The sequence below is a fragment of the Microbulbifer maximicatervae (SeqCode) genome (assembly GCF_052467325.1).
The window spans coordinates 4,873,700-5,104,385 of the sequence record NZ_CP174310.1 but is presented as its reverse complement, the minus strand read 5'-3'; the positions used below and the strand labels follow the sequence as shown (position 1 = coordinate 5,104,385).

Below are 230,686 nucleotides of genomic sequence, written 5' to 3'. Positions count from 1 at the left end.
TCTACTTTTATCTCTAAAGCTAATGCCATCAACTGTCCTAGACGCCCCTCTGGAAACCCCTTTTTTGCGAACCAAAGCAGGTACTCCTCAGGCAAATCTATTAAAACCCGGCCCGAGTATTTTCCAAATGGCATTTTGAGTCGAGCCAGTTCTACCAAGTCTTGTTTTTCGAACAACTTAACAACCACCTAAATATTGACAAAAAAAGGGAATGAAACTCCCAATTTGGATTTGTTGCCAGTTCATGCGGACTCTACACTGGCTCCGAAATAGTTGGCCTGCGCCGACTCTTTATACCTCAACCTTCCAGTAACAGAGGTGTCTATGCGTATCAAAGCTATCAAATATCTCAGCTTGGCCGCAGTATTGACTGCAAGCCTTGGAGGTACGGGCTGCGCCAATATGAGTGATACCGATCGCCGAATCGGCACCGGTGTCGGTATAGGCGCAGTAACAGGTGCCTTGATTAGTGGCGGGCGCCCCGGTGGCACTGCCGCAGGTGCGGTTATTGGTGCCGGTGCAGGCTACCTCTATGATAGGGAAAGAAAGCGCAGAGATTACTATCGTTATCGCGGTCGCTACTATCGTTATTAATTTACGGTTTATTTTCAGTAGCTAATTAATATAGTGCGAGTGCTATTTTATTTCAGTACTCGCACTGCTGAACCAAGTAAGGAAGTCAGCTCCCACCAAAACTGATTTCTATAAGGCAGAATTTACACAAGCTTCGTTTTCGTTTTGCCGCACCGTTCACAGCAATATTCAGTAACCAACTTTCCCTGCTTTACGTCAAACTTGCGCTCGGTGACCACTTTCCATTTATGAAAACCTTCCCTGCACAGGGTGCTGCCCTTGTGCTTTTGCCAAGCGGTTTTTCTTTTAAAAGGAATAACATCTCCCATTTGTTCTCGCACAATAAAGTTTGAACACTAATTTTATTTTGGAACAATAAAGTTTGAACACTAATCACTTCAAGAGCCTAAATGTACCTTTGGGGTATCAAACAGGTGAGATAAATGAAGAGGTAAGTTGCTTCAAATTACACACACATACCGACAATTTTATCCTAAAAAAAGAAAAAATTAGATATAGCATACCAAAAAAATCTTTATTAAAAAAATTCTTTCTATTTATTTGCTTATTGGTTGGTTACAAATCTAGCGCTCATACCTCATCATTACAAGTGAACCACCCGATCTTTGATGGAATCCATCTAGATTTGTAGCAACGCAGCCACTAATCCTCGGCAATGGAGCGCTCAGTCAGAAAGGTCAGAAATAAAAGAGTTATCTAGGTGGTAAAGACACGTTGGTCTTGCCCACAAAAAGTAGACACTCTAACTATGCGTATTTTCGCTCATACTCTGCTGGACTTACATAGCCCAATGCAGAGTGCCTACGAACTCTATTGTAGAAAATCTCAATGTATTCAAACACCTCAGATTTTGCTTGCTCTTCGCTTTCGAATGTTCCGGCATAGACCAGCTCGACTTTTAGCCTGCTAAAGAATGATTCCATTGCCGCATTATCCCAACAGTTAGCCTGGCGACTCATACTCGGCTTGCACTTGCTTTCGGACAAGAGATCCTGGTATTTCTGCGATCGATATTGCACACCCCTGTCAGAGTGAACTAGCAGTCCAGGCTTTATTGGTCGTCGCTCTAGGGCCATTTTCAATGCTCGACGTGTCAATTCATCGGTCATCTGCGAGTCGAATGCCCAACCTACAATACGTCGAGAGTACAGATCCATAACTACCGCGAGGTATAGCCACCTATCCAGAACCCAGATATACGTAATGTCACTGGTCCAGCGGCAATTTGGTCGATCCACATCAAAGCAACGCTTAAGTAAGTTGGCGGAGACGTTAATGCTCCCCTCTACGGGCTGACTATATCGAAAGCCTTTGCCGTTTCTCGCTTTAATATGTTCCTGTTGCATAAGCTTAGCGACGTAGTTCCGCGAGCATGGCTCACCTAACTCTTGAAGCTCGCAAGCAATTCTAGGCGCGCCATAACGACCTTTAAACTCAACAAACGTCTCTCGGATTTTCTCGATTGTTCGTATCTCTCTAATCGTGCGAGCAGATGGCAATCGCCCCCGCCATCGATAATAACCCGATCTTGAGACTTCTAAACACCGACACATCAAGCTAACCGGGAATGACCCTACATGCTCTTGTATCAATGCGTACTTTACTCTTGGTGGTTCGCAAAGTACGCAGCTGCCTTTTTTAGAAACTCAACCTCCTGACGAGCTTCATGCAGCTCCTTCTTGAGTTTGCGAACTTCAGCGCTTTCCTGTTTGGAATAGTCGACACCGTCTAAACTATTGAACTGCTTATCAGACAGTCGATTAAATTGACGACGCCAGTTGTAGATCTGCTGTGCGCTGACGCCTAGCTCTCGCGCCACAGAAGCCGTTGTTGCTCCAGCCTTTTCCGCTCTCTTAACTGCTTCTCTGCGGAACTCCTCCGTATACGCCTGAGTTCTTTTCTTACCCATGATACACCTCCGTGTTAGGCCTAAACCTAACTATACAGGGTGTCTACTAAACGTGGGTAAGTCTTACGTCTAACGCCGCCCCCAGCTGCATTTCCCTACTTAACCAGGGAAATTAATAAACCCCAGCCCCCATAGCCTCTGAAATTCCCTATCAGATAGCAGGAATACACCTTTCGATAATCACAGATACTCAAGGTTCATATCTCTATCCAGAGATGGCTAATTCTGCGCTCTTGCAAGAGCGATCAATCGAGAATTACTCTCCTCCCAGTTTGCCTATGATAATTAGTAAGTGCCGGGAGGGTGCGCGTGCATTTTGAATTCAGAAGTAAAGTTTCAGCACACTATCCGCAACACAAACCAGGCGACCTGAACCTTCAACCTCTACCTCAATATGATTGATCATTTCCACACTACGCTTCGATGGCACCAGGGACTTTAAAGTCGTACGAGCTCGGATACGATTGCCAGTCTTAACTGGATAAGGAAAACGCACCTGTTCAAGGCCGCAGTTTATAATCATTCTAGCTTCAGGGTAAGGCGGTTTTTCCGGATTGACAGCATCGGTGAGCTCGGGAATTAGCGATAGGACCAAAAAGCCGTGGGCAATTGTGCCTCCAAACGGCGATTCAGCCCTTGCTCGTTCTGGATCAATATGAATCCACTGGCGGTCTCCAGTTACTTCGGCAAAACTGTCAATGCGCGACTGGTCAACTACAATCCAGCGCCCAATATATATCTGCTGACCAATACGTGCTTGCCAGTCTTGGTAGAAAGCGATGGCCTTAGGGTTCTTAATGACTTGTAATTCACGATTGGTAGCAGGATCAACAACCGGCCCAGCTTTCGAAGTCCATGAATTTTTAAGCAAGTTACTGATGTAATAGGACAACTGATGCAGGTGATTATCATGGGTGCTTTTGAGGTCCAAATTGTTAATCCGAGCCCTAAGCAACCTTTCCTTTTCCCTGATGTACTCGAGCACGTCCATCATCTCATCCTGTATTAATGACATTGAAGCAGCGTAACTGGACCTAAAATTAATTTTGTGCGGCAGCTACTTCCAACTCCACGTCTTGTTTCTAAAACGCCTTGCGGCTGAGTAGGTTAAAATGGTTTGTTTCCAATCGACCCAAAGGCGACAACGCCGGCGACTCCATCGCTACACAAAGCCAATAGCGTTGCGCCAACGTGCAAAGGTTAAACCAAAAGCTCCCCATTTCTCTTACCTTACACTCAAGCCACGTGGCTGGTTGCGAGTTAAGCAAAGATACAAGATCAAACTCGATCGTAGAAAAAGGCAGTCGAAGCCCCAAACCACACACTTTGGACACAGACTCTTTAATGCACCAAACCCTTGTTAACAATTCACAGTGAGCAGTGCTTGGGATAGTCATTACCTGGTCATATTGCTCTGGACTAAGTAAATGCCTGAAATTTAGACCTGAGCCCAGTTCACGAGCAAGGGGCTCCAGATCTATACCTGGATCAACGGTAGAGCTAAGCGCAATCGCGACCACACCACTAGCATGAGAAATACTAAATTTTATTGGGGCCACACTTTGGTTTAAAACTCTAGGCCTGCCTTGCTCATCAGGGAAAATTTCCCAATCTGCCGGCAAAATACTTACGCCACTTTTAGCGGATAAAACATAACGCAATAGGTAACGACCAAGCAGAAAATGTAGGCCCGCCGCTCGATTAACAATCCCACTATATCTTTTCTGCTCAGCCTCGCTAACTGTGGTGAAGACAGTTTGCGGATCATGCTCGATTAGAGTTTCAAACTCCTTCACGGTAGCAATCCAAAGACCTATATCCCTGTTAACTCCAGTCTTCATAGGGTCCGCTCAAAAAGAATAATGCAACTTAAACTCGATAAAATCCTCATCCCGTACTGGATACAGCCAAGTATCACTGCGGCCCACATTGAGGAATAAAAACGCCCGAGTTTCGATTCTAAAATAATCGCTCAGACGGTGTTCTAAGCCTAAGTCGAGGTAGTTGCCATGACTATCGAAGTCATAACTTATGACCCCTCGAAATTCGCTGTCACCGGTATCACCGAAGCTAGCTCTAAGGCCGACAAAGAGATCGTTCTGACCTAATGTTTCAGCTTGCTCATCCCTATCGTCGATTAGATATTCGGCGATCAAGGACAGATCTTGCATACTATCCGGTAGCGAATAAATCGGGTGCTCAAGGCCAACGTTTGCAGCAAAGAAACCTTGCTCCAGTTCGCGACCAGTTTTCGCTTCCAACTTCAAGGTCGTGTCGCCGAGGAGATAAAGTGTGTCCAGTAAAAAATTCTCGGTTTCGATGTAAAAGGGAGTCAACATCGTCGCTGAAGGGCTAGGCCTTACCAGTAGTGGCGCCCGCCTAGTGCCTCTGAAGTAACCGATCCCTGTTTCTAAATCACCAGCGTAAAAATGGCCTCGCAGAGCAACATCTCCACCTCTATTCGAGCTTTCAAAAAGTGCCCGGTCCGAAATCGGTAGTCCGAATGACGGGCGCTCTGGAAATTCTCGCTCACGAAAAGTTGGCAGATAGAATATCGATAGTTCGCCGTTATCAAAACGCAGACCTAAAGATGCGAAGGTCTGCCCCATCTTTTCCTTTCCGTCGATAGCTTGGCGCAAGTCAGCCTGATTAAGTACATTGACTATATTCAGAGATTCAGAAACGCCCCAAAAGAAAGTGCTAACACCAAGATTCAGCGATAACTGATCACGGCGCCAGTGAAGGCTGGCTTGGCGGATATCGGCATAACGACGCTCCCCATCCTGCTTATCCCAGCTACCAAACAACCGCAGCTTATAGCCAGTATCACCAATATCCCCCTCAGCATTTGCTTCAATTTCCAGCCCCGGTCCGAAGCGGTAGCTATCATCAATGGCCAGCGACTCCTCTTCTGCAAATATACGAGCCGTGGCCGCGATATCAACAGAATACTTGTCAACCTTGACCTCTGCGAGGACCGGCATAATGGTAAGGCTTAGACACAGCTGCACCCAAAACGCTAAACGCAAGACCCCCATACCCTTAATCCCGGAGTGTATTGCGATGGAAATTCGCAACTGAGAGACCGGTACCAAACTCGATGCGGCTATAGCTTAAGATCGTTACGTTTCCACTCTGCTGATTATGCATAACCACCTCCATGGGCCTCCAATAACGATCGTCGTAGAGGCGAAAATCCCTTGCGGAAAAAGTCTTGAGCAGCGTTTCCTTACGGTCGAAATAGTCTATACGGAAGATACGTCGAGCACTCTGATCAACCCAGACCCGCTGCCGGCTATATGCAGAGTGAGAGTCTTCTGGCACTCGGTCAATTACGTCACAAACCAGGGCACCATCTTCGCATGATTCCTCTCTCACGTAGGTATAGCGGAAATCGTCGACCGCCTTATCAGACAAGTCCTCGAACGAAAACTCACTACCGACGAACGCACCACTCTTATTGCGAGATGAGATCCTCTTAATACGGGAATAGGCAGGCAAATATAACCACTGCTTATCGGTATCCTCTAACTGCGGATGCGTTAGAAGCGCCGTGCCCCGGATATCGGCAGGAAAATTGAAGCGGATTAACGATTTGTCTCCACCCTCGTGACTCTCAAGTGAGCTGATCTGCAGTTCACGTCGAGTTTCATCTCCGGCCCTGTTGCGTAGAATCATCGTCAATTCGGCAACACTGTCGCCGTAACCAAGATCACGGTTATCCACTGCCACTGCGACCTCCCGCCCCTTTCTAACATCGCTAGCAGCGCCTTGAACCGGCAAACCGATTAGGCCACAAAGTATTGTCACTGGAAGGAGGAGACGGTAATCAGTTCGCATTATTTAGTTCCTTGTCGGTACGAAATTGCAGGTTCGACGTACGTGTCCTGCGCATAAAGGTTAGAACCAAGGCCGGTAGTAATATCAAGTCAAACACCAATGCCAACACAATAGACATCCCCGTGAGCATACCCATCTGGGCATTTTTCTCGAACGCCGAGGTCGACAATAGAAGGAAGCCTATCACTAGCAGCATTGAGCTAATCACGATCCCACCCATAGTCTTACTAATGGTTTCGCTTACGCTATCTTCAGGACTGAGCCCCCGCTTTAGACCGTTGACATACTGATAGAGGAAGTGAACTGTATCATCGACGATTATGCCGATCGCCATTGCCGACACCCCAGCCAGCCCCATTGAGATTTGACCATTAACGAGATACCAAAATCCAAATGCTGCCGCGACTGGAAGCAGGTTTGGAACCAAGCTCAATAGACCAATATCGAGTGAGCGGAATACCAGCATCAACGTCAATGAAATCACCACAAACGCTAGCGAGGCACCTTCAAGGAGACTTACAATATTTGATTGACCAATGTGGGAAAAAATCACTGCGGGACTGCTGTGATAGATATCAATGGAGCGAGGTTGGTTTTGCAATAACCACTCTTCGACCCGTTTTTCAAAAGCAATTAAGCCCACCGAGCTTAGATTCTTTAATCGTGCAGTCAGTTTCACCGAGGATTTATTCAAATTCACCTGATGGGTCACATCACGACCAAACGGCAACGACATCTCGTATAGCAGGAACTGCTGTGCAGCGGTAATTGTATCGCCAGGTAACCGGTAAGAGTCCTCATCACCACCATTCATCAAACGGTTAAGATCCTTGATTCGGTGCAGGGGGCTTGCAGTTGTAAAAACTTCTGGCTGCTCATGTAGCCAGTCATCGAATGTATCAAGAAACTGTAAAAACTCTGGCTGAAACATACCGTTCTGCTCTGGTACCGAGAGCGAGTAATCGATTGTATAAATACCAGAAAAGTGGCGATCGATACGTTCAGAATCAGCACGGAAGGGCTGCGACTCATCAAAATAGCGGATTAAATCATCGTTTAATTGATTCAATGGACTGAGTGCAGCGACGCATAGGGACAAAGGTAGCATTAGCCACAATATCCGCTGGCGGTAAGCGATAACCCAGCCTGACAACAAAGCCATGCGATTAATCAGTCGGTTGGCACCTGTTTCCCGCGTTGAAAAACGAATACGCAGCAGAAGCTGTGGTAGAACCGTCAACGACAAAAGTAGCGAGAAGAGCACACCTAAGGCAACTATATTGCCAAGATCTCGAAACGGCGGTGAGTCACTGAAATTCATCGCCAGAAAACCGATAATAGTAGTGACATGGCTCACCGCAATCGGCTTGAGATTGCGCCGGTAGGATTGCAAGACTGCTTCTTCACGAGAAACACCACTGCGTATCTGGCGCTGAATATAGCTGAGGATGTGGATGGCCGACGCTACTATCACCGTGAACATGATGATTGGAGCCGATACTGATGGCGCAGACAATTGAATACCGAGCCAACCAGCTAGACCCAAAGACCCTAGCAGTGCCAACACTACTACCGTCAAAATAGCGCCACCTGCAGCAGGTGATCCGAGAATTAGAGCAGCGCTGACCAGCACAAAAAGGATCATCAACGGTATCAGCGTGATGAAGTCTTTTTTTGCCGCCTGGAAAAAGGCACCGTTCATCTCCACCACACCGGTGACAAAAAAACGATGATCCGGATATTCCATCTTGAATGACTTAATCAATTCATCGACAGCACCGGTAACGGCTAGCACTTCGGCCTTATGGTCTAACCCTGGCAACCGAATGGTCGCATTGATCGCGGTAAATCGTCCGTTCTTACTAACCAAATTGCCAACCAAGTCCCTCTCACTACTAGCGGCAGTTTCAATAAAGGCGATCCTTTGCGGCGTCAATTCGTCAAGCTCGTAGACGAACTCCTCAATCAAAATATCATCGTCTTCAGCAGAGCTATAGGGGAAGTTCGTTAGCGAATCTACTCGAGAGACATGGGCCGTCCGCCACAACGCGCGTGTCATTTCATGTATAAGGCTCAGAGTACGCTGGTTGTAGATGTTGTCATCCACCGGTTCAATCATGATGAACACGTTATCAGTCGTGCTATAAGTATCTTGCATCTGCTCCAAGCGCAGTAGGTCACGATCGTTATCATCGAAGAAAACGCGATAATCACTGGCCAGCCCCATCCGTTTTAGGCCAACAGCCGACATCAATGTGAGCAACAGCACCAGCGCTAATAGCCACTTACTGGCGCCAGAGCGAATGATCCAATCGGTCTTTATATTTTTGTTCAAGGTATTTCTTTCCTTTCGGATAAAAAGGCTCGCAGCGGCACCATTACTCGCTCTACATCCTTCTCAACCCCCATTACCAGCTCCGACGCTCGACAACTAAGCCATTTACGTCCCACTAAGAAAAGCCCAGGCTCTGGAGTCCTTCCATAGTTTTCAATGAAGCCCCTCTCATCGACACAGTGCGGCAACTTTAGCCAGCTCGTTCGGTCGCAATAGCCTGTTGCCCAAATCACTGTATCTATGTCATGCCAACCGACGGAGTCGAAACGGATTTGACGGCCAGAGCACTCCAAAGCACGGCCAACAATCTTTACGCCTTTAGCCTTCAGCCGTCTATTGTTGTATTCACCACAGGGGACAGGGTTACGCTTTTTTAATATCTTCGCGATGAGGCTGTTCTTATCGGCGGAAAGGATACGCAAGCGATCAAGCCACCAAAAAATATCACGTCCGAACAAACGGTTGGGAGGCAGGCCACGTGGGGAACCCGTGGCCAAAAACACATTGCAACGTCCCGCTAGCCGGTCCACGATCTGACGCCCAGTAGCACCATCCCCAATAACGGCAACAGTGTGGCCATCAGAAATGACATCGGTTGAGGCGAGACTACCGTCTAGTTGCTGCACCTCTCCAGCAAGTTGGGAACTTATCGCCGGCACCTGGGGTATCTGATTAGCACCAGTTGCATTGACGATACTGGTGGCGAGCAGAGACGTGCCGTCGGCAAGGTCGACCTGAAAACTGCCGTTCGAAAGGCGATCGAGACCAACAACTTCACAGCCTTCTCGAACCTGAAGATCAAAGTGGCCTGCATAGCTGACCAAATAATCAGCTATTTCTACTGTAGTCGGGAAGCCCTCAGGATCGCCCGGAAAGGCTAGTCCTGGCAGGGCACAGAATTGACGTGAAGTGAATAGCTTCATACCTTCGAGCCGGTTACGCCAAACGTCGCCAATACTATCCCGTTCAAGCAGAAGGTAGTTGAGATCAGCCTGCTGCAGCATTCGTGCGGTGTGAAGACCGAACTGGCCTCCACCGATAACTATGCAATCAAGTCGCGACATCAACTGCGCTCCAAAGCTGTTCTTGAAAAATTCTTTTCGAGATGTGCCACAAGAGCGTTAATCGTTGGGTAGTCGAAGGCTAGCGTCGGATCGATGTCAACAGAGAGGTGGTCCTCCACCATAGTCGATAGCTGGACATGGTCTGCCGAGTCTAGACCTAGACTTGAGAAAGAGGTGTCACTGTGCTTATCAATCGAAAATTCTGGTGTCTTAGCAGCGATAAAATCTGTGATCTGTTCCACCAGGTTTTTCATTCTAAATTCATTCGTCATCTTATATTTCCTATCAACGGTTCATGCGAGCTGCGCCTCTTCGGCTGCAATCAGATCCCTGCAGGCAGTCCTACGAACTTTGCCGCTGGTGGTTTTCGGAATACCGCCAGGCTTGACCAGCAAAAGCTGGTCGAGGGCGACATCATGTGCCAACATCACTGCCTCACGCAGCTCCTGTCGGAGTTCATCGTGGTTTCGGTTAAGAAAGGCGTGGCGGCGAATCTCAACAATGGCTGCCAGTCGGTTTTGGCCATTGCTATCCACAGTGAAAACCGAGGCTCCGTTATTGCCTGCCGCATCAGGATGGTCACTACAGGTACGTTCAATATCGTATGGATAAAGGTTGCGGCCGCGCAGGATTAACATTTCCTTAATCCGCCCGGTGATATACAACTTATTGTCACGGACGAAGCCCATGTCCCCGGTTTTGAGGTAATAATGACCGTCGCAGGGCGATATACGAGCACCGAATTGCTGCTTACTAATCTCAAGGTTGTTAAGATAACCTTGTGCTATTGAGGCACCACTAATCCATATCTCACCAATACAACCCTCATCTGCTAGCCGGCCACTCTCCGGATCAACAACCTTCAAAATCATCCTTGGCGTGATACGACCGCAGCTAACCACTTGACGCCCCTCACCAGTAGATTGCAGTCGACCAGAGTCAAATGCTGCGGGATCGAAAGCCAGGGTTTCAATGCCTACGCCTTTCGGTCCTCCAGAGACAAACAAAGTGGTTTCAGCCATGCCGTAGCAGGGAAAGAAAGCAGTAGAGGAAAAACCGTAAGGCTGGAAACGTTCAGCAAATATCCTCATAGTGTCGGCGCTGACAGGCTCAGAGCCATTCAAAGCCACCTTCCAGCAACTCAGGTCTAATCCCGATAAGTCCTCTCGCTCACCTATGAACTTGATGCAGTGCTCATAGCCAAAATTAGGTGCAGCAGAGCTATGAATTCGATAGTGAGATATCAATTCTAACCACCGGCGTGGACGCTGAACGAACTTCATCGGTGGCATGAAGACGTAGGTACCACCAAGGAACAATGGCTGCAGCATATGGCCTATCAGTCCCATATCGTGGAACTGTGGCAGCCAGCCGCCAGCAATTACACCTTCGCGGTGGCCACACGCCTGCTGGATAGCCAATTGGTTATCGATAATGTTGGCGTGACTTACCATCACACCTTTGGGTAGATCAGTAGAGCCTGAGGTGTACTGAACAAACGCCAACTCATCTGGAGCCGGAAGAGGTAACTCTACATCTTTAGCAGCACCAACCTGCTGCTCATCAATCCAGGCCTGGTCGCCCAAATTAATCGCCGGTAATTCTGCTAATTGCTCAAATAGCTGTTCACGAGTCTCAGCGGTCGTCAGAATGGCTTTGGTCTTTGCATCACCAAGAATACGAACAGTGCGCTCTAATTGCTGAGCATTGCGACTCAGGTTCAGGGGTACAGCAATGACGCCAGCCGCGAGGCAGGCGAGGAAGTTGACCACAAAATCAAGACCAGCAGGGAAAAGCAGAGCAAGCGGCTGGCCTCTATATCCGCGCTCGACTAACAGTCGGGCCCGTTCCAGTACCTGCTGATTCAGTTCACCGTAACTCAGCGATAGAGCACTATCAGGCCCATGAGGCTGGAATACGCAGGCGGTACGGCTAGGCTCATTAACCACGTGTCGGGCGAACTGATCCATGAAGCGCTGAGCTGGAAAAATCTTATCCGTCATGAGCCCAACTCCTCACCCTTTAAAGCTCATGCTTTTGAGCTGTGCCACGCACCGCTGCAATGAATCAACAAAACGATCTATATCATCAAGGCTGGTAAAGCGGCCGAAGCTAATCCTGATCGCACTTTGTATTTCTTCATCACTTAGCCCCATTCCTTGTAATACAGGCGATAGTTGACGGGTCTTGTTGTTACTGCATGCAGAGCCAATCGACACCACAATCCCATCTTTCTTTTCCATTAACAGAGCAAGCGCCTCACCCCGAATGCCTGGAATCGATAGGTTTAAGGTATTGGAAATCGCCCCCTCATAATGACTAGCACCATTGATATGTGTTTCGATAGAGGATTTGCCAAGCTGTTCGATCAAGTGCTGTTTGCACTTCAGACAGTGATGATCCCAGTACTCAAGCTCCCTGCGACATTCGTCAGCAGCCTCACCGAGTCCGGCGATAGCGACCAAATTCTCGGTACCAGAGCGCATTGCCATCTCTTGTCCACCACCATGAATCAAGGGAGATATGCGATCTATATTCTGGATATATAGGCCGCCAATACCCTTGGGACCATAGAATTTGTGTGCGGAAAAAGAAACAAAATCAGCACCTAATGCCTCGACATCAAGAGGCCGCTTACCTACTGCTTGCACTGCGTCGACATGGAACGGAATGCCTCGGGAGCGGGTCAGCCTTGCCACCTGATCCACAGGTTGAATAACGCCGGTTTCATTGTTCGCATACATCATGGAAATCAATCTGGTGTCAGGCCGGATAGCTTCAGCGACAGCCTCAAAACTGACGGCGCCACTCGGTCCCGGCTTCAAGCAGGTGACTTCGAATCCGAATTGGTGGGCGCAGTATCGGATAGTTTCTAGAACTGAAGGGTGCTCAATCGCCGTGGTTAGGATATGGCCGGCCCTACCCAGGTCGTTCATCAGGCTTCCTTTAATAGCCCAGTTATTGGCTTCAGAACCGCCGGAGGTAAAGAAAACTTTTTCCGGCGCGGTACCCAGTAGGCTAGCGACATGGGTCTTTGCTCGCTGGATTAGCTCACGATTACTGGTCGAAGGAAGCGTACGCCCCGATGGATTAGCAAAGAGCCGAAGCGCAGAGGACATAGCCGTAGCTACAGCCTCCGACACCGGGGTTGTGGCGTTGTAGTCGAAGTAACCCTCAATCGAGTGAGCATTTGTCATGGCATCACCTCCCGACAATCTTTGCCAACTAAGCTCAGCAACCTATGATGAAGCTGCTGCAAAATCTCAACACAATGGTGTTGTGATGGCTCTAGTTCACCAAGCATGCCTTCTATTTCGCTACTTGTTCTCCCGGCAAGCTGTTCCGGTGCCAACCCCTCAAGCGAGGCACAGAAAATGTTGGCCGTCGCCACCGAAGTAGCGCAGCCCCAAGCTCTAAAGCGAGCACTGTCAATCAGTCCATTGGTGATGTTGATCTGAACGCGAATCCGATCTCCACATACTGGATTGCCAATTTCATATTCGTAATTGGGTTCGTTGATATCACCGACATGAGCCGGGTCGGAAAAGTTGTCAATGATGATGTCGTTGTACATGTTGTAGCTCCATCTTGGACAGCTGTAATTAGGCGACGACTGGACAACTGCCGCTAGCAGCCTGCTCTGCGTCCAAATCTTCAAGCCGCTTATCTAAATTAACCGCACAGCAACCAAATTCTTTTGACTCAGGTAGGCGCATTACATACTGCATGCGTTGACCACTTCTTCCCGAACGACTCGCTTCAGGCAACAGTCGCACCAAGTCCTCAGTAAGCATGAAACCAGGCGTCGAACGTGCGAGAGGGTCAAGAATTGCCAATTGGCCGGTCTGGCCCGGTTCGACCTCTCGATCTAGTTGTTTGGGGTCTCTTACCGAGAAATGAACGAAGGGGGAGACATGCTTGATTCCATACTCATCGTCAATAGCAATGACATTGGATTCAACCAAGGCGTAGATGTCACGGATCTGGCTCTCTTCAACGCCCAAGTACTCGATACATTCACTGTTGAATTCTGCACGTGACAACATCTGGCCTGAGAAGCGCTTCCACCCCCCAAGAGTGATGATGTAACTACTCTTATCGAGTTTAATTCGGGTGTTGGTAGCTTTGAGGTAGCTGATAAAACGATTGATCAGGAATGGAGGACCAATCAAATGGCGACTGAATTTATCATTCCAATCCTCAAGCTGTTCTAAGGCCTCTTCGGGCTTAAAAGATTCTTGCCGAACCATGAATCTATGAGTGTCCAGCAGACCTGCGAGCATATTGAGGGCCTTGATCATGCCCATTTCAGGAATTTCCTCGGTTGAGGGGCAAAGATAAAGGCCGGCACCTTTGGAGATCTTTAGGAATTCGCGATACATCGAGTAAATCCCCAGCACCGCATTGTCAACGGTGTCCGCGCAGCGGCGCGAAACGCTGGGAATACCAGAGGTACCTGTGCTTCGCATTTCTAGCTCTACATCACGTAGGCTGACTGAAAGTAACTTATGGCTATCGTTTGATTTAAAAAGCTCAATGGGAATCAGAGGTATTTTGATCAGGTCAGCTGGAGTTGAGATCATATCCGGTGTCACTCCTTTGCTATCGCAAGCGGAGCGGAAAAAAGCATTGTTCTCATAGTGATAAGCGAATGCCTCATGGATCAAGCCTGTCTTGAAATCCAGTAAGTTATCCTCTGTCATCGAATAGAGTTCCGCCACAGATGACAGTGCCACCTTTAAAGGGTCTAACCCGTTTTCCTTGAGTATGTTTTGTAACTGTATCGACATTTCAATCTCCATTTTTAAAGTCAAATAAGACACGGCCTCAATCGTCTATGCGGAGGCATTTAGGCTATTTTTTTACTGTTTTAATCAAGCTGATATATATCAAAAAACTTAACAAAAACCTCAAAGCTTGAATTAAGAATGGTTTAAACATCAGAGAATTTAGAACTCGACTGAAAGACCCATCCGGGAATCATGCCGGGTAAACCTGCCGGGTAAATCTGCCGGGTAAATCTGCCGGGTAAATCTGCCGGGTAAATCTTTGACCACCATCAAGAGTCTCTACTTATCGATTCTATTTATTATTTTCCGAGAGAAATATTAAACACATTAGAAATTTTAACAATCACTTCAAAGTAATTTTCTTTATTTTTTTATTTTTCTTGCCGCGTAGTATGGTTTTTTTTTTGCTACATGACCAGCCCCTCTCACTTACACCCACTTACAATCTTACCCCTTCAAATTACCTCTAAAAATTAGCCAGAACAATCGGTCCGCCAATCACATAAAAATCATCTTGCGATCATGAACTCACAACAAAACGAACAGGCTTTATACATATTTTTTTTACTATTGAAGCTTGCACTCACACCTGAACTCCGACTCCCAACGGGAAACCCAAGAAAGCACCTTGCCGCCAATTACAGCAAATTACAGCTTATATTTTGGTAACATATTGTGACCAGCCAATTAACAAATATAAACTATTTGATGACAAGCTTAATAGAATTAATTCAATCTTAGGGGTAGAGTAAATTCGCACAAATATTCAAGCTTACATTGTCGTTTTTCCTCAATCTTTAATCTCCCTGCTATTTTTCAGCAGAAAATTCGTATTTTTAAGTAAAGATTGATACATCACATTCATATAAACCACACCACAATTAACAACACGCCCCGCAACACCAAGTAATTTATTGGATATTTTTTTATTACAACGATCTACTTTAAGGAGAATAGTACCAAGTAAGGCGCAACTGTACTTCCACCTCCTTTTCTTTTACCTACACCAACTAAACGCCATTAATTCTCATGACTAAAATAGAAAACTCAGTCTCATTTATGACAACCATCCATAATAATCTATTTATTACTCTTTATTTTTTAACTATCAATAAAAAATTATCCACATTATCTTTGCGAGATTCCCTATTGCACAATTAAAACCACAGAAACAATGGCCATTTTCAACACACAAAAAACCAGAATACCGCTTTAGACATCCCTCAGAAATACCCAATCGTGCTTACACATTTTATTACCATGGGAAAATATCTATTCAGCAGGCACTTTAGAAGCATCCACCAAACTAAAAATGCTGAAAGCTGAGCACCAGGGATAGATTTACCTACATCCGCCGATGAACTGAAAAACATTATCTTTGCCGGCCAGCTTAAAGAAGCACTACAAAATCGGCTTCAATTATAAAGCGCATACCAAACCTCGTAGATGTGGCTGAAGATAAGATCTGATTTCTAGCTAACTTTAGGAGTACTTTGCAAAATGAGAGAGCATACGGCACACGCAATCTACGTAACATTTTCTTATTTCATCTAGCAATGGCGATATTTAGTATCAAAAGAAACAGAACACCTTCCTAGTACCTCCGAGCCACCTCCCAATTAAGCCCCATACTTCACCCTAACTTAGTGTTAAATTATTAAACTCAACTTTCCCACCAAAAGTATCCACTAGACCGGAAGTTATGAAGAGTATAAATTTTTACAGGCACAGAACCACACACTTAATTGAAAATCGTTATCATTACCAATATTACCTATAGAATATGAGCGACAGAGAACTTTCTGAAACATCTAACTCGATGAAACAGCTGCTCGACAATTATTTGCCATACGGCTTTAAGACTGAAGAGATATAGATCAAATCACCGATCTAAAGCATTGCACCATACTTTGCCATGAAGCTCACCTAGTAGACATTAATGTCGCGGCTCAATATTCTTTTCAACAGAAGGTACGTATCAATTTTTAGTTACAGTCGGCTAAAAATTTAGAGCTATAAAAAAAACACTTGAGGACTTCTTAGGCTTTTATGCCCCAATGAAAGATATTCAACACCTAACAATACTTCGACTAGATCCTTTGGAGGCTGTAAGGGAATATTCGGCAGCATATAATAATAAAATTTCTGCCTAGACCATCTAGGTCAAAGGTGAAAAAAGTGCGTCATGTCATAACGCATTAAAATGGATGCACAAAACTGCTCTATGAGAGAAAAGCACTCATAAGTTCGCCAACTCAAACCTTAAGGGATCATTGCATCTTTTGCTCTCAGAAATTAGTGACAAGCATCTTCAGGTAAGACTCCCATTGATCTACAAACTATTTTAGACAAGCCACTAAGAAGTTGATATTACTCATACTATTAAAACCTTAAGGTCACTTAGGATATTTTGGCTTTTCGAGTGGACTCCCTCGCCTCTTTAAGAATCAAAAAACCACCTCGAGTGACAACAGCCGAAATTATTAAGCCTATAGCAAGATCAGGAAAACGACTATCGATTACCGCCACTAGTAGTCCTGACACAATCACTCCTAAATTTGCGACAACATCATTGGCTGAAAAAATCCAAGCGGCTCTCATATGTACACCCCCTTCCCTATACTTTGATATTATTAGGAGGCAAACAACATTTGCTAACAAGGCAGAGGCCCCTATTGATATCATTAGTATACTTTCTGGCTCGCTTCCAAAAAGTGATCTCCTACAAACCTCATACAACACCCACAATCCCAATATAATTTGAATTATTCCACTGACATTAGCTGCCTTAGCTTGATATATAACCCCTCTACCTACAACAAATAAAGAGATCCCATACACAGCAGCATCAGCCAACATATCTAGAGAGTCAGCAATCAGTCCTGTTGACTGAGCAAACCATCCAAGAATTAATTCAAACACAAACATAATTGCGTTGATCACTAGCAGCACCATTAAAGTGCTTCTCTCTAATTTATCTGCTTGCTCTACACCGCAACCACATTCAGACATATTCATGCCCTCTCTAAACAGAACTCCACTTAGGGATATTTATGTTTTAAACATCAACAATTACTTACTTCAAATTCTCTCTCGAGGCTAGATCCTGTCTTTCTTTAAAAATTCAGATCATATTTATTAGTCAACCTCATGAGAAGTCAAATTACAATTCACTAAAATCAGAGATCAAGGGCACCAGCACTTCCGCCCACTCAATTTAGGACCTATAAAGGTTGGCATTGAACTAGAATAAAAATCTGCAAGCAGTAAACTCATACTAAACCTACACACTAAAAACCCGTCACTCCATTGAGGCAATAGAAACATCTATTATTTTCTATTTATCTTATATAAATATCAAGCGCATCCATTTCTTTCATGCTCAAAAATGAACCAACAAACACTTAAATATTTTCATTAAAATTTTGCTCACCCCTACCTAAATATAAGCAAAGGTGAGCATCATAAATTATGTTTATATTTTCAATATACCTTCTCTTCCATGCACTATCCGATAAAGCAATGGCAGTACAAACAAGGTTAGGAGAGTAGAAGAAATTATGCCTCCAATTACCACCGTAGCTAGTGGTCTTTGAACCTCTGCTCCAGTACCTACATTCAAAGCCATAGGAACAAAACCGAGACTTGCAACCAACGCAGTCATCAATACTGGACGCAGGCGGATCATAGCACCATCGATAATGGATGTGAGCAACTCACCACCTTGCTGACGAAGTTGTCGGATGAAGGAGAGCATTACCAAACCGTTTAACACCGCCACACCAGATAGTGCAATAAATCCTACTCCAGCAGAAATAGATAAAGGCATATCGCGCAACCATAGGGACAAGACACCTCCAGTAAGCGCCAGGGGTACTCCACTGAAAATAATTAAGGCATCCTTGAATGAACCAAAGGCCATCACCAGAAGTCCCAGAATTACCAATAGTGTCAGTGGAACCACTATTGAGAGGCGAGTACTGGCGGATTCCAATTGCTCGAAAGTGCCGCCGTATACTAGCCAGTAACCTGCAGGCAAAGAGACCTGCTGATCAATACGGCTCTTCGCCTCTTCAACAAAGGACCCCAAATCACGGTCGCGGACGTTGGCAGTTACCACAACACGGCGCTTACCATTTTCCCGGCTGATCTGGTTGGGGGCAGGGGTCATTTCCAAGTTAGCAACTTCTGACAAGGGCACATAGCTACCCAATGGGCTACCAGTAGGTAACGGAACAGGTAAATCCCCAAGGTTCTCATAGTCTCGTCGCAAGCCTTCCGGCAGACGCACTACCAGATGAAAACGGCGATCGCCTTCGTAAATCAATCCAGCCTCTTCACCTCCAATAGCCGCTGAAACCAAATCTTGCAAGGTTTGCAGATCTATTCCATAGCGGGCGAGTGCGATTCGATTCGGCACTATTGATAGAATCGGTAGACCCTCCACTTGTTCTACACGAGCATCAGCAACACCCTCAATTCCATTTAGCACACCGAGAATTTCATTTGAAGAAGCCACCAGCTGATCCAGATCATCACCGAATACTTTAATACCCAGGTCTGCACGTACGCCGGAAATTAGTTCATTAAAGCGCATTTGGATTGGTTGGGTGAACTCGTAGTTATTTCCCGGTAACTGACGCACAGCTTCTTCGATTTCAGCAACCAATTGTTCCTGGGGCAGTTTCGGATCGGGCCATTGGTCACGGGGCTTCAGGATCACAAAATTGTCGGCTACATTTGGCGGCATTGGGTCTGTTGCTACTTCTGGTGTACCAATTTTTGCGAATACTTTATCTACTTGAGGAAACTCCTTAATACGCTGCTCCAACAAGCTTTGCATTTCTACAGATTGCTCTAAACCGGTACCAGGAATACGCAGGGCGTGTAAAGCGATATCACCCTCATTGAGCTGAGGAATAAATTCAGAACCCAGTGTTGTTGCAAGCCAGCTGCAGAACAGTACTAATGCAAGAGCCCCAGAAAGTACTAACCAGCGCACTTTCATTGCAGCAATCAACAGTGGTTTATATAAAGATTTGGTCGCAACAATAACTTTGTTTTCATTTTCACTGATTTTACCTGTCAGGAAAACAGCAACTGCTGCAGGCACAACGGTCAATGAAAGCACCAGTGCAGCGAGTAAAGCCATCACTACAGTGGCAGCCATGGGGTGGAACATCTTCCCTTCCACACCTGTAAGCGAAAATAGAGGGATATACACCACGGTAATGATCAAAACACCAAACAAACTTGGGCGAATCACTTCGTTGGTAGCTTGGAATACTAGCTCCAAACGCTCTTGTAGGGGCAGCTTGCCTCCGTTGCGATGCTGGGCTTCGGCAAGTCGGCGAATCGCGTTCTCCACAATTATCACGGCCCCATCGACAATCAGGCCAAAGTCAAGGGCTCCGAGACTCATCAGATTGGCGGAAACACCCGTTTGCACCATGCCGAAAATGGTGGCAAGCATGGAAAGCGGGATTACCGCTGCAGTAATAAAGGCGGCTCGAATATTTCCCAGCAACAAGAACAATACCACGATAACCAGCAGCGCACCCTCAACAAGGTTTTTTTGCACTGTAGCGATAGCTTTATCTACCAGAGTGGTCCGATCATAAACCGCCTCTACCTTAATACCTTCAGGTACGGTTGATTTTATTCGCTTTAAGGCTTCCGCTACACTTCGAGCTACCTCCCGGGAGTTTTCCCCTACCAGCATCATAGCTGTGCCCAATACGGTCTCTTCACCATCGCGAGTGGCAGCACCGGTGCGAAGCTCTTTTCCAATAGCTACTTCGGCTACATCCGAAATTTTAACCGGCACCCCGGCGCGACTGGTAATTACCACATCCTCAATTTCGGCAATATTTCGCAACTGCCCTGGTGAACGCACCAGAAGTTGCCGTCCATTCCCCTCCAAGTAACCAGCGCCGCGACTTTCGTTATTGCGGCTCAGCGCTAGAGCGATATCTTCCATGGATACGCCAAAGTTAAGCATCTGTCGAGGTTCGGGTGTTACGTGATACTGCTTGTTATAGCCACCGATGGTATTAACTTCAGTAACTCCGGGGACTAAGGATAATTGCGGTTTTATAATCCAATCTTGAATTTCCCTCAGTGAAGTGGCGTCGTAAGGCTGCCCATTGGGCTGGGTGGCGCCAGGCAGAGCCTCCACTGTGTACATAAAAATCTCACCGAGTCCGGTAGCAATGGGACCCATTTCAGGCTCTAACTCCGGAGGCAAATGACTTTTAATACTACTGAGACGGCTATTAATTAAGTTCCGAGCAAAATAGAGATCTGTACCCTCTTTAAAAACAACAGTGACCTGGGACAAACCGTAGCGAGAGAGCGAACGGGTATATTCTAAATTAGGCAAGCCGGCGAGTGCCGCCTCCACAGTGTAAGTAATCCGCTGCTCCGCCTCTAAAGGTGAATAACCAGGAGCCTCGGTATTAATCTGTACCTGAACATTGGTGATATCGGGAACCGCATCAATTGGAAGTCTCTGATAACTCCAAACCCCCAGGCCCACCAATACAAAGATCAGGGACAGTACGAAGTAGCGCCGCTCAATTGAGAAGCGCAGTATACTTTCAATCATCTTCTGGCCTCATTTAATGGCTATGTGCAGCGCCGGACTTTTCAATATCCGCTTTGATCAGGTAGCTGTTCTCGGTGACATAGCGATCACCCTCATTGAGGCCACTCAGCACTTCGGTTACAGTGCCGTCGCTACGGCCGAGTTTTAGTGGACGAATTTCATAGGTTTCTCCCACTTTGATAAATACCACCGTCCAATCGCGGAAAGGTTGTAGTGCACGATTCTCGACCACTAAAGGCACAGATTTTTCATTGGTTACTACTTGGCCTTGGACCATTAGATCGGTAGTCCAGAGCTCATTGGGGTTTTCAATCACCGCTCTTGCAATCGCGAAGGGCTGACCATTACTGCTCGGAGCAAGGCTGCTGATAGTTGACTCAAAAGAACGCTCACCAGCTGTAATTGAAACCTGTTGCCCTAATTTGATCTGATCGCGACGCATCGGAAATACTTGCAACTCAGCCCACAGCTGGTCGTAGTTAGCTATGGTAAACAGCACCCGTTCGCCACTGAATTCACCTTGGCTGGCTTGCTTATCAATTATCTGACCGCTAATAGGAGCGACCAATGGATAAATTTGCAAGCTGTCATTGGATTCGATAGAAGCAAGCTCTTCCCCTTTCGCTACCAAATCGCCAAGCGTTTTTTTAACAGTGATTACGGTTCCTGGGTAACGTGCACGCACATGACTGAGGTTACGATGATCTATCGCAGTTTTACCATATAAGGTAACGCTTTCTTTAATTATACCTGGAGCAGCAATTGCAGTTTTAATGCCTGCCTTTTTTGCCATTTGTTCAGAGATCTGCACTCGACCTTCATGGGACTCATAATCCCAACTTGTGCGCTCGCCGTTGTAAAAAACAGAAACGGCAACATCAAAAGAGTGAGGTTCCTTTACTACGCCTTCACCGCGGTAATACCCAACACTATCCTCCCAGGCAAAGGGTATTTGATCCACTTTTCCACCAAGTCTTTCAAGCTCTACGGAAACACGAGCATTCTCTAAAGGTTTACCATTAAGAGAAATCCAGGCTCGAAACTCTGGCTTTACACCACTTTCATAAATAAGCAACTCGGCCGTTAGATCCCCCTCAGTCAGTAAACGGCCACCATTGGGGCCCTTTTCCTCCTGATGCTCATCATGTCCGCCATGGTTATCACTATGTCCATGACTAGAGAATTGTTTCCCTTCCTGTTCATCATGCTCATCATGGCTATCATTGGAGCCCAGCTCTTCATCTTGCTTAACATGTTCATCATGACCACCATTTGCATGACCCAGGCTTGCAATCCAAAATCCAGAGAAAATGAGGAGTATGGATAATATTGCCAGGCGAATTACTTTACTTAATCTGCTCATATCTAAATCCAAAATTATTTTCCGCTTCCTACACTCTCGGAACCTAAAGGCCCTGCTGTAAGCTGCTCAATCTCAGCGCCGAAAAGAAGTACAGACCGCGCTGCTTCGATTCGTGCACGTTCAGCATCGAGCAACTCTTCCCGAGCAACAATTAAGTCAAGATAAGAACTCCGGCCACGACGATAGGCACGATCTACTTCAGTCAATGCCTCGCGAAGCTTAGGGATTACAGAATCCTGCAAACTGGAGACAGTAGCCAGGGCCTGTTCGCGACCGGTTACGGCAAGAAATAGCTGAGGATAAAGTTGTAGTAATGCCGCCTCACGACGGAGCATAACCTCATCCAATTCAGTCATTGCTGTTAGCTCGGCACCACGATTGCGTTTTGCGGTAAAGAGTGGAACTTCGAAACCAGCTAAAGCTGTAGTTTCGTCAACAGCCCGATTCACGAGAAGACCTGCAAACCATCCAACATCAGGCTTTGAGTTGGACTGGGTGAGACGAAGCTGTGAAGCACTCAGTCGCTCTTCGGAAGCAAAGCGCGCTATAGCTGGGTTTTCCTGCGCACGCGCATAAAGTTCCTCAAAACTAGCGCCGGGCTCAAAACGATAGAGCTCACTGGAGTCTACTCGATAATCTATACTCGGCTGTCCCCACAGAGCCGATAGGGCATGCCTGTAGTACACTAGCATGCTCTCATCCGTCTGCTTAGCGAGGCTTGCTTTTGTCAGGGCGGACTCCGCTCGTAGGCGTTCAGAAACCGGGCTAGCAGCAGCGCTGACTCTGGCGCTGACAGCGCTTAGCGTTTCACGTGCGAGTAATACCTTCTCCCTAGCCAATACAGCTAATTCCTGGGCAGCAAGAACCTGAGCATAGCGACGGATAACTTCTGCCAGAAGATCTAGCGCCTTAGCTTGCTCATCCGCGATCAGTAAATTACGCTGGGCATTGACTACATCTATTCGAGCTCTACGTTTATCTCCTAGCTCAATTACGGAGGATAAAGTTACCGTCAACTCAAGCTCATTGTCGGCATCATCCTCGGGATCTGGCGCATTATTGGAGCCACCATCACCAAAGTTCTTGTATTGAGCCTCACCTCCTAGGCTTAACGCAGGCCGCAGTGCTGCAGTCTCTTCAGCACCATCTAGACCTCTTCTCTGTAATGGGAATACCGCAAGCTCCGGATTCTGTGCGAGCGTCAGCTCAATCGCATCTGGTAATGTCAGTAAATCCCCCTCCTGCGCGGATACTGATTGCGCAGCTAAATACATTATCGCCACCATCAACTGGAATATGGCACGACGACGAATCACACTCTCAGTGAGCGTGCAGTAAAAATCCATGGGTATCTCCCAAGTCAGTTTTTAATTGCGCAAGGGGGCCTTGTAGCTCTCCTTACTCGCGCGGCATTAGAGCAATCAGACTTGGGTTATAGGTGGGCGGAGTAGAGGGGTAAAATAACCACTGGGAACACGTGTATTGCCGAATTCTCGATAATTAACGATTCCGCTCAGAATAGAGAGTAATGATTGACCTACCAGGGCGGTAAAGGTACTTCCATGGCAATGACAGCAGTGATTACATAAATCCAGAAGAAACGAAGATTGATCAGCCTCATCCCCGCTGGAGGGGATCTGTAAGCTTAAATCAGAAGGGGAGCTGTCCGGTTGAAACGGTAAATTGCCGGGCAGATCTTCATCATGATGTAGAGACAGGTGATTCGTTACCTCCTGAACTTCTTCATGGCTATCATAGAATGCACCTGCGGTCTGAAAGACCATAAGCACAATTAATAGAAATGATAGTCGAACTACATTCATAAAAGTTACAAAGAGACCAGAATCTACTGAATGGGATTCTAGCAAGTAAATTCAGACACCTCAACTTAACTCACTGCCCTAAAGTTATCATTAACCCCAAAGTGGCTATTTGGTCACACCTTCTCTCCAAGTGAGGAGTCAGCCTCTAGAAGAGGTCAATTTACAGTTAACGACACTTACACTAGTAAGGAGTCTATCGGTCCCATAGTCCACGGAATTTGGGTTGGAAAGGTAGAGCTTTAAAAGGGCTATATTCTTCAAGTAATCGGGATGCGAGATCATAATACTAATGTTAAATTCATTAAGTAGATTAAAATTCTTTCAGGAACCGTTAACCTTGCATGAAAGTGGGGGATTAACTTTGAATAAGCAGCCCAAATAAAAGTCTATGCGACATTCATTTAGGAATGATTTTGATAAGAGAGCTTTCGTGAAGTCTTAGGAGGTTTATTCAATTATACGAGAGGGCAGAGTTTAAATAAGCCCACATTATAACTTACCTTGGAGAACAAATGAATGAAGACACTTACTCGTGAATACTTATCAGAAACCCCTATGCTTGACTTTGAGAATAAAACCATTCAGATGTTAATTGAAAATAAGAAATGGCGTAAGCTATCTCAGTATGACGCCATTGGTGCCATCTATAAGTTTGTTCGTGATGATATTTTATTTGGTTACAATAGTGATGATCGTATTCCGGCTAGCAGGGTACTGAAAGACGGGTACGGACAATGTAACACTAAAGGAACATTGCTAATGGCTTTGCTTCGCGCTGTTGGCATTCCTACACGCATTCATGGATTTACTATTTTTAAAGACCTTCAGAAAGGTGCCATACCTAGTTATCTATTCTATATCGTACCTGAACGAATTATCCACAGCTGGGTTGAAGTATATTCAAATGATAGGTGGATCAACCTTGAAGGATATATTATCGACCGCCCATACCTGAACAAAGTCCAAGAAGGGTTCCGTAATCAATGCTCTGAGTTTAAAGGCTATGGTATTGCCACAAAATGCCTACAAAACCCACCCATTGACTGGGAGGATAAAGATACATTTATACAGAAAGAAGGTATCGCAGACGATTTCGGAGTTTATACGCAACCTGATGATTTTTATCTGCTCTATGGAAGTAATTTAACTGGCATTAAGAAATTACTATTTCGCTTCGTGATCCGTCATTTAATAAATATCAATGTTAAACGGATTCGAGCAAAGGGCTTAGGTAAATGTAATACCTTAGAATTAAGCTGATAAAGTATAGCGATACCACCTCTAGCGAGGGTGTTCAAAACTCTGCCTAATTACCACCTATACTAAGCCAATTTTCAGCAGTCTTTCCGGCATTGGAGGTGTCCGAAGAGAGAAAAAAAAAGTCTTGGAATGAGTGCTGATAAGTCGAACCGTCGATTAAATCGATATTGAAATTCTGCCAAATATCGCTGCGCATATTTCGGCCTAATCGCATGGTAGGTACTACGCAGTGCACTTTTTAGATTGCCGAGTACCGTATTCACCCAATAGAACTCAGGCTCTTCAACAGAAGCTCGACCACCACCACAAACAATCTTGTCATGTACACAATTAGCCTCTGTGACAGCATTGAAGCATGCAAGGCCATCTGAGATAACCATGCTACCGCTGCAAAGATGCTTTTTGCTCCAGGTAGAAATCTCACTGCTCCTGAAGCCCTTGATAATAGAGAGCTTGATACGAGTAGGACGTCTATCTTTGGTAGTTTCAACGGCAGCCACAAAGGGAGTTTTACCCTTAGCTCCGCGCCCCGGCTTGCATCCAGTATGTTCACCACCGAGATAGGCATCATCCAATTCAATAAAACCGGATAGCTTGTACTGTTGGTCCCGCTCCATCATCACCTGCATGAGTTTCTGCTTCATACGCCAGGCAGCGTTGTAAGAGAGACCCAGATGACGAGCCAGCTCCATAGAGGAAATACCCTTCTTATCCTGGGTAATCAGAAAGATACCGAGAAACCAAGTAGTAAGGGGCAGTTTGGTGGAGTCAAATATCGTACGAGAAGTAATCGATGTCTGACGTCGACACCGGTTACATTGCTTGAGCTTGCGGTAAGCGAGGTTGCAATGTTTGTCATGTCCGCAGTGAGGGCAACAGAAGCCATTTGGCCAACGCCATTGACAGAGAGCATCGAAGCACTGCTCTTCTGTACCATAAGCTTTAAGGAATTGGGTCAAACTAATACCCTTCTGGAACTGTACCTTGTTGCGAGCCATGGTGTATTCCCTTACAGATCAACATGATAGCTGTATTTATATACAGTTACATGTGACTTAGCAAGGGTGGTAATTAGGAAACTCTGTGTCAGCCAAATAGCCTCATAGGCTGATGTATTTCTCCAGTCGATCTGGGAAGTGGATCGTCAGCTGTGATAGTGTCAGATTCCAATTTTGAATTGGGTGCGTCCAGCGTTCGGAGGCTTTTAGTATACCGGCATAGAGAAGCTTCAGTAAGCTATTCTCATTGGCGAAGCCGCCCTTGGTCTTGGTCAACTTGCGGAACTGCCTGTGTACAGCCTCCACCGCATTCGTAGTGTAGATCGGTGTGCGGACGTATTCCGGGTATTTAAAGTAGGCCGAGAGAGTCGGCCATTTACCCCGCCAGGACTTAATCACCATTGGATATTTGTCACCCCACTTGGTCTCCAGCTCGTCCAAAGCGTGCTCGGCGGCATTGAGCGTTGCCGCCTTGTAGATGCATTTGAGATCGGCCATAAAGGCCTATTGATTCTTTGAAGCTACATACTTTAGTGAGTTGCGGATCTGATGGATGATGCAGTGCTGGATCTCGGTCTTAGGGTAGATGCTCTCTATGGCCTCAGGGAAACCCTGCAGGCCATCAACACAAGCAATGAGGATATCTTTGACCCCACGGTTGTGGAGATCGGTCAGAACACTCAGCCAATGATGTGCGCCTTCTTGATCGGATAGGTAGAGCCCCAATAACTCCTTCTTGCCTTCGATATTGAGGCCAAGAATCGTGTAAATGGCCTTGCTGGCATAACGACCGTTTTCCTTGATTTTGTAATGGATAGCATCGAGCCAGACAATAGGATAGACAGCCTCCAGGTCGCGCTCACGCCAAGCTTGTAGTTCAGGCAGCAGCTTGTCAGTAACGGCATTGATGGTGCCGTTGGAAAGCTCCATTCCGTAGATATCGGCAATATGTGTGCGGATGTCCTGATAGCTGTTACCCAGGGCAAACAGGGCGGTAATCTTGCGTTCCAGTTCGTCGGTAAGCTGAGTTTGATGCTTCTTGACGATTTGAGGCTCGAAGGTGCCGGCACGATCCCGCGGCGCCTGCAGCTCGAAGCTGCCAGCGGGGCTTTTCATAGTTTTTGAGGTGGTGCCATTCTTGCGGTTGGGCTTATCCTCGCTGGCGAGGTGCTCTTCCAGCTCCGCTTTCATGGCAGCTTCAGTGAGTTGTTTGATCAGAGGGGTGAGGATGCCATCTTTGCCATTGAGGTCTTTACCCTCGCATAAGGCTTTGACGGCGGCATCCATATCGAAAGTAGGTTTGGTCATGGGTCATCTCTTTTTTGCTAATAGTAAAGAAATGACACAGAATTCTGAACACTACCCCTCTAGCTCTAGTCTGAGATCTAAATATGTAACTTAACTGCCACTATAGGAGATATGGTGGGTATCATTTCCTTTAGATACGATATCTATAATGAGTCCCAGAAAATATAAAACAATCTTTTTGAACAAACCCAGGATTACATAATCATATAAAATAATTTAACTTTCATATCAACAACCAATCAAAGCGGAGTATCTAAACAATATTAAATCGAGTACTCTTGATCTTCCCGCAATAAAAGATTAAGAGTCATAAAATACAATAGCCATCTATGAATAAATGAGACAAATTTCTATGACATGAAAGGCAGAGGTTAAGCCTCTCATACAATCAAAATTATATTTATAATAAGTACATCACCTATTCGCATCAAACCAACGATACATTTTTTAAATAGTCAAGTAAGGAAGTATTCTCGAAATATTACGTGCATCATCCACACCGCGATGCTGCTGACCTTCAAAGACAATACCGAGAGACTGTAGAGCAGATCCAAGTCCTGAACGACGCTTCTTACCTGTCTTTTCTTGCCATACTGCTTTCAGGTTGATATGCGGTTTAGCAAAAAAATCTGGCGCGCAACCGTGCCGTATCAGCTCTACTTTGATCTGCTTCCAATCGTATTCCCCCCAGCTAGCCCAGGCTTGATACTCATAATGAGATAACCATAAGTTAAGGAGACTCGTGCTTTCTCTGAAATCAGGCGCACTAGCCACCATGCTATTTTTGATACCTGTAAGTTCACTGCAAAACTTACTAAGTTTCGGATTAATCATTGGTCTAACAAATTGACTATGACTAGCTAAGATTTCACCATCCAAAGTAGTCAGTACAAGTCCGAATTCAATGACCTCCATTACCCCAACAGATAGTGGGCGATCATTCCAACAAGTTGCCTCAAGATCTACAATCAGCAGGTGCTTAATACCATTGAAGCAATTCTGAAAAACCATGCTAAACCCTATAGTATTTTTTAAAAATGAAAAAAATCCCATTAGTATACGAAAATTATAATATACATATAAACAGAGTGAGATATTTAGAACGAGCCCGTCATCAATTGACATGGCTCAATAGAGTATTGTAAATTTTTCAAGGGATATACTATATGGAAACAATAACATGTCCTTTAAGTACTTTTAATTATTAAATATTAGATTTCTTGGTATATCATTAGGTATTCATAAAAAATAATAAGCCATTTCAAAATATATGTGTGTATATTTATGAAGCTCTATAGCTCTCAGAACAAACTTATCAGCAAGCTAGATAGAGAAACTACAAACCACACAATATTTCTATCTTTACAATATGGTATAACTATGTTTAGAGCACTGCAACAGCCGGGTGAATCCATCCATTCCTTTATATTAAGAGTTTTTATAAAAGCTGGGTTTCGGAATATAAATAGCTTAATAGCTGGCGGGGGTGGATGGAGAGAGTACCCTTCAATTCCGGATACAGCCAAAAAATATTTCACTTTTTATCCCGAGAAAGTACTGATTGACATTTTTGACTCTACTTACTCTATCGGAACAGAGGACACTTTTAGCAGAAATAGATTTACACATTTTAAAGGCTTCCCGCAAATTCTTAACTACTCTCATGGACAATTTACTGGAAAACGAATACCTATTAAGTTTTGTAAAAGGTGTATTGAAGAAAAACTTGCAAATCAGGGCCATGCGTTTTTCGAAAGCAAGTGGTTATATATATCATATTGCGAAAAGCATAACTGTCCGTTATGGCAAATCAAAAGAACCCCTTCAGTAAAAAACAAAATTAAAAGCGTGATTTTAGGTGTTTTATCGGCTAACTGGGAGAAAGTATCCAGCTCAATAAAACATTTAACTTCAGAAGTTTACAATAATAAACATTATGAGGACCCCATAAGTAAGTGGAAACTTTACTTTTCTCCCTGTGCAAAACTAACCTACATAGAATATTTTGTTCAGACTTTATCCTATCAGAAAAATTACATTGGGAAATTTTCTGATAGGAGATCAGCAGAACCCACGAAGAGCGACCTGAACCTCTTAAGAGCAAGATTGAAGAGATATTGTCATATGAGTTTTTATGATGTGTACAGTAAAGAATTGCAATCAAACTATAAAATCATTAAAAACTTCGAAAAAGAAAATTTTGAAACTATAAAAGTTAAACGATGGGGAATGGAGTTCCCTATACTTAAAGATAAAAAGGGAGCCTGCGCATCTTGTTCCCGATGGAATATAGATTCTTTCACTGACTGTTCAATTTCTGGTGTTATAGCTAGCTCTCGTGAAAGCGATTATTCAAGAATGGAAATTAACAGCAATAATTATATTGACTTTACAAAAAGATGTGCTATTACTTGGCTAAACATACAGAGATATGAGTTTCGCAAGAAGTATGGTTATAAACATCCCTTAGGCCTTCCTGCACCTCTCAATCAATAAATATGTTCTCTATTTTTTAGGATACCTCCCCTTAGCCTTTAGAGGTTTAGGTAGAGCAACCTCTAGCCATTCACGATCATATAAATACAACCAATAAAAGGCTTTATTACAGTGTAACTTAATATCTTTACGAATTGCTTTAGGGTGGGATTTGTAATATTTAAGGATTTTTAGCCTATAGCGACGTCGCATTGACTCCATATGGCATCGTTTACGATAAGTTACTAGTTCAGGATGAGTTGAGATAACTTGTTCTACTGATCCTACACCAATTTTACAAATTGTAGCTATTCGATGCCGGTTCATTCTTGTATACCCAAGGTGAATAATTTCATCTCTACAAGCCTTAGATAATTTCTTTGGCTTAAGATTCAAGGGGATATCGTGGAGCGCTGCAAGTCTTTTCAGATAAGTTCTACTTTTCCCTGTAATTTTAGAGGTTTCATTAAGCGACCTGCTTCGTAGAATATCAATACATTTCCTCTCTTTCCTTTTCGTCCTCATAGCAAAATCCTTTTTACGGGTTTGGAATTCAAACTCTACACTATTATGATCCTCTAATAATTGCTGGAAGGTAGAAAAAAGCCAACTTGAGAAAAAAATGTGCTGGAAGGGATTATGGCTTGCTCCTTGAACTAAAAGTTGAGAAACATATCTGAAGTCTTCAGAAGATTTTGGGAGCGAGCTATTATAAAATGGCCGATACTGCTGTGAATATACATAAAAATTTTGCATTAATTTTAGACGCCTAATACGGCCACTATTCGTTACCAAGCCCATATTATTTAATTTAAGGCGATATTTTGAAGTAACATCTATTAACGGAATAGGCCATTTGATCTTTCTTAAAAAATCATATCCAAACTTACCTACCTTATATTCAACACTAGATGCTTCTTTAGCACAGCAGGTCACTGATGGTAACAATCCAAGGTTAATTCGTTGACGATTAAGTAAGTCAATTCTCTCTAAGAGTACTGGATGTATACCACAAGAAGAGACCCCAGGGATTTGATGCGACCTATGCCAATAAGCAACTCCATATTGATTTATATCGCTACAGGCGCACTCTTGACACCATTTCAAGCATAGCGAAGAACCTGCACCAAATGATGGGAGCTGACTTTCCCTTATTGATCTCGCGCTATCATTACTCAACATAAATTTTATTATGTTATTTGAATACTTAGGCAAATAAAATATATATATTGGAGCCAATGTCTGACCAAATAAAATTTCGTACGCTTCATCATCTGTCAGGGCTGAAAGTTTTTTTAGATTCGATGTCAAAAAGGGGTGTATGGAGGCCCTCTCCTCAGCAAGATATATTTTATTAAACTCTTTACCCTTTAATCCAGAAATAGTAGCAAAGCGAATAATTCGACTAAAGAAAAGTTCATCAGGAAAAGCTTTGGGCAGGAGCATATTGTCAAATATGGGGTGAAACTTACTTTGAGGATAGATGCTTGATCGGATTTTTAAATAAAATTTCCATTTTTTTTAACTCAGCTTCAGGATTCTCTGCAATAGATGCTCGCCTTATCAAGTCTGGATCTTTAATAAGTTCATTTAAGTCACCAATAGATTGCAAGTAAGATAGCTTCTGATGAAATTCATGGTGCTGGGGGCGATTTAAATCTCCGGGGATAATCATAACTTCTGATTTCGAAGTATCTATAGATTTAACGGAAATTTCACTAGTTTCGACCTTAGACCTATTATTACTCTTTTCCCTTCTGATACGCCGAAATTTTTCAAGCCTATTTATCCTTGCTTCATCTACAGATTTTTTGGAGAAATTTATAGCTTTTTTTGCTGCATACTCCAGGACATATTCTGTTATAGACTCGTTATCTGAACCAATTACTAAACGCTGAGACTCCCTATAAATTCTTACAGCCAGATCCATATTACCAATAGATAGATCATATAATTTGTCACTAAGAGATTTAGTTAAAGGAGTTTTTTCCTTTGTCCATTGCAACACCCAAAGTTCTTCAACAAACATGGTCCACTCCTCATCATTTTTCATCAAGTCCATAGTAAAAGAAGCTTGACTTTCTGCACGTCTTGCTGTCTTTAGAGTTTTCCCTAATAATTTGTCAAAAGGAGGGTTTGCACACAGAAGAATGGGAACTCCCAATTCATTCATAAGATTATGAAGAAACCCCAGAAATTTATCTTCGCCTCCAGCTTTTGCCAAATTTAAATGCTGCATTTCATCTATTATTATGACACCTAAAAAGCTAGACTTTATTTTAGCTTCAATTTGCTTAACAAGTAGATCACTCGTTTTTTCTGGCTTAGTCTCTTCTCCTCCAAGCTTTCTATCAATTTCCGATAAAATCTTAAGACAAAGGGCTCTGATACTTGAGTTTTCTGGGCAATCTACTTTAGCCCATACTACTTGCTTAATATATAAAGGCTCACCTTGGTATTTACGATGCTCAATAACTTCTGGAAAACAATTTAAAATCTGCTCTAGCATACAACTTTTTCCGACACCGCTTTCCCCAAGTAAAGTTATACCACTCCCGTTAGATTTGAAATAACCTGTTCTAGGAGCAACTTTAGATCGTTGGTCTACAGGGTAGTGTAAATAGTTCATGGTTGTCGGCGACAGGGGATTCTTGCTTGAATAACCTTTCTTAATCGCAATTTCAATTGCTCTAAAGCATTCTAGATATACTGGAAGAGGCTGCCTTAACTCTTCGATTCTTGTAAGGTATTCAATACGCTCGAAAGCACTCAACTTTCTCTCGTTTTCAGAAAATGAAGGATAGCTACTTAATTTTTCTACCAAATCCTCATCTTTCAATTTTTTTGGTAATGCTTCGATCAAGGGGTTCCCCCGATGCTCCGGGAGTATTGCAATGTTATACTCTGCATAATTTACACCTCTCACTGGTTCCGCCTCTTCCTTTTTATTAATGAGACAGCTTCATTTTTCCTTTTTGACTCTAAGTTCTCATCATCGGGATATAGTTCTGATTTCTCTTCTCTAATGGATTCACCGTATTCAATTCGTCTATCAAGAACCGCCTCTTTTCTTCGTGTTCTCATTCCCTTTATTCGCTCAGTCTTACTCTTATCTTGTACATCTTTTTTTGTTTCACTTTTTGCTACTTGGCTAACTAATTTACGTCTATTATGTCTTTCTATAGACTTTTTACCTGGTTTATTTTTACATTTTTCTTTCTTTTTCCAATCTTTAAAATACAATATATCAGCTTGATGCTTATCACTAAGGCTTGCAGAAAACTTCATCAAGTTGCATTTAGTGAACCCTTCGCGCTCCTTAAGGCGAACATATATGAATGAAGAGTTATCTTGATCGATACGAGCTTCCATTTTCCAGCACTTGGTAGACCTGGCAAGCACTTTCCATTCTTGAAATTCTTCCCGGTCACATTCATAGTACATATCCTCATTTAAGCGGATACCTTTACTCGTCATAGATACTTCTACCGCAGGTAGAAGTTTAGCCCTTACTTCGGACTCCTCTGATCTACTTAAAGCATGCCGATGCTTTTTTAGATGGATATTCCAATAATTAAGCGGTGTAGGGGGCAATCCATTTTGCACTAACAAGACGGATTGTGCAGCTAAACCGTCAAATAGAGAATTATTATGCTCCATAACCTCATCAATAAGTAATTTTGTTACTTCATCTAATGTATATGTTGCATCGAGACGTGGATCACGATCACCTCGAATATAATGATGTCCTCTAGTTGTCCCTAATAATTCATGGACTAGATTTTTATTCAATATTTCGAATCTTCGTTCCACAATGCCTTTAAGATCGGCGCGATAAGGTGGAGCTATACTCAGGTGACCGATTAATGGAACGGCTAATTTTTCAGCGCTCTTACATATAAACTCCCCTCGATCGCAAAGCAAACGCTGGGGGATATGATGGCAAGGCCATTCATGATCTTCGATTTCGATACCGAACCTAGAACAATAACTTTTCTTATCCGTAAAGCTATTGACAAGAGCTTGACGACCCGCACGCCAAGAAGCATATTCCATAGAAACGTGAAGCCCAACAATCATCCTGCTTTCTTTATCTACCACACAATAAACAGTAGGCCTACCTAGAACATGAGAGCGCCTAAATTCAGAGACAATATGAACATCCAGTACTGTTGAATCCAATTCAAAGCAACTTCCAGGAACTTCGGTATGATCTGTCGCAGCTCCTCTTAACCCACGCTTGTTTCTTTCAAAGTCACCCACTGTAGTTTGCTTTCGGATTATTTCATTTTTTGGGATTAATTTTTTAACCCAATATATAAAAGTACGATATGATGGAACATTCGGCGACCTAGATTCACTCTCTGCCAGTATTAGTTCTTGTGAGTATAGCTCCTTCAACATTTTTTCATAAACTTGACTAAATGGAACTCGACGCCCTTTCAAGCCATACTTCTTCATCGCTAAAATAAAATTATTCTTATCATTTTCCGAAGTGTTAACCCCTTGATGTATTTCCATGCTCGGTGTAAGCATTCTTATTGGAGCTCCACGTTTAAGACCTCCTGAGACCCTAACTCTTCCAGCTCCTCCAGAATTCTTGTAAGCAGGCAGGAGGGCATTTCTTTCTTGCCCACCCCTCCAATATTGATTTAATAACCTATATATTCTCTGAGCCCTTACCCCTTTACTTTTCGCCTGATTTACCAGAACTTTGCTTCTTTCTTCAGTAGAAATCTCAAGGAGAAAATCTGGATTTTCTATTAGCTCACTTATCAGCTCAATATTTCTATCACGTTTTTTAATATGAGCTTCAGGTATCAACCCCTCATCAGCTAGCTGATAGTAGGGAAGAGGACTAAAGTTTCTTTTCACAGCTCCTCCTTTAATCGCACACAAAAATCTGGAGCTATCAATCTTAATAGGCCTTCTTAAACCTCCAGATTCTTCAAGATTAAAAAGAACCAGAATATTTATATCATAAAAAAGTTCAAGAACACGATACACACCACTATCAACCCCATCAATATCAGTTATACTCCAAACACTGTTTCGTTCAACTCGCATGCTTACCTACCGATTGATGAAAGAATATTTGTTATATCTATAACTCCAGACTCTGCTATCGGTTTACTTAAGTCTACCTCAACTTTCTTAATAGCGATTAAATGCTTCAAAAGTACTAAAGCTTCATCGTTCTTAACATCTACATTTTTACAGAATCCATTGCATATATCTTCGATCAAATTGATCCCGACATGTAATGTCTTTATGGCTTGCTTTTCTATACTTTCCTTAAATCTACGTCCTTGTCTATATGCAGAGGTAAACCACTGAATATTTTTAGATTGAATAACCGATATTTCATTCATAGTATATATATGGAAATTTACCCCCAGAAGCTCCCACCAAATACGTTCAATTTCTAATTTTTCAGCTGTACGCTTTATTGATAGTTCTTGGGCTGATTTAACAGAGATAGCCTCATACCAAAAGTCGTGTTTATCTGTGCAAGTCAAAACAAAGTCTGTAGTCATGACATTGTATGATCCAGAACCAGGCACTTTTGGATGATTTATATCTAGATTCTTTGCAATCTTGATAGAAAAGTCTAGGGGGAGAAGGGGAAACTGTTCCCTTATATCGATTACTGAATCACAGTTTTCAACCAGATAGAAGAGACAGCTTTCGTTTTCTGAGAGGGTATGATGCTCTCTATTAACTTTAATACCCTGAATTTTTCCACTATTTCCCTTAGATTTAACATCCTGAACTCTCAGCCAGGGTTTGTATTCTTCTCCAGCTCCCAGCCCATACTTGTTTTTCAGAGCTCTTTGAAAATCAGTTAGCCTCTCTAACCTTCTGTGTCGCGCCAAAACTTTTCACCCCAATCTGATTTATGACTAAAGCATTAACATCTTAGGTCTGTAAGATTTATTAATCCGGTATCTATAGTATACATACTGAGGTCATATTTAAGTGGTTGTGTTCATCCTTATTCAAACATTATGAAATTTAGCAGATCTTACAAATTCGTAGGACCGCTACGCCTAAACCGTAGAGTGTTTCTACCTATTATAAATCTGATTTTTTTATGTTATATGATTTAAGGATTGTCTTGATAATTTCTTATAAAAAGAAAATATCTCATAAAATTTTCAGCCAAAGTAAATCTACTATGAGTCATAGAAATAGGCTCTATGACTCATTTAATGGGTATTTTGTGAGTCATAGAAATAGGCTCTATGACTCATTTAATGAGTATTTTGTGAGCCATATAAAGCCTTACACAACTTCTGAGCTTGGCTTAAAATACGGAAGGCCTTAAAAGGTGGCATTCAAATCAACAGTTTGCACTTAATATCTATATATAAGATTTGGTTTGTTATCGATTTTGAACTAGTAACGAAGGATATATTGTTATATTCATCCTCATTTATTCCTGCTGCATAGGCTGCACGACTACCTCTCCCGCTGAGTGCACTCGCAGATGTGGCAATATTCACACTTTATAATTAGTGTTCAAACTTTATTATTCAGTGTTCAAACTTTTTCTACAGTGTTCAAACTTTATTGTACCGGCACACCATTAAGCCACCTCTCCTGCAGCATGACCTGAAGCCCAAGCCCATTGGAAATTAAACCCGCCGAGCCAGCCGGTTACATCGAGAACCTCACCAATAAAATAAAGCCCCTGCCGGGTTTTACATTCCATAGTACGGGAAGAGACCTGTGCAGTATCGACTCCACCTAATGTTACCTCAGCAGTGCGATAACCCTCAGTGCCCGCCGGTACCAATTTCCAGCTTTGTAACTTTTCTCCAGCTTGCTGTAATTCCCCCTCCCCAAACTGTTTTAGGGGGCGGCTGACAATTTGCGCTCGCTGCAGGAAAAACTGTACTAACTTTTTGCTCCAAACCTCAGCCAAAACGCTGTGTAAGTGGCTATCCGGGCTCTGTTGTCGGCGCAACGGTAACCACTCTGCCAGATTTTTCTCTGGAGACAAGTCAAATACTACCGTTTGACCTTCTCGCCAGTGGCTGGAAACTTGCAAAACCGCTGGCCCACTCAGTCCCCTGTGAGTGAATAGCATCTGCTCCTGGAAACTACCTTCAGCGCAAGAAGCGGTCACTGAAAGAGAGGTTCCAGGCAGGGTACCCTGACGCTCTAATTGCCGTTTATGCTGGGTGAATGGCACTAGCGCTGCTCGAGTTGGAACTACATCAAGCCCAAACTGCTTAGCGATCTCATAGCCAAATCCGCTCGCCCCCATGGTGGGGATAGAAAGGCCTCCGGTAGCCACGACCAAGGATTCACAGGTAACCGTCCCCATACTAGTTTCGACCCTATACCCCTGCCCCAAAGCTCGAATTTGAGTAATGCTACAGCGCGTGCGGATCTGTGCCTTGGCCGTACGGCATTCCGCTAGTAACAAGTCGACAATATCCCTTGATTTATTGTCGCAAAAGAGCTGACCGAGAGTTTTCTCGTGATAGGCAACCCCGTGCTTCTCCACCAGTGCAATAAAGTCCCACTGGCTATAGCGAGCCAAGGCGGACTTACAAAAATGGGGATTATTACTGTAGAAGTTCTCTGCACTGGTGTAGAGATTGGTAAAGTTGCAGCGGCCACCACCAGACATCAGGATTTTCTTTCCGACTTTGCTGGCGTGATCCAGGACCAACACGTTGCGCCCGCGCTGGCCCGCTGTAGCTGCGCACATTAGTCCAGCTGCCCCAGCGCCAATGACCAATACATCGACGCTTTCCGGTAGCTGGCTGGTAGAAACCTCTGTCATAGGTAGGAAATAGTACTGCAGTGAGTCCGGTGATCAGGTGCGAGGCAGGGTAACGCCGCGCTGGCCCTGGTATTTGCCACCACGATCGGCATAGGACACATCACAAACTTCATCGGATTCGAAGAACAGCATCTGTGCCACACCTTCGTTGGCATAGATCTTAGCAGGCAAGTTAGTGGTATTGGAGAACTCCAAAGTCACATGACCTTCCCACTCCGGCTCCAGTGGCGTCACATTGACGATAATACCGCAACGGGCATAAGTGGATTTACCCAGGCAAACCGTCAATACAGAGCGCGGGATGCGGAAATACTCCACTGTACGCGCCAGGGCAAAGGAGTTTGGCGGAATAATGCAGTGGTCGCCTTCAACATCCACAAAGCTGTTTTCATCGAAGGTCTTGGGGTCAACTGTCGCTGAGTGAACATTGGTGAAAATCTTAAATTCACGAGCACAGCGAACATCGTAGCCATAGCTGGAGGTGCCATAGGAGATGAGTCGATCGCCATTATCGTTATGACGCACCTGACCGGCCTCAAAAGGCTCAATCATACCGTGCTGCTCTGCCATGCGGCGAATCCACTTGTCGGACTTGATACTCACTCCGTCCCCCCTGAATAGAATAATTAGTGCTCAATTAAAGAGGCGGAATCATAGCCGGTTTAGGCTGTGCAAAAAAGTGCCTATCCAATGAATTCTCACTTGTTGCCACTGGATGGATACTGTATAAATTAACAGTATCACTGTATGCACATACAGATTAAAACGCAGATAGTGGCCAGATCGGACTAAAATTCAGTGGTGGAATCGTGGGCAGCGCAGAAAACTTCATAGAAAACAATCAGTTAGACAGCCAGGCAAAACACCAGAAACTGGCACAGCTACTCACCAGGGCCGATATCTGGCAGGCGGCAAATGAGCCAAGGCGGCAGCGGAACGGCATCTCCAGTGGCTATCCAGGCCTCAATGCACTCCTTACAGCCCACGGTTGGCCTAGGGGGGCAACTACGGAATTATTACTCGACCAGGCAGGTATCGGTGAACTTACATTATTACTGCCTACCTTGGCGGATCTCACCCAACGCGGGCAAATGGTCATACTGGTCAACCCACCTCATATTCCCTATGCGCCCCCACTCGCCAACAGTGGTATCTGCCTTGAAAACCTGCTAATCCTGCACCCCCGGGGCTCCAAGGATACCCTTTGGGCGATAGAGCAATCCCTACAATCTGGGAGCTGCGGCGCCCTACTCAGCTGGCAGGGGCGGCAGTCCCTGGAACACAAAGACCTCCGTCGCCTGCAACTCGCTGCCCGCAATGGGGATTCCATTCACTTTCACTTTCGCCCCCAGAGCGAACTGGCGAATGCCTCCCCCGCAAGCCTGCGCCTACAGCTCAAATCTAGTGGAAAACAACTGGCACTAAAGCTCTTAAAGCAATTGGGCGGAACCTCTGGCCAAAACCTTTACCTGGCGAGATCAGCGAAACTGGTCCGCCGCGACCAACCATTGCACTGAACGATTTCAAGGGAAAACTCCATGCTCTGGCTCTGCATTCAATTCCCCAAGCTTTCTTTAGAGGTTCTGACCCGTGCTCAGCAACAAGGGGAGGAGGCCTCCCCTCAAGTCGTGGTTGAAAAACAACTGGTGGTTGACAGAAACCCGGCGGCATCCCAATGCGGTATTGAGACCGGGCTCAGTATTGCCACTGCATCTGCTCTCTGTGCAGATCTACAGCTGTTACAGCGTGATTCCCAGAGGGAACAGCAAGAATTGCAGCAGCTGGCCCAGTGGGGATACAGCTTTACTCCGCTTGTTTCACCCCAGCCGGCGGGGCCAATGAGTAATGGCGAGAGCACACCTGCCCACCTTTACCTGGAGCTGAGTGGTTGCCTAAAATCCAACGGTGGCTTCAAGGCATTGCTAAAGAAGCTGAGTGATGAGCTGGAACAGATGGGTATTGACAGTCTGATGGGCATAGGCCACAGCCCCAGCGCAGCCCACATGTTGAGTCAACTGATAGAACATCGACACTGGCTAGCACAAGCGGACTCTCCACCCAGTAGCCAACAATGGAAACAGTGGATCAGCTTTGCCCCAACCAAGCTCCTTAATTGCGACAACAAAACGATTTCCAAGCTCTACGCATGCGGTATCAAACGAGTAAGCCAACTGCTCGCTATTCCCCTATCGGAGGTTGGATCTCGCTTTGGCCGTTCATTTGTGGACTACCTGGCACGCTTGAGTGGGACCCGCCAAGATCCAGTCTGCAGCTATCAGCCCCCAGCGCAATTCCGCAGTGAGCTATTTTTTCCTAGCCCTCTGGATAATAGCGAACAGTTGCTGTTCCCGATCGGACGTCTGCTAAGAGAACTGTGCTCACAGTTACAGAGACGTCAGCTCTACACACAACAATTAAACTGGCACATGGATTTCGGCCAACATAAATTTCAGGAAATATCCGTAGAAATCTCCAATCCGCAATTGGACCCTCAACGCCTGATAGCACTAACCAAGCTACAATTGGAAAGGGTAACTCTCGATCAGCCAGTGCAATCTATCAGCTTAAGTTGCAGGCAACTTTATCCCTTGGAACAAGGATTACTTGATGAAGATTTATTTGGCGAGGGCAGTCAACTTAAACGCAACCAACAACTTTTAGACAAATTAAAAGCCCGCCTCGGCCACCAGGCTCTCTCTGGGGTAGCTCTAAAAGAGAGCTACCTGCCAGAACAAGCCTGGCAAAATACAGATGCCCTGATAATTAAAAGTAACCCCCAGGGACAGCAAGTTGAACCTATCCAGGCACCACGTCCCAACTGGCTTCTGGCCCGCCCCAGCAAATTGGAAAGCAGCGAGCACAAGTTATTTCACCAGGGGGAGCTGCAACTACTACAGGGGCCAGAGCGAATTGACGGTTACTGGTGGCAGCACGGACGCCACGGGCGAGACTACTATATTGCAAAGAATAAACGAGACGAACTCTACTGGGTCTTTCAAGACCTTACGACTGAAGAGTGGTTTTTACATGGAGTTTATAGCTAGGCAGCCCCTAAATACCGTTTTCTATCAAAGCCCAGATTCCATCATAACCAACAGATAGACACCGAGAGGGTCAGCATGAGGTACGCCGAACTCTTTTGTCAAAGCAACTTTTCTTTTTTACAAGGAGCATCGCACCCGCAGGAATTAGTTCACACAGCTTACAACCTGCAATATACCGCCCTTGCCATCACAGATGAATGCTCCCTTTCCGGAGCCGTTAGAGCCTATAAAGAGCTGCAAAATATAAAATCAACGGATAATAGAAACCCAGAATTCAAATTAATTTTTGGTAGTTACTTTCACCTTCATGAAAACATGAAAGTGGTTCTATTGGCTCCCAGTAAAATTGCTTATAGCGAACTGTGCCAGTTAATTTCAAAATCACGCTTAAGAGCGGAAAAAGGAAACTACATTACCTACCAAAGTGACCTGATAGAGTTGTGTAAAAACCTGATCGCCCTATGGATTCCAAATTCTACCGGCGCTGAAATACCTGAAGAAATAAAGAGAACTTTCAATAAACGTCTATACATTTCCGCCAACAACCATCTACTTGCAGGAGAAAACTTCAAAAACAATGACATTATTGACCTTTCAAAAAGGGAAAATATCCCCATTGTTGCAACCAACCAAGTATTAATGCATTGCTATAGCAGAAAACCACTACAGGATGTACTTAATGCAACTTACCACAACTGCACACTTAATGAACTCGGGTATCGTATTGAACAAAATGCGGAACGCTATTTACGAAAATTAGATGACATTCAATTCCTACACACCAAAGAATCTATAGAAAATACGAACGCTATTGCCAAGCAGTGTACTTTCTGCCTTAGCGAGCTCAGCTATGAATACCCATCGAAAGTAATCCCAGAAGGGAACTGTTCCAGAAGTTATCTAAAAGAATTGGTACAAAAAGGAAGGGCTGCACGCTGGCCTCAAGGTCCAGAAAAGCGAATTGATAAAATAATACAAAAAGAGCTTTCTCTAATATCAGAACTGCAATATGAGCATTACTTTCTTACCATTTACGATATAGTCCAGTTCGCTCGAAAAAAACATATTTTATATCAGGGACGTGGCTCTGCAGCCAATTCTGTAGTTTGCTATTGCCTATTCATTACAGAGATAGACCCTCATAAAATCGGCTTACTGTTTGAGCGTTTCATCTCTCGGGAGCGAAATGAGCCTCCAGATATTGATGTAGATTTTGAGCACGAAAGGCGCGAAGAGGTTATTCAGTATATTTATGGAAAATATAGCCGGGAAAGAGCGGGGCTTACAGCCAGTAAAGTTACCTATCGTTTTAAAAGCGCTGTAAGAGATATCAGCAAAGCCCTTGGCATCAACGCTGCCACTATAGAACAATTACTTGCTGAACGAGCCTGGTGGGATACTCTAGATAGTTTTCCCAAACAAATGCAGAAAGTAGGAATAGATCCTAACAGTACAATAGGAAAAATATTCCCACAGCTACTACAGCAGGTATATGGTTTTCCAAGACACTTGTCGCAACATGTAGGCGGTTTTGTTATTACTGAGCAACCACTGCACCAGCTGGTTCCTATTGAAAATACCGCAATGGAAGACCGCACACTAATTCAGTGGGACAAAGAGGATATCGAAGATTTAAAACTCATGAAGGTCGATGTGCTGGCCCTGGGGATGCTGACTGCACTGCGCAAATCCCTGAATTATATTGCTCTATACGGCCCCAAATTGCGACTGCAGGATATACCAGCCGAAGATCCACAGGTCTACGAAATGATGTGCAAGGCCGATACAGTTGGAGTCTTTCAAATTGAATCTCGCGCTCAAATGAGCATGCTACCAAGATTACAACCTCGAAATTTTTATGAGCTTACTATAGAAATTGCCATTGTCCGCCCCGGTCCAATTCAAGGCGGTATGGTACACCCCTACCTCAAGCGCAAACAGGGATTAGAGTCTGTGCGCTACCCCCATGAAAATTTACGACCAGTACTTGAGCGCACACTCGGAGTCCCTATATTTCAGGAGCAAGTTATCCAATTATCCATGGTCGCAGCAGGATTCAGCGGCGGAGAAGCAGATGAGCTTCGGCGAGCCATGGCCAGCTGGGGTAAGAATGGGGACTTGTATAAATTCAGAGGTAAGCTTGTTCAGGGAATGCGCAATAATGGCTACAGGGAAAGCTTTGCTGAACAACTCTTTAATCAGATGAAAGGCTTCGGTTCCTACGGCTTCCCTGAATCTCATTCTGCAAGCTTTGCGCTTTTGGCCTATTTTTCCGCCTGGATAAAGCATCACCATCCAGCTGCTTTTTATTGCGGACTACTCAATAGCCAACCGATGGGTTTCTACGCACCAGCACAATTAGTTTATGACGCACAACGGCATGGGGTGAAGGTTTTGCCGATTGATGTTGTTTATAGTGAGTGGGATCATAGTTTGCACATCCAAAAGGATACTACGAACAGCTTGAAAGGAAATACAAAAAAAAGACAAAAAACGATTAAATATCCAAATCTTCGCCTTGGGATGCGACTGGCCAAAGGGGTAAAAAAGCTAACCGTAAACTCCATCATTAAAATCAGAGCAACAAAAGGTATAGACTCTCTAGAGAAAATAAAGAACTACAGCAACATCCCAGAGGAACAGATAGCATACCTGTCTTTAGCCGGCGCATTTCGAAATCTCACTAACAACCGTTTCTTAACTACCTGGTTTTCTTTTGGGGATGACGCGACAACTAACACCTCCAGCCATCAAACAATTTACACTCTCAAAGAAGAAACAGATAGTGACTATAAAAGTATAGGCCTAACCTTAAATGAGCACCCTATAGCATTAAAGCGCCGCCAAAAAGAAAATCAAAACTGTATAGAAGCCTCAAAACTACCAACCCACAAACAAAATCAGAGGTTAACCGTTATAGGGAATGTAACCTGTAGGCAAAAACCAGGAAGTGCATCAGGAGTGCTATTCCTAACCCTTGAGGACGAAACTGGCAGCATCAATATTATTGTTCCTGAAAAGATTCAGAAAAGATATAAATTAGAGATCACACAAGGTTCTGCTCTAAAGATATCTGGCCATATAACAAAACCTGACTCCCCAAACTTGCCAAACAGAGCGACCCACTTGATCGCTCACCAAATATCAATCCTATCAAGCTTAACAACTCAGAAAATTAGGAGTTTCCGCTGAGCCAGCCAGATAAACTAGCTCCTTGATGGAACCTTAAACTTCAGCCACGGAACAGAATCACCCGTAAAAAATTGTTCTTTTTCAGCCTTATTTACAATTGGTGGCTCATGATCGCCAACTACAATCACTTCAACACCTTCCAGTTCAGGAAAATCAATCAATCTTCTGAGGTCGTAAAAAAATTGTGCTTGCAGCTTAAGGTTCCTACAAGTTTGAGAGGATGCAGGCACACCAAACTCCTGACAATTAAACAGGTTTATTTTGATATCCCTTTCATCATAAATGGAGTGCGTATTCAGAGTTAGCCAATAAGAGAAAGAATCTCCGTCACTTTCGAACGATTGCCGAACTTGATCAACCATATCTGAATCACATGCACCAGGAAAGGAGTAACATCTTCGCCCCCAGTGACGGCTTTCAAAGAAAGTTGCCTCTTCAAAACCAACCATCGGATACCAATTCACCCGATCGTACATCAAACCTGCTGCGCCATGAAATGCATGGGTTTTGTATCCAGACCTACGTAATAAATTTGGCAGGCAGCCAGATAACTCTTGAACGTTGGACGAAAAATTAAAATTATTTGGGTATAACTGACACAACTCTCGCATTTCAGCGGCTATAGTAATCCCCGAAAATTGTAACGTCCCCATTTGTACATCCAGATAACCAGCCCTGGACGAAACTAGTGGAGAAATCACAGCTTTAAGAATCTCAGGGTTAGTAACCCCCCAAGACTCATTAACAACGAGTAGGATATCACCCCGTGCTTCCAACTGAAAAAGAGGAGCTGTAGCACCTTTCACCTTGACTTCAGAAAAGGTTGGGCCACCTCCTGACAAACTATCTACAAAGCCTGTATTTCGACTGTCAAACCCAAAAACCAGCTGACTCCCAACAACTGGAGCATTCTTTAGCCCTCGCCATACCTGCCCCTGAAAAGGACCACCAACTAGCGCTGAAACTAAATAAATAAGGACAAAGCAATTTATTAGGACTAAAGCCTCAACCTTAGCTTTCTTTTTAACCCCCCTCAACGTAGCCCAAATCAAAAAAACCATCAAAAATAAGCTTGCAACAATGAGTAGCTTATATACTTCAGGAACTACAGGGAAGAACTTAAGCAAATAGGGAATATCAGAAAACCTTAATATAGGAAAAATCTGCCCTATCAACCCCAACGCATCAAAAAAAAAGACAAGAGAAAATAAAAGTGGAAATAAAAGACGGGGGCCAACCACAAGAAATATTGCTATAAATATATAATCCACATTAATTAATGGACGACTTAAGCTATATACCTCTGCTATAGCCATATAAAAAAAATTTGGCAACATTACTACAAGCAGTAATACGCTAGCAAAACTGTACCAAGACCAGCTTCCACTCACTTTGACATTCATATCTTCCATCAAACACCGGGTCACGCTTAAAAATTGTAAACAAGGATTCAGCAGTATTTAATACCTAAAAACCAGTTTGCCCTAAAAAGTCAAGGTACGCAGTCACCCCGCGCCCTTTTACGGCATCCAAAGTATCAGAATTTCCGAGCCAGACAAAGACCTCTGATCTCTCATTGACCGCAACAATACCCGCCGCCCCCGGCATATACCCTTCTTTTACGTTAAAGCGACGACCACTTTTCGACTGAAACAAATAAAACGCAACCCCATAACAACTACGAATCTTTTTCGCATCACATGTAATATCATTTTTTTTCTCACCCCAACTCAAATACCCTGGAAGCCCATATTGCAAAATATCCCTTAAAAGAAGTGCGTAAGCGGTAGCACTACCGGTCATACCTGCCGTGGCTGAAACCGCTTCATAATCAAAGCGTGGGAGATAGGACTTTCCATAAAAGCTGTTATAGCGGTAATCATGCCAAACTTCATCTGCCTTACTGTTACGACTGGCAAATAGTATTCCCCTACTTTCTAAATCAAATAATTTTTCTACGGTCTCTCTATATCCCTCCTGATAAACCTCAGAAAGAACTTCTCCTAAAATACAGTAACCAAGATTAGAGTAGCTTGTCTCCTCAAACGCCCGCTCAGATAGGCTGGCATTAACTATGTTTGGCATATTATACGGACACCATAAGGATTCCTTCCTGCCAAATGCCTTACCCTGTAGCCCTGACTGATGCATCATTAAATGCGAGGCTTTCAATCGGTTTAATTTTAAATTGTTAAGATCGCCCTCAATATTAAGCAGCTCAACAAGAGGGGTGTCTAAGGAAAAAAGGTCCCTTTCAGCAGCCAATAATAGAGCTGCGGAAGTAATAGGCTTAGTCATACTTCCATAGAGAAAACGCGTTTGCTGCCCGACTGGCTCGGAAATAAAAGGACTACCACTCCAGCCCATTTCACAGTGGTGCAGGCGCCCTTCCGCACTTATATATGCTACCTGAGAAGAAAGTGCCCTAGGCTCCCAAACACTCAGGCGAATCATTTCGTCCATCCAGTCTGGTGCACCAACGCTACACCGAACGGAAACTAAAGAGAGTGATGCGGATAAAGGATAGATTTTACGAAGAACTTTTTTATAGTCCATCATCCAACTGTGCATACCAACACCACATAAGAAAAGCACTGCTATCCCAACTAATAGCTTTCCCCAAGAGAATTTGTACACACCCATCTTCAATCCTACCCACACACCATCAACAAAGTAAAACACACAAAAAAGGCACCCTAAGGTGCCTTTTCATAGTTCAGAGCTAACTAAATATTAGCTGCCAGATCCGGAACAACCAGAAGGTACGTAAGCTTCGCTAACGTCACCAACAGTGGTATCACAGCTCCAAGCACCACTACTATCACGAGACCAAGTCAAAGTCTCTGAGTGCAGTGCAGAAGCAGCATTAGCACCAAAAGTTGCTACGATGGTGACGGGGTCGCCAGTCAGATCAACATTCAAGCCATCCTGAATATCTACACCAGCGCCCATCAGGTTGCTGTTGGTCCAGCCTAAATCACAATCGCCAGCATTAGTACCGATATTGGTACGACCATCCAAAAGGCAGGTTTCAACTGCAGTTTTCAAAGATGCAGTTTCAGTCATTACGCGGCTTACCTGGGACTTAGCCACGTAGTTTTGGTACTGCGGGATCGCTACCGCAGCGAGAATGCCAATGATCGCCACTACGATCATCAATTCAATAAGAGTAAAACCCTGTTGCTTTTTCATTGTAACCGTCTCCATACAGACTTTAGATATTGAATCCCGCTAGGGAGAGCATCCCGTGAGGAAGTCGACAAGCAAGATACAAGGTTTATGCCAAGTTTGGCAAGACATACGATGGTACGGGATTTGTTAATGCGACCAGCAACACAGTTTCACTGTCAAGGCGGAAAATACAAATATGAAAACGACAAAACAGAATGCCAACTGACAAAAAATGTCAGTTTGGGACACACAAAGACTATAGAGGAGTGCAACTTCCGCTAGTGACCTCACTATTTGGCTACGAGCACCTTATTCGCTATATTGCGAACCATACTTAGTGGCACACCTTGCAATATCAGACTCTATTGCGGCAATAGCCCAACTTCGCAACGGTATTTTTTCAGTGGCTATTTTTACGAGTAACCTTCCAGTATGAGCAACACCCCCTTAAGCGGCCTGGCCAAGAAACTGGTGGCAGACAAAATTCTTGACGAAACTACAGCTCAGTCAGCCTTAAAAGCTGCTCAAAGAGCTGGCCAGGCATTTGCCCAACATGTGATAGAGGCAAAGCTCATCAAGAGTAAAGAACTCGCCAATATCGCCTCCCTCGCTTTTGGCTCGCCACTACTAGACCTCAGCAGCTTTAATTTTGAGCAGGTCCCCAAAGGGATCGTCGATGAAAAGCTCATCAATAAGCACTTTGCCCTTCCCCTTTACCAGCGAGGTAACCGGCTGTTTATCGCCGTTGCCGACCCCACTAACCTCGCAGGCCTGGACGAAATAAATTTCAACACCGGATTGAGTACAGATGCAGTACTGGTCGAGGCAGATAAACTCACCAAGGCGATAGAAAGCTATCTGTCTAACGGCGATGATATTGGGGCTGGCCTGGAAGGCATCGATGATGAAGAGCTCGATTCTTTAGATGTCGGCGGTTCTGAGGAAAGCCCAGATAATGATGATGCTCCCGGAGGCGATGAAGCCCCGGTTGTTCGGTTTGTTAACAAGGTTTTACTAGATGCTATTCGCACAGGCGCATCTGATATCCACTTTGAACCCTATGAAAAATCTTACCGGGTCCGCCTACGTACCGATGGCGTTCTTCATGAAGTCGCCAAACCACCGATTCAGTTAGCCCCTCGTATTTCAGCTCGCCTGAAGGTGATGTCTAAAATGGATATCTCCGAACGGCGAGTTCCCCAAGATGGGCGGATAAAGATGAAACTGTCGAAAACCAAAGCCATTGATTTTCGCGTTAACAGTTTACCGACTCTCTGGGGAGAAAAGATTGTTTTGCGAATCCTGGACCCATCTTCCGCCAAACTGGGAATTGACGCTCTCGGCTATGAAGATGAGCAAAAAAAGATCTATATGGATGCCTTAGCGCAGCCTCAGGGTATGATATTGGTTACAGGGCCTACAGGCTCAGGGAAAACTGTATCGCTCTATACGGGCCTTAACATTCTGAATACGCCCGAACGTAATATTTCAACTGCCGAAGACCCGGTAGAAATTAACCTGGAGGGCATTAACCAGGTTAATGTTTCCTCCAAAGTTGGACTAGATTTCGCCGAAGCCCTACGCTCATTTTTACGTCAAGACCCTGATATCGTTATGGTCGGTGAGATTCGGGATCTGGAAACAGCAGAAATCGCTATCAAAGCGGCACAAACCGGGCACTTGGTCTTATCTACCCTCCATACCAATTCTGCACCAGAAACACTAACCCGCCTTATGAATATGGGCGTGCCCAGCTTCAACATAGCAACTTCTGTCAGTGTCATTATTGCCCAGCGGCTGGCACGGCGCCTATGCGGTGAATGCAAGAAACCAACAACACTACCTGCTGAAATTTTAAAAGCAGAAGGATTTGATGCAGTTACTATCCCCGAAAAGGATTGGACAATTTTCCAGCCAACCGGTTGTGAACACTGCTCCAAGGGTTATAAAGGGCGTGTCGGTGTGTATGAAGTGGTTCGCATCACCGATGGTATTGCAAGAATTATAATGGAGGGAGGCAACTCAATTCAGATTGCTGACCAGGCCAATAATGAGGGCTTTAACAACCTGAGAACGTCTGCATTGCGTAAAGTTGTTATGGGCGTCACCAGCCTGGAAGAGGCTAATAGGGTCACCAAAGATTAAGTTGTCTTATCAAGGGTAATCCAGCACGATCAAAATTGTGTAAAGGCCCCTAGACAATCAATGGTCTGATAAAATTCAAAACCCCAGTTTCTTCACTGGCATCAAGTGACAATAGGCAGGAATAATAATTATGGCCAACGCCGCAGCAGTGACTTATATCTACAAAGGTATAGACAGTAAGGGCGCAAAGGTCGAGGGTGAAATCAATGGGACTAGCCCAGCACTAATCAAAGCCCAGCTTCGCAAGCAGGGCATTATCGCCAATCGAGTCCAAAAAAAGCCAAAACCGCTTTTCGGCGGCGGCAAGGGTAAGGTAAAGCCAGCTGATATTGCTATCTTCACCCGCCAAATGGCGACGATGATGAAAGCAGGAGTACCTCTGGTTCAAAGCTTTGAGATTGTTGCAGATGGCTCTGACAACCAGGCACTGAAAGATCTTATATTAAAGATCCGTGACGAGGTTGCCTCAGGAACAGGATTTGCGGAATCTCTTCGCAAGCACCCTCTTTATTTCGACGATCTCTTTTGCAACCTGGTCGCCTCCGGTGAGCAGTCTGGCGCCCTGGAAACCATGTTGGACAGGATAGCGACTTATAAAGAGAAGACAGAGTCACTTAAAGCAAAAATTAAAAAGGCGATGACCTACCCTATTGCGGTGGTTGTTGTGGCCGTAATCGTTACCTCTATCCTCTTAATTAAGGTAGTTCCGCAATTCGCCCAAACTTTTGCGGGCTTTGGTGCCGATCTGCCTGCATTTACACAGTTGGTTGTGAACATTTCAGACTGGATGCAAGCAAACTGGTTCTTTGCTCTGCTAACTGTGGTTCTGGCTATCACAGGAATAATTGAGGTAAAAAAACGCAACAAAAAAGTTGCGGAGTTTTTTGATAAGCTCATGCTCCGTATACCCATTCTCGGTACGATCACATACAACTCGATTGCAGCTCGCTTTGCCAGGACCATGTCTACCACTTTTTCTGCTGGTGTCCCCTTGATTGATGCACTTAAATCAGTAGCTGGAGCAACGGGAAACTGCGTGTATGAAGAAGCAACTTTAAAAATTCGAGATTCAGTCGCAACTGGTGTTCCTCTTAACCTGGCAATGCGCCAGTCGGGACTGTATCCCACCATGCTTATTCAAATGACTGCTATCGGTGAGGAATCTGGAGCCCTCGACGAGATGCTTGGCAAGGCAGCAGATTTTTACGAAGAAGCAGTAGATAATCTTGTAGATAACCTTACAACCCTACTCGAACCAATGATTATGGCCGTTCTGGGCATCTTGGTTGGCGGTCTAATGGTGGCCATGTATCTACCGATCTTCAACTTAGGCAGTGTTATCTAGAAATAAATATGCTTGAAGTTTTATCAATATACCCGGCGCTGCTCATAGGCAGCGCCTTTATTTTAGGCCTCTTAATAGGCAGCTTCCTCAACGTCGTAATCCTGCGCCTCCCCGTTATGATGGAGCGGGAATATAAGCGGGATTTCTATAGTTATTTTGATACAAAGCCTTCTGTCGAAGAGCAAAAAGAGTTAAATAAGCCTTTTAACCTGATACTCCCTCACTCCCATTGCCCCAAGTGCCAGGTTGAGATTAAGCCCTGGCAAAATATCCCCGTCATTAGCTACCTTTTCCTTCGCGGAAAATGCGGTTCCTGCGGCACCGCTATTTCCAAGCGTTACCCAATGGTGGAATTGGTAACTGGTATTCTGACTGCCATTGTTGTTTGGCAGTTGGGCTTCACTTGGCAGGCATTAGCTGGATGCTTCTTTACTTGGGCTCTCGTTGCTCTAACAGGTATCGATTTTGACAAACGGCTGCTTCCAGACAGCATTACTCTACCGCTACTCTGGGCCGGTTTACTCATCAATATTTGGGGAGTTTTTACTTCTTTGCAGGACGCAGTCATCGGCGCTATCTCCGGGTATCTGTCACTGTGGCTGGTGTTCCATATCTTTAAGATTGTTACCGGTAAGGAAGGTATGGGGGCTGGAGATTTTAAAATCCTGGCAGCCATTGGCGCCTGGTTTGGCTGGCAAGTGCTGCCGTTAGTTATCCTGCTTTCCGCTGCTGTTGGCGCAGCTGCTGGAATTTCCTGGAGTATTGCCGTAGGGCGGGATCGCAACTTGCCCATCGCTTTTGGCCCCTACCTTGCCGGAGCCGGCTGGATCGCCATGCTTTGGGGTGATCAAATCATGAGCTGGTATTTTAATATCTCTGGTCTTAGCAGCTAAACGACCAACTCACTATTCTCCACCTATTTGCTTTACTATGACCCCGGCCAGCTATCTGGCCGGGGTTTTTATTTATACCGCAACCTTATTTATTCTTGGGGAGGGCAGCCATTGTTTACCGTAGGCTTAACCGGCGGGATCGGTAGCGGAAAGTCAGCAGCAGCTGGGTATTTCCGTGACCTGGGCATTAATGTAGTAGATGCAGACTGGGCGGCAAGGGTTGTGGTACAACCGGGAAAGCCCGCTCTGGAACAGGTAGCCCGTCACTTCGGGGCCGATGTCTTACTGGAAAGTGGCGAATTAAACCGGAGCAAACTGCGCACACTGATATTTGACGACCCAGGCGAACGGCAATGGCTGGAAAGTCTATTACACCCACTGATTAGAGAAGAAATAACTTCCTCACTGAACGCAAGTCAGGGGCCCTACGCAATATTGGAATCCCCCCTCCTGATTGAGTCAGGCCAATATGAGCTCGTTAACAGGATTTGTGTGGTCGATCTACCCGAGGCTTTGCAGCTTGAGCGCGCCAGCGCGCGCGATAACAGCCAGCAGGAACAGATTCGCAAAATCATGACGGCCCAACTGACAAGGGAGCAAAGACTAGAAAAGGCGGATGATGTGCTGGATAACGCTAATGACTTAGCTTCACTCAAAGATCAAGTAGGGCAGCTCCATCGGGCATACTTACAGATTGCCCGGTTGAAACAATCGAGCTAAGTTAATTAGAGTACAATTCCGATTCAGATCACTTTAGAGCCCAAACTATCTTATGCCTAAATCCAGCGTAACGCCGACACTCAACTGCCCTACCTGCAAAAAGCCCATTGAGTGGAGCGATAAGTTTCCCTTCAAACCTTTTTGTAGCGAACGTTGCAAGCTGATTGATCTCGGCGAATGGGCTAGTGAGGGACACAAGATTCCCGGGGAGTCAGTGTATGACGATGTGCTAAGTGATGATCTGGACCCGAACAAGCCCCGCCATTAAGGCCATCCAACCCACTTTTGAACAGCTGCCTGCAAGCAGCTGTTCAAGGTGAAGCTTAGGAGGAACTCCCTTTTACCGCTTCAATAATTGCTTGATTGGCATCGGGGAAGTGGAAGTTATCCAGCTCCCCTGCAGACACCCACTTGATTTCCTGCTGCTCTTTCCCAAGAGCCTCACCCGTGAACTGCGTTACCTGCCAAGTATCCAGCAGCACGGTTTTTTCAGGGTAATCGTGACGAATTTCTACTAGCGGCTGCAACTCCTGTACTTCAATGGCCACTTCTTCAAGTAGCTCCCTATAGAGCGCCTCCTGCACAGACTCACCAGCTTCCACCTTGCCACCGGGAAATTCCCAGCGCCCTCCCATATGCAAATGGTCGGGACGGCGGGCAATCAGGATCTTGCCATCCCCTCGGGTTACTACACCGACAGCAACATGGACAATCTTACTCACTCTACGACCTCAAGTCCGATATTCTGCGTTGATGGTGACATACTCGTGAGAGAAGTCACAGGTCCAGATATGCTCACTGCTGGCACCGCGACCCAGCCCTATACGGATTGTAAATTCAGGTTTTGAAAATACCTGCTCTCCAGCCTGCTCTTGATATCCAGGTGCGCGCCCACCGGCACTTACCACCTGTACATCATCGAGGAAAATCTCCACCTTATCGGTGTCTAACTCGCCTTGGATAGCATTGCCGATCGCCATAACCAGCCGACCCCAGTTAGGGTCTGAAGCATAAAGTGCAGTTTTCACAAGCGGAGAATCACCGACTTCAAAAGCTACTGCCAAGGCCTCTTCACTGCTGAGCGCGCCATCCACTTGTACGGTAACAAACTTGGTCGCCCCCTCACCGTCCCTGACAATGGTCTGGGCCAGCTCTATATGAATTTCCGAAATTGCTTTATACAGCTCCAGGTAGCCAGTGTTCTCAGAGCTGCTGATCATCTCCCCCCGAGCACCTGTGGCCATCAAAACACAAGCATCATTCGTCGAGGTATCTCCATCTACGCTAATCCGATTAAATGAGGCCCCGACAACTTCGCGTACCATTTGATCTAGCAGGGGTTGCGCCACACCGGCATCAGTGGCGACATAGGCGAGCATGGTAGCCATGTTCGGCTGGATCATGCCGGAACCTTTGGCTATACCGACAACGGCAATCTCTTCACCATTAATCATTAACTTGCGACTTGCAATCTTTGGCCGGGTGTCCGTAGTCATAATGGACTCGGCCGCCAATTCCCACCCGGCGGGATCAAGCTGTCCAGCAGACCCCGGGATAGCAGCGAGTAACCTCTCCATCGGCAAGTGCTCACCAATGACACCTGTACTAAAAGGCAATACTTGTTCGGCAGAAATCTTCAGTGCATCTGCCACCGCCTCGCAAGTAGCCCGGGCATCCGCCAGCCCCCTTACCCCAGTAGCGGCATTGGCATTGCCGGCATTAACCACCAGGGCTCGCACTTCTCCTTTGGCGATATGCTCTTTGGCCACCGTTACTGGAGCCGCACAAAAAGTATTCTGGGTAAAAGTGGCTGCAACTGAAGTTCCTTCAGCAAGCTCAACCAACAACAGGTCATTGCGTTCCCAGTCTTTGATCCTGGCGGGTACACTGGCGAGGCGAACCCCTTCGACAACGAGTATGGATAATTCAGGCATAAGAATAACGACTTTGGGCTATCACAGCGCAGGCAAACCTAGACCCCGGTCCACCCAAACGGATTAGCGGAAATAAATGAGCGGTCGACATTATCAAAGCCGAACCTCAGTAAGGCAAGCCAAAAATAGACTTATCTGCGGAATAGAAATCTTTTTCCGCAGATAATTCTTTTATCGGTTAAAAAAATACCCCGCTAAGCGGGGCACTTTCTGAATTCAAGCAGTAGAGAATTAGCTCTGGGTGGAGGAAGCCAGCTTGCCGTGACACTGCTTGTACTTTTTCCCGGAACCACAGGGGCAGGGATCATTGCGCCCGACTTTAGGACCGCGACGCTCCGGTGCCGGGGTAGCCGGCTGCTGCTCCTTGGGCTCACTTTCTGGAAGCGCCGAAGCTTGAGCGTGTTGCAGCTCAAGCTGCTGCCTGCGCTGCTCTTCCAGGCGACGCTGCTCCATCTCTTCCGCTTGCTCACGAGTCATCGGCTCTACGTGGGCAAGAATACGCACCACTTCATGCTTGAGGTTCTCCAGCATGCTCTGGAACAGGTGGAAAGACTCGCGCTTGAATTCCTGCTTGGGGTTTTTGTTGGCGTAAGCCCGCAAACCAATACCCGCACGCAAGTGGTCCATGCTGGAAAGGTGCTCCTTCCACAACTGATCCAATACTTGCAGCATAATCTGACGCTCGATAGTCGGCATCAGATTGGCATCACCGGAAGATTCACCAATACGGGAAACTTTTGCAGCATAGGCTTCCTGCGCGGCGACAGTAATCTTTTTCCGCAGGCTCTCTTCGTGCAGAGTGCGATCTTCATCGAGCCACTGCTGAACCGGCAACTGGATACCTAATTCGCCAGAGAGCTGCTGCTCCAGGGCTGGAATATCCCACTGCTCTTCCACGCTCTGGGGGGGAATAGAACCGGAGACAATGCCGTCAACCACATCTTCACGAATGGCAGAGATCGTATCACTGATAACCTCAGCTTCCAGCAGCTCATTGCGCTGGCCGTAAATCACCTGACGCTGGTCATTGGCCACGTCATCGTATTCCAACAACTGTTTGCGAATATCAAAGTTTCGACCTTCCACACGGCGCTGGGCTTTTTCGATAGCGTTGGAAACCATGCGGTGCTCAATCGCCTCACCGCGCTCCATACCCAGCATCTGCATAAAATTCTTCACCCGGTCAGAGGCGAAGATGCGCATAAGGTTATCTTCCAGAGATAAGTAGAAACGAGTAACACCTGGGTCACCCTGACGACCTGCACGACCTCGCAGCTGGTTATCAATACGGCGGGATTCATGGCGCTCAGTACCGATAATATGCAGACCGCCCGCAGCGATTACCTGCTCGTGACGCTTCTTCCAATCTTCCTTGACTTGTGCGAGCTCCGCTTCAGTCAGTTCGCGATCTTTTTCCTGACCCAAGGCCGCCGCTTCAGCTTCCCAGTTACCACCGAGAACAATGTCGGTACCGCGACCGGCCATATTGGTAGCGATAGTCACCGCACCCGGGCGACCCGCCTGGGCGATAATCTGTGCTTCGCGCTCGTGATATTTCGCGTTGAGAACCTGGTGCTTAATGCCCGCCTTTTGCAACTTGCGGGACATTTCTTCAGAGGTTTCGATAGAAGCGGTACCTACAAGGATCGGAGCCTGCTTTTCGCGACAGTGCTTCACATCCTCAATAATCGCTTCCATCTTCTCTTCCTGGCTTAGGTAAACCAGGTCATTGAGATCTTCACGTTGAATTTGCTTATTGGTGGGAATTACCACCACGTCCAGACCGTAAATTTGCTGGAATTCAAACGCCTCTGTATCCGCTGTACCGGTCATTCCCGAAAGTTTGGGGTAGAAGCGGAACAGGTTCTGGAATGTTGTAGAAGCGAGAGTCTGGCTCTCACTCTGAATCTGCACACTCTCTTTTGCCTCTAAAGCCTGGTGCAGGCCTTCGGAGAGACGGCGACCGGGCATGGTCCGGCCGGTGTGCTCATCAATTAATACCACCTGGCCGTTCTGCACGATGTAATCCACATCGCGATTAAACAGTACATGCGCGCGCAGGGCGGCGTGCACATGGTGCAACAGGCCCAGGTTCCCAGGGGCGTAAAGGGACTGGTCTTCCTTCATCAACCCACTGCGTGACAGCAGGTCTTCGATTAATAAGTGCCCCTGCTCGGTCAGCTCAACCTGGCGAGTCTTTTCATCAACGGTGTAGTGCCCCTCCCCACCCTCTTCGGCACGCTCCAGCTGGGGAACCAGCTTATTCATCGCCATATAAAGGTGAGACGAGTCTTCGGCGGCTCCAGAAATAATCAACGGAGTACGCGCCTCATCGATCAGAATGGAATCCACCTCATCGACAATAGCGAAGTTCTGAGGGCGCTGGGTGCGGTCCTCTTTGCGCAACACCATGTTGTCACGCAGGTAATCAAAACCGAATTCGTTATTAGTGCCGTAAGTAATGTCAGCCTCATAGGCCGCTTTCTTTTCTTCCGGTGGCTGCTGGGAAACAATAACTCCCACCGTCATGCCCAGGAACTCATATACCGGGCGCATCCAATTGGCATCCCGCGAAGCGAGGTAATCGTTCACCGTAACAATATGAACGCCCTTACCTTCAAGCGCATTCAGATAGGCCGGCAGGGTTGCAACCAGGGTTTTACCTTCACCGGTACGCATTTCTGCAATACGCCCTTCATGCAAGGTCATACCACCGATCAGCTGAACGTCGAAGTGGCGCATCCCCATGGCCCGGCGACCCGCTTCACGCACTGCAGCAAACGCCTCAGGCAGAATTTGATCGAGCTTTTCCCCGTCAGCGAGTCGCTGCCTGAACTCATCCGTTTTAGCCCGCAGGCCTGAATCGTCAAGCTTCTGGAAATCCTCTTCCAAAGCGTTGATCTTTCCCACGACGCGTCGCATGCGCTTCAGCTCGCGGTCATTTTTTGAACCAAAGACCGATTTAATCAGTTTGCCAATCATTATCTAGAAACCACTTATCTTATTTGCGCTGTCGGCGCTAATATCGGGCAGATCGATGCACCGACGCTCCTTTATGCGAGGGGTGCAAGTAAACAGGAAGGCGCAAGCGCTGGCAACTCTTATGCCAAGCTACCAACAATTACGCGTAAAGGAAGGATAGTTCTTATCTGCCTGTGCGGCGGATATAGCTAGCTGGATCAACCGTGCGGTTGTTCTTATATATCTCAAAGTGAACATGGGGCCCGGTAGAACGGCCACTGGAACCCATCAGGGCAATAATTTGCCCTCTCTTGACCACGTCACCCAATCCCACTTTCAGCTCACTATTGTGCCCATAGCGGGTTGAATAACCATTGCCGTGATTAATTTCTACCAACTGACCATAGCCATGGCGCTCATCAGCCCAGGTGACAACACCTGCGGCTACCGAAACAACATCGGAGCCCATCTTGCCAGCAAAATCCACACCCTTGTGCCAAGTCCTACGGCCAGTGAATGGATCGGTGCGATAACCATAACGGGAAGACATCCATCCCTTGCTGATCGGGCGGCCCGCCAAAAACTGCTCGTCCTCAAGTTTGAGGTTGGCCATCAGGGATTCGAGTGTGTTCAGCTGCATCTGGCGATCTTCAATCTGATGAGAGAGATCTCCAATAACATCCAGGAATTCCGGTGGCTGATACGGCAACTCCGATGCACCTGCGATTCCGGGGTCTTCCGGCCCACCAATAGCAGGTGCACTGCCAAACTCAAACTCTCCTTCATCGAGATTGGCAACAGAGGTTAAACGCTCACCCAGTGCATCAAGGCGAGTTAAACGTGCCTGCAACTCCGCAAGCTTAACGGTAAGAGCTGCCAGCTGCTCCCGCGCCTCTCTATCTGCTTCAGCAATTTCTTCCTGCTGTTTGCGCAGTGCGCGACTCCAGGCCTTGGCCGTTCGGGAATCAAATAGGTCAGTTTTAGTAACCGGTAAATTCGCCCCCAGCATAAATGCACCCACAGGGAGGCTCAGCAAGCACAACCCCAACAGGGCTTTGCTCAAACTGCCAAAATTAAAGCTGCGAGTCGCACCGCGCTCATTAACCAGGATTACTTTCATAGGAGCTGTGAGAAGTTCGACATTTTTAATTTTCGTTAGTCCCCAGCTCACAAGCCGAGGTGCCAAACCAATAAGGATACCAAAAATCTATAGGCTTTCTCTGTGAAACAATCATACAAAAAAGCCGGCACTATAATGCCGGCTTCTTGCGAAAGTATCAAACTGCCAAAATAGGTTTGATATAAGAGATCGGTGCTTCTTCCTGCTCACCTTCAAAGGTGACCATTTCCCAAGCATCCTCCTGAGCCATCAGGTTGCGAAGGGATTTATTGTTCAGCGCATGGCCAGACTTAAATGCCTTGAACTCACCAATCAGGCTGGTCCCCAGAAGATAGAGATCGCCAATCGCATCCAGAATTTTATGTTTCACAAATTCGTCTTCATAACGCAACCCGCCTTCATTCAGAATGCGGTACTGATCAATCACAATTGCGTTATCAACGGAACCGCCCTGAACCAGGCCCTTGGAGCGCAGGTACTCGATTTCGTGCATAAAGCCAAAGGTACGGGCGCGACTCACTTCCTTCACAAAGGAGGTGCTGGAGAAGTCCACGGATGAACTCAGGTTACGCCCCTGGAAAACCGGGTGGTCAAAGTCGATTGTGAAGGATACTTTAAAGCCATTAAAAGGCAGGAAGCTGGCAACCTTATCGCCATCCTCTACAGTTACTGGCTTCTTGATTCGCAGGAATTTCTTCGGAGCTGCTTGCTCTTGGATACCTGCAGATTGAATTAGAAATACAAATGGGCCGGCACTGCCATCCATAATAGGCACTTCTTGAGCGGATAACTCGACAACCGCGTTATCAATGCCAAGGCCCGCCATTGCCGAGAGCAGGTGCTCTACCGTAGCAATGCGAACATCACCCTTTTCCAGGGTGGTTGAAAGGAGAGTGTCGCCGACATTTTCCGCACGAGCCTCGATTTCAACTACCGGGTCCAAATCGGTTCTACGGAACACGATACCGGTGTCTACGGGCGCTGGTTTAAGGGTAAGTACAACTTTCTTGCCAGTGTGCAGACCTACGCCAGTGGCGCGAATAGCATTCTTAAGCGTGCGCTGTTTGATCATGAAACTATCTTTTCCCCGTCGGTGGACTACGCCCCTAAGGCGCAGCAAGCCATCGATACTAGCACAATTGCGACGCCAATACCAATTCTGGGCGAGTGGTCACCACAACTGTGCACCACCTACCTATATGAGGATAGATCAAGCAAAGATTGCAGCGCCAACGCATGTCGCTATGACAGCATTCTAAGATCCTAAGCTCCGCAAGCGCTGTTAATAATTGTTAATTATTTTAGATAGTTATTGCGACTCACCAGTTCTGATCAAAATCTACACAAACGGGGCAAGGGCCCACCCATTCGACAAGGTAGACCCGAGCAAAAGCCGTACCGCAGCGGCAATACCCAGCCGGAGCCGGGCAGACATGAGCGGTGTTCTGCCTCTGCGGTACCGTTTTTCTAGTCTGCCTGACGGCGCAGGAAGGCTGGAATATCCAGGTACTCCATATCCGCATCAGCGGGATTCAAGGCAGGAGCCGGGCGCTTGGGGCGCTCCGCTTCAGTACGCGGGCGCGGATCAATAGCTTCGCGGCTTGCCAGCCCTGCAGAGCTGTGACCAGCATGAGCTGTGTGACTATCGCGAGCCTCACGGGTTTCACGAACGGGCTCCCGAGGCTCAGGGCGGCGGGTATTATCCACTACCTTTGCCGGGCGCGCGGCCGGAGAGCCCTCTCCAAGGCCTGCGGCCACAACAGTAACCCGCATCTCATCACCGAGCTTGTCATCCACCGCGGTACCAATAACCACAGTAGCTTCATCGGAGGCGATTTCCTGGACAATCTCACCTACTTCAGAGTACTCACCCAGGGTCAGCTCCTGACAGCCCGCCTCTTCGCTACCAGTGATAATATTCACCAGAATACCGCGAGCACCAGCCAGGTTGACGTTATCCAGCAGCGGGCTTCGCACGGCTTTCTCAGCCGCTTCGCGTGCACGGTTCTCACCGACAGCGGAGCCGGACCCCATCATCGCCATACCCATTTCAGACATCACGGTTCGCACATCGGCGAAGTCCACGTTCATGATGCCCGGGCGAATCATCAGGTCGGCAATACCTTGTACAGCACCCAATAAAACGTTATCTGCTTCTTTGTAAGCAGATTTCATTGTGATCTTGCTGCCGAGTACTTCCAACAAGCGATCGTTGGGGATAGTAATCAGAGAATCGACTTTATCGCGCAGTTCGAGGATACCCTCTTCAGCTACAACTGTGCGTTTGCGCCCTTCGATCTTAAATGGGCGAGTAACTACCGCAACGGTAAGGATGCCCAGTTCTTTTGCAATCTCAGCGACAATCGGCGCACCACCGGTACCGGTACCACCGCCCATACCGGCAGTGATGAATACCATATCCGCACCGGTTAATACCTCAGCAATGCGATCGCGATCTTCAAGTGCGGACTGACGACCAATATCCGGGTTTGCCCCTGCGCCCAGACCGCGTGTAATTGTGTTACCCAGTTGCAGGATTGTGCGGGCCTCAACATCTTTAAGAGCCTGTGCATCTGTATTTGCACAAATAAAGTCTACGCCCTCAACATCATTGGCGATCATATGCTTAACAGCATTACCACCACCGCCGCCGACACCAATCACCTTGATGACAGGCTTATCCTGTACGCTATCAACTAGTTCGAACATTGCTGTTCCCCTTTCTTGCTCATGTCGAATTTTACAGCCATGCCTAAAAAAAATCCTTCACCGGATGGCTAAATCTGGTTGCACTCTATTACAAATTTCCGCGAAACCAGTGCTTTACCTTGTCCCACCACTGATTATCGTTGCGCACAGGCTGTATTTTGCCCTCTCGAGCCTCTTCCTGCTGCATCGCATACATCAATAATCCAACTCCAGTGGAATAAATTGGGTTGCTGACGATATCCGTCAAACCTGCAATACCCTGAGGCACCGCTAGGCGAACCGGCATATGAAAAATTTCCTCAGCCAGTTCAACCGCGCCCTCCATTTTTGAAGAGCCGCCGGTAAGTACTACACCTGCCGCACACAAATCTTCGAAGCCGCTGCGACGTAACTCCGCCTGTACTAATGTAAACAATTCGTCGTAGCGCGGCTCAACGACCTCGGCCAATGCCTGTCGGGATAAATCCCTGGGCGCGCGATCACCAACGCTCGGTACCTTAATGGTCTCACCTTCGCGAGCGAGTTTTGCCAACGCGCACGCATATTTGATTTTCAAGTCTTCTGCGTGCGGTGTCGGTGTGCGCAAAGCCATGGCAATATCATTGGTAACCTGGTCTCCAGCAATCGGTATCACACCCGTATGCCGAATAGATCCACCAGTAAACACAGCAATATCGGTGGTTCCCCCACCAATATCTACCATGCATACTCCCAACTCTTTTTCATCTTCGGTCAGGACTGCATAACTTGAAGCCAATTGTTCAAGAATGACATCTTCTACTTCCAGACCACATCGACGAATACACTTTTCAATATTCTGTGCAGCATTCACTGCACCGCTGACCAAATGGACCTTTGCTTCGAGGCGAACACCAGACATTCCGAGAGGTTCTTTTACCCCTTCCTGATTATCAATCAGGTATTCCTGCGGAAGCGTGTGCAAAATCTTCTGGTCCGCAGGAATAGCGACAGCCCTGGCAGCGTCTATAACACGATCGAGATCCTGCTGGGTAACCTCTCGATCCTTAATCGCAACTATACCGTGAGAGTTCAAGCTGCGAATGTGACTTCCCGCAATCCCTGCGTACACAGAGTGAATTTCACAACCCGCCATCAACTCAGCTTCTTCCACAGCGCGCTGTATAGATTGCACGGTTGATTCAATATTAACCACTACGCCCTTTTTCATTCCAGTGGAACGATGAGAGCCGATACCGACAATATTAAGTTCCCCATCACCGGAAGCTTCACCGACAATAGCGACTACTTTAGAGGTGCCTATATCCAGTCCAACAATCATGCGCTGATCGGATACCTGTGTCATTTTCGTGCCAACCTCGCTGAGCTGCATTCTGTTTCAGGTTCTGCTATCGGACCAGAACACAGCATTCGCTTTTAAACTTTTATCTATAAAACAGCCACCCGGGCTGCCTCGATGTTTACTTTTCTTCGTCTTTCCACTGAACCGCTACCGCATTGCTGTAGCGCGTATCGACGCTGACAACTTTTTGCAAGTGCGGCGCCAGTACACCCCGACTCAAATACAGAAAACGGTGTACCCGCTCCAATAAAGCATCATGGCCAAGTTTTAATTCAATTCCCGACACTAACTCCAGATGCCAACCGCTTAGGTCGTCAAATGACAACCGTTTAACCTCCATATCCCGCGTGGTCAGTAACCCCGCAAGCGCGCGGTATTGCAGCATAATCCGCTCTACCAATTCTTCATCCCCGGCAAGCTCGGGCAGGGACTGAACCCCCATATGTGACGGACGCGGCAGCAGATCCCCACTCGCTACCAACAATTTATCTTTACCCCAGGTGGCGAGAGGTTGCGCTTCAGTGATATCAACCTCAACACCCTTCGGCCAACGCCTGCTCACCGAGGCGGAAGTAATCCAGGGGTTAGACAGTAATGTCTGCTGCATCGCCTGAATGTCCGCTGAAAAAAAGCCCGCTTTCAAGTGAGGAAGAAGCACCTCTCTTAACTCTTCTTCAGTTACCGCATTAAAAGCCCCGCGTACTTCAACTTGCTCTAGGGCATCAACATTACTCAACTCAACCGATGGCACCCATCGCCATAACCAAACTGCACCATAGAGCAAAGCACTAAAGCCTGCGAACATCACCAATAAAAAAAAACACCGCTTCCAGTTCAGACGAAGCTTCTCGGGATCATCGGTTCCAAGAGGGCTCGCTCCGCGAGCCGTCTTTTTTTTCTCCCGGCTGATTTCGTTCCAGCTCCTTTCACTAGCTACTTAGCCCTCGCCGCTGCGCTCGCCCAAGCGCCAATCAGCCAACCTTTGCGAAAGTGCTCCGACGTTGCCAGCTCCCTGGGTCAGGACAATATCACCTGGCTCCAACAGATCAGCTAATACCGGGGGAACCTGATCGATAGTTTCCATAAAAATCGGATCTACCTGTCCCCTGTTGCGTAAACTTCGCGCAAGCGTTCTGCCATCGGCACCGGCTATTGGCGCTTCACCCGCACTGTATACATCCAGCAAAATCAACTTATCCACCTCGGAGAGGACCTGAACAAAGTCTTCAAACAAGTCCCGCGTACGGGTATAACGGTGGGGCTGATAAATCATTACCAAACGACGATCCGGCCAGCCATCTCTAACTGTCTTTACGGTAGCGGCTACCTCACGTGGGTGGTGGCCGTAGTCATCTACCAACATCACCTTATCAGCTTCGGTATCATCGCTAACGGCATAATCACCGTAGATCTGGAATCGACGACCAACGCCCTGGAAGCCTATCAGGCCTTGGCGAATTGCTTCATCACTAACGCCTTCATCACTAGCTACAGCAATTGCTGCAGTCGCATTGAGAACATTGTGAATACCCGGCGTATTCACAGAAACCTGCAATAGATCACCCTTGGGTCTCTGTACCGTGAAATGACTGCGCAGTGGCTCTTGCTTTACTTCAACGATGCGGTAGTCATTACCCTCATCAAATCCATAGGTCAGAACCGGGCGGGAAAACTTGGGAATAACTTCCTGAACATTGGCGTCATCCCCGCAAACTACCGCCAAACCGTAAAACGGCAGGTTGTGAACAAAATCAATAAAGATCTGCTTTACCTTTTCGAAGTCGCCACCATAAGTTTCCATATGGTCTGCATCGATATTGGTAATCACCGTCACCATCGGTTGTAAGTGAATAAAAGACGCATCGCTCTCATCAGCTTCAGCCACTAAATAACGACTTTCGCCCAAGGCAGCATTGGCACCGGCAGCGTTGACCAGGCCACCGATAACAAAGGTCGGGTCTTTTTTATCTGCCGCAAAAATTGAGGCGATTAAACTGGTAGTCGTTGTCTTTCCGTGGGTTCCTGCCACAGCGATGCCATAGCGATAGCGCATCAGTTCACCGAGCATTTCGGCGCGGCGCACAATAGGGATTCTCTTTTCTCTCGCCTCAACCAGTTCCGGGTTATCGCCATGTACCGCAGAGGAATTAACCACAACATCAACGCCGCGAACATTTTCCTCACTGTGCCCAATTTGGACCTTAACCCCCAACTTGCGCAACCTGTCAGTTGCCGCAGATTCACGCAGGTCAGAACCTGAAACTTCGTAGCCCTGGTTCTGCAATACCTCAGCAATACCGCTCATACCGGCACCGCCGATCCCAATAAAGTGGATACGGCGGATACGGCGCATGGCCGGTACCGCATAACTTTTATCTTCGTTTGTCCGCACTGAAGACATTACTTTAACCTTCGTCCACTTATTCTGTGTTACCTGGCCGAGGCCAGCTCTTCTCTGCAAGCGTTAACCACTTGCTCAGTCGCATCAGTTTTTGCCGCGCGCCGCGCGGAGGTCGCCATTTGCAATAATTTCTGGCGATCTTCTAACAGGCTTTGTAACAAGCCGGATAACTTCTGCTCGTCCATTTCCCGCTGCTGCATAACAATCGCTCCGCCAGCATTTTGCAACCACTCGCCATTACGCGTTTGATGATCATCAATTGCAAAGGGGAAAGGCACCATGATTGCACCGACTCCCGCAGCTGAAATTTCAGAAACGGTCAAAGCCCCGGAACGGCAAATAATCAGGTCCGCAGAGCGGTAGGCCTCAGCCATATCCGCAATAAAAGGGACCACCTCAGCTTCTACTGCCGCCTCTTTATAGGCGTCTTTGGCAGCCTGAAGGTGGCGCTCTCCAGCCTGGTGAACCACTACCGGGCGCAGGGAGGGTTCCAGCAATGCGATTGCCTTAGGAACCAGTTCATTAATTGCTACAGCACCGAGACTACCGCCTAATACCAAAAGGCGCAGAGACGACTGGCTGCCAATTCGAGTTTCTGGCTCAGGCAATTCTGAAATTTCTTTGCGCACTGGATTGCCCACTTGCCTAGCACCGGGTAGCCCACTGGGAAATGCTTCAAGCACCTGGCTGGAAATCCGCGCCAACAAGCGGTTTGTCGTTCCTGCAACAGCATTTTGCTCGTGAATAATCAACGGTATCCCCCCGAGACGGGCTGCAACGCCCCCAGGGCCGGTCGCAAAGCCGCCAAAGCCGAGTACTGCATCAGGTTGTACCTGCTTAACAACTGTCCTGGCCTGAGCAATTGCCCGCAAAATTTGCAACGGGGCTTTAAGTAAGGCCAACTTTCCCTTCCCCCGAATTCCCTCAACTTTAATGCAGTGCAAAGGAATATTCGCCGCAGGTATTAATCGGGATTCAATCCCACGGGCAGTACCTAACCACTCGACAACAGCTCCCTGCTCTTGCAACGCTTTAGCCACAGCCAACGCTGGGAACACATGACCGCCGGTACCACCGGCCATCAGCAAAAACTTCTTTCCAGAAAAACGCTTATTTACTTCAGACATCAAACCGTTTCTCCGTTGCTGCCCTTCACACTGGACTTGGGTGAATGGAATATTGGCAGCTGACGCAAAAGCTCAAGCCCCCCGCTTCCGTTTTCAACAGGCTCTTTTAGTTCAGCCCGAATCCGCATCGCCAAGCCGAGTAATGCACAACATACAATCAGGCTGCTGCCACCAGAGCTGACAAATGGCAGCGTTAACCCTTTAGTCGGCAACAAGCCTGAAGCAACGCCCATATTCACGAAAGCTTGTCCTGCCAATAGCACTGCCATACCAAAAGCTAGAAGTGCAGCGAAAAATTTCTCCTGCACCAGGGCCTCTTTTACCAGGCGGAGCAGTGAGTAGGTGAGAACAACAAAAAGCCCTACCAGCACTACGCCACCCAACATTCCCCATTCCTCTGCCAGAATGGCAAAAATAAAATCCGTATGAGCCTCAGGCAGATAAAACAGTTTCTGCACACTATTGCCCAAACCAACTCCAAACCACTCTCCGCGACCAAATGCAATCAGGGACTGGGTAAGTTGGTAGCCACTGGCAAACTGATCCCCCCAAGGGTCCAGAAATGTCAGCAATCGCTGTAAGCGATAGGGGCTCATCAGTGCCATTAGCGCTAGTCCACTCGCAGCCGCAGCTACCAATAAAAAAGTATGGGGAAGGCGCGCTCCCGCCAAAAAAACCATTGCCAATACGGTGCCTGAAATTACAACCACCGAACCGAAGTCCGGTTGTAAAAGCAATAACAGAGCAACCGTTGCGAGAATCACCACTGGCACCATAAAGCTGGTCCAGTGACGTAGTTGTTTATTTCGACGAGTTAAAAAACTGGCAAAAAAAACTAGCAGACAGAACTTAGCCACTTCCGCGGGTTGCACAGTTATGCCTGCAAATACCAGCCAACGCCGGCTACCGTTCACCTCCCGTCCAATCCCCGGCACAAGCACTGCAATCAATAACAGGCAAGCAAACAGTAATAATGGCCAGGACAGTCGCGACCAAATTGACAGGGGAATCTGACTAACGACAAATCCAGCTAATCCGCCAACCATCAAAAAAGCCAAATGACGCCTGAGGAAATACCAGGGGTCACCATAAATATCCGTAGCAAAGGCGATAGATGCTGAAGCAACCATCACCACACCAATACTAGCCAGAACCAGAACACTGAGTAGCAGCAGCCCATCCTGCCATTCACTACCTTGAACCTTGATTACCTGAGCACTCACTGGGAGTCACCAGCGGTATCGCATAATTCCAGAACGGCCTGGCGAAAATCATCACCGCGGGCTTCAAAATTCTTATACATATCAAAGCTGGCACATGCCGGTGATAACAATACATAGTCACCGCCATTGGCTAATTGTCTGGCCTCAGCAACGGCCTCTACCATTGTGCTAGCCCTGCGAATCTCGCACAGGCCATCAAAGACACCGGCTATTTTCTCTCCATCCACACCGATACACACCAGGGCCCGGAGTGCTCTTGCACTTTTTCGTAAGGGAGCAAAATCAGCACCCTTGCCATCCCCTCCAGCAATAAGCACTATTTTACTGGTTGCCGTAGCCAAGCCATCCAATGCCGCCTGGGTTGCTCCTACATTGGTGCCTTTTGAATCGTTAACATAAACAACGTCTTCAAAATCAGCCACGCGCTCACAGCGATGTTTCAGCCCGCGAAAGCTGCGTAAAATTTTTAGCATCGCCTCAGTGGGTAGGCCCAGTGCATAACCCATTGCCAGGGCTGCCAAACCATTGGCAATATTATGCTTACCCACCATAGCCAAATCGGCCACAGGTATTAAAACTTCTGTGCCTCGAGCCAACCAGTTCTGCCCCTCATGCAAGCGCAGGCCAAACTGATTAAGATCCGGCTGATCAAGCCCAAAACTCCACTCCCGTCTCTCTCGGGAAAGAGGCCCCTGGGATAAGGGGTCCGCGCGATTTATCACGAACTGATCCGCTCCGCGATAAATGCGCTGCTTGGCCCGGTGGTACTCCACCATACTGGGGTAGCGGTCCATATGGTCCGCACTCATGTTTAAAATGGTGGCTACGGTAGGTGCCAGCGAGTAGGTGGTTTCCAATTGAAAACTGGAAAGCTCCAAAACAAAGATGTCCGGCAGAGGTTTCTCAAGTAAATCCAGCACCGGCACACCGATATTGCCACCCACACCAACTGTCAGCCCTGCCTCTTCAACCATCTCCCCCAGGAGTGTGGTCACTGTACTCTTTCCGTTGGAGCCTGTGATCGCGGCGAGCTTTGCTGTCGATTGCATCCGAGTCAGGGCCTGGGCAAATAACTCAATATCCCCAACCACAGGAATCCCATCCGCAATCGCCTGCTGCAATACGGGTTCAGCAAGCGCAACTCCCGGGCTGGCAATAATCAAGCTCGCAGCGAGTATTGTCCCCGGGCGCAGTGGACCTGTTTCCACCGCAACCTCAGGGAACTCCTGACGGAAAGCTTCGAGCCCCGGCGGGTTATCGCGACTGTCTGCCACGACCGGCGTATGGCCGTGACGCAGCAGGTAGCGCACCACCGACTTTCCGGTAGCGCCAAGACCTATTACCACTTTCTGCTGTGAAGAAGTCGCGATCAGGCTCATTTATCTATTTATCGAATTTTCAGTGTTGCCAAACCAGCCAAGACCAGAATGACGGTAATAATCCAAAAGCGCACAATGACTCGAGGCTCCGGCCACCCTTTTAACTCAAAGTGGTGGTGCAGAGGCGCCATACGAAAAATTCTCTTCCCCGTTAATTTAAAGGATGCCACCTGCAAAATTACGGAAACTGTTTCCATCACAAACACACCGCCCATGATGAACAGAATAATTTCATGACGGGTAATTACCGCAATAATTCCCAGCGCCGCCCCCAGTGCCAGAGCGCCCACATCCCCCATAAACACTTGGGCCGGATAAGTGTTAAACCATAAGAACCCGAGTCCGGCACCACCGAGGGCAGCGCAGAACACCGCCAACTCCCCGGCTCCTGGAATTGCGGGAATATGCAGGTAGTCAGCAAATTCCATATGGCCGGATAAATAAGCAATCACCCCAAGTGCTCCACCCACCATCACAGTAGGCATAATCGCCAAGCCATCGAGGCCATCAGTCAGGTTAACCGCATTACTGGAGCCAACAACGACAAAATAGGTCAACAATATAAAAGATACCGGTCCCAGATTTATCGCAACATCTTTAAAAAACGGGACAAAAAACTGGGTCTCTGCCGGGCTTGAAGCACTCATATACAGATAAATAGCTGCACCCAACCCGGCAACGGATTGCCAGAAATATTTCCAGCGAGCAATAAGGCCACGGGGGTTTTTATAAACGACTTTTTTATAGTCATCCACGAAGCCCACAGCACCGAAAACAAAGGTAACTAATAAAGTAACCCACACGTAACGATTGCTGAGGTCAGACCAGAGTAGGGCTGAGGCAAAAATTGAAGCGAGAATCAAGGTGCCGCCCATAGTCGGGGTGCCAGATTTACTCAAATGGCTTTGCGGACCATCATCGCGAACAGCCTGCCCCACCTGTAAATGGTTCAACCAGTGAATCATGCGCGGACCCACAAGTAGTGAAATACCCAGAGCCGTCAACGCAGCAAGAATTGCGCGCACTGTCAGGTAGTTAAATACCGAAAATCCGCTGACATGTTGTTGTAATAGCTCCGCTAGCCAAAGCAGCATTACTTCTCCCCTCTGCTATTGCCAAGCAGTGCCTGCGCTACCAATTCCATACGGGCGCTGCGTGATCCTTTAACCAAAACTGTGGTTTGTTCATCCAATTGTTGAGTGAGAGCAGTAACCAGGGGTTCTCTCTCGCGATAATTGCGCAGCGACTCTTGCCTCCCCGCAGAAAAGGCCATGCTGGCGGCAGTACCCAGCGGCCCCAATGTAAACAGCGCATCCAGGCCCCGCTCTCGTGCCAAAGCTCCAACGCTTCTATGCATTTCCTCCGCGTCCGGCCCCAACTCCGCCATATCCCCCAGCACCAGAATTTTTTTACCTGAACGCTGTGACAGCAATTCAATGGCCGCACCTACTGAACCCGGGTTCGCGTTGTAACTGTCATCAATAACGGTTGCACCGGCTATACCTGCCTGCTCCTGCAAGCGCCCAGCAACCCCGGTCACCGTGTTAAGTCCGCTGATAATTTCCACCGCAGGTATTCCCGCAGCAAAAGCACATCCAGCAGCAACCAGAGCGTTGTGAACATTGTGCTCACCAAGCAATTTCAGGCTAACAGGGTGAGCAACGCCTTCAATTACCAAGTCAAATGAAGGGCAACCGTTAGGATTCAATACAATATTATCCGCATGGATAGCACACTCATTAGATAAGCCAATACCCAGAGTCTTTACCCCTTCGGGCATATTCTCCAACCAGTAATTCGCATAGCCATCATCGGTATTGATCACCGCCGTCGCCGATACATCCAAACTGGTATAAATTTGGCCCTTGGCTTTTGCAATAGCATCAACAGAGCCAAAGCCCTCGACATGCGCTGGCATTACGTTATTTACCGCCGTCACCTGCGGCTTGCCGATACTACACAGGTAGCCAATATCGTCAGGGCCGTTAGCTCCCATTTCGAGAATCAACACATCGTGTTGCGCTGTCAGCCCAAACAAAGTCATGGGTAAACCGAACTGGTTGTTCAGGTTTCCCTCGGTTACACAGGGTGTATGACTCTGGGAAAAAATTGCAGACAGCATCTCCTTAACGGTAGTTTTACCGCAGGACCCTGTAATCGCCACAACCGGACCGTCAAACTGTTCACGGCACAGTAAGCCAATTTGTCCCAATGCGACCGTCGTATCTTCAACGCGCCACTGCGGTAAACTGCAACTGGGCACTTCACGATCGACAACCAACCCCAATACCTGGCCATCCAGCTCACCGACAAAGTCGTGCGCATCAAAATTTTCGCCAACCAGAGCAACAAATAAAGATTTGGGGTCCAGCTTGCGGGTATCCGTACAAACCAGTTCAAACTCCACAGAGCCATTGATTAACTCACCACCAAAACGGCTTTGCAGTTGCTGCAACGTAAGGGAATTAATCACCTTGGCTCTCCTTGCCTTCACTTGACTGGCCCGATTCATCCACGCGGGCTTTGAGAGCAGCAGCAGCTTGCTCACGATCGCAGAAGTGAATTTTTTCACTGCCGATAATTTGGTAATTTTCGTGCCCTTTACCGGCGATCAATACAATATCCCCCGGTTGTGCTGCAGATACCGCCTGAGATATCGCTGTCGCGCGATCAATTTCAACTTCGATATTACTGGCAGCCCCTTCGAGAATATCGTCGATAATTTTTTGCGGTTCTTCGCTGCGCGGATTATCGCTAGTCACAATGGCACGGTCCGCCATCTCGGAGGCAATACGCCCCATCGCCGCGCGCTTACCCGTATCCCGGTCACCACCACAACCAAAAACACACCACAAATTACCGCGACAGTAAGGGCGCGCTGCTGCTAAAGCCGCGCGAAGAGCATCTGGTGTATGGGCATAATCCACCAATACACCCACATCATCGGAACCCTCAACCAGGACACGCTCCATACGCCCCGGCACCGCTTTAATAGTGGGGAAAGCGGCAAGAATATCTTCAAAAGGCATGCCCTCTGCCGCTGCAGCAGCTACGACAGCCAAGGCATTGTGAATATTAAAATCGCCAATTAAGGGTGCGTGCAGCTCACCGCTACCCCAAGGGGAATTAAGTTTTACAGAAAAACCGCGCTCATGGCGACGCAGGTCTGCAACATATAAATCACCCGCCTGCAGCCCATAAGTAATAACGCGCAGGCCACGTAATTTACAGCGCTCTGCCAACTGGGCGCCAAACGGATCATCCAGGTTAATGACTCCTCGCTTCAATTTTGGCAGTCCGAAAAGTTTCTCTTTGGCTGCGCCGTAAGCGGCCATATTGCCGTGATAATCCAAATGATCGCGGCTCAAATTGGTAAAAATTGCCGTATCAAAAATCAGCCCATGCACACGTCCCTGAGAAAGTGAATGCGAAGAAACTTCCATTGCGGCAGCGGCAACGCCACTATCGCGATAATTTGCAAAGTCCGCTTGTAAACTCACCGGGTCAGGCGTTGTTAAACCCGTTTCCTGCAATTCGATTTGGTTATCTTTCCAGACCCCATTACCAATGGTGCCTATCAATGCTGCACTACCATAGTGGCGAGCCAGTAATTGGGAAGTCAAATAGGCGCAAGTGGTTTTACCGTTGGTGCCAGTCACTCCAACCAAGTGCATTTCACCACTGGGGTTACCGTGGAAGCGCGCGGCAATTTCCCCTACCCGCTTTGCCAGACCGGGAACACTGACCACCTGGATATCACCACGGCTTTTACATTCCAACTTGTCACCATCAGCAAGCACTACCGCAGCACCTGCAGTAATTGCCGCATCGATATATTCCCGACCATCGACCACAGAACCGCGCAAGGCCATAAATGCATCGCCCGCTTTTATCTTGCGGCTATCCAGGGCAATACCAGTGACAGAAATATCGGGAATACCGGCGTAACCCGGCACTAATTCTTTGATAGAAACAGAATGTTTTTCGCGCTGACTCACGATTTTGAACCCCTCTCGCTTAACTGCGCGGCCAATTGCCCCTCCGCCGATTTAATTTTTTCCGGCGGAACCTGCAACAGGCGCATAGCACCAGTCATCACCGCACCGAATACCGGTGCAGCAACTTCACCACCGTAATATTTGGCATGACTGGGATCATCAATAACAACTACCGCGGCAAGGCGCGGATTATCAGCGGGGATAAAGCCCGCAAATACTGAGCGATAGCGATTATCCGCATAACCACTATTGCCAACTTTGTGCACAGTACCGGTCTTGCCGGCGACACGATAACCTTCTACAGCGGCAAGGCGTCCGGTACCCCGGGAAATCACCGTCTCCAACATCGCTGTGACCTGCCCAACCAAGGATTGCTCAATAACCTGCTCAGGCTCGCCCGGTACTTTGTCACCGGATAAAACCAGGGAAACAGGACGCTTAACCCCTTCATTCGCCAGTACGCTGTAGGCTTGTGCCAGCTGCACGGCGTTAACTGTTAAACCGTAGCCGAAGGCGAAATTAGCTCGCTCGATTGGGTGCCAGCGGCTGCGACTGGGCAAGATCCCCTGTGCTTCACCGGGGAAGCCACTGCCCACAGCCTCGCCCAGACCCAAGCGATAAAAGAGTCCCCGCAGAGAATTTGGTTCCAAATCGAGAGCAATTTTTGTAATTCCCACCTGGCTCGACTTGGTAATAATCTTGGTGAGATCTATTTTTCCGTAATTAACCGGGTCCACCAGGGTTTTTCCCGGCACGCGAATATATCCAGGGCTGGTGTTTATTTCTGTTCTTGGGGTGTAGCGCCCGGTTTCCAAAGCCGCCAATACCGTTAAGGGTTTCACTGTAGAACCCGGCTCAAACTGGTCGATCAGCGCACGGTTGCGCATAGCCGCCGATTTAACCCCTTTGCGATCATTGGGATTAAATGAAGGCTGGTTGGCCATGGCCAACACATCGCCACTGTGAGTATCGAGAATCACCATAAAGCCGGAGGCGGCGCCGTTTTCCGACACCGCCCGCTTTAATTCCCGGTAAGCCAAATATTGCAGGCGCATATCGATAGACAAACGCAGATCCCTGCCCGGTTGCGCTTCCTGACGAATTGCCAAATCCCTTACCGTGCGCCCTTTCAGATCTTTAATTACCTGACGTGATCCCGGCTGTCCGGACAGCCAATCGTCGTAGGCCAATTCCATTCCTTCCTGGCCGCGATCATCGATGTTGGTAAAACCGAGAAGTTGGGCTACGACCTCCCCAGCAGGATAGAAGCGCCGATACTCTTTTTTACTGAAAACACCTGTAATACCCAGGTCCAGCACTTTCTCAGCCTCTTCTGGAGACAGGTGCCGGCGCAGGTACATAAATTCTTTGTTTCGGTATTTCTTCAGGCGAGAGCCCAGTTTGGAAGACGGTAAATCCAGCGCGCGAGCCAGGCGCACTAAATTCGCATCGCTTATTTCACTCAACAGCTTGGGATTGGCCCACAGGCTGTGTACCGGTGTACTGACAGCGAGAAGCTCACCGTTTCGATCGACTATTGAGCCCCGATAGGCAGCAATCTCTTCGGTGCGCAAGGTGCGGGCCCGGCCCTGGTCTTGCAGGAAACGATATCCGCGCTCAGCAGCAGGCACTACCTGCAGTTTGGCCAAGTGGAACACAAGGGTAAGAGCGAGCAGGCACAGCAGGACCGCCACCAGCGCAAAGCGCCAGCGGGCTATACCCGGCTGAATATCCTTTTTTTTGACTGCGCCCATGTTTTCCCAGTTGGCGTTATCTATTTATTTTGCATCCCGGCTGAGCATGCCACTCTCCAGGGCCTGAACTCCAAAACTCAATTAACGCAAAATTCTTTATAATTATTTAAAGGCCAAAGCCCCCAAACGCAGAAACCCCACCGGGCAAGCAGTGGGGTACTTACGTCTTCATCCAAGGCGGTTAAAACTTAATCCGCCACTACCAATACCTGTTCCGAAGGTGCTGGCATATGCATTTTTAATTTTTCTCGAGCGACCTGTTCGACCCGGCTATAGGCAGACCAGGCACTTTTCTCCAAAAGGAGACGCTCCTGCTCATAGCGCAATTCATCGTGGGCTTTTTGTGCCTTACCGAGCTCAGCAGTTAACTCTCGGCTTTGTTGGGTGGTATGAATAACAGATAGCGACGACAGTATTACCGCTATCCACATTACCCCCACTCCAAGTAGAGCCTTGCCAGACATAAACTCAGCTTCCCGCCAGCTTTTCTGCCACCCGCATTACTGCACTGCGGGACCGCTGATTTTCATCCACTTCAACCGTGTTGGCTTTCACTGCCTTGCCCACCGAACGCAGTGACTTGGCTATCTGACTATCCATAACCGGAAGGCCACGAGGCAACTGGGGACCGCGCTCTTTTTCCCGAATAAAACGCTTCACCATTCGGTCTTCAAGAGAGTGGAAACTGATAATCACCAGGCGCCCACCCGGTGCCAGCAACTGCAGGGATTTATCCAACGCACTCTGCAGATCATCCAACTCGCCATTAATATGAATACGAATAGCCTGAAAGACTCGGGTAGCGGGATGTTTACCTTTTTCCCAAGCCGGATTCGCCTCTTTCACAACCTCGGCAAAATCGAGGGTGCGCTCAAATGGTTTTTCCAGCCGGCGCTTTACAATGGCAGCGGCCATTCGACGGGCAAAACGCTCCTCGCCGTACTCTTTAAACACCCGGGCCATTTCGGCCTCAGCCTCAGTGTTGACCCACTCCGCTGCACTGATACCCCGACTGGTATCCATACGCATATCCAGGGGGCCATCCTGCATAAAACTGAAACCGCGCTCGGCCTGATCCAGTTGCGGCGAAGACACCCCCAGATCGAGCAATATTCCACTGACCTTACCGGCAGCTTGCCCGGCAGCCTTATCCATATCGGCAAAAGACCCATGCCAAATGGAAAAACGGGATTCACCGGCAAACCGCTGCTCTGCAAATTCAACAGCCTGGGGATCTTTATCCACCCCTACCAACTGGCCATTGGGCCCCAAGTGCTCAAGGATTGAGGCGCTGTGCCCTCCCCGGCCAAAGGTGCCATCGATATAAAACCCATCCGGCTCAGTCACCAGAGCGTCTACGGCCTCGCGTAACAACACACTGCGATGCAATTCTTGAGACACCCGGTACTCCCCTTATAAAGAGAGGGATGCCATTTCCTCAGGCATACCCTCTTCGTCTTCACTATCATCAAGCCAGGACATCCAGCGCTCCTCACTCCAGAGCTCCAGCTTTTTCCCCTGGCCCACTAACATCAATTTCTTTTCCAGCCCCGCGTACTCACGCAGAGTTGGCGGAATCAATACCCTGCCATTGCCATCCACCTGCAGCTCACAGGCATACCCGATCAGCAGGCGCTGAGCGCGCCGAGCCACTTTGTTAAAGCTGGGCAATGCTTCAATCTTCGGGAGAATTTGCTGCCACTGGGGCGACGGATACACCAACAAACAGCGTTCCTCTGTATGGGCAGTCACCACCAAGCACCCCGCACACTCATCCAACAGCCTATCGCGGACGCGTGCCGGTATTGCCAGACGCCCCTTGGCGTCCATATTGATTGCGTGGCTGCCCAAATACACGTTTAGTGGTTCTCGCTTTGGAGATCGCGCCTCTCGCGACTCACTCCCATATGGCAGGTCAATGGAGGAAGATGTTCGACTTTAACCTGGCGGTGTGAACACCCACTTACTTATCGCGAATAAACCACAAATTTCCACGATTTTCCACTTTTTCCCACTCTCGACACTATAAAACTGGTCGACACAAAGTCAAGGAATTCGACCCCAAAGTCCCCATAACCCCTTGTAAAATCGCGGCCTCCAGAGAAGTGGCGCATATTGGCACATTGAAACTAGTCGGAACAGCCCTATCTGGCACGATCGCCCCCTTAACAGTTAATCAATTTTTTTACGCCAAGAAGAGGCTTTAGCCGAAATTAAACGAGAAGAAATAGGCGAACACAAAGAGGGCTACCGGAGCCAGGACCACCACATCAGGCAAACAAAAAAGCCCGGCGAATGCCGGGCTTTTGAAATTGTTGAGCTGGCCTGTAAGCCGGGTTCTGTCGAGGACAATCATTCATCTGGGATGCCTGTCACCAGACACCTCAAGCGACCTACCCGCCCTCAGTGCGGGTCACACCTATAGAGGGCCTATTTGGTCTTGCTCCGAACGGGGTTTACCATGCCGCGGACTGTTACCAGCCGCGCGGTGCGCTCTTACCGCACCCTTTCACCCTTACCTGTACTCCCAAAAAAGGAGCCATCGGCGGTCTACTCTCTGCTGCACTTTCCGTAGGCTCGCACCCCCCAGGCGTTACCTGGCGTTCCACCCTATGGAGCCCGGACTTTCCTCCATCGCACAAGACGACAGCGATTGCCCGGCCAGCTCGCGGCGAAGAGTAAAGAGGCGACAGACGGATTGCAACAGGCAATTGCAGCAATCAGTGCCTTATTTTTGCTCCAGGCTCCAGTTGTACAGGGCTTTCTTTTTCACTCCAGTAATTTCGGCAGCGATCGCCGCCGCTTTTTTCGGCGGTAACTCTGCCAGCAACAGTGACATCACACGCTGCGCCTCCCCATCCAGCTCACTGTCACGAGAGCGCTCCGCACCACGTACCATCAAAACAATCTCACCGCGCTGCTGATTGCTGTCAGCGCGGACCCACTCAACCAACTCTGCCAGAGGCATCAACTGAAAAGTTTCAAAGGCCTTGCTGACCTCGCGGGCTATCACCGCTTCGCGATTGCCGCCGAACACGGCCGCCATTGCCTCCAAAGTGTCGGCAACCCGGTGAGGGGCCTCGTAGAACACCAGGGTACGGGTATCACTGGCCAACTCCTGTAGGGCTCCCTCACGGGCACCGGACTTAGCCGGCAGGAATCCCTCGAAACTAAACTTGTCACTGGGGAGTCCGGCGGCGCTCAGTGCGGAGATAAAAGCACAAGCCCCCGGTATCGGGGAGACTTTGATTCCACGCTCCCGGGCTTCACGTACCAGGCGATAGCCGGGATCTGAGATCAGTGGGGTGCCCGCATCGGAAATCAAGGCAATGGTCTGGCCCTGCTCCAAACGCTGCAAAATCTGCTCTGTGCGCTTGTCATCCGAGTGATCGTGATATGCCATCAATGGCGTATCGATATTAAAATGGGAAAATAATCGCTGACTGTGACGTGTGTCCTCCGCCGCAACCAGATCGGCACATTGTAGAACTTCGATCGCTCGCGGTACCATATCGGCCAAATTACCAATGGGCGTAGCGACAATATAAAGCAGCGCCTGATCCGGCCCCATAGCTGTTCACTCCAAATATAAATATTGCGGGAGAAGATTATGTCCGCCTCTTCCCGGCGCACCTCTACTGTAATCACCAGAATGGCAGCTGCCTCACTGGCAGTCGCACTGGCTGCTTGCCAGACACCGGCTTCCCGGCCAAACGTTTACCAGCCGGATTATTCGGCCGGCCACACCGCAAGCCGCAGTGAAGCTGTACGTATGCTGCGCAGTGCCGACACCCTGCCGGCACCGGCGCGGGATCAACAGCGCCTGCAAGCGGCCGCTATTCTATACGAGCTGGGAGATAAAGAGACGGCAAAAGAGGCGGTAATCAAAATTACGCCCGAACAGCTGGACGACAACCTCTTCGCCAGCTATGCACAGGTCTATGGCAGCCTACTTGCCGCAGACGACGACTTCTTTGAGGCCCTCGACCTGGCAGCCTCTCCACGCCTGGAAAATGTGTGGCCGGAGTTACCACAGAAGACTGCCTTACCTCTACGCAGCCTGCGCGCTGACCTATGGGGACTTCTGGGAAATCTCGACAGCGCAATTAGTGAGCGGCGCGAAATCTCCTATATCGCCCAGTCCGACGAAGCGATCACAGAGAATAACAACGGCTTTTGGCATCTCTTGACCCAGCTGCCCTCCAGTGAATTGCAGGCTCGCGCCACCCAAAGTAATGACACCCAGATGCGCGCCTGGTATCAACTCGCCCTGCTGGGCCGCGACACCCAGACGGATATCAGCTCACAGCTGACCGCACTCAGCCGCTGGCGCGAGCGCTGGCCCGCCCATAGTGCCAATTCCCATCCGCCACAGGCATTGCAGCTGTTAGAGCGCTTGGCCGCCCAGCGGGCAGACCGCGTGGCGCTGCTCTTGCCACTGTCCGGCCCCCTGGGCAACGCCGGCAGGGCAATCCGGGATGGCTTTATGGCCGCCCACTACACCGCTCTGAATGCTGGCGGCGCAACTCCGAAAGTGATGGTTTACGACACCGGTTCCGATCAGCCATTTGAGGAAATTTACCAGAGCGCCGTAGATGCCGGTGCGCAGATGATTGTTGGCCCACTGGATAAGAGCAAGGTAGCCAACCTGCTTGCCACAGAAAAACTGCCAGTGCCTACTCTCGCCCTCAACTACGGCGATGAGGGGCGCCTGACCACAGACCTAGTCCAGTTTGGCCTGGCAATAGAAGATGAAGCGCGGCAAATTGCCCAGCACGCTTACCGGCAGGGCAAGCGACAGGCAATGGTCCTCACCGCTGACAATAGCTGGGGGCAGCGCGGCGCTGAAGCATTTGAAGAAGAGTGGCTGCGCCTCGGTGGCTCAGTTAGCATTCGCCGAACGTTTAAGGACAACAGCAAGTTCTCAGCCCTGGTCAGCGATGCCCTGTTAATTCCCGCCAGCAACGCGCGCAAGAAGGAATTGCAGAGTCGCCTGGCGGCAAAGCTGGAATTTACCCCCAGACGCCGTGACGATGTCGATATGGTATTCCTGGCAGCACAACCCCAGCAGGCGCGCCAGCTCAACCCCATGCTGACCTACTACTACGCCAGTGACCTGCCCGTATACGCCACCTCTCATGTCTTTGGTGGCAGCATCAACCGCAATCGCGACAGGGATATGAACGGTATTCGCTTTACCGCCCTGCCCTGGCTATTTGAAAGCAATCAAACCAAGCAGGATATCGAGGAGCAGGCGTCGCCCGTACCGGCTTTTGCCAGACTGTATGCCCTAGGTGCCGATGCCTTCCGCCTCTACCCGCGCTTGCCTATGTTGCGCCAATTCCCGGAACAGAAAGTACACGGTCTCACCGGCGCATTGAGCCTGAGCGCTGATGGCCGCATAGTGCGCGAACAAATGTGGGCGCGAATCGACAAAGGGGTGCCGGTGCCCATCACTACCGTCGAGCCCCAGTTGCCGCAGCGGGAGCCGATTGAATTAAGTGGGAATCGTGAGGCTTTTTAAGGGCTCAAGCGGTACTGTCGGCAGCCAAATGGAGGCTGCCGCAGCCCGCTATTTGCAGCGCGCGGGGCTCACCTTATTGGAGCGCAATTATCGCAGTTCACACGGAGAGATAGACCTTATCGCCCGTGAAAGCGATACTGTCGTGTTCGTGGAGGTGCGCTTCCGCCGTAAGAGCCAATTCGGCGGGGCCGCAGCCAGCGTGGATTCACGCAAGCAAGCTAAGCTACTGGCCACTGCCAGCCGCTATTTGCAGCAACATAAACTGGACTGTCCGTGCCGCTTCGATGTCCTTGCCATAGATGGCGATGCACAAAACGTCCAGTGGATTAAAAGCGCCTTCGAAGCCTGAGGCAAAACCGAGATTTACCCCGTCAAGTTATGGTGAGTTCGAGCTCACCTGAATTAAGGACACAATGGAACAGCGAGTCGTAACCCTTTTTCACCACAGCCTTGAAGCCACAATGAACGCTGGCGAGATACTGGCCCCGCTGATTGCAGAAGCCAGCGAAATGGTGGTGCATACACTCTTGGCAGAGAGCAAAGTCCTGCTCTGTGGCAATGGTGTCAGTGGCGCATTGGCGCAAAGTTTTAGCTCGCAACTGACCGGCGGCTTCCAGCGCGAACGCCCCGGCTTACCGGCTATGGCCCTCAACAGCGACGGCGTCTCCATGGGCACTGTTGCCTCGAACCACGGCGGTGCAGACACCTTCGCACACCCGGTTCGCGCCCTGGGGCAGCCCGGTGATCTTCTCGTAATCATCAGTAGCGATGGGCGCGACTCAAACCTGGTTCAGGCCATGCGTGCGGCTCGGGACCGGGATATGGGCATACTCGCACTGACCGGCGGTGATGGCGGCGACTGCGCCGCCCTGCTCGATACCCATGATATTGAACTACGGGTGCCATCCGATGTCGCAGCAGAGGTACACCAAGTACATCTTCTGACAATTTTTTGCCTGTGCGACCTAATCGACAGTAGTTTGTTTGGTGGCTACGAGGAATAAACGATGAACAACAAAAAGTTGACCCTGGGGAAATATCTCCTGGCTGCCTTCGCGGCAACCACCTTGTTAGCTGGATGCAGCACTGTATTGGAGGCCACCCATGACGGTCCCATACAGCAGGACCCCGGCGAGCGATCTTTTGGCACCTATATTGATGACCAGCGCATCGAGACAGTGACCACAGTCAATATCAACAAAGCTCACCCGGACCTGAAAACCTCGAATATCAATATCAATTCTTTTAATGGTGTTGTACTGCTCACCGGCCAGGTGCCCAGCCAGGAACTGCGCCTGCTCGCCGGGCGCACAGCGGAACAAGTACAGAATGTTCGCCAGGTCTACAACGAAATTCAGGTGCGCGGTAAAGTCACTTTACTGGCTAGCACCAGCGATACCTGGCTAACCACCAAGGTGAAAAGCAACTTGTTTGCCAATAAGGAAGTAGACAGTGGTCGCATCAAAATCGTGACCGAGAATGGAGTTGTTTATTTGATGGGACTGCTAACTCCTGCCGAAGCGGAACGGGCAGCCGAAGTGACCCGCTCGGTAGGCGGCGTACAGAAGGTTGTAAAAGCAGTGGAATACATCAACTAATACTTCCCGCACTACACAAACAAAAACGGAGGCAACTGCCTCCGTTTTTGTTAGCGCTCAAGTCTGTAACTTATACGCGCTCTATAGCAACCGCTGTAGCCTCACCGCCACCAATGCATAGGCTTGCCACGCCCTTCTTGGCATCGCGCTTTTCCATCGCTGCCAACAGGGTAACCAGGATACGGGCACCGCTAGCACCTAACGGGTGGCCGAGGGCACAGGCACCACCGTTAACATTGACCTTTTCCCAGGGCAAATCGAGCTCACGCATTGCAGCCATAGTCACTACCGCAAATGCTTCATTAATCTCGAATAGGTCCACATCCGCCGCAGACCAACCGGCATTCTCCAGCAGCTTGTGCATAGCGCCGACCGGAGCCGTAGTGAACCACTCAGGCTCACGGGCAAACTGGGATTGCCCCTTGAGAACAGCCAGAATTTTCAAGCCGCGCTTCTCGGCTTCACTTTTGCGCATCAACACCAGCGCCGCAGCACCGTCAGAAATAGAGCTTGAGTTCGCAGCGGTTACAGTGCCGTCTTTACGGAACGCCGGTTTTAGCTGAGGGATTTTGTCTGGACGGGCATTACCTGGGGCCTCATCGACACTCACCTCAATCTCACCTTTGCGAGAGGCAATCGTGACCGGGGAGATTTCACGAGTAAAATCACCACCTTCAATCGCGGCCTGGGCACGCGCCAGAGATTCCAGGGCAAAAGCGTCCTGCTCTTCGCGGGTGAAATCGTACTTATCGGCAGTAGATTCGGCGAAAGTACCCATCAGCTTGCCATCTGCAGCATTTTCCAGGCCATCCAGGAACATGGAATCTTTGACCTCTCCATGACCGAGGCGCATACCAGAGCGGGCCTTGGCCAGCAGGTAGGGGGCATTGCTCATGCTTTCCATACCACCAGCAACGATAACCTTACCCTCACCCATCAGCAGGGCATCGCGGGCCATCATCACAGTCTTCATTCCGGAGCCACACACCTTGTTAACAGTGGTGCAAGGAGTGCCGACAGGGATGCCTGCACCCAGTGATGCCTGGCGTGCCGGAGCCTGACCGACACCTGCCGGGAGCACACAACCCATCAGCACTTCATCCACATCGGCAGGTGCCACACCCGCGTCCTCAAGGGCTGCGCGAATCGCCGCAGCACCCAACTGCGGGGCAGTGAGGGCTGAAAGGCTGCCCTGCATAGCGCCCATTGGCGTACGCGACATTCCGACAATCACTACAGGGTCCGAAGTTACATCACTCATTCTGGCTGCTCCAAGTTCTGTGCCGCCATCACTGTGGTGGCGGCAATTGTTTTAATGTCGCCGCATTATAGCCGAAGCCCCACCCCGCTCCGCCAGGGGTGCGACCGGTGCGTATCAGTATCAGCCCATCGTGTTACTATTTACGCCACCAACAGGGATAAATAGGGGAGCGTTATGGGGTCTACGGGACTTATTGTGCTGGCGGTGGTCATCGCACTGTTCTTTTTCATCATCAGTATCTTTAACAAACTGGTTTCACTGAAAAACCACAGCGAAAATGCTTTTGCGCAGATAGAGATACAGTTAAAGCGACGCCACGACCTGGTACCAAATCTGGTAGAGAGTGCCAGGGCATACCTGAATCACGAGAGGGAAACCCTGGAAGCGGTAATCAGTGCGCGTAATACCGCAATTTCAGACCTTAAATCTGCCGCTAAAAACCCTACCAATCCGGCCGCCATCGATAAGCTCGGCCGCGCAGAAAGCCTTCTCAACAGCGCTCTGGGTCGCCTGAATATGGTGATTGAGGCCTACCCGGAATTGAAAGCCGACCAGACCCTTCGCGAACTCAACGAGGAGTTAAACAGCACCGAAAACCGCGTGGCATTTGCACGCCAAGCTTTTAACGACTGCGTCACCAGCTACAACATCTACAAGCAGAGCTTCCCCCCAGTATTTCTGGCCGGCTTTTTTGGCCACAGAGCCAACGCCCAACTGCTTGAGTTCGCAGACTCAGAAACCTTTCAAGTCGCGCCACGTATCGAGTTTTAAATATGAACTTTTACGTTCATCAGGACAAAGCCAAGCACAGCAGTCGTTTGCTGGTTTTCCTCTTCAGCCTGGCCCTCATTGCCCTAATTAGTTTGAGTACCCTGGCTACGGCGGCCATGGTGTCACTGTCTCGCGGCCAACCATTTACTCCCTTTGACGTTGTGCAACTTCTGGGCTGGGAGACCCTTGGCTCAATAGCCTTTGTCATCGGTACCGTCGTTATCCTGGGCAGTCTGTACAAGTTCCATCAATTATCCCCTGGGGGAAAGGCTGTGGCGGAATCCCTAGGAGGGCACAAGCTTAATACTTCCGCGCGAACTGAGCGGGAAAAGAGAGCACTCAATGTTGTGGAAGAGATCGCTATTGCAACAGGTATTCCGGTACCCGATGTCTACATCATTGAGGACAGCACCATCAATGCCTTTGCCGCTGGCCAAAACCCTACCGACGCCATTATTGGCCTGACGCGGGGCTCCTTGGAAAAGCTTACCCGGGAGGAGCTACAAGGAATTGTTGCCCACGAGTTCAGTCATATTCTCAATGGAGACATTCGTCTAAACACCCAAATCACCGGGCTGTTACATGGAATCTTAATTATTGGACTTTTGGGGCAGCTCCTTGTCAGAAGCCCGGCACCCCACAGGCGCATAACCCCCATAAGATATCCGCTACTAGGCCTGGGAATAACTCTGATTATCCTCGGCTACACCGGTACGCTGATCGGCAACCTGATCAAGGCCGCTGTCAGTCGGCAACGGGAGTTTCTTGCCGATGCCTCCGCAGTACAATTTACTCGCAACAACCTCGGTATTGCCAACGCACTGAAAAAGATCGGTGGCCGCGATTTAGGCTCAGAACTCAGCAGCCCCAACGCAGCAGAGTTTAACCATATGTTGTTCGCGGTTGGGGTAAAACACTCGCTGCTCAGCCTTTTTGCCACTCACCCTCCACTACCGGTGCGTATAAAGAGGTTAGAACCCGCCTGGAACGGCCTATTCGCCAATACGGAAGAACAGGTAAAAAGTGAAGCCCAGACTGTAAAACCCAGTGAATTGCAAAATCCTCAGTTCGCCATGGCCGCTCCTACAACGCCTTTCCAGGCTGCTCTGGATGCGGTGGACAACAGCATTGCCAAACCAGATACACACCAAGTTGAGCTTGGGCATCAACTGCTGGGTTCTATTCCACCTCTGATCCAACAGGCTGCACACGAACCTTTTACCGCCCGGGCACTGGTTTACTACCTTCTTCTGCACAAGGATAAAACCGAGCGAGACAAACAGCTAAACCTCTTGGAGAAAATTGCCCACCCCGCTGTTATCCGCGAGATGAAAAAACTCACACCACATATGGAATCACTGCCGAGCAACGCCCGCCTCGCATTGATAGACCTATGTATCCCGGCCTTGCGTGCCCTAGTCCCTCAGCAGTACCAGATCTTTAAACGAAACCTTATCAAGCTTCTACACAGCGATGGGAAAGTTGAAGTTTGGGAGTGGGCCTTATACCGGGTATTAATGCACGCGCTCGACGGCGCTCCAGATCGACAGCGCCTCTCCCACAGCAAACATGCCAACAAAGATGCTTCACGATTTATCATTGCAGCCATCGCCCATGCGGGAAACAGCCAATACCTTCCAGCAAAACGTGCTTATGAGAAGGGACTCAGTGCTCTCAGGCTTGAAATAACCCCGCTACCCGGCATCGCTGATATCACCCTGCCACGACTGGACAAGGCCATTGCAATCGCCAGCCTTATACCGCCCCTGGAGAAACCCGACTTACTGAAAGCGATTGTGATCACCTTGAATCACAATGGGGTAATTAAAGCGGAGGAGATCGAACTGTTAAGGGCCGTCGCTGACAGCCTGGACTGCCCTATGCCACCGATTATCCATAAGGCTAGATAGCCGCACAACGCCAGCAGAAATGCTGGCGCTGCGGACTTTTAATGGGCATGGTGCTGATAAACCGGCCCGATGCCCACACTCCATAAAATGACGGAGCCAATAAGCACCGTAACCATCATTACCAGGGCAACGGTTAATACTGCACAGGCATACAGAAATGCTCGATCCTTATTCATATTCATCAGGATCGGAATGCCGGCAAAGACCAGGTAAATAGAATACATCCCGGCAATGCCTACCGACGCCATCGTGAGCCAGGGGTGCGGATAAAGGACGACGATACTCGCCAGGAAGATTGGCGTAGTAATAAACACCGCAAGTGCCGTCCCTTCATAATGGCGCGTGGGCTCATCGCCCTCAACCCCGTAGGATCGCGCCATCCAGTTAATAAACTCTCCGAGGCAATAGACGCCAACCAGCAATGCAAAGTAAGTAACAACCGACAGAACAGCTGCACTTTCAGGTGTCAGCTTTGCTAGATGTCCCCCAACCTGAAAGCCTACCCGGGTAACCCCAAAGTAACCGGCCACAGTAGGAATCAACGCCAGAAGCGGCACATGAGTTACAAACACCTCAAAAAAAGAATGGCGATCAGCGCGTATCGCTTTCCACTCTTTTTCCGGGTTGGTAAGAATACCTATTGTATGACTGAGTATCCGCACACCAAATCTCCCTTCCAATACCCTGCTTTGCAGTATCGGTGGCGCACAACAGATTGACCAATGCCAAAAGGGAATTAAGCGTCACTTTCAAATTTACTTGATTTATATCAGCTGTGGACCGACAGGCAATTTCGCCCGCTGCGCTTTGCTTTATAAAGCGCTTGATCAGCCGCTTTAAGGATATTCTCGGGTTTCTTTAGTTTTTTATTGCGGTGGGCAACGCCAATACTCACAGTAACTTTTACTGGCCTCCCTCCGCCCTTCCCCCTTAGTGAGGCCCCTGCGGCAAGACGCCCCGATGACCTTAGGCGCAGTGGGTAGCTTGAGATTTTCTCCCTGATTTTTTCCAATAAAGCTTCTTTCTCCTCGCGACTGCGGCCCGGAAGATAAATAACAAACTCCTCGCCGCCATAGCGAAACACGGTACCGTGAGAGTGGCGCGCGAGTTGAGCCGCAACCATTTGCAAAGCCTGATCACCCACTTGGTGCCCATAGCGATCATTCAGCTTCTTAAAATGATCGATATCAACCATGGCAAGGCTGTAATTCCATGCTGGCGTCAGCATCTGATAGCGGAAGGCCCGCCTGGAATGAAGCCCAGTCAGCTCATCGCGAAACGCCAATTCATAACTGGCCCCAAGCAGCGAAGCGACCAACAATATTCCTGCTACAGACCCGGTAAACTCGAGAGGAAGGTTCAACCAAACACTGCACAGCAACAAAATAGAGCAACTAAACAGACCCATAGCGGTGGGGCCAGGGTAGAGAAAAAGTAAAGCAAAAGCACCGAGAGCGGAGACACTGCCAATCAATTGTGGCAACGAAAATGCGTCGGATAAAAACCCGGACAACCCGCTGGGCAAATTCTCGACCGGAAATGCCAGCCTCAGCGGCGCGCAGCAATCGTAGAGCAAGACAAAACCCACCCCCTCAGCCAGCAAAAACAGGCCCCACAGCAGCCCAAAAATACTGAAGACACTGCGATCACGACTGCAAGTAAACAAAACAAGATTTACCGCAACCAGTGAAAGATATAGCGGGAGATCCCTGTGCAAGCTGGGGAGCAACTGGGAGTGAGCCGCGATGTACAGGGTCATGATAAGCAGCGCTGAAAGCGCAACCCGGCTTGAGCGAAAACCAAAACTGAGCAATGCCGCCATAGCCAATAGCAACACAGGCAGCTGCGGACTGTATAAGTGGGTCAGATCGATCCAGGGAAGATACTGCGCAACGAGAAGCACCAGAAGCATCCCTGGCAGCCAAATAAAGCGCAGCCATTGAAGGTACGGCGGCATGACATTCGCGGCAATAAAAGATAACGCGACATTATACGGACTTGGGACAAGCCTATACCCGGAACCGGGTCACAAAAGTGGAGGAAGGGAACTGGCAGGGCTTTAGAAATCTGCCCTACCAGCGAAAAGGAGCACTATTTAACGACACGCAGAGCCGGTTTTTTCACCGATTTTTTACCCAAACTGGTGGGTGGCGTCGGTTCGGGCGGCTCTGGAGTTTCCTCGGCCTCAAATACCATCCCCTGCCCGTTTTCCCGCGCGTAGATTCCGACCACAGACCCCACAGGAACTTGGATATCTGTCGGAACCCCGCCAAAACGGGCGTTAAACCTGATGGCGTAATTATCCATAGTCAGACTGGCAACCGCTGATTCCGAGATGTTCAGCACTATCTGACCATCGTCGTTCACATGTTGTTGCGGCACCAAAACACCGGGGAGGTGCGTATCAACCAGAATATAAGGAGTGCACCGGTTATCGGTTATCCACTCGTAAAACGCCCGCAGAATATAGGGACGATTGGATGTCATGGCCGGCTTGCTCACCAGTATTCCCTCAACGCATTTCCCGTTCGTATTCGGTCAGACTCTGCTGGAATGCCTCACGGGCAAACAGGCGGTCCATATAATCCAGCAACGGCTTAACCTGCTTGGTTTTCGGAAGGCTGATTTCAAACTGCTCAAGGCGCCACAACAGCGGGGCCATGCAGCAATCCACCAGAGAAAACTCTTCATTAAAGAAGTACGGCAGGTCGGTAAACATTGGAGCGATACCAACCAGGTTGTCGCGCAGTTCTTTGCGAGCGGAGGCCGCGTCCTTACCACCGGCAAGGATCTTGTCCACCAGAGGACACCAATCGCGCTCGATACGATGCATGATCTGGCGGCTCTGCGCGCGGGCAACTGGGTAAACCGGCAGCAGCGGCGGATGCGGGAAACGCTCGTCCAGATACTCCATCATCACTTTGGTCTCGAACAGAACCAAGTCGCGATCTACCAGGGTTGGCAGGGAGTTGTAAGGATTGAGGTCAGCGAGTTCAGCTGGTTTATCATCGGCGTCCACATCGGTGATATCGACGGAAACCCCTTTCTCTGCAAGTACGATACGTACTCGGTGGCTATAGTGGCTGCGACCATCGGAGAAGAAGGTCATCGAGGAGCGCTTGTTGGTAGGCACACCCATGTTCAAACTACCTCAAACTTTAAGCCGGCTAGAGCCGACCTTTTATTCAAAATATAAAAGGGCAGTGAGTAAACCCACCACCCATTAGAGACAAACTAGCGACGGCTTTAGTGGTGCACGTCTTTCCAGTATTCGCGGTTCAGCAACCAGGCGAAGATAAAGAACACAAAAATAAACGCCAGCACATAGAAGCCAACACGCTTGCGATCTTCAGCCATCGGCTCAGCAATGTACTCCATAAAGTTGACGAGGTCATACATTGCCCCATCAAACTCTTCAGGTGTCATAGAGCCCTTCACCTTACCGACTTCCAGGCTACCACAGGCAGCATCCATAATCGGGTTGCCGAGCTCATCGCGGACAACTTTACCGTGGTCGCGCTTGGGACCAGGGGCACACTCCTGCAAGCCTTGCAGCTCCATCAGAACGTGAGGCATGGCCACACTCGGGAAGACCTTGTTATTTACCCCGGTAGCACGACTGTCGTCCTTATAGAAGCTGCGGAGGTAAGTGTAGAGCCATTCCGGTGAGCGAGAACGAGCAACCAGCGTCAGGTCCGGCGGCGCGGCGCCGAACCATACTTTGGAATCATCTGGACGCATGGAGATTGTCATCAGGCTGCCGATCTTGTCGTCACCCAAAACCAGGTTCTCCATCATCAACTCAACCGGGATATCCAGGTCAGTGGCCACACGCTCCCAACGGGAGTAATTGGCACTATGACAACCCATACAGTAGTTGACGAAGTACTTGGCACCGCGCTGCAGGGACGGTTTGTCCCGCAGGTCGATGTTGATGTGATCCAGCTCCACCTCAGATTCTGCACCTACCGCTTTAATCGGGATAAAGGTCAGCAGGCCAACAACGATAATACCAATAAACAGGATGCCGAAAGTTTTACCGCCAGACGGGCTGGTTACACGCTCGGGCTCTGGGTAAACCTCATCGCGGCTAGTCAACCAAGGCAGTATTGCAAAGAAGCCAGCCAGCAACAGGGCTGCAATACCCACAAAGGTATTCACAAAACCGTTCTTACTCGCATCTTCATTGCCAAAAGTAAAGTTTGCGAATGCCATCCACAGGAACAGTACTGCAAAAGCCCCACTAACAATCCACGATCCCAGCCCTTTGCGTGCCTTCGGATTAGACCAAATAGGCATGGTCATGAAGAAAGCAAAGTAGAACAGGGTTCCCACCTGAGACAGGAAGTTACGTCCCGGAGTTGGAGATTTAACACCCAGGTAACCGAGGATAATAAACACTGCGGCAAACAGGAGCAGCAAGCCCTTGGGCAACCACCCTTTGTAGCGGATCGAGCGAACCGGGCTCTTATCCAACCAAGGCAGTACAAACAGAATTGCAATAGCAGCACCCATTGCAACAGTACCCAGGAACTTAGCCGGCAGAGGACCAATATCGATAGTTACGGCACGCAAGATTGCGTAGAACGGCGTAAAGTACCAAACCGGTGCGATATGCGGTGGCGTCTTCAGCGGGTTCGCCTCTTCGAAATTAGCGTGCTCCAGGAAGAAGCCGCCCATTTCCGGGAAGAAGAACACAACAGTTGCGAAGATAAACAGGAATACCGCAATACCTACCAGGTCGTGAACAGAGTAGTAAGGGTGGAAAGCAATACCGTCTTTGGGGATGCCATTCTCGTCCTTGTTCTTCTTGATCTCGATGCCGTCTGGGTTGTTGGAACCCACTTCGTGCAACGCCAGGATATGCAAAACTACCAGCAATACCAATACCAGCGGCAGTGCAATAACGTGCAGAGAGAAGAAGCGGGTCAGGGTAATACCAGAGATCAGGTAGTCTCCGCGAATCCACTCAACCAGGCTATCGCCAATACCGGGAATTGCTCCAAACAGAGAAACAATTACCTGGGCACCCCAGTAGGACATCTGGCCCCAGGGCAGTACGTAACCCATAAAGGCTTCTGCCATCAGCACCAGGTAGATACACATACCGAAGATCCACACCAGCTCGCGGGGCGGCTTATAAGAGCCGTACATCAAACCGCGGAACATATGCAGGTACACCACCACGAAGAAGGCAGACGCACCTGTGGAGTGAAGATATCGTATCAACCAACCCCACTCCACATCGCGCATGATGTACTCAACCGAGGCAAATGCCTCCTCGGCAGAGGGGTTGTAGCTCATAACGAGCCAAATACCGGTCAACAGCTGGTTGACCAGGACCAACAGGGAGAAAACGCCGAAGAAATACCACAGGTTAAAGTTTTTGGGCGCGTAGTACTTGCCCATGTGCTTATCCCAGGCCTGGTAAATGGGTAGTCTCTGATCTACCCAATCACCGAAATCTGCGAGCCATTTCATGCGGTGCCCTCCTGGTCTACGCCAATCACGATTACATCGTCGTTTTCATAGGAATAAGGCGGCACCTCCAGGTTGGTAGGCGCGGGAACACCGGTATAAACACGGCCAGCCATATCGTATTTGGAACCGTGACAGGGACAGAAGAAGCCACCCATCCACTCATCGCCACCCAGATCGGCAGCACCCACTTCCGGGCGGTACATAGGCGCGCAGCCAAGGTGCGTACACAGGCCAACCAACACCAACAGCTTTGGCTTGATAGAGCGGTTTTCCGGATCTACATAAGCTGGCTGGATAGACTCCTCGGAGTTAGGGTCGCGCAGTAGAGGCTCCACTTTCTCCAAGTCTTGCAGTATTTCATCGGTACGGCGCACAACATAGACCGGCTTACCTCGCCACTCTACAGTGACCATTTGGCCCGGTTCAACTTTGCTAATGTTGTATTTAACCGGAGCGCCCGCAGCTTTCGCCTTGGCACTCGGCTTCCAGGAAGCGACGAAGGGAACGGCAACCCCCACCGCACCCGCGCCACCAACAACTGAGGTGGCAGCGGTTAGAAAACGGCGCCGTCCTACATTTACACCGTCATCACTCATGACGTAGTTCTCCCATCACAGCGACCCCGATAACCCGGAGATTCGCTGGCCCAAACCCAAAAAGTCTTGAAAGAAGTCCCGCCCCGGCAGATTGCCCGCGCGAATAAACCCCACAAATCAAGCGGATACAAATCGGCGCAATGTTAAAGAAAATGCCAATTTGATACAAGGCAATGCTATGGGGAACGTCGGGAATCACGCGGCGAAACCGCGATAAATCCAGCAAAAGTCATAAGAGCGCTGGATAACCACAGATACGGGAATATAAAAAAGCCCGGCAAAAGCCGGGCCAAAAAGAAAGCTTAACGCTTGGAGAACTGCGGCTTCTTACGCGCTTTGCGCAGACCCACTTTCTTACGCTCAACCTCACGGGCGTCGCGGGTAACATAACCAGCGGCGCGCAGCGGTTGACGCAGCGCTTCGTCGTACTGCATCAGGGCACGGGTCAGGCCGTGACGGATAGCACCCGCCTGACCAAAGGAACCGCCACCTTTAACAGTAACAGTGATGTCGAATTTCTCGACCATTTCAACCTTTTCCAGCGGCTGACGCACGATCATGCGAGCCACTTCACGGCCGAAGTATTCGTCCAGAGTGCGACCGTTTACGGTGATCTTACCTTCGCCTGCTGCGAGGAATACACGAGCAGTAGAGGTCTTGCGGCGGCCGGTACCGTAGTATTGAGTAGTTGCCATCAGATTTATTCCCGTTTAGATCGCCAGTTCAATCGGCTGTTGAGCCACATGAGGATGTTCACTGCCGCTGTATACTTTCAGCTTCTTGAACATGGCACGACCCAAAGGACCTTTCGGCAGCATGCCTTTAACGGCGCTTTGAACGGTGCGCTCGGGCGCTTTTTCGATCAGCTTTTCGAAGCTGATGGATTTAAGACCACCAGGGTAGCCGGAGTGGCTGTGGTAGATCTTGTCTTTGGCCTTGTTACCGGTCACGCGAACCTTTTCTGCGTTGATTACAATGATGTAATCGCCAGTGTCCACGTGGGGCGTGTATTCAGGCTTGTGCTTGCCGCGCAGGCGGGTTGCGATCTCGGCAGAAATACGGCCGAGGGTCTTGTCCGCAGCGTCAACAATGTACCAGTCGCGTTTTACCGCCTCTGGCTTGGCACTGTAAGTCTTCATGTTATAAACACCTGTAATATGACCCCCAGAATTAGGGGCCGTCCCACAAAAGAGCGCGGATAGTACAAAAGGAGTGTATGCTTTTCAAGCGGAATTTACCCCGACTCGACAGACTTATTCGGGGCGATGGGGCCGCTCCAGATATTCGCGGGACTGCATCTCCAAAAGCCGACTCACCGTGCGCTCAAACTCAAACTTAAGATTCCGGCCGACGTACAACTCCTCAGCTGGAACCTCCGCAGAAATCACCAACTTCACGCACCGGTCGTAAAATTCATCTACCAGATTAATGAAGCGACGCGCCTGGGCATCCATACGCTCATCAAACTTGACCACCGACCCCAGAAGCACCGTATGGAACTCCCTGGCCAGCTCGATATAGTCATTTTGCGATCGCGGCCCATCGCATAGATCCACAAAATCAAACCAAGCAACATCATCCGCTACTTTCAAGGCTCGAATTGGGCGCCCCTCCACTTGCAGCTGAACCTCGCTACGAGCTTCGCAGCCGCTGACACTCAGCTGTGAAAAACTCTGCTCCAGACTGTTATCCGCCTCAGGTCCCAGCGGAGAATGATATAATTCCAATATCTCCAGGGTGCGCAGCCGGTAATCGGTACCGCTATCGACATTAACCACCTTGGTGTACTTCTCCAGCAGATCAATGGCCGGAAGAAACCGTACCCTCTGCAACCCATCCTTATATAAGCCTTTGGGCACAATATTCGAGGTCGCCACCAGGGCCACCCCCCGGCGGAACAACGCATCCAACAGGCCGGCCAATATCATGGCATCGGCAATATCTGAGACGAAAAACTCATCAAAGCAGAGCACCCGAGCGCGGCGGGCAATCTTATCTGCCACCTTCTCCAGCGGATTCTTCTCCCCTGCGTACTCCTTTAGATCCTGGTGAACTCGACGCATAAAGCGATGAAAATGGGTACGCTGTTTTTCCGCGAATGGCAGGGACTCAAAAAACGCATCCATTAGGTAGGTCTTTCCACGACCTACCCCACCCCAAAAGTAGAGACCCTTCTCGGGCTCATTAGCGCCACTGCGAATACGGGACAAGAAACTGACGATCGCACCGCGCTCAGACCGAGCCACCAGGCGCCGATGAAGGTCCTGCAACTCCTCAACTGCCTGACGCTGGGATTGATCCTCAACGAAGTCCGGGCGCTGAAGATCACTCTCATAACGCTCAAGCGGGGAAGAAAATAGTGGTTTGGCGGGCAACATAGAGGAAAATTTCTTCGACTACTGAATAACTGGCGCGCACTCTAACAAATTCAACCATTCAGCGCACAGGACAAGACAGTCGACACCTCAATTACCGGTGCAACCATCCGAAATAGCCAGCCCTCCCTGCAAACTGGAACCTGGCGCCAAGCATTCTGTCGCAATTAGCCGGCAACATTGAATTGTCAGCGTAATAATCGCGTATACTGGCCACTCTATTATGAGGGGCTACAGCCACGTAACATCGGCTGCCCACAGTGCAGACACCGGCAAAGCCGAACACAGGCAGCCTCACCTCTTCGCGAGGTGATCTGTACAATAAAAAGCAAGTTGAGGAGGTAGCAAGTGCACTCTACATCGGTATTAATTCTAGTCGGCGTCCTCGGTATGACCCTGGGTGCATTCCTGGCATTCCTAGCTGTGCGCGGGCGTACCAGTGTGGAGCGCTCAGAGGAGCTGGAGCAGAGACTCCGTGAGGCCAACAACAAGCTCGAAGATTTCCAGCTACAGGTCAACGATCACTTTGACCAGACGTCACAACTCGTCCACAACCTCACCGAAAGCTACAAAGAGGTTCACGAATACCTCTCTAATAGCGCGCTGCGCCTATCCAGCCAGGATATTGGTCGCCAAATGCTGAAAGCCGGTAGTGGGAAATTAAATGACAACGATGAAAAGCTGCAGGATATAGAGCCACCTCGCGACTGGGCCCCAAAAGAACCTGGCGCCAAAGGTACTCTTGCCGAAGACTATGGACTCGAAAAAGAGGCTCACGAAAGCAGTTAGGACAGACTGAGGCCACCAGACAGGGGGCTAACACAGTTTTTCCAGATATAAAAAAGGCGGGTAACTACCCGCCTTTTTTGTTTGGCACCTACAGACTCTGGTAATAGTCCATCAAAATCTGCGCCACTTCAGGACGGGAAAACTCCGGGGGCGGCGCAATACCATCACCCAACATTTCACGCACTTTAGTGCCTGAGAGCAGAATAAAGTCTTCTTTGGTGTGATCCGGAACATCACGCATCATAACCACCTTATTCAACTTCTTGGAATAAGCAGTGTGATCAGCACGGAAGATCTCAATCTCAAGAGCACCCTCGGGTACCTTCTCATCAAAAATAGTCTGCGCATCAAAAGCGCCATAGTAATCGCCAACACCAGCGTGATCGCGACCTACAATCAGGTGGCTACAGCCACAGTTCTGGCGGAATACGGCATGCAGTACCGCTTCGCGAGGGCCTGCATACAGCATATCGAAGCCATAACCGGTAACCATCACAGTATTTGCCGGGAAGTACAGCTCTACCATCTTGCGAATGGAAGCATCGCGCACCGGAGCGGGGATATCGCCAGGCTTCAACTGGCCGAGCAACATATGGATCAGAACACCATCCGCTTCTACGCCATCCAGGGCCATTTTGCACAGTTCTTCGTGAGCACGGTGCATTGGATTGCGAGTCTGGAATGCTACAACCTTATTCCAGCCACGCTCCTTGAACTCATTGCGAATTTCAACTGCAGTGCGGAAGGTGTCCGGGAAGTCACTTTGGAAGTAGCTGAAGTTCAATACTTCAATCGGCCCTGAAACCAAGGTGCGACCAGCAGATTTGAAGGTTGCAACACCAGGATGCTTCTCATCCAGAGTACCAAACACCTGCTCAGCCATGGTGTCCATTTGCTCTTCAGAGATGGTTTCGATCGCTTCAACATCCATCACTGCAAGAACCGGGTTACCCTCTACGTTCGGGTCGCGCAGGGCAATACGGGAGGCACCCTCGATTTCACTGGCATCTTTTACAACGTTAACAACCGGCACCGGCCAGAATAAACCATCTACCGTGCGCAGGGTTTCAGCGACACTCATAGCATCTGCCAGATTCATATAGCCGTGCAACGGATTAAAGTAGCCCGCCCCAAGCATTACCGCATTGGCGGCGGCAGCAGAACTGACCACGATTGACGGCAGGGACTCCGCTTCGTGCATCAATTGGTGATGCCTTTCACTGTCATATACAAAGCGCGGCTGAAGCTCAACGCTGCCATGGGGGCGAACTAGGGACATTTAGGTCTCCAAAAACAGTAGTTACCGGTTAGTCTTAAAATTTCGACTGGCCATTATACGCATCTATCGCAAGCGACCAATCTCAATGGGATGCAGGAATCACATTATACCCAGCAAATAAGGCCCACCGATCAATTCCCCCGCCTCCTACCCCCAACCTCACAGATATACCAAAATTGCAATTCAAGGAAGTTGTAAATAAAAAGCGCCCAACGCAAGAGGCCATAAACAATAAATACTCTTCCAACCAAAACAGAACACAGAGTATTTATGATCCAAGACAATCCGGTGCTGGAACAAGCATACTCAGGAGAAGCAACAATTTCCTCTAACCAACGCTATGTGCAGCGATTCCACTTGGAGACGTGTGTATAATCAGCGCAAAGAGGAGTCACGAGTGTCCCAGAACCGATTTCTACAAGATTGGGCCCTACCCACCTTGGTAGGCCTAGCCATGGCTGCCCTACTCTTGGTTATATTCCCGCAACTACGTGGTGTCACGCCCAAAGCCGATGGAAACGATATCCAAGGCCCGGTTTCCTATGCCCATGCCGTCAATGTAGCAGGCCCCGCTGTAGTCAACATCTACACGCGAATGGCTATGCCCCAGCGCCAACACCCTTTGTTTAACGATCCCCTATTTAGACGTCTATTTGACAATATGGATGTTCCGCAAAGGCAGAGGATGCAATCCAACCTTGGGTCAGGCGTCATTGCCAGCGATAACGGTTACATTTTGACCAATCATCATGTAGTCGATCAGGCTGACGCCATCGTTATCCTTTTGGCTGACGGGCGGGAAGCACAGGCAAGGCTGGTAGGCAGCGATACGGATTTTGACCTGGCCGTTCTCAAAATTGATCTCGACGGCCTAACCTCCATCTCAGTTGGTGAGCCAGATAGAGCCCAGGTCGGCGATGTAGTCCTGGCAATTGGTAATCCTTTCGGCGTTGGGCAAACTGTGACCCAGGGCATTATCAGCGCAAAAGGTCGCCACCTTGAGAATTCAGGTACCGGAAGCTATTTGCAAAACTTTTTGCAAACAGATGCTGCCGTCAATCCAGGAAACTCAGGGGGTGCCCTCGTTGACTCTCGCGGCCGCCTGCTTGGCATCAATACCTCAATCCTCAATCAGTCCGGCTATTCCGGCGGTATCAGTTTTGCCATTCCCGCCAACATTGCCTTCAAGGTAATGCAGGATATTATTGCTTATGGCCGCGTCGTACCCGGCTGGCTGGGCATTGAAGCTCGCGGCATCAGCCCGCAAATGGCCAAAGAGTTCAATTTAAACTCGACCGGCGGCGTAATGGTGACAGCCATCTACAATGAAGGCCCGGCGCACATTGCAGGGCTTCAGCCCGGAGATGTCATTACACATATTGACGGCTTACCCATCGGAGATGGCAAGCAAGGGGAGGCTACCATGGCCACTCTGCGCCCCGGCGACACCATATCAATAACATTTATTCGTGATGGAGTGTCCCACACGGTTGATGCCACTGTTTCGGAAGAGCCCCAGACAAAGACGACAATAGAATAATTTCTAAAGAAGGAGCCCTCTATGCGCTCACTGGTTTTAGCTCTGTTTTTTACCATAACCACAACCCCAGCGGCCGCTGGGGATCGAGAAGATTTGCATCAACTGCTGATCGACTTTATCGGCAGGGCCGCCACTGACTCCCTGGCCCATCAACGTTTCTGGGCCGAGGACCTGGTGTATACCAGCTCCGGAGGAAAACGCTTTGGAAAAAGCGAGATTATGCAGGGAATGCAAACATCTCCCAGCGAGTCTGTAACTACGAGCTATACCGCCGAGGAGATCGACATTCGATTGCTGGGGGATACCGCTATCATTGCATTCAAGCTATCTGCAAATGACAGCAGCAAAGATGAACAAAGCTACTACTTTAATACCGGCACATTTATTAAGCGGGAAGGTGAGTGGCGCGCTCTAGCCTGGCAAGCTACCCGTATTCCCACTACAGAATAAGGTTTTACACCCCCGCAGAATCAGCTCTGCCGGGGTGCTCCCCTCACAAGCCCTTTACCCTATAAGCCGCAGAGCGGGCATGAGCATCCAACCCCTCCCCGAGAGCAAGGGTGCGCGCCACACGCCCCAAGGCATCAGCACCTTTTTCCGAGCAGTAAATAACCGAGCTTCGCTTCTGGAAATCGTATACCCCCAGAGGCGAAGAAAATCGAGCAGTACCACTGGTAGGAAGGACGTGATTGGGGCCGGCACAGTAATCCCCCAAGGCCTCTGCGGTATAGCGCCCAAGGAAAATAGCTCCAGCATTATGAATTTCTGCAAGGTAAGCTTCCGGACTCTCTACTGACACCTCTAAATGCTCCGGCGCAATCCGATTAGAGATTTCTATCGCCTGCTGTACGGACTCCACCTGGATCAGCGCCCCGCGATCAACAAGGGAACGTGCGGCAATTTCTGCCCGGGGCAGCTCTGACAAAAGCCTCTGAAGCGAGTTCTCAACTCGATCCAAATATTCGGCGTCTGGACACAACAAAATAGATTGCGCCTGCTCATCGTGCTCCGCCTGCGAAAGCAGATCCATTGCAATCCAATCGGGCTCGGTTTGCCCATCGCAGATCACCAGGATTTCAGATGGACCCGCAATCATGTCGATGGCGACATGGCCAAAAACTGCCCGCTTGGCACTGGCAACAAAGATATTACCCGGGCCAACTATTTTATCCACAGCTGGGACAGACTCAGTGCCATAAGCGAGCGCGGCTACTGCCTGGGCACCACCAATCGTAAACACCCGGTCCACTCCGGCAATTGCCGCTGCCGCCAACACCAGGTCGTTTAGCTCTCCCTTCGGAGCAGGCACTACCATATTAACGGCCTGCACACCTGCCACCTTTGCTGGAAATGCATTCATAAGCACGGAAGAAGGGTAGCTCGCCTTACCTCCGGGAACATAAATACCAACACTTTGCATTGGGGTAATCTGCTGCCCCAACACAGTCCCATCAGCCTCTGTATAGCGCCAGGACTCCTGTCGCTGATGCTCGTGATAGCGCCTAACTCTATCAGCAGCGACTTCCAGGGCCTCGCGCTCTTCGACAGCAATACGATCCAGAGCTGCATTAAGCTCAGTGGCTGGAAGGGCGAATTCTTCTGCAGCTGCGAGATCTCGATGATCGAAGCGGTTAGTAAATTCAATAACAGCCTTATCACCCTGAGAGCGAACCCGCTGCAATATTTCTGCAACGATACTTTCGACCTCATGATTTGCCACCGACTCCCAAGCGAGCAACTGCTTCAATTGTTCATCAAAATCTATATCGACCGTATTTAGCCGACGAATTATTTTGTTCGTCATAACGCTTCAGGAATCTACTTGGTTTGTGCGACAGCCGCTGCCAGTTTCTCAATCAGACTATTAATAGATGCATATTTCATCTTCAGAGCGGCCTTATTGACGATAAGCCGGCTACTAATTTGCGCAATGGTCTCGCGAGCTTCAAGGCCATTGGCCTTTAGCGTATTGCCGCTATCCACAATATCCACGATCTCATCGGCCAGGTTCATTAGCGGTGCGAGCTCCATAGCCCCATACAGCTTAATAATGTCGACCTGACGCCCGATCGAGGCGTAATGCCTCTTGGCGCTTTGCACAAACTTGGTAGCGACCTTGATTCGGCCACTGGGCAGCTGTCGACCTTTAACACCGGCTGTCATCAGGCGACAGCGAGCAATACCCAAATCTAGAGGCTCATAAATGCCATCAGAACCGTGCTCAAGCAATGTATCCTTACCAGCCACACCGATATCAGCAGCGCCGTGCTGCACATAAGTAGGCACATCCACGCCCCGCAAGAGAAGAAGATGAACCCCTTCGCAATTCGTTGGGAATATCAACTTCCGACTCTTAGTCAGATCCTCAATAGGCTCCAATCCCGCCGCCTTAAGAAGCGGCAGAGTCTCCTGAAGAATCCGCCCTTTAGTCAGTGCGATTGTAATTTGTGCAGTCATTTCGATTTACGCCAGTCCGTCTTTGGCTCTTGGGGTTAACTTTGCAGCAATCAGCCGGGAATACGCCGAATATTCGCGCCGAGCTGTCGAAGCTTCTCTTCAATACACTCATAGCCGCGGTCAATATGGTAAATACGATCCACCATAGTAGTGCCCTCTGCCACCATGCCGGCAATAACCAGGCTCGCTGATGCGCGTAGATCAGAGGCCATTACCGGAGCGCCTTTAAGTTTCTCTACCCCGGTAACAATTGCCGTATTGCCCTCCAGGGTGATATCCGCTCCCATTCGATTGAGCTCATGGACCTGGATTAAGCGGTTTTCAAAGATGGTCTCAACCACAGTCCCCTTCCCTTCGGCTACAGCATTCATTGCTGTGAACTGGGACTGCATATCTGTAGGGAAAGCTGGGTAAGGCGCTGTGCGGAAGCTCACCGCTTTAGGGCGATTGCCTTTCATATCCAGTTCAATCCAGTTGTCACCGCAACTGATATGGGCGCCAGCTTCTTCAAACTTGAGCATCACCGCATCGAGGATATCAGCACGGGTATTAAGCAGGCGCACCTTACCTCTCGCCGCAGCAGCGGCTGCCAGGAAGGTTCCGGTTTCAATACGGTCCGGCATAACGGTGAACTTACAGGGGGTGAGTTTAGGCACACCGTGAACACGCAGGGTGTCGGTCCCAACCCCTTCTATCTGGGCACCCATCGCAATAAGGAATTCAGCCAAATCAACGATTTCAGGCTCACGCGCAGCGTTGTGGAGAGTTGTTGTACCCTCTGCGAGCACTGCTGCCATCAATAAGTTTTCAGTGCCACCAACCGTCACTTTTTCCATGACGATATTGGCACCTTTGAGACGGCCATTAGAGCGAGCCCGGATAAAACCACCATCGATAGTGATCTCGGCACCCATGGCCTCCAGGCCTTTGAGGTGAATATCGACCGGTCGACTGCCAATTGCACAGCCACCAGGGAAGGAGACATTTGCCACACCGTGCCTGGCCAATAGAGGCCCCAGAACCAGGATTGAGGCCCGCATGGTTTTAACCAGCTCGTAGGGAGCCGTCAGGTCATTGACTGAGCGGGGATCGATTTCAACGCCCAACTTTTCATCAATAGTGACATCACACCCCATACACCGGAGCAAGGTGATCATGGTGGTAATATCATTGAGGTGCGGCAAATTATCGATTTGCACGGGCCCATCAGCCAATAACGCAGCAGCCAATATCGGCAAGGCTGAATTTTTAGCACCAGAAATCCTCAGAGTCCCGGAGATCGGGCTACCGCCCTCTATTATCAACTTATCCATTCAATCTCTTAATCTAGATCGCCAACACCTCAGCGGCAATGGCAGGTTAACGACTGGCTTCTTCTGGAGTCAGAGTCTGCATTTGCACGGCATGCAAGGTACCATCGGCGATTTTTTCGCCAAGTGCGGCATAGACAAGCTGTTGTTTTTTTAAACGACTCAAACCTTCAAAGGCACTGCTCACCACAGTCACCATCAGATGACTACCTTCGAAAGCCACTTCAACAGTGCTATCGGGAATTTGCCCTTCAATTAGGGTCTTGATTTCGTCTGGTTGCATAGGAGGGAATTGCGATTAGTTAAAAACAGCACGCAAGTGTACTTGAATCAGGCGGAGTGCGCAGCTGCGCACCCCAAAGTTCGCGGATCAGCTCACTTTATTGGCTGCATCATCTGCCGCCGACCAATTGGAAATCACCTTATCGATATCTCCATAAGTCTGCATTGACTGGGAGAACTGACTGCGGAAAGTCTTGCCCAGGTTGACCCCGTTCAGAATTACGTTGATCAATTTCCACTGGCCCGCCCGATTGCGCACCAAGGTATAAGATACCTTTGTGATTCCTTCTTTACTGCGGACTTCCTGAAGGACATTGACACGATTACCCTGCGGAGTGGTGCCAGGGTTAACCACTTTTACGTCCAAATCCCCAAAATTTGCAACGCCACGAGCAAATGTTGCAACCAGGTCACGACGAAAAGCCTGCGTAAAACGAGAACGCTGCTCGGCGGTCGCTTGCTTCGCATAGCGCCCCATTACACCCCGAGCGATAAAATCAAAATCTACAACCGGTGTCAGCACGCCCTCGACAGCACCGTAATATCTTTGCGGATCTGAATTCGCATACTGGGCATTAGATCGAATCACCCCCAGTAACTCATCAGAAACCCCCTCAATCATTACATATGGATTTTGAGCAGCATTAGCTACAGGCACTACTGCAGACGCAAAAACAACACAAAGCGCAAACCTAATCCATCGCGACAAACCGTACCGGCCAATCCAAAATGATGCGTTCACAAATTATCTCCAGTTAGCAAATCATTCCTTGGACGCACATGGCACAATTTAGTGCCATAGCAATACCACATATCAACTTTCCCGCAGCCCAACTGAGAATGTGTCGATCATCCATTGAGTGACATAGCTGACAGCGGAGACGGCAAACTATACCATGGCCGCACCTGGTAATGTGGCGATGTACAAGCGTGTCATTTGACACAACCGAACAACACACTGGCTTTTTCCTCAGCCAGCAGACCGCTAATATAGATTAGCACGACAGCAAAATGTCGAGCCCTCTTCGAGTGCTGGGCCCTAAAGACAAAAATTATCCACGCTGTCACACAGGTAAATAGCGAAGCTGTCGCATAATAGGCAGTTTTACGGCACTGGTTAAAAAGCACTAGCAAGCGATACGAGGCAGTTGATGACACAGAATTTAATTTTGGAGGCCGGACGCCGCACCGTCCGTATGGAAACCGAAGCGGTGGCAGCACTGGAAAACAGAATTAATGGGGAGTTTCAGCGAGCCTGTGACATGATCATGCAGTGTCGCGGCCGCACAATCGTTACCGGAATGGGGAAGTCAGGGCATATTGGCCGCAAGATCGCCGCAACCCTTGCCAGTACTGGCACTCCTAGCTTCTTTGTTCACCCCGGCGAAGCGAGCCACGGCGACCTCGGCATGATCACCCGAGACGATGTTGTTATTGCCATATCCAATTCTGGCTCCTCCGGTGAAGTCCTCACCCTACTCCCCCTACTAAAACGCCTGGGTATTCCACTAATAAGCATGGCAGGTAAAACTGACTCCCCTCTCGCTCAAGCTGCGGAAGTCAATCTGGATATATCGGTAGCCACAGAGGCCTGCCCCCTCAATCTGGCTCCCACCTCATCCACAACCGTCACTCTCGTGATGGGAGACGCCCTTGCTGTCGCCCTTCTCGAGGCTAGAGGTTTTACCGCAGAAGACTTCGCATTCTCTCACCCAGGCGGCGCCCTAGGGCGAAGGCTTCTATTAAAGGTTGAGGATGTAATGCATGCGGGCGACGAGCTTCCCCAGGTAACTCCAGAGACTCTACTATCAAAAGCCCTACTGGAGATGACCAGCAAAGGGTTCGGCATGACGACTATTGTAAATAACAATGGTGAATTACTGGGTGTATTCACTGACGGTGATTTGCGCAGGGTAATAGACCAAAAAATCGAACTCGACAAAGCAGTTATGGAGGAGGTGATGAGTCGCCGTCCTAAAACGGTTTCTGCTGACACTCTTGCTGCAGAGTCGCTGAGGATTATGGAGGACTATAAAATCACCGCATTAGTTGTGGAAGATGAAGCGCATCACCCAGTTGGCGTACTCCATATGCACGATATTCTGCGCGCCGGTGTTATCTGAGATAATACCGGATATTTAATATGCAGGTTTTGCCCTCACAAACAAAGGCGAAGAGAGATTATTCCGGTGATATCCGAACAAAAAATAAATGATTCCCTTAAAAATATCCGCTGGCTTGTTCTGGATGTGGACGGAGTCCTGACAGACGGAAAGCTTTATTTTGACAACAGCGGCAATGAACTCAAAACCTTTAACACCCTGGATGGGCACGGCATTAAGATGCTGCAAAACTCCGGGGTTCGCGTAGCCATTATTACTGGCCGGCGTAGTAACGTTGTAGAACGCCGCGCCCACGACCTAGGTATCAATAAGTTAATTCAAGGTCGGGAAGACAAGTTTGCCGCCCTACAAGAGTTACTATCTGAGGAGTCTTGCCGCCTGGAGGATATCGCCTATGTCGGTGATGATTATCCCGACCTTCTAGTAATGACCAAGATTGGGTGCCCCATCGCACCACCCAATGCGGCCCCACCTGTACGGGAACGCGCGCTGTGGGTCACCGAAACACGTGGTGGCGAAGGCGCTGTACGCGAAGTCTGTGACCGCATTATGATTGCTCAGGGGACTTTTGACGCGGCGCTCGCCCCCTATATCGGAGAAAAATGATGCGTTCCTGGCTGCCTCTCGTACTGGTCATTCTGCTTATCAGTGCCGGACTCTGGTTTTCCGAGAGTCCGCCAGAACAATTGCTGGGTAAAAGGCCCACACCGCAGCAGCAAAATCGAGCTCCAGAACTTGTTATCATGGGGGCTGAAACTCGAAATTTTGACCAGGCAGGCAATTTAGCTTATCGCGTGGATGCAGAACAAATTACCTACTTTCAGTTTAAGCGCAGGGATCGCGCCAACCTAAAAGAACCGCGTATGCTGTTCTATACGGACGACCAACCCAAGTGGGCAACTCGATCCGAACGAGGTGTGGCCTTCAACCGGGGAAAACGAATCGTACTCACAGGCGATGTTCAAATTGATGAACTCCCCACCCCTAATGGCATCCAACTAGTCACACCACGAATCACAATCTTCCCAGACAGGGAATTCGCCGAGACCGACAAAGTTGTTACTATTAGCTCCGGCCCCAACCGCACTGAAGGAACGGGGATGCGCGCTTACCTGAAAGAAAACCGGATGGAAATCCTGTCCGATGTAAAGAGCAGCTATGACACCCAATAACCGCTATTCCTCTATCTTTAAGGCCCTCACAGCTATTACGCTAGCAGCTATTACTACCGTAACGCAGGCTTTACCCGACGACAGAACCCAGAGAATATCTGTGGGCTCGGAATCTATGTCAGCTGACCGCGCCAACAACCTCGTGGTTTATAGTGACAATGTAGTCATCACACAGGGCTCCCTTCAAATCAGGGCAGATCGAGTGGAGGTCTACTTTACAGCCAGCGATGAAATTAGCCGGGTCATTGCTGTTGGCCGCCCGGCACACTTCCAACAAAAGATATTGGAGAGCGAGGAACCTGTAAAAGCCCACGCTGAACGCATAGAGTATGTCATCAGCTCTGAAGAGCTACAGCTTACCGGGCAGGCTTATATCGATCGCGATGGCAACACCCTGACTGCCGAGAAAATTGACTACGACCTCGCAACCGAACAAATGAGCGCTCGCAGTCAACCGGGCAAAGGGAGAGTTGAGATGATCTGGAAGCCTGAGAGTACCGGAGCCGGCGAACCCGCAGAAACCGAAGCCGAAACAGGTACCACCACAGATCAGTAATCCACCCAAATTTCAATGCCTGTAAACCAGCGCTATTTACAATGATGTAATCCGCTGCCTCTCTCGGCTGCGGCTAGATTTCAGGACTCATTATGCCAACGCTACAAGCGTTACACCTCGCCAAACAATATAAGAAAAGAAAAGTTGTTCAAGATGTCTCTGTCAGTGTCTCAAGTGGGCAGGTCGTCGGTTTGCTAGGTCCCAATGGAGCTGGAAAAACCACCTGTTTCTACATGATCGCAGGGCTGGTGCAGGCTGATGCCGGGCAAGTCCTGATCGACGACGAAGATATTACCCGCCTGTCAATGCACGGGCGTGCCCGCAAAGGGATCGGTTATCTTCCCCAAGAGGCCTCTGTTTTCCGCCGACTGTCAGTACGCGACAACATTCTCGCAATCCTAGAAACTCGCAAGGGACTCAGTCGCGCGGAGCGAGAAAAACAGGCGCAGGAGCTGCTTGAAGAGTTTAACATTACCCACATTGAAAACAGTCTCGGAATGGCTCTATCCGGTGGGGAAAGACGCCGAGTAGAGATTGCCCGCGCCCTCGCTACAAACCCGAGCTTTGTCCTACTCGACGAACCCTTTGCCGGTGTCGACCCCATCTCAGTAAATGATATTAAATACATAATTCGCCATTTGCGTGACAGGGATATCGGCGTTCTGATCACAGACCACAATGTAAGGGAAACCCTGGATATCTGCGAAACCGCCTATATCGTCAGCGAGGGCCATATCATTGCCTCAGGCACACCAAATGACGTCCTTGCCAATCAGCAAGTGCGGGAAGTCTATTTGGGACACGAGTTCACCATTTAATGGCGAATGATGACAAACATAATCAAATAAGCGAAATATCGAGAGCCACATCATATTTTATTTTTGGACTGACCATTCAATTGCCGGTAGTCGGCACGCTTATTGCTTGTAATAGTTTGGGGGCCGGGGTAGTCTGCGCCATCTCGGGTTAACTTTGACGAACCCATTGTCGCACCGGCCTGCAGCCCTAAACTATGAAGCAGTCTCTCCAGCTCAAGCTCGGCACACAGCTAACAATGACTCCCCAGTTGCAGCAGGCAATACGCCTCCTGCAACTTTCTACATTGGATTTACAGCAGGAAGTTCAAGCGGCCCTCGATAGCAATCCAATGTTAGAGGTTGAGAGCGAGGACCTGACTCCTGCAACAGCGATTACCGAAAAAAACGCCCAGCAAGAGCCCCCAACCACCTCGGAGGAAGGCTTAAACAGCACCTCCAGTGAAGAGAAAGAGCTTGGCGATACCGACTGGAGCCAGGACATTCCAACAGAGCTGCCGGTTGATTCTCATTGGGATGACATTTACAGCAGCTATAGCGGCCCAGCAGAGGGGGAAGACTCCAATTTTGAGCGCAACAGCTCAACTGATACGCTGCAGGACCACCTACGCTGGCAATTAAACCTAACTGCTCTGTCTAGCCACGACAAGTGGATCGGCGAGCACCTCATTGATGCGATCGATCCGAACGGACTACTCAACACTGACGTTGATGATGTTGCCACCTCCCTACAAGTCGACGAGGATGAGGTAGCGGCCGTACTTAAAGCTGTGCAACAGTTTGAACCTGCCGGCTGTGGGGCCAGAAGCCTCCAAGAGTGTTTATTGCTTCAGTTAAAACAGCTACCAGGAGAAACCCCGTGGCTGAAAGAGGCACAGGCCATCATTGAGCGCCACCTGGAATTGCTTGGGAAAAGAGACTTCAGGCAGCTCAGCAGGCGCACACGCCTCAACGAATCTCAATTAGGTGAGGTGATCCGCCTTATCCAGACTTTAACCCCTAATCCCGGTGAGGAATTTAATGGCGAGCAACCTGCTTACGTCATTCCTGACATTATTGTGTCGCGCAAAGAACACCGCTGGCTGGTTGAACTGAACCCGGAAATCACCCCCAAAATCCGCATCAATGGGCAATATGCATCCCTGGTAAAACGAGCGGATAACTCACGGGACAACAGCTTTTTACGGGATCACCTCCAAGAGGCCCGATGGTTCCTTAAAAGCTTACAGAGCCGCCACGACACCCTACTAAAAGTTGCCACCTCAATTGTGGATAAGCAGCAGGGCTTTTTTGAAGAGGGGCCGGAGGCGATGAGACCGATGGTTCTGGCTGATATTGCCGAAACCATTGGCATGCATGAATCCACCATCTCTCGAGTAACTACTCAGAAATACATGTTGACCCCACGTGGAGTATTCGAACTCAAATATTTCTTCTCCAGTCACGTCAGCACAGATTCTGGAGAGGACGCCTCGTCCACAGCCATTCGAGCTCTGATTCGCAAGCTAATTGATTCAGAGGCGCCACGAAAACCGCTCTCTGACAATAAAATCACCCAGGAATTGGATAAGCAAGGCATCAAGGTTGCGCGACGAACAGTAGCGAAATACCGCGAATCCATGGGTATCCCCTCCTCAAGTGAGAGAAAAAGGCTGGTTTAGACTCTCCTATAAAATTCAACCAGCAATTTTGACCGCAACACTATATATAGTCATGCACTAATGACGCCTTCCGCCGCCCACCTGCGACCAAAATCCAAAATTTGAGTGTATCCTTCCATTCTGGCCCACTTCCTAGTAGGGTTGCGACCCGATAGGGGGTGAGCGCGGACTTGTGATGCACTTTTAAGGAGAAATCCATGCAGATCAATATTAGTGGCCACCATGTCGACGTAACCTCACCTATGCGCAGCTACTGCGAAAGCAAAATGGAGAAGCTGTCCAGGCACTACGACAATATCACCAACGCGCAAGTTATTTTGTCCGTCGAAAAGCTGATCCAAAAAGCTGAAGCGACAGTACATATCAATGGTCACGACCTCTGTGCAGGGTCTGAGGACAGAGATATGTACGCGGCAATTGATGCGCTCACTGATAAGCTGGACCGCCAACTGAAAAAACACAAAGAGAAGTTGCAGAACCATCGCTGAACTATGACACTGGAAGCATTACTCTCTCCCCGCCTCAGCCTTTGCCACTTGGCGGGGAGCAGCAAAAAAAAGTTACTGCTCAATATTGCCCAGGCGATTGCCGAACAATATCCCCAACACGACTCCGACACAGTTTTTAACCAGCTGATCGCCCGTGAGCGCCTGGGCTCCACTGGTATTGGTGATGGTGTCGCAATCCCCCATTGCAGATTGCCCGGATGCGATAGTCCCATCGGAGTTCTCTGTACCACACAGCCCGCCATTGATTTTGACTCTGTCGATCGCCAGCCAGTCGACTTGTTATTTACTCTCCTGGTTCCCGAAGATGCGGAGCAGGAACATCTGGATACACTGGCAGAAATTGCCGCCTTGTTTTCCGATAGCCTGGTAAGAGATAAGCTAAGGCAAGCACAGAGTAGTGATGAACTCTACGCCCTCGCTATTGATAGTACTGCAGCCGCTTGAGGGCAGTTCGGTTAGCAGCTGACATTGACTCCAGTGTTTAAGTGGTACAACAAGCGGAATAATAAAGACTTGACCAAAGAAAAGGGCTCCCCATGCGCTTGGTGATAATTAGTGGCCGCTCCGGTTCCGGTAAAAGTTCTGCCCTGCAGTTATTGGAGGATGTTGGCTTCAACTGCATCGACAACCTCCCCACCAGCCTTCTCCCCGAGCTGGTTAAGCGAGTCAGGGCACAACCGCCGAAAGAGAATACCCCTTTGGCCTTAGGTGTCGATGCCCGCAACCTTTGGCAAGACATCAGGCAGGCTCCCGGCGTAATCGAATCTTTGCGCGAGGCGGGAGTGCAATGCGATGTTATTTATCTCGATGCGCGAGAGCCAGTATTGGTACAGCGATTCAGCGAGACCCGACGAAAGCACCCCCTCAGCAATGACTGCACCCACCTACTAGAAGCCCTCAACCAGGAAAAAGAGCTGCTCACCCCCATCTCCACCATCGCGGATATGGTTATTGATACCAGCACCTTGAGTTTGCACCAGCTGCGTGAACTGATTAAAAATCGTGTTGTTGGTGAACAATCAAACAGCATGGCGATTCTTTTCCAGTCCTTTGGGTTCAAACATGGGGTGCCAGTGGATGCAGACTTGATTTTTGACCTACGCTGCCTGCCCAATCCCTATTGGGAACCTGCTCTAAGAGAAAAAACCGGTAAGGATATCGAAGTCGCTGAATTCTTGCGCTCTCACCCAGAGACCGCAAAGATGGAGGCTGACATCACCAACTTTCTGGAAAACTGGCTGCCCTCGTACCAGAAAAGTAATCGCAGCTACACCTGTGTCTCTATCGGCTGCACTGGGGGCCGACATCGATCAGTTTATATGGTTGAACAGCTGGTAAAGAAATTTTCCAAAGAGTTTGATAACGTCCAGATACGCCACAGGGAGCAACAAAAATAGATTTTTGTCGAGCAGCGCAATGCAGAAACACCAACTGACCATCATCAATAAACTCGGCTTGCACGCCCGCGCTGCAAGCAAGTTCGCGCAGACCTCCTCCAGGTTCTGCTCCAATATTAAAGTGCATTGCCAGGGTAAAGCCGTAGATGGAAAAAGCGTGATGGCCCTGATGTTACTAGCTGCAGGCAAAGGCACGGAGCTGGAATTGGAAATAGAGGGGACAGATGAAAATGCTGCCCTGGAAGCTATCAGCACACTGATCTCCGATCGATTCGGCGAAGCTGAATAGAGGCCGGTATACTATTGCCAGGAAAATCTCACTCTAAACATTAAATCGCTAAGCTTTTACATCGCCTCCCAAATCCACCATTAGCAGTAAGGACTTGTTGTGCCCAGCTCTCCCCAAGCCGAAATCAAATTCCGCGCACAGAATCAGCTGGGTGAGCTGTATGCCGCGCTGGATAGCGGTACGGGACAAGAAGTCCGGCGCATGCTCAAGACCCTAACTCCCCAGAGTGTTGCGCAATTGCTGGAGAGCTCTCCACCGCGTATCCGCCAGGTACTTTGGAATTTGGTGGATAGGGAAATAGAGGGTGAGGTCCTGCAGGAACTCACCGACGATGTGCGCAGCCAGATCCTCGCCACTATGGATACCGAGGAGATGGTGGAGGTGATGGAAGGCCTGGATGCCGACGACATCGCCGATATACTTCAGCAGCTGCCGGAGCGAGTTGTTGCCGAAGTGCTCTCATCGATGACGGAAACCGACCGTCTCCGGGTTGAAAGTGTTCTCGCCTATGATGAGAACACGGCCGGCGGTTTAATGGATACGGATACTATCTCTGTCCGCCCCAACCTGACTCTCGATGTGGTACTTCGCTACCTTAGGCGCCATGAACAACTACCGGAATCTACCGACAGCCTTTTTGTGATTAACAGGAGGGGCCAATATATCGGTCTCTTGCCACTATCCAAACTTCTCACCACAGACCCATCGGTGACAGTTCGCGAAGTGGTCAATACCGATGTGGAACCAATACCCGCAGATATGCCCGACACAGAAGTCGCGCGCTTGTTTGAGAAATATGACTGGATTACCGCACCAGTAGTCGATGAGGATAACCGCCTGCTGGGGCGAATCACCATTGACGATGTAGTGGATGTTATCCGAGAGGATGCAGATCACTCCCTGATGAGCCTTGCCGGCCTCGATGAGGAGGAAGACACCTTTGCCCCAGTAGGACGCACTGCGCGGCGCCGGGCCGTTTGGTTGGGTATTAATCTGCTCACAGCTCTGCTTGCCTCCTGGGTGATCAGTTTGTTCCAAAATACCCTGGACAAGGTGGTAGCCCTAGCAGTCCTAATGCCCATCGTCGCCAGCATGGGAGGCGTGGCCGGTAGCCAAACGCTGACAGTGGTCATTCGCGGTATGGCCTTAGGCCAGATAGGACACAGTAATTTAAGCTGGCTACTTTCCCGTGAGCTGGGTTCGGCGGCACTCAATGCTCTTTTGTGGGCGCTTGTGATGGGCTTGATAACCGCCATGTGGTTTGGCGATATATGGATTGCGGTAATTATCCTTGCCGCCATGATAATCAACCTATTAACCGCCGCACTCGCCGGAGCAATATTACCAGTAGCATTGCGTGCCATGAATATAGACCCGGCACTGGCCGGCGGGGTAGCGCTTACTACAGTCACCGATGTAGTAGGCTTTATGTCTTTTCTGGGCTTGGCCACTTGGTACTTTAGCTAAATCACCTCTGGACCAAGCCCCCTTATTTACCGAAAGCGAATCAAAGATGTACGAATACGACGATTACGATGGCGACCTGCCGAAAAGTAAAACTCAGGTCAAAAAAGAAATGCACGAGCTGCAGGATCTCGGCAAGCAACTAACCGAGCTCTCCAAGGCCCAACTGGCTGAAGTCCCCATAGATGAGGACTTGCAGGAGGCTATTGCTACGCTACATCGGATCAAATCCAATGAAGCTCGCCGGCGCCAGATGCAGTATATCGGCAAGTTGATGCGCAGTGCCGACCAAGAAGCGATAGAAACAGTGCTGAGCCGCTTTAAAGAGCGAGACCAACAACACCTGCGTTTCGATAAAATGGCTGAAGACTGGCGCAAACGACTACTGGAAGAAGGCAATAGTGCCCAGGGTGAGTTCTTTGACCAGTACACTGGTGCCGACCACCAACAGCTGCGCCAACTGATTAGGGACTCCCATCGAGAAATCAAAAACAATAAGCCACCAACCAATCAACGAAAATTATTCCGCTATCTTCGCGACTTCTTTATCCAGGAAGCGGAATAAGGGCTCCGGGCGCTCCAGAGTTAACTGGCTGGCAGCGCCCGCAATCTAGACACCAGAAGTTATTGCGCTTTCTTATCCCCAGAAGCCGGCACAAAGTCCAGGGCGAGAGAATTTAGGCAGTAGCGTAAACCAGTGGGCTCCGGGCCATCTTTAAAAACATGCCCCAAATGTTCCCCGCACTTTGATAACACCTCAGTCCGCTTCAAGCCCCAGCTGTAATCGTCCTTTAAGACAATATTTTGTGGGTAGGCAACATCCCAAAAGCTGGGCCAACCAGTACCGGATTCAAACTTCTGCTCAGAGCTGAAAACCGGTAAACGGCAACCTGCGGTAACATAAACCCCTTTCTCTTTGTTATTCAGAAGCTTGCCACTAAAAGCGGGCTCGGTACCTTTTTTCCAGAGAACTTTGTAGCGATCCTCTGGCAGGATCTGCTTCCAGACAGACTTAGGGATCTGATCGAGATCAGTCCCCTCTGCAATATGCTTTTCAGCTTGAGCGACCGTCATATTCTGATCGCGCTGGTGGTCATCGGCCTCAGAGCACGCCGAAAGGGTGGCGGCGCCACAAAGGAGGGTGAACAATATTGAATACCATGCCATCTGCTGTGCTCCTTCTACAGGGAATCAACACTAAGATTAGATGGCTATAGGGTAATTAAAGTTCAGGCGGCAGGCGGCAGCTGCTCCTCAGGGCGGGCCTCAACCTGCGACTCATTTCCCTCATCCTCCAGGACTGCTCCCTGGCGTTTAGCACCGTCACCATCGAATAACTTCTCAAATCGCATTTGTGGATCAGCCCAACCACCACTTATTCGGTAACTGACACTGGCGACTTTCTTAACTTGCTTTTTAAATGCCTTACTGATCAGGTAAACACCTGCCGCCGCAGGTAATCCCCCTGCCAAGGCCGCAACCAGAGCGAGGTTATTCCCCACCGGCAAGGTAGCCACTAAGGTCAAGTCCAAATCTTCACGGACTAAATTCACTCGTCCAGCCATCTGCAGTTCACTGGTCGGGCCCTCTACCTGGATCGGAACCGCAATAAGGAGCTGGCCATCGCCTTCAAAGACCACTTCGCCCCTCACCCGATCAAAGGCCATACCACTTTTATAGAGATCTGAAAAATCAAGGCGTAAACGTCGAGCCCAAGTATCGAAGTTAAACAGCGACAATAAACGCAACACGGTAGAGCCCGTCGCACCAGTAGAGCGCAGAAACCGACCATCGCGAATATCAATTTTGAGCTCCCCGGATAGCAGGCTGCTTTTCACCTGCGTCGGAGATCCCGCCCACTTAAAAGCGGTTTCAAAACTCGCCGACTTGCTTTCAATCAACGGCTCATGTCCCATCTCCCGCTGAATATCCGCGAGATCATCAGCCACCAACCGACCGATAAACTGTGATGATTCCTGCCCCTCAGCATCCCTCATCCATACCAGCTCGGCACCCGCTTCATTTTTGCCTTTGCCCTGCCCTTCAAGGCGGAACCCCCTCACCGTACCAAAGATGTCACTCAGCACCAGACGATCTACAGATGGCCTTAATTTAAATGACCAAGGACCCAATGCTTCCTCACCTATTTGCAGGCTTTCAGTACTGAAGTCAATCTGTGGCAAACTGGTAAAGTCAAACCCGGCCAAAGGGTCTGATACCACCTCTTCTATAAAGGGGTCCAAGGGGAACGCCTCATCGCCCAGTTCAGGCTGTTTTTCAGGCATTGGCAAGCGCAAGTGAGCGAGCTTCAAGCTCAACGGTGCAGTGCCATCCAATAGTCCAGCCAGATCCCCCGCAACCATTTCACTGTCAATTTTAAGCTTCCAGTTTGCCCCGACTCCCTCACCTTTAACATGGATATGCTCAATATCCACAGAACCCAGCTGCAACTGGTCAGTGCTGAGATCCAAGCGCACCGGTAGCGGTTGACTAGAACTCTCCTCAGCATCTACCGGTTTTTTTGTGGCTGCCGCAAAGGTATTGCCTTCTCTGTCGCCCGTTGGCTCAGAGGACTGATAGATGTCCAACAACGACTTCCAACGAAGAAAATCTACAGTGGAAATATCTCCTGTGACCGTTAACTCTCGTTTAGAAGGCAAGTTAGCCTCCGAATTCAAAGCAATCGCAGCTCGATCCAACTCCCCATCGATCAGCCAAAACTGCCCTTGTAAGTGCTCACCGTAATCCATATGGAACAAGCTACCCTGCTCCCCGATAGGCACTCGTAATACAAAATTGGTTTCCGCTTCCGCTTCCTTGCCCAAGGGCTCAGGCAAGTTAACTGCGACGCCTGTCAGATTTGAGGTAAGTTCAAATATTGCGGCGTAGGGTGTTTCAGCTGATTTCGCAGGAATGGTCACCAGGGCCTGGTAATCCATCCCACCCTCGAGCCACTGCAGCTCCGGCCGTGAACTCCATGCATGTACCGACTCAATCAGCGCATTACCGTCAATAATCACCTGGGTTTCCCTCGCATCCCCCTCACCGAAGTGCTGGATACGTGCAGTCAGCGGGCGTCCCCACAATTTGCCTTTGACCTTGGTGCCCTCGAGGCCTGTAGTACTGTCATATTTAACCAAGCCATTGAGTGCAGTCGTATCAAGACGCAGCCCCTGCAACTGAAGACCACCGTGATTCAATTTGAGTTCAACATGCTGCTTAGGCGCTACAGTTGCTCCTCCCAATGGAAGAGACAGGGACACGGCGCCATCTAATTGGCCCGTCAGAGTCCAGTCATCAAAGGCACTTCCAAGGTGATCCCTGATTGGTGATTCACGCAACAGACGCAATCCATCGGCGGCAGGACCAGCCACACCAGTTCGCACGTCCAGGCGTGAGCCTCCCCCCGCTTGAGGAGTTACTGCAACCTGGATATTTTTCGCATCCATGCTCCAAAGCTTGGCTTTATTGGCGTTGACCCGCACAATTTCATCATCGAGCAACAAGCGACCATCCACTTGTCGAACTCCAGGCCAGTCACTGGCGTAATCCAAGCTCGCATTTGAAAAATCGAGCGCCAACTGAATAGTCCGGCGCTTAGAGTGAACCCCGATCGCTCGAAGGGATTCATCCTTGCCATCTTTGCTATAACTACTGCCGCGATAAATAAAAGCTGCGCTCTCAACGCGCCCTTGATTGTTTTCACCCAAACCAGTTTTCAGCCATTTGCGCAAGTCATCACTGACAACAAATGGCACCAGCTCTTCTTGAGTAACAACACCCGCATCTTTCAAAGACAGGGACAGCACCAGATCCGCCGGTCGTGTCTGGGCGTAAAAAGGTAGTGAAAGCATAAACTGTCCACCGACCTCTCCGAGTTCACCATTCAGCATCAATGGGCCCGAAAAGACGGTAACTGCATTCTGCGCCTTATCGACATTCCAAGAGATGGTGCCGCTGGCTTGCTCAAACTCAAAGGCGTTTTTGTACAGGTTGGGAAAGTGTGCCCCCAGGGGAGTGCCATCGAGCTCAACCCGACCGCTGGCGCCCTCAACTTGTAAATATCCGCTCAGTTGGGCAATAGCCGGGGCTCCACGGAATGCTTCAGCGGTAATATCTTTCAGGTTTGCACTTATCTCTAACTGACGGCCCGCACCAGTCCGAAGACGCACGCTGTGTAATTGGCCTCGAGGCTTTAGAGCGCGCAACCACTCATCAGCAGCTCCCTCGAGCAGAGACAGGCGATTTAAAATACCGCTCCATCCTGCGAGATCAACCACATCAGCCACTAGGGACAACCCTTCTTGATCGCTTCTCACCTGCAGATTGAGCGGCGGCATTTGCAGGTCCTGCCAGTCAATTTGAATATTCTGCAAAGCTAATCGCCAGTGCTCACCAGGCAGCCAACGCCCAGACAAATCTCCAGAAAAAGCTCTCAGTGGGGCCAGGCTATGCTCCTCTATATCATTTGCCTTTTGCATATCGGCCAAGCTCTCAACTTGAGCCAGATCCACCTGACCGACTATGCGATAGCCACTGGCAGCATTACTGTGAAGCCATAAGCGGCCATCTGCCCATTTCTTCCCTTTCCAATGGAACCGGTCAGGCAACGGAGTAAGTTCGTGCAGCAAGTCAATGATATCTTCGTCGAGTAGCAACTCATTAAGCTGCATATAGCCCCGCAGTGAGAAGTGCTCTTTGTCTTTCGGGTTGCCCCGCCCCTCTAGCACAACCCGCAGGGTCTCTTCATCAACTTGGCTACTCTCCCCTTCACGGGAAATAAAAGCCCGTGCAGTCAGTCGGTGAAAATCTCCGCTATTTTCCAGCTGGATTTCAGGCAAATTAATTTCTGCCAGCTGCTCATCGGGAAGGCGCACAGTGATCGCTGCATCACTGATTTGGATTTTGGGGCTCAATTGGAACAGGCGGGCCGGATCTGCTGCTTCGGGATTAGGTGCAGTGCTGCCTTCAAGCTTAAGTGGGGCATCGGGAAACCCCTGCAGATACCAGAGGCCATTTTCATCGCGGTTGAGCCCGGCCGAAAACTGATTCATTTGCAGGTCTTTCCAGACCAACTCTCTATTCCATAGGCTGGAAAGCAAATCCAGCTGGAACAGACCGTGCCCCATTCTCAGCTCACCGTGTTCCCCCAGGCGCAGCCCATCCAGCTGCAATGCAACTTCAAGGGCCTCCCAACGCAGGGAAATACGATCCATCTGTACAGGAACACCAAGCTGCTCACTAAGCCAATGACTAATCTGTGGACGATAGTTCTCTACCTGCGGGGACAGCAATCGCCCTGTCTGCACGATGATTGCCAGGGCAATCACCAAGCTTATCGACAGCAACCAGAATTTTCTTGCAATCCAGCGTATTACAACCATCGCTATACCCTCACCAGCGAACAGGCGTAGACCGAGTGCTGACAATAAGCTCTCGTAGCTTGCGGGCGGGTGAATAAAGGATTACACAAGAACAATGTCATACTGCTCCTGGTTGTAAATGGGCTCTACCTGGAATTGGATAGGCCGACCAATAAATTCTTCAAGGTCGGCGACATTGGCCGACTCTTCATCGAGCAAAAGATCTATTACCACCTGGCTAGCCAGCACCATTATTTTTTCACTATCGTAAGAGCGCGCTTCACGAATAATCTCACGGAAAACCTCGAAACAAACCGTCTCAGCACTCTTTAGGGTCCCCCTACCACTACAGACTGAGCAGGGTTCACATAAAATCTGTCCCAATGACTCTCTGGTGCGCTTGCGAGTCATTTCAACCAATCCAAGCTCTGAGACCCCAGTGATGCTGGACTTGGCATGATCCCGTTCCAGAGCCTTTTCCAGGGTGCGCAAGACTTGCCTCTGGTGCTCAGGATCTTTCATATCGATAAAATCGATAATGATAATCCCCCCCAGATTCCTCAAACGCAACTGGCGGGCAATTGCTGTGGCGGCCTCCAGATTGGTTTTGAAGATAGTCTCTTCCAGATTCCGGTGGCCAACAAAAGCACCGGTATTGACGTCAATCGTACTCATCGCTTCTGTCTGCTCTACGATCAGGTAGCCGCCAGACTTTAAAGTTACTTTGTTGTGCAGTGCTCTTCTTATCTCCTCTTCAACACCGTACAAATCAAACAGTGGGCGCTCACCGGGGTAGTGCTCCAGACGACCGGCAATCTCCGGCGCATATTTACCGGCAAATTCTGCCGCACGACCGTGAGCCTCACGGGAGTCTATACGAATCTTTTCTGTATAGGGGCGCGCAAGGTCACGCAATGCACGCATAAATAACGGAAGATCCTCATAGATAACCGAAGGCACCGGACGCTCCTTGATTCGCTCGTCCAGCTCGCCCCACAATTTGTATAGGAACGGGATATCCCTCAACAGCTCTTCCTCGCTCACCCCCTCGGCAACAGTACGTAAAATAAAGCCTCCGTCAGCAGACAAGCCATCCTCTGCGAGGCGCAGTGAAGCCGCTTCAACCAATTGGCGCAGCCGCTCTCGTTCGCTTTCATCTTCAATACGGTTGGAGATGCCGATATGGCGGGTTTGCGGCATATATACCAGATAGCGCGCAGAGACCGATAAATGGGTAGTCAGTCGAGCCCCTTTACTGCTGATCGGGTCTTTCACCACCTGTACAATCAGTGACTGCCCCTCCCTGACCAGAGCGCGAATATCTGCTACCTCAGCATCCCGCGCCTCCATGCCTTCATCATCGAGAGGCGCGATATCCGACGCATGAATAAAGCCTGCACGTTCAAGGCCAATATCGACAAAAGCCGCCTGCATCCCGGGTAATACACGAATCACCTTTCCCTTGTAGATATTGCCTACAATCCCGCGCCGCGCGCTGCGCTCCAGATAGACTTCCTGAAGCACACCATTCTCTACCAAGGCCACCCGAGTTTCGGTTGGTGCGACATTAATTAACAGCTCTTCGCTCAAGATTGGCCCTCCTGCCAATAGGGAATTCCCGCATGATCCAGCATCGGAATCAGAGCTTCCAGGGGGAGTCCGACAACATTGCTATAACTGCCACTAAAAGCTTCTACCAAGGCGGCGCCAAAACCCTGTATACCGTAACCGCCGGCCTTATCGACAGGTTCCCCGGTCCTCCAGTAATCTGCTATTTGAGCTCTGGACAGGTGGCGAAACCTCACTCGAGTTTCCACCACGCGGCTAAACTGGCATTCCTGGGAGCGCAAACACACTGCAGTAAACACAGAGTGCTCTACACCCGACAAAGTCAACATCATGGATTCAAAGTCAGTAAAATCTTCCGGCTTTTCCAGTAATCTGTCGCCCGCCATAACCACCGTATCCGCTCCCAAGGTCCAAAGCCCTTCTGGACAGCCAGCAGCGCGAAATCCAGCGATAGCCTTGTCATGAGCCAGGCGCTCTATGTACTCAAGAGTACTTTCATTAGGTTGCTTTTGTTCTATAACAGAAGGTGATAATTGGGAAAAAGACACCCCAATTTGGGTCAATAGTTCGGCGCGACGCGGTGAACCCGAGGCTAAAAGAAGTCGATTGTCAGAAGCGCTTTTTGTCACTCTAATACATATTCCCTGTGGGCCAGCGGCTGATTATAGCGATACTGTTCGAAAAATGATCGATTTTTTACACTGATTTACAGTGCTGACGAGACGGTCAACGAACGTGTAAACGCCCGGAAAGGCTCCTCAGCCATGGGGTCACCCAGGGCCAGAGCAGGGCTGTGGTAAGAGCTGGCCACAGGAAGGTCAGCCCGGGTACCGACTTCCCCTCAAGGCCATGCACCCAATTGCCCACGACTTGGTGAATACCCACCAGAACAAATACCCACAATAATTGCTGGGCGGGGTTAAATGCTCGGGTACGCTGATATGTAAGCAGACTGAAATAGGCGAGAACCGACAGGGCTAGGGCGTGAGTTCCCAGGCTCGCCCCAGTAGCCAAATCCTGGAATATACCGATCACCCAGGCGAACCCCACGCCAAAGCTCTGAGGCATGCGAGTAATCCAGAATATCACCAGCAAGGCCGGAAATGCAGGACGAAACCAAAGCCATTGTTGCGGCAAAGGCATAACGGCAAGCAGCAAGGACAGCAGAATCGTGACCGCAATAAACCAGCGGTTATTCGCTTGCAACAGAGCGTCCTCCATCGCCGATAACCGCTAATACAAATCGACTGCGATTCATTCGTCCCCTAGGTAGCACTTCGGCCTCCGCAAAGGGTTTCCCCGGATCTCTCTGCACCGAAATAACCTCTCCAACCGGATAACCCGCAGGAAACCGACTTCCCAGACCAGAACTGAGTAACAAGTCGCCTTCACGGATATCACTTGTATTGGCGAGATGACGCAACTTCAGACGATACAGGTCACCTGTTCCCTCAGCGACAGTGCGCATGCTGTTGCGTAAAACCTGGACAGGAATAGCATGACTTGAATCAGTGATCAGCAGGATACGACTATAAGAGTCACCAGCCTCAATCACCTGCCCCAGCAAACCGCTGGCATCCATTACCGGGGTGCCAATATCAACGCCGTCATCCCGGCCCTTGTCAATCAGCAGTACATGCTCCAGAGGGTCAGGGGTAACACCCACCACCTGGGCCACCAGTACTCGGTCGTCGACCATTTCCGCCGAATTCATCAGCTCTTTTAGCTGAGTATTCTCCGCTTTGACGGCAGCCAATAACTGGCTGCGTTGTTCCAGTAACAGTACCTGCCGCTTGAGGCGACTGTTCTCTTCTTGTAACTCCTCGCGAGAGCGAAACTGTTCATCCGCCCAATCACCCACACGCTCAGGGGCACCTGTCACCCAATACAGTGGAGCGATCACCCCAGATAAGCGTTCGCGAACAGGCTGAAACCAATTGGTGTAATGATCGGAGACGATCAGCGAGATTGCGAGTATGGCGAGAAAGCCCAAGCGGTATTCAGCAGAGGGACCGCGGGTAAATAGCGGTTTCACAGGCAATTCCCTCTTAGCAGGTCAATCAAAGACAATGAGATAAGCACAAGCTATAAAAGTGCTTGCTCTGTTTTTATTCAAGGGAACCCCCGGGTAAAACCACAGGCTCCCTATCTATATTACGCAATACCGTCTGTCAGTTGGACATCAAGTAGAGGCGGCTGCGGTCCAACATATCCAGTGCTTTGCCGCCACCCCGAGCCACACAGGTCAGCGGGTCATCAGCAACAATTACCGGCAGACCGGATTCTTCCATCAGCAGGCGATCGAGATCGCGCAGCAGGGCGCCACCACCAGTCAGCACCATACCGCGCTCAGCGATATCGGAGGCCAACTCGGGGGGAGATTGCTCCAGCGCACTTTTTACCGCTTGCACAATCCCGGTCAAGGGTTCTTGCAGGGCCTCGAGAATTTCATCGGAGTTCAGGGTGAAACTGCGGGGCACACCCTCGGCCAGGTTGCGGCCACGTACGTCGATCTCACGAACCTCACTGCCCGCATAAGCGCAGCCAATTTCCTCTTTGATCCGCTCAGCAGTCGCATCACCGATCACACTGCCGTAGTTGCGACGCACATAGTTGACGATAGCCTCGTCAAAGCGGTCACCGCCAATGCGCACAGAATCGGAGTAAACCACACCATTGAGGGAGATAATGGCGATCTCAGTGGTGCCCCCACCGATATCCACTACCATAGAGCCGCTCGCTTCCTCGACATTTAAACCGGCACCAATTGCAGCTGCCATGGGCTCTTCGATCAGCGATACTTCGCGGGCACCGGCGCCCAGGGCAGACTCGCGAATCGCGCGGCGCTCCACTTCTGTTGACTGGCAGGGAACGCATACCAACACTCTTGGGCTCGGGCGCATCCAACTATTTTCGTGCACTTTCTTAATAAAGTGCTGCAACATTTTTTCAGTCACCTGGAAGTCGGCGATAACACCATCCTTCAGCGGGCGAATAGCGGTAATATTGCCTGGGGTCCGGCCGAGCATGCGTTTAGCTTCTACTCCGACAGCCTCAACAATTTTCTGGCCATTGTAGTGACGGATTGCGACGACAGAGGGTTCGTCGAGTACTACGCCGCGATCGCGAACGTAAATCAGCGTGTTGGCAGTTCCCAGGTCGATGGAGAGATCACTGGAAAACATACCCCGCAAACGTTTAAACATGGAATTCGATTACCTTGTACTAATTATCAGCCCCCAGGTCGGGCACTGCGGGCGCGGCTTCTTTTATGGATACAAATCCTAATTAGTCCGCATAAATAATTCTGAGTTCCGAGCCGCATTTCGAATCGGATTCTACGCAAAATACCGGAGTCTCTCATCACTCGGCAGGTTTCGGCAAACTCTAACAACGGCTAGGCATCAGGGCAAGGCTGAAGGGAGGTCATTTGAGGCTCACTATTCATTACAGCTCGGGCCGGTGAGAATATACCCCCATTGTGCTAAATTTGCCGGTTCTGCCCGCCACATATCATACGGGCAGCTTTCGACTCGCAACTCAAGCTGGAGGAGTCCATCACCATGACAGTGGATACGCAAACTGTAGAGAAACTTGCGGAGTTGGCCCGAATCGCCATATCCAAAGAAACCATCGATGAAGTCAGCAACCGTCTCGGGGATGTTTTGCAATTGGTAGACCAGCTGCAATCCACCAATACCGATGGTATCGCCCCGATGGCGCACCCACTGGACGAAGTTCAGGAGCTTCGCACCGACACAGTAACAGAGACTGACAATCGAGAAGACTTCCTAACACTGGCTCCCCAAACCGAAGAAGGCCTCTACCTGGTTCCCAAAGTGATTGATTAACCGGTCCAACACCAACGAAATCCACCTAAATACCCAGCCCTCAGCCCGTCTAGAGCCTTTAAGGGAATAACATGCATCAGCTTACTATCGCCGAGATCATCCGTGGATTGCGGAGCAAAGAGTTCTCAAGTACAGAGCTAACCCGCCATTTACTCGGCCGCATCCAGCAACTGGACAGCAACTACAACAGTTTTATTACCGTCACCGAAGAGAGCGCCCTAGCGCAAGCCGCAGCCGCCGACCAACGCCTGGCCAACGGAGAGACACCGGCACTGTGCGGTGTGCCCATCGCCCACAAAGATATTATTTGCACTAACGGCGTGCGCACCAGCTGTGCCTCAAAAATGCTGGATAATTTTATCCCTCCCTACGATGCCACGGTGGTAGATAACCTCAACGCTGCCGGCACCGTCTCCCTGGGCAAGACCAATATGGATGAATTCGCCATGGGCTCATCCAACGAAAGCAGCTTTTACGGCCCAGTAAAAAACCCCTGGAATACCCGCTGTGTGCCCGGCGGTTCCTCCGGTGGCTCAGCTGCGGCAGTTGCTGCACAACTGATACCCGGCGCTACAGCTACCGATACCGGCGGCTCTATTCGCCAGCCGGCAGCGTTGACAAACACCACCGGGCTGAAGCCCACCTACGGGCGTATTTCCCGCTACGGTATCGTTGCCTACGCCTCCAGCCTGGATCAGGCCGGCCCCATAGCCCGCAATGCGGAAGACGCTGCTTATTTGCTCTCCGCCATGGCCAGCCACGACCCGAAAGATTCCACCAGTCTGAAGCAGCAGCTCACTGACTTTACCGCCGAACTGAATAACCCGATCGCCGGGCTGCGGATCGGAGTACCCCGAGAGTACTTTGGGGAGGGGCTTAACCCTGAAACCGCAAGCCGGGTTCAGGAAGCTTTGAGAGCGTTTGAAAAGCTGGGGGCTCAACTGGTCGATATCAGCCTGCCACATACCGAGTTAGCGATACCTGCTTACTATGTGATCGCCCCCGCTGAAGCCTCTGCCAACCTATCTCGATTCGATGGGGTGCGCTATGGCTACCGCTGTGAAGAGCCCAAAGACCTGCGCGATCTCTATATGCGCTCCCGTGGTGAAGGCTTCGGCGAAGAAGTGCAGCGTCGCATCCTGGTAGGCACCTACGCCCTGTCCGCCGGTTATTACGATGCTTATTACAACAAAGCCCAACAGGCCCGACGCCTGATCAAGCAGGACTTTGTCGAAGCATTCGAAAAAGTGGATGTGATTATGGGCCCCACGACCCCCTCCCCCGCTTTCGAGCTTGGCGCAAAGAGCGCTGACCCGGTAGCTATGTACCTGGAGGATATCTACACCATCGCCACCAACCTCGCCGGACTACCGGGCATGTCTGTACCCTGTGGCCTGGTGGACAATATGCCAGTGGGCCTGCAAATAACCGGTAATTACCTGGAAGAGGCGCGCATGCTCAATATCGCCCACCAATACCAACAGGTAACCGACTGGCACAAAGCCAGCGCCGTATAAGGAGATAAATTGTGGAATGGGAAATCGTTATCGGGTTGGAAATTCACGTCCAGCTCTCCACCCAGTCAAAACTCTTTTCCGGCGCTAGCATCCGCTTTGGCGCCGAGCCGAATACCCAGGCATGCGCTGTGGACCTGGCCATGCCAGGCACACTGCCGGTACCCAATGAGGAAGCATTTCGTTTTGCAGTAATGTTCGGCCTGGCGATGAACGCAGAGATCGGCAAGCGCTCTGTTTTTGAACGCAAGAATTACTTCTATCCCGACTTGCCCAAGGGCTATCAAACCACTCAATTGGAACAGCCGATTGTCGGCCCAGGTGAAGTGGAAATTCACCTGGAAGATGGCAGCAGTAAGAAGGTGCGTTTGCACCACGCTCACCTGGAGGAAGATGCCGGTAAATCCCTGCATGAAGATTTCCACGGGATGTCTGGTATCGACCTGAACCGCGCAGGTACGCCGCTGATCGAGATTGTCTCTGAACCGGATATGCGCAGTGCCGCCGAGGCTGTGGCCTACCTGAAAAAAATTCACAGTATCGTAACCTACCTGGGCATTTCCGATGGTGATATGTCCCAGGGCTCACTGCGCTGTGATGCCAATGTGTCTGTGCGCTTAAAAGGCGAAGAAAAACTCGGCACCCGCACAGAGTTAAAAAACATCAATTCTTTCCGTTTTGTCGAGCGCGCAATTAAAGTCGAAGCTGAACGTCAGATCGACATCCTGGAAGACGGCGGCACTATTACCCAGGAAACCCGCCTCTACGACGCGGACAAAAATGAAACCCGCTCTATGCGCAGCAAAGAAGTGGCCAATGATTACCGCTACTTCCCCTGCCCGGACCTTCTGCCAGTTGTACTCACTGATGAATATGTCGAACAACTGCGCAGCATCCTGCCAGAACTGCCTGATGCAAAAGCAGCCCGCTTCCAAGCGGAATACCAGCTATCTGCTTATGATGCAGACCAGCTGACACAGGAGCGTGCCAGTGCAGACTATTTTGAAACTGTGAGTAAATCCTGTGGCGAATCCAAGCTTGCCGCCAACTGGATTAACGGTGAACTGGCAGCGCTGCTCAACCGTCGTGAACTTACTATTTCACAATCTCCGGTTTCTGCCGACCAGCTAGCTGGACTAATCGCACGGATCAAAGACAACACCATTTCCAGTAAGATCGCCAAACAGGTATTCGAGGCTATTGCCGACGGAGAGGGCAGTGCCGACGAAGTCATCGAAAAGCGTGGCCTGAAACAGGTTTCGGATACCGGCGCTATCGAAAAAATGGTGGATGAAGTGATTGCTGCAAGCGGTGCTCAAGTAGAAAACTACCGCAAGGCAGATGAATCAAAACGCCCCAAAATGATGGGGTATTTCGTCGGGCAGATAATGAAAGCGTCCAAGGGGCAAGCAAACCCACAGATGATTAATAAAATCCTCAAGCAAAAATTGGACGCACTACTTTAATCGTCAACATTCTCAACTTGGGTCGGGCTTCGCCCGTCCCCTATTTATGTAGCAAGGATATAGTTTTGAGCCTGAAAAAAGACAAACAAAAAGTACTCGGAGAAGTTTTTGACAAGGAGCGTATTGCTGGATTCTTGATTGGCGAAGCCCCCGCTGGCGTAAACCGGGATTTTCACCTGCTCGAGCGCGCCTACCGAAGTATGAAAGCAGAGAGCTTTGCCACATTTGTAAAGTTATTTCTCGCTGAAGGCCTGGATCTGAACAGCCCCGGCCCCGACGGAAAAACCCTGCTGGCCCGTATTGGCGAACACCGCCAGGGCGCAGAGTATAGCGAGATTTTAAAAGCCGCTGGCGCCAACTAGCAGCCTAGTAGCCTTGAAATTCCTGGAATAGTTCCAGCGAGAGGTGAGAATATGACTTCAAATCCCGTTCACGGTATCGATGCACTGGTGCGCGGTATCCACTTGATTACCCGGCGTGAATTGCGCCCATTTATCCTGGTACCACTACTAATAAACCTCGTACTGTTTATTATTATCAGCGGCATTATGATTTCCCAACTGGGAGGACTTACCGATTATATCGGCAGCCTGCTTTCCCACACGCCAGTAAATACAGAAAATATGTCCTGGTGGGAAGCCATGATGGCCAAGGGGGCCGCGTGGGCTGCCAGTGTTTTTCGCTGGCTCGCCTGGATTATTGCGTTACTTGTGCTTTTCCTGTTTTTTCTCGCCTACGGCTATTTATTTAGCGTTATTACCAACATTATTGCCGCCCCCTTTAACGGTTTGCTCGCCGAGAAAGTCGAGGAGCTACTAACCGGTAAGGCTCCCCCTGCCGAGCCGATAATGCAAATGGTATGGCGTACCCTGGGCCGGGAATTACGTAAGCTGGGTTACTTTATATTTTGGGGTTTGATCGTATTCATTATTGCCACCATCACCAGCTGGACCATTATTATCCCCGCAGTGCTCACTGCAGTTTGGGGTGCTTGGTGCATGGCCATTCAGTATGTTGACTACCCACTGGATAATCACCAACGGCCATTTGATGAATTAAAAACAGTTCTGCGCCGCCGCAAATTGACCAGCCTGACCTTTGGTGGAACTGTCATGCTTGCCAAAATGGTACCGGTTTTAAATATCTTTATTATGCCTGCGGCAGTTGCTGGCGGTACGGCTTTGTGGATTGAAAGACTGCGTATTGAAGGAGATCCCGGCACTCAAACTCCGGTACTTCAGTAACTTTACCTGTAAAACAGGAAGCCCTCTTATACAGAGGGCTTTTTATTTTGATACTACCTTCCCGATGTTTTCTTCTTTTTCAATGCTCGATACCAAGGTTGTTGGCCCTTGGCAATATAAGCGCTAGCCGATAAGCACTTTGCCAAATTCTCAAGCTCCTGGGTGAGTACATCTCCTGAAAACCTTTTTCTTAACATTTGTTGGAGTTTGTCTGCCAATAATGCATCCCTCAACCCCTCTGGCTTCTGGATACCGGCAGATAGAATTTCAGGAATCCACTCAGACAGATCTCGCACCGTTATCCAATCATTTCCCTGTTCAGGGTACACAGAAAAATCAGTATCGAATGCCAGGCCTGAATCGTTACTAAGAAAGGTACTATTTAACAACTGATTGGATGCTTTGAACTGCAGGAAGAACTGCCTGGCATCATCTCTTGATGGAAGTAACTGAGTATGATCTTCCAGCATCATTGGCTTCAGCTTAATCAATTCAGACTCCGCTACCCCCAACTCCAGTAATTTATGGGTCAGCAAGAACTCCTTTCTATCTACCCCTTCATTCACCCTGCGAGCAGAAAGCTTCACATCCCCATCAAGCAAAGAGAAAAAATCACTCACAATATCACCCCCGTTCAAAGCTTCCCGACCGAAAAGCCTCACCTTGAGGGAATCAGTCCCAAATACCGTCTCCCATAGCTTCAACTTGCTAAAATAATCGTAGTAAATCTCAATATCTTTATTGAGAGTGGGAAAAGCCCCCTCACTATGGCCAAGCAACTTACTAGAGGAGCTTCGATTGGAAGCGGCCCCACGAGCTCCTTGTTTTTTAAAAGATATTGCCTGTAAATCCTGCCTGCGCAGATAAACAATCACTTTAACGTTATCGAAGTACTTGGCACACACCTGCTGAACCAGCTCAATACTCTCATGTTGATGCAAAAAGCAAAGGTGCTCCGCCGATACAATGGTTTGCTTACTGCGACTAGCTGCAAGTAGCTCATCGAGCCGGGAATTGAGCTTAAAACGGACCAGCCCTTTCTCCCGCAAAACTTCAATACACCCAGAGGAGTTTCCTTTTTTTCCAAGGGAAAGGAATTCAAAGCCCGCCTTATTCAGGGCTTGTGTCTGCTCCTTCATTGCCAACTGGAGAGAGCTGGAGCCGGTTTTATGGAAACCGATATGTAAGTAGAGGGTGCGCATCCGAGTATTTACTTTAATTCTTATTGAGTAATGGATGTCAGAATGCAAGCTAGCCCCATACTATAGGAGCAATCTCAACCTGCAGAGTCTTGACTCATGCAACTGGCTAAATCCGTTTAATTTTAGGATAGAAATGGACATTAGAAAGAAATATAAGCCATTAATGGTACATTTGTCACAACTTTAACACTAACAAAGCACAGAAAGATTGAACAGAAAAGTGGATAAGAGCCACTGCTGTCCAATTCTGGGCAGTGGCTCATAATCACAAGTGGAGGGGAGCTGGTGTGTAAGAGAGGGGAGGCTTCGATGCCTACTATTTTGAGTGCTGGTATCAGCTAACCGCCTGGCCTTATATTCGAGTTCGCCATTAATAGTCGATTCATCAAGCCTGGTACCAGAATCTCTGAACCAAAAGTGCTTAGATGATTATCGTCGCGATACAGCGACCGACCCTCCATCTGTATTTGGCATTCTGATGGGCAAAGCTCCGACACAAGACTACCTCGCTGTATTTCAAACTCCTCCGACAAGGCCTCAAGAGTCGCCCTTACCCGACTGTTACGCTCCACCACCTGTTCTAGTGTCGGCGCCGCTTGTACCCGAGCCCCAATAAACTCCGCGCTGGCAATAGCCAATGGTACGGAAAAAGAAATCTCTGGAATCCCCTCAATAATCACCACGCTGCGGCCCGAAGCACGAATTCTGGCGATAGTTTGCCGAAGCCCATAATCAAATAACTCATAGTTTCGACTGGATTGGGCTCCATTTATCTGAGGGCCATCTTTATCTCCCGCCAACCCCAAAACTGCCGACAGCCCGCCTTCTCCAGGAGATCGTGTGCCCTCGGCCAATAGGGCCCAGCGAGCCACCAAAACAACTGTGCCTAAATCAGAGCGGCGCTCCAGCATCCCCATGACATCTTCATTAAAGCGGTCACACCCATGGGATGCACCCATTTCCAAACGAATTACATCCAGAAGCGGCGCACAAGCAGACTTTGCAGCTACAATTCCACTGTACCCCTCAGCCTCAAGCCAATGCTCAAATCCCGGAATAAAAGCACCCGCATGGGAATCTCCCCAGAGTAGATAGTCTACCTGAGAGTCGTCGTCGGGTGCCCCCACCTCACAAAGCCCCTCGGAAGGTGCAAGCTTCATACAGCGGCGCTCTTCGGGTGTGCGTGATCTAGCGCTCTCATAAGCTGCATATACCGGCTCTGGCAGCCTTGAGGGCACTCCTTTTTTTACATTGATAACCAGGGAAACACTCATGATAAGTGTTCCCACAGCTCCCAGTGACAAAGCCAGGCCCCGACGGGAAAGTCCCCTCTCAGATGCACGGCGAAATGGCGCCTCTACGAATCGCCAGCTGAACCAAGCGAGAATGAAAGAGAGCGCAATCGCGACCAATGCCATTGCCAGGGGGAGCTCAGCTGATCCATTGAGAAGGCGGAGTAAAACCAGGACTGGCCAGTGCCATAGATACAGAGAGTAGGAAATCAAGCCTATTGCTACGATGATCCGCAGCCGCAACAACCGAGCAATAATTGTTTCCCGATTCCCTCCAGTCCAAATGAGCACCGCAGCTCCGATACAAGGTAATAGTGCGGCAATTCCAGGGAAGGGCGTGGAGGAGTCATAAACAAAGACGCTATAAAGAATCATTGCGATTCCAGCAGCCGCCACCAACTCCAGCAACCAAGCTTTGCGCACTTGTGGAATAGCTCCTAAGGCCAGTAGAGCCCCAAGCCCCAACTCCCAAACCCGCGAAGGCGTCAGGAAATAATTGGCGAAAGGCTGGGCTTTAGTTGCCCAAACTGAGTAAACGAGAGAGAGTATCGATAACCCAGCCACAACCAGCAATTTCGAGCGCCGGCTACGAGAAGCTAGCAGGCAAAGCAACAGCGGGAAAAACAGATAAAACTGCTCTTCAACAGATAACGACCAAGTGTGTAGCAGAAGTTGCCAGTCTGCTCCCGAACCAAAATAGTCCTCGGTACTTTGCCAAAACCAGAAGTTAGATGCGAACAATAGCGTCGCCAATGCGGACTGCCCCAGTTCTTTAAAGGGGTCTGGTGGTAATACAAACCACCCTGCAACAATCGAAGTCGCCAGAACAAAGAATAATGCTGGCAAGATACGGCGAGCTCGACGCTCATAAAAATTAGCCAGGGAGAAGCGATATTCACCAATTTCCTTCACCAGGATACTGGTAATCAGGTAACCGGAAATAACAAAAAAGATATCGACCCCAACAAAGCCACCGGAGAAACCCGGTAACCCTGCATGGGCCAAAACAACAGGAAGAACTGCTAATGCGCGCAACCCATCGATGTCTCGACGGTACCCAATACTGCTCATAGTGTATAACCGTAAGTCCCTTTATCCCCAAACTTAATGTCTGCGGGGGCGACGGTTACCACCAGGGCCACCGCGTCGTCCGTCACGATCACCGTGACTGCGCTGGACCTTTACTTTAGGAGGCTCTACCAATAGCTCTTCGGGCGGAACTTCACACTTGAGCTTGCCACCGAGCAGCTGCTCAATAGGCTCCAGGCGCATGGCATCATCTTCACAGGCGAAACTGATAGAGGTGCCCGTTTTACCTGCTCGACCAGTTCGACCAATGCGATGAACGTAGTCCTCCGGCTCTTCAGGCAAGGTGAAATTCACCACATGGCTGATACCATCAATATGGATACCACGCCCGGCGACATCGGTAGCCACCAGGACCTTGGTTTTGCCGGACTTAAAGTCGTCGAGGGTGCGAACCCGCTTATTTTGTGCCACTTCACCAGAGAGCAGGCCGGCAGAAATACCGTGAGCGAGAAGCTGTTCGTGCAAGCGGCGACATTGATCGCGGCGGTTGGCAAATACAATCAGGCTATCCACTTCTTCCCGCTGCACAATGTTGTAAAGCAGGGTGTACTTTTCTTCACTGGCAGACAGGTAAACATGCTGCTCAACAGTATCTGTGGCAACCCTCTCCGGCTCAATCTCCACAACTACCGGATCATCTGTCCACTGCTCCACCAGATCATCAACTTCAGGAGTAAATGTCGCGGAGAAGAACATGGTTTGGCGATGAGTTTTACGCGGGGTCTGGCGGACAATGCGGCGTACCTGGGGGATAAAGCCCATATCCAACATACGATCCGCTTCATCGATTACCAGAGCTTCTACTTGGTCCAGGTAGCAGTCTCGATTGCCGACGAAGTCCAGCAGACGGCCCGGGGTCGCCACCAGGATATCCACCAGCCGCTCATTCAGGTTTCTCTGCTGCTTGTCGTAATCCATACCGCCCACCAGGGTATGAATTTCCAGTTCGGTATGCTTACACAGTGCCTTGGCATCATCGGCAATCTGCATCACCAGCTCACGGGTCGGAGCGATAATCAGGGAGCGGGCTTCGCCAGCGTAGCGCTCACCTTCAAACGGGTGCTTAAGCAGATCGTCAATCACTGTGATCAGGAAGGCCGCCGTCTTACCGGTACCGGTTTGTGCCTTACCCACCAGGTCGTGACCATTGAGGGTGTGGGGAAGGGAGCGACCCTGAATAGGCGAGCAATACTGGAAACCCAAGTCGTGGATAGCGTGCATCAACTCATTGGGCAGTCCCAGGTCGTGGAAGCGGACCTTGCCCTCCTGTTCTGGAACCTGGAATTCATCCAGGGACCAGGGCGCTGCGGGTGCCGCTGGCTTTCTGCTGCGCTGGCGCCCTTTTTGAGCATTTCTGCTACCGCCCCGGCGCGACTTCCCCTCCGCCTGTGCGGATTTTGTACGCCCCTTGGCAGCCTTATCAGACGGCTTTTGCCCTTCTTTTTGGCGTCCGGAGCTGTCTTCTCCCCGGCGGGAGCCCTTATCCTCTTTGGAGGAGGATCGGCGGAACAACTTTCCTATCAAGTGAAATACTCGCTCAAATGTTCAAATAATCGGCGAGTATAACATCTCTATGGGGCTCCCTGCCCGCTATAGTGACGGCACAGCCAGTAATCCACACTGAAAAACCGCCCTGCCCCACTACAAAATAGCGCCAACAACATAATGAAGTAGGTAGCGGCAAACTCAATACCATTTTTCAGGATGGTCACTCCTCCAGTTTCCACCAACCACTCATAATTGCCGTGCTCCTTGAGTAAACCGACAATCTTCTCTTTGCGCACTGAGGCTTCATCAATCAGATCCTTGCGCCACTCCCAGGGCACACTCAAGGTTTTATCCGGCAATGCAGACCAACCGTTCTCCCAGTGGGCCGTATAAGCTGCCACTGCCATCACAAACATCAGTGGAAGCGCTACCAGGCGGGTCGCAAAGCCCAAAAGTATGGCAATACCGCCCAAAAACTCGGTCAAGGCCGCCAACCAGGCCATCAATAGTGGTGCCGGTAACCCTAGCCCCCAGTCCGGATTGCCAAACCAGGCTGCCACATCATCGATATTGTTCATTTTGTTGAGGCCGGCAAGCACAAGAATTGGCGCCAAGTAGATACGCAGGGCAAGGGGCCCCAACCAGTCAATTTTTCCGGCAGCCCGCAAGAAGCAGGCATACCAGCGGCTCAAGGTAGTCATCTGCACCCCACACTCGCTCTGTTTCGCTGTATTTGTTCACTGTAGTCGAGCCAGAGGCAACATTTCTTACAGTAGACCGGTCAGACTGCTGTGTCAGAGGGAGTAAAGAGGAGAAACCCAGCTTAAGAGCGCAAGACTCCAGCCTGCGTATCTAGCGCCGCCACGCCCTAGGGCTCCAAGGCCAGAAAATCAATATTGGCAACGTCATTGCCGAATTTTGCACAGGAAGTAGGCTTATCCCAAACCACCCAGGCCAAATCATCGAGGATAATATTCGTGCCCTCGGCAACCGCCCCCTGCAAACGCAGGCGATAGCCTTTAACCGCCTGCTTATCCAGCGGTGGAAAATCTACTCGAAACGCCTGCCAATCGCCCTTTCTGATTGCGACAGAACCGAAACACTCCCGCTCAGCAGACTCCAGCGATTGCGAAAAAGCACGCGCTCGGGGGGCATATTCTAAACAAACTTGCAGCGATTGTGCCTGTGTCGAGCGGGCGTAGCCGAGCAGTGAGTGAAGTGCCTGTGGCGGCGCCTCCACCAATCGATGAAAGCCACGGGTGACTGCTTCGGCAAGACCCCGGCTGTTCCCACGCAGCACCATCGAGTGATCTCCCGAGCGGGCAATTCCCGCATCGATACTACTGGCGGGGGACAGACGCCAAGTGGCGGGCTGCCCGGGCAGCAGTCGGTCGGATTCAAAATCACCGGTCACCAACAGATCGCGACCACTGGTACAGCTCGCCTGTGGATCAATCCCCTCGAGCGCCGGCAATTGCTGTTGCCAGGTCAACGGCAGCTTGCCCACCCACGAGCCCGTTGTAGGTGCCAACGGGGCAGTACCGGCGCTCAGTGCCTTGCGGGCCCGTTTATCACTATCAGGCAAAATAACCCCGTGTCCGCCACTGGCCGACAGGGACAGTCCTTTTAGAATGGATTGATGCTGTAGGCGGCGGAGAATATGCTGCCGCACAGCCCCAACCGCAGGTGTGGGCTGGTAGTGCTGGATATAGAGCGGCGCCACCTCAGCCCGCACAAACTGCTCGCCATCCATCCATACGTACAACAGCGCAGATCGGTGGGTCTCCTGAAAATACTGGTCAAATAAAAAATTGCCCAGGGAGTAAGCGATAAGCTTACCCCGGTATAACTCAAAGCCGTGCAGCACATGAGGGTGATGGCCAACAACCAGATCGGCCCCCCGGTCAATGGCCAGCTTCATACGGCTCTGGCTTAGTTCAGTGGGCGCGTAACTGTACTCTTCACTGCCGTGATACTGCACCACCACCGGGCGCTGTTCAGCAGCTTCGCGGGCCACTGTGCGGGCTATATTCACTTCACTGCCCAAGGCAGCCCCGGCTTTTTCTCCCTCGGCCACCTGATTCGGGGAGAAGTTACCGCGCCAGCCCACAAAGCCCAATAGGCTGTATTGCTGTGAGCCTCCTTGCAGCAGAGCACTCTCGAGCGCCTGGGGCTCATTCAGCCCGCCCCCTGAAAATTTCAAGCCGCTCTCCCGCAGGGCGTCGAGCGTGCTCGTTACCCCGGCATCGCCAAAGTCATACAGGTGATTATTACCCAAAGTGACGTAATCAATGCCCGCCCATTTCAATGCTGTCAGGGTGAGAGGGCGGGAATAGAAAGTGACACTTTTCGGCGTTTCCGTACCGGGCTTATCACCAACCAGAACCGCTTCCAAATTGACTGAAGCGATATCCGCATCGACAAGGTAAGGTTTAATCGGGGCCAGCAGCTGTTTAAACTGTGCGGTATCACTGCCCTCACGCAGCAGGGGCAGGTCCCCCTTTAGCGGCTTGTAATAGCGCCGCCCTGTCATTAAATCGCCCGCAAAAGCCAACATAACCCGGCCGGGTTTTCGGGCGACCAGGGTAACGTCGGGAATTTTTCCATCGCTGAGCGTTAATTCATGGGCGGAAAAAGTATGGGTTAACGGGTAGTAGCCGGCCGCAGAAAATTTAAGCTGATAGATATTTTCGGCAGCCAGCGTCAGGCGGAAGCTCCCCTTGCGGGTAAAAACCACTCCATCATTATTATTGATCTCAACCCCAGCAATCGCCTTACCCTGCTCATCCACTACCCGGCCGGTAATAACCGTATTGGGCGCTGCGGTTTTGGCAGACAGCCCGATTGAGAAAATTATGCCGGCCAGTAACAGGCTGAAACCCTTGATTAATTGGTGGCCCTTTTGCCCTATCCCGTTCATCTGTTCCCCGCAACCGATGGCTTTTAGAGTGATAAATTTGGCGCGCTGCGCTTACTGCACAGCGACTGTTCCAGCATCGGGACGGCGGGGGTCAGAGGCACCATAAAACAATCCCTCCTTCCACATAATGGACTGCACACTGCCCATGGTCCGACCCTGTTTCACCTTCTGCCCTTTTTGCAGCAACAGTTTGATCGTATCCGGACTAAAGCCAGGCTCCAGTTCCAATTGGTCCGGCAGCCATTGATGGTGAATTCTGGGCGCGTGGACCGCATCGGCAATATTCATTTGGTGGTCCATAACATTGACCAACACCTGCAACACCGTAGTGATAATACGGCTGCCTCCCGGGCTGCCAGTTACCACATAGGGTTTGCCCTCGCGAAATATCATGGTCGGTGTCATTGAGCTCAATGGGCGCTTGCGCGCGGCAATGGCATTGGCCTCCCCTCCCACCAGGCCAAAGGCGTTGGGCACACCAGGCTTCGCGGAAAAATCGTCCATCTCATTATTCATCAAAATACCGGTACCTGGGATCACGATTCCCGAACCGTAGGAAAAATTAAGGGTATAGGTATTAGACACCGCGTTACCCTGCGCATCCATAACAGAAAAATGGGTGGTGTCAGGGCTTTCATAGGGCGCGGGGTTGCCCGCATGGATTTTTGCTGAGGGGGTCGCACTCGCCAGTGAAATCCCCTCGGCCAATTCCCGCGCGTAGGCTTTACTGGTGATACCGGCAATCGGTACGGCAAAGTGATCAGGATCGCCGAGGTGTTCACTGCGATCCGCATAAGCGCGCTTCATCGCCTCCGCCAGCAGGTGGGTCGCATCGGCACTGCCCGCCCCCATTTTACCGATCGGAAACTGCTCCAGAATGTTGAGCATCTGAATAATATGAACACCGCCGGAGCTGGTTGGCGGCATCGATACCACTTGATAGCCACGGTAATCGGTAGCGACCGGCTCGCGCTCTTGCACCCGGTAGTTGGCCAGGTCATCGCGGGTAATCAGGCCACCCCCCTCTTGCATCGCCGTAACAATTTTATCGGCGATTGCGCCCTGGTAAAAAGCCTCCGGGCCGTCTTGCGCCAGCTGTTTTAAGCTCCAGGCCAAATCCTTTTGCACCAATACTTCGCCGGGCTCATAGGGAACACCACCGCGCTTGTAGTAGGCTTTTGCTGTGGCCGTATTGGCAGTGAGCCAGGCCTGACGACTTTTCAGGTTCTCCGCCAAATCATAGGAGACCACAAGACCTTTTTCTGCCAGTTCTATCGAGGGAGCCACAACTTCTTGCCAACTCATGGTCCCATACTTTTCCAGAGCATGGGCCAGTCCCGCCACAGTGCCAGGCACCCCTGATGAGAGGTGGCTGAAGCGGGCTTTTCTGGTATCCACATTTCCCTCAGAATCCAGATACATATCCCGGTGAGCTGCTGCCGGTGCCATCTCGCGATAATCGAGCGCCACCACCTTATTCTCTTTAGCGAGGTAGACCAGCATAAATCCACCACCGCCAAGGTTCCCGGCCCTGGGTAAAGTTACTGCCAAGGCAATCCCTGTGGCCACTGCCGCATCCACCGCGTTGCCGCCCCGACGAAGAATATCTGCACCAATTTCACTGGCCAACTCGCGTTGGCTTGACACCATTCCACCAGTACCGATTACCGGGTGATGAATACTGTCATAGCGGATTATCGCTGCACTTTCATCCACATGACTTGCCGCCTCACCCGTCACAGACACGATCAGCAGTGTTGTCAGCAGAAATGATGATATCAATTGTTTGCTTTTCTCAACCATCAACATAATTCTTCTCGCTCTTATTTTTAACCCACTACCTGCATCATCTCGCCAAGCGTTTGCGGAGCCCGATATTGTTCAAATTGCACTGCACCTGCAGCGCTAATCCGATAACCGTAAACCGCCGGTGCCGGTAGGGAGTTATAATAAAATGGGTTGGAAAAATAATATGCACCAGTATCGTGGAGCATTACATAATCGCCACTATCAAGTTTTGGTATTACCCTCCGGTTGGCGATGACATCCCCCGAGAAACAGCAGGGGCCAGCAATATCCTGCTCAATAAAGTTTTGCGTCTTACAGACACCGCTACTATCGAAAGAGGATAGGCGCAGAGGCCAAGCCTCCGGCATAAAAATAGTGCGCGCGGCAATTTGGGCACCGGCGTGAGTGGTGACGATATGCCTTCCGCCACTGTTTTTAGCGTATTCCACTCGAGATAAAATACAGCCATTTTTTGCCATCACCGCACGGCCAAATTCAGTTTTCACCTTAAACTCGCCGGTGAATAATTCGGGAACTTCCTCTTTCAGGAAGTCGGCGTACTGCAGGTAGGTGGGTGTCACTTTATCACTGTAAAAATTTACCCGTAGCCCCCCGCCAATATCAATTGAACGAATACGCTGCTCTCCGGCACGCTTGTTGATCTCCTTTGCCAACGCCACTACTTTGGCGATTCCCTCTGCCATTAAATAAAAGGGGCAGCCCTGGGAGCCAACATGGGTATGGATTGTATTGAGCCAGGGGTAGTTTAAATAGTCATTAATAATACGCTCGCGATTGCCGCGATCATCTAGAGCCACACCAAACTTGGAGTGTAGCCCTGCGGTACTCATCGCCTTAATCTGACCACTGCCCACTTGGGGATTAATTCTATACCCCAGCTCGCCGCGAGCATGGTCATCGCCGAGAATCTCTTGCACCCGCGACATTTCATCAAAATTATCGATATGTAAAGTAGCACCCAGCGATAAAACCCGGCGAATCAATCCAAAGGTTTTTGCCGGCTCATCAAACACAATCTGATCGGCAGAAAAACCGGCATTCAGGGCCTGCTGCAATTCACCGGGACTTGCCGTTTCGGCACTCATGCCAAGTTTTTTCAGCAGTTTTAATACCGCCGACATGCCGTTGGCTTTGACTGCAAAATGATGCGTAAAATGTTTTGGGAAAGCCTGATGTAAAGATTGTACCGTGTTCTCCACCCCGGCAATATCCACAAAACCGACCAATGGCTCCTCCTCACTCAGAAGCCCCTGCTGAATTGCTGCTTTTGTCAGCAGTTCATTATCGAGGTTTACGGCAACACCATCAGTTGCATATTCATCAATAAATTCATAATCATTCATTGCAATTCGCTCCCCCGAATTAACGCTTTATAAAAAAGCAAAAATTATTATTCACTTTATATATTCCCAGGGATCTACCCCAACAAACTGCATTTATTTAATCCAGCCCAACGGTTTTGGCATTGGGCCGGCGAGGATCTGAGGCCCCGAAATAATAGCCATCGCGTACCATAATCGATTGGCTACTGCCCATAGTTCGCGTCTCCTCAACGGTATGCCCTTTAGCTCTTAACAGCGCCATACTGTCGCGATTAAAACCCGGTTCAACCTCGAGAACATCCGGTAGCCACTGGTGATGAATTCGCCGCTCATTGGTGGCCTCAGCAACATTCATTCCATGATCAATGACATTGCTAATTACCTGTGTCACCACATTGATAATGCGGCTGCCGCCAGGGCTGCCCACCAGCAAAAAAGGTTTGCCTTCTTTCAGCACGATCGTAGGTGACTGCGAACTGACCGGGCGCTTACCCGGTTCCAACCGATTCGCCTTACTTGCAGAAAAACCTGTCGCCCCTTCAATATCCGCTTGAACAGAAAAGGTATACACTTGGTTATTCATCAATATCCCCGTACCCTCAACCATATGGCCAGTGCCAAAAGAATTAGCCAGGGTGTAGGTATTGGATACTGCATTACCATCAGCATCGATCACCGAAAAGTGTGTGGTCGAGGGGCTTTCCTCTGGCAACCTGTGTCCGCCGAGTTGCTCCGACGGCGTTGCTCGGTCGAGTTTGATCGTTGCAGCAAGCTGGCCCGCACGCTTTTTATCGATCAACCATTGCTGTGGAACCGGGTAAAAATCTGGGTCGGCCAAGTGCTGACCGCGATCGGCAAAGCTGCGCTTCATCGCCTCGGTCATTACGTGAAAAGTCTGTGCGGATCGCCCCCATTGCTCCAGGGGGAACTGCTCGAGAATATTCAATGTTTCAATAATCGCCACACCACCGGAACTGGGCGGCGGCATAGAGACAACCTGATAGCCACGGTAATCACCCACCACCGGGGTTCTGTACTTCGCGGCATAACCGGCTAAATCTTCACGGTCAATATGGCCACCTTGCCGCTGCATGGCCGTAACAATTTTGTCAGCAATGGCCCCCTGGTAAAAAGCCTTTGGGCCGTGTTTGGCAATTTGCTTTAACGACCAAGCCAGATCAGCCTGAAGCAGCATTTCTCCAGCTCGATAGCTGCTGCCATCCGCCTTAAAATACGCTTTCGCAGTAGCGGCATCTTGTCGCAGCCACTCACTTTTTGCCTGCAACAGCTGAGCCAGGTCGTAATTGACTGCAAAGCCCTTGGCTGCCAGCGTTATCGCCGGCTGTAACAACTGCGACCAACTGAGCTTACCACTACCGTGATCCCGCCATGCCCGGTGTAACCCGGCCACAGTGCCAGGGACACCTATAGCGTGCCAGCTGCGGCTAGTCTCTCTATTTTTGCTGCCATCCCTGTGAAGAAAATCTGCGGCCGAAGCTCCACTTGGGGCTGTCTCGCGATAGTCGATTGCAACCGTTTTTTTACCGTCGGCGAGGTGAACCAGCATAAAGCCACCGCCACCCAAATTACCTGCTCGCGGCAGTGTCACCGCTAGCGCGAACCCGATTGCAACCGCCGCGTCTACTGCATTGCCACCGGCATCCAGAATCTGCACACCGACATCGCTCGCCAGTGCATTTTGTGTGGCCACCATCGCACTGCGACCCACCACTGGGTGAAAGACATCCTCATAGCGAACAATCCCATCCCGGCCCATATTGTAAGGACCACTGGCGGCAAAGCTGAGAGGAGACAACACGGCGAGCAGCGTCGATATCAAGCTGACAGCTGTGTGCTTACGAATGGTCAAAACTACAACCTCTTCTTATGTTGTCATCGTCACTGATTGTATTTAAAGCGTCGAAGGCTCTATCGGGTACGCCTAAGAAGTCGCGGTAATAGTACCGACTCAGACAGAGCTTCGAGAAAAAAGGGGGGGAGTTACCCCCCGTTAATATCCATCAACAAAGCGCGTTAAAAGTTCTTTGCCACATCGAGGTAGACATAGCGGCCGCGATTGGAATAAAGGCTGCCGAAATACCCCATTTGTTCATCGGCAATATCTGGCTCTTCGTCAAAGATATTATTCATACCCAAACGAACCCTTAAGCCATCCCTCATTCCACCGACAAAGCGATAGTCCACATTAGCATTAACCGTTGTATAGCTATCGACAGGCAGTGCGGTATCCGGTGCAGCAGTATCGCTGTCAGCCAGGGTACTGGTATCCGTCACAGCACTGGTGTACTGGGCAAAAACACCTGCTCCCCACTGATCCTGACGCCAATTCATTGACAGCGTGGAGCGCCAGCGGGGACGACCATCCTCACCGATCAGGCTGCCGGCATTGGTGGCCACTTCTCCAGCATCAATCAGGATTTGCATTTCCTCACTGGGGTCCTGATCAAATTTGATGAGATAAGCGCCATTCCACTTCAGGTCAAAGTTGCCGATGTCAGTATCGAAGGAATACATCGCGCTAAAGTCCATACCACTGATTTCGCGCGGGTCCAAATTGAGATATTCATCCAGGAATAAAATAGGCTCCCCCACTGAACCATCAGTGGTTTCTGCGCGAATGACATTGGGGTTGTATGAACCCTGCTCACGCAACACCGCATCCAGAGCCAAACCATTGCTCGCACCGAGAATGCCTACCACACCCTCTTGTCTAATATCCCAGTAATCAGCGGTAAAGGTGAAACCATCAAATGGAGTTAGAACAAAACCGTAAGTATGACTCCAGTTTTCCTCTGGCTGCAGATCGGCATTACCCAGGCGCTGCTCTTCCAAGCCCACCGATTCCCCGGTCACCGGATCGGTACGGGTATTCACTACGGATATAGCCCCCTGGTGCAATTGCATCAGGTTGGGTGCACGGAAGCCTTCGGAGTAGGCGCCGCGAATTTGAAACCAATCATTGACGTACCACGAGAGGGCTAACTTGGGCTTGGTCACACTGCCCACATCTGAGAAGTTTTCGTGGCGTAACGCTAACTGCATATCCAGGCTGTCTACCAGGGGAAGGTCGCGCAAGAGCGGCACCAACATTTCCGCATACAGGGACATCACCCGGCGCGAGCCATCGGCATCCGGCGATGCACTACTGCCCATAATGTCACTGACATTCACCAACTCACCGGTCACCTCATCGGTAAACTGGATAGTGCCATCGGAACGGTCATCGCGATTCTCATCAAAGCTCTCTTCGCGCCATTCAATACCTGCAGCCAGGCCCACATCCCCAGCCTGCAGGCTGAACAGGTTGGCATTAGAGACTTTGAAATCTGCCAGGGCCAGAGAGGTTTGACTCTGTCTTTTCACATTGATACGGAATGTATCCAGTACCGCCTCAGAGTTTGGCGTGGGATCGGTGAGACTGGTTGGGTCATCCACATCCAGACCGCTGAAGAGGTTGTAGGCATCTTCGGTGTCGAGCATTAGCGACTGTTGAAACAGGCTGTGACTGACCCGGTTATCGGTGCTGTCTATGGTCTCGGCCTCACTGTAAACCAAGCCAGTATCCCAATCCCAATCACCCCAGTTACCGCGCAAGCCACTCACAAACCGATAGCTGGTGTCCACCACATTAATCTTGCGCAGCCCAACGTCGTAGGGGGTGAAGGTTGTCAGAGTAAAGCCGAGCCCCTCATCCGGTACATTCTCATCACCGGCAGGTACAATTCGATTGGGATTGAGAGTGCCATCATCAAAATATACGGGGCCAAAGGGGTTCCAGTAGTAATCCGCCGGCACTTCAAAACGACTATTCGAGAGCAGACCGGCCGCTTCACGCACCCGATCAACTTCCGCTCGGTAATAGCCCAGCTCAGTATAAAATTCCGAGCCGTTTTCCAGTTCGTGGGTCAAGAAACTAAATAAATTGATCCGTTCAGAATCTGGTGACAGCATCCGCACAGAGTTTCGGTTGCCGCGCAGTGCGCGATCTCCACTGCCATCATCCAGACAAATATCAGAATCACTCAGGGAATAGGAACAATCACTCGCACCAACACTCGAGCCATCGTCCTGCACCAAATCGGTTGGACGAACATGCAGCAGACCCAGATCATCAAAATCAAAGGCACCCCAACCGTGGATGCTCGAGCGGTTATCAAGGCTGGTATCCCCCTCAAACAGAGAGTCGCCGGTAAAAAAGCCGCGAAGATCGGAATTGGCTGAATAATCGCGCTCGCTCGCATAGAAACCATTTTTGCTATAGTAGGTTCCGGTCAAATTCAGCTTGGTAGCACCGTCATTAAATTCAAAACCGTTAGCGCCATTAACTGTGAATTCATCGAGTTCAGTACCCACTGAAGAACCGTAGCGCATATTGAGCATAGCGCCGTCATAGTCCTTCTTCATCACATAATTGACCACCCCGGCAACTGCATCCGCCCCGTAAAGTGCGGCGGCGCCATCGCGCAATACCTCTACCCGCTCCAGGCCATTGACTGGCAGGGTATTGGAGTTCACGGTCACCACAGGAATATAGTTTTCGGTCTGCGTGCCGGGGTGCAATACCATACGGCGGCCGTTTAGCAGCACCAGGGTATTGCCGGTTCCAATACTGCGCAGATTAATGGAATTTACATCCCCACGCGCCGCATTTACCCCGGTTGTCACCGATTCGTTAAAACCAACTTGACCCATCTGCGGGATAGAGCGCAACAACTCATCCCCGGAAGCCGCACCCATGAGTGCAATATCCTCTTCGCCAATAACCGATACCGGCAGAGTGCCTTCAACATCGGCTCCTTTGATTTGGCTACCGACGACAGCGACCTCCTCAAGTGCACTAGACTCAGTATTTTCCTCGGCTGCTGCCACCACTAACGGTGCCATTACCAGAAGTGAGCAACTGGATACTAGGTTTTGCCTGAAAAATGAACTGAGCTTAGATCGTTTTAAAAATGCCATTTCAATCCCCTCTTATTTTTTAGCTGTTGTGGGAAAGTGTTTTACTCGGCCCTTAACCCGAAATGTAATTATGCTGAAAATATCTTTATCATCTATTGACTTTAATTAAGGCACATATAACCTGTGTCTATCACCCAAAGCTTTTATAATAATATGGGTCTGAAATGCGTCTACGTCATATTGAAGTCTTCCATGCTGTATACAACACAGGCTCCATTTCCGATGCAGCCAAATTACTGAACGTATCTCAGCCATCGGTCAGTAAAGTATTGAGCCATGCAGAAATGCAGCTTGGATTCAAATTATTCTTACGGGTGAAGGGAAAACTGGTCTCAACTTCCGAAGCCCACTCGCTAATTGAAGAAGTCCGCAAGATTTACCAGCAAATCAGTGCTATCAAGAAGACAGCAGAAAATTTAAAAGAGCACACTCACGGTCATATTCGTGTAGTTTGTATGCCTGCACTGGGCCTGAATCTCCTGCCTGATGCGATTAAGCACTACCACAAAAAATTTCCTAATGTGACCTTCGATGTTAAAACAAAGCACTACGATCAAGCGATAGAATCACTTTACGAATACGAAAATGACTTAGCCTTGGTATTTACTGACCGCGACCACCCCAGTATTGAAGCCATAGAAATTGGCACCGGGCAACTGGTGCATATTGCTCCGGCAGACCCGGCCAGCAGCGAGCGAGAGCAAATTAAACTAAGCGATATCGATAAAGAGGGCTTTATCTCAATTTCCAATACCGGGCCCCTGGGCGACCTACTGAGCCAACGTTTTTCTGCAGAAAACATTATGCCCAAGACCTCCATTCAGGCACAGACTTATTACCTGGCCAAAAATCTGGTTGCGCGGGGACTCGGTTATTCCATTTTTGATGAGTTTACTGCTGCAGCAGATAATCGTGGCGAGGTGGTCTGCACACCTTTTAACCCACCGATTGAATTTAAACTGAAGTGCTTCCATCATGCCAACCAGCCGCTTTCCAAAACTGCAGCAGACTTTGTTGAAGACATCAAAAAGGCTTTTAGCGCTCTGCGGGCCAGCTAACCCTGCAGCCAAAAAATTACGATAGCTCCACGGTAATATCATCGCGAAAGGCTATCACCAAGACGTCAATCGGCTGTCTGCTCTATGCTAGAACTCAGTGCTACCTTCAGACCATCCACCGAATCGACAGGAACAGCAGACCACCCTTTGCCACCCTGCCGATAGAGCGCGAAACCGTGCACCGAAATACTATCTCCAGGCAGGTTGCCATTGGCCTCCAACCCCTCGACTCCCCTCTCCGCTGCGTTCAACAGGTGATGCAGAGGGCTGCGCCCCTGGCCATCCCACGCCGCAAAACGCCACTCACGGCGCAATTGCAACTCCGCATGATAATAAAACACCCATTGATCGCTCTCGCCATCAGAATTTCCCATCCATGGCTGGGAGCCGTAACGCTTAAAGCGCTGCACCTCCCACAACCCATCGCCAAAGGTGCTATCGAGCTGCGCCTGCAGGTTACCCTGCAACTCCGATATCGCAGGCCCTCTCGAGCAGCCAGGCAGTACCATCGGCAACAACAGGGTAAACACCAGTGCGACACAACGTTTTTTCAAAAAGCAAATCACTCGCAGCCCCCTCTAAAATATCCACGACAAGCCCATAAAGAGCTGAATAACCAGGGCGTTAGTAATATCGATAAAAAATGCCCCTACCAACGGCACAACCAAAAAGGCTTGTGGCGATGGCCCGTGACGCGACACCAGAGCTTCCATATTGGCAACAGCCGTGGGAGTTGCCCCCATCGCAAAACCACAGTGCCCCCCGGCGATAATGGCCGCATCATAGGTTTTTCCCATGACCCGAAACGTCACAAAGTAACAGAACATCATCACCGCAATAGCCTGAACACCAATAATCAGCAACATAGGCCCGGCCAGACTGAACAACTCCCACACCCGCAAAGACATCATCGCCATCGCAAGAAAAATTGACAGCGACATAGTGCCCCACAGATCAACACAGGCTGTGCTGACCCGATAGCGGCCTGTAAAATCCAACAAATTGGTAACGAACACTGCCAGTAGCAACGGTATTAGAAAAGCTGGGATAACCAGCCCGGCCTCCACTAGCAAGCCGTGCAGGCCACCTCCAGCCAACATGCACCCAACAAGCAAAAACAGGGTCTCCATCATCCGTCGTGGAGTGACCGTATCTTTGTCGTCAACGTCGTAGGTCACCATATTATCGCTATGGTCTTTGCCTGCCGTGGGCTTGAGGTTGTGCTTGCGAATAAGACGCTCAGTGACCGGCCCACCAATTAATCCACCTAACACCAGACCGAAAGTTGCTGTTGCCATGGCGATTTCCAGCACCCCCTGCAGGTTATAGATATTGCTGAATAAATCTGCATAGGTAGCTCCATTGCCGTGGCCGCCCGATAGGGTGACCGACCCCATCACCAAGCCAAACAGCGGGTGCATATCCGCCGACTTGGCCATCAGCACCCCGATTAGGTTCTGCACTATCAGCATCACAGTGGCCACGCCGAGAAACAGCACGACTTTAGGTCCACCCTTAATCAACAATTTAACACTGGCCGCCAAACCGACTGTGGTAAAGAACATCACCATTAGCAGGTTTTTCATGCTCATATCAAATGAGAAAGAAACATCAAACAGTGTGTAACCGAGCGCCGCTAACAGTGAAAATATCAGCCCTCCCACTACCGGTTCGGGAATACTATTGCGGTTCAAAAATGGAATAACGTGCGACAGGTAGTAGCCGACGATCAGGATTAGCATTGCAATTAGCAGGGTGCCGAGAAGAGATACCTCAATGACCATATTTTCATTATCTTTCTTATACGACCGAAGAAGCCAAAATGGCAACGATGACGCCATCTTACACGACCCCGGTACCCAGCAACCTTTCTAATTTCATCCCTCCCATAGCACCAGGTTATGCCCTCCCCAGAGGTGCACATCTATGCTTGCAGAACTCAAGTAATTAGAGAGTAATCCGGTGGGAAAAACTTACGTGCTGGTCCACGGGCTATTTCATGGAGGCTGGTGTTGGAGCAGGGTCGCCCACCTTTTGCAGGAGAATGGGCACCGAGTATTCACCCCCACCCACAGTGGCCTGGGAGAGCGCAAACACCTACTCTCTCCCTCTGTTGGTCTGGACACTTTTATCCAGGACCTTATCAATACAATCCTTTGGGAGGAGTTGCAGCAAGTGACCCTTGTGGGCCACAGTTTTGGAGGGATGGCCGCAACCGGTGCCGCCGACGCTCTGCCCGAGCGGGTGCACCGCTTGATCTACCTGGATGGCGCTGTTCCAGAGCCCGGGCGCCCATTCAGCAGCCAACTCCCCAGCGGTATTGAAGAGCAGCGGCTCAAGCAGGCACAGGATATCGACGGTACTCTCTGTATTATGCCTCCACCACCAGAAGCCTTGGGGATAACCCAGCCAGATGATATCAACTGGCTAAAACGCCGTATGACCCCGCACCCCATCAAAACGTTACTGGATCCCATCCACTTAAAACGCTCTCCTGAGCAGGGCCCGCCGTGTACTTTCATTCACTGTACCCAACCCGAATACCCACCAGCCGTCTACAGTAGCCACAAGGCTAAGCAGATATCCGGGTGGACATATCGGGAAGCGGAAATAAACCACGACTGCATCATCAATAAGCCCGAAATTGTGGCCAAACTACTTGAGGAAAGTCCGTAATCGGCACTGGGCGCAGGCACCGTTTGTGCCGTAGAATGTCTGACCTTTTTGCGGTGTTGTCCCGCCTGCTCCCAAGCAGACTGAAAGCCTTTCCGAACTTTGACCCTCCGACCGTTTTCAGCTGCCTGCGTGCATTGCGAAGGTTAAGGTCTGTTAACACTCCCCCGCAGGATTAATTTTTTGTCAAAATTAGCCCAAACCCCAGAACCCTCTATCGAAAACAGTAACAAGAGCTCAGGTTTTTCATTGTTCAAGCTTTACCGAAATGCCACTAAAACCGAATTGTCGCACCTAACCACCTTGGGAGGCCCTCTGGTGGTCAGTAACCTGGCCGTGGTAAGCATGGGAGTTGTTGATACTCTGGTAGCAGGACGCGCCGGGGAAGTGAGTCTTGCCGGCCTAGCGTTGGGAGCCAGTATTTGGGCTGTTTGCGCAGTGACACTAATCGGCCTGCTCGCTGCTATCTCCCCGGTTGTTGCACACTTGCGCGGTGGCCGCGATGAATCTGGCTGCGCCAGGCAACTGCACCAGGCGCTGTGGATCGCACTGATCGGTGGCATTCTGGTGTTTTCCGCCCTGCTTGCAGTTCCTATCTGGAGTCACTGGATAGACACGGAAGAGCCTGTTCGCAAAGTGATGGAGGGCTATGTACTGGCCCTGACTGTCGGCACCCTGCCTTTTGCACTCGGCACGGCGTTGCGCGGTTACTGTGAGGGTATGGGACAAGTGCGCCCGGTAATGCGCATCTATATCACTGCCGCAATTTTAAATATTCCCCTGGATATTCTTTTGGTGTTTGGTGCTGGCCCCTTACCGGCAATGGGAGGAGCGGGATGCGGATGGGCTACCGCAGCGGTCAGCTGCCTGATCGCATTGGCACTCTTCTGGCACGCAAATACCGACCCGGTTTATCACAAGCTTAAACTTAGGCTACTGCCACCTCGCCCCCACTGGCCAACCCTGCGCCACTTGCTCGCAGTTGGCCTGCCAATTTGTGTAGGTGCGGCCAGTGAAGTTACTTTTTTTGCCAGCCTTACCATTTTGCTTGCCCCCTATGGCGCAGCCATTGTCGCCGCCCATCAGATCAGCATGAATGTGGGATCGATTTTTTACTTGGTCGCACTGGCACTGGCCCAGGCCCTGAGTATCCGCACCGCCCAACTACTCGGTCAGGGACGGCCAAAGCGCGCGCGCTTCTGTGGCAAAGTGGGCATCAGTAGCGGCCTAATCTACGCACTGGGCACCGGTGTACTTTTGATTACCCTGCGTACCCTGTTTGTTCAGGCATACACCAGCAATGAAGAAATTATCGCGGTGGCCACCAACCTGCTATTGCTGTGTGCCGCATTCCAGCTGGTGGATGTCACCCAGGCAATGACCTGGGGCGCATTGCGCGGATATAAGGATACCAGTGCGCCCATGTTTATACAGCTATTTTCCTACTGGCTGGTGGGGCTTTCTACCGCCTACTGGCTGGGAGAGAGCTTCTGGGGGGTATACGGTTATTGGACCGGTGTCTGTATCGGCTTGGGAACAGCTTCAATCCTGCTGGGAATTCGCTTTTGGCGAACCAGCCGCAGAGCCATCGAGCGAACCTACGGATACGCGTAATTCCGCGCGTGTCACATTCCTCGGGAACGTATTGACTATACTGGCGCTCCAAAGTCCCAATCTGTGCCGGACACAAGGCTCTCCGGCACACCCAGATATACGAAGTTGACCGGAGTGCCGAATGATCCCGCGCCAATCCTCCCGAAGGACCCGACACCTGCTAAGCCTGGCTTTACTGCTTTCATCCACCCAGGCCCTGAGCGCCGACGACAGCACAGGCGAAGAGACAGAAGCGGTCCCCCAGGCTGCCAATATGCAGCTGGACCAACCGGTGATCACAGAGCTGGGGCCACCCACCAACGTTGCCCCTACTGAAGATCAATCCCAGTCGACAGATGCTGGTTCTGAAGAAGTTTCCCTGCCCCAAGCGGAAAATCTGGAGCTGGACCAACCTATCCAGGAACTGGATAAACCGACATCTCCCACCGAGACTGCTCCCACTGCCGATAAAGAAACTGAAACAGTTAAACCTCAACCCGAATTACCGGAGCCCGGCACCATCTCCCTGGTTCCGGGAGAGACTGCCAAGCCGCTGCGATTGTTAGGCTCAGAGGTTCCCCCTGCGACCTCCACGCGCCTGGCCTGGTCTCCCAGCCAACACTTCGAAGGCGTCTATAGCCCCACCGCTGTATTGGTGGTTAACGGCGCCAAGCCAGGGCCGGTTCTCTGCCTTACTGCGGCGGTGCACGGTGATGAGTTGAACGGTGTGGAAACTGTGCGGCGGGTTATGTACGACCTGGATGCAGACCATTTAAGCGGTGCGGTAATTGGCGTACCCATCGTCAATCTGCAAGGCTTCCATCGAGGCTCCCGCTACCTGACTGATCGACGCGACCTGAACCGGCACTTCCCCGGCGATCCCAATGGCTCTTCGGCTTCGCGAATTGCCAATTCATTTTTCCACGAAGTGATCAGCCACTGTAACGCCGTGGTGGACTTGCATACGGGTTCTTTTTATCGCACCAACTTGCCACAGTTGCGCGGCGACTTAACCAATCCCAAGGTAGTGAAAATGACCCAGGGTTTTGGCTCCACTGTGGTACTGCACAGCGCCGGAGCCAAGGGTACCCTGCGCCGCGCCGCTGTGGAGGCTGGTATCCCCACCGTCACTCTGGAAGCCGGAGCACCCATGGTGCTGGATGAGCTATCGGTAAGTCACAGTGTGAAAGGTATACGCACTCTGCTCAACCAGCTGGGTATGGTGAGTAAATTCCGCCTCTGGGGCGACCCCGAACCGGTTTACTACACCTCCACCTGGCAGCGGACATCGACCGGTGGGGTTATCTTTAGTGAGGTCCAGCTCGGCGAGTTTGTACGTAAAGGCGACTTACTGGGAACGGTAACCAACCCGATTACTAATGTACGCACAGAAATTCGCTCTGAGCACAACGGCCGCATTCTTGGCATGGCATTAAACCAGGTCGTGCAACCGGGGTTTGCCGCCTACCATATCGGCATCCAGGCTCCCCAGGAACAAATCAGCCAGCCCCAGGAAGTAGTAGCGGAAGAGTCAGTCGCTGACAAATCAGAGAGCAAAGTACCGGCCACTCCAGAAAACCGCCAACCGCCGACAGAAGGTGAGGAGTAAATCCCCACCTGTTAATCACTGACTTTATCGATCACCGTCACTTCGGGCATTGCCAAAGGTTCCGGTTGAAGGGTGATATGATCGATATCGAAGCGCTTGACCAGGGTTTCCCGCAAGCGCTCCAGTACGCTGGGCCAAGCCTGCAAGTCATCCACCACAATATGGGCCGACAGTGAAATAGTGCTGGAATCCAAGCGCCAAATATGGAGATCGTGCACAGAGCGTACCCCGGTTACCGCCGCCAGTGTCTCGCCCACAACCGGAAGGCTCAATTCCCTGGGTACCCGCTCCATCAATACATCGATCGCATCCCTGAGCAGTCGCACGCAGGAAACCAGGATTAACAGGCAAATAAGCAATGAAAGCAGGGGGTCGATGGGTACCCAGCCGGTAAAATAAATCACAGCTCCGGAAGCCAGTGCTGCGACAGAGCCCAGCATATCGCCCATCACATGCAAAAGCGCACCGCGAATATTGAGCGTGCGCTCGCCTTTTAATAAAACCCAGGCCGCCAGAATATTAATCAGCAACCCCATGGCTGCAATCAACATCACCGTACTGCCATGCACCGGCTGGGGATTGCGCAACCTATCAATGGCCATAAAAGAAATACCGACCACGATCAGAAGCATAATCAGGCCGTTGGTTACCGCAGCTAAGACCTCCGCTCGCCCCCAGCCAAACGACAATTCCCGATCAGCGGGTTTTTTCGCCAGTACTGCGGCAATAGCCCCCAGTGCCAAGGCAAAAGTATCGGTAAGCATATGGGCAGCATCGCCGAGCAATGCCAGGGAGCCAGATAGCCAACCACCTATGGCTTCAACTATGGAAAAACTGAGAGTGAGAACCAGTGCAATAATTAATGGGCGCAAAGCCCCATTGCCGGTTCGGTGGTGGACATGATCATGCATAGGCTCCCTCCTCAAATCCCTGTGGCAGCTCCGCAGGTATCACTATTTTTGCCCTAAGGTAATTCGCTCCCAACCGGAATAATCCCTGCGACTTGAAACTTTATTCAATCCCGCCGCAGAAAAAATATCCCGCACGCTCTCGGCTTGCTGCCAACCGTGCTCCACCATTAGCCAGCCATCGTTTTCCAGGTAATCACTAGCGGTTGTGGCGATATGCTCAATATCTGCCAAACCCTGTCGCTCTGCCACCAACGCAGTGCGGGGCTCAAAGCGCACATCGCCCTGCACCAAGTGCGGGTCAGATGCATCGATATAGGGAGGGTTGCTAACGATCAGGGAAAACGGCTGTGGCTCTAAACTGGAAAACCAATCGCTCTGGATAACTTGCACATTTTGCAACTTGAGGGAGCGCCGGTTTTCCTCTGCCAGTGCTACCGCAGCGGGTGATTTCTCCGCTGCAATAATTTCCCATCCCGGTCGCTCCGACGCCAGAGCCAGTGCAATAGCACCAGTGCCAGTGCCCAGGTCCAATGCTCGCAACCTGCCCTGGGGGAAAAGCTCCAGCGCGGTCTCCACCAACAATTCAGTGTCCGGGCGGGGGATCAGGGTGGAGGAATCCACCTTTAGCGATAGGGACCAAAATTCGCGCTCACCGATAAGGTGTGCCACTGGCTCTCCCGCTTGCCGGCGCTGGAGCAACTGCTCATAGCGCACTTGTTCAGCTTCATTCAATTCGTATTCCGGCCAGGTATAGAGCCAGGTGCGCTCGCGCCCCAACACACTGCCGAGCAGAAGCTCTGCATCCAGGCGCGCGCTGTCGCTATCGGTTAATTGGGCGCAGCGTGCGATATTTTCCTTGACGCTGGTCATGGAGAAAAACCTATAAAACGCCGCTCGAGGCGGCGTAAAAAATCTGGATTTATTGGGCCAGGGCCGCCAACTGGTCGGCCTGGTATTCCGTACGCAATGGCCCGATCACCTCCCCCAGAGCCCCCTGCATAATCTCATCGAGTTTGTAGAGGGTGAGGCCGATACGGTGATCGGTAACCCGACCTTGGGGATAGTTGTAGGTACGGATTCGCTCAGAGCGATCACCGCTGCCCACCAGGCTGCGGCGGGCATCGGAAATTTCCTGGGCCGCCGCCGTTTCCTGCGCAGTATTGAGCTTCGCTTGCAACAGTGCCATCGCCTTGGCTTTGTTTTTGTGCTGGGAGCGTTCGTCCTGACACTCCACCACAATCCCCGTGGGAATATGAGTTAAGCGCACAGCGGAATCGGTTTTGTTAACGTGCTGACCACCGGCACCGGATGCACGGTAAGTATCCACACGCAAATCCGCTTTATTAATTTCAATCGCATCGCGCTCATCCGGCTCCGGCATCACCGCGACCGTACAAGCCGAAGTGTGGATACGACCCTGGGATTCTGTTTCAGGAACCCTTTGCACCCGGTGCGCACCGGACTCAAATTTTAATTTTGCGTAGACATCTTCACCGGCGACGCGAGTGATAATTTCCTTGTAACCACCGTGCTCACCGAGATTTTCGCTGACAATTTCTATGCGCCATCCCTGCTTCTCCGCATAGCGAGAGTACATGCGGAACAGATCGCCGGAGAAAATAGCCGCTTCATCACCACCGGTTCCTGCGCGAATTTCCAGGAAAACATTTTTTCTGTCGTTAGGATCGCGCGGCAACAGCAAAGTCTGTAACTCTCGCTCCAGCGGCTCCACTTGACCTTCAGCCTCGCGCAGCTCTTCCTGAGCCATTTCGCGCATTTCCGGATCATCTTCCCCCATCATCTCCCGAGCCGCGACCATATCTTCCTGCAACTGTTTGTAAGCGCCGTAGCATTTCACCACTTCTTCCAGCTCAGAATACTCGCGGGAAAGATCGCGGAATTGATCCTGATCAGCAATTACGTCGGCGTCGCCCAACAGCGCAGATACTTCCTCGTGGCGCTCAAGCAGGGTTTCCAGTTTATTCAGTAACGATTCTTTCATTGATGCTTTTTCTCTAAATCGATATCGGTGAGATCATCCAACCCAACGACCTCGCGAGCGATACGCAAACGCTCAATATCACCCTCCGCCGTGGCTTTTTTCAGACTGACGGTGGGTGCATGAATTAATTTATTAGTGAGAGAGCGAGCGAGCTGCTCCATCAGTCGACGAGGATCCTCGCCTTTTTCCAACTGCAAAAGTACCCTTTCAAGTTCGGAAGTGCTCACTTCCTGGGCTCGCTGCCGGTAGCTCCGAATACTATCCACAGCCTCCAAAGAGCGGCTCTCTTTGGTAAATTCAGCCGCAGCAGCATTTACGATTTCCTGAGCGGCCTCCGCCGCTTTCTCACGGGAGCGCTTGCCCTCATCAATAACCCCGCGCAGATCGTCCACTGTATACAGATAAACATCATCCAGCTCGCCAACTTCCGATTCGATATCACGGGGTACCGCAATATCCACCATAAACATGGGGCTGTGCCGACGCTTGCGCAGCGCCGATTCGACCGCTCCCTTACCCAGGATCGGCAGCTGGCTCGCGGTGGAACTGATAACGATATCCGCACGCGCCAGATGCTCTGGGATATCCGCAAGCAGGATTGCCTCGGCACCAAAGCTCTCTGCGAGCAACTGGGCCCGGCTCAATGTGCGGTTGGCAACAATGACCTGCTTGATTCCCTGATCGAGCAAATGGCGGGCAACCAGCTCCACAGTCTCTCCCGCACCGATCAACAGGGCAGTCTGCTTTTTCAGGTCGGTGAAGATACGCGAAGCCAGAGAAACAGCAGCGTAGGCAACAGAAACCGGGTTTTCACCGATTGCAGTTTCGGTGCGAACCTTCTTGGCGACGGTAAACACCCGCTGGAAAACCCGGTGTAGTTCACTGCCCACACTGCCGGATTCCCGCGCCACCGCATAGGCGGACTTGATCTGGCCGAGGATCTGCGGCTCACCCAACACCAGGGAATCGAGACCACAGGCAACGCGCATCATATGGCGTACCGCTTCTTCATCGCTGTACACATAGGCACAGCCCTTGAGCTGCTCCAGGGGCACCTGGTGGTATTCAGACAGCCATTGCAACAGGGCTTCTGACTCCACATTTCCGTATATTTCGGTGCGATTGCAGGTAGACAGGATGGCCAGCTCGCGGCACCCCAGTGCTTTTCGCGCATCTCCCAGTGCGCCGGGCATCACCTCGGGGGCAAAGGCCACCCGCTCGCGCACTTCGACCGACGCGCTATCGTGGTTGATACCCAGGGTAAGAATTGGCATAGACTTCCGTTAGCATTAAATCTTAAAAGGCGGAAACCGCACTGGGAGCGCATTTTCATAGGCAGCCGCCTCCCTTGCAAGCGTATGAGGCAGTAAAATTGCCCGCCGATTTGGCAAGAGCCCCTGCCCACTACCGTTCCAAACCCGATTCACGACTAGAATTATATGGCGATAATCGTTTAAAACACGCCAGTAACACCCCGCTTTCAGCGACAACGTAACGTATGGACACGATCTATGCTCCCACCTCGCGCACATCAGCTTCCAGCCCGAATTTCCAGCCACCTGCTCAAGCTTGCCGCTTTCCTTGTAGCATCCGTAATACTTGTTTCTTGCACCCAGCACCAGACGCCGGCCACCCCCTCTACAGAAATCGCGAGCACAACACTGGAGCCGAGCAACCTTAAGGGTAAGGAAACCACTGAGTCAGAAGAGCCGGAAGCTAAAACCTTCCCAATTGATACCTTCTACACCCTTCTGGTGGCCGAAGTCGCCGGTATCCGCGAACAGTACGATGTCGCACTGGCCAATTACTACCACCAGGCGGAGGTCACCAAAGACCCCGGGGTCGCCGCCCGCGCTACACGCATTGCCCGCTTTTTAAATGCCCGCCAGGCCGCCTTGGATTCGGCCCGGCTATGGGTAGAGCTTGAGCCACAAAACGCCGATGCACAGCTGGCCCTCACAGCCGAGCTGACTTTGTCCGGCGACTTGCACACAGCCCTGATTCACGCCAGTAAAACCCTGGAACTCGGCGGCAACCCGCCCATGCAATCTCTCGCGGCAACCGCAATCGGGCACGAGCAACTCACGGAACAAGCCAAGCGGGAGTTTGCCCGGCTGGCAAAAGTCTACCCCCTCGATGACGAGGTCGTGCTCGCCTACGCCATGGTACTGCGCACCGAAAGAGAATTTGCCCGCGCCCTGTCCCTGGTGCGCCGCGTCCAAGAGCACCATCCAGACCAACTGGATGCACCACTGCTGGAAAGTCATCTATTGGTTGATCAGGGCAAGCGCAAGGAAGCCATTTCCCTTCTCGAGCGACTCGTCGGCATCCATCCTTCCGAGAGCCGCCTGCGCCTTCAGTACGCCCGCCTGTTAATTCGGGAGGACCTGGCCCTGGCACGCAAGCAGTTTGCCGAACTGGTTAAGCAGCGCCCTGAAGATGGCAATCTGATTTTGTCGTTGGCCCTAATTCAGTACGAGACCGAGCAAACTGACGAAGCCAAAGTCCTCTTTACCCAACTACTTGAATTACAGCAGCACGAATCCGCTGCTTATTTTTACCTGGGCAGCATCGCAGAAAAATCTGGAGATTTTTCCCATGCAATTAAATATTTCCGCGAAGTGGGGCCCGGTAGTGATTACGTAGAAGCCATTACTCGCGGTACGGAATTACTGGCGAGCCTCGGACAGTACAACACTAACCGGGAGTGGTTTGCTGAACTGAGAAAAAAACACCCCACTCAGGAAGAACATTTTTACCTGATGGAGGTCGAATTACTTCGCAAAAGTGGTGAAGCCAGTATGGCTTTACAGCGAGTAGACGAGGCATTACAAACCAACAGCACCAGCGGTCGCTTGATGTACACCCGCGCGCTGTTGCATGACCAACTCGGCAACGCACAACAATTCGAAAAGGACTTGAGAAACCTGCTGGAAAGAAATCCCGATAACGCCACAGTTCTCAACGCACTCGGCTATAAACTGATTGAAGATAAATCCCGGCACGCAGAAGCCTACCAGTTGATCAGCCGCGCTTTGGAACTCGAGCCTGAGGACCCGGCAATAATCGACAGCATGGGGTGGATAGAGTACCGTCTCGGCAATCACGAAGCTGCGGAAAAGTATCTGCGGCAGGCGATGGAAAAGTTGCCCGACCACGAAATTGCCGCACACCTCGGTGAAGTACTCTGGGTTCAGGGAAACAGAGAAGCCGCCATGAATATGTGGAGAAAAGGCCTTCTGCTGAATCCCCACAGCAAAATTATTCCGGCTGCCATGAAGCGCCTACAAATCAAAGAGTCACTGGAACAACATGCATCAGATAGCTGACAAGACAACCGCGCGAAGATTCTATCTGTTATTGCTGGCATGTCTGGCAATAATGATTTCCGCCTGTGCCGGACAAAAAACCAAACAGGAACCGGAGCCAGGTTCCCCCACTGAAAATCAAAATTCGGCACCGCAAACAGTAGCTGAATTTACCCAGTGGAATCTCAAGGGCAAGCTGGGTGTTCGCTCCCCCAAAGAAAACGGCAGCGCTAACCTGGCCTGGCTTCAGGGCGGTGCAGAGAATTTTCGCCTGCATCTCAGCGGTCCGCTCGGAGCGGGCACTACCGTCATCACCGGCTCAGCCGGTGGAGTCAGTTTGGTGCGCGGTAGCGAGCCGCCAATTTATGCGCGCAACCCGGCACAGCTAACCCAGGAAGCACTGGGCTGGCCCCTGCCCGCCCGGGAGATGTTCTACTGGGTGCGCGGTCTTCCCGCGCCCGGCGCCAAAAGTGGTGAGCAGCGCAACGCCCAGGGCCAGCTGCAAAGCCTGCAACAATCCGGCTGGGCTTTGAGTTTTAGTGAATATCGCAGCGAAGGTCCTTTTATGCTGCCAACCCGGATCAAAGCACAAACCAACAGTCCCACTGGCCCGGTATCCGTCACCCTGGTGATTAAAGACTGGGGGTTGTAGAGAGTTTCACATAACTCTGCCAATGCCCAAATCGCAGCATGCAGGTATTATGGCGATCCTGTAATTGATTGACTCCTTTTTGCCTCATGCTGCTAACCCTGCCCGCCCCAGCAAAACTCAACCTGATTCTGCGCATTCTCGGCCGTCGCCCGGATGGCTATCACGAGTTACAAACCCTGTTCCAACTTCTCGATTTCGGCGACTTATTGGAATTCAGTGAGCGCAGCGATGGCATTGTCAGTGTCGATGCCGGCCAGCTGGATGTAGCTGAAGAGGACAACCTGGTTTATCGCGCAGCCCAATTACTGCGCAAACAAGCTGAGCCGGACCGACAAAATTCTCTCGGCGCCTCTATTCGGTTGATAAAGAAGTTACCTCACGGCGGCGGCATCGGTGGAGGCAGTAGCGATGCCGCCACCACTTTGCTCGGGCTCAACCACTTATGGCAGTGCAATTTATCGATCGATAAACTGGCAGAGCTGGGACGACAATTAGGCGCCGATGTTCCAGTTTTTGTGCGCGGACGCACCGCTTGGGCGGAAGGGGTTGGTGAAAAATTAACCCCAACAACCACCGAGCAACGCCACTACCTGGTTGTCTCAACTGGTTGCGAAGTGAGCACTGCAAAAATTTTTCGCGATTCACGTTTGACAAGAGATTCAGTCGCAATTACATTAGCGGCCCTTCGCGAGGAGCAGGTCAACGAAATGCGACTCGGCAGCGAAAAACTGGAAACATTTTCCGGTAATGACTGCCAGCCATTAGTTGAGAAGCTCTACCCTGAAATACGCGATGCCAGAGAATGGCTCGAGCAATTTGCTCCAGCACAACTCACCGGCACCGGGGGCTGCGTTTTTGCGGCATTCCCTACGGCAGAGGCGGCCACTGAGGCACACGCCATACTGCCTGAAGCGTGGCAGGGTTTTACAGCAGCGGGTGTATTGGTTTCACCGACACATCAAGCGCTAGCGAAAATCTCCTCAGATTTTTGAGGAAACATTACTGGGGCGTAGCCAAGCGGTAAGGCAGCGGGTTTTGATCCCGTCATGCGAAGGTTCGAATCCTTCCGCCCCAGCCACTTTCTTTATATGCAATGGCACAGTCAAAAACCGGTTCCGACATGATTCAGTCTACGCTGATCCAGCCGGCCCAGGCCATTCGCACAGGGCTTTACAGAGCCACCCCCCAATTTTTAAAGAATCCTGAAGGCAGGCTTGAATGCAAGCGCCCGATGGTTGTGCGAGCACGCACCCAGAGCAACCCGTTGAGCAAGGAAAAAAACTGTGGCCAAAACCCTGTTTTTATCCGCGCAACAGTGCGCCGCTCAACGCAAAAGTGTTGCAGCAAAAACCCTGACTGCTAGCAAATATGCAGGCATCTACACTTCAATTCACTTCAAGACAGAATTAAAGGAACTCGCAGTGGCTGACTTAATGGTCTTTACCGGCAACGCAAACCCGGAACTGGCACAGAAGGTTGTCGACCATATGGCGATCCCCCTGGGTGAAGCCACGGTCAAGCGCTTCTCCGACGGCGAGATTGCAGTAGAAATTACCGATAACGTACGCGGCCGCGACGTTTTCGTGGTGCAATCCACCTGCCAACCTACCAACCGCAACCTGATGGAACTGATCCTGCTGGTAGACGCCCTCCGCCGCGCCTCCGCCGGCCGCGTTACCGCAGTGGTCCCCTACTTTGGCTACGCCCGCCAGGATCGCCGCGTAAGATCCCAGCGCGTGCCGATTTCCGCAAAAGTGGTTGCCGATATGATGGTGAGCGTAGGTATCGACCGTGTACTGACTGTCGACCTGCACGCGGAACAGATCCAGGGCTTCTTCGACGTTCCTGTGGATAACGTTTACGGCTCCTCTGTCCTGCTCGACGATATCGAACGCCAGAAGTACCAGAACCTGGTGGTGGTATCCCCGGACATCGGCGGCGTTGTGCGCGCCCGCGCCGTGGCCAAGAGCCTCGACTGCGACCTGGCCATTATCGACAAGCGCCGCCCGGCCGCCAATGTTGCCGAAGTCATGAATATTATCGGTGAAGTCAGCGGCCGCACCTGCCTACTGGTAGACGACATGGTCGACACCGCCGGCACCCTGTGTAACGCCGCCAACGCCCTGAAAGAGCACGGCGCCGAGAAAGTTGTCGCCTACTGTACCCACCCGGTACTGTCCGGCAACGCCATCACCAACCTGAACAACTCCGTTCTGGATGAGCTGGTGGTTACCGACTCCATCCCCCTGGGTGACAAAATGGAGAAGGCACCAAAAATTCGCCAGCTGACCCTGTCTGCAATGCTGGCCGAGTCCATGCGCCGTATCAGCAATGAGGAATCCCTGTCCGCAATGTTCCGCTAGGAGCTTGCCGGTCAAGGTATCCCTGCGCCCCGCATACCGGGGCACTTTGCCTTTAGCGCTGATTCCCGTAGAATACGCGCCCGCCCGGCACTGCCGGGCGATTACTTTTGGGCCCAGTGCCCATTTAACATCCATGCCAGAGCGGTCCGGTCGCAGGTCACTCTGGACAGACAACCCGAGGTTTATCCCATGTCTGATATTAAATTGAACGCCATTGCCCGCAGCGATGAAGGGAAAGGTGCGAGCCGCCGCCTGCGTCGCCTGGAAGGCCGTGTACCCGGCATCATCTACGGCGGTGAAGCAGAGCCTGCTTCTATCTCCGTGCTGCACAAAGACCTGACCAAAGCTCTGGAAAACGAAGCTTTCTTCTCCTCCATGCTGACTGTTGACGTAGACGGCAAAGAAGAGAAAGTTATCCTGCGCGACCTGCAGCGTCACCCGGCTAAAGCCCTGCTGCTGCACATCGACTTCCAGCGCGTATCTGCCAACACCAAAGTACACGTTAAAGTACCTCTGCACTTCCTGAACGAAGAGAGCAGCAAAGGTGTTAAGGCTGGCGGTATCGTTTCCCACACCCTGACCGAGCTGGAAGTTAACGCTCCTGCCGGCAAGCTGCCTGAGTTCATCGAAGTGGACCTGGCCGACCTGGAAATGGACGGCGTACTGCACATCTCCGACCTGAAACTGCCGGAAGGTGTTGAGTCTGTGGCACTGAGCCACGGTGCAGACCACGACCTGGTTGTAGCTTCTATCCACAAGCCTCGCGGCGCTGTGGAAGCTGAAGCCGAAGCTGGCGAAGGCGAAGAGTAATCGCCTTGGCTGCGGCACCGGATACTCCGATCCAGTTGATTGTCGGCCTGGGAAACCCCGGACCGGAATACGATCGGACGCGACACAACGCCGGTGCCGACTTTGTTGTCGAGCTGGCCCGCCAACAAGGCACCCAGCTCAGCCTCGACAGCAAATATCACGGCCTCACTGGCCGTGTGCGGGTCGGCAGCCAGGATATCCGGCTGCTGATTCCCACCACCTATATGAATCGCAGTGGCCAATCTGTCGGCCCACTGGCGAACTTCTTCAAGATTCCCCCGGAAGCCATTCTGGTCGCTCACGATGAGCTGGACCTGGCCCCCGGTATCGCGCGCCTGAAAGCCGGCGGCGGTCACGGTGGACACAACGGCCTGCGGGATATCATTGCCGCACTGGGCAACAACCGAAACTTTATGCGCCTGCGACTCGGCATTGGCCACCCCGGCAGCTCGAGCGAAGTGGCCCGGTTTGTACTCCAGCGAGCCCCCAGGGCGGAACAGGAAACACTGGCTGATGCGATCGATCGCTCGATCGACGTTCTGCCCACCGCCGCTTCCGGCGACTGGGGCGCAGCCATGAAAACGCTGCACACCAACAAATAGATCCCACCCGCCGGCTTGCCTTTTGCCGCGGAAATCTCGATAGTGTGCTGCGCTAAATTGCCGGTATTTTCCCGGCTGGCCCGGACCCTGTGGTGGCCGAGACATCCCGCCCATCCAAAATCCCGCCAGCGCAACCACTACCGGACCTCAAACGCAATTAGCAGAGCGCGCTGTATGCGCCTCGGGCAAACGGAAAAAATATCACCATGGGTTTTACTTGCGGTATTGTCGGCCTACCTAATGTGGGCAAATCCACCCTATTCAACGCATTGACCAAAGCGGGTATCGATGCGGAAAACTTCCCCTTCTGCACCATCGAGCCCAATGCTGGGGTCGTGCCGGTACCAGATCCCCGCATCGACAAGCTGGCTGAGATCGTCAAGCCGGAAAAGGTAATTCCCACCACCATGGAATTTACCGATATCGCCGGCCTGGTTGCGGGCGCCTCCAAGGGGGAAGGTCTGGGTAACAAGTTCCTCGCCAATATCCGCGAGACCGACGCTATCGCCCACGTTGTGCGCTGCTTCGAAGACGATAACGTTATCCACGTCGCCAACAAGGTACACCCGGTAGCGGATATCGAGGTGATCAACACCGAGCTGGCCCTGGCCGATCTGGACACCGTGGAAAAGGCCTTACAGCGCTTTACCCGCGCCGCTAAGGGACAGGATAAGCACGCGATCAAGATGAAAGCGCTGCTGGAAAAAATCCAGCCACACCTGGATGAAGCCAAGCCACTGCGCTCTTTCAAGCTTTCAGAAGACGAACTGGCAGACCTGCGCGAACTGAGCCTGCTCACTATCAAGCCCACCATGTATATCGCCAACGTGGACGAAGATGGTTTCGAGAACAATCCGCACCTGGATGCTGTAGCTGCCATCGCCGCTGAAGAGAACGCGGTACTGGTACCTATCTGCAACAAGCTCGAAGCGGAAATTGCCGAGCTGGACGACGAAGAGAAGCAGGAGTTCCTGGAAGAACTGGGTATGGAAGAGCCGGGGTTGAACCGCGTGATCCGCGCCGGCTACCAACTGCTGGGCCTGCACACCTACTTCACCGCTGGCGTGAAGGAAGTTCGTGCCTGGACCATTCCACTGGGCGCGACAGCTCCCAACGCTGCCGGTAAAATCCACACCGATTTTGAAAAGGGTTTTATTCGCGCAGAAGTGATCAGCTACAGCGATTACATTGACAACAACGGTGAGGCCGGCGCTAAAGACGCGGGTAAGTGGCGCCTGGAAGGCAAGGACTACATTGTCGCCGACGGCGACGTAATCCACTTCCGCTTTAACGTCTAACCGCCTCTCCTTTTTGCCTCCCCACCCCGGGGAGGCGCGCCCACCCGTGTAAATTCCATGGCTCAATCAAACTGGAAAGTCGGCCTGCCCCTGGCGCTGATTACCGTATTTATGTGGGCAACCCTGCCCATTGCCCTTAAAGGGCTTCTCGAATACATCAGTCCCGGTACCGCCACCTGGTATCGCTTTGCCGGCGCAGCACTGTTAGCGGGCGTCTACTACGGACAAGCGCGCAAATTACAGCTCAAGCCACTATTCAGTCGCGGCTTGCTGCTTTTCACCCTCCCCGCCGTTGCCGGTCTCCTGGTGAACTACCTCGCCTACGCCAGTGGACTCAATTACATCACACCTGGTGCCGCCCAGGTTGTGATCCAGCTGGCCCCCCTGCTTCTACTGATATCCAGCGTGCTTTGGCTGGGAGAGCGTTTCTCTCCGCGCCAGTGGAGCGGCGTAGTACTGGTAGTAATTGGGCTGCTGTTATTTTTTAACCAGCGCCTGGAAGAGCTGACCAGTGGCGCCGGCGGCGAATACCTGCTGGGGCTCGGCTATATCCTGATCGCCGCTGTCACCTGGGCGATTTACGGCTTTTTCCAGAAAAAAATATTGAGCCGGGCAACACCCCAGGATCTACTGGTAGTAATTTATATCGCAGGGACCCTGTTCTTCCTGCCCATGGCGGAGCCAATGAAGGTTTCCCACCTGGGCTGGCTCGAGTGGGTGCTATTGGCATTTCTCACCGCCAATACGCTGATCGCCTATGGGGCTTTTAGCAAGGCACTAGCGCACTGGGAGGCATCCAGTGTCAGCGCAACCCTGTCATTAGTGCCAGTCATCACCCTATTGTTCAGTGCGCTGATCAGCTCTATCTGGCCCGACTATATTGCAGTTGAGCCGCTCAACTGGATCAGCTGGGCCGGCGCCGGCGCCGTAGTATTCGGTTCCGCCCTCGCCGCAATCAGTTCCAGGCGCGGTTCTGAGCAGTCCCGGGCATCAGATGAAAAAAATCGCTAACTATCTGAAAAGAATACAAAAAAGTGTTGACACCCCCGGCCCATCGTTTAATAATGCGCGCCCTCGGGACAGCCGAGACAACAAAAGAAATGGCAAGGTAGCTCAGCCGGTTAGAGCGCAGCACTCATAATGCTGAGGTCGGGAGTTCGAGTCTCCCCCTTGCTACCATTTCAAATCACAGAGACTATTCTTTGTGAATCTTGAAACTGGGGCGTAGCCAAGCGGTAAGGCAGCGGGTTTTGATCCCGTCATGCGAAGGTTCGAATCCTTCCGCCCCAGCCATCTTCCCAAATTATCTAGCAGGCCCAAATCTGGGCAGCAACCAAAAGCGCAACCGTCTTTTTATCTGATTCTGAGAATAGCTCGCCAGAACTCGTCCGCGAACACAATCCAAAAATCAACTACTCCGGCAGCACCACACCGTTAGCTAACAGTCACTCCGACGCTATCGGGCTCCAGGTCAGCAGTACCTGAAGTTGCTACAGCCGTTCGCACTTGTTCCCTGCGCAAACCCAGGGCTCGCAGCCACTCGAACCCCGCCAGGCAGCACAGCAATGCCAGCAGCACTAGCGGACCGCCATATCCCTTCATAGCCTCACTCTCGGACATACAAGTCCACACAAGCTGCACAACGCACAGGAAGGCCACAATCAACAGGGTCGGCTTTCGTCCCAGCAAGCTAACGACAAAAACGCCCAGAGGCGCCCCCAGGGCTACTACTGGTGCTGCCGCCAGCCAATTCCCAAACACCCCAGGCTGCCAATCTCCCGCCAGTGACTTCACTATTACTCCGAGTACCGAACAAAATGCCATGATCACCACGGATGTAGGAATCGCCACCTTGAGATCCACCCTGCTCAACAGCACAAGAGCCGCATACACCAGCATGTCCACACCCACGCCGGTAACTGCCACCACGCAAAAGCCGGCAAAAGCACCCAATAGCAAGCCGACACGAAAATCTGTTGGGCACTGGGGGTCCCCCGCGTGCTCACAATCAGTAATTTCGCTGAGGCGATACAAATGAAAAATGCCAAAACTGCCCCAGAGAACGGCAAAGGAGAGTTTCACCCAGAGTTCGGGTATCAGAGGGGCAAACAGCAGGATACCGGCGGGAGTCGCCAATAGGGAGCCCAGCAGCGCCCCCCGCAACATCGACCAAGCCAGCTGCTGGCGTCGGCAGAGAATAAACAAACTGGCGCTGACCATCCCTATCGATTGAACCGCAAAACTAAAGTCACGACCCAGGCTTGCCGGCATATCAAAAAACAGCACCAGCACGGGAAACCCAACTGTCCCGCCGCCCATCGGCGTAGAACCAGCGGCATAGCTACCCAGCGCCATCGCCATCGCCATGGACCAATGCTCGAGCGCCAGGGCCAGGTTCTCACCCTGTGAAATCAGGAACAACCAAACACCGTAAAACAGAACCAACCAAGCGAGCCAATAGCGAAGAGAGAATCGCGCCACGTTTTTCATCTTATTATTTGTGAGCTAAAGCGTCAGGGGGAGACAATAGTGGTACGAGTGTGAGATGGGATCAAGATAAGATTTGGCGAGTTCGCCTATTGCGGTCAGGAGGGGCGCCCGACAGCCACAGCTGCCGGGCAAAGTGCAATTAGTTCAAACGCTTCTTGCGAATCAGGTTTTGAACCTGCATAGAGGACATCATAGAGGCGTAGATTGCCGGCAGCGCGCCACGCTTACGCAGCTCCAGGAAGTCTTCATCAGACAGATTGTTAAGCTTCTCTTCATCGATAACAAAGAAACCTGTCAGATCATAAGGCTTGTCATCTTCGCTCACACGGAGAGTTAGTTTCTTCTGGGTCAGCAAGTCCTTGGAAACCAGGAACTCGATAAAAGAGTCAGTCACTGCAACACGCTGTGCAGTTTCAACCACTGCCTGGGCACGATTCTTCAGGAAGTCAGTTTGCTCACCTTCCCCATCGAACAGCGCCTCACCTTCAGAGTCGCTCAGCATCTTGGAATCTTCGTCGATGCACAGCACAGCCTGATCGGCATTATCTGGGTTCTTCACCAAAACAAACGGATAAGTACGCACCTGAAGAGGAATGTAGCTGCCATTCCAGCCATCAGCGCCGGAGAACAGGTTTTCACCGGGGCGCAGGCCGGTGAGCGCCACAACTTTAAATTGATCAGTATTCTGATCTTTAACAAACAGGATCGGGTAGCTCTGGGCTGCCTGTACGATCTCCTGAACCACCAGCGGTAGAACATGATTACCGCTTACATGGTCAAAAGTAATGTCTTGGGTGAGTTTCAGGTTGGCATGTGCCTTTTTGTCCAAAGCTTTGATCTGTGCCATAAGTACAACTCCTAGCTACTTTTATAGTTACTAAATTTTCAGAGATACCCTAACGTACCACTCTTTTACGCATCAATGATGACAAGTGCTTCCCGACAGTCGCCGGAAACCAAAGCCAGCATTAAACAGGGAAGAAGCCCAGCTGGCAAACAAAGTCCACAACAACTACCCTAAAGACAAATTTATTTGATTGTTTTTTAATCAGGTGAGACCTTGGAAGCAAGAATAGTCACAACCCAAGCTCCCACACCTTAAACCCCCAAAAAAATAGACGCGTAGTGCCACTTGCCTATTCGTGGCAAACAGCTCACTAAAGTGGGTCCGCTCCGTATCCTCCCTAAAGCTATCGTGATAGGTAGTATCTTTTAACCGATCAAGGAGATGGCCGGAATGAGTGCCACTTCATTACTAGAAGGCGCCTCATCATGATGAGCCTCTTATTCCTCTTCTATCTCTTGGCAATGTCCCTCGCCGCAAAGAACAATCGTTCACTCGCAACAGCAACATTCGTTTTTGCCCTAGTGCTAAGTGTCCTATGGCTGAGTTACCACACCAGCGACAATGTCAACTTAGCCTTGTAAACATGGGATAGGGAGTATGGAGAGAGCACTTCGAGACCTGAATGCAATAGGCATAATTATCATATGTGGCGTACTCGGCATCGCTGCATACTTTCAATTGGTGGATGGGGAAATGCCCTGCCCACTCTGCCTACTTCAAAGAATTGGGCTCACGGGAGTCTTGTTTGGCCTGACATTAAATTTACTCTACGGAAGCCGCCCGATGCACTACAGCCTGGCCACGCTGTCAGCACTATTTGGTGCAGCCACCGCCCTACGTCAAGTCAGCCTGCACGTTATTCCCGGAACACCAGGCTACGGCAATCCACTAATGGGGTATCACTATTACACCTGGGCACTCTTTATCTTCTACATGATAATTATCGGTATTGCGATTATCAGTGCATTTGGCAAACAATATGAAAACCCCGTATTTAGCGGCTTCCGTTCTCAGGGTGCGCTTAGCAAAATAGCCATAGTTGCCGCTCTTTCCATTACCGCTATAAATACCCTTATAACTTTCGCGGAATGCGGCCCCACTGTCTGTCCGGATAACCCAGACCGCTATTGGCTTTTTGGGTCGACCTAAAAGCTGCATGTCCTTGTCCTTGGGAGAACAGCCAGGGAAAATCCAAGCTAAACCCCGCTAGACATACAAACAAAAGGAGATAAAGATAAAGAATACGTACAGCTATAAAACAAATAAAACTGCCGAGCATTTACTATAGTTCGACATAATAAATAGAGTGGAGGCCAGGACCGGATTCGAACCGGTGAAAAACGGTGTTGCAGACCGTCGCATTTCCTCTCTGCCACCTGGCCATAAAAAAACCCGGCGCTTACGCTCCGGGTTTTTAAGACACTACGGAAGCGGAAGCGCTTCCGAATACATTTACAGAAGCACGCGGGTTGCCTGGCAGCAACATATAGAAAGAAGTTCTTGCGCGTATTTCATAGTAAATTGTCTTGTTTAAGTTGCCGCCAAGGATAATGGAACTAAAGCTCCATTTCAACTCTTTCTAGGTAGCCCCGGAGTACTGCCCAACCCTAACCTCATTACCGGGCAACGGCTGCTCTGGAACCAGCTGTGCCAACCCAAGAGAAATTAAGGCCATTAAAGACCCCGCAAAGAATACCATTGGCGGAGAGACAAGCCAGAGCAAGCCAAATACTACAGGGATAACTACTGCGGCAATATGATTAATAGTAAAGCTGACTCCAGCCGAAGCCGCGATATCCCGCTCGTCAACTATCTTCTGGAAGTAGGTTTTAATCGCAATTGCCATAGAAAAGAATAAATGGTCAATAATATATAGTGCCGCCGCTATCACAGCACTTTCTACCAACGCATAGCCGGCGAATATCATTATCAATCCTACATATTCCAAAGTGAGAATACGACGCTCTCCAAACCGAACTATAAGCTGTCCGATCTTTGGCGCAATATATAAATTAAGTAGGTGGTTCACCGTATAGAGAGCAGCAACCTCCCCCACACTATATCCAAATTTTTCCACCATCAAAAAACCAGCGAATACTATAAAGATTTGCCTGCGAGCCCCACTCATCATCGTGAGCGCATAATAGAGCCAATAGCGTTTTCGCAGAATAAGCTTCTTATGCTGGCTATGGGGCTGAGCAAACTGCGGGAAAAGGACCCAGGCACCTAAAGCAATGACAATGGTCGCGCCACCACCAATTAGATAAACCCAAGAATAATCCAAACCTGCGAAGTTCATTAAACCCCACACCAAACCATAAGCCAGAAGTGCAGCAAAGGAACCTGCGGCAGCCATACGTCCCATCCAAACTGCTGCTGTTTGTTTGGGAAACCACTGGAGCGCCAGGGAAGTCTGCAAGGTCTCATAAAAATGAAATCCCGTAGACATTAAAAGTGTAGTGAGTAATAACCCGGTCAATGACGGATACAGTCCCGTTAGGATCACTCCAAGGCCAGTTGCTACCAGGGCGATTATCGCCAGCCGCTGCTCCCTGACAAAAAGTAAAACAAAGACTACTAGGAAGGCTAAAAAGCCAGGTATCTCACGTACACTTTGCAACAGACCAATATCTGCACCGGTAAATGCTGCCTTTTCAATGACAAAGTTATTAAGTAGCGTATTCCAAACAGCAAATGAGAGCGGCATCGAAGCTGCCAGAATAAGCAAAAGAATTTCAGGCCGGCGAAGACGTTGTAGCATAAATGACCTCCTATAGCTAAGGCCCGCAATATACGCCCTCAATATCCAACTGTAAAATTATAAAAATAGCGCTGAGGAATGAGTTTTTCATCGAAAATATTGCAGTTCATGAAATCAAATACTAATTAAGCCATTAAATAGTGGTAACACCTACCAACAGTTTTCTCAACCGCCAGTAAAACTGGTGAACAAGAAGTACCAATTGGCAAAGTAGCAAGCAATCTATTTATGTATTAATTCCCGCTAACCATGTATTTTTAATGAGATGAGGAAGCTTAGCTCACTATATATAATGACTAGAGTCAGACAACTCTAACCAAAACTCACCTATGCTTTAACTGCTGCATATCTAGGCACCTTACTCCACAGCATGACTGATTACCGACATAGATAACTCTTGGAGGGAAAAATGCGTATTCATTTCTGGCGAATTTATCATCTTACTTTAGTCATGCTATTTACCGCACTCCCCTTCCTATCGGCGAACGCCGTTGCTCAAGAAGATAACTTACCTGACAAACTTAAATTAAACGAATGGAAGGTGCCCTGGGAGGGGCTCCCCAGAGACCCGCATGTGGACAGTAAAGGGAATGTCTGGTTCTGTGGACAAGCGGGTAACTACATCGGGAAGTTTACACCCACCTCTGAAGAATTTAAGCAGTATGAAATACCTGAAGGTACTCACCCTCATAACCTGATTGTGGATTCAAACGATATTGTTTGGTATGCAGGTAATCGCAATGCGCATATAGGGCGATTAGACACCAATAATGGGGAAATTAAACAGTATCCAATGCCTGAAGGTATCAAAGACCCACATACGTTAGTCTTCAGTCGAGAGGGAAATATCTGGTTCACAGCCCAGCAAAGTAACCGCATAGGCCTGCTAAATATACAGAGTGGCAAAGTTCTAAGTGCCACCCCAACAACCGCTAATGCCCGCCCCTATGGTATTAAGATTGATGCCCAGGGAAACCCCTGGGTAGCTCTATTCGGCACCAATAAGTTAGCTCACGTAGACGCAAAAACCATGACCATAAATGAGGTTAACCTGCCACGCCCAAGTGCTCGCCCTCGCAGACTGGAAATCGATCCTACCGGCAATATTTGGTACGTAGATTATCCAGAAGGCTACTTGGGTCGCTATACTCCGACGACCAAGGAGTTTAAAGAGTGGAAACTACCCAGTAAGAGTCCACGCCCCTATGGAACAGCACTGGACAACAATAACCGGCTCTGGGTCGCTGATACTGGAACGATTCCAAATATCATTTTTGCCTTTAACACAGAAAAAGAGAAATTCACAAGCAAGACCCCAGTTCCAAGTGGTGGAAATATAAGATATATGTATTTTAACAATATGGATGGAAGCTTTTGGTTTGGTGTTGATTCTGGATTTCTCGACCAGGGGATACCAAAATAGAAGTATATAGCTCTATTGACATCAATCGATGTATAGCGTAGCTGCAACAATTCTATATATCCTGACACAGGGCCAACTATTTAAATACGAAATTCCATGTAGAATTGTAATTTTTTCAGCAATACTTTCAGCCATTCACGGCGCTCTAGTGAGGCAACCATTGATGTATTACCTTCTTGGTAACCGTTATAGTTATAGGTGCTGAAGTATTCGCTTCAAATAAATCAAACTCTAGCGACCCTACAAAATAAAAAGCGTGCAGCAATCATTAAATAAACTCATAAACGCAATTTACAATTATGGAACCGAAACAGACCGGGATAGCATATGATAGCATCACACATCTATGGGAACGTAAAGAGTTCAATAGAAATAACGGTATTAGCCAGTATAAGCGAGCACTTGGCTTTGCAAAAAATAGAGGCGCAGCATTAGATGTAGGGTGCGGCTGCACAGGAAGGCATATCGAGCTTCTACAAACTGAAGGATTTGCTACCGAGGGGATTGATGTCTCTGAGAAAATGATAGAGATCGCCAGAGATAAGCACCCTAATGTTCACTTCTATCTTGAGGATATATGTGAATGGAAAGCAACAAAAAAATATGACTTTATAAGTGCATGGGATAGCATCTGGCATATCCCGATTGAAAAACAAGAGGAAACAATAAGGAATCTAGTGTCTTACTTAAACAAAGAAGGCGTCCTAATATTCTCCTTTGGCGGAACAGATAAAGAGGGCTATCATACGAATGATGCGATGGGACCAAGATTATATTACTCTACGTTAGGCACAAATAAATTTATACAACTCCTTATTTCATCTGACTGTATTTGTAGACATCTGGAGTACGATCAATCACCAGAATTACATGCCTACATAATTGCTCAGAGGATATAATTATTTTATATACAAACTTTGACCCCTTTCCCTCAGTCATGGGTAGCCGATATGTTAGCCGGAGCAATGCTTGTTTGGTTTATTCTTATGGGCCTCAGCATAGCTTTTGTTATTTGGGACTCAATCACTAACGCGCCAACCAGTTGGGTTCAGCGCCTAGCTTGGATATTAGTGATTCTGTATACCGGTATCATCGGTTTAATCTTCTACCTACTCACCTGTCGCCGACCCTTTCCAGGGAGCCATGATCAATTCACCAGGCCAACATGGAAGCAAAGTGTAAATAGCGAGATGCACTGCCTTGCAGGTGACGCAACAGGAATACTTATTGCAGCGTCCATTGTACCCACACTGGGTCTCACCAATGGATGGGACTCGATAATTGAGTACTTGGCTGGCTTTATTTGTGGCTTGTTCATTTTCCAGGCAATGATGATGCGAAGCATGTATCAGGGAAACTACTTAAAAGCAGTAAGTAAAACTTTCTTTGCAGAAACTGTATCGATGAATATGGTTATGACTGGAATGATACCCGCTATGGTGATTTTGACTTCTATATGGCCAAATTCTGAGGCCCCAACAAACGCTACCTTCTGGTTTCGTATGAGTTTGGCGACCATTGTTGGTGGAATTTTTGCCTACCCTATTAACTATTGGCTGGTAAAAAATCACCTGAAACATGGGTGTATGACCCTTCCAGGCAAAGATAGAGCCGCGCCCAACCTTGGTCACTGCTCCCATGAATGTGCCCAAAATTCAACGCCGCATATGTATGATTCCTTCCAAGAAAAATCAGATCGGATGCAAATGCATTCTCTATCGATAGTACATTCTACCCTATGGATCGTGGGCACATTCATTATTCTCTTTTTTTCCCTCTATATCACGAATAAAATCACTCCGTTGCATTTTTGAAATTAAGAGTATAGATACCCTCCTTAACTATAAGATCCGGAAATTTTCTTCTCCGGCATTAATAATTTTTTAATTTGATGGTGGCTGCCAATTGATAACTGGACTTACGCCTTCAGTATTACACAACCAAATGACTGCCCTTACACCGATTTTTAACTGCCCATTAGTATCAAAGAGGCTTTCCCAATCACTGGCGTGAAAGGATTTATCCCGGAGACGAAATTGCCCAAGAACTTCTTTCCAACCTGGCATAGTTAGATTGAGAACCTCATTCGTTCCATCATCAGTAGCAATCCATACCTTAACCCCTTCTTGCTCTCGCTCAATTTTGGTGATCTGCCCCTGCCAGGATGTTAACTGGTTTCGATCACAGGTCACGTAGTTTGGAACGGCAAGTCTTTGAGCCAATAAGTCCCGATTATTCAAAGCAATCAAGCTCAGTATTAGACATATATAGTGTTTTCTATTCATATTAAAAAAGGGGGGAAGCCCCCCTTAACTATTACAGGCCACGATAAGTCACACTTTGCTCATCCGCTCGTGTGGCCTGGCCTTCAGTAAACTCGTACATACAACTATCGTCGGTATAATCCATAAAGTTAGTTACTGGATCTTCCCCATCTGCATTTCTTCCCCTGGTACAGGTATCTCGCCCTACCGGACAACCATATGCAGCCGATCTCTCCGCAGGCGTATCTGAAACATAGTCCCCCTGTCCAAAACATCCTCCCTGGAACGTATGGTATAGACCTAACCAGTGCCCCACTTCATGAGTCAGGGTATCCCCTTCGTTATAAGGCGCAGCATCACCTCCGGGTACAGAACCGGTTAAAATCACAACACCATCATCCAGAGGATCAGAGGAATAGCTACTTGGAAATGTAGCCCAGCCAAGTAAACCATCACCAAGTTCAGCCACATAAATATTCAAATCCCCAGCATCGCCAACCCGTAATGAGGATTTCATAGCCTGCTCAGCTGAAGAGTTGTACCCAACGTTATACCAAGAGTTGTTTGCAGTAACAGTTGTTGAAACCAAGTTAAAGGTAAATGGAGTATTTGCGTAAGCATCATTCAGCACATTCATTTGTGCATTGATTTCACTATTTGATAGCGCCCCATTATTACTTCTGTCAGTAATTACATGAAAATACACATCAACCTCAACAGAACCTACCGGACGCAAGGTATGCGCCACACTTTTTTCACTTAGTCCACTACGCAAAGTAGAAAAATGCTGTTCTTTTAATGCAGCTTCCTGAATGGAAGGGTGATCTGTTCCACAACGCTTTAGTCCGCCACTATTACTAGCAGCCTCAACAGAAGAAACACTTTGAGCGAAACCAATAGTTGATGATGCAAACATGCACAATGATAACGCAGCTTTTATCGAAACACTGGAAATAGTCTTCCTCATAACCTGAGCCTTAATTTTATTATTAAATGGAACTCCCAATAAGAGCCCGCCAACTTTCCACGCTCAGGTAAACCCTTGTCAATAGAAGTAATTCTTAAATTGAGGATAATGACATCAAACTCTTTAATGCGGCGCAATGTTCAACACGAGTATTTAAGATTAAAAACAAAAATTAGAAATCGCCCCCAAATAGTTACAACTGAAATAGTCCTCAAGAATGCTAAAGCCAACATTTACCATCAAAATATAAACTCAGCGCACTTAAAAACCACCAAATAAATTCAAAACTTATTGACTACCCAACCTCACAGGCGATCACAAGAATGAATATCAAATATCTTCTACCAAAAGAGTCCTATTTAACTTATGCCTAACCAAGAACAAATTTTATTTTCGAGCAACACACTTCCTCAGGGCGAAAATTCAAGTTTAAAACCTTCAAATCCAACTCAATTTTCACGCCCCCTCTCCTCAGCAGGGGAAACTCCTTCCAATTAGAGTAAACATTGGCACTAGTAATTCTCTTTAATCTCATCAACTTTCATCTAAAAGCCTGCATAAAACTCCCGATCTCTACTCCACACAACATCATCTTGCGAAGTATTTACTCACCATTAAGCCAGGATATGAATTCATATCATCATCAAAAGCAGCATACAAATTGAGCCAACCCGCAACTTTAACTAACATTTGTTACTCAAATATGCAAAAATATCTTCCTGAAAAGACCACTCAAAGCACTGATATATCACATCATTACTTTGTGTGTTAGATATCACAACGCACTGGATTGTCAGATGGAAAAGCTTGCTATATTTGTTGATGTGCAAAATGTTTATTATACATGCAGACAAATATATAAAAGAAACTTTGATTACAATAAGTTTTGGCAGGAAATAACGAAAAATAGAAAAGTAGTAAAGGCTATAGCCTACGCCATCGAACGAGGCGATAAGAAACAGCAGGAGTTTCAAAATATATTGAGATCTATCGGCTTTGAAGTGAAATTAAAGCCCTTCACACAAAGGTCAGATGGATCTGCCAAAGGAGATTGGGATGTAGGGATAACTATAGATGCCATAGAGTATTCAAGCTTCGTGGATACTGTAATTTTAGTTTCAGGAGATGGCGATTTTGACATTCTAGCTCATACTCTAAGAGTGAATAGAGGCAAGAATATTGAAGTGTATGGCGTTCCGGAACTAACAGCTGGAGCATTAATTAATGCCGCAAGCAAATTCACACCTATTGAAACCAGATTACTACTTTAACAATTACGGAGGTACAAGAGCTCTGAATTACGGCAGTGTCTCAGTAAAAATATGTGAGGCTCATATATTAAAAATGTTCCCTGAAAGGCTTCGCCCCCTCATCAGCTTCAGCTGTTAAGAAACCAAAGAGACCACTTAATTGATCTAACCTGAACATGAAAACACCTCAGAAAGCACATAACAAAATAATTCAGGATAAAACTAACACATTAAATAAAAACCAAAATCAAACAATGGGGCTCAATTAAGAAAAAACCGGCACTCAAACATCAACAGCAATGAAAATCAGGGAATATTAATTTCAGCCTATCGGAAAAACTATCAGTGCCAGAAAATCAAACTAACTATACCCCCAAACATAAAATCAATAAGTACAAGTAGCAGACTCATACAGACCACAAGCCCATTCACCACATAGACTTACCTGTTACTCGACCTGCAATCGCTTTAACATTATTCTACATTGCCGCCACCTGATAAAACGTCCCGAAATGCAACGCCCGGAGAAAAACCTTTAAAATATTACTGCACCAAATGATATTCATATTAAGTTACACACATAACTTTCAAGGCACTCTAGACTCCATATAAATCCTTATCCCCATGCCAACCCAAACACATAACAGCCCAATGACATCAATTTCTTTTTAAGCTTCCACATAGACAACCAACGCACAGAGATTAAATAGTCAGTTAACTGCTATTGTTTCTAAGTCGATGTACACTTAATAAAACCAAGAAGAGTGAATTATGGCTATCAGAATCCTATCTATTGATGGCGGGGGAATCCGAGGGATCTTACCTGGTCAGATATTGGTATCTCTTGAACACAAGCTAAAGATGAAGTCAGGTAATCCAGATGCCAAAATAGGCGAATATTTCGACTTGATAGCGGGAACAAGTACCGGCGCAATATTGGGCGCCGCATATATCTGTCCTAACAAGAATGGAAAACCAAAATTTTCTGCCCAGGATGCTGTCAGCCTCTACCTTAAGGAAGGCGAGAAGGTATTTGGCTCAGGCTCATGGCCTTTTCTAGAAAAGTTAAAGTTATTGAAGGAGGAAAAGTACTGTTCCATGGAGTTGGACAGGGTTTTATCGCAATTCTTTGGGAAAATTAAACTTAGTAATCTATTAAAGCCCTGCTGCTTTGTTTCCTATGATATCAAAAAGCGGGAACAAATCATTTTTAGGCAACATTGTGCCATAGTAAAGAATGAAGACTTTCTGGTTAAAGACCTTCTACTGGGAAGCACCGCAGTACCAACCTATTTTGAGCCAGCACGCATCTTTTCACTCCCCCCATCCAACAATAAATATGTCTTAATTGATGGCGGCATGGTAGCCAGTGATCCTGCTTTATGCGCCTACTCCGAAGCCATAAAATTCAGCGGGGTCTCTGGGATGAAGGATATGGTTATTGTATCTCTGGGTACTGGCAGGCAACTTTCAGGATACAAATACAAGGAGGTTAAAGATTGGGGGATACTCAATTGGGCAAGGCCCGCCATTGATATCGCCGTAAATGGAAGCGCGCAAATGGTTCATTACTATATGAAGCAAATTTCTTCTACCGTAGAGAATTCAAATTACTACCGGATACAACCGAAGCTTTACACTGCTGATTCAGCTATGGACAATTCGACACCAGAAAACCTGAAGAAGTTAAAAAAAGCGGGAGAGAGGAATGCAGAGTATTTTGATAAAGAGCTGGAAGAAATAGCTACTATATTAGTCAACAACCAAGGGAGCCATAGGTATCAGTAATGCTACTGATCGGGACCAGCGCTGGCTTTATCAAATTACAGACATAGAAAGTCATACTACTTATCAGAGCTTAGGTATTTTTCTCGAACCTGGTTAATCATACCTCCGGCTTCAAGTACTTCAATTTCGTCCTTAGCCAAATCACTCCGCAAGTTAATACACTCTCCAGATGATTTAATTATCAATTTAATTGAACTGCTTAACTTTATCTGTGCAATTGGATTGTCCATTTCAAGAGCTACACCCTGCTCAAGCCGATCGTAATCATCAAATTCTTCAAATAGCAATGGCAGTACACCAAAGTTAATAAGATTACGCCGGTGTATACGGGCCATACTTTTTGCAATTATGCACCTTACCCCAAGAAAGCGTGAAGATACTGCCGCATGCTCACGGCTGGAGCCTTGTCCATAATTCTCACCACCGACAACAAAACAGTCTCCATTGAGATTCACTGCCCGATCATAAAACGATTCATCGATTCGTGAGAATGTATAACGGCTGATGGCAGGGATATTTGAGCGTAGCGGTAAGATTTCTGCTCCAGCAGGTAATATTTCATCAGTGGAAACATTGTCCCCTGCTTTCAGCAATAATGGGCCAGTTAAAACTTCCGGTAGTTTTTCAAAATCAGGAAGGGGCTTGATATTTGGCCCTTTGATCAACTCAACTGCTACTGGGATTTCTTGAGGCGGCTGCAGTAACGGACGTATATCAGGTAGATATTCCGGCTCATGGAAGCTAGGGTAGTCCATATCCAGGTCACGAGGGTCAGTGATCACCCCTCTTAACGCACTGGCAGTGGCCACTTCGGGGCTGCATAAATAGACTTGGTCGTCTGCGGTGCCTGAGCGGCCACGGAAGTTACGTGGGACCGTACGCAAGCTGATACCACCACTGGCGGGGGCCTGCCCCATGCCGATACAGCCACCGCACCCAGTTTGATGCAAGCGAGCTCCCGCTTGTAGCAATTTTGTCAGATCTCCACTCCGACTAAGCTCTTCGAGCAACTGACGTGAGGTTGGGTTGATGTCAAAGGAAACGTCATCGGCTATTCTGCGACCTGAAACCACGCGTGCGGGTATCGCAAAGTCTCTCAACCCTGGGTTGGCAGAAGATCCAATATAGCTCTGATAGATAGGACGGCCCTCCACTTCACGGACTGTCACGACTTTGTCTGGGCTTGATGGACAAGCAATTAACGGCTCGAGGTTTGATAAATCAATAGTATCTTCTTCGTCATAACCCGCGCCTTCATCGGCCGTCATTTCGACAAAGTCGTTTTCACGATGCTGCTGCTTTAGGAAAGCCCTTACTGCTTCATCGGCAGGAAAGACGCTGGTGGTAGCGCCCATTTCCTGTCCCATATTGGCGATCACATGGCGATCCATCGCTGTCAATTTATCCAGGCCGGGGCCGTAATATTCAACAATCTTGTTAACACAGCCCTTAACAGACTGCCGACGCAACATTTCCAGAATGATGTTCTTAGCGCTAATCCATGGCGGCAGCTCACCTTCGAGCTTCACACCGAGTATTTTTGGCATTTTCAGTGCAAAGGGGACCCCAGCGATGGCCATTGCTACCTGTAAGCCACCGGCACCAATCGCCAGCATCCCCATAGAACCCGCTGCACAAGTATGGCTATCGGCGCCAAGTAATGTCTTACCGGGCACATCGAAACAAGCCATCTGTACTGGATGGCTGACACCATTACCGGGCCGCGAAAACCAAATTCCAAATTTACGACAGGCACTTTGCAGGAATATATGATCGTCGGCGTTTTTAAAATCCGTCTGTAACAGGTTATGGTCTACATATTGTGCTGAAAGCTCGGTCTTGATTTGAGACAAACCAAGTGCCTCAAGCTCCAACATGATAAGTGTTCCCGTCCCATCCTGAGCTAGCGTCTGATCGATCTTTATCTCTATTGGGCTGCCAGGCTCCATTGATCCACTCACAAGGTGGCTTTGGATAAGTTTCTGCGCAAGATTCATAGGCATAAAGGGATACCCGGTGAGTGAGATGGAGCTTTCTAGTATTGATGTAACTATATCTTGATCATTGTAGCTCTAACATACGCTAGCGCTACCTGAACCGTTTGCTTCCGCAGTTTTGTAATCTCTGACAAATGACTGAGTATATGCAGCCACATACGCTAGATAGGGGAGTAATTACTAGAAGATAGGGATTTAATTCAATCCAGAACTTCTATTTAATCAGTCAAAATAAAAAGTGTTCTTTGGAAAGAAACTTTTTCGCAAGATTAGCAATTGCTTATGGATTCAGCTCACACACAATTATATTAATTTTCTTCTCCACAAGCTGCCCTGTATTACTTTCTCCATACTCACTATGCTTCCCGCGGGATACAACTTTAAACCCAGCATCAGACAATTGGGTACAAATATCACCCTCATCAAACAGTCTGAATCCATATCGAGTGAATGGTAGATTTTGCATAAAAGATTTATCGCCAAAAGCCAGGCATAACTTTCCTTTAGATGCTAGTACTCTGGAGATCTCTGCAAGATGAGTTTTTAGGGTGTCCCAAAAATATATTGTGTGTACGGCTAGAACCTTATCGAACTGTTTATCGGCAAACGGCAGGCTTTCTGAGCTTCCAACTAAAAATTCCATTTGCCCCGACTCTATATATTCAAAATTTAGACCCTTTGCGGTTGCAACCATATCGCTCGACCAATCAATACCGGTATAGCGGACACAAGATCCCTTACGAATTACGTCAACTGCAAATTTGCCATTGCCCGGACCAATTTCTAGAACAGAATCACCATCTACCACATTGAGAGCTGTTAAAGCGGCAAGATTCGTTGCTTCATTCGCTTTGTTCATTTGTTGCGCGGTTTCTGAGGCCAATGTACCAGATGGTTTTCTAAGCTGCTCAGCAATAAGCTTTGGATCTTTTGACATTACTATTCCTTCAGCGTCAAAAATAAAATACTAACCAGATAATTTATTCTTTAAATTAACCAATCACTACCTGGGTAACCGTTTTGTTTTGAACATACATGTAAAATACAACTTATTCTACACTACCCTTTTGCTCAATATCTATCTCGATTACATTAGGTAAAATAGGGGCAGGCAGAATACCTATTAAGATATTCTGCCTGCCCATCTCAGTATTTCCTACAATGCAAATCACTTCAATATGAAAATTTGTTTTTTAAGTACCCCTATCCAAAATAGATTGCAAATTAAGCAAACTAGAACTTGTTATCTTTAATTTGGTTAGATTGCACTTATAACGACATTTAAGCATCCGTAGTATGTTCCATGAGCTTGCAAGCAATTATCATAATGACAGTAGCCACAATTGTTGGGACCACTGTAGGGATAAGTTCTGGATAAGATCCATCAATAAAATAGCCTACTAATCGGCCAACCAGAACCAACATCAATGCAATAAATCCAACCATAATATAGTCCACGTTAGATCTTATCGCTCCAAGAAGAACCATTGCCCAAATTGCGATTGTTGTCCCACCCCAAAGAGAGCGAATACTCGATAGCCCACTCACAGAATCAATAGGTTCGATAAATGTGTGGGTCAGCATGACAGATGGACTGATCATAAGAACCAATCCAGTCCCCACAAAGAATAGCGCTAAGATACCTAAAATACACCGTCCAATAGTTGCCTTCGCCATATACCCAAAACCTCCAATCAATTTGTAATCATTCAAAATCATCGAACGAGGTATAGGATATGGATAAATATGACACTATATGGCATATTTTGATAACTATGCGCACATCTACCCTCTCACGAATAGATAGACTTGAAGTTATCACCGCCCGATTAAAGTCGGACGAACCCATCACGATTGGTGAAATTGCCAAGGAAGTGGGCGTTAGCATTCGGACGCTGAATCGAGATATAGAGGTGTTGAGAAGTCGAGGCTTGCCGATTGAAACGGATGTGGGGCGCGGTGGTGGAATCCGTTTGGACCAGCGCTGGGGCGTTGGTCGTGTCAACTTAAACTATACGGAGGCTGTTGACCTGATGATTAGTTTGGCTATTGCTGAACAGATGAAGTCCCCCCTCTTTATGGCACACCTAAGTAGCATCCGCCACAAGGTAATGGCTTCCTTTTCATCGTCCATGAAAAGTAAAGTGAATGGTATAAAGGCACGTATCATCATCGGAAAATCGGCTTCTGAGGTTGTGCTCTCAAATTTCTTAACTCCAAAGCGTAAAACTGTCGAGAAGCTCCACCAGGCTTTCTTAATGCTTCAACGTATAAAGATCACCTACTGTGACGAAAGCGGAAAAGAAACACTACGAACTATTGAACCCCACTACCTCTTTCTTAGTTATCCCGTATGGTACATCCTCGCCTGGGATAAGCTCCGTGAGGATATGCGGGTATTTCGTTGTGACAGGATTGGAAAGATACAGACCTTAAGTGAAAGCTTTAAGTTAATTCCACTCACTGAATTTAAGAATAAGAGGGATGGTATATCTCCAACTGTTGTGGTCAACTCCAACCGGACACTTTCCTAAGCACATTTTTCAAATTCGATAGGGGTTACGTCCCCCAGTGTTGTATGTATCCTGCGTGAATTGTAATACGCAATATAGGCCCTCACGTCTGTTATCGCACCCTCCCTTGTCGGATAGAGGTTTCCTGTTAACCATTCCCGCTTCAGGCTACTAAAAAAACGCTCAGTAGGTGCATTGTCCCAACAATTTCCCTTGCGGCTCATTGAGCACACCATTCCATGCTGCTTTAGTAGCGCTTGGTAGCTATGGCTGGCATACTGGCTACCTCGATCAGAGTGATGCAGCAGACCTTTTGTTGGGGTGCGCAAATTGATAGCCATAACCAGTGCACGACTTGCCAGGGCCGTCTCCATCTGGCGGTCTAAGTGCCAGCCAACAATCCGGCGTGAATAAAGATCAATTACCACTGCTAGGTATAACCAACCCTGCAAAGTCCAGATATAGGTAATATCCGTAGTCCAAACTTGATTTTTAGCACTCGGTGAGAAATCCCTATTTAGAAGATTCTCAGCAACTGGCAGTTGGTGCTTGCTATTTGTGGTTAGTGTAAATCGCTTCTTCTGTTTTACTACCAAGCCGAGCTTTTTCATGAGTTTGCGGACTCGATAACGCCCAATTTCAAAGCCTTCTTTGCGCAACAGCTTCATTAACCGACGGCTTCCGAGACTCTCACGAGATTCTGCAAATAAGGCCTTCAATCGATGGCATAGCTGCCAAATCTGGCCATCTATTGGGCTATCACTACGACGACACCATTCGTAATAGCTGCTCTTATTTACTTGCATTACTCGGCAGAGCACTCTAACTGGAAAGCTACCTTGCTGCTTTTTAATAAATTCGTACTTTATTTCATTTCTTTCGCAAAGAAGGCGCTGGCCTTTTTTAGGATTTCCTTCTCCATCCGCAATTGCTTTACTTCACGTCGCAGTTGATCCAGTTCAGCTCGTTCGCCCGAATCCAACCTTACTCCGCTCTCTTCCTGCTCCAGCTCCTTTATCCAGCGTCGCAGATTGTTAGCAGTGGTTCCTACAGCCTCTGCGGCCTTGGAAATCGAATACCCTTGTTCTGAGACAAGAGCTACGGCGTCTTTCTTGAACTCCGGCTTGAATTTCCGGCGTGTACCTTTTGTTGTCATACTTCACCTCGCTAGGTAGTTTTACCATCTTAACGAAGTGTCCGGAAGGATTAGACCACTACAAACTTAATGTAACTGGAGTTAATCACAATAATACTATTTGAAATTTCTGTATTCAGCATAATTACAGAATATACAACTAAACCTCTATCCTTTTCTCCCTTGGATAAGAGGAACAATCAAGAAACACTACCAAACAAAGGCTCTCACAAAGATCGCAACAATAATTGGAACTATTTCATTTGTATCTTAGTCTATTTACGCAACATATAGACCAGAGCTATTTGGACTTGCTAAATTTAATCCACAGCCAAAAATTTTATTGAACAGGCAAGAAGTTACACAAAACCGTCCCTAAACACATGAGCACTCAAAAAGGAAGCAGAGATGCCAGGCAGTTACCCAAGCAAAATTAAGGAATTACCTCCCTACGATGGTCGCTTTGATGCTTACAAGCTTAAGGCAGAAAACAGTGATGTTCTTTTCGCATCATATCCAGCTGGAACGTCCATTCCACCCCATTCACATGACACAGATAATCATGGCGTTATCACAAAGGGGGAACTAATACTCACCATGAATGGTGACACCCAACGGATTGGCATTGGACAGTGGTACCACGTACCGGCAAATGTAGAGCACTCCGCGACTTTTGAAGTCGAAACAGATGAAATTGAATTTTGGTTTAAAGATAAAACAAGCTAAATCTCTACACGCACATAAACTAAGAGCTTTAAAAGCCAAGTCGGCAACCTGTAGATGCAGTGTAATTTATCATGAAATAGAGCTGTACATGCAGCTCGAAGAAGGACTTTAGGCTTATAAAGCCTAAAGTCCTGATCGGTAAAGATATAGCAGTATCGCGTGTGGCTTAACTCTAAGATGCTGGCAAGTTAATTACTTTGCTAAGTATTCGTCAGCACTGATCACCTCTGCATAGGCAAATTGCAGTGCTGCCATATAAGCTGCATGTATATGTGCAGCAGGAACATCGACGCCATTGAAGTACATGTCCCGACTGGCACAGGCATCATGAATAACGGTATTTTCATAGCCAAAGTCACTTGCCGCTCGGGTGATGGCATCGATACACATATGGCTCATCGCACCGACAATGACCAATTTATTAACACCTAGCTCATCCAAGTGCTTTTTAAGATCCGTACCTTTGAAACTGTTAACTTCATTCTTGAGTACTACCGGCTCACCTTCAACAGGCAGAAGGCTTTTGTGAATTTTCGCACCCTCACTACCAGCAATAAAGAATGGAGCATCCTCACTGAGAAATTCATGGCGAACATGAATAACTGGCCACTGTTTTTTGCGAAACTCAGCCAGCACTTTTACGGCTTGGTTTGACGCTTGGCCAATGCCTTCAAGAGTCCACTTTCCGCCTTCAAAATAGTCGTTTTGCATATCGACGATGATTAGCGCTGTCTTGCTCATAAGATTGTCCTTTGGGTGTGTCTTTAAAATGTACAAGCGCATGTTAGGGCGATGGGCTAAGATACAGACGTGGCAAGACCGACATAAAACAGGCAAGAACTGACAGGGGGGGGCTAGTGACCCAAACAATCCACATTGCAATACTGATGATCCCCGGAGCGGCTCAGTCGGCGACTTATGGCCTAATCGACCTGTTCCAAACCGCAAACCACATCTGTCAGGAGTCAAGTCCAGAACCCAAGGCGCTATTTGAGGTATCACGCTGGCTAATTAATGACGGAAAAGTCATACCCGAGAAAAAAGGGGCTGCTAAAGACCCAAATATCGTGATTGTACCGCCGGTACTGGAAGGTCAGGAGTACATGGAGCCACCGACAGATGTCAGTACCTGGTTGTTAAAGCGGCACAAAGAGGGGGCCGTAACCTGTTCCGCTTGTGCTGGGGCTTTTATGTTGGCCGACGCAGGTCTATTAGATGGACGCCAGGCGACCACTCACTGGCGACTGGCCGATGCCTTTAAGCAGAAGTTCCCGGATATAGAGCTGAATATCGATTCCATCCTGATTGCAGACCCAGATGTTGTCACCGCAGGAGGTGTAATGTCTTGGATTGACCTTGGGTTACACCTGGTCGGACGATACATGCCTCCCCATATAGTTATGGAGTTAGGACGTTTCCTGTTGGTGGATACGGGAACCCGTTACCAAAGTTATTACCGCAGTTTTCTACCTCCTGTAGATCATGGTGATAAAGCAATTTTAAAAGTACAGCAGCAAATTCACCGGGATTATCAACAACCAATCTCTGTTGCAGAGATGGCTCATCTCGCCAATCTGGGCGAGCGCACCTTTCTACGAAGATTTCAAAAGGTTACCGGCTATAGACCCGCCCAATATCTTCAACAGCAACGTCTGCAAAAAGCTCGCGAACTATTGGAAACAGGCACATTGCAAGTCGAACAGATCGCTTGGCAAGTGGGATATGAGGATGTCAGCGCATTCCGGAAAATGTTTCACAAACAGACCGGCCTCTCCCCCAGGGAGTATCGACAGAGATTTTCAGGTGGCTCTAAAATGTAATTCTCAGGGAAGGTTGAGTCTTGTACGTTCCAAATTTCTTAACTCACTGAGAAGGATTAATTCAACCATACAGCATCGAGTTTAGAGGAGTGTTGTTTAAAACAATCGAAAAAAAATTGAACCTGTAATATCCTATCAACAAACACCCATTATAAAACATGAGAAAATATGACAGTTGGATACTCACTTGTAAATAATACAAAAAAAGAGCAGATCATATTCCTTCATTTACCCGTCAATACTATGGGTGAAATTCTTAGCAACCCCTTATCTGCATACATAGTAAAGTGGTACAAGGCCCAAAATCACAATGATAACGTGGATTTTGTATCAGATACGTACGACGACTGGCCGTTTATCAACGGATCGCGAAGCGACCTTAAGCACTATAAAGAAGTGACAAATAAAGTTGTTGATTCTTTGATAGCTCAAGGAATAATTCTGGATAAAGGCATTGTTTGGAGAGATGATGATGATCCAGATACAGTATTCATCAGAGACCTTTCTCTTGTCAGTGCCCCTAAGTAATTCGACAAAGATAACTTTATCTCTTTAAAGCAAGATAGAATTACAAAGTAACTTAGAAAGACATGTGGAAATTAATACTTAATTTTATAAATGGTGCTCTTGGTATAAGTTCCATTGAAAGCGACGAAGGAATACCCCCAGAGAAAAACGCTTCCCACCAGACGGAATTGTACGCGCTCCCTCTTTTGACTCGATTCCACACAAACAAGAACCTTTGACGGGTTCAGTCCGACCAAAAGAACTTGGTGAGGTAGTAGAAGTCATGGTTGGTGTTGATTATCCAATTTACGATGGACAAATGATACTCGTTGCCGATTTTGGAACTTACACAATTGAGCTCCCCAGTCCATGCAGTGGAATAATCGAAGAAGTTTTTTTAAGTCTAGTAGTTTAATAGGAAGCGAAACTCCCCTATTTAGGGTGCGCAAATCAATACAAAAATTAAGCAGGCATAACAATACGATAAAAACCTACAAGCTCTAACTAAAAAGTTAATCACATTCAGATAGCTGGGGAACTACTTATATTCGAGCAAATAATATGCCATTACCAACCAATAGAAATACGAATCATTTACCTTTGAAGATACCGATAAGTATCCCCTAAACCCTACACCTCCTCGCCATCTTAGAAACTGCCCTGCAATTTGCAAAGGTAAATAGCAAGACTTCAATCTCGCCAAATCCAGTGTGCTCAACGTATAAGCCAAACTCTGAATAATATTTGAAAAAATATTTTGTGAACAATTCTGGATACTCTGAAAATCAACAATTTTTTTGTTGAATTATGGTATCAGCTGAACGATCTTCCCGATATAGTGGCGCCGCCTAACCTTTACTAAAATTAGGTTAACTGACATTGCTTTTGAGATATGGGAAAGATACCAAAATGATTAAGAGAATTTTTTCGAAAAGAGACCTGAAGCTTCCAATAATTGGCGGCTTGATAACGGCAGCAAGTTTGCTATCAACAACTGTATCGGCAGCGGTCGAAATTGATATAAATCAATTGCGCCAACAATCAAAAATTATGTTCGGCACTCTCTCAGAAACTATGCCAGGCAGTGAGAATGACACCCCAGCTATGGTTGAGCTTGGAAAAACACTGTTCATGGATGAACGGCTTTCAGTCAATGATAGCCAGTCCTGTAACAGCTGCCATCAAGTGGGGAACTACAATGGCACGGGCGTTGACAATGAAGCGACATCACCGGGAGCTTTACCTGGTACCAAGGGTGATCGCAACTCTCCAACGGTCTGGAATTCAGGATTCCAGATGGCTCAATTTTGGGATGGTCGCGCAGAGGACCTGAAGGAACAGGCCAAAGGTCCAATTCTAAACCCTGTAGAGATGGGAATGCCTTCGGAAGAGGCTGTTGAAACAAAGATTTCAAAAATTGCCGAATATCAAATAAGTTTTAAACACGCCTTTGGTAAAGACAATGCTATCTCTTATGACAATATTGCTCAGGCCATCGCAGCGTTTGAGCGCACACTGATTACAAGTGATCGTTTTGATGATTTTATGAGTGGTGACGATCAGGCTATGACGAAAAGTGAGTTAAAGGGCTTACAAACCTTTATCAATACTGGTTGTTCAGCATGCCACAATGGTGCAACCTTGGGTGGAAACATGTACCAGAAGATGGGGCTGGTCAACCAATATCCACACCAAGAAGACTTAGGTCGTTATAAAGTTACAGGCCTTGAAAACGATAAAATGATGTTTAAAGTTCCAATGTTACGCGATGTAAGCAGAAGTGCCCCTTATTTCCACGACGGGCGTGTAGAAACCATTGAGCAAGCAATTTACGATATGGCTTGGTACCAATTGGGACAGAAACTAAGCACACAACAAGTAGATGATATTGCAACTTTCCTAAACGCTTTAGAACATCAAACTCATTAAACTATTTCCCACCCTTCGGGGTGGGCCCCGTTCACTTTAATTATTTAGCCCTGCCTTTGCGTATCAGCCACACTCAGAAATAGCAGCCAGCAGACCAAACAGTTTCCTGATTACTAACCAGTAGATAATGTAAAGCGTTCCACCAATATTTATACCAAGTCGGAAAAATGAAACCCGTAGAAAGATGTACGGTTTTCAGCCACCGATTTTCGGCAGTTCCATTAAATTACCACTCACTACTTGAGTATTCGGTCAGTAGATTCCCTTATACGCTTTTCGCTTTATAGATAGTGTAGCTTGCTATATGAGCCTGACAAAATAGTAATTATGAACATTCCCCTTACGAATAAAAGTCACCCGTAGCGCTCAACTCCTAGCAACAATCTCAAAACAAGACAATTAAACAGCTTTATGAGTATTTTAAATAACACAAAGAAATAAAACTAATCTACTTTGCCATACTCACTGTATTAAAGGTTAAGAGTACAGGCAGATCAATGAGATTTAGGCTCGCATCAGCCATCACCATATTAGTTATCGTAGCGTTTTTAGGCTTGGTGTACGTCTACAATTATCGATTGACCCAAAGTATTCAGTTTGATGCCCGCCCTGTTGCCAAGAAGTTCATCAAAAGTAACGATTCCTTTAGAGATAAAGATACTATCAACATTCTTATCATAGATGGCGGAGGCATACGTGGCTTGATACCACTATATGTCATTCAACATATCGAAGAGCAAACCGGCAAACCTATCGATGAATTGTTTGATGTTTTTAGTGGAGTATCCACTGGCGCCATCATCGCCACTGGACTTAATGTGACTCAAAAATCATTTAAAAATGATCAGCCAAGAACTGAAAACCTTAAGTATCAAAGTGATAAAATTATAGATATTTATAAGCGAGAAAGCAGATACGTATTCTCTGTACCTTGGTATCACAAATTATTAACCTTTAATGGTTTTATCTCCCCTCGCTTTAGCGGTGAGCGCTTAAGTCAAACCATGGAAAAACATTACACTGCCAACTTGAAGTTTACGAGCCTAAAAAACTACATCATTATTCCCTCTCTCAACATTCATATGGGGCAGCTTCAATTATTCAAAAATCGTGGAGAAGCAATCAGTAAGCTGCCCACAGACACACTGTATCAACTCGTAACCGCTGCAGCTAGTGCGGAAACGCTATACCCACCTGTCGAATTCGTAACTACTGGTCAGGATATTCACCAGCGCTATTATGCCGATGCTGGTATATACGCAAATAATCCAGCCAGTATTGTTTTACGCGAAATTATTAGAGAGTTCCCTGAAAAAAACTACTATGTGCTGATTCTCGGGGCCGGTACGTCTCCACTAAGTACAATGGAAGCTAACTACAGAAACTTAAAAAACTGGGGAAGAATTAACTGGGTGAAAGACCTTATATCTAATGTACAGAGGTCCATGGATGACCAACAAGTATACACCTTGGAAATCGCAGAATCCCTTAGCCCTAAAGGGAGAATAAAATACAACTACTTAAATGTAGAGCTTGTTAATCCATATGTTGATCCATTTGACTATAAAGCAAGTAAGAATCTGAAAGTTCTAGCAGATAGGCTTCTTGAGGAAAATAAAACGGAGGTTGATCAGGTAGTAAACATCCTCAAGGACAAAGGGTAACTATAACGCTGGAGAATACTCCACCTGATCAGTTGAACTTGCCTTTCAGTGTTACCTTGGATGAGAAGCCATAGTGGGTTTGCATGCATTAAAGCCAGAAGATTTGAATTGAATCACACTGAATACAGATAGTGTGTTCAACTAAGGCAAGGTAAGATCATACCCATACCTTCTTGGATTGACCATGGATATAGGTCGTTAGCAATGAACACACGCCTTCTTAATCTCGATGTACTACGGGGGCTTGCTGCAACTTTGGTTGTCTGGCAACACAGTAGTGAAGTCTTTATCCGCAACCCATCCATCGCCCAGCACGGCTCGGCACTGGCTGAATTTATCAGTCAACTGGATTTTGGCCGGATAGGTGTACTTTGCTTTTTCCTAATATCCGGCTTTGTCATTCCCCACAGTCTTCTTGCATCTAACCGTATTCTTAAGAGCTTTGCTATCCGTCGCTTCTTCCGCTTGTATCCCGCTTACTGGTTATCTCTGACTGCAATTATCGGACTTACATGGTTGCTCACTGACCGAACATTCTCTGCATCTACCATTCTTGCCAATACCACAATGCTGCAAGGCCTTATGGGATTTGAAAGTGTTCAGATTCTATATTGGACTCTCACTGCAGAGCTGCTTTTTTACTGTCTCTGCGCACTGATGTTCACCCTTCGACTACTAGGGAATCCCAGATATCTACTCTTAGTGTGCTGGGGGGCACTATCGGTATTTGTCAGCATGCAACTTTTAGGGCAATCATCCACTCCAATTTCCCAGCTTCCCGCCACCACTACTTACCTCCCCTTTGCTATCGCAGTTATGTTCTGCGGAACCCTACTCAGGTATTGCTACGAAACAAGGCGCGGTTATCGTTATATGCTTTGGGGCCTGGTTTCGACTTTCTCGATACCACTACTCGTTATGGCCATGCACCTACTAGGTAGGTCGATCAGCGAAACTCCCCTCCGCTTTGTATCATCTCATTTCATCGCTTTAGCTATCTTCCTCGTTTTTGTATTACTTCCACCAAAGCCAATACGACATTTAGCCGCTCTAGGGACTATCAGCTATTCCATTTACCTGTTTCATTTAGTCGTTGTCTTTTTCGGCAACTGGGCCATAAGCCAACCTTGGGGACAAGGGCTTAAAAGTATTTCTCTATCCACGTTGCTTGTGGCAGTAACACTACTTAGCTTCGCTTTGGCGGCAGCCATTTATTGGTTGGTGGAGAGGCCCTGCATGCAATTTGGGCGCTTTTTGAGCGATCGAAACGGCGGGTTAAACAGGTCAGGGGAAATATTAAGGGGGAGGTAGTGTGGAAAACTATCGGAATAAGTTAGGGGCCTGGAAGCAAAAAAATAGCCGTAGACTTATTAGTCTACAGCTATTTTTAGCAGCCATTATTGAGTGTCTACTGCGCCCACAACAAGCTGATAGCAATAGTCCACATCATAATGCCCACCAGTACATCGAGTACCTGCCAGGTTCTGGGGTTCTTAAATAGCGGCTGCATCATGCTGCCACCCACTGAAAGAAGAGTGAACCATAACAGGGATGCACTACATGCCCCCAGCACAAAAAACCAGGTTCCATTGCCAGCATACTGCGCCCCTACAGAGCCAATCAGTACAACCGTATCCACATACGCGTGTGGATTAAGCAGGGTTAAGGCTACCGCGGTAATCAAGGCAGAACGGCGGGATTTCATCCACTCTTTTTGCTCTCCAAGACCTTTGTTAGTGAAGGCCGAACGGAAAGCCATGGCACCGTAGGAGAACAGGAAAGCAGCACCGAGCCAGGTCAGCCAGATCATCCAGTCGCCACCCGCTTGTGCGAGATTTGCAACCAGGAACACACCACCTGTAATCAAGGCAATATCCATCAGTACGCATAAAGCCGCGATACTAAAGTGATATTGTCGACGGATACTCTGCGTCAGCAGAAACGCATTCTGCGCTCCGATCGCCATAATCAAACTGATGGTAGTCAAAAAACCTTTTGCGAGCGGCGCCAGCAACAACCCTGAAAACACGATGCCTCCTGTGTTTCATTCTCTAATTTGGAAGTGCCCGCAGGGCTGCGGGCCTGAATAGTGGCGCGAGATTAAGAGTCAAACTAGAATAAGTAAACTTAATTATACTGATCCCTCATAAGAAATTCTTATGCTAGACCTAAAGCAACTCCAAGCCTTTGCCTTTGTCGTAGAGGAGCGCAGTTTTGACAAGGCTGCCGCCCTACTCCATGTCAGCCAGTCTGCGATTTCCCAACGAATCAAAGCCTTAGAAAGCCAGGTTGGCCAAGCCCTATTGATACGCTCCAACCCTTTGCGGCCCACTGAAGCCGGCCTCAAAGTGCTGGGGTACTACCAGCAAATGCACTTGTTACAGCAAGAGCTTCTCACTGATATCGATCCAGAGGGGGGCAAGACTCGCTATAGCAACCAGAATAAGGTTCGGATCGCACTGAATGCAGATAGCTTGGATACCTGGTTCCTGGCTGCCATCACACCATTGATTCGATCCCAGCAGTTGCTCGTGGATCTAAAGGTCGACGACCAGGACGCTACCCATGAACTGCTGAAGAATGGTGAAGTCATTGGCTGTATCAGTTCAACAACCAGTAACCTCCAGGGCTGCCAATCAGTACTGCTCGGTCACATGGCCTATTACCCGGTATGCACCAAGGCCTTTAAGAAGAAGTTTTTTTCAGACCCGATTAAGGTTGAAGAGCTCCACTACGCTCCCACAGTGGAGTTCAACTATAAGGATCAATTGCAGAGTCGTTACCTTAAGCAGTTTTGGGGCGTGGAGACCGGTCAGTACCCATCTCATGAAATCCCCTCTTCAAAGAGCTTCCTCAGTTTCTTAACTCTGGGGCTGGGTTGGGGAATGGCGCCAGATATTCAGATCGCTAGCCTGCTAAAAAGCGGAAAGCTGGTGAAACTTGCTGAAGACCAGTATTTGAAGATTCCTCTTTACTGGCATGTTTGGAATTTAAAATCGAAATTGATTAAAGAGATCACTATCAACCTCACAGAACATGCTCGAAAAGCACTAAACCAATAGTCGAATAGTTAGTGATGGTGATGGTGCGACTGCCAGGATGGACAGTAATCCAGCTGCAGTTCACCATTTTCCAGCTGTTTTAGGGTTGAAAGTGCTTGGCGATATATATACCGATTTTCCTTATGCCTAATATCCAGATTCTTGAAGTTCCGAAAAGCTTCCTGATAAATTTCTTTAGCATCGTCACTCAATAGGAAGCTAACAATATAATCTCCATGTAGTAATTCATAATTAAAGTAAGCCCCATCCAGCTTCTCTTTCTGTAAAAGCTTCGATGGTTCTGAAGTTATACGGCGAGTGTAATAATTTCCCGGTTTATCTACGATACACTGAGAATGTTCATAGCCACAATTTTTGTCAAAGCTTTGCTTAAGTCGTTCGATGCTTTGACCATAGTCTGGATCAGTTTGCCCGTATACAACACCTGAAACGCCCAAAAAAATCATCATTCCGCTACACATCATACAGGGCTCTAAAGATGTGTAGATCGTAACATTGGCCTTGGTCAAATATTGGCTTTTTTCTCCGAGACATTTCTCTGATAGACACTGCTGCATTAAACGCACTTCAGCGTGTTGAGTTTTGTCATCGCAACGCAAAACTGAATTTAGTTGGGCCCCGACTATCTTCCTGGCATCATTATCAAATAAAACCGCACCAATATTATGGCCTCTTTTATTTTTATCAGTAGGTCTGACCCAGTCCTGGAATACTATAGAATAAGCCAACAACATCAGTATCTTATCTTGCTCATCCTTAACACTCTCAGCTTTAGCTATTCCCACAAGAGAAAGTTGTGATAGAGCCAAAAATAGCAGGAAGCGAAGCAACCCGGTATTTTTACAAAAAATATACAGCTTTTTGATACTTATGAGCCCGATTAAAGCCATTTCTCCATTTCACCAATAATAAACCTGACTCTGGCGGGTACAAGTTGGGTGCGTCTTAACGCCAAATACAGTGTCTCACTAACGGGATTTTCAAGGCTATGTGCCTTAATCAATTTCGGCTTTCGAAATGCACTTACCGCATAGGCGGGTAAAACTGTGAAACCCAAACCCATACTAACGGGCTCCAGTATTAAGCTGATCTGATTGGAAAACCCTTTTTGTTGAAAAGCTTCGAGACTTCTAAATTGTGGGAAGTTCGCTCCCAATAATAGACTCGCATGGTGTATACCGTCTGGATGGCCTATGTACCCCAGCGCTAAAAGCGACTCCCAGTCAGGGGTTTTCACTTCAGCCGGCGTCACTAGCAATAACCTTTCACTGGCGATCGGCCGACTGTCAATCTCCTCTGCTTGTGGCGGGCTGGTCATTAATCCAATATCAGCACCGTTTTCCGCAATGGCCTTCTCTACATCCAGGTTGGGTGCGAAACGGCAGCTAATCGATAAACCCTGGTGGATTTTCTGCAGGGACAACAACTTGGGGTAGAGCTTCAGCCCCACACTCCCGGGGCACATTACTCGTACATCCCCATGATGGGGAGGATCTTCACCAACAATTTGCCCCAGGCTGGAAAGCTTCTGAATAATCCCCTGCCCTTCCCGATAGAGCCGATCACCAGCATCCGTAAGCGTGAAGTGTTTACCCTGCCTGACTAACAGAGCGACACCTAAGTGCTCCTCTAACTTGCGTATATGCTGGCTGACCCCAGACTGAGTCATATGCAAGCGATCCGCCGTACGAGTAAAGTGCCCCTCTTCAGCTAAGGTACAGAAGCTTCTTAACCACACTGGATTTATCATTACGAATACTACTTAAAAATATTACAAATGATAATTATACGTAATGAATTTGAAGCTGTAACTTAACCGCATTCAACAAAGGAGACAGCTATGAGTAGCGCATACCCGAGAACCTTTTCTCATATCGGTATTTCAGTGCCGAACCTTGAAGAGGCTGTGAAGTTTTACACAGAGGTACTTGGTTGGTACCTGATTATGAAGCCCACAGATATCACAGAGGACAAAAGCGCTATCGGTGAAATGTGCACCGACGTATTTGGCCCAAACTGGGGTAGTTTCCGCATTGCTCATTTATCGACAGGGGACAGGATTGGCGTAGAACTATTCCAGTTTAATAATCAGGAAAATCCAGAAGATAATTTTGAATACTGGAAAACCGGTATCTTTCACTTCTGCGTGCAAGACCCTAACCTGGAAGAACTGGCGGATAAGATTGTGGCGGCCGGTGGTAAAAAACGTATGCCGGAGCCTCGTTATTACTACCCCGGTGAAAAGCCTTATCGCATGATTTATATGGAAGATCCTTTTGGCAACATTCTGGAAATTTACAGCCACAGCTATGAGCTGATCTACAGTGCTGGTGCCTACTGATAATAAGCACTCCAGAGTTCACTCAGCATCACTCGAACGATGCTGAGTGAAATGCCGACACGGAGTTATTCAGAGGCTCCCTAATTTATTTTGGTATTACTCAATCGCTCTGGTCTGCTGTGATGCTGACTACATTACGCAAAACCAACCAGGAAACCACAAAGGCCAAAATCCCACACACCGCAATTACCCCAGCAAGTGATTCTGGTGTTCCATTAAAAACCAAACTGGTTACCAGGATAGCTACAGCCCCGATTGACAACTGCATAGTACCAGCCAGGGCAGAAGCCGTTCCCGCTATAGGCCCATGTCTTTCCATGGAAAGAATAAATGCTGTCGGAAGAACCAAGCCGAGAAACATATTGCATACGATAAGCATGCATATCAGTAGTACGAGATGATCAAAACCGGCCTCTATCACTAAATACATAGTCACCGAGCTTATTACAAATCCAACTACACCCCACTTCACCAGCTTCACCATCCCTAAACGGGCACCGAAATTTGCCGAAAATTGACTCGACAGGAAGAAACTAAGCGCATTCAGAGCAAAAGCTAGGCTAAATTCGGTTGGGGTCAATCCGTAGTAATTCGTATATAAGAATGAAGCTGCCGCAAAAAAAGCAAGTACACTGGCGAAGCCAAACCCTCCTATACAAGTAAGCCCTATATAGATCGGGTCACGCAGTAATATTGAATAAGATTCAAGCAGCGCACCTATTTTAAATGGTATGCGCTTATTCACTGGTAAGGTTTCATGAAGGCTTGTAATAGCAAGTATCAGACTTAAAAAAGTAGCAATGGATATCCCCCAAAATATGCTGCGCCAGCCAAATGAAATTAATAGCAGACTACCAATTAATGGCGCCAACATAGGAGAAATTGAAAGGACAAGAATTGCTGTCGTAAGAAGGCGAGTTGCTTGAGTACCCGTATAAGAATCTCGAATTATTGCTCGGGGAATCGACATTACCGAAGCGGCACCCACCCCTTGTAGGAAGCGAAAGGCAATCAACCACTCGATAGTGGTTGCCAGGGCACAACAAATAGATGCGAAAGTAAAAACCAGCAAACCAAAATAGAGCGGCGGTTTGCGGCCAAACATATCGGAAGCGGGGCCATAGAAAATCTGACACACCCCGAACGCAATAAAATAGGCCATCAGCGTATAAGACGCGACCTGGGTTGAGGTGTCGAGGGCCTTTGTCATCGCAGGCAATGCAGGCAGATACATATCAATGGCCATAGGACCGACAGAGCTCAAAAGCCCCAGGATCAACGCCATTTTTATAAAGCCTGAGTTCATCCACAGTCCCTAATGAGCCAACTCCACCTTGGCACCTCTACAAGACACCTCTCACAATTGCTAAAAAGGGAGAAGGAAAGAATACACCGCGCTTGGGACCCTAAGAGGCATGGATGCCGATTAGGAGCTTACAGGGATGTATTCACGGCGTGTCTCAAGTGCGGTGTATTCTTTCCTTCCACCCCAGTAGTAAGTTCCCTCATCCTTTTCGGACTGGCAGGTCAAACCTTAACCTTCAATCGTAGCAACTTAACTTAGGACCATAAGATCAGGGGAGTTAATGGCCCATGACGCTTCTATACCGTCTGCAGACGGTATAAATAAAGGTATTCCAACCCTGACCTCCAAGCGTCCAGGGGGCTCCTGTGGTGCACGGCTCTTCTTCAGCGCCTCTTGGTGGAAAAGCCCTGTCATTCTAGCAACTGTGGTAGCTCAGGAATTTTTGCCTGGCCTGCTGGCTGCTACCAGCCACAAGCCCAAGCGGAACCCGCTTTCCCCACCAACAAGACAACGTCGCCGCCTCCCTTTAAGCTCCAGACGCCCAATTACCCCGCGCGGCCGCCGTCAGCGACCCTATATCGCCAATACCCCCTGTTGGATTATCACTCTGCAACCAAACAGTGATGACGTTGATCTATTACTCAGCGCCGGGAAAATGCAGCGACTGCATATCAACACGATTGAGGGGATTGATGGGCGCTCAGGCATTCCGGAACTGGAAGACAATGAGCATATCGCAAGTAACATCACCCGGTGGCGCCACTTGTGCGAACTCAAAAGCTCCGAAATTGGATGCTATCTCGCCCATTTGAGAGCAATTCGCCGGGCATACCGCTCGGGTTTGGACCGGGTCTGTATTCTGGAAGATGATGTACAGCTAGAACCCGCATTTGGCCGCGTCTTAGCGGAATTAGAGCAACTCCCTGAAAATATCGAGATGATTCGACTGATGGGACTTAAAGTCCGCAAGCGAAAAGTCGTGCAAACCTTGAATGACGGTGTTCACCAGTTAGTGCGACCAGAGCGGGGATGGTGTGGAGCACAGGGATATTTGATTAACCGGCGCGGTATGGAGAAAGTCTTAAAATATGCCAGCCGTATTTTCGAACCCATCGACAAGGTATTCGATCACTTCTGGCAATTTGACCTAAAACTGTATGGCGTTGAACCCCACCTTCTGTGGGAAAACGAGCACATCTCCAATATTGTTAAATCCAATATCCACCGCACGCAAGTCGCCCGGTGGCTCTATTGGCTGCACCCTTTCGGAAAACTCTGGCGCAGTGTGGGCAGGCACTTTTATTTAAGACTCCACTCAAAAGAGTTCTATCCAGCAGAAAAACCCATACGGCCCACGGGGCGTACGGCGCGAATTAAATCTTAAGAACCCTGCGATCAATTCTCCCAATAACGCTGCATTTTTAAAAACATAAAAGAAGCGGTCCAGGTAATCATCACCAGTCCCGTAAGGGCTTCAAGGCCAGCGGTAAAACGCAGGTGCCCCAGGGGCTCGATATCACCGAAACCCAGTGACGTATAAGTGGTAAATGAGAAATAAGCGCAGTCCAACAGGCTGCCATTAAAATTACCCACCAAAGTGCCAAAGTAAGGCGAATTCACCATAAAGTAGTAACAGTAGGCAAACAGCCATATTTCAGCCACATGGGCGATCAGGGCGCCAAACACCCCCATCACAATCGCCAGGTTATGCTTAATTGGTATCCAGCGACCGATACGGGCAAGGGCACTCAATACTTCGTGATGAATCAGGACGACCGTGGCGACAACTATTGAATTCACCACAAAAGCAAATGCCAGATCAGCGTCGATCATGAAAGAACTCGCGCACTAAATTGCTTGCCTCTTCCGCCATGACTCCCGACTCCACCGTAATCTTGTGATTGAAAAAGTTGGCTTGTGCCAATTCCAGCTGGCTCTCAACAACACCGGCCCGGGGTTCGGTAGCGCCGTATATCAGCCGCCCTACCCGCGCATGTACCATTGCGCCAAAGCACATAGTACAGGGCTCAATCGTCACATATAAAGTGGTGTTTGGCAGGCGGTAGTTTTGTTGTTTATCTGCCGCTTGCCGCAGGGCTACGATTTCCGCATGGGCACTGGGGTCACAATTCCCAATCGGGCGATTACTGCCCTCCCCTATGATTTTTCCATCCTGGACCAAAACCGCACCCACCGGTACTTCACCGCGCTCAGCAGCGAGTTGTGCAAGCTCCAGGGCTCGCCGCATAAATCCAAAGTCTCTGGGAGTCGCCATAACGCTGCTCTATTACCTCTACTATCAAATGCCTGTTATTTATGTTTAATAAAACGACGAATAACAAAGTCCGCTTCCAGCTCCAGGCTGTCGCGCTCTTCGAGTTTCTGCCGTTCTTCACGGTTGCCCTTCCAGGCAAAAGGCGTCATAGCAAGGAAATCTGAAATGGCCTGCTTGCCCTTCAATACAAACGGGAAAGAGCAGCGCATATCGACTTCCGGCGTCAACTTCTCAATCACTTTGGGTGCGGGATGTTTACGCGGCTCTTTATAGAGGTAGTTCTTTAGTGTCCACAAGTGATCGGGGCCAGGTGATACATCTACCAGATGACCACCGACTTTAATCACCCGCTCCATTTCATGATCGGGGGCTGGGGCAAAGATCTTCAGCAGGTTATCCACCGACTCCGAGACCACCGGTAAATTCACATTGCTGGCAACCACAAACTGAGCGCCACTGTCGCGCTTGGCCGCCATACGCACGCCGGATTTTGAAATGTCGATACCGGAAAGGCCGTGGCCATGCCAGCCAGCGGACTCAAGCTCTCGCAGGTAATACCCCTCACCGCAACCGATATCCAGTAAACGGCGGCCGGGCTTGTAGGGCAAGAGCGCCGAGATACTATCAACCAAAGGCCGATAGTAGCCGGCGTGAAGAAAGCGCCGCCGCGCGTGAAGCATCTCCGAAGAGTCACCGGGATCTTTGCGGCGCTTGCGATAAACGGGCAACAAATTGACGTAGCCCTCACGCGCGCGATCAAAACTATGTCGATTGGTACAGTGCCAAGTATCTTTTCCTAGAGTTAAGGGGGCAGCACAAAGCGGGCATTGCCAAATCATTCAACTTCCTGAGTGTGTCTATTCTCTTTTACAAACGAGCGCGAAGACCGCTGCATAATCAAATCTGCCGCCTTCTCCGCAATAGCGATCACAGGCGCATTGGTATTGCCACTGATCAGGGTGGGCATTATGGAGGCGTCCACAACCCTCAGTCCATCCACACCGTGTACTTTTAGCTCGCTGTCCACTACAGCCAATTCATCACTCCCCATTCGACAGGTACCTATCGGATGGTAGATGGATTCTGCATGCTGGCGAATATAGTGGATGATTGACTCTCTATCACTCAACTTCTGCTCTGGACGCAAAGACTTTTTCTTGTAGCGACTCAGTTCCTCCTGGGCGAGGATATCCTGTGCCATTTCAAATGCCTCCACCATTACCTGCAGATCCTCGGGCTCACTCAGGTAGTTGGGTTCAATTCTGGGCAGTTTGCGTGGATCGGTGGAGTCCAGAGTGATCTCACCGCGACTCTTAGGCCTCAGGGCACAGGCGTGAAGAGAGTAACCGTAGCAAGTGCGCTTATTAAACCCGTGTTGGAAAGTCGGGACTGCCGTCATGTGGAACTGAATATCCGGGTTACCCCCCGCCAGACTGGAACTGGCAAAGCCCCCCGCCTCGGCCACATTGCTGGTTAGGGGCCCTTTATTTAAAAAGATCAGTTCTGGCAGGCGCATTGCGGTGAGAAGCTTCGGCCATAGTGCCTCGGAAAAGCTAACCGCTTCAGAGGCTTCCACTACTTGTATGATATCCAGGTGGTCCTGCAGGTTTTTTCCGACACCGGGAAGATGCGCTTGCGAAGTCACTCCAGATTTACGCAATTGGTCCTGATCCCCAATACCGGACAGCATTAATAGCTGTGGCGACTGGATAGCACCCGCACTTAAAATCACTTCCTTGTTCGCCAGGATTTTAGTGCCATCAAGCAATTCGACGCCGGTCGCTTTCTCTCCCCTGAGAATAATCCTCGCCACCTGACTGTTGGTACGAACATGCAGGTTAGAGCGGCTGGAAACTGGGTGCAGATAAGCTGTAGCCGCAGAGCAGCGGCGGCCGCGCCGTTGGGTTACTTGGTAAAAACCCACGCCATTTTGCTGGCTGCCATTGAAATCATTATTCGGCCGGTGTCCCAGGGACTCAGCTGCGCGTAAAAAAGCATGGCCCGATCGGGTTTTCCACTTTAAATCCGAGACCGACAGAGGGCCGTAGCCACTGTGGTGCGCATCAGTACCCCGTTCATTGCCTTCCGACATTAAAAAGTAAGGCAACAAACCCTTCCAACCCCAACCGGGATTACCCTCCGCTTCCCAGGCATCGTAGTCATCGCTATTGCCACGGATATAAACCATGGCATTGATAGAGCTACTACCCCCGAGGGTCCTGCCCCTCGGCCAAAACAGTTTCCTGTCATTCAGGTGCTTTTGTGGCGTGGTATGGTGGTGTAGGTTATAGCGAGTACCCGGCAGTAACTCGCCAATACCCACAGGGATGGAGATCAGGGGGCTCCGATCTTTAGGACCCGCCTCCAGAAGACAAACTCGATTCTGCTCTTCGGCACTGAGCCGATTTGCTAAAACACAACCGGCGGAGCCGGCACCTACGATCACATAATCAAAAATCATTTGAGTGGACATGGGACCTCAGCACCTTTGTAGCTGGATGGTCCACTGACGGTACACTCAAGCTGTGAATAATGACAGGCTGGAGGTCACCCAAGCATGCCCAATTCCGAATTCAGTGATGATCAGGTACTCACCTGCTGGCATAAGAATGCTCATGAGTGGACTAAAGTAGTAGACAATGCCGCCATTCCCAGCCGCCGACTGGTCACTGATGCCGCCATTGTCAGCACAATCATGGCGTACCAACCTGCGAGTATTTTAGATATCGGTTGCGGTGAAGGCTGGCTCAGTAGAAAACTGGCGGAGCAAGGTATTCGAGTCTGTGGTGTCGATGGCGTTAAAGATTTAGTGGATATTGCCAGCGCTCGAGCAGGCGCCAATGAGTCCTACCGGCGATTGCAATACGAAGAAATTTGCGCCGAAAAACTGGAACAGCAGTTTGAACTTATCGTGTGCAACTTCTCTCTCATCGGAAAGGAATCTGTCGAGCAACTATTCAGCAATGCACGCGAGTTAATGCTGCCCGGTGGGCACTTTGTCATCCAAACTCTTCACCCCCATCAAGCCTGCGGTAATAAGCCCTATCGAGATGGATGGCGCCCAGGATCTTGGGAAGGTATTGAGGGAGATTTTGAAGAGGCCGCTCCCTGGTATTTCCGCACCCTGGAAAGTTGGGTCCAGCTATTTCGCGACAACGGCTTTGCCATAGAAGCGATTCACGAACCCAGGGCCGATACCCAACCAACCCCATCTTCACTGATTATTTGTGGGAGAATTTTGCGGTAGCGCATTTTGGAACTCTTTCCTGGCACCTAAGCCCCGATCCGGTGGAAAGAGGAGCTATTCAAGACAATTTTTTCATCAGCGTAAGCACAGAAATACCAAAACAATAATAAAAAAACATTGGCGGGCCCCTGCTCACGCTCGCGACCACTTAGACAAAAATGAAAAAGTATCCATTTCATGCGGCCTCCAAGGAAAGAGATGACTTTTTCGGACTGTCCAGTAAGTGGAGTTGTATCAGCCGCCTAATTAATTCGAAAAAATGCTTTGTTAAGGGTGACCCATAATAAATTCAACGACCGCTTGCGGCCATCGAAATGAGAAGTTGACACCCAGGGGTAAACAGAATGCTACTCTGCAGTTTCCGATTCAGCGCCAATCAACTAGTGCCAAAGACCGTTGGCCTATTTCTTCTGCCCGCGTGCTGTGTCTGTTCTGCCGATGAGTTATTTATCCCAGATTCCCATGAAACCCTGAATATGGAATCCGGCAGCCTGTTTTTTTCCGACAGTGCATTTGCAATGGATAACGAAGCCCTGGTCCAGGCCGCCGAGTACTTGCGCACCAATAGTATGAGCAACGTACAGCGACGCCTGAATTACCAGTGGCTGCAGATGCACACCAATCCAGATAAGTTTAAGCCCCTGAAAGGTGGCAAGGCATTATCCAAAATCCTGCGAATGGGTCTAGAAACGTACAAGACACAGAACTCCCGCGCCGCACGTACAGGCTTGCTCAGGTACACCAACAACGAGGGCAAGATTGGCAGCTCGGTGGACTACGGCATCTCTCTGTCCGACGACAAATTCAAGTTCTCTTTTGAGCTAGAGTTTTAGGGAGCCCCTGAACTCAGGCGCGCTACCTCTCCTTCCCCGTTTACAGGTTTGTTAGAATCTCCGCCACTTAAAACCGGCGGAGATAACCGTGAGTAGCTCGAACACCCCCAAATCCTTTCCTGAACTCCCTGTTGCCGGGGTGGGTCCACGCCTGGCCGCACTGCTCTACGACCTGCTGATACTGATGGGCCTACTGGTGGTTTACGGCTTTATCGCGCTGATGGTTGCCTCTACCGTGGTGGGCCTCAACTGCCAGCCCGCGGCAAATGACTACAACCCCTGTGTCAGCGGGCCATTCTTCCAGCTGGGCGCTCTAGCGGTTATCGTAGGGTATTACTTCTGGTCCTGGAGGGCTGCGGGTCAAACTGTGGGGATGCGCGCCTGGCGTCTGCTGCTGGCGAGCCCAAACGGAGCCCAGCTCACTTGGCGCCAGTGCATCCTCCGCGCCATCGTAGCGCCGCTATCTATTGCTTGTTTGGGACTCGGTTACTTCTCTGCCTGGGCCAGATCCGACAAGGCCACATGGCATGACCTTATCTCCGAATCCGAGGTGCGCGTACTTCCCAAGAAGTCGAAAAAGTAGAAGGCCAGGGGCCCTAACGGGCCCGCTGCAGTAAATACCATCCCGCGCCAAAGCACAGCAATATCGGTAGTAGCACCGCGAGGAAAGGCGGGAAACCAAATACCAGGGAAGATGGCCCCAGCATATCCTGGACAAACTGGAACACCAGGCCAACCACCAACCCGGTAAACACACGCAGCCCGGTGGTTACTTCCCGCAGAGGGCCAAAAATAAAGGAAATCGCCACCATCACCAGACTCGCGATAGTGAGAGGCTGCAATACTTTTTTCCAGAACTGCAACCAGTAGCGACTGGAGTCTTCACCCTTGCGATCGAGGAATTTGCCGTAAGCCCACAGATTGCGCGGTGACAGATCCGCTGGCAAAGGCACCACCAGGGCGAATAACTCTGGCGAAATCTCCGCCTTCCATTCGGTCGTAGGTAACGCCTCACTCTCGGTATGCTCACCGGTGAAGATAGTCGTGCGGCTATTCTCCAGTTCCCAGCGCTTGCCGTCAAAATGGCCGCGCTCAGCAAACTCCACCTGCTCCAGTTCTCGATCAGCACCGAAGTGGTAGCGGGTAACACCGTAAAGTTCACCATCCGGCAGTGCCGCGTTGAAGTGAACAAACTCGCCGCTGTCTTTCAGCCACAGGCCACTTTCCAGGCCGCTCGCCTCCAGCTCACCCAATGCCCGGGCTTTGTCACTCTCGGCAATTACATTGGTCTTGGGAATAACAAATTCCGCCAGGCCCAAACCCAGTAAAATCAGCAGCATAATGGGCTTCATCACCGCCCAGGTAATCCGACCGATTGAGACGCCGGCAGACCGCATAACGGTCAGCTCACTGGTACCTGCCAATGAACCCAGCCCCACCAGACATCCAACCAGGGCGGAAAAGCCCAGCTGTTCATAAATACGCGCTGGCAATGTCCAACCCACATACTTCAGGGCATCGATAAAGCCGTAATCCTTCTTCAGCTCCCCCAACTGGTCCACTAATGCAAAGACCACAGTGAGGCCAAGAATAATCATCAGCGCGCCACCCACAGCAACAATAACGGTGCGGGCGATATATAAATCGAGCTTACTCACCTGGCGACTCCTTCACACCCTCGGGCAAACGCTTGGGCGGCGCCTTGCGCCAATTTCTTCCCGCTAACAACAGCAAGCCGAGCAGTAAGAACGGCGGGTGAACCAGCCAGATCATTGCCGGATTGGAGATCTTGCCGTCCTCAATCGCCCCCCTGACACCCTGCAGGATTACCAGGTAGGTGATATACAGCAGAATGGCTGGGATCATCTTCGCAAAACGCCCCTGGCGAGGATTGGTACGGGATAATGGCACTGCGAGTACTGCAACCACCAATACCAATATCGGAAGACTGAAGCGCCAGTAGAGGTAGGCCCGCTGCTGCGGATCATCGCCTTTAAGGAGATCCAGGGTTGAAGCCGATTCCATCTGGTCCTGCAAGCGGCTGCGCTCGCGAGGCACCTCTAGAATCACCGAGTAACTGTCAAATTTCATCTGGCGGTATTCCCGCTCACCGGGAACACCCTCATAGCGAAAACCGTCGCGCAGTACCAAATAGCGCAGGCCTGTCTCAGGATCTATCTCCTGTACACCTTCACGAGCGCGGATGACAATCTGCTGGTCTGCCTCAGTTTCCTCTTCCGCACCACCCAACTCAGCCAGGAACACCCCCAACATGGTGGACTTGTCTTCACTCAGCGCATCGGCGTAATAAACCGCGCGGCCGCCCTGGGAGGACACAAATCTTTTTGGTACCAGGTGATCAAATTCGTTGCGCGCCTTTTCTGCATTTAACAGGCTGGTGGAACGCTCCATACCTGCCGGAGAGAAATACAGGCTCATGGACGCCACCACCAGCGCCAGCATCAGTGCTGGAATCATGGTATAGCCCAGCAAACGCCAATCGCTAAAGCCACAGGCGTGCAGAACCGTCATTTCACTTTCTATATAGAGGCGGCCATAGGAGAGGAGAATCCCCACAAACAGGCCCAGCGGTAATACCAGTTCCAGGAATCCCGGTAAACGGAACCCCATCAGGGAGAACAGGATATTCGCCGAAATATCACCGGCGGCAGCTTCCGCCAGGTATTTCACGAATCGGCCGCTCATCACAATTAACAGCAAAATTGCGCTAACCGCTAGCGTGGCAAACAGCAGCTCGCGGCAGAGATAGCGAAAAATAATCACAGGGCGAACAAATTCCTTGGTGACAGCGGTGTGATGGTGTCTGAATCAAAAACGAGCAAGTTTCCCTCTAGGTACAGCAATCCACAGGCAGGCGGGTTAAACTTGTGCGACGCATTATCACTAAAAATTCTTGCTATGTCTCGGCCTAGAGACATGCAATCTATTGTCAGATTTTAAGGAAAGCGAAAAATGCAGTTCTCCGCCAAGGTTGCAGATATCAGTAAACAACGCAGTGCCTGCTCTATTATTTCAGCAGATGCCAAAAATAACCTCAGCGAAAGTGGAAAAAGCCTGGATAAATTGACCGGGGGAATGATTGCAAAAATCCTCAAGCGCGGGGACTTGGGGGCCAAATCCGGCAGCACCCAGCTGATCAATCTTATCGACGTTCCCAGCGAGCGCGTTCTGGTCGTACGCACCGGTAAAGGCACCATCAGCCAGGCGGATTTCCGCAAGCTGGCAGCCAGCAGTGCCAATGGAGTAAAGAACTTTAAAGAAGCCGCGAGCTACCTCTGCGAAGTAGAGGTTGAAGGTGCCGATAATCGCTGGAAAGCACAGCAAATCGCCATGGCCGCGGGTCTGGCAAGCTATCGCTACACCCTGTCCCGCACCGATGCAAAGCCCCTGCCCCTGGCGAAATTCACCATCCACGCCCCAGAGAAAAAGCAGCTGAAAGCTATTCAAGGCGGCATGGAAGTAGGTGCCGCTCAAGCACTGGGCAGTAATGTCGCCCGTGATTTGGGGGATCTCCCAGGCAATATTTGTACCCCCAACTACCTGGTTGCCCAGGCGAAGGCGCTGGCTAAAAAACATGCAAAGCTCACCACCAGCGTGCTGGATGAAAAGAAAATGAAAGCCCTGGGCATGGGTGCTTTCCTCAGCGTCTCCAAAGGCAGCGACGAGCCCCCCGCGCTGATTGCCATGAACTACAAAGGTGGCAAGGCCAGCGAAAAACCTGTGGTATTGGTCGGTAAAGGCATCACCTTCGATAGCGGCGGCATCAGCATCAAGCCGGGCCAGGCTATGGACGAAATGAAATACGACATGGGCGGTGCCGCCAGTGTCTTCGGCGTGATGAACGCCCTGGTTGAACTGCAGCCTTCTATCAACGTAGTAGGCCTGGTTGCCGCTGCTGAAAATATGCCCAGCGGCCGCGCCAGCAAGCCCGGTGATGTTGTGACTTCCATGTCCGGCAAAACCATCGAAATCCTCAACACCGATGCCGAAGGCCGCCTGGTTCTGTGCGATACGATCACCTACGCAGCCAAGTTCAAGCCCAGCGCAGTGATTGATATCGCCACCCTCACCGGTGCCTGTGTTATCGCCCTGGGCCATCACGCCACCGGTCTCTACGCCAATAACGAAGAACTGGCCAAGAGCCTTCTCCAGGCTGGCGAAACTACCGGCGACCGCGCATGGCAAATGCCGCTGTGGGACGAATACCAGTCCTCCCTGGATTCCAATTTTGCCGATATCCAAAATATCGGTGGGCGCGAAGCCGGTTCGGTAACCGCTGCCTGCTTCCTGGCGCGTTTTGCCAAAGACTACAAATGGGCACATATGGATATTGCCGGTAGTGCCTGGAAGTCCGGCGCACAGAAAGGTGCAACCGGCCGTCCGGTTCCCCTACTGGTTGAATATCTACTGGGCAAATAAGTAGCCAAAGCGCACAATAGCCGCCGGCACCATCGGTGCCCGGCGCGCCGGGCGGTCCATTGATTAATGGGCCGCTTTTGTTTTTGGCGGCGTATCAATTTGGCCGGGATTATTTGACCAGTATCTGTAATGACTCGCATTGATTTCTATATTCTCTCTTCCGACCAACCGGAACACGCCGATGTTTTTGCCTGCCGCCTGGCTGAGAAAGCCTTCCGCGCGGGTATGCGGGTATTAATCGCGGTAGACGACCCGCAACGGGCGGAGCAGATGGATCAACTGCTGTGGACATTTCGCGAGGACAGTTTTCTGCCCCACGCCCCGCAAACTGAAAACCAACAGGCGCAAATAGAAATTAACAGCGGCGAAGACCCCGCTGATCACCACGGCTTACTGATCAATCTCTGCTCCAAAGTACCCAAGTGGTTTAGCCGCTTTGAACGCTTGGCAGAAGTTGTGATCCAACAACCGGAACCATTAAAACGGTCCCGATTGCGATTTGGTCACTTCCGCGATCGCGGATATCCGTTACAATCCCATAAGATCAATTAGAGCCTCTAACTACGTCCGAGAGTCATGTCCGGCAAAAAAAACAAACACAAGCAACGCGGACAGCAGCGCAAGCAGCCCAGTGAATTTCTGGATGAACTTAATTCACTGCACAACTTGCTTGTCACCGACGAGAACAATGAAGAAATCCCCGTGCTCAGCCAAGTGGCCAAGCAGGGTAATCCTGTAACCCCTGAGCCCCCCACACTTCCCACTATTGCCGACATACCAAAACCCAGTGGGACACCAGCTACCAGTGAGTTCGAAGATATCGATACCTCACTGGAAGATATCGACCTGCCGATTTTATTTTCACCGGTTGAAGAAGAGATGCTGGCCCAGCAATCCCTGTCGCTGGCAGAGTCTGACCTGGCTCTTTTGCGCCCGCTTCAAGAGCTGGCTGTAGAGGATGAGGAACCGCAGGCTTCCGCAGAAACCGGACAATTCGGCGAAGAGCCCGTTGAAGATAAACCGGTTGAAACACCGTTAGAGCAGATTTCCCGGGAAACCAACGCTGAAGATTCCCCAGAGGCCGAACCGAAGGGGCAGCCCGAACCGCAGCCGGAGCCCCGGGCGGAAAACCCGTTCCTGCCAAATCATATTCGCTCCCGCCTCACCGGTGGACGGCCCCTGCCAGTTGAAGAAAATACCCAAGTAACCGAAGCAACAGTGGCCCCGGCCCCTGAAGTAAAGGAAGAAGCTGAACTTCCAAGCACTGAGGCCCAAGCCGCCGAAGAAGATCCAGCCGCAGACCCTGAGCCCTCCGCCAAAGAGCGCCAGCGCCAGGAATTGATCGAACAACTCGTCGCCCAACAGCTGCCCAAACTGGAGCGCCGCCTGCGCGCCCAAATAGAACACGTGGTCGACGAGCTCGGCGTTTGGGATTAAGAGACGGTCTAAGGGAGCCTCTGAATAACTCCCTAAGCTCAAATACCGCCTTTTTCCCACCAGACCCCGGCGGTATAATTGCCGCCTTTTCCGCGCAGCCCGAGCAAGCACCAGACTATCCTGAGCCAAAACGCTGTGCACGCAGTCAGTTAAACACAAGGTTTCCCGCCCGCATGGACAAAACATACCAGCCCAACGCCATCGAACAGCAGTGGTACAAAACCTGGGAGGAGAACGGCTACTTCAAGCCTTCCGGGGATACTGAGGCCAAGCCCTACAGCATTATGATCCCGCCGCCGAACGTCACCGGCAGCCTGCATATGGGCCACGGTTTCCAGGAGTCCATCATGGACGCCCTGATTCGCTACCACCGCATGCAGGGAGACAACACCCTGTGGCAAGTGGGCACCGACCATGCCGGTATCGCCACCCAGATGGTGGTAGAGCGCCTGCTGGGCGCCGAAGGCGTATCCCGCCACGACCTGGGCCGCGACAAGTTTATTGAGAAGGTCTGGGAGTGGAAGGAAGAGTCCGGCGGCACCATCACCCGCCAGTTGCGCCGCCTGGGCGCCAGCCCCGACTGGTCCCGCGAACGCTTCACCATGGACGACGGCTTCTACAAAGCGGTGCAGGAAGTCTTTATCAAACTGTATGAAGACGGCCTGATTTATCGCGGCAAGCGCCTGGTGAACTGGGACCCGAAATTCCACACTGCGATCTCCGACCTGGAAGTATTAAACGAAGAAAAGCAGGGTCACCTGTGGCACTTCCGCTACCCACTTTCCGACGGCTCCGGCCACTTGGTAGTTGCCACTACCCGCCCGGAAACCATGCTCGGCGATACCGCCGTAGCCGTACACCCGGAAGACGAGCGCTACCAGCACCTAATTGGCAAAACCATCAAGCTACCCCTGGCGGATCGCGAAATTCCGATTATTGCCGACGAATACGTCGATCGTGAATTCGGCACCGGCTGTGTAAAAATCACCCCGGCCCACGACTTCAACGACTACGAAATGGGCCAGCGCCACAACCTCGAGATGATCAACATCCTCGATGCCGACGCCCACCTGAACGACGCAGTGCCGGAAAAATACCGAGGCATGGAGCGCTTTGCCGCGCGCACCCAAATTGTCGATGACCTGGACGCCCTCGGCCTGCTGGAAAAAGTAGAGCCTCACACCCTCAAGGTACCTCACGGGGACCGCTCCGGCGCCGTGATTGAGCCCTGGCTCACCGATCAGTGGTACGTAAAAACCCAGCCCCTGGCCGATGAAGCCATCGCCGCCGTTGAAGATGGCCGCGTTGAGTTCGTGCCGAAAAACTACGAAAACATGTACTTCTCCTGGATGCGCGATATCCAGGATTGGTGTATTTCCCGCCAGCTGTGGTGGGGTCACCGCATCCCCGCCTGGTACGACAACGAAGGCAAAGTCTACGTTGGCCGCAGCGAAGAGGAAGTGCGCGAGAAGCACAACCTGGGCGCCGACATCAGCCTGCGCCAGGACGACGACGTACTCGACACCTGGTTCTCCTCCGGCCTGTGGACCTTCGGCACCCTGGGCTGGCCAGAAGATACCGAAGAATTGAAAGCCTTCCACCCCAGCTCCGTACTGGTCACCGGCTTCGATATTATTTTCTTCTGGGTTGCACGCATGATGATGCTGACCCTCTACTTCAAAAAGGAAGTACCGTTTAACACCGTGTACGTGCACGGCCTGGTGCGCGACAACCACGGCCAGAAGATGTCCAAATCCAAGGGCAACGTAATCGATCCTATCGACCTGATCGACGGTATCGACCTGGAGAGCCTGGTACAGAAACGCACCAGCGGCCTGATGCAGCCGCACCTGCGCGAGAAGATCGAAAAGCAAACTCGCAAGGACTTCCCCGAAGGCTTCTCAGCTTTTGGTACCGATGCCCTGCGCTACACCTATTACTCACTAGCTTCCACCGGCCGCGACATCAAGTTTGATGTGGGCCGTATCGAAGGCTTCCGCAATTTCTGTAACAAGATCTGGAATGCCTCCCGCTACGTACTGCAAAACTGTGAAGAGCACGATTGTGGACAGGACGGCAGCACGGATTTCGAACTGACCATCGCTGACCGCTGGATTATTTCCCAACTACAGCGCACCGAGATTACCGTACGCGAAGCGATGGATACCTACCGCTTCGACCTCGCCTCCCAGGCCCTATACGACTTTATCTGGAGCGAGTACTGCAGCTGGTACCTGGAACTATCCAAACCGGTACTGTGGGACGACAACGCCTCCGACGCAGTGAAGAAAGGCACCCGCCGTACCCTGATCCGCGTACTGGAAACCATTTTACGTCTGGCCCACCCGCTGATGCCGTTTATCACCGAAGAAATCTGGCAGCGTGTAAAAACCCTCGCCGGTTCCAACGGTGACACCATTATGCTGCAGCAGTACCCAGAGGCCGATAACAGCAAGATCGACGAGGAAGCGGAAGCGGCTGTTGCCTGGTTGAAGCAGGTTATTGAAGGCGTGCGTAATATTCGCGGTGAAATGAATATTTCCCCAGCGAAGAAAATCCCACTGATCCTGCGCGGCGGTTCCAGCCGTGACCAAGAACTGCTGGAGCAAGCCCGCAGCCTGCTGATCAAACTGGCGAGCCTCGAAGAAATCACCTGGCTGGAAAGCGGTGAAACTGCACCCGCCTCCGCCACTGCCCTGGTAGGCGATATGGAATTGCTGGTACCCATGGCCGGCCTGATCGACGTTAAAGCCGAGAGTGCCCGTCTACAAAAAGAGATTGATAAACTTTCCAAAGAACTCGCACGAGTTGAAGGCAAACTCAACAATCCCAAATTTGTGGACAAAGCCCCCGAAGCCGTTGTTGCCAAGGAGAAGGACAAGCTTGCAGAAATGAAAGGTGCTCACGAGCGTCTACAACAGCAACTTGAGGAAATCAGCAACCTTTAATGGTTCTGGTTATCCGCTCCATTAAAGAGCGGATCTGATTTAAAAAAGGGGGCTCTGCCCCCTTTTCTTTTTTTGATATAAATCAAACTACCCCTTCTAGCCCTAGTGCCTTTCGATTTTCTATCAACTTCAGAATCCGAGTATCTGCCCAATGTACCTGCATCGCTTATGGGTTTGCCAGCTTTAAAAACAACTTTACCCAAGTGGTATGCGACCTAAAGCGCTTCAAGCACCAAACCATTTTTCAACCCTCCTAAGTACCTGATAAGAAATCAACATGATATTCTATTGGTTTGACTGCTATTTTTTATATAGGTTCTGATTAAAAACTCTAGGTACGACAGAGAGTTAGAGAAAGTCTATTAATTGGGGATAGTGGCCAAAGTGATCATTTTTACATTTGGGACAAGAGTTCAGGCTTGTTAGTAATTTATTCATCCCTCAAGATTTTTGCGCACTTCTTCGTTAGATTGATTCCAGGGGTGCAATCATGGTAATAGTGGCCAGAATAATTACTATATAAATTTTGTAAGCTTAAAATAATTATTTTGCGGAATGAATAAAGATAAAAAGAAACGACAGCTTCAAAAAAGACAACGTAGGCAATATAGAAAATATATCTATGCCCTTTGCCGAAAGGCATCAAAGGGAAATGATATAGCTGCGGCTGAGTTAGAGTCGCAAATGAAAGAGAAAAAGCTAGCCAATTGGGCTGTAAAGCATTGGCTTAAAATGAAAAAGATTCCTTTACAGTCACCGCCTAGGAAAGAGAAGGAGACATTGTCACCAGAAGAGCAGGCTCACAGAAGACGGTTTCAGCAAATGGGATTCCATGAGGGTGCAAAAGTTGCTGGATCAAACTTGCGAAAAGTAACTAAGTGAGTTTTGGAGCCGGTAATTGAGTCGGCTTATAACCAGAAAATGAAGCCGACGGCCAAGTCTGTACATTTTATGCGATCGCTACGCTCCCATTTTGAGCAAAATTTGCACAGAGTTGGTCGCAGCTGATTGCGGCGTTAAGTATATGAGAGATCTTGAAACAATATTCAGGGAAATAGAAAATGTCCCAGACTTTATGAGCCACAGTATAACCGATGTCTCATATAGAAATGGATACGGAGATACCCCATTGCATATTGTCTCCAATTGGGGAGACTGCGAAGCAATAGAACTATTGGTTTCGGCGGGCGCCGATATAAATTCTATTGGAGAAACAGGTTATACGCCTTTACATTGTGCGGCGGAACAAAATTGGCCTCGAGCAGTAGCTAAGTTACTAGAGCTCGGAGCAAAGATACTAGAAGACAAAGACGGCCTCACGCCGTTAGAGTTAGCTGTATTAGTAAGCAGCAAGGACGCTGAAGATGTTCTATCTAAAACCACTTAACAAAGGCAGCCAAAGTGGGCCGTAAAAAACACGGCCCGGACTCACATCGCTCGCCTTTACTGCCGGCGCTACAAATCCATATGAGTAATGAAAAATTAAGGCATAGTTGTAGGCAAAATCAGTACGAAGATGCTGAAATTTTCTATGAAAAAATTAATCGGGTGGAATGGGGCTGGGTTCTTTCGCAGTGGCAAACTGCAACTGAATTTGATATTGAGGATGGTTATGAAGGGGAAGTTGGCTCACAGATGTGCTCTCATCACCTCCTTATAAGATACTGCCCATTTTGTGGTGAAGATCTTGAAAATAAGAGAGAGATACATGGTAGTTTATAACAAGCTAATCAACTTCGCGCGTGAAAGACACGCTCCAGGCAGCTTACGATACGCTCCAGCTGCCAGTTATTAGAACGTTAACCCTTTCGCCTAGCGGACTGAACACGCCAACGCGCGCCCTTGCTTAGGGCGCTCCGTAATCTCAACCAACTCCATCCCCCAACACCCCCTCCTTTTGCAAACGTCTATAGATTTCCTCACGGTGAACGGGTAGAGATTTGGGAGCACGTATGCCTATCTTTACCTGATTACCCTTAACTTCCAATACCGTAATTGAGACGTTCGCTCCAATCCGTAAGTTTTCACCCTTCCGGCGCTTTAAGATCAACATAATTGCTTCCTATTAACACTCAAACCATACGTAGACCTCCCTTAATGGAAGGATTTGAAAGTAACTGTTAAGGAAGCATCAGGTGGAGCACGAGAACGGTAGGCATAGAGGTAGAAAAGGCAGACGCAACGCTTCCAGAGCCAGGGAACATGCCCCAAACTACTGAATGGACTCCACTTTATTGAAGACGAGCGGGTTTCTAGCGTATGATCCATATAGCCATTTTGATAGTCTAGTTATCAATTTGGTTAGCTGGCCCCAGGTGTTAGCGCACCTTGGGTCAGCGCCTTTTACTTACTCTTACGTCACGCTACCGTTCTCCTTTGAGGGAATGGTTTTTAGAAAATTCTGGATTCTCTCGAATCTCTTTGGTCATCGGCCTTCAGAAGGCTGTTTAATGTCGACCCAAATACCAACAAATATCCATCGATTTTACGCAGCTTTGACACTAAAACAAACTGAATAAAATCCAATAAGATTATTTTTGTGCCTATATTTTTTATTTCTCACGCTTTGGAACGCAGAAGCAATAGATCACCCCTAGCAGTTGTGTTTTGATGCTTTTATATACAGCTTGTTGTTTTTCTGTGCTCTCGATTTCGAAGATCAAGAGCAGCCGCAATATATCCACTAGAATAATTGTCCACCGGTGCAGACTAAGATACTGATTTATATATTACTTTCTGGCTAGAGGGTTTTTCTACTCTTGGGATATATTGACTGGTGATATAATGCAGCCTTTTTCGAATACACAGCTAGGCATAGGAGATAGCATTGGCAAATTTCGTTACCGGAATTGATGATATAGGAACCATGAATGCCAAATGTTCTGGCTGGACAGTTATATCAATTGATTATTCTCTTGTTGGAAAATTCGAAGAGGAAGCTCGGAAAATTCTTCAATCAGCCAAGTTGAAAAGTTTTCATGGAAAGGAATTTAAACGCAAGAAAGCAGATTCTTACACTGCATTTCTAAAGCTTGTCCGATCTACGTTAGAGTCAGGCAACGGTTTCGTTAGCTGCACCCTGCTTGGAAAAGATTGGAAATCAGATTTTGAGAGTTTCTGCAATAATGTAATTGGGGGTTCTTTTACTCGAGCTGGAGTCACTGCAGGAGAGATTACGGAAGCATCAAAAAATATCGCTGCTCCATTATTTACTTATCAGAGGCTGGCCTCCGTAAAATTAAGGGGGGGAAGCACCCAAATTCAAATAGACCGTCATGTACTTATAGATCAGCTTAAATCATCGAAGGTGGGCGTGAGCGGAACTGAATTCTCGGGGCAGCTGCCCATAGTAGCTGCGCTTCGAGCGTACGGTCGAGATAGATTTCCACACGCCCCTGAAATTGAGCGGGAAGGTATCTTAATCTGCCCAGACGAAGAATCAATCTTGGTGCAAGCTGCGGATATCATAGGCAACTTCTCAACAGCATTTGCCTTCAAGAAGCTTGGAAAAAAATCTAAGTCGAATGATCTTAAATGTTCTGTCTTTGAGGAGGCATTTGGAGATCTCATCAATCTTGATGACTTTCCTGGTTCAGTAAAGCTAAATGGTGATGATCTTGAACTAGAGGAAGGTAGAGCGTCATTTACTTTTAGCATAGGCGGCGCAGATGCCTAAATCGGGTAGCCGGTAGTTTCTAGCTACCGACCCCCACACTACCCATCGTGCGATTCCCCAATAGGCGGTTCCCTATCCGTAATAAATCTCTATCCAAAGATAGTATCGAGCAAGGGCAATCTAGAAGGGCAATCTAGGACAGCCAATGACTAGAGAGTGGTGCCGGCAATAGAGCTAGCTCCCTCTCTGGCGGCTCTTTCTCTTTGGTTTACAGGTAAAGGAGATTAAATACTTGGAATTGGCCTTCAGGCTATTGGGATCGCTGTTTTTCGATAAAAGGGCGGTAATCGTGCTGTTGAGTACTTGAGGCCGGGGTAGATTAGCAGGGCGTAGCTGAGAGGAGGCGCCGACAGTCGCTTATACCATGTACCCAGCGTTTATCGAGTTGAGCACAAACTTTTTGTACAACTTCTACCGATCCCACCAAGCCTTTAAAGCGGCTTTCAAAGTTCCGGCTGAGATAGAGCCAGTGCTTGGGTGAAATGCCGAGTCGCTCCAGAATAGGAGGTATGTTTTCGGCAATACAACCCCGTTTTCTTGGGTCTAAATGCCGGCCGCTCCAGTCCACTAACTCCAAATAGTGATCCAGCTGGAAAGGAAGCCCTTTCGGCATATTCAAACGCTCACCGCCGACAAACGGAAGTAGATTTTTGGGCTGCTTACCTGAGACTGCCGCACGAATACGCTGTTGAATCGAAGTGTAATCAGACTCTTCAGGTATCTTGGCAATATTGGCACGGATGGGGTTAAGGTCTACATAGGCCATACAGGCGGCGAGTGCTCTTTCATCCAGTAAAGCCTGAGACTTGAACCGGCCCTCCCAAAAGCGGCCGGTACAGTTGTCTTCAGCATTGGCCTGGCGGGCGATGGATTCATTTAAACAGCGCATAAACCAGCTGATATCCATTAGACGCTCCCGCCATAGGGAAACGACCTCTTTTAGCCTGTCTTCTTCAGCGTGATCGAGAGTATCGCCCTGGAGATAGCGCTGGGCCAAGCTAGAGGCTTTGAAGGGTTTTTTCCAGCGAGTAATTACCTCTGTAAGAGACCACTTGTTAGCCGATTTTGTGTCGATATAGAGCACTATATGGTAGTGATTACTCATTACTGCATAGGCGGCAATATCTAGCGCAAACACCTCGGCTAACTTATGCATACGGCTTTCAATCCATTCGCGCCGATGCTCGTAATCTTTTCCGGATTCAGTATCTCTGCCACAGAGAAAAGCACGCCGTACACAGCGGGAGACACAGTGATAGTACGGAGTTGCATCAAGAGATATCTAGGTGCTTCGCAGTAGAGTCATCGGCTGCACGCATGCTTATATGTATAAACATACAGCATTTTGTGGAGTTTTAATCTTTTGTCAATAGGGCTGGCGGTTTATACTTTCTATTTGGTGGGTGTCCAGGATAGTTGTTCCACCCATGCTAGGTGTATCAAGTCAAAGCACGCGGGCTTGGTAAAGCTATCACCTTTTTTGTACCAAAAAAGTCGCCAACTTTACCAAGCCGGTGTTTGAGGCGTTAAGTTTACGGAAATATTATGGATTTAAGCTGGAACCCATTTCCTGAGTATCGAGATTTTTCGTTTCAGGCAATCCATGACGATTCGGAGGGTTTTCGAATACTTTTAGAGGCTTACTGTGACAAGATCTCGAATAAGCAAGCATTACGAGTGAGATTTCCTCTGGCTGGCCCGATGTACTACCACAGAGTAGATGAAGGCTTTTTGTTGTCTCCAGAAAGTACGATAGGTAATCCAGCCGCTACTTTTCAGCAAACAAAAGCATCGGATTTAATTGAGCGTTTTCATATGTTTAGCTGTAATATTTATCGAGAAAGTTCAATTGTTCATTATTGTATTTATACTGCTAATGAATGTATTGAAGTTCTCTCAGAATTTGAACCTGTCTGTGAATATTTGTCGCGTCTGAAAACTTAACAAATTGCTTAAATACGTTCCGGGCGCAAAGATTGCGCCCTCCACGGACAGCCTATACTGTGTTTCGGCTGCCCTTTAGCAAAGCGTTATAAGTACTGAGATTTAAAGCATGGAAACTGTTACTTGCTATAGGCCTGCCAGCGAAAAAGAGTTAGAACTGGTTAAGGAATCGGGCTATAAAAAATGGCCCCCTCGTTTGCCAGAACAACCAATTTTTTATCCGGTTACAAACGAAGAATATGCCATTGCCTTAACACAGTGGAATATCACCGATTTCGGTACAGGCTACGTAACCAAATTTGAAGTAGTTAAGTCCTTCATGGAAAAATACCCCATAAAATGCGTAGGTGCTAAGTCACATACTGAATGGTGGGTGCCCGCTGAAGATCTGGAAGAACTTAATAAAAATATTGTTGGGAAAATCGAGGTAATAGGTGAGTACCGAAACTCATAAGTCCGGTAGCCGGTAGTTTCCAGCTACCGGCACCCACACTACCCATCGTGCGAGTTCACAATGGGCGGTTCCCGATCCGCAATGAATTTCTATCCAGCGATAGTGTCGAGCAGCTCTTCATTTGAGTAGAGTATCACTGCGGTGCGCTACTTCCAAGTCAGCGGCCACGCCGACAACTTCACAGAAACAAGCTAAACTGATCTCCGCAGATAAGAGCGTGAACTTTCACTACACAACTACATCATTGACTCTGCCCGTTAGATCATCTGGCTTCGGTGATCTTCCCCACCTCGCCTACGAGCTCAGCCTTATAGGATATTTCTGTTTATCAGTTCGTGGTCTTACCAGCGGTTTCCTCTCCACAAAACCTCACGATATTACAGTTGCCATTCGCTGGTAGTTAGCATTAAATGGTGATCCTCCTACAGGGGACTTTCATTCCATTAGTTCACGCCGATGCTGGGAATACCAAGTGTAGGCAGCACCGCCCCTTTGGGGCTGGACAATCACGCTACGCTCCAGCAACTACTGATAAAATCGTTATGTGGAAGTATATATATTGAAGAAATTATCGGTACTGTTGAGTACTATTCTTTATATATCTTGTACGAATAACATCCCATATATCCCCATCGCGAAGGATAACTACGGGGATGATACTCCTGGCTACAAAGAGAAAAACTTAGGCAGTGGTCGCTACGATATTGAAGTGTGGGGGTACGAAAATACTAAAGAAGAATTGTATGTATATTATCTGCATAGGCGATCCCAAGAGCTCTGTAAATCTGGATATACATATATACCCAGTGAAGTTGTAGAGATCGTTATGGTTTCTAGTGGCAGGCAACCCAAAGTGAATTCAGGTAGATTGTGGAGTATACAGTGTGTAAATCCATAGCTGCCACATGAATCGGGTAGCCGGTAGTTTCTAACTACTAGCCCCCACACTACCCATCATGCGAGTCTGCAATGAGCAGCTTCCAATCCGTAATGAATATCTACCCAGCAGAAGATCTAGGACAGCCAAAGACTGGGAGGTGGTGCCGCCGAACCTGCACAAGCTTCCTTTGAATAGACCGCTGAATCTGGCATTATGCACTTAAACCATTATCGTTAAACTAATAAAGGATAAGCTTAATAATCGCGTTTTTATCCTTTCATGATTCGTACGGAAGTGAAATTCATATGGAAAAAAGTTACAAATTAAAACCTGACCAAATAGAACGACTGGTTCCAGACATTGGATTCGCTTTTGCTACAGATATGATAACCGTAGAAGGAAAGAATGTTGATTATATGGTGAGACAGCAGCCTGATCGTGAAGATGATAGTGGCTGGATATTCTATGGTGGCGGCGAAACACAAGAGTATATGGATAATTCTAATAACACTTCTCTTTTAAGTATTAATACAGTCGCAAATTATGACCCAGAAATTATCGGATTTCTTACCTACCCTCCCGGAACCGAGATAGAACGAAATAAAGACGGACGATTGCAAGTCGTAACATCCACAGTTAATGAGCCGGAGGTGGTCTTTCTTCCTCCTGTCGATAGAGGCCCTATTAAGATTTCAAAAAACTGGAGCTTTAATATTTCAGGCCATATGCTAAAACGCCTCGATAAGGGAAGCCTCGTAATTTGGCGCCCGGAGTTTACTATCTGGTTAGGCTCTTATGATGCAAATGGTGCTGGAATAGAAGAAAGGATTAGCAACGTAATCAAAACTGCGTCACCAGATAAAACTGACTTTCTAGAAATTCAAGAAGATGGCGTTCACAAGATCAAATATCACTTACAAGAAGTTACAGATGGAAAAGAACAAAACGCTGTATATATTTTCGCCTTAACTGACAATCAAGAAATACACATGGCGATATATTATGACAACCCTAACGATTTGCTAGAAATTGAAGAAATTTGGAAAACACTCAAGTATACAGGCATATAAATCGGGTAGTCGGTAGTTTCTAGCTACCGGCCCCCACAGCACCCATCGTACAGGTCCGCAATAGTCAGTTCTCTATCCATCATGAATCCCTACCCAACGATAGTGTCGAGCAGCTCTTCATTTGAGTTGGGTGTCATCGCTGTGAGCTACTTCTGAATCAGCAGCTACGCCGACAACTTGAAAGCAGCAAGCTAAACAGATCTCTCCAGATAAGAACGTAAGCTTTCACTACACAACTGCATCATTGACTCTGCCCGTTATCGGTATCCTTAGCCACATCGTCTCCAGCCTAAGCCTTATAGGATATTTCTATTTGCCAGCGCGTAGTTTTGCTAGCGGTTTCTTCCCCACAAGACCAGGTGGTGTTGCAGTTGTCATTCGCTAGTAATTATCATTTAATGGGACCCATTGGTCCACGCCCATCAGGGCGTACCAAGCGTAGGCACGCCGACGAAACTGGCGCTGCGCTTCAATTTTGCTCTTGCTACGAGCGTGAGGGGTACGTATGGATATTACGATTGATGGGCCAACTTTCTACGACCAAGAGGATGAAAATATTTTCTTTTCCTGTATCTATCAGCTTCCCGATTACAAACAGGTGCGAGGTCATGGAATGGAGCTAACTATCAGCTTTAACCACTCACCTTCAGATGAGGCCATAATTAAGTTATTGGTAATCTGTAGGCGCTGGCATATTAATGCAAATATACTTGAGCGCTTTAAACGTAAAACAAATTTAGAGTGCTACTTGTGGCAAAATGAAATCCCACAATCAAGCACCTAACAAATAAAAGCTGTACGCCCTACGGGCTGGACGTGCTAACGTGCACCGCTGCTTTGGGCATTATGTGTAGTGGCGAGAAAAAATGAAAACCTTTGCATTAGGCTTGATTATCATTGGTAGTGTCATTGGTCTGTTGAACTGGGTATCAGGGCTCAATGCTTTAATAAAGGAAGGTAGTACATCATTTCTCCCATATATAGGCGGTATAATTTGTTTGGGTGGGGTATATTTACATCCAACATTGAACTTGTCATATTATTGGTGGGTTGCTTTAATCATAGACTTTACATTGCTTCCATTAATATTAGTGTTAGCTTGTCAAACTGCTAGAAATATAGGAAGAGATGAAAACACATAAACCGGGTAACTGGTAGTTCTTAGCTACCGGCCCCCACACCACCCATCGTGTGGGTCCGTAATGGGAGGTTCCCAGGTAATCCTCCTACATGGGACTATCACCCCATTAGTTCACGTTCATGCTGGGCTTACCAAGCGGCAGTAATACGCCGCTGGACTCGCAACAAGTTACTCACCAATGTAGCGGATATTATGTATCTTAGGAGAAATAAATGCTAAAGAAATTTTTATCAGGAGTTATTTTCGGTTCAGGTTTTGCTGTAGCAGCTTTATCTTTATATACAGCTTAGATGTTTTACGTAATACCACCATTAGTTATTCAAAACTTCGATTCCGAGATGACTATTACAGAAGCTTCTTCCATAGAAAACAATAAATATCCTAATACTCCAAATTTCCATGAATTATCTGTGGATGAGATGATCGAAAAGGCTACTGTAATCCTTACTGTGAGATATGAGCCTGGTGAAGATGGTAATTATAAAAGTGTGGTTGAAGATATCTTGAAGCAAGAAGATGGAGTTGACTTATATTATGGAGTCGGTGAAGTGTATGAAGAAAATACTCATGACAAAATGTCAGATGATTTTACTCCAAAGAAAGCGGTTGTATTCATGCAAGGAAATCCTGCAAGTATGAGATATTCAATCACATATAGTGGGGAGAGAATCAGGGGACTGGGTGGTATTTCTTTAGATTTGCTTAAAGAAAAATGCAGTAAAACCTAAATCGGGTAGCCGGTAGTTTCTAGCTGCCGGCCCCCACACCACCCATCGAGTGGATCCGCAATGGGCTGTTTCCTATCCGTAATGAATCTCTATCCAACGATAGGATCAAGTAGCTCTTCATTTGAGCTGAGTGACATAGCAAAGAAGCACCTTAACTTTATTCGCCTGGAAATATATCAGTAGGCTACCCAGTCTTTTAACTCATGAATTAAGGTTCAGGCCTCCACCGTGTCCAAATTATTAACCTTGGTATTTGGCTACTATGCCATCGGTTGACTTATGTTTAATTACCTTGGCCATTACTGACCGAGGCGCTGCCGTGTCCCACCATTTTTGTCTGCCCCACGATGGTGGCTAGCGGATTGCGCCTACTTAGGACTCAGCCACTACACCGACAGCTTCATAGCAGCAAGTTAAACAGATCTCTCCAGATAAGAACTTGAGCTTTCACTACACAACTGCATCATTGACTCTCCCCCCTAAGATCACACCGCTTCAGTGCTCTTGGCCACCTTACCTCCAGGCTAGCCTTATAAGATGTTTCCGGTCATCAGCTCGTAGTTTTGCTAGCAGCTTGCTCCCCCACAAGATCTTACAATATAACAGTTGTTACCATTCGCTAGTAGTTAGCATTTAATGGGACCCATTAAATCGTGACCTTACTATAAGGAACTTTCACCCCATTAGTCCATGCCCATGCCCATGCCCATGCCCATGCCCATGCCCATGCCGGGTATACCAATACCATCACCTTCAAGCCTATCGGAAAAGATCAGCCTACGCTGTACTCCGGCTGCCGGCCATCGCAGCGTTAGAGCACATGAGATTCTGAAGTAATCGAACATAGCGATGAAGAGAAAAAGCTTCCCGGCGGAGGAAAAATAGTGAAAACTTCGCACAGGGCGCTTCAAGCTGCTGGCGGCCAGTTTCAGTATTCGATGAAGAGGGCTTTAGCGAGCTAACAGGGCTAGGTCAGCAGTTTAGTCACTACGCAATGACCGACCTTCCGATACGAATAGAGTTTAAACATGAGTATTAGCACTAAATAAATATATATTGAAAAATCCTCAGTGGACGAGATTAAACAATTCAAATCGTTGGATGATTTAAAAAAGATCCTAGATTCCCACAATAATCGACACACATGGCGATAGCGAAGGAGACCAACTGGCTGTAGGCTAGTTAGCCTCCACACAAACAAGCCAGGAACCTAATGGGAACCCATACCAACCAGCTGACCTCGAAAGAACGATACCAGATCGAAGTCCTCAATGGACAGAGCTATTCGGCTCGAGCCATTGCACTACAGCTCAATCGCTTTATCCATACTATGCTGAGAGCGCTCATCTCCAGGCATTACAGCGGCGATATGGGGCTCGTAAGTACATCAAGTTTGACTTCGTTATGAAGGTACAAATCAACCGTCAGCTAAAAAACGTTAGCCCCGGACACGTTGCTAGCCCGGAGAAACTTGAGAAATGTGAGAAAACGATCAGTTGTTCTACTAGCGTCGCTGGATAGCTCAGCTTGGTTGGAGCTTGCAGCTTCCACGAAAAGGCAAAGTTTACCGAAAGCGTGCGGGAGCAAAGCTCATTCCGGAGCGTATTGAGATTGAAGAACGACCTACGATTATTAATGGAAACACCGAGCTCGGCCACTGGTAGAGCGATACGGTTTACAGCCAAGATAGTTCACTTGTGACTTTAGTTGAGCGAGTCTCTAAGTTGTTGCTCACTCGCAGGGCGCCCAACAATAGTAAGAGCACAATAAGTCGGACGATCAAGCAGATGCTGAAGCCGTATCAGGCAATATATAAAACGATAACCTTCGATAACGGAGGGGAGTTTGCTGATCATCAATCGATTGCGCAGAAACTTGGGTGCGAAATATATTTTAGAAGGCCTTATCCCTTTTGAGATCTTGGATTGAACGAAAATACGAATGATCTACTGAGAAGTTTCTTCCCGGAAGGTATAAAATTTGACAAAATACTCAAAAGCCGTATAAACACTCTTCCATGAAAGATTCTAAATTACTTGAGCCCACTAGAATTTCTAGCGGGCAGACGTGTGTCACTTATGTTGGCAATCTACGATCTTGGACAACAATATCCTTCATTTTACCTTCTACGAGGTACAGTCAATTTTATCTCTTCCAGAGCTTTAAGTATAATTTTTGTTAGCTGAGTTTGCTTAGGGCGAGTATCATGAAGAATAGACTTCCCCTTTTTCAAATCCGCGAACTTCCTCTTTGCATCACTGTAAGATAAGAATAATTTTTCCTCGTATTTATACCCTAGCGCAGAAATAGTAGCAAAAAAATTATGACAGCACATTTTATCGTTTACTCGATAATGACCGCTGGTTGAAGAAACCCACTTTAGCTCTCCTTCTTCAACGCCAAAGTTACCTGCCGCATAAACCGATTCACGCTTGGCCAGTGCTGCATGTGGTAAATACTGGGCAAAATGTTTTAGCTTATGCCCTCCTTCCGCATACCCATCGTCAGTAGGGAAATAACGAAGCCTGCCATCTTCACCAATCGTAAACATGTATGATCCTGTAGGTAAAGGAAAGCCATTAGCACCAAGTAATTTGTTTCCATCACCATGCTTAGGCAAGATATACATAAATTCATAATAGCCATCGTATCTAACATGGTCAGCAGTAATACGCAAACGCGTACTTTCCAAACAATCCGAGGCGATATGGCCGTAATTAAGCTCTTTTAAAATACTGCCCTTTCCGGAACTCTTGGATTCCCTGTACCAGCCCTGGTTAGATGTCCACCGTACATCACCGTTCAGTTCTCGGATTTTATCACTGGTGCTCTTCTTCCAGGCTGGCTCCCCAAAGTCTAATTGTCCTAGAAATGCTTCAACGGCATAAGCAGCATTCTCGTTCTCAGGATTGGGAAAACTTCTTGTATTTTTATATTTTTTTAAGTGCTCAATAAATGTTTCCCACTCATTTACTGGATCTGAACTCACTGCATTTGCAGAATCACTTTCACAACCCTTGTCTAAATAGCCTTCTATATCCTTATAAGTGAAAGGGTTATCATAGATACCTGAAAGATAATCTTCGGCGGGGTCCATGACTTCGTGATAGGTGTGTACTGGCGTTAACATTTTTGGATAGCCATTACTTCCATTCCAGTAACCAAAAATTCCAAAAGCCATTGCTCGCATCCTTTGCTCGAACAGCACCCATTCGGATTTGGACGCATTTTTGCTGGGTTTTAATAGGCACACCATCTCGAATAACCTCGCAGCAGTATGCGAGCGACCGGTCTCAATGGGCATAAAATGATTCCGGGCAGTAATGGTATCAGGTGATTTTTCATTTCTAGTGCCCGCCCCCAATCTGCCCTGATCCCATTTTATTTCAGTGTTAACATCGTCTTTTTCTTTCGGTATGCCATTTTGCGGTGTTAAATCTTTCTTTAAAACATCAACTCGATAGAATCGTTCTCCCTTACGCTTCCAACGACGTGGCTTATCGGGACTTTGTTTACCTTGGTATGGATGAGGAACGATTTGGCTATGCCAAGTGGGAAAAAGGCGGCTATTTCCTCTGGGACTAAAAAGTTCTTTGATATCATGTAAGATAGCAATATTCTCTGAAACCGTAAAATTACGTTTATCAAACATCAAACTGAGTCGATCTTTACTGCGTGTCGGATATTTCCAAATGGATTGGCCTAATTTAAGGCTTAAAACGCCTTCATCTTCTCTATATTCCTTATAGTCTGGATATGAATTAGCTTCGTTATAGCTACCCGTCCAGTTTGGGAATAAGTTAAGGGGAGTATAGGTCGAAAAATAGTGGCTTAGTATACCAGCCCTGCCATCCCTATCCCAAAAGATACTGCCTAACGCCCGGCGCAACTCATTAAGCACCTTAGCTGTTGATGTATGCTCGAGTATTTCATTTGCGAGCTCTAATTCTTTGTTACGATTTTCTAGCACTCGGCTATTCGACTCATAACAAAGCTGTTTTTTAAAATCATCTTCCGACTTAAAGCCTTTCCACCAAGCTTTAGGTTCTTTACTTTTAAAACCCAGGGTCGGCCAGATTGAGCCTAATTTAAGCCCGCCGGTGAATTTGAATTCATGAGGCCTTGAAACAACCCAATTTTTCAACACCGTTCTAATTTTATTATACGTAAGTTTTCCTTTGTCTACCTCACCTTTCATTTCTGAATCTGATTCAGCAAATTCAAAGGCTTCTCGAGCCAAGCTATCTATCTGATTCTCATTTATTTTAACGCCGTTAACTGAAACTACCATGGATACCCCCTATCTCGATGATATTTATTTCCTGAAAGGGTATCGGAAGTTTGATGCTAATTATATTTCAAAGTATTACAAAGGATTGCTAAATATTGCAAAACCTGATGTTGCGTTGGTATTGACGCATGGGGACGCTATAGCAGGGCTGTCCCACATAAATTAGAACAGCCATCCTTTTTGATGAGTGGCGTGTTTTCATACAAATTGGATAGCGTTATCTTTTACATAACTTTGAGGACATAGAATATCCACGGGTTGATCGGCACAAGCCACACTCCCTACCCGATGTTTTAGTTATCATGTTTTGTGGTGCGGAAAGCTGTAGAGGTTTTGTTGATTTCCCAGAATCTAAGAAAGATTATCTAAAAAATTCACATCTCCAAATAACGGAATACCCTAAAAAACACATTTAGTCGGGTTATTCCAAGCTTAGACCCCAAACAATTAAAGTGCTATTTTCTGTAATAGGTTCATAGTATTCAGCAAGAGTTGGGTAACTTGATTGCGACTGATGAGAAGATGTTAAGGTACAGCTTCGATCAAGCTAAAAAACAATTTCCAAACATATAGTGAGTGCTTTTGCATCTGAAGCTCGGCTTATCCTTGTACAGCAAAAGGTAGAAAAAAAACGAATGAGATTACGGCCACACCTAAATGCTCTGGCCGATGCCGAGGGCCAAACCATCATGCTCCAGCAGTACCCAGAGCCCAGTGACAACAAAATCGATGAAGAAGCAAAAAGGGCTGTCGCCAGGCTGAAGTAAACCATCGAAGGAGTGCGCAATATTCGCAGTGAAATGAATATTTCATTAGTGAGGAATGTCCCGCTGATCCTGCGCAATGGCTCTACATGCAATAGAGAGTTTCTAGTTCAGGCGCAAATCCTACTAAGCAAGCTATCCAGCCTTTAGACGGTCATCTGGCTAGAGACTGGTGATTCAACAACATTTTAGTTCACGCCCATGCAGGGTGTGCCAAGAGACTACACCATACAAATTCGAATTGTCACCTTTTATGTCAAAATATGTACAAAGCCGGCATCAGAATTTTCTCGGTGAGCCAGGCACTTAGTTTTATACACAAGTATTTTTGTTCATATCGGCCCCGAGTTATGCTCTGAACTAGTAGACGAGATATTACCTAAATCACTTAAGAGCCAATTTTGATGTAAGATAGAGGGTCTTATTTGTACTATAAGAATACTAAATCAGAGCGAATTCACTATTTGTTATAGGTTTTATGGCCCTCAGGTCTGCAAACGGTACTGTTGGATATAGTCTATGCGAATTTTAGGGCTACATTAAGCTAGTGCTGCGGTGTAGGGACATTGAGTAATGCTTAAAAGGTGTGTATAAAATACAGGCCGAGCTTTATAAAAATAAGGGAGATTCTAATTGATAAAATTCCTAAAATATTTTGCCAGCTTTGGTGTCCTTAGTGGGATCGCATTTATAGTCGCCTACAACCATAATCTATATGTTTGGGAGCAGCCAAGTAGAAGCATGTGGGTTAGCAATGGCAGCTTATTTGATGGTACTGGTACGTTGCCCATTGAGAACCCTGGAATCCTTGTAGAGGATGGTAAAGTTTCCTGCCTGGGAAATACTTGTGAAGTACCAATAGATGCTATTCAAATTGATGCAGCAGGTAAATCAATTGTACCTGGTCTCATAGAGCTTCACGGCCATTTTTTCAGTGGTAAAGCTGATTCTAGCGAGAGTAGCTTACCTGCAATGATTTGGAATTCGATCCGATTGCAACCAGATGTTAGACGGAAATTGATCGAATCAGGTATTACAAGTTATCGTTCCGTCGGCGATCCCAGCTCAGGAATTTATAAGCTAAAAAGATCACTTGACGACCAGGAGGTCGCTGGACCACATATGTTTATTGCGGGGCCTATATTTACTGCCCCTGGTGGACATCCAGTTCAAAGAATACCAAATCGTATGATCGAGCAAATGGTCGTGCAATCCGATGATCCAAAATATGTAAAAGAGAAAATCGCTTCTCTGGCGGAACAAGGCATTGACGGTATTAAGGCCGTCTACCAGGGCCATACAAATGAACAGGGCGAAATCACGTTACCACGCATCTCAAAGGAAACCTTGCAGGCTATTACGACGGAAGCTCGCAAGCATGGGCTTTGGGTTGCGGTACACACAGGCTCTCCACAAGAAACTAATGAAGCTATTGAAGCTGGCATAACTACCATTGAACATGGTGTGCGACATGGCAATCTCATTAGCCCAGAATCAACGCAATTGATTGTCGAGCACAATATAGTTTATGTACCAACTTTAGGTCGAGAACCCAAGGGACACCTGAATATACCGGCCTTACACGAGGCTGGTGTTCAATTTGGTGTTGGCACTGATACACAAGGCAAAATGATTGTTGGTGACAGCTACCACAATGAATTGTCACGCATGGTTGAAGCTGGACTACCTGATGCGCAAGCGCTTATAGCTGCCACTAGAAATGGTGCCGAAGCTTTAGGGTTAATTGATCAAATGGGGACCATTGAAGTTGGTAAATCTGCTGACCTACTACTTATCGATGGTCAGCCCTGGAGTGATATTCGTGACCTTAAAAATATCAAGATGGTCGTTTTATCAGGACGAATTGCGTTGGATAAACGTGAACTGACATCTATGTAAATACTCTGTTCCGCCTTTAACGATCTATAAATCGGGTAGCCGGTAGTTACTATCTACCGGTCCCCACACCACCCATCGTGCGAGTCCGCAATGTGCGGCTCGCTATCGGTAATGAACATCTACCCAGCGATCACGCAACGATATCAATCGAGCACACTGAAGGTTAACTACAGCAGGTTAAGCAGATCTCCACAGCTAAGGACGTGAACGGTTTATACACAACTATATCATTTACTCTACCCGTTAGATCATATGGCTTAGGTGTCCTTAGCCACCTCACCTCCAGGCTAAGCCTTATAGGATGTTTCTATTCGTCAGTTCGTAGTTTTGCTATCGGCTTCCTCCCCACAAGACCTCTCAGTATTGCAGTTGCCATTCGCTGTTAGTTAGCATTTAATGGAATCCATTAAATGGTGATCTTCCTACAGGGGACTTTCACTCCATTAGTTCACGCCCATGCTGGGCGTGCCAAGTCAATCAATGCTACCCCTTCGGGGCTGGACCTCCAAACTAAGTGCTCCGGCCCATTATTGAGACGATAAGTGAAATAATGAAATACATTCCATTACTCTTACTATTGTTGTGGGCTATATCAGAAAATGTTTTTGGGTGTATGAAAGTTTCTCCCTTCATGCTGAAGGAGTATGAGGGTATGTCAGTCTATGAATCGAATTTGGCGTCGAGTGACATTGCTTTTCGAGGGTACTTAATACAAGCAGAAACTACAGCACGATCAGCTCAAGATGAGGGCGGTGTAAGAATCTATAAGTATCTCATAATTGAGCCATTTAAAGGGAATATTAAAAAAAATGAGATTGTGGAGGTATCACAAAATCGTACTTATTGTAGTTTTAACTATAATATCGACAAAGAACATTTAGTTTATCTTACAAAAGATAAAAACGGATTATATCAATTTGGCATGGCTCACTCTGGCCCACTGTATGATCAAACTCTTGATATGGAAAAGAAGGAAGATGTAGAGCTTTATCAAGAGATCGTAGAAGCCGGTTTAGGATCTGATTATGTGGTCCGATCATATTTTCCCGACGGGACGCCAAGAATTTACACGTATAGTATTGAAAAAAAGCTGGACAAAGTTCGTGCCGCCTCATCATTTAAATCGGGTAGCCGGTAGTTTCTAGCTGCCGGCCCCCACACCACCTATCCTACAGGTCCACAAGGGATGGTTTCCCATCCGTAATGAAGCTCTGTTTTGCTTGCGGCTTCGTCCCACAAACCTCACGATGTTGCAGTTGCCATTCTCTGGTAGTTGGCATTTAATGGAATCCATTAAATGGTGATCTTCCTACAGGGGACTTTCACCCCATTAGCTCACGCCCATGCTGGGCGTACCATGCGCAGACTGGCGGACCAGTTATCCAATCGTTCCTCACTACAAACTGCCCACAGCTATGGGCGTTATACTAGGTAGGGTCTTGAAGAAATCTTACAGTTACAGCCCTGCAAATGGGAAAGGACAACCCGATGGAGAATACTCTATAGTGGTTTCCGATGGTACACGTAAATTAGTGTTACCGGGAGATGAGCTGCGCCATGAATATTCATGTGGTGATCTTACTCTGCTGATTTCTAGTTATGATTATTACGATGGTGTAAGTTATTGGTATAGCCTGCTTGGTAAAAATGGCAGCATCATAGATCGCGTTTCAACATCAGATAGATTCGGATTTATTGAAGATCTCACAGTCGAAGGTGAAGACCTCTTGGAGTTCGGCATCTTTGATAGTAATGAGCGTTGGCGGCTACGTATTTGCGAACTTGGCTTCAGGTCTTTCTCTTGGGAGGCCATTTTTCAGAGGGAGCCTAAATTTTGGTTTCGTCGGCATTACCTAAAACTAGAAAAGGTATAACAAGGAATTTCACACGTTCCAGCAGTCAAAGCTGTGCTTTGCCTGCCGGGTAAAAATGGCATTCGGCGTTCAAGGAAGAGCAGTGAAGGTAGCTATCATATTAGTACTAGCAATAATTGGTAATCCTGCTTGGGGTAATAGCCTCAATACAGTCGAAAAAATACAGAAGAGTATTTCTGAAAATCTTTCGCAAGGCGACAGTCAGCAAGTAATTGAAGAATACTTAACTTCAACCAACATTGCGCACTCTTATGACAAGCATTCTTTTAGGTATCAAGCCATCGTACGAGAAAATGAGGCTGACTGTAAATTTGAATCTATATTTCTTTGGCTACTCTATGACTGCACCATTCAAATATATATCAACTTAAACGAGCAAGGAGGCTACAAAGACCATGAGGTTTACCAAAGTTATTCTGGCTTGTAGCATTGCAATGCTTAACAAGTAACTATTGTTGCCGGTCAAATTTTCAAACCATACTTTCACCCCATATATCCATGGCATTGGCTCAGATTCCGTCCGGGCATTTGTCACAAGTTTCGCGGAGAAATTTCTATAAGCTCTTAAGATTATTTGTCAGGTTGCTCTTACGCTGCCCGCAGCTCCCTTTATACAACACTCCCGAGCGTGATATACTAGCGGGGCAGAAATAATCAGTACACCCTGGTAATATAAACTGCATGAAATACGATGCCAGAAAACTTAGTACTGAGGAGCAGCACCTCATACGTAAAATTGCTGTTCAGCGAGTATTTGATGGAGAATCTGCGGCGGAGGTTAGTCGTAGCTTAGGGCTGGGGAGCAGAACTATTTTCCCATGGTTAAGGACTGCTCGGGAGAAAGGTATTGAAGCGCTATCTCCAAAAATTAGACCTGGACGCGGTAGAAAACTGTCAGCTATTGAAGAAGAGGAAGTCAAACGATGGATTATTGGTGGCGATCCAAGGCAATATGGCTTTGATTTCGGATTGTGGACACGTCAGATCGTATCGGATTTGATTTTTGAGAGATTCAAAATTGAACTTAGCGTTTCTAGTGTCGGCACACTTCTACATCGACTGGGCCTGACGCCACAAAAGCCTCTACGAAGAGCTTACGAGAGAGATGAGAAGGCGGTGAATAAATGGGTAAAGGAAGTCTATCCAAAGATTAAATCTTATGCGAAAAAAACTGGTGCAGAAATATTTTGGCTGGACGAGGCTAGTATCAGATCAGACGATCCACTCCAAAGGACATGGGGAGAAAAAGGAAAAACTCCAGTGGTAAAAACGAGTGGTCAAAGACAGTCAATCAATGCGATCTCAGCTTTATCGAATAGAGGGTCGAGTAGACCAAAGGAACTTCCCCTTCGACCTCTCACAGAACCGTACGTGAACCTCTCAATTCATACGGCTCTTCGTATTCAGCACATTTTCAATCTTCCCATTCTCCAGTGTGCAAACAAGCCGCGCATTTGTTGACGAACTTTTCCAATAAAGGCCCAACTTTTGAAACAGCTTCGCTTCAGATGCTTAAACTTCTTCCTGGCCCAACGCATCAGCGTTTGGTCAAGATACTTCTGAAGTCGATAAACACCATATCTCCGCCCAAAGTGACCATAGTAGTTCAGCCAACCCTGTATTGCGGGATTAAGTACTTTTGCCATTTCAGATAGTGATCGATCCACCCAGTTTATTACTCGCCATTGCCTGACCTTATCCTTAATCCTCTTGAAGGCCTTAGGGCTCATTGAAGGACTAAATGCGGTGAAGATCTGTCCTTGGCGATTCCTTGCTTTTCTGGGACCAAATCGAAAGCCCAGAAAGTCAAAGTGGATCACTGGGTGGGAGTCTTTACGATTACTGTTCTTGCAATAGACCTTGCGCGTTTTCTCTGGATGAGCCTCAAGCCCGCAGGTAGTCAAGCGTGCTTTTAGAGCCGCCAGTAAGCGATCCGCCTCTCGAGGATTACGACAATGGTAAACAGCATCATCCGCGTAACGCTCAAAAGGAATATCTCTGTGCGTTCTCACCATCCAGGCGTCCAGCGCGTAGTGCAAAAACAAGTTTGCCAGTAGAGGGCTGATTACACCCCCTTGTGGAGTACCTTGTGTTCGCTCTTCAAGCTGTCCGTCCCGATGTTGTACTGGAGCCGTTAACCAGCGCTGTACATAGAGTCTGACCCACTGATGATTATTATGTTTATCTAATGCCTTCAGCAGGAGTTCGTGATTAATATTGTCAAAGAAACCCTTGATATCTAAATCA

At 48.9% G+C, this 230,686-nt stretch carries 202 protein-coding genes, 4 tRNA genes, 1 other RNA gene and 2 pseudogenes (2 of these 209 cut by a window edge); 93 read left to right on the top strand and 116 right to left on the bottom strand.

Features of this window, described 5'->3' with window-relative positions; all coding sequences use genetic code 11:
* Positions 1–176, bottom strand: partial view of a DUF3820 family protein gene (locus ACJJIE_RS22680; RefSeq protein ID WP_282933831.1) — the 5' portion only. 34 nt of this gene lie to the left of the window's left edge; 176 of the gene's 210 nt are visible here — the first part of the coding sequence; its start codon is at positions 174–176; its stop codon lies beyond the left edge, outside the window.
* A 148-nt stretch (positions 177–324) separates the two neighbouring features.
* Between ACJJIE_RS22680 and ACJJIE_RS22675 the strand changes: the two genes are divergently transcribed.
* Entirely contained in the window at positions 325–594 is a 270-nt protein-coding gene (locus tag ACJJIE_RS22675; RefSeq protein ID WP_108734168.1) for a YMGG-like glycine zipper-containing protein, read from the top strand.
* A 122-nt stretch (positions 595–716) separates the two neighbouring features.
* Here the strand turns inward: ACJJIE_RS22675 and ACJJIE_RS22670 are convergent, their stop codons facing one another.
* From ACJJIE_RS22670 to ACJJIE_RS22580, 19 genes are all read right to left on the bottom strand, one after another.
* Positions 717–902: a hypothetical protein gene (locus tag ACJJIE_RS22670; RefSeq protein ID WP_282933832.1), complete on the bottom strand. Its 186-nt coding sequence runs from the start codon at positions 900–902 to the stop codon at positions 717–719.
* A gap of 438 nt (positions 903–1,340) precedes the next feature.
* Positions 1,341–2,186, bottom strand: a complete 846-nt coding sequence (locus ACJJIE_RS22665; RefSeq protein ID WP_282933833.1) for an IS3 family transposase — start codon at positions 2,184–2,186, stop codon at positions 1,341–1,343.
* A gap of 8 nt (positions 2,187–2,194) precedes the next feature.
* Positions 2,195–2,503, bottom strand: coding sequence for a transposase (locus ACJJIE_RS22660; protein ID WP_282933834.1), 309 nt, complete (start codon positions 2,501–2,503; stop codon positions 2,195–2,197).
* A gap of 322 nt (positions 2,504–2,825) precedes the next feature.
* Positions 2,826–3,518 (bottom strand): MaoC family dehydratase, encoded by a 693-nt coding sequence (locus ACJJIE_RS22655; RefSeq protein WP_282933835.1) that lies wholly within the window; start codon positions 3,516–3,518, stop codon positions 2,826–2,828.
* Positions 3,519–3,585: 67 nt separating this feature from the next.
* Positions 3,586–4,299 (bottom strand): 4'-phosphopantetheinyl transferase family protein, encoded by a 714-nt coding sequence (locus ACJJIE_RS22650; protein WP_172975418.1) that lies wholly within the window; start codon positions 4,297–4,299, stop codon positions 3,586–3,588.
* A gap of 54 nt (positions 4,300–4,353) precedes the next feature.
* Positions 4,354–5,541 carry a hypothetical protein gene (locus ACJJIE_RS22645; RefSeq protein WP_152454482.1) on the bottom strand — a complete coding sequence of 396 codons (1,188 nt, stop codon included), beginning with the start codon at positions 5,539–5,541 and terminating at the stop codon, positions 4,354–4,356.
* Positions 5,542–5,545: 4 nt separating this feature from the next.
* Positions 5,546–6,343 carry an outer membrane lipoprotein-sorting protein gene (locus ACJJIE_RS22640; RefSeq protein WP_152454483.1) on the bottom strand — a complete coding sequence of 266 codons (798 nt, stop codon included), beginning with the start codon at positions 6,341–6,343 and terminating at the stop codon, positions 5,546–5,548.
* On the bottom strand, positions 6,333–8,678 hold the full coding sequence (locus ACJJIE_RS22635) for an efflux RND transporter permease subunit (RefSeq protein WP_152454484.1): 2,346 nt from the start codon (positions 8,676–8,678) through the stop codon (positions 6,333–6,335). The genes ACJJIE_RS22640 and ACJJIE_RS22635 overlap by 11 nt, the downstream gene beginning before the upstream one ends.
* Positions 8,675–9,742 carry a flavin-containing monooxygenase gene (locus ACJJIE_RS22630; protein ID WP_152454485.1) on the bottom strand — a complete coding sequence of 356 codons (1,068 nt, stop codon included), beginning with the start codon at positions 9,740–9,742 and terminating at the stop codon, positions 8,675–8,677. The genes ACJJIE_RS22635 and ACJJIE_RS22630 overlap by 4 nt, the downstream gene beginning before the upstream one ends.
* Complete coding sequence (locus ACJJIE_RS22625) at positions 9,742–10,014, bottom strand: acyl carrier protein (RefSeq protein ID WP_216646255.1); 273 nt, start codon at positions 10,012–10,014, stop codon at positions 9,742–9,744. Before ACJJIE_RS22625 ends, ACJJIE_RS22630 begins: the two co-directional genes overlap by 1 nt.
* Before the next feature lie 21 nt (positions 10,015–10,035).
* The gene (locus tag ACJJIE_RS22620) at positions 10,036–11,745 is read right to left on the bottom strand and encodes a fatty acyl-AMP ligase (RefSeq protein WP_152454486.1); all 1,710 of its coding nucleotides are present in this window, start codon (positions 11,743–11,745) and stop codon (positions 10,036–10,038) included.
* Positions 11,746–11,757: 12 nt separating this feature from the next.
* The gene (locus ACJJIE_RS22615; RefSeq protein WP_152454487.1) at positions 11,758–12,939 is read right to left on the bottom strand and encodes a cysteine desulfurase family protein; all 1,182 of its coding nucleotides are present in this window, start codon (positions 12,937–12,939) and stop codon (positions 11,758–11,760) included.
* Positions 12,936–13,316, bottom strand: coding sequence for an iron-sulfur cluster assembly scaffold protein (locus ACJJIE_RS22610; RefSeq protein WP_152454488.1), 381 nt, complete (start codon positions 13,314–13,316; stop codon positions 12,936–12,938). The genes ACJJIE_RS22615 and ACJJIE_RS22610 overlap by 4 nt, the downstream gene beginning before the upstream one ends.
* A gap of 28 nt (positions 13,317–13,344) precedes the next feature.
* Positions 13,345–14,532, bottom strand: a complete 1,188-nt coding sequence (locus ACJJIE_RS22605; protein ID WP_152454489.1) for a LuxE/PaaK family acyltransferase — start codon at positions 14,530–14,532, stop codon at positions 13,345–13,347.
* 2,400 nt (positions 14,533–16,932) lie between these two features.
* Positions 16,933–17,550, bottom strand: a complete 618-nt coding sequence (locus ACJJIE_RS22600; RefSeq protein ID WP_253868658.1) for a cation efflux transmembrane domain-containing protein — start codon at positions 17,548–17,550, stop codon at positions 16,933–16,935.
* 457 nt (positions 17,551–18,007) lie between these two features.
* Positions 18,008–21,139 (bottom strand): efflux RND transporter permease subunit, encoded by a 3,132-nt coding sequence (locus tag ACJJIE_RS22595; protein WP_152454490.1) that lies wholly within the window; start codon positions 21,137–21,139, stop codon positions 18,008–18,010.
* Between the two features lie 13 nt (positions 21,140–21,152).
* Positions 21,153–22,502 carry an efflux RND transporter periplasmic adaptor subunit gene (locus ACJJIE_RS22590; RefSeq protein ID WP_152456399.1) on the bottom strand — a complete coding sequence of 450 codons (1,350 nt, stop codon included), beginning with the start codon at positions 22,500–22,502 and terminating at the stop codon, positions 21,153–21,155.
* A gap of 14 nt (positions 22,503–22,516) precedes the next feature.
* Positions 22,517–23,848: a TolC family protein gene (locus tag ACJJIE_RS22585; RefSeq protein ID WP_152454491.1), complete on the bottom strand. Its 1,332-nt coding sequence runs from the start codon at positions 23,846–23,848 to the stop codon at positions 22,517–22,519.
* Positions 23,849–23,923: 75 nt separating this feature from the next.
* Positions 23,924–24,325: a hypothetical protein gene (locus ACJJIE_RS22580; RefSeq protein WP_282933837.1), complete on the bottom strand. Its 402-nt coding sequence runs from the start codon at positions 24,323–24,325 to the stop codon at positions 23,924–23,926.
* A gap of 516 nt (positions 24,326–24,841) precedes the next feature.
* On the opposite strand from ACJJIE_RS22580, the gene ACJJIE_RS22575 reads away from it, so the two are divergent.
* Positions 24,842–25,585 carry a transglutaminase-like domain-containing protein gene (locus tag ACJJIE_RS22575; RefSeq protein ID WP_152454492.1) on the top strand — a complete coding sequence of 248 codons (744 nt, stop codon included), beginning with the start codon at positions 24,842–24,844 and terminating at the stop codon, positions 25,583–25,585.
* A 57-nt stretch (positions 25,586–25,642) separates the two neighbouring features.
* On the opposite strand, the pseudogene ACJJIE_RS22570 reads toward ACJJIE_RS22575, so the two are convergent.
* From ACJJIE_RS22570 to ACJJIE_RS22560, 3 genes and pseudogenes are all read right to left on the bottom strand, one after another.
* Positions 25,643–26,583, bottom strand: a pseudogene (locus ACJJIE_RS22570) (IS1595 family transposase).
* 102 nt (positions 26,584–26,685) lie between these two features.
* A pseudogene (locus ACJJIE_RS22565) lies at positions 26,686–27,891 on the bottom strand (IS256 family transposase).
* 447 nt (positions 27,892–28,338) lie between these two features.
* The gene (locus ACJJIE_RS22560) at positions 28,339–28,944 is read right to left on the bottom strand and encodes a 3'-5' exonuclease (protein ID WP_216646256.1); all 606 of its coding nucleotides are present in this window, start codon (positions 28,942–28,944) and stop codon (positions 28,339–28,341) included.
* Positions 28,945–29,271: 327 nt separating this feature from the next.
* On the opposite strand from ACJJIE_RS22560, the gene ACJJIE_RS22555 reads away from it, so the two are divergent.
* The gene (locus ACJJIE_RS22555) at positions 29,272–30,387 is read left to right on the top strand and encodes a hypothetical protein (RefSeq protein WP_152454493.1); all 1,116 of its coding nucleotides are present in this window, start codon (positions 29,272–29,274) and stop codon (positions 30,385–30,387) included.
* 9 nt (positions 30,388–30,396) lie between these two features.
* Here ACJJIE_RS22555 and ACJJIE_RS22550 read toward each other — a convergent pair whose 3' ends face one another.
* From ACJJIE_RS22550 to dcd, 6 genes are all read right to left on the bottom strand, one after another.
* On the bottom strand, positions 30,397–31,812 hold the full coding sequence (locus tag ACJJIE_RS22550; protein ID WP_152454494.1) for a TnsD family Tn7-like transposition protein: 1,416 nt from the start codon (positions 31,810–31,812) through the stop codon (positions 30,397–30,399).
* Positions 31,813–31,834: 22 nt separating this feature from the next.
* A complete protein-coding gene (locus ACJJIE_RS22545; protein ID WP_216646257.1) occupies positions 31,835–33,229 on the bottom strand; it encodes an ATP-binding protein in 1,395 nt (464 codons plus the stop codon).
* Positions 33,230–33,288: 59 nt separating this feature from the next.
* Positions 33,289–35,373 carry a TnsB C-terminal domain-containing protein gene (locus ACJJIE_RS22540; protein WP_216646258.1) on the bottom strand — a complete coding sequence of 695 codons (2,085 nt, stop codon included), beginning with the start codon at positions 35,371–35,373 and terminating at the stop codon, positions 33,289–33,291.
* Between the two features lie 62 nt (positions 35,374–35,435).
* Positions 35,436–36,242, bottom strand: a complete 807-nt coding sequence (locus ACJJIE_RS22535; RefSeq protein ID WP_152454496.1) for a TnsA endonuclease N-terminal domain-containing protein — start codon at positions 36,240–36,242, stop codon at positions 35,436–35,438.
* 713 nt (positions 36,243–36,955) lie between these two features.
* Positions 36,956–38,164, bottom strand: a complete 1,209-nt coding sequence (locus ACJJIE_RS22530; protein WP_444893054.1) for a BaiN/RdsA family NAD(P)/FAD-dependent oxidoreductase — start codon at positions 38,162–38,164, stop codon at positions 36,956–36,958.
* A 33-nt stretch (positions 38,165–38,197) separates the two neighbouring features.
* The gene (gene dcd, locus ACJJIE_RS22525; RefSeq protein ID WP_282933840.1) at positions 38,198–38,767 is read right to left on the bottom strand and encodes a dCTP deaminase; all 570 of its coding nucleotides are present in this window, start codon (positions 38,765–38,767) and stop codon (positions 38,198–38,200) included.
* Between the two features lie 206 nt (positions 38,768–38,973).
* Here dcd and imuA point away from each other — a divergent pair, with 206 nt between their 5' ends.
* From imuA to ACJJIE_RS22510, 3 genes are all read left to right on the top strand, one after another.
* Positions 38,974–39,681, top strand: a complete 708-nt coding sequence (imuA, locus tag ACJJIE_RS22520) for a translesion DNA synthesis-associated protein ImuA (protein ID WP_444893053.1) — start codon at positions 38,974–38,976, stop codon at positions 39,679–39,681.
* 21 nt (positions 39,682–39,702) lie between these two features.
* Positions 39,703–41,208 (top strand): Y-family DNA polymerase, encoded by a 1,506-nt coding sequence (locus tag ACJJIE_RS22515; protein ID WP_444893052.1) that lies wholly within the window; start codon positions 39,703–39,705, stop codon positions 41,206–41,208.
* Between the two features lie 75 nt (positions 41,209–41,283).
* Entirely contained in the window at positions 41,284–44,400 is a 3,117-nt protein-coding gene (locus ACJJIE_RS22510) for an error-prone DNA polymerase (RefSeq protein ID WP_444893051.1), read from the top strand.
* A 14-nt stretch (positions 44,401–44,414) separates the two neighbouring features.
* On the opposite strand, the gene ACJJIE_RS22505 is transcribed toward ACJJIE_RS22510, so the two are convergent.
* The 3 genes from ACJJIE_RS22505 to ACJJIE_RS22495 all read right to left on the bottom strand — a co-directional run bounded on the left by ACJJIE_RS22505 (position 44,415) and on the right by ACJJIE_RS22495 (position 47,592).
* A complete protein-coding gene (locus ACJJIE_RS22505; protein ID WP_444893050.1) occupies positions 44,415–45,812 on the bottom strand; it encodes a sulfatase-like hydrolase/transferase in 1,398 nt (465 codons plus the stop codon).
* 55 nt (positions 45,813–45,867) lie between these two features.
* Positions 45,868–47,043, bottom strand: coding sequence for a serine hydrolase domain-containing protein (locus tag ACJJIE_RS22500; protein WP_444893049.1), 1,176 nt, complete (start codon positions 47,041–47,043; stop codon positions 45,868–45,870).
* A gap of 90 nt (positions 47,044–47,133) precedes the next feature.
* Positions 47,134–47,592: a pilin gene (locus ACJJIE_RS22495; RefSeq protein ID WP_444893048.1), complete on the bottom strand. Its 459-nt coding sequence runs from the start codon at positions 47,590–47,592 to the stop codon at positions 47,134–47,136.
* A 411-nt stretch (positions 47,593–48,003) separates the two neighbouring features.
* On the opposite strand from ACJJIE_RS22495, the gene pilB reads away from it, so the two are divergent.
* From pilB to yacG, 5 genes are all read left to right on the top strand, one after another.
* A complete protein-coding gene (pilB, locus tag ACJJIE_RS22490; protein WP_444893047.1) occupies positions 48,004–49,716 on the top strand; it encodes a type IV-A pilus assembly ATPase PilB in 1,713 nt (570 codons plus the stop codon).
* A 130-nt stretch (positions 49,717–49,846) separates the two neighbouring features.
* Positions 49,847–51,061, top strand: coding sequence for a type II secretion system F family protein (locus tag ACJJIE_RS22485; RefSeq protein WP_444893046.1), 1,215 nt, complete (start codon positions 49,847–49,849; stop codon positions 51,059–51,061).
* Between the two features lie 8 nt (positions 51,062–51,069).
* Positions 51,070–51,954: a prepilin peptidase gene (locus tag ACJJIE_RS22480; RefSeq protein WP_444893045.1), complete on the top strand. Its 885-nt coding sequence runs from the start codon at positions 51,070–51,072 to the stop codon at positions 51,952–51,954.
* A 111-nt stretch (positions 51,955–52,065) separates the two neighbouring features.
* A complete protein-coding gene (coaE, locus tag ACJJIE_RS22475) occupies positions 52,066–52,674 on the top strand; it encodes a dephospho-CoA kinase (RefSeq protein ID WP_444893044.1) in 609 nt (202 codons plus the stop codon).
* 52 nt (positions 52,675–52,726) lie between these two features.
* The gene (gene yacG, locus ACJJIE_RS22470) at positions 52,727–52,942 is read left to right on the top strand and encodes a DNA gyrase inhibitor YacG (protein ID WP_108734183.1); all 216 of its coding nucleotides are present in this window, start codon (positions 52,727–52,729) and stop codon (positions 52,940–52,942) included.
* A gap of 55 nt (positions 52,943–52,997) precedes the next feature.
* On the opposite strand, the gene mutT is transcribed toward yacG, so the two are convergent.
* From mutT to rsmI, 21 genes are all read right to left on the bottom strand, one after another.
* Positions 52,998–53,396, bottom strand: coding sequence for an 8-oxo-dGTP diphosphatase MutT (gene mutT / locus ACJJIE_RS22465; RefSeq protein ID WP_444893043.1), 399 nt, complete (start codon positions 53,394–53,396; stop codon positions 52,998–53,000).
* A 9-nt stretch (positions 53,397–53,405) separates the two neighbouring features.
* Positions 53,406–54,608, bottom strand: a complete 1,203-nt coding sequence (argJ, locus tag ACJJIE_RS22460) for a bifunctional glutamate N-acetyltransferase/amino-acid acetyltransferase ArgJ (protein WP_444893042.1) — start codon at positions 54,606–54,608, stop codon at positions 53,406–53,408.
* A gap of 231 nt (positions 54,609–54,839) precedes the next feature.
* A complete protein-coding gene (secA, locus tag ACJJIE_RS22455; RefSeq protein WP_444893041.1) occupies positions 54,840–57,590 on the bottom strand; it encodes a preprotein translocase subunit SecA in 2,751 nt (916 codons plus the stop codon).
* Positions 57,591–57,753: 163 nt separating this feature from the next.
* Positions 57,754–58,689, bottom strand: a complete 936-nt coding sequence (locus ACJJIE_RS22450) for a M23 family metallopeptidase (protein WP_444893040.1) — start codon at positions 58,687–58,689, stop codon at positions 57,754–57,756.
* Between the two features lie 157 nt (positions 58,690–58,846).
* Complete coding sequence (gene lpxC / locus ACJJIE_RS22445; RefSeq protein ID WP_282933860.1) at positions 58,847–59,761, bottom strand: UDP-3-O-acyl-N-acetylglucosamine deacetylase; 915 nt, start codon at positions 59,759–59,761, stop codon at positions 58,847–58,849.
* A gap of 395 nt (positions 59,762–60,156) precedes the next feature.
* On the bottom strand, positions 60,157–61,398 hold the full coding sequence (gene ftsZ / locus ACJJIE_RS22440) for a cell division protein FtsZ (protein WP_444893039.1): 1,242 nt from the start codon (positions 61,396–61,398) through the stop codon (positions 60,157–60,159).
* 88 nt (positions 61,399–61,486) lie between these two features.
* On the bottom strand, positions 61,487–62,722 hold the full coding sequence (gene ftsA / locus ACJJIE_RS22435) for a cell division protein FtsA (protein WP_282933862.1): 1,236 nt from the start codon (positions 62,720–62,722) through the stop codon (positions 61,487–61,489).
* Between the two features lie 115 nt (positions 62,723–62,837).
* Positions 62,838–63,524, bottom strand: coding sequence for a cell division protein FtsQ/DivIB (locus ACJJIE_RS22430; protein WP_413665884.1), 687 nt, complete (start codon positions 63,522–63,524; stop codon positions 62,838–62,840).
* A gap of 132 nt (positions 63,525–63,656) precedes the next feature.
* A complete protein-coding gene (murC, locus tag ACJJIE_RS22425) occupies positions 63,657–65,120 on the bottom strand; it encodes a UDP-N-acetylmuramate--L-alanine ligase (protein ID WP_444893038.1) in 1,464 nt (487 codons plus the stop codon).
* Positions 65,121–65,149: 29 nt separating this feature from the next.
* Positions 65,150–66,247: an undecaprenyldiphospho-muramoylpentapeptide beta-N-acetylglucosaminyltransferase gene (murG, locus tag ACJJIE_RS22420; protein WP_444893037.1), complete on the bottom strand. Its 1,098-nt coding sequence runs from the start codon at positions 66,245–66,247 to the stop codon at positions 65,150–65,152.
* A complete protein-coding gene (ftsW, locus tag ACJJIE_RS22415) occupies positions 66,247–67,470 on the bottom strand; it encodes a putative lipid II flippase FtsW (RefSeq protein WP_444893036.1) in 1,224 nt (407 codons plus the stop codon). The genes murG and ftsW overlap by 1 nt, the downstream gene beginning before the upstream one ends.
* Complete coding sequence (gene murD / locus ACJJIE_RS22410) at positions 67,467–68,849, bottom strand: UDP-N-acetylmuramoyl-L-alanine--D-glutamate ligase (RefSeq protein ID WP_444893035.1); 1,383 nt, start codon at positions 68,847–68,849, stop codon at positions 67,467–67,469. Before murD ends, ftsW begins: the two co-directional genes overlap by 4 nt.
* 8 nt (positions 68,850–68,857) lie before the next feature.
* Positions 68,858–69,943, bottom strand: coding sequence for a phospho-N-acetylmuramoyl-pentapeptide-transferase (gene mraY, locus ACJJIE_RS22405; RefSeq protein ID WP_444893034.1), 1,086 nt, complete (start codon positions 69,941–69,943; stop codon positions 68,858–68,860).
* A complete protein-coding gene (locus tag ACJJIE_RS22400) occupies positions 69,943–71,322 on the bottom strand; it encodes a UDP-N-acetylmuramoyl-tripeptide--D-alanyl-D-alanine ligase (protein ID WP_444893033.1) in 1,380 nt (459 codons plus the stop codon). Before ACJJIE_RS22400 ends, mraY begins: the two co-directional genes overlap by 1 nt.
* Complete coding sequence (locus ACJJIE_RS22395; protein ID WP_444893032.1) at positions 71,315–72,847, bottom strand: UDP-N-acetylmuramoyl-L-alanyl-D-glutamate--2,6-diaminopimelate ligase; 1,533 nt, start codon at positions 72,845–72,847, stop codon at positions 71,315–71,317. The genes ACJJIE_RS22400 and ACJJIE_RS22395 overlap by 8 nt, the downstream gene beginning before the upstream one ends.
* Positions 72,844–74,601, bottom strand: coding sequence for a peptidoglycan D,D-transpeptidase FtsI family protein (locus ACJJIE_RS22390; protein WP_444893031.1), 1,758 nt, complete (start codon positions 74,599–74,601; stop codon positions 72,844–72,846). Before ACJJIE_RS22390 ends, ACJJIE_RS22395 begins: the two co-directional genes overlap by 4 nt.
* Positions 74,602–74,789: 188 nt before the next feature.
* A complete protein-coding gene (ftsL, locus tag ACJJIE_RS22385; protein WP_413663017.1) occupies positions 74,790–75,065 on the bottom strand; it encodes a cell division protein FtsL in 276 nt (91 codons plus the stop codon).
* A gap of 4 nt (positions 75,066–75,069) precedes the next feature.
* Positions 75,070–76,002, bottom strand: a complete 933-nt coding sequence (gene rsmH / locus ACJJIE_RS22380; protein WP_413663018.1) for a 16S rRNA (cytosine(1402)-N(4))-methyltransferase RsmH — start codon at positions 76,000–76,002, stop codon at positions 75,070–75,072.
* A gap of 12 nt (positions 76,003–76,014) precedes the next feature.
* Complete coding sequence (gene mraZ / locus ACJJIE_RS22375; protein WP_282933875.1) at positions 76,015–76,458, bottom strand: division/cell wall cluster transcriptional repressor MraZ; 444 nt, start codon at positions 76,456–76,458, stop codon at positions 76,015–76,017.
* Between the two features lie 455 nt (positions 76,459–76,913).
* An RNA gene (gene rnpB / locus ACJJIE_RS22370) (RNase P RNA component class A) lies at positions 76,914–77,270 on the bottom strand.
* Positions 77,271–77,329: 59 nt separating this feature from the next.
* Complete coding sequence (gene rsmI / locus ACJJIE_RS22365; RefSeq protein WP_444893030.1) at positions 77,330–78,172, bottom strand: 16S rRNA (cytidine(1402)-2'-O)-methyltransferase; 843 nt, start codon at positions 78,170–78,172, stop codon at positions 77,330–77,332.
* A gap of 39 nt (positions 78,173–78,211) precedes the next feature.
* On the opposite strand from rsmI, the gene ACJJIE_RS22360 reads away from it, so the two are divergent.
* From ACJJIE_RS22360 to ACJJIE_RS22345, 4 genes are all read left to right on the top strand, one after another.
* Positions 78,212–80,125: a penicillin-binding protein activator gene (locus ACJJIE_RS22360; RefSeq protein ID WP_444893029.1), complete on the top strand. Its 1,914-nt coding sequence runs from the start codon at positions 78,212–78,214 to the stop codon at positions 80,123–80,125.
* Entirely contained in the window at positions 80,112–80,474 is a 363-nt protein-coding gene (locus ACJJIE_RS22355; protein ID WP_444893028.1) for a YraN family protein, read from the top strand. The genes ACJJIE_RS22360 and ACJJIE_RS22355 overlap by 14 nt, the downstream gene beginning before the upstream one ends.
* Positions 80,475–80,538: 64 nt before the next feature.
* Entirely contained in the window at positions 80,539–81,129 is a 591-nt protein-coding gene (locus ACJJIE_RS22350) for an SIS domain-containing protein (RefSeq protein ID WP_108734203.1), read from the top strand.
* 3 nt (positions 81,130–81,132) lie between these two features.
* On the top strand, positions 81,133–81,723 hold the full coding sequence (locus ACJJIE_RS22345) for a BON domain-containing protein (protein WP_444893027.1): 591 nt from the start codon (positions 81,133–81,135) through the stop codon (positions 81,721–81,723).
* 70 nt (positions 81,724–81,793) lie between these two features.
* Here ACJJIE_RS22345 and ACJJIE_RS22340 read toward each other — a convergent pair whose 3' ends face one another.
* Positions 81,794–82,984 carry an acetyl-CoA C-acyltransferase gene (locus ACJJIE_RS22340; protein ID WP_444893026.1) on the bottom strand — a complete coding sequence of 397 codons (1,191 nt, stop codon included), beginning with the start codon at positions 82,982–82,984 and terminating at the stop codon, positions 81,794–81,796.
* Between the two features lie 174 nt (positions 82,985–83,158).
* Between ACJJIE_RS22340 and ACJJIE_RS22335 the strand changes: the two genes are divergently transcribed.
* Entirely contained in the window at positions 83,159–83,755 is a 597-nt protein-coding gene (locus ACJJIE_RS22335; RefSeq protein WP_444893025.1) for a LemA family protein, read from the top strand.
* A 2-nt stretch (positions 83,756–83,757) separates the two neighbouring features.
* Positions 83,758–85,665 (top strand): M48 family metallopeptidase, encoded by a 1,908-nt coding sequence (locus ACJJIE_RS22330; RefSeq protein WP_444893024.1) that lies wholly within the window; start codon positions 83,758–83,760, stop codon positions 85,663–85,665.
* A 38-nt stretch (positions 85,666–85,703) separates the two neighbouring features.
* On the opposite strand, the gene ACJJIE_RS22325 is transcribed toward ACJJIE_RS22330, so the two are convergent.
* The 9 genes from ACJJIE_RS22325 to zapE all read right to left on the bottom strand — a co-directional run bounded on the left by ACJJIE_RS22325 (position 85,704) and on the right by zapE (position 94,120).
* Positions 85,704–86,327, bottom strand: coding sequence for a Yip1 family protein (locus ACJJIE_RS22325; RefSeq protein ID WP_413663026.1), 624 nt, complete (start codon positions 86,325–86,327; stop codon positions 85,704–85,706).
* 107 nt (positions 86,328–86,434) lie between these two features.
* Positions 86,435–87,622 (bottom strand): GGDEF domain-containing protein, encoded by a 1,188-nt coding sequence (locus ACJJIE_RS22320; protein ID WP_444893023.1) that lies wholly within the window; start codon positions 87,620–87,622, stop codon positions 86,435–86,437.
* A 134-nt stretch (positions 87,623–87,756) separates the two neighbouring features.
* Complete coding sequence (locus ACJJIE_RS22315; protein WP_108735312.1) at positions 87,757–88,152, bottom strand: ClpXP protease specificity-enhancing factor; 396 nt, start codon at positions 88,150–88,152, stop codon at positions 87,757–87,759.
* A gap of 25 nt (positions 88,153–88,177) precedes the next feature.
* On the bottom strand, positions 88,178–88,804 hold the full coding sequence (locus tag ACJJIE_RS22310) for a glutathione S-transferase N-terminal domain-containing protein (RefSeq protein ID WP_108734210.1): 627 nt from the start codon (positions 88,802–88,804) through the stop codon (positions 88,178–88,180).
* 107 nt (positions 88,805–88,911) lie between these two features.
* A complete protein-coding gene (locus ACJJIE_RS22305) occupies positions 88,912–91,146 on the bottom strand; it encodes a ubiquinol-cytochrome c reductase (RefSeq protein WP_444893022.1) in 2,235 nt (744 codons plus the stop codon).
* Positions 91,143–91,742, bottom strand: coding sequence for a ubiquinol-cytochrome c reductase iron-sulfur subunit (gene petA / locus ACJJIE_RS22300; RefSeq protein WP_413663029.1), 600 nt, complete (start codon positions 91,740–91,742; stop codon positions 91,143–91,145). Before petA ends, ACJJIE_RS22305 begins: the two co-directional genes overlap by 4 nt.
* Positions 91,743–92,044: 302 nt before the next feature.
* Positions 92,045–92,437 carry a 30S ribosomal protein S9 gene (gene rpsI / locus ACJJIE_RS22295; protein ID WP_282933887.1) on the bottom strand — a complete coding sequence of 131 codons (393 nt, stop codon included), beginning with the start codon at positions 92,435–92,437 and terminating at the stop codon, positions 92,045–92,047.
* Between the two features lie 15 nt (positions 92,438–92,452).
* On the bottom strand, positions 92,453–92,881 hold the full coding sequence (gene rplM, locus ACJJIE_RS22290; RefSeq protein WP_444893021.1) for a 50S ribosomal protein L13: 429 nt from the start codon (positions 92,879–92,881) through the stop codon (positions 92,453–92,455).
* Positions 92,882–92,995: 114 nt separating this feature from the next.
* Positions 92,996–94,120, bottom strand: coding sequence for a cell division protein ZapE (gene zapE / locus ACJJIE_RS22285; protein ID WP_444893020.1), 1,125 nt, complete (start codon positions 94,118–94,120; stop codon positions 92,996–92,998).
* 345 nt (positions 94,121–94,465) lie between these two features.
* Between zapE and ACJJIE_RS22280 the strand changes: the two genes are divergently transcribed.
* The gene (locus tag ACJJIE_RS22280) at positions 94,466–94,906 is read left to right on the top strand and encodes a Z-ring associated ZapG family protein (protein WP_282933890.1); all 441 of its coding nucleotides are present in this window, start codon (positions 94,466–94,468) and stop codon (positions 94,904–94,906) included.
* An 88-nt stretch (positions 94,907–94,994) separates the two neighbouring features.
* On the opposite strand, the gene sat is transcribed toward ACJJIE_RS22280, so the two are convergent.
* Positions 94,995–96,185 (bottom strand): sulfate adenylyltransferase, encoded by a 1,191-nt coding sequence (gene sat / locus ACJJIE_RS22275; protein WP_444893019.1) that lies wholly within the window; start codon positions 96,183–96,185, stop codon positions 94,995–94,997.
* A gap of 397 nt (positions 96,186–96,582) precedes the next feature.
* On the opposite strand from sat, the gene ACJJIE_RS22270 reads away from it, so the two are divergent.
* Positions 96,583–97,725 (top strand): S1C family serine protease, encoded by a 1,143-nt coding sequence (locus ACJJIE_RS22270; protein WP_282933892.1) that lies wholly within the window; start codon positions 96,583–96,585, stop codon positions 97,723–97,725.
* Positions 97,726–97,746: 21 nt separating this feature from the next.
* Positions 97,747–98,175: a nuclear transport factor 2 family protein gene (locus tag ACJJIE_RS22265; protein ID WP_444893018.1), complete on the top strand. Its 429-nt coding sequence runs from the start codon at positions 97,747–97,749 to the stop codon at positions 98,173–98,175.
* A gap of 43 nt (positions 98,176–98,218) precedes the next feature.
* On the opposite strand, the gene hisD is transcribed toward ACJJIE_RS22265, so the two are convergent.
* From hisD to ACJJIE_RS22240, 5 genes are all read right to left on the bottom strand, one after another.
* Positions 98,219–99,529, bottom strand: coding sequence for a histidinol dehydrogenase (gene hisD / locus ACJJIE_RS22260; protein ID WP_444893017.1), 1,311 nt, complete (start codon positions 99,527–99,529; stop codon positions 98,219–98,221).
* Between the two features lie 14 nt (positions 99,530–99,543).
* Positions 99,544–100,182 carry an ATP phosphoribosyltransferase gene (hisG, locus tag ACJJIE_RS22255; RefSeq protein WP_444893016.1) on the bottom strand — a complete coding sequence of 213 codons (639 nt, stop codon included), beginning with the start codon at positions 100,180–100,182 and terminating at the stop codon, positions 99,544–99,546.
* Between the two features lie 50 nt (positions 100,183–100,232).
* Positions 100,233–101,495 (bottom strand): UDP-N-acetylglucosamine 1-carboxyvinyltransferase, encoded by a 1,263-nt coding sequence (gene murA, locus ACJJIE_RS22250; RefSeq protein WP_444893015.1) that lies wholly within the window; start codon positions 101,493–101,495, stop codon positions 100,233–100,235.
* 46 nt (positions 101,496–101,541) lie between these two features.
* Positions 101,542–101,775 (bottom strand): BolA family protein, encoded by a 234-nt coding sequence (locus tag ACJJIE_RS22245; protein WP_282933897.1) that lies wholly within the window; start codon positions 101,773–101,775, stop codon positions 101,542–101,544.
* Between the two features lie 87 nt (positions 101,776–101,862).
* On the bottom strand, positions 101,863–102,516 hold the full coding sequence (locus tag ACJJIE_RS22240; RefSeq protein ID WP_282933898.1) for an MlaC/ttg2D family ABC transporter substrate-binding protein: 654 nt from the start codon (positions 102,514–102,516) through the stop codon (positions 101,863–101,865).
* 409 nt (positions 102,517–102,925) lie between these two features.
* On the opposite strand from ACJJIE_RS22240, the gene ACJJIE_RS22235 reads away from it, so the two are divergent.
* From ACJJIE_RS22235 to yjgA, 12 genes are all read left to right on the top strand, one after another.
* Positions 102,926–103,897 carry a KpsF/GutQ family sugar-phosphate isomerase gene (locus ACJJIE_RS22235; protein WP_282933899.1) on the top strand — a complete coding sequence of 324 codons (972 nt, stop codon included), beginning with the start codon at positions 102,926–102,928 and terminating at the stop codon, positions 103,895–103,897.
* 60 nt (positions 103,898–103,957) lie between these two features.
* Positions 103,958–104,503 (top strand): KdsC family phosphatase, encoded by a 546-nt coding sequence (locus ACJJIE_RS22230; protein WP_444894794.1) that lies wholly within the window; start codon positions 103,958–103,960, stop codon positions 104,501–104,503.
* On the top strand, positions 104,500–105,069 hold the full coding sequence (gene lptC, locus ACJJIE_RS22225) for an LPS export ABC transporter periplasmic protein LptC (protein WP_282933901.1): 570 nt from the start codon (positions 104,500–104,502) through the stop codon (positions 105,067–105,069). Before ACJJIE_RS22230 ends, lptC begins: the two co-directional genes overlap by 4 nt.
* The gene (lptA, locus tag ACJJIE_RS22220) at positions 105,056–105,625 is read left to right on the top strand and encodes a lipopolysaccharide transport periplasmic protein LptA (protein ID WP_444893014.1); all 570 of its coding nucleotides are present in this window, start codon (positions 105,056–105,058) and stop codon (positions 105,623–105,625) included. The genes lptC and lptA overlap by 14 nt, the downstream gene beginning before the upstream one ends.
* 92 nt (positions 105,626–105,717) lie before the next feature.
* The gene (gene lptB / locus ACJJIE_RS22215) at positions 105,718–106,443 is read left to right on the top strand and encodes an LPS export ABC transporter ATP-binding protein (protein WP_282933903.1); all 726 of its coding nucleotides are present in this window, start codon (positions 105,718–105,720) and stop codon (positions 106,441–106,443) included.
* 194 nt (positions 106,444–106,637) lie between these two features.
* Entirely contained in the window at positions 106,638–108,101 is a 1,464-nt protein-coding gene (locus tag ACJJIE_RS22210; RefSeq protein WP_444893013.1) for an RNA polymerase factor sigma-54, read from the top strand.
* Positions 108,102–108,298: 197 nt separating this feature from the next.
* Positions 108,299–108,589 carry a ribosome hibernation-promoting factor, HPF/YfiA family gene (gene hpf / locus ACJJIE_RS22205; protein ID WP_108734230.1) on the top strand — a complete coding sequence of 97 codons (291 nt, stop codon included), beginning with the start codon at positions 108,299–108,301 and terminating at the stop codon, positions 108,587–108,589.
* Positions 108,590–108,592: 3 nt separating this feature from the next.
* Positions 108,593–109,054 carry a PTS IIA-like nitrogen regulatory protein PtsN gene (gene ptsN / locus ACJJIE_RS22200; RefSeq protein ID WP_108734231.1) on the top strand — a complete coding sequence of 154 codons (462 nt, stop codon included), beginning with the start codon at positions 108,593–108,595 and terminating at the stop codon, positions 109,052–109,054.
* Positions 109,055–109,146: 92 nt separating this feature from the next.
* Complete coding sequence (gene rapZ, locus ACJJIE_RS22195; RefSeq protein WP_282933906.1) at positions 109,147–110,007, top strand: RNase adapter RapZ; 861 nt, start codon at positions 109,147–109,149, stop codon at positions 110,005–110,007.
* Between the two features lie 19 nt (positions 110,008–110,026).
* Positions 110,027–110,296, top strand: coding sequence for an HPr family phosphocarrier protein (locus ACJJIE_RS22190; RefSeq protein WP_282933907.1), 270 nt, complete (start codon positions 110,027–110,029; stop codon positions 110,294–110,296).
* Between the two features lie 99 nt (positions 110,297–110,395).
* Positions 110,396–111,763 carry a magnesium transporter gene (gene mgtE / locus ACJJIE_RS22185; RefSeq protein ID WP_444893012.1) on the top strand — a complete coding sequence of 456 codons (1,368 nt, stop codon included), beginning with the start codon at positions 110,396–110,398 and terminating at the stop codon, positions 111,761–111,763.
* A gap of 46 nt (positions 111,764–111,809) precedes the next feature.
* Positions 111,810–112,325, top strand: coding sequence for a ribosome biogenesis factor YjgA (gene yjgA / locus ACJJIE_RS22180; protein WP_444893011.1), 516 nt, complete (start codon positions 111,810–111,812; stop codon positions 112,323–112,325).
* A 59-nt stretch (positions 112,326–112,384) separates the two neighbouring features.
* Here yjgA and msrB read toward each other — a convergent pair whose 3' ends face one another.
* The 7 genes from msrB to ACJJIE_RS22145 all read right to left on the bottom strand — a co-directional run bounded on the left by msrB (position 112,385) and on the right by ACJJIE_RS22145 (position 121,898).
* Positions 112,385–112,927 carry a peptide-methionine (R)-S-oxide reductase MsrB gene (msrB, locus tag ACJJIE_RS22175; RefSeq protein ID WP_444893010.1) on the bottom strand — a complete coding sequence of 181 codons (543 nt, stop codon included), beginning with the start codon at positions 112,925–112,927 and terminating at the stop codon, positions 112,385–112,387.
* 62 nt (positions 112,928–112,989) lie between these two features.
* Positions 112,990–117,189, bottom strand: a complete 4,200-nt coding sequence (locus tag ACJJIE_RS22170) for a YhdP family protein (RefSeq protein ID WP_444893009.1) — start codon at positions 117,187–117,189, stop codon at positions 112,990–112,992.
* Positions 117,190–117,225: 36 nt separating this feature from the next.
* Positions 117,226–118,713: a ribonuclease G gene (rng, locus tag ACJJIE_RS22165; protein ID WP_444893008.1), complete on the bottom strand. Its 1,488-nt coding sequence runs from the start codon at positions 118,711–118,713 to the stop codon at positions 117,226–117,228.
* Positions 118,710–119,321: a Maf family protein gene (locus tag ACJJIE_RS22160; protein WP_444893007.1), complete on the bottom strand. Its 612-nt coding sequence runs from the start codon at positions 119,319–119,321 to the stop codon at positions 118,710–118,712. Before ACJJIE_RS22160 ends, rng begins: the two co-directional genes overlap by 4 nt.
* A gap of 97 nt (positions 119,322–119,418) precedes the next feature.
* Positions 119,419–119,898 carry a rod shape-determining protein MreD gene (mreD, locus tag ACJJIE_RS22155; protein WP_282933914.1) on the bottom strand — a complete coding sequence of 160 codons (480 nt, stop codon included), beginning with the start codon at positions 119,896–119,898 and terminating at the stop codon, positions 119,419–119,421.
* The gene (gene mreC, locus ACJJIE_RS22150; protein ID WP_444893006.1) at positions 119,885–120,727 is read right to left on the bottom strand and encodes a rod shape-determining protein MreC; all 843 of its coding nucleotides are present in this window, start codon (positions 120,725–120,727) and stop codon (positions 119,885–119,887) included. Before mreC ends, mreD begins: the two co-directional genes overlap by 14 nt.
* 136 nt (positions 120,728–120,863) lie before the next feature.
* Positions 120,864–121,898, bottom strand: a complete 1,035-nt coding sequence (locus ACJJIE_RS22145; RefSeq protein ID WP_020412569.1) for a rod shape-determining protein — start codon at positions 121,896–121,898, stop codon at positions 120,864–120,866.
* A gap of 357 nt (positions 121,899–122,255) precedes the next feature.
* On the opposite strand from ACJJIE_RS22145, the gene gatC reads away from it, so the two are divergent.
* The 5 genes from gatC (at position 122,256) to cysZ (ending at position 126,767) form a co-directional block, all read left to right on the top strand.
* Complete coding sequence (gene gatC, locus ACJJIE_RS22140) at positions 122,256–122,543, top strand: Asp-tRNA(Asn)/Glu-tRNA(Gln) amidotransferase subunit GatC (protein ID WP_282933916.1); 288 nt, start codon at positions 122,256–122,258, stop codon at positions 122,541–122,543.
* 71 nt (positions 122,544–122,614) lie between these two features.
* On the top strand, positions 122,615–124,060 hold the full coding sequence (gene gatA, locus ACJJIE_RS22135; protein WP_444893005.1) for an Asp-tRNA(Asn)/Glu-tRNA(Gln) amidotransferase subunit GatA: 1,446 nt from the start codon (positions 122,615–122,617) through the stop codon (positions 124,058–124,060).
* Positions 124,061–124,071: 11 nt separating this feature from the next.
* Positions 124,072–125,523 carry an Asp-tRNA(Asn)/Glu-tRNA(Gln) amidotransferase subunit GatB gene (gene gatB, locus ACJJIE_RS22130; protein WP_282933918.1) on the top strand — a complete coding sequence of 484 codons (1,452 nt, stop codon included), beginning with the start codon at positions 124,072–124,074 and terminating at the stop codon, positions 125,521–125,523.
* A gap of 65 nt (positions 125,524–125,588) precedes the next feature.
* Positions 125,589–125,885 (top strand): PA4642 family protein, encoded by a 297-nt coding sequence (locus ACJJIE_RS22125; RefSeq protein ID WP_282933919.1) that lies wholly within the window; start codon positions 125,589–125,591, stop codon positions 125,883–125,885.
* A gap of 51 nt (positions 125,886–125,936) precedes the next feature.
* Entirely contained in the window at positions 125,937–126,767 is an 831-nt protein-coding gene (gene cysZ / locus ACJJIE_RS22120) for a sulfate transporter CysZ (RefSeq protein WP_282933920.1), read from the top strand.
* A 53-nt stretch (positions 126,768–126,820) separates the two neighbouring features.
* On the opposite strand, the gene ACJJIE_RS22115 is transcribed toward cysZ, so the two are convergent.
* The 9 genes from ACJJIE_RS22115 to ACJJIE_RS22075 form a co-directional block, all read right to left on the bottom strand.
* Entirely contained in the window at positions 126,821–127,969 is a 1,149-nt protein-coding gene (locus tag ACJJIE_RS22115) for a hypothetical protein (protein ID WP_282933921.1), read from the bottom strand.
* Positions 127,970–128,307: 338 nt separating this feature from the next.
* Positions 128,308–130,332, bottom strand: a complete 2,025-nt coding sequence (locus ACJJIE_RS22110; protein WP_444893004.1) for an acyltransferase family protein — start codon at positions 130,330–130,332, stop codon at positions 128,308–128,310.
* 33 nt (positions 130,333–130,365) lie between these two features.
* On the bottom strand, positions 130,366–131,874 hold the full coding sequence (rhlB, locus tag ACJJIE_RS22105) for an ATP-dependent RNA helicase RhlB (RefSeq protein ID WP_444893003.1): 1,509 nt from the start codon (positions 131,872–131,874) through the stop codon (positions 130,366–130,368).
* A 47-nt stretch (positions 131,875–131,921) separates the two neighbouring features.
* Complete coding sequence (locus ACJJIE_RS22100) at positions 131,922–132,539, bottom strand: HvfX family Cu-binding RiPP maturation protein (RefSeq protein ID WP_282933924.1); 618 nt, start codon at positions 132,537–132,539, stop codon at positions 131,922–131,924.
* Positions 132,540–132,706: 167 nt separating this feature from the next.
* The gene (locus ACJJIE_RS22095; protein WP_444893002.1) at positions 132,707–134,758 is read right to left on the bottom strand and encodes a CapA family protein; all 2,052 of its coding nucleotides are present in this window, start codon (positions 134,756–134,758) and stop codon (positions 132,707–132,709) included.
* 51 nt (positions 134,759–134,809) lie between these two features.
* Positions 134,810–136,561, bottom strand: coding sequence for a gamma-glutamyltransferase (ggt, locus tag ACJJIE_RS22090; protein ID WP_444893001.1), 1,752 nt, complete (start codon positions 136,559–136,561; stop codon positions 134,810–134,812).
* A 26-nt stretch (positions 136,562–136,587) separates the two neighbouring features.
* Complete coding sequence (locus ACJJIE_RS22085; protein WP_444893000.1) at positions 136,588–137,910, bottom strand: type III PLP-dependent enzyme domain-containing protein; 1,323 nt, start codon at positions 137,908–137,910, stop codon at positions 136,588–136,590.
* A 97-nt stretch (positions 137,911–138,007) separates the two neighbouring features.
* Positions 138,008–139,759: a gamma-glutamyltransferase gene (gene ggt / locus ACJJIE_RS22080; RefSeq protein WP_444892999.1), complete on the bottom strand. Its 1,752-nt coding sequence runs from the start codon at positions 139,757–139,759 to the stop codon at positions 138,008–138,010.
* A gap of 164 nt (positions 139,760–139,923) precedes the next feature.
* Positions 139,924–142,869: a TonB-dependent receptor domain-containing protein gene (locus tag ACJJIE_RS22075; protein ID WP_444892998.1), complete on the bottom strand. Its 2,946-nt coding sequence runs from the start codon at positions 142,867–142,869 to the stop codon at positions 139,924–139,926.
* Between the two features lie 164 nt (positions 142,870–143,033).
* Here ACJJIE_RS22075 and ACJJIE_RS22070 point away from each other — a divergent pair, with 164 nt between their 5' ends.
* Positions 143,034–143,927: a LysR family transcriptional regulator gene (locus ACJJIE_RS22070; protein WP_282933930.1), complete on the top strand. Its 894-nt coding sequence runs from the start codon at positions 143,034–143,036 to the stop codon at positions 143,925–143,927.
* 65 nt (positions 143,928–143,992) lie between these two features.
* Here the strand turns inward: ACJJIE_RS22070 and ACJJIE_RS22065 are convergent, their stop codons facing one another.
* The gene (locus tag ACJJIE_RS22065; protein ID WP_282933931.1) at positions 143,993–144,481 is read right to left on the bottom strand and encodes a hypothetical protein; all 489 of its coding nucleotides are present in this window, start codon (positions 144,479–144,481) and stop codon (positions 143,993–143,995) included.
* A 24-nt stretch (positions 144,482–144,505) separates the two neighbouring features.
* Entirely contained in the window at positions 144,506–145,768 is a 1,263-nt protein-coding gene (gene gltS / locus ACJJIE_RS22060; RefSeq protein ID WP_444892997.1) for a sodium/glutamate symporter, read from the bottom strand.
* A 121-nt stretch (positions 145,769–145,889) separates the two neighbouring features.
* Here gltS and ACJJIE_RS22055 point away from each other — a divergent pair, with 121 nt between their 5' ends.
* The 3 genes from ACJJIE_RS22055 (at position 145,890) to ACJJIE_RS22045 (ending at position 149,802) form a co-directional block, all read left to right on the top strand.
* Positions 145,890–146,603, top strand: coding sequence for an alpha/beta fold hydrolase (locus ACJJIE_RS22055; RefSeq protein WP_282933933.1), 714 nt, complete (start codon positions 145,890–145,892; stop codon positions 146,601–146,603).
* A 180-nt stretch (positions 146,604–146,783) separates the two neighbouring features.
* Positions 146,784–148,214 (top strand): MATE family efflux transporter, encoded by a 1,431-nt coding sequence (locus tag ACJJIE_RS22050; protein ID WP_444892996.1) that lies wholly within the window; start codon positions 146,784–146,786, stop codon positions 148,212–148,214.
* 121 nt (positions 148,215–148,335) lie between these two features.
* Positions 148,336–149,802, top strand: coding sequence for a succinylglutamate desuccinylase/aspartoacylase family protein (locus tag ACJJIE_RS22045; RefSeq protein WP_444892995.1), 1,467 nt, complete (start codon positions 148,336–148,338; stop codon positions 149,800–149,802).
* Positions 149,803–149,813: 11 nt separating this feature from the next.
* Here the strand turns inward: ACJJIE_RS22045 and ACJJIE_RS22040 are convergent, their stop codons facing one another.
* Genes ACJJIE_RS22040 through hemA form a run of 4 tightly spaced genes read right to left on the bottom strand, consistent with a single transcriptional unit; the run spans position 149,814 to position 153,989 of the window.
* Positions 149,814–150,713, bottom strand: a complete 900-nt coding sequence (locus tag ACJJIE_RS22040) for a cation diffusion facilitator family transporter (protein ID WP_444892994.1) — start codon at positions 150,711–150,713, stop codon at positions 149,814–149,816.
* A 42-nt stretch (positions 150,714–150,755) separates the two neighbouring features.
* Positions 150,756–151,583 carry a peptide chain release factor N(5)-glutamine methyltransferase gene (prmC, locus tag ACJJIE_RS22035; protein WP_444892993.1) on the bottom strand — a complete coding sequence of 276 codons (828 nt, stop codon included), beginning with the start codon at positions 151,581–151,583 and terminating at the stop codon, positions 150,756–150,758.
* Between the two features lie 49 nt (positions 151,584–151,632).
* Positions 151,633–152,715 carry a peptide chain release factor 1 gene (gene prfA / locus ACJJIE_RS22030; protein WP_444892992.1) on the bottom strand — a complete coding sequence of 361 codons (1,083 nt, stop codon included), beginning with the start codon at positions 152,713–152,715 and terminating at the stop codon, positions 151,633–151,635.
* Positions 152,712–153,989 (bottom strand): glutamyl-tRNA reductase, encoded by a 1,278-nt coding sequence (gene hemA / locus ACJJIE_RS22025; protein ID WP_282933939.1) that lies wholly within the window; start codon positions 153,987–153,989, stop codon positions 152,712–152,714. The genes prfA and hemA overlap by 4 nt, the downstream gene beginning before the upstream one ends.
* 237 nt (positions 153,990–154,226) lie before the next feature.
* On the opposite strand from hemA, the gene ACJJIE_RS22020 reads away from it, so the two are divergent.
* The 11 genes from ACJJIE_RS22020 (at position 154,227) to ACJJIE_RS21970 (ending at position 163,041) form a co-directional block, all read left to right on the top strand.
* Positions 154,227–156,044, top strand: a complete 1,818-nt coding sequence (locus tag ACJJIE_RS22020; protein ID WP_444892991.1) for a tetratricopeptide repeat protein — start codon at positions 154,227–154,229, stop codon at positions 156,042–156,044.
* Positions 156,028–156,675: a lipoprotein insertase outer membrane protein LolB gene (gene lolB, locus ACJJIE_RS22015; protein WP_444892990.1), complete on the top strand. Its 648-nt coding sequence runs from the start codon at positions 156,028–156,030 to the stop codon at positions 156,673–156,675. The genes ACJJIE_RS22020 and lolB overlap by 17 nt, the downstream gene beginning before the upstream one ends.
* Positions 156,676–156,761: 86 nt before the next feature.
* On the top strand, positions 156,762–157,667 hold the full coding sequence (gene ispE / locus ACJJIE_RS22010; protein ID WP_444892989.1) for a 4-(cytidine 5'-diphospho)-2-C-methyl-D-erythritol kinase: 906 nt from the start codon (positions 156,762–156,764) through the stop codon (positions 157,665–157,667).
* A gap of 11 nt (positions 157,668–157,678) precedes the next feature.
* Positions 157,679–157,753, top strand: a tRNA-Gln gene (locus ACJJIE_RS22005).
* 355 nt (positions 157,754–158,108) lie between these two features.
* Positions 158,109–159,038: a ribose-phosphate pyrophosphokinase gene (locus tag ACJJIE_RS22000; protein ID WP_108735320.1), complete on the top strand. Its 930-nt coding sequence runs from the start codon at positions 158,109–158,111 to the stop codon at positions 159,036–159,038.
* 189 nt (positions 159,039–159,227) lie between these two features.
* Positions 159,228–159,848: a 50S ribosomal protein L25/general stress protein Ctc gene (locus tag ACJJIE_RS21995; RefSeq protein WP_413663073.1), complete on the top strand. Its 621-nt coding sequence runs from the start codon at positions 159,228–159,230 to the stop codon at positions 159,846–159,848.
* 5 nt (positions 159,849–159,853) lie between these two features.
* Positions 159,854–160,450, top strand: a complete 597-nt coding sequence (pth, locus tag ACJJIE_RS21990; protein ID WP_444892988.1) for an aminoacyl-tRNA hydrolase — start codon at positions 159,854–159,856, stop codon at positions 160,448–160,450.
* A gap of 206 nt (positions 160,451–160,656) precedes the next feature.
* On the top strand, positions 160,657–161,748 hold the full coding sequence (gene ychF / locus ACJJIE_RS21985) for a redox-regulated ATPase YchF (RefSeq protein WP_444892987.1): 1,092 nt from the start codon (positions 160,657–160,659) through the stop codon (positions 161,746–161,748).
* Between the two features lie 57 nt (positions 161,749–161,805).
* Positions 161,806–162,759, top strand: coding sequence for a DMT family transporter (locus tag ACJJIE_RS21980; protein ID WP_444892986.1), 954 nt, complete (start codon positions 161,806–161,808; stop codon positions 162,757–162,759).
* A gap of 91 nt (positions 162,760–162,850) precedes the next feature.
* Positions 162,851–162,927 (top strand) — tRNA-Met (locus ACJJIE_RS21975).
* Between the two features lie 39 nt (positions 162,928–162,966).
* Positions 162,967–163,041, top strand: a tRNA-Gln gene (locus ACJJIE_RS21970).
* A 141-nt stretch (positions 163,042–163,182) separates the two neighbouring features.
* Here ACJJIE_RS21970 and ACJJIE_RS21965 read toward each other — a convergent pair.
* Both ACJJIE_RS21965 and ACJJIE_RS21960 read right to left on the bottom strand, forming a co-directional pair.
* Positions 163,183–164,238, bottom strand: coding sequence for a sulfite exporter TauE/SafE family protein (locus ACJJIE_RS21965; RefSeq protein WP_444892985.1), 1,056 nt, complete (start codon positions 164,236–164,238; stop codon positions 163,183–163,185).
* Positions 164,239–164,377: 139 nt separating this feature from the next.
* Positions 164,378–165,085, bottom strand: coding sequence for a SapC family protein (locus ACJJIE_RS21960; protein WP_282933947.1), 708 nt, complete (start codon positions 165,083–165,085; stop codon positions 164,378–164,380).
* Between the two features lie 425 nt (positions 165,086–165,510).
* Here ACJJIE_RS21960 and ACJJIE_RS21955 point away from each other — a divergent pair, with 425 nt between their 5' ends.
* Entirely contained in the window at positions 165,511–165,666 is a 156-nt protein-coding gene (locus tag ACJJIE_RS21955; protein ID WP_444892984.1) for a DUF5993 family protein, read from the top strand.
* 16 nt (positions 165,667–165,682) lie between these two features.
* Positions 165,683–166,234 carry a disulfide bond formation protein B gene (locus tag ACJJIE_RS21950; RefSeq protein ID WP_282933948.1) on the top strand — a complete coding sequence of 184 codons (552 nt, stop codon included), beginning with the start codon at positions 165,683–165,685 and terminating at the stop codon, positions 166,232–166,234.
* Positions 166,235–166,392: 158 nt separating this feature from the next.
* Here ACJJIE_RS21950 and ACJJIE_RS21945 read toward each other — a convergent pair.
* Together ACJJIE_RS21945 and ACJJIE_RS21940 are read right to left on the bottom strand one after the other, a co-directional pair.
* Positions 166,393–166,467 (bottom strand) — tRNA-Cys (locus tag ACJJIE_RS21945).
* A 197-nt stretch (positions 166,468–166,664) separates the two neighbouring features.
* Positions 166,665–167,846 carry an MFS transporter gene (locus ACJJIE_RS21940; RefSeq protein WP_282933949.1) on the bottom strand — a complete coding sequence of 394 codons (1,182 nt, stop codon included), beginning with the start codon at positions 167,844–167,846 and terminating at the stop codon, positions 166,665–166,667.
* Between the two features lie 409 nt (positions 167,847–168,255).
* On the opposite strand from ACJJIE_RS21940, the gene ACJJIE_RS21935 reads away from it, so the two are divergent.
* The 3 genes from ACJJIE_RS21935 (at position 168,256) to ACJJIE_RS21925 (ending at position 171,083) form a co-directional block, all read left to right on the top strand.
* Complete coding sequence (locus tag ACJJIE_RS21935) at positions 168,256–169,269, top strand: Vgb family protein (RefSeq protein ID WP_444892983.1); 1,014 nt, start codon at positions 168,256–168,258, stop codon at positions 169,267–169,269.
* Positions 169,270–169,568: 299 nt separating this feature from the next.
* Positions 169,569–170,168, top strand: coding sequence for a class I SAM-dependent methyltransferase (locus ACJJIE_RS21930; RefSeq protein WP_282933951.1), 600 nt, complete (start codon positions 169,569–169,571; stop codon positions 170,166–170,168).
* Between the two features lie 51 nt (positions 170,169–170,219).
* The gene (locus ACJJIE_RS21925) at positions 170,220–171,083 is read left to right on the top strand and encodes a DUF4396 domain-containing protein (RefSeq protein ID WP_444892982.1); all 864 of its coding nucleotides are present in this window, start codon (positions 170,220–170,222) and stop codon (positions 171,081–171,083) included.
* Positions 171,084–171,152: 69 nt separating this feature from the next.
* On the opposite strand, the gene ACJJIE_RS21920 is transcribed toward ACJJIE_RS21925, so the two are convergent.
* On the bottom strand, positions 171,153–171,509 hold the full coding sequence (locus ACJJIE_RS21920) for a hypothetical protein (protein ID WP_444892981.1): 357 nt from the start codon (positions 171,507–171,509) through the stop codon (positions 171,153–171,155).
* Between the two features lie 76 nt (positions 171,510–171,585).
* A complete protein-coding gene (locus tag ACJJIE_RS21915; RefSeq protein ID WP_444892980.1) occupies positions 171,586–172,500 on the bottom strand; it encodes a zinc metalloprotease in 915 nt (304 codons plus the stop codon).
* A 797-nt stretch (positions 172,501–173,297) separates the two neighbouring features.
* On the opposite strand from ACJJIE_RS21915, the gene ACJJIE_RS21910 reads away from it, so the two are divergent.
* Both ACJJIE_RS21910 and ACJJIE_RS21905 read left to right on the top strand, forming a co-directional pair.
* Positions 173,298–173,771 carry a LabA-like NYN domain-containing protein gene (locus ACJJIE_RS21910; RefSeq protein ID WP_444892979.1) on the top strand — a complete coding sequence of 158 codons (474 nt, stop codon included), beginning with the start codon at positions 173,298–173,300 and terminating at the stop codon, positions 173,769–173,771.
* 750 nt (positions 173,772–174,521) lie between these two features.
* Entirely contained in the window at positions 174,522–175,538 is a 1,017-nt protein-coding gene (locus ACJJIE_RS21905) for a patatin-like phospholipase family protein (RefSeq protein WP_444892978.1), read from the top strand.
* A 56-nt stretch (positions 175,539–175,594) separates the two neighbouring features.
* Here the strand turns inward: ACJJIE_RS21905 and ACJJIE_RS21900 are convergent, their stop codons facing one another.
* From ACJJIE_RS21900 to ACJJIE_RS21890, 3 genes are all read right to left on the bottom strand, one after another.
* Positions 175,595–177,541 carry an aconitate hydratase gene (locus ACJJIE_RS21900; RefSeq protein ID WP_444892977.1) on the bottom strand — a complete coding sequence of 649 codons (1,947 nt, stop codon included), beginning with the start codon at positions 177,539–177,541 and terminating at the stop codon, positions 175,595–175,597.
* Positions 177,542–177,815: 274 nt separating this feature from the next.
* Positions 177,816–178,472 carry a class I SAM-dependent methyltransferase gene (locus ACJJIE_RS21895; RefSeq protein WP_444892976.1) on the bottom strand — a complete coding sequence of 219 codons (657 nt, stop codon included), beginning with the start codon at positions 178,470–178,472 and terminating at the stop codon, positions 177,816–177,818.
* 344 nt (positions 178,473–178,816) lie between these two features.
* Positions 178,817–179,212 carry a DUF4345 family protein gene (locus ACJJIE_RS21890; RefSeq protein WP_282933959.1) on the bottom strand — a complete coding sequence of 132 codons (396 nt, stop codon included), beginning with the start codon at positions 179,210–179,212 and terminating at the stop codon, positions 178,817–178,819.
* Between the two features lie 59 nt (positions 179,213–179,271).
* On the opposite strand from ACJJIE_RS21890, the gene ACJJIE_RS21885 reads away from it, so the two are divergent.
* Positions 179,272–180,069, top strand: coding sequence for a helix-turn-helix transcriptional regulator (locus ACJJIE_RS21885; RefSeq protein WP_444892975.1), 798 nt, complete (start codon positions 179,272–179,274; stop codon positions 180,067–180,069).
* Here the strand turns inward: ACJJIE_RS21885 and ACJJIE_RS21880 are convergent.
* Positions 180,066–181,204, bottom strand: a protein-coding gene (locus tag ACJJIE_RS21880) for an IS3 family transposase (RefSeq protein WP_282932108.1) whose coding sequence is annotated in 2 segments (ribosomal slippage) — positions 180,066–180,955 and positions 180,955–181,204 — 1,140 coding nt in all. Because the reading frame shifts where the segments join, the coding sequence is not laid out codon by codon here. The two genes, ACJJIE_RS21885 and ACJJIE_RS21880, sit on opposite strands and share 4 nt — an antisense overlap.
* A gap of 387 nt (positions 181,205–181,591) precedes the next feature.
* On the opposite strand from ACJJIE_RS21880, the gene ACJJIE_RS21875 reads away from it, so the two are divergent.
* Positions 181,592–181,909 carry a cupin domain-containing protein gene (locus ACJJIE_RS21875; RefSeq protein WP_282933961.1) on the top strand — a complete coding sequence of 106 codons (318 nt, stop codon included), beginning with the start codon at positions 181,592–181,594 and terminating at the stop codon, positions 181,907–181,909.
* 192 nt (positions 181,910–182,101) lie between these two features.
* Here the strand turns inward: ACJJIE_RS21875 and ACJJIE_RS21870 are convergent, their stop codons facing one another.
* Positions 182,102–182,650: a cysteine hydrolase family protein gene (locus tag ACJJIE_RS21870; protein WP_444892974.1), complete on the bottom strand. Its 549-nt coding sequence runs from the start codon at positions 182,648–182,650 to the stop codon at positions 182,102–182,104.
* 116 nt (positions 182,651–182,766) lie between these two features.
* Between ACJJIE_RS21870 and ACJJIE_RS21865 the strand changes: the two genes are divergently transcribed.
* The 5 genes from ACJJIE_RS21865 (at position 182,767) to ACJJIE_RS21845 (ending at position 189,140) form a co-directional block, all read left to right on the top strand.
* Entirely contained in the window at positions 182,767–183,729 is a 963-nt protein-coding gene (locus ACJJIE_RS21865; RefSeq protein ID WP_444892973.1) for a GlxA family transcriptional regulator, read from the top strand.
* A 168-nt stretch (positions 183,730–183,897) separates the two neighbouring features.
* Positions 183,898–184,257 (top strand): hypothetical protein, encoded by a 360-nt coding sequence (locus ACJJIE_RS21860; RefSeq protein WP_444892972.1) that lies wholly within the window; start codon positions 183,898–183,900, stop codon positions 184,255–184,257.
* Positions 184,258–185,145: 888 nt separating this feature from the next.
* A complete protein-coding gene (locus ACJJIE_RS21855; RefSeq protein ID WP_282933966.1) occupies positions 185,146–186,165 on the top strand; it encodes a cytochrome-c peroxidase in 1,020 nt (339 codons plus the stop codon).
* A gap of 578 nt (positions 186,166–186,743) precedes the next feature.
* Positions 186,744–187,829 carry a patatin-like phospholipase family protein gene (locus ACJJIE_RS21850; protein WP_444892971.1) on the top strand — a complete coding sequence of 362 codons (1,086 nt, stop codon included), beginning with the start codon at positions 186,744–186,746 and terminating at the stop codon, positions 187,827–187,829.
* Between the two features lie 204 nt (positions 187,830–188,033).
* Positions 188,034–189,140, top strand: a complete 1,107-nt coding sequence (locus ACJJIE_RS21845; RefSeq protein WP_444892970.1) for an acyltransferase family protein — start codon at positions 188,034–188,036, stop codon at positions 189,138–189,140.
* A gap of 97 nt (positions 189,141–189,237) precedes the next feature.
* Here ACJJIE_RS21845 and ACJJIE_RS21840 read toward each other — a convergent pair whose 3' ends face one another.
* On the bottom strand, positions 189,238–189,858 hold the full coding sequence (locus ACJJIE_RS21840) for a LysE/ArgO family amino acid transporter (RefSeq protein ID WP_282933969.1): 621 nt from the start codon (positions 189,856–189,858) through the stop codon (positions 189,238–189,240).
* Between the two features lie 130 nt (positions 189,859–189,988).
* Between ACJJIE_RS21840 and ACJJIE_RS21835 the strand changes: the two genes are divergently transcribed.
* Complete coding sequence (locus ACJJIE_RS21835) at positions 189,989–190,891, top strand: LysR family transcriptional regulator ArgP (protein WP_444892969.1); 903 nt, start codon at positions 189,989–189,991, stop codon at positions 190,889–190,891.
* Positions 190,892–190,899: 8 nt separating this feature from the next.
* Here the strand turns inward: ACJJIE_RS21835 and ACJJIE_RS21830 are convergent, their stop codons facing one another.
* Positions 190,900–191,781 carry a nucleoside deaminase gene (locus ACJJIE_RS21830; RefSeq protein ID WP_444892968.1) on the bottom strand — a complete coding sequence of 294 codons (882 nt, stop codon included), beginning with the start codon at positions 191,779–191,781 and terminating at the stop codon, positions 190,900–190,902.
* Positions 191,772–192,641 (bottom strand): LysR family transcriptional regulator, encoded by an 870-nt coding sequence (locus ACJJIE_RS21825; protein WP_444892967.1) that lies wholly within the window; start codon positions 192,639–192,641, stop codon positions 191,772–191,774. Before ACJJIE_RS21825 ends, ACJJIE_RS21830 begins: the two co-directional genes overlap by 10 nt.
* 90 nt (positions 192,642–192,731) lie before the next feature.
* On the opposite strand from ACJJIE_RS21825, the gene ACJJIE_RS21820 reads away from it, so the two are divergent.
* Positions 192,732–193,232, top strand: a complete 501-nt coding sequence (locus ACJJIE_RS21820; RefSeq protein ID WP_444892966.1) for a lactoylglutathione lyase family protein — start codon at positions 192,732–192,734, stop codon at positions 193,230–193,232.
* Between the two features lie 100 nt (positions 193,233–193,332).
* On the opposite strand, the gene ACJJIE_RS21815 is transcribed toward ACJJIE_RS21820, so the two are convergent.
* Positions 193,333–194,517, bottom strand: coding sequence for a multidrug effflux MFS transporter (locus tag ACJJIE_RS21815; RefSeq protein ID WP_444894793.1), 1,185 nt, complete (start codon positions 194,515–194,517; stop codon positions 193,333–193,335).
* A 301-nt stretch (positions 194,518–194,818) separates the two neighbouring features.
* Here ACJJIE_RS21815 and ACJJIE_RS21810 point away from each other — a divergent pair, with 301 nt between their 5' ends.
* Complete coding sequence (locus tag ACJJIE_RS21810) at positions 194,819–195,922, top strand: glycosyltransferase family 25 protein (protein WP_444892965.1); 1,104 nt, start codon at positions 194,819–194,821, stop codon at positions 195,920–195,922.
* An 11-nt stretch (positions 195,923–195,933) separates the two neighbouring features.
* Here the strand turns inward: ACJJIE_RS21810 and ACJJIE_RS21805 are convergent, their stop codons facing one another.
* The 4 genes from ACJJIE_RS21805 to ACJJIE_RS21790 are packed head-to-tail and all read right to left on the bottom strand — an operon-like array spanning position 195,934 to position 199,286.
* Positions 195,934–196,371, bottom strand: coding sequence for an ion channel (locus ACJJIE_RS21805; protein WP_282933977.1), 438 nt, complete (start codon positions 196,369–196,371; stop codon positions 195,934–195,936).
* Positions 196,358–196,813, bottom strand: coding sequence for a tRNA adenosine(34) deaminase TadA (gene tadA, locus ACJJIE_RS21800; protein WP_444892964.1), 456 nt, complete (start codon positions 196,811–196,813; stop codon positions 196,358–196,360). The genes ACJJIE_RS21805 and tadA overlap by 14 nt, the downstream gene beginning before the upstream one ends.
* Before the next feature lie 35 nt (positions 196,814–196,848).
* A complete protein-coding gene (locus tag ACJJIE_RS21795; protein ID WP_444892963.1) occupies positions 196,849–197,652 on the bottom strand; it encodes a putative RNA methyltransferase in 804 nt (267 codons plus the stop codon).
* Positions 197,649–199,286, bottom strand: coding sequence for a GMC family oxidoreductase (locus ACJJIE_RS21790; protein WP_282933980.1), 1,638 nt, complete (start codon positions 199,284–199,286; stop codon positions 197,649–197,651). Before ACJJIE_RS21790 ends, ACJJIE_RS21795 begins: the two co-directional genes overlap by 4 nt.
* 84 nt (positions 199,287–199,370) lie before the next feature.
* Here ACJJIE_RS21790 and ACJJIE_RS21785 point away from each other — a divergent pair, with 84 nt between their 5' ends.
* From ACJJIE_RS21785 to ACJJIE_RS21775, 3 genes are all read left to right on the top strand, one after another.
* On the top strand, positions 199,371–200,060 hold the full coding sequence (locus ACJJIE_RS21785) for a class I SAM-dependent methyltransferase (RefSeq protein ID WP_282933981.1): 690 nt from the start codon (positions 199,371–199,373) through the stop codon (positions 200,058–200,060).
* 344 nt (positions 200,061–200,404) lie between these two features.
* Positions 200,405–200,893 carry a hypothetical protein gene (locus ACJJIE_RS21780; protein ID WP_413664649.1) on the top strand — a complete coding sequence of 163 codons (489 nt, stop codon included), beginning with the start codon at positions 200,405–200,407 and terminating at the stop codon, positions 200,891–200,893.
* An 88-nt stretch (positions 200,894–200,981) separates the two neighbouring features.
* Entirely contained in the window at positions 200,982–201,476 is a 495-nt protein-coding gene (locus tag ACJJIE_RS21775; RefSeq protein ID WP_444892962.1) for an RDD family protein, read from the top strand.
* Between the two features lie 13 nt (positions 201,477–201,489).
* Here ACJJIE_RS21775 and lptG read toward each other — a convergent pair whose 3' ends face one another.
* Positions 201,490–202,551 (bottom strand): LPS export ABC transporter permease LptG, encoded by a 1,062-nt coding sequence (lptG, locus tag ACJJIE_RS21770; protein WP_444892961.1) that lies wholly within the window; start codon positions 202,549–202,551, stop codon positions 201,490–201,492.
* The gene (lptF, locus tag ACJJIE_RS21765; RefSeq protein ID WP_413664646.1) at positions 202,544–203,677 is read right to left on the bottom strand and encodes an LPS export ABC transporter permease LptF; all 1,134 of its coding nucleotides are present in this window, start codon (positions 203,675–203,677) and stop codon (positions 202,544–202,546) included. The genes lptG and lptF overlap by 8 nt, the downstream gene beginning before the upstream one ends.
* Before the next feature lie 189 nt (positions 203,678–203,866).
* Between lptF and ACJJIE_RS21760 the strand changes: the two genes are divergently transcribed.
* The 7 genes from ACJJIE_RS21760 (at position 203,867) to ACJJIE_RS21730 (ending at position 211,440) form a co-directional block, all read left to right on the top strand.
* Positions 203,867–205,333: a leucyl aminopeptidase gene (locus ACJJIE_RS21760; protein WP_444892960.1), complete on the top strand. Its 1,467-nt coding sequence runs from the start codon at positions 203,867–203,869 to the stop codon at positions 205,331–205,333.
* Positions 205,334–205,462: 129 nt separating this feature from the next.
* Positions 205,463–205,885 (top strand): DNA polymerase III subunit chi, encoded by a 423-nt coding sequence (locus ACJJIE_RS21755; RefSeq protein ID WP_282933987.1) that lies wholly within the window; start codon positions 205,463–205,465, stop codon positions 205,883–205,885.
* Positions 205,886–205,909: 24 nt separating this feature from the next.
* Entirely contained in the window at positions 205,910–206,770 is an 861-nt protein-coding gene (locus tag ACJJIE_RS21750; protein ID WP_444892959.1) for a hypothetical protein, read from the top strand.
* 173 nt (positions 206,771–206,943) lie between these two features.
* Positions 206,944–209,718: a valine--tRNA ligase gene (locus tag ACJJIE_RS21745; protein WP_444892958.1), complete on the top strand. Its 2,775-nt coding sequence runs from the start codon at positions 206,944–206,946 to the stop codon at positions 209,716–209,718.
* Between the two features lie 555 nt (positions 209,719–210,273).
* Entirely contained in the window at positions 210,274–210,600 is a 327-nt protein-coding gene (locus tag ACJJIE_RS21740; RefSeq protein WP_444892957.1) for a hypothetical protein, read from the top strand.
* Positions 210,601–210,742: 142 nt separating this feature from the next.
* Positions 210,743–211,105 carry an ankyrin repeat domain-containing protein gene (locus ACJJIE_RS21735; RefSeq protein ID WP_444892956.1) on the top strand — a complete coding sequence of 121 codons (363 nt, stop codon included), beginning with the start codon at positions 210,743–210,745 and terminating at the stop codon, positions 211,103–211,105.
* Between the two features lie 14 nt (positions 211,106–211,119).
* Entirely contained in the window at positions 211,120–211,440 is a 321-nt protein-coding gene (locus ACJJIE_RS21730) for a hypothetical protein (RefSeq protein ID WP_444892955.1), read from the top strand.
* A gap of 142 nt (positions 211,441–211,582) precedes the next feature.
* Here ACJJIE_RS21730 and csrA read toward each other — a convergent pair whose 3' ends face one another.
* Positions 211,583–211,771: a carbon storage regulator CsrA gene (csrA, locus tag ACJJIE_RS21725; protein WP_444892954.1), complete on the bottom strand. Its 189-nt coding sequence runs from the start codon at positions 211,769–211,771 to the stop codon at positions 211,583–211,585.
* Between the two features lie 774 nt (positions 211,772–212,545).
* Between csrA and ACJJIE_RS21720 the strand changes: the two genes are divergently transcribed.
* A complete protein-coding gene (locus tag ACJJIE_RS21720; RefSeq protein ID WP_444892953.1) occupies positions 212,546–213,394 on the top strand; it encodes a hypothetical protein in 849 nt (282 codons plus the stop codon).
* 319 nt (positions 213,395–213,713) lie between these two features.
* Here ACJJIE_RS21720 and ACJJIE_RS21715 read toward each other — a convergent pair whose 3' ends face one another.
* A complete protein-coding gene (locus ACJJIE_RS21715; RefSeq protein WP_444892952.1) occupies positions 213,714–214,550 on the bottom strand; it encodes a transposase in 837 nt (278 codons plus the stop codon).
* Positions 214,551–214,939: 389 nt separating this feature from the next.
* On the opposite strand from ACJJIE_RS21715, the gene ACJJIE_RS21710 reads away from it, so the two are divergent.
* From ACJJIE_RS21710 to ACJJIE_RS21680, 7 genes are all read left to right on the top strand, one after another.
* The gene (locus tag ACJJIE_RS21710) at positions 214,940–215,338 is read left to right on the top strand and encodes a hypothetical protein (RefSeq protein WP_444892951.1); all 399 of its coding nucleotides are present in this window, start codon (positions 214,940–214,942) and stop codon (positions 215,336–215,338) included.
* 109 nt (positions 215,339–215,447) lie between these two features.
* Positions 215,448–215,792 (top strand): hypothetical protein, encoded by a 345-nt coding sequence (locus tag ACJJIE_RS21705; protein WP_444892950.1) that lies wholly within the window; start codon positions 215,448–215,450, stop codon positions 215,790–215,792.
* Between the two features lie 1,185 nt (positions 215,793–216,977).
* A complete protein-coding gene (locus ACJJIE_RS21700; protein WP_282934005.1) occupies positions 216,978–217,742 on the top strand; it encodes a DUF2185 domain-containing protein in 765 nt (254 codons plus the stop codon).
* A 505-nt stretch (positions 217,743–218,247) separates the two neighbouring features.
* Positions 218,248–218,526, top strand: coding sequence for a hypothetical protein (locus ACJJIE_RS21695; protein ID WP_282934006.1), 279 nt, complete (start codon positions 218,248–218,250; stop codon positions 218,524–218,526).
* Between the two features lie 82 nt (positions 218,527–218,608).
* On the top strand, positions 218,609–218,884 hold the full coding sequence (locus tag ACJJIE_RS21690; RefSeq protein WP_444892949.1) for a hypothetical protein: 276 nt from the start codon (positions 218,609–218,611) through the stop codon (positions 218,882–218,884).
* 337 nt (positions 218,885–219,221) lie between these two features.
* Entirely contained in the window at positions 219,222–219,611 is a 390-nt protein-coding gene (locus ACJJIE_RS21685) for a hypothetical protein (protein ID WP_444892948.1), read from the top strand.
* Between the two features lie 1,697 nt (positions 219,612–221,308).
* Positions 221,309–221,527 carry a DDE-type integrase/transposase/recombinase gene (locus ACJJIE_RS21680; RefSeq protein WP_444892947.1) on the top strand — a complete coding sequence of 73 codons (219 nt, stop codon included), beginning with the start codon at positions 221,309–221,311 and terminating at the stop codon, positions 221,525–221,527.
* Positions 221,528–221,730: 203 nt separating this feature from the next.
* On the opposite strand, the gene ACJJIE_RS21675 is transcribed toward ACJJIE_RS21680, so the two are convergent.
* Positions 221,731–223,902, bottom strand: coding sequence for a hypothetical protein (locus ACJJIE_RS21675; protein ID WP_444892946.1), 2,172 nt, complete (start codon positions 223,900–223,902; stop codon positions 221,731–221,733).
* A gap of 635 nt (positions 223,903–224,537) precedes the next feature.
* Here ACJJIE_RS21675 and ACJJIE_RS21670 point away from each other — a divergent pair.
* From ACJJIE_RS21670 to ACJJIE_RS21645, 6 genes are all read left to right on the top strand, one after another.
* A complete protein-coding gene (locus ACJJIE_RS21670; RefSeq protein WP_444892945.1) occupies positions 224,538–224,669 on the top strand; it encodes a hypothetical protein in 132 nt (43 codons plus the stop codon).
* A gap of 630 nt (positions 224,670–225,299) precedes the next feature.
* Complete coding sequence (locus ACJJIE_RS21665) at positions 225,300–226,565, top strand: amidohydrolase family protein (RefSeq protein ID WP_444892944.1); 1,266 nt, start codon at positions 225,300–225,302, stop codon at positions 226,563–226,565.
* Between the two features lie 550 nt (positions 226,566–227,115).
* Positions 227,116–227,703 carry a hypothetical protein gene (locus ACJJIE_RS21660; protein ID WP_444892943.1) on the top strand — a complete coding sequence of 196 codons (588 nt, stop codon included), beginning with the start codon at positions 227,116–227,118 and terminating at the stop codon, positions 227,701–227,703.
* 301 nt (positions 227,704–228,004) lie between these two features.
* The gene (locus ACJJIE_RS21655; RefSeq protein ID WP_444892942.1) at positions 228,005–228,439 is read left to right on the top strand and encodes a hypothetical protein; all 435 of its coding nucleotides are present in this window, start codon (positions 228,005–228,007) and stop codon (positions 228,437–228,439) included.
* An 82-nt stretch (positions 228,440–228,521) separates the two neighbouring features.
* On the top strand, positions 228,522–228,866 hold the full coding sequence (locus tag ACJJIE_RS21650; protein ID WP_282934016.1) for a hypothetical protein: 345 nt from the start codon (positions 228,522–228,524) through the stop codon (positions 228,864–228,866).
* Positions 228,867–229,120: 254 nt separating this feature from the next.
* Positions 229,121–229,900, top strand: a complete 780-nt coding sequence (locus ACJJIE_RS21645) for an IS630 family transposase (protein WP_444892941.1) — start codon at positions 229,121–229,123, stop codon at positions 229,898–229,900.
* Here the strand turns inward: ACJJIE_RS21645 and ltrA are convergent.
* Positions 229,843–230,686 carry the 3' portion of a group II intron reverse transcriptase/maturase gene (ltrA, locus tag ACJJIE_RS21640; RefSeq protein WP_282931929.1) on the bottom strand. It continues 455 nt past the right edge of the window, so 844 of the gene's 1,299 nt are visible here — the last part of the coding sequence; its start codon lies beyond the right edge, outside the window; it ends in the stop codon at positions 229,843–229,845. The genes ACJJIE_RS21645 and ltrA overlap by 58 nt on opposite strands.

What these genes read in the sequence shown, in the direction of transcription:
- zapE (WP_444893020.1), bottom strand. Translation starts at nt 94,120, where the DNA reads ATGTTGCCCGCCAAACCACTATTTTCTTCCCCGCTTGAGCGTTATGAG.
- prmC (WP_444892993.1), bottom strand. Translation starts at nt 151,583, where the DNA reads ATGACCAGCGTCAAGGAAAATATCGCACGCTGCGCCCAATTAACCGAT.
- ACJJIE_RS22640 (WP_152454483.1), bottom strand. Translation starts at nt 6,343, where the DNA reads ATGCGAACTGATTACCGTCTCCTCCTTCCAGTGACAATACTTTGTGGC.
- hisD (WP_444893017.1), bottom strand. Translation starts at nt 99,529, where the DNA reads ATGACGAACAAAATAATTCGTCGGCTAAATACGGTCGATATAGATTTT.
- ACJJIE_RS21715 (WP_444892952.1), bottom strand. Translation starts at nt 214,550, where the DNA reads ATGCATAAGTTAGCCGAGGTGTTTGCGCTAGATATTGCCGCCTATGCA.
- ACJJIE_RS22210 (WP_444893013.1), top strand. Translation starts at nt 106,638, where the DNA reads ATGAAGCAGTCTCTCCAGCTCAAGCTCGGCACACAGCTAACAATGACT.
- rplM (WP_444893021.1), bottom strand. Translation starts at nt 92,881, where the DNA reads ATGAAGACTTACAGTGCCAAGCCAGAGGCGGTAAAACGCGACTGGTAC.
- ACJJIE_RS22320 (WP_444893023.1), bottom strand. Translation starts at nt 87,622, where the DNA reads ATGCCGCCGTACCTTCAATGGCTGCGCTTTATTTGGCTGCCAGGGATG.
- ACJJIE_RS22495 (WP_444893048.1), bottom strand. Translation starts at nt 47,592, where the DNA reads ATGAAAAAGCAACAGGGTTTTACTCTTATTGAATTGATGATCGTAGTG.
- ACJJIE_RS22580 (WP_282933837.1), bottom strand. Translation starts at nt 24,325, where the DNA reads ATGAATGTAGTTCGACTATCATTTCTATTAATTGTGCTTATGGTCTTT.
- pilB (WP_444893047.1), top strand. Translation starts at nt 48,004, where the DNA reads ATGAGCAACACCCCCTTAAGCGGCCTGGCCAAGAAACTGGTGGCAGAC.
- ACJJIE_RS22480 (WP_444893045.1), top strand. Translation starts at nt 51,070, where the DNA reads ATGCTTGAAGTTTTATCAATATACCCGGCGCTGCTCATAGGCAGCGCC.
- ACJJIE_RS21740 (WP_444892957.1), top strand. Translation starts at nt 210,274, where the DNA reads ATGAATAAAGATAAAAAGAAACGACAGCTTCAAAAAAGACAACGTAGG.
- ftsA (WP_282933862.1), bottom strand. Translation starts at nt 62,722, where the DNA reads ATGACACAGGTATCCGATCAGCGCATGATTGTTGGACTGGATATAGGC.
- ACJJIE_RS21940 (WP_282933949.1), bottom strand. Translation starts at nt 167,846, where the DNA reads ATGCTACAACGTCTTCGCCGGCCTGAAATTCTTTTGCTTATTCTGGCA.
- sat (WP_444893019.1), bottom strand. Translation starts at nt 96,185, where the DNA reads ATGTCCCTAGTTCGCCCCCATGGCAGCGTTGAGCTTCAGCCGCGCTTT.
- mraY (WP_444893034.1), bottom strand. Translation starts at nt 69,943, where the DNA reads ATGCTGCTTTGGCTAGCGGAGCTATTACAACAACATGTCAGCGGATTT.
- ACJJIE_RS21735 (WP_444892956.1), top strand. Translation starts at nt 210,743, where the DNA reads ATGAGAGATCTTGAAACAATATTCAGGGAAATAGAAAATGTCCCAGAC.
- ACJJIE_RS22145 (WP_020412569.1), bottom strand. Translation starts at nt 121,898, where the DNA reads ATGTTTAAACGTTTGCGGGGTATGTTTTCCAGTGATCTCTCCATCGAC.
- ACJJIE_RS22360 (WP_444893029.1), top strand. Translation starts at nt 78,212, where the DNA reads ATGTCCGCCTCTTCCCGGCGCACCTCTACTGTAATCACCAGAATGGCA.
- lpxC (WP_282933860.1), bottom strand. Translation starts at nt 59,761, where the DNA reads ATGATCAAACAGCGCACGCTTAAGAATGCTATTCGCGCCACTGGCGTA.
- ACJJIE_RS22630 (WP_152454485.1), bottom strand. Translation starts at nt 9,742, where the DNA reads ATGTCGCGACTTGATTGCATAGTTATCGGTGGAGGCCAGTTCGGTCTT.
- ACJJIE_RS22500 (WP_444893049.1), bottom strand. Translation starts at nt 47,043, where the DNA reads ATGGGTGTGTACAAATTCTCTTGGGGAAAGCTATTAGTTGGGATAGCA.
- ACJJIE_RS21935 (WP_444892983.1), top strand. Translation starts at nt 168,256, where the DNA reads ATGCGTATTCATTTCTGGCGAATTTATCATCTTACTTTAGTCATGCTA.
- ACJJIE_RS21645 (WP_444892941.1), top strand. Translation starts at nt 229,121, where the DNA reads ATGAAATACGATGCCAGAAAACTTAGTACTGAGGAGCAGCACCTCATA.
- ACJJIE_RS22560 (WP_216646256.1), bottom strand. Translation starts at nt 28,944, where the DNA reads ATGGGATTTTTTTCATTTTTAAAAAATACTATAGGGTTTAGCATGGTT.
- rpsI (WP_282933887.1), bottom strand. Translation starts at nt 92,437, where the DNA reads ATGGCAACTACTCAATACTACGGTACCGGCCGCCGCAAGACCTCTACT.
- ACJJIE_RS21820 (WP_444892966.1), top strand. Translation starts at nt 192,732, where the DNA reads ATGAGTAGCGCATACCCGAGAACCTTTTCTCATATCGGTATTTCAGTG.
- ACJJIE_RS22625 (WP_216646255.1), bottom strand. Translation starts at nt 10,014, where the DNA reads ATGACGAATGAATTTAGAATGAAAAACCTGGTGGAACAGATCACAGAT.
- ACJJIE_RS22020 (WP_444892991.1), top strand. Translation starts at nt 154,227, where the DNA reads ATGCTCCCACCTCGCGCACATCAGCTTCCAGCCCGAATTTCCAGCCAC.
- ACJJIE_RS22115 (WP_282933921.1), bottom strand. Translation starts at nt 127,969, where the DNA reads ATGCGCACCCTCTACTTACATATCGGTTTCCATAAAACCGGCTCCAGC.
- ACJJIE_RS21855 (WP_282933966.1), top strand. Translation starts at nt 185,146, where the DNA reads ATGATTAAGAGAATTTTTTCGAAAAGAGACCTGAAGCTTCCAATAATT.
- ACJJIE_RS21810 (WP_444892965.1), top strand. Translation starts at nt 194,819, where the DNA reads ATGGCCCATGACGCTTCTATACCGTCTGCAGACGGTATAAATAAAGGT.
- petA (WP_413663029.1), bottom strand. Translation starts at nt 91,742, where the DNA reads ATGAGTGATGACGGTGTAAATGTAGGACGGCGCCGTTTTCTAACCGCT.
- ACJJIE_RS22095 (WP_444893002.1), bottom strand. Translation starts at nt 134,758, where the DNA reads ATGAACGGGATAGGGCAAAAGGGCCACCAATTAATCAAGGGTTTCAGC.
- ptsN (WP_108734231.1), top strand. Translation starts at nt 108,593, where the DNA reads ATGACACTGGAAGCATTACTCTCTCCCCGCCTCAGCCTTTGCCACTTG.
- ACJJIE_RS21955 (WP_444892984.1), top strand. Translation starts at nt 165,511, where the DNA reads ATGATGAGCCTCTTATTCCTCTTCTATCTCTTGGCAATGTCCCTCGCC.
- msrB (WP_444893010.1), bottom strand. Translation starts at nt 112,927, where the DNA reads ATGGCATGGTATTCAATATTGTTCACCCTCCTTTGTGGCGCCGCCACC.
- ACJJIE_RS21875 (WP_282933961.1), top strand. Translation starts at nt 181,592, where the DNA reads ATGCCAGGCAGTTACCCAAGCAAAATTAAGGAATTACCTCCCTACGAT.
- ACJJIE_RS22190 (WP_282933907.1), top strand. Translation starts at nt 110,027, where the DNA reads ATGCAGAAACACCAACTGACCATCATCAATAAACTCGGCTTGCACGCC.
- ACJJIE_RS22100 (WP_282933924.1), bottom strand. Translation starts at nt 132,539, where the DNA reads ATGACTACCTTGAGCCGCTGGTATGCCTGCTTCTTGCGGGCTGCCGGA.
- ACJJIE_RS21950 (WP_282933948.1), top strand. Translation starts at nt 165,683, where the DNA reads ATGGAGAGAGCACTTCGAGACCTGAATGCAATAGGCATAATTATCATA.
- prfA (WP_444892992.1), bottom strand. Translation starts at nt 152,715, where the DNA reads ATGAAAGAATCGTTACTGAATAAACTGGAAACCCTGCTTGAGCGCCAC.
- ACJJIE_RS21660 (WP_444892943.1), top strand. Translation starts at nt 227,116, where the DNA reads ATGAAATACATTCCATTACTCTTACTATTGTTGTGGGCTATATCAGAA.
- ACJJIE_RS21795 (WP_444892963.1), bottom strand. Translation starts at nt 197,652, where the DNA reads ATGATTTGGCAATGCCCGCTTTGTGCTGCCCCCTTAACTCTAGGAAAA.
- ACJJIE_RS22330 (WP_444893024.1), top strand. Translation starts at nt 83,758, where the DNA reads ATGAACTTTTACGTTCATCAGGACAAAGCCAAGCACAGCAGTCGTTTG.
- ACJJIE_RS21910 (WP_444892979.1), top strand. Translation starts at nt 173,298, where the DNA reads ATGGAAAAGCTTGCTATATTTGTTGATGTGCAAAATGTTTATTATACA.
- lptA (WP_444893014.1), top strand. Translation starts at nt 105,056, where the DNA reads ATGACACCCAATAACCGCTATTCCTCTATCTTTAAGGCCCTCACAGCT.
- hemA (WP_282933939.1), bottom strand. Translation starts at nt 153,989, where the DNA reads ATGCCAATTCTTACCCTGGGTATCAACCACGATAGCGCGTCGGTCGAA.
- ACJJIE_RS22590 (WP_152456399.1), bottom strand. Translation starts at nt 22,502, where the DNA reads ATGAGCAGATTAAGTAAAGTAATTCGCCTGGCAATATTATCCATACTC.
- ACJJIE_RS21710 (WP_444892951.1), top strand. Translation starts at nt 214,940, where the DNA reads ATGGATTTAAGCTGGAACCCATTTCCTGAGTATCGAGATTTTTCGTTT.
- ACJJIE_RS21885 (WP_444892975.1), top strand. Translation starts at nt 179,272, where the DNA reads ATGGATAAATATGACACTATATGGCATATTTTGATAACTATGCGCACA.
- ACJJIE_RS22110 (WP_444893004.1), bottom strand. Translation starts at nt 130,332, where the DNA reads ATGAGCAGTATTGGGTACCGTCGAGACATCGATGGGTTGCGCGCATTA.
- ACJJIE_RS21905 (WP_444892978.1), top strand. Translation starts at nt 174,522, where the DNA reads ATGGCTATCAGAATCCTATCTATTGATGGCGGGGGAATCCGAGGGATC.
- ACJJIE_RS22620 (WP_152454486.1), bottom strand. Translation starts at nt 11,745, where the DNA reads ATGACGGATAAGATTTTTCCAGCTCAGCGCTTCATGGATCAGTTCGCC.
- ACJJIE_RS21690 (WP_444892949.1), top strand. Translation starts at nt 218,609, where the DNA reads ATGAAAACCTTTGCATTAGGCTTGATTATCATTGGTAGTGTCATTGGT.
- lptC (WP_282933901.1), top strand. Translation starts at nt 104,500, where the DNA reads ATGATGCGTTCCTGGCTGCCTCTCGTACTGGTCATTCTGCTTATCAGT.
- ACJJIE_RS21895 (WP_444892976.1), bottom strand. Translation starts at nt 178,472, where the DNA reads ATGTCAAAAGATCCAAAGCTTATTGCTGAGCAGCTTAGAAAACCATCT.
- ACJJIE_RS21825 (WP_444892967.1), bottom strand. Translation starts at nt 192,641, where the DNA reads ATGATAAATCCAGTGTGGTTAAGAAGCTTCTGTACCTTAGCTGAAGAG.
- ACJJIE_RS21685 (WP_444892948.1), top strand. Translation starts at nt 219,222, where the DNA reads ATGACTATTACAGAAGCTTCTTCCATAGAAAACAATAAATATCCTAAT.
- ACJJIE_RS22075 (WP_444892998.1), bottom strand. Translation starts at nt 142,869, where the DNA reads ATGGCATTTTTAAAACGATCTAAGCTCAGTTCATTTTTCAGGCAAAAC.
- secA (WP_444893041.1), bottom strand. Translation starts at nt 57,590, where the DNA reads ATGATTGGCAAACTGATTAAATCGGTCTTTGGTTCAAAAAATGACCGC.
- ACJJIE_RS22315 (WP_108735312.1), bottom strand. Translation starts at nt 88,152, where the DNA reads ATGACATCCAATCGTCCCTATATTCTGCGGGCGTTTTACGAGTGGATA.
- ACJJIE_RS21930 (WP_282933951.1), top strand. Translation starts at nt 169,569, where the DNA reads ATGGAACCGAAACAGACCGGGATAGCATATGATAGCATCACACATCTA.
- ACJJIE_RS22585 (WP_152454491.1), bottom strand. Translation starts at nt 23,848, where the DNA reads ATGGATTTTTACTGCACGCTCACTGAGAGTGTGATTCGTCGTCGTGCC.
- ACJJIE_RS22505 (WP_444893050.1), bottom strand. Translation starts at nt 45,812, where the DNA reads ATGGAAGATATGAATGTCAAAGTGAGTGGAAGCTGGTCTTGGTACAGT.
- murC (WP_444893038.1), bottom strand. Translation starts at nt 65,120, where the DNA reads ATGTCTTCAGTGCGGACAAACGAAGATAAAAGTTATGCGGTACCGGCC.
- ACJJIE_RS21805 (WP_282933977.1), bottom strand. Translation starts at nt 196,371, where the DNA reads ATGATCGACGCTGATCTGGCATTTGCTTTTGTGGTGAATTCAATAGTT.
- yacG (WP_108734183.1), top strand. Translation starts at nt 52,727, where the DNA reads ATGCCTAAATCCAGCGTAACGCCGACACTCAACTGCCCTACCTGCAAA.
- ACJJIE_RS21845 (WP_444892970.1), top strand. Translation starts at nt 188,034, where the DNA reads ATGAACACACGCCTTCTTAATCTCGATGTACTACGGGGGCTTGCTGCA.
- ACJJIE_RS22515 (WP_444893052.1), top strand. Translation starts at nt 39,703, where the DNA reads ATGCTCTGGCTCTGCATTCAATTCCCCAAGCTTTCTTTAGAGGTTCTG.
- ACJJIE_RS21960 (WP_282933947.1), bottom strand. Translation starts at nt 165,085, where the DNA reads ATGGCACAGATCAAAGCTTTGGACAAAAAGGCACATGCCAACCTGAAA.
- ACJJIE_RS22070 (WP_282933930.1), top strand. Translation starts at nt 143,034, where the DNA reads ATGCGTCTACGTCATATTGAAGTCTTCCATGCTGTATACAACACAGGC.
- ACJJIE_RS21830 (WP_444892968.1), bottom strand. Translation starts at nt 191,781, where the DNA reads ATGGCTTTAATCGGGCTCATAAGTATCAAAAAGCTGTATATTTTTTGT.
- ACJJIE_RS22670 (WP_282933832.1), bottom strand. Translation starts at nt 902, where the DNA reads ATGGGAGATGTTATTCCTTTTAAAAGAAAAACCGCTTGGCAAAAGCAC.
- ACJJIE_RS21965 (WP_444892985.1), bottom strand. Translation starts at nt 164,238, where the DNA reads ATGAAAAACGTGGCGCGATTCTCTCTTCGCTATTGGCTCGCTTGGTTG.
- ggt (WP_444893001.1), bottom strand. Translation starts at nt 136,561, where the DNA reads ATGGTTGAGAAAAGCAAACAATTGATATCATCATTTCTGCTGACAACA.
- ACJJIE_RS22340 (WP_444893026.1), bottom strand. Translation starts at nt 82,984, where the DNA reads ATGAGTGATGTAACTTCGGACCCTGTAGTGATTGTCGGAATGTCGCGT.
- ACJJIE_RS22595 (WP_152454490.1), bottom strand. Translation starts at nt 21,139, where the DNA reads ATGATTGAAAGTATACTGCGCTTCTCAATTGAGCGGCGCTACTTCGTA.
- yjgA (WP_444893011.1), top strand. Translation starts at nt 111,810, where the DNA reads ATGTACGAATACGACGATTACGATGGCGACCTGCCGAAAAGTAAAACT.
- ACJJIE_RS22615 (WP_152454487.1), bottom strand. Translation starts at nt 12,939, where the DNA reads ATGACAAATGCTCACTCGATTGAGGGTTACTTCGACTACAACGCCACA.
- hpf (WP_108734230.1), top strand. Translation starts at nt 108,299, where the DNA reads ATGCAGATCAATATTAGTGGCCACCATGTCGACGTAACCTCACCTATG.
- ACJJIE_RS21750 (WP_444892959.1), top strand. Translation starts at nt 205,910, where the DNA reads ATGTCCGGCAAAAAAAACAAACACAAGCAACGCGGACAGCAGCGCAAG.
- lolB (WP_444892990.1), top strand. Translation starts at nt 156,028, where the DNA reads ATGCATCAGATAGCTGACAAGACAACCGCGCGAAGATTCTATCTGTTA.
- ACJJIE_RS21925 (WP_444892982.1), top strand. Translation starts at nt 170,220, where the DNA reads ATGTTAGCCGGAGCAATGCTTGTTTGGTTTATTCTTATGGGCCTCAGC.
- ACJJIE_RS22235 (WP_282933899.1), top strand. Translation starts at nt 102,926, where the DNA reads ATGACACAGAATTTAATTTTGGAGGCCGGACGCCGCACCGTCCGTATG.
- cysZ (WP_282933920.1), top strand. Translation starts at nt 125,937, where the DNA reads ATGACTTCAAATCCCGTTCACGGTATCGATGCACTGGTGCGCGGTATC.
- ACJJIE_RS22605 (WP_152454489.1), bottom strand. Translation starts at nt 14,532, where the DNA reads ATGTCGATACAGTTACAAAACATACTCAAGGAAAACGGGTTAGACCCT.
- ACJJIE_RS22655 (WP_282933835.1), bottom strand. Translation starts at nt 3,518, where the DNA reads ATGTCATTAATACAGGATGAGATGATGGACGTGCTCGAGTACATCAGG.
- ACJJIE_RS21860 (WP_444892972.1), top strand. Translation starts at nt 183,898, where the DNA reads ATGACAGTTGGATACTCACTTGTAAATAATACAAAAAAAGAGCAGATC.
- ACJJIE_RS22390 (WP_444893031.1), bottom strand. Translation starts at nt 74,601, where the DNA reads ATGGGCGCAGTCAAAAAAAAGGATATTCAGCCGGGTATAGCCCGCTGG.
- ACJJIE_RS22550 (WP_152454494.1), bottom strand. Translation starts at nt 31,812, where the DNA reads ATGCTCCTGCCCAAAGCTTTTCCTGATGAACTTTTCTTTAGTCGAATT.
- csrA (WP_444892954.1), bottom strand. Translation starts at nt 211,771, where the DNA reads ATGTTGATCTTAAAGCGCCGGAAGGGTGAAAACTTACGGATTGGAGCG.
- ACJJIE_RS22530 (WP_444893054.1), bottom strand. Translation starts at nt 38,164, where the DNA reads ATGACAGAGGTTTCTACCAGCCAGCTACCGGAAAGCGTCGATGTATTG.
- ACJJIE_RS22675 (WP_108734168.1), top strand. Translation starts at nt 325, where the DNA reads ATGCGTATCAAAGCTATCAAATATCTCAGCTTGGCCGCAGTATTGACT.
- ftsL (WP_413663017.1), bottom strand. Translation starts at nt 75,065, where the DNA reads ATGTCTGGCAAGGCTCTACTTGGAGTGGGGGTAATGTGGATAGCGGTA.
- ACJJIE_RS21790 (WP_282933980.1), bottom strand. Translation starts at nt 199,286, where the DNA reads ATGTCCACTCAAATGATTTTTGATTATGTGATCGTAGGTGCCGGCTCC.
- ACJJIE_RS21675 (WP_444892946.1), bottom strand. Translation starts at nt 223,902, where the DNA reads ATGGTAGTTTCAGTTAACGGCGTTAAAATAAATGAGAATCAGATAGAT.
- ACJJIE_RS21890 (WP_282933959.1), bottom strand. Translation starts at nt 179,212, where the DNA reads ATGGCGAAGGCAACTATTGGACGGTGTATTTTAGGTATCTTAGCGCTA.
- ACJJIE_RS22645 (WP_152454482.1), bottom strand. Translation starts at nt 5,541, where the DNA reads ATGGGGGTCTTGCGTTTAGCGTTTTGGGTGCAGCTGTGTCTAAGCCTT.
- murA (WP_444893015.1), bottom strand. Translation starts at nt 101,495, where the DNA reads ATGGATAAGTTGATAATAGAGGGCGGTAGCCCGATCTCCGGGACTCTG.
- ACJJIE_RS22555 (WP_152454493.1), top strand. Translation starts at nt 29,272, where the DNA reads ATGTTTAGAGCACTGCAACAGCCGGGTGAATCCATCCATTCCTTTATA.
- ACJJIE_RS22000 (WP_108735320.1), top strand. Translation starts at nt 158,109, where the DNA reads ATGGTCTTTACCGGCAACGCAAACCCGGAACTGGCACAGAAGGTTGTC.
- ACJJIE_RS21695 (WP_282934006.1), top strand. Translation starts at nt 218,248, where the DNA reads ATGGATATTACGATTGATGGGCCAACTTTCTACGACCAAGAGGATGAA.
- gatC (WP_282933916.1), top strand. Translation starts at nt 122,256, where the DNA reads ATGACAGTGGATACGCAAACTGTAGAGAAACTTGCGGAGTTGGCCCGA.
- ACJJIE_RS21785 (WP_282933981.1), top strand. Translation starts at nt 199,371, where the DNA reads ATGCCCAATTCCGAATTCAGTGATGATCAGGTACTCACCTGCTGGCAT.
- ACJJIE_RS22485 (WP_444893046.1), top strand. Translation starts at nt 49,847, where the DNA reads ATGGCCAACGCCGCAGCAGTGACTTATATCTACAAAGGTATAGACAGT.
- gatA (WP_444893005.1), top strand. Translation starts at nt 122,615, where the DNA reads ATGCATCAGCTTACTATCGCCGAGATCATCCGTGGATTGCGGAGCAAA.
- ACJJIE_RS21755 (WP_282933987.1), top strand. Translation starts at nt 205,463, where the DNA reads ATGACTCGCATTGATTTCTATATTCTCTCTTCCGACCAACCGGAACAC.
- ACJJIE_RS22430 (WP_413665884.1), bottom strand. Translation starts at nt 63,524, where the DNA reads ATGTTCGCAGGCTTTAGTGCTTTGCTCTATGGTGCAGTTTGGTTATGG.
- ACJJIE_RS21900 (WP_444892977.1), bottom strand. Translation starts at nt 177,541, where the DNA reads ATGCCTATGAATCTTGCGCAGAAACTTATCCAAAGCCACCTTGTGAGT.
- ACJJIE_RS22345 (WP_444893027.1), top strand. Translation starts at nt 81,133, where the DNA reads ATGAACAACAAAAAGTTGACCCTGGGGAAATATCTCCTGGCTGCCTTC.
- ACJJIE_RS21980 (WP_444892986.1), top strand. Translation starts at nt 161,806, where the DNA reads ATGGCTCAATCAAACTGGAAAGTCGGCCTGCCCCTGGCGCTGATTACC.
- tadA (WP_444892964.1), bottom strand. Translation starts at nt 196,813, where the DNA reads ATGGCGACTCCCAGAGACTTTGGATTTATGCGGCGAGCCCTGGAGCTT.
- ACJJIE_RS21760 (WP_444892960.1), top strand. Translation starts at nt 203,867, where the DNA reads ATGCAGTTCTCCGCCAAGGTTGCAGATATCAGTAAACAACGCAGTGCC.
- rapZ (WP_282933906.1), top strand. Translation starts at nt 109,147, where the DNA reads ATGCGCTTGGTGATAATTAGTGGCCGCTCCGGTTCCGGTAAAAGTTCT.
- ACJJIE_RS21835 (WP_444892969.1), top strand. Translation starts at nt 189,989, where the DNA reads ATGCTAGACCTAAAGCAACTCCAAGCCTTTGCCTTTGTCGTAGAGGAG.
- ACJJIE_RS22310 (WP_108734210.1), bottom strand. Translation starts at nt 88,804, where the DNA reads ATGGGTGTGCCTACCAACAAGCGCTCCTCGATGACCTTCTTCTCCGAT.
- murG (WP_444893037.1), bottom strand. Translation starts at nt 66,247, where the DNA reads ATGTCTGAAGTAAATAAGCGTTTTTCTGGAAAGAAGTTTTTGCTGATG.
- ACJJIE_RS22575 (WP_152454492.1), top strand. Translation starts at nt 24,842, where the DNA reads ATGAAGACACTTACTCGTGAATACTTATCAGAAACCCCTATGCTTGAC.
- lptB (WP_282933903.1), top strand. Translation starts at nt 105,718, where the DNA reads ATGCCAACGCTACAAGCGTTACACCTCGCCAAACAATATAAGAAAAGA.
- ACJJIE_RS21870 (WP_444892974.1), bottom strand. Translation starts at nt 182,650, where the DNA reads ATGAGCAAGACAGCGCTAATCATCGTCGATATGCAAAACGACTATTTT.
- ACJJIE_RS22085 (WP_444893000.1), bottom strand. Translation starts at nt 137,910, where the DNA reads ATGAATGATTATGAATTTATTGATGAATATGCAACTGATGGTGTTGCC.
- ftsZ (WP_444893039.1), bottom strand. Translation starts at nt 61,398, where the DNA reads ATGTTCGAACTAGTTGATAGCGTACAGGATAAGCCTGTCATCAAGGTG.
- ACJJIE_RS21745 (WP_444892958.1), top strand. Translation starts at nt 206,944, where the DNA reads ATGGACAAAACATACCAGCCCAACGCCATCGAACAGCAGTGGTACAAA.
- ACJJIE_RS22510 (WP_444893051.1), top strand. Translation starts at nt 41,284, where the DNA reads ATGAGGTACGCCGAACTCTTTTGTCAAAGCAACTTTTCTTTTTTACAA.
- ACJJIE_RS21995 (WP_413663073.1), top strand. Translation starts at nt 159,228, where the DNA reads ATGTCTGATATTAAATTGAACGCCATTGCCCGCAGCGATGAAGGGAAA.
- ACJJIE_RS21780 (WP_413664649.1), top strand. Translation starts at nt 200,405, where the DNA reads ATGCTACTCTGCAGTTTCCGATTCAGCGCCAATCAACTAGTGCCAAAG.
- murD (WP_444893035.1), bottom strand. Translation starts at nt 68,849, where the DNA reads ATGAGCCTGATCGCGACTTCTTCACAGCAGAAAGTGGTAATAGGTCTT.
- ispE (WP_444892989.1), top strand. Translation starts at nt 156,762, where the DNA reads ATGCTGCTAACCCTGCCCGCCCCAGCAAAACTCAACCTGATTCTGCGC.
- ACJJIE_RS22600 (WP_253868658.1), bottom strand. Translation starts at nt 17,550, where the DNA reads ATGAATATGTCTGAATGTGGTTGCGGTGTAGAGCAAGCAGATAAATTA.
- ACJJIE_RS21815 (WP_444894793.1), bottom strand. Translation starts at nt 194,517, where the DNA reads ATGGCGTTGATCCTGGGGCTTTTGAGCTCTGTCGGTCCTATGGCCATT.
- rsmI (WP_444893030.1), bottom strand. Translation starts at nt 78,172, where the DNA reads ATGGGGCCGGATCAGGCGCTGCTTTATATTGTCGCTACGCCCATTGGT.
- ACJJIE_RS22040 (WP_444892994.1), bottom strand. Translation starts at nt 150,713, where the DNA reads ATGCATGATCATGTCCACCACCGAACCGGCAATGGGGCTTTGCGCCCA.
- ACJJIE_RS22335 (WP_444893025.1), top strand. Translation starts at nt 83,159, where the DNA reads ATGGGGTCTACGGGACTTATTGTGCTGGCGGTGGTCATCGCACTGTTC.
- gltS (WP_444892997.1), bottom strand. Translation starts at nt 145,768, where the DNA reads ATGGCGTCATCGTTGCCATTTTGGCTTCTTCGGTCGTATAAGAAAGAT.
- ACJJIE_RS22245 (WP_282933897.1), bottom strand. Translation starts at nt 101,775, where the DNA reads ATGCAACCAGACGAAATCAAGACCCTAATTGAAGGGCAAATTCCCGAT.
- ACJJIE_RS22350 (WP_108734203.1), top strand. Translation starts at nt 80,539, where the DNA reads ATGGAACAGCGAGTCGTAACCCTTTTTCACCACAGCCTTGAAGCCACA.
- argJ (WP_444893042.1), bottom strand. Translation starts at nt 54,608, where the DNA reads ATGCCTGAATTATCCATACTCGTTGTCGAAGGGGTTCGCCTCGCCAGT.
- ACJJIE_RS22045 (WP_444892995.1), top strand. Translation starts at nt 148,336, where the DNA reads ATGATCCCGCGCCAATCCTCCCGAAGGACCCGACACCTGCTAAGCCTG.
- ACJJIE_RS22305 (WP_444893022.1), bottom strand. Translation starts at nt 91,146, where the DNA reads ATGAAATGGCTCGCAGATTTCGGTGATTGGGTAGATCAGAGACTACCC.
- ACJJIE_RS21700 (WP_282934005.1), top strand. Translation starts at nt 216,978, where the DNA reads ATGGAAAAAAGTTACAAATTAAAACCTGACCAAATAGAACGACTGGTT.
- hisG (WP_444893016.1), bottom strand. Translation starts at nt 100,182, where the DNA reads ATGACTGCACAAATTACAATCGCACTGACTAAAGGGCGGATTCTTCAG.
- ACJJIE_RS21670 (WP_444892945.1), top strand. Translation starts at nt 224,538, where the DNA reads ATGAGATTACGGCCACACCTAAATGCTCTGGCCGATGCCGAGGGCCAA.
- ACJJIE_RS22450 (WP_444893040.1), bottom strand. Translation starts at nt 58,689, where the DNA reads ATGAAAGTAATCCTGGTTAATGAGCGCGGTGCGACTCGCAGCTTTAAT.
- ACJJIE_RS22660 (WP_282933834.1), bottom strand. Translation starts at nt 2,503, where the DNA reads ATGGGTAAGAAAAGAACTCAGGCGTATACGGAGGAGTTCCGCAGAGAA.
- ACJJIE_RS21705 (WP_444892950.1), top strand. Translation starts at nt 215,448, where the DNA reads ATGGAAACTGTTACTTGCTATAGGCCTGCCAGCGAAAAAGAGTTAGAA.
- ACJJIE_RS21915 (WP_444892980.1), bottom strand. Translation starts at nt 172,500, where the DNA reads ATGAGGAAGACTATTTCCAGTGTTTCGATAAAAGCTGCGTTATCATTG.
- ACJJIE_RS22265 (WP_444893018.1), top strand. Translation starts at nt 97,747, where the DNA reads ATGCGCTCACTGGTTTTAGCTCTGTTTTTTACCATAACCACAACCCCA.
- ACJJIE_RS22610 (WP_152454488.1), bottom strand. Translation starts at nt 13,316, where the DNA reads ATGTACAACGACATCATCATTGACAACTTTTCCGACCCGGCTCATGTC.
- ychF (WP_444892987.1), top strand. Translation starts at nt 160,657, where the DNA reads ATGGGTTTTACTTGCGGTATTGTCGGCCTACCTAATGTGGGCAAATCC.